The following is a 230,686-nucleotide window of genomic DNA, read 5'->3' on the forward strand; positions in this document are numbered from 1 at the left end:
TATTTGGCTAAATAATTTTGGGGAAATTCCAATATGGTCTTCAAATAGTTTTCTTAAATATCTAGTTGAATATCCTACTTCTTCTGCAAGTTGAGCTATGGTAATATTACCTCTTTTCTCGTATATATTATATAATGCTTGTTTTATTAGCTTTGATGATTTGTCAATTTCAAAAATTTGACTTCTCAATATTTCATTGAATATATTGACTCTCTCCGTAAAACTTTCGTCGGTTACTACCTTTTCTATGATATTCGTATTTACAGGAAACATTTCATTTAAGGAAACTTCTTTATCTGTAAGGTCTTTTATACCGAATTTCTTAATATCTAGGCATGGTAGAAAACGAATCCCAAAGTATGTACTGTTTGGGAGAAGGTTAATCACTCTACTTTTAGTAACGCTTCCACAAATATTACCGTAGTGCTGATCACAATTAATGAGAATATCGATACACCCATCTGGGATAACGGAAATTTGACTACTTTCCTCTCCCATTTTAAATTGGTAAAACAGAATAGATGGTTGTTTTGGTTTAATTCTTACTTTTTGTTCAGTATAGTAATCTGTCTGAAATTCAAAGTCAGGCTGAGACGGCAAGTAACTAATTATTTTGGAATTTAAAGAACTAATCACTTTATACCCCCTTCACCACAAATTAGTAAACGCTTACAAATTAATGCTTAATATTTGATTATTTCCTCGATTAATCAAATAACAGCTAAATCAACAGTTTACTACTTTTCTTACATTAAGGGTTGATCCTTATCTACTTCTACTCTCTGGCTCTCTGTTTACAGATTTTCCGAACGAGGAAGCCCATTCTAGATGAAACCAAGTTCGGAAAATCTGTAATTTAAATTTCGCTACAATCCTAAAACGGATAATCTAATTTACTCGTCTGTACAGATACCCATTTCACAACAGTAAACTCCTCTACAATCCACTCATATCCAAAACGCCCAATCCCACTTTGTTTCACTCCACCAAATGGAACATTTCCTTCTAGCACTGCAGGCATATCATTTATATGTGTTGTACCAGATTCAATCTCAAGGGCTAATCTTTCCCCTCTTTCTAAGTCACTAGTAATAATGGAAGAGGATAATCCATATTCCGTGTCATTAGCAAAACGAATGGCCTCTTCATCACTTTCAGCCGGAATAATTTGTGCCACAGGACCGAAGATTTCACAAGTAGCAAGACTTGAATCATTAGGTACATCAACAAATACAAACGGAGAAATAACATTCCCTGTACGGACACCTTCTACGGCAACTTTTAATCCACATTCCTTTGCTTTATTAACTAAGTCCATGATTTTATCAGCTTGTTTTTCACTTATAACAGGTCCAATAATTGTGTTAGGATCCTTAGGGTCTCCTACTGTTAACCCCTTTACTTTTTCTACGTATTTAGTAACAAATTCATCATAAATATCTCTATTAACAATAATTCGGTTTGTAATCGCACAGATTTGGCCACTATGCAAAAACTTCCCAAAGATAGCGGCTTTCACTGCTTGTTCAACGTCGGCATCTCTTAAAACTATTAAAGGATTATTGCCTCCAAGTTCCAATGCCATTTGTTTTAATGTTCCGCCTGTTACCTTATTAATATGTTTTCCTACAGCCGTTGATCCTGTAAAACTGATAAACGAAGAATTCGTATTTAACAGGAATTCATCTCCTGACTCTTGAAGGTCAGTTAAAATTGAATTAAACACTCCAGCAGGAAGTCCTGCTTCTTCGAAAGCCTTTGCAAAAACTTGTCCACCAACTATTCCAACTTGGAGATCTGGCTTATGAACAACACTGTTCCCGAGAGCAATGGCAGGGAAAATTGTTCTTGTTGCCATGTTAAATGGAAAGTTAAAAGGTGTGATGGACGTAATAACACCTAAAGGTAATCGATATACACGGCTAACCTTTCCTGGTGTTGTAGATGCATAATTTTTGGGTGTATATATTTCATCAACCATATTAATAGCATCTTTTATGTCACTAACCCCAAAGCCAAACTCAATATGAGCTTTAAGTAGTGTTCCACCTGTTTCACGTGTAATTAATTCCAAAATATGCTCTTTATTTTTCTCTAAGTAATCTAATGCTTTCGTTAAAACCTCTTTTCTTTGTTCTGGGGTAGATTTAGCCCATTCCTTTTGTGCTACTTTAGCTTTGTGATAAGCATCTTTTATTTGCTCTACATTCGCTAACTCTACAGTTGTAATTGTTGACTGATCATATGGATCTTTTATTGCATAAGTTCTTTTACTACTCCCCTCTACCCATTGACCTCCAATATAACTTTTATTTATTTTACTTGCCCATTCAATGCAGTTCACATCTAAAGCCAGATTCTTTGTCATTTAAAGTCCCCTTCCTGAAATGAACATCTATACTTAACGCGTTGTAAGCTAAATTGTAAGCGGTATGAATTATTTTTTATTGTAAAAAGCGGACCTACCCTTATAAAACAGATTCAATCATTGTTTCTTATTTATCCTATGCAAATGCAAAAGTTCTGATCAATAACATAGATGGCGCTTCTATAACTTCTGTTATTTTTTCACAATCAATCTATTACCTTAAACGCAGATTGACTTTCAGCCCTCTTACTTTTTAAAACGCTTATGAATATTGTTATACTTGTAAGTACCTTCCTCACTGAATTCAATCAATTCCATAGATAATGCCAAATATCGCCTAGTAAATAGATCAGTAAAATGATCCTTGATTACTTCGAATAGTTCGTCACAAGTTTCTTTCTTATTTTTAGGCGATCTTCCCGCCCCAATTTTTAATATAGCATGAACAAACGCATCATCTTCTGCTCCATCTGCTACTCGGTAATCTTGAAGTTCAATGGCTCTTGATCGAATTCCTCCAATCGGAAAAAGATGACTACGGCTAATCAAAACATCATTCACTTTTTTAAGTAAATTCGGAATGTCTGCTTCTTTCTTTATGTTATCGGTATACTCAACAATAAAATGCGGCATGTTTTCATCCCTTTCATTGACTAAAAATAGCGTTATCACTTTCAATTCTTAAGAAATGTTTTTCACTAATAACGGTATTTACTAGTCGTCCCACTCCTTCAATTTCAGTAATAACTTCATCTCCTTCCTTTGTATCAACTAGGCCCTCAGGCGTACCAGTAAGGATAATGTCGTTTTTATTTAATGTCATAAAACTACTTAAATATTCAATTAAATGTGGAATACTAAAAATCATATCTTTCGTTGTGCCTTCCTGAGTAACTTTTCCATTTACATAAGTACGCAATGTAAGATTCATAGGATCTTCAATATCTTTTGCATCGACCAGCCATGGACCGATTGGTGTACAAGTATCTCTATTCTTTACTTTTAAGTTCGGACGATAATAGTTTTCTAAATAATCACGGATGGCATAATCATTTGCAACGGTATATCCTGCTACATAATCATAAGCATCTTCACGTTTAATGTTAGTCCCGGAACGCCCAATGACAACTGCAAGTTCACATTCATAATGCATATTGGTAGCCTCAGCCGGTCGGTAAGTCAGACCTCGATGACCAATAAAAGTATTCGGACCTTTTAGAAAAACTAAAGGTTCTGTTGGTGCTTCAAAAGCAAGTTCCTTTGCATGATTTGCATAATTTAATCCTAAAGCAAAAACGGTTCTAGGTTGGACAGGTGGTAGCCAGACCACTTCCTCCTCAGAAACAATTTGTCCATTATCTAGTTTCAGGTGACCATCATTTGTTTCAATTGCATGATGAATGACGTCCTGAAATACTACACGTGCATGTTTCATAATAATTGCGCTCCTTTACAAAACAATAAGATTCTCATTTAACTGTATTTTCTAAATAACCGATTCCATCAATTTCAATTCGTACCCGATCTCCCTCTTTAACAAGCGGGGGATTTTCAGGTACTCCAACGAGTAAAACATCTCCCTCATACAGCGTCATAAATCCAGAAATTTCAGAAATCAATTTTGATACAGGACGAATTAAATTGGTCGTTGTATTCTTTTGTTTTAATTCGTCGTTAACGAATACAGTAATCGCCAACTTATTAGGGTCAGAGATTGCATCACGTTCAATAATCCATGGACCTACAGGGCAAAAGTTATCTCTCGCTTTTTGTTTAATAGCTGGACGATAAAAATTCTCATGTGGAATACTCACATCATTTACAATGGTGTATCCTAATACATGATCTAAAGCTTTTTCTTCTGTTATACGCGTAGCATTTTTCCCAATGACAATGCCTAATGAGGCACCTATTTGCAGATGAGATGTATCCTCGGGTAATGGAATTGAAGAGTTAAATCCAGTAATGGTGTTCACCGGTTTTATATATAAGACAGGCGCTTTGGGAGGCTGTTTATAAGGTTCTTTCGTTAAAGAGGAACCTAATGCCTTAAGCTCGCCACTATAATTTAATAAAGTTCCATATACTGTTCCCGAAATTGGCGCCTCCAAAGAGGACTGCTCTACTGTTAAATTTCTATCATCAAGAATGATTGTATTGCTTTGAGGATCTACCTCCACTTCTTCTGTGTGAAGGGTTTCACTATATTTAATGATTGCCTTACTCATAACTATTCACTCCTCTTATAAACTCGTAAATTCAACTGATGATTACTTAAACACTAATGATTAACTACACCTTTAACATCATTACCTATAGTCGACTTAACGATGATTTCTGGAAAATTATCCTCTACATTTTTTGTCTTACGGGCCCCTATAAATGTACCAATATAGCAGCCTAAGAAACCTAACGGTATAGAAACAATTCCTGGTGATGCAAGAGGGAAAATAGGATTACCAGTAAATAAGGCTACACCTGGTTCCAGATTCCAAACATTTGGACTTAACATAACCAGACCAATTGTGCTAATTAATCCTATAAGCATCCCAAAGATTGCTCCAGTTTTGTTGAATTTTCTCCAAAAAATAGTTAATAAAATAACCGGTAAATTCGAACTCGCTGCTAATGTTAGAGCGATGGATGATAGAAAGGCAACATTAAAATTTTGAAGAAATAGTGATAAGGCAATGGCGATAACAGTGATGAAAATCGATGCAAGACGTACCATAAACATTTGCTGTTTTTCGGTTGCTTTCCCGTCTTTTAAAATTTCGTTATAAATGTCATGGGAAAATGCTGTTGCTCCCGTAACCACAATTCCAGCAACTACTGCGAGAATAGTAGCAAAAGAAACCGCAGAAATGAAAGCAAACATAAAATCTCCGCCAATAAACTTTGCTAATAATGGCGCTGCCATATTGCCTGCTGGGTTAGCCTCTATAATATTCGAAGTTCCAACTAGTTTTGCTGCTCCAAACCCAAGGAAGATGACCATAATGTGGAAGAGTCCCATGATCCACATAAGCCAAACAACTGACTTTCTGGCAACCTGAGCATTAGGTACAGTTAAAAAGCGAACTAATACATGGGGTAGACCCGCTGTTCCAAGAATGAGCCCAAGTGTTACAGAAGCTGCATCCCAGCCGTTTTTATATTTTAAACCTGGGTTTAAGAAATCGATTCCAAAAGGAGTGGCTGTTTTCATATCAGTAAAAATGCCAATAAAATTAAAATTAAATTTCCACATAACCATTACAAACATAATAAAGGTTCCACCTACTAAAAGAATGGCTTTAATAATTTGAACCCAGCTTGTTGCGGTCATTCCTCCAAACAAAACAAAAGCTAACATAGCAATACCAACAATAAGGACTGAAGTATTATACGGAATACCTAATAATAATTTGAATAACGCTCCTGCAGCAACAAGCTGTCCAAGCATATAAAAAACGGAGATGATTATTGTATTGAAGGCAGTTACACCTCGTACTTGTTTAAACCTAAATCGAGCAGTAATCATATCACCTAACGTATATTTCCCAAGATTCCTTAATGGTTCTGCTACTAAAAATAAAATGACAAGAAAAGAAACAAGAGCACCGTACATGAGGAAAAATCCGTCATACCCCGTTAAAGAAAAGGCTCCAATTAATCCCAAAAAGGTAGATGCAGACATAAAGTCTCCAGCTAAAGCAAGACCATTTTGCCTAGCAGTCAGACCACCTCCAGCTGTGTAAAAAGAACCTGCCGTTTTTGTTTTTTTGGAGGCATAGTACGTAATGAAAAGTACCCCTATTGACATGAGTACAAAAAGAAGAATAATATCCCACCCCATATTTCTACAGCCCCTCTTTTACTAAGATTTGCTTTACCTTTTCGTCAAGTTCAGCAGACTTCTTTACATAAACACTACATACCGCAAATGACATAAAGATAATTGAAATACCGTAAACCCACGCCAACGTAATGTCTCCTATTACTTGGACATTTAGTATATTTGTAAACAAGGCTAGGAATGGTAAAGCTAGTGAATAAACCAAATAAAAAATTGTATATGGAATAATAAACTTTTTCTTATATAAAAGTAGTTGTTTAAAATCCTCCGAAGCGAAAATTTTGTCATAATCTATTTGTTTGTTGTCTTGTTGTTCGATGTCTTTTTTTACACTACTCTGTTCTTTTACTAGCTCCAAATTGATAGCACCTCTTTCCTAATAATTTAATAGGGTTCTTAAATGCTTCTAATTCTTCGATTTTTAATTTCTATTAAAAACCACTAGTTTTAGCTCTGTCATTTCCTCTACAGCATATTTTATTCCTTCTCTTCCAACTCCACTTTCCTTCACACCTCCATAAGGCATGTTGTCTACACGAAACGTTGGAATGTCATTAATCATTACGCCTCCAACCTGAAGGTTTTCAGCTGCAGTTAACGCTGTATGAACATTATCCGTGTAGATTCCCGCTTGGAGACCATATCGTGAATCATTTACTTGCTCAATTGCTTCCTCTACAGCTTGAACTTTATTGATGATAACAATTGGAGCAAACACTTCTTGACACGAAACTTTTAAAGAAGACTCTGCATTTAATAATACCGTTGGCAGTAGAATATTCCCTTTTGCGATCCCCCCAGTTGCTACTTCTGCTCCATGTTGTTTCGCCTCATGAATCCAATCTAAAGTACGTTCCACATCTTCTTTTGAAATAAGCGCTGAAACATCCGTACGTGGATCTAACGGGTCACCAATTTTGAGTTGTTCAGTTGCTTCAACGAATTTTTGCACAAATGTTTCGTACAAACTCTCATGAATATAAATTCGTTGTACTGATATACATACTTGACCTTGGAAAGAAAAGGCTCCCTTCACACAACGATTAATAATTGAATCAATATCGATTCCTTTATCAATAATAACGGCAGCATTTGAACCCAGTTCTAATGTCACACGCTTCAGCCCTGCTTTGTTTCGAATACCAATTCCAACAGCTGGGCTCCCCGTAAATGTAATAGCTGCAATTCTATCATCGGTCACGATTTTATCCCCTACGACTCTTCCGCTTCCAGTAATAACATTAAGTGCTCCATTAGGTATACCAGCCTCCTGTAACAACTCTGCTAAAAAGAAAGAAGATAGTGGAGTTTGACTTGCTGGTTTTAATACAATTGTATTTCCTGCGGCAATGGCAGGCCCTACTTTATGGGCTACTAAATTCATCGGGAAATTAAATGGAGTAATCGCTCCAATAACCCCAATAGGTTCACATACCGTATATGCTACTCGTTTTTCTCCACCTGGTGCAGCATCCAATGGAAGTGTTTCTCCGTGAATTCGCTTTGCTTCTTCAGCTGCAAACTTATACGTTTGTATTGTCCGTTTCACTTCATCGATTGCAGTGGCAATTGGTTTAGCTGCTTCTAAAGCGATAATTTCTGCAGCTTCATTTAAACGCTTCTCAAACAAAGCTACCAAACGTTCCAAAATCGCTGCACGTTCGTGAGCTGGCATTTTAGCCATTACAGTTTTTGCACGAAATGCAGCTTCAATTGCCTCATTCACTTCTTTTTCATTAGCCTTAGGAATATATGCAATAACATCTCCAGAGTATGGAGATGTTAGAGATGCATGTTCAGTGGCTTCTTTCCATTTACCATCAATGAATAAGTTTTTCTTTCTTGCTTGCACTTTTAAATTCATATTCTACTCCTTTCTGTTATAGCCCACTATTATTTAGATTACTAGCTCATCATTTTTCATGTATTCATTCATTCCGTATGACTCATTCTGCTTGCCATATTTATAATCTAGCCACTTTACCTTAATGCGCTTCTTGTATGGGTCTACAGAACAATCTTTTAGTTGTATTAATAATGAAGTGTGTTGCTCATTTATAGATATTTGGTGGCAGGTTCCATCATAATTATGACCGTCTATTTCAACTTGAATATGGTAAATACCAAGTTTAGGCATTCGGTAGCTGTTTTTTACTATTAATTTAAGAAATTGATGATTTTTATAAAAAAGGGAACTTTGATTCACTTCTCCACTAACTTCATAAAAATCACCAAGGTACATAGGAATCTTTTGCATATGACCTTCATCAAGCAATTTTCGGATTGCTGTTGAGCTAATTTTTTCATCATCATGTTGGATCTTTGGAACAGTCGTTACTTCCAAATTTCCGGGGATATACTCCGATAACGTTTTCATATTACCGAGTCCTTTATAGCCATATTGATAATCAAAGCCCGCTACAACATGTATACATCCAAGTCCTAAAATGTATTGTTCAACAAAATCATTAGGAGAAAGACGGGCAAACTCAGGGCTAAACTCAACAACAAATAACTTCTCAACACCCAACTTTTCAAATCGATCTTCTTTCAAAGGAAGCGGAGTTAAATAAGTCATTGGCTCCATATGAGGAAAGAGTATATCTTTTGGGTGCGGATAAAAGGTCATAACACCAAAGGCGCATTGTTTTTGCATAGCAATTCGTTTTGCTGTTTCAAGAATTCTTTGATGACCGATGTGAACGCCATCAAAAAAACCAAGAGCCAAAACACAAGCTTCCATTTCAGTGAACGTTGATTTATCAATTGAACTTTTGATAGTAATTGTCTCCATCGTTTGCCCTCTCCTTTTATGTTAAGTTAACTGCGGTGCAGCGATCTGGCCATATTTTCCTGCAAAGAATGTCAGAGGATTTCCTTCACGAAGGACAATATCTTCTACTTCTCCAAGGAACAGCGTATGGTCACCAGCTACTTGCTTTCCATATACATTACATACAATGTTAGCCAGTGCATCCTTTACTACAGAGATTTCGTTTAGCTGATCAAATTCTGTTTCACGCTTTTCTTTGATCTGGCCAGCGAATAACATCGAAACTTCTTGCTGATCTTCCGATAAAATATTCACCGCAAATTTACCGGAGCGGTTAATTTTATCCAACATCTTTGCATTTTCTTTAATCGATATTAGTACGAGTTTCGGGTTTAGCGACACTGACATGAAGGCATTTGCTGTCATGCCATGAGGCTCTCCATCAATGTCCGTTGTAATAACTGTTACGCCGGTTGCAAATTTACCCATCGCATCTCGAAATGTACGATCATCCATTGAAATTCCTCCATTCTCTTTATTTAAATAACAAGTTCTGGTTTGCGCTGTGCAAGGTTTGGTGCCTTTGATTGAATTTGTTCATTCGTTTCAATATCTAAAAACGGAGATGTTTCATTAAACCAACTGTCCGGTGCTTTTGCACCCCACAATGTTTGACGACGTGGGTCATTTAAATCCCATCGAATTGGTTCGAAGTCATTGTCACTTGTTAAGTAATCTCCGTTATACAGCTCAATGCGATATCCATCTGGATCTCTTAAATACAAGAAGAACGCGTTGGATAAGCCGTGGCGTGCTGGACCTCTTTCAATGTTCTCTGAATAGCCAAGAGAAGCTAAAACATCGCAGCAGTGGATTAGAGCAAGTGGATCCGGTAGCCAGTAAGCAAAGTGATGAAGACGCGGACCATCTCCGTTCATAAAGGCTTGATCATGCACGGTCTGTTTGCGGTGGAGCCACGCAGCCCAGATACTTCCATCTTCTATAGTTGTATATTCAGAACACGCAAAGCCTAATTCGTTGATAAAAAAGTTGTAAGCTTTTTCTACATCCGGTACAGCACAGTTTACGTGGTCAATCCTCTGAATTCGTGCCCCGCTGTATAGATCGTAGCGCTGAAGTAAGCGCTCTGCTTTTTCAATCTTGCAGAAAAATTCAAGAGGCATCCCTGAAATATCATGTACATGCAGTGCACGCCCAAGAGCATGCTGAGTTCCTTCCTTAAGCCACTTTGTTTTTAAGCCTTTTGCTTGAAACAATTCAGCCAGACGGTCAAGATCTTCTTCTTTTCCTACTTTATAACCGAGTGCGTGTACCCCTAACGTCTCGGACTTTTTGAGAACCAAGCTGTGGTGTGTATGCTCTTCAAGCCCTCTTAAATAAACACAGTTGTCCTTTGTTTCTGTTTCAATCATGCCGAGCGCTTTTACATAAAAATCTTTTGAACGGTCTAAATCCTTCACATTAATAACAGTTCTGGCAATACGAATGATATTGAAATCCATACTCGTCCTCTCCCTTAGTCAATTAATTAGTTATTTTTTAACTAACGCTTCTGATCGATTCAAAAATTCTTTTACACGATCAACATATTCCTGTTTGTCATACCCGTTATAAAGCGTACTTGCCATTCTAACTGGATCACCGAAGAAGAAGCGCTCATAAAGTGTTTGTCGAGTACCGAATGAACTTATACATACATCCCATGCCAAACGATAAAGTTTCACACGATCATAGGCATCCCCTGTGGCTGATTGTAAATACTTATCAAGATCCGGACGAATTTCAGAATTGAAGTCTGATTCTGATGGAATCGCCATTAAGCCACTTGCACCCATTAATTGCATAATTTCTGTAAAGCGAGGGTAAATTTTCGGGAAGTAATGACGTGCTGCATTTAACGGTGAAAATTCAGGTGTCATAGTTCCCCATCTATCCACTTTTGCATTTGCTTCGGAAGCAACGACATATGCTTTCATCGTTTCAAGTGCAAGAATTACCTCAGAGATTTTCTCCTGTATATGTTGGTATTGGCCAATATTAATTGTCTCTGCCATTAATTGAAGAATACCAAGTACAAACTCTGTTTTCGCGATATTTTTTGATACAACTTGATGTGTCATATGAACAACTGCATTACTTTCATTGTAAGCCTGGTTACACACACTAACATCACCAAGGGCAAAGACCCGATTCCACGGAACGACAACATCATCAAACACAACAATGGTATCCATTTCTTCAAAGCGAGATCCTAGCGGATGGTCGAAATGAGACTTCCCATAATCAAAAGATTCTCGACAAATAAATTTTAAGCCCGGTGTGTTATTAGGAATAGAAAATGCAAATGCATATGGATTTTCTTCAGCTGATTGTTTTAACAAAGTAGATGGGAATACCATGATTTCATCCGTAATACCACCTTGAGTAGCCAGTAATCTTGCCCCTTTAATAACGACCCCTTCAGATGTTTTCTCTTTAATCCGTGCTGCAATATATGGATCTGGAAGCTGTGCTGAATTTACTCCTCTATTGACTTGAGGCTGAATCAACGTATGTGTTAAAGATAAATCATTTTCACGGCAATACTCGTAGTAGTTGGCCATGTTTTCGGCATAGATGGAGTCTTGCTTTCCAAACATTTCTGCAGCTGAACCATACGCCATCATCCCGACATTAATGTAATCAGGGGAACGTCCCATCATGCCACCATTATATTTCGCCCATTCTTGCATCATTTTGCGACGTGTCACCAATTCTTCTTTTGTTTTTGGCTGAATAAAAGATGTACCTACCCGTTCTCCAGTTGTTGGAGATACATATGTCATGTAATCCTTTTTGTCTGGATCATGTTGCAAATCGTAAAGTTCTGCCTGAGTTTTCATAACTCCTTTAAAAGCTGGATGTTCAGAAATCTTTCCTTCTACTTGTTTGCCATCAATCCATATATTTGCCTGTGCATTATCAACTCTTTTAATATATTGCTCTCCTGTTTTTGCTGGCATTATTGTTTCCCCCTTAGAAAATAGTTTTTACTTCCCAAATTGCGGAATATGATGGTCACCTATAGCAACATGGACTACTTTTGGTTCTGTATAGAATTCAAAGATTGCGTAATGGCCACCCTCTCTTCCAATTCCACTATCTTTCATACCGCCAAATGGAATTCGAAGATCTCGTACGTTTTGAGCGTTTATCCAAAGCATACCTGCTTCAATAGCATCCGCCATACGATGTGCTCGTTTTAAATCTTTTGTCCATACAAAACCAGCTAGTCCGTAAGATACGTTATTTGCCATATGAAGTACTTCTTCATCTGTTTCAAATTCGATTACGGCCATAACGGGACCAAAGATTTCTTCCTGACATACTCTCATATCATTTTTTGCATTTAATAAAAGTGTCGGTGGGACAAAATTACCTGCCTTTACATTCTCCGGAACCACTCCCTGAACTACTTCACAACCTTCTTGTTTAGCGATTTCTATATATTTTTTTACTTTGTTGTAGTGACCTTTTTCAATGAGCGGACCAAGCTCAGTTGATGCATCCATTGGGTCACCGATTTTAATGTTTGCGACACGTGCTTTTAATTTTTCAACAAATTGATCTTTAATATTTTTATGCAAGAATACTCGAGAATTGGATGTGCAACGTTCCCCGTTAAAAGAGAAAATCCCCCATATTGCTGCATCTAGAGCACGTTCAAGATCTGCATCATCAAATACAATTAAAGGTGATTTCCCACCAAGCTCCATCGATGTTTTCTTTAAAGTATCCGCAGAGTTTTTAATAATAGTGGAACCTGTAGTCGTTTCACCTGTAAATGAAATCGCTTTCACATTTGGGTGAGCAACAAGAGTAGCACCTGCTGTTTCTCCAAAGCCATGAACGACATTAAAGACTCCATCCGGAACTTTAGCTTTATGAATAATTTCAGCTAATTTATTTGCAGTCAATGGTGAAAGTTCAGCTGGTTTTAGAACAACAGTATTTCCAGTTGCTAATGCAGGCGCTACTTTCCAAGTCTCTAACATGAATGGGGCATTCCATGGAGTAATTAACCCTATAACGCCTAATGGTTTATAAACTGTATAATTAATGAATTCATCATCCATTGGATAAGATTCGCCATGCAATTTTGTCTCAACCATTCGTGCGTAGAAACGGAAATTTTCTGCAGCACGTGCGGTTTGATTTCTTGTTTGGCTAATTGGCAGACCTGTATCTAGTGATTCTAAGAATGCAATTTCTTCAATCTCCTCATCGATGAGATCTGCAATTCTATTAATATATTTCATTCTTTCTTTCAATTTCATCTTGCCCCAAGGACCATTCTCAAAGGCTTCTTTTGCTGAAAGAACTGCTTGATTTATATCCGCTTCACGCCCCTCGGCGATATAGTTGTTTATTTCATTGGTAAATGGATTTTTATTTTCAAAAGAAGCACCTGATTTACTGTCGACAAACTGTCCATTAATATAGAGTTTTACATTTGCTACTTGCTTGTGTAAGTGATTTTTTTGAGTCTCAGTTACTTGAACCTGCATGTTATTACACTCCTCATCCTTCTCTTACTCCTGTAACAAGGAGTAAGAGAATTTTTTAGATTTTGAATGATTATTTAGTTACAATCTCATTTGATAAAATTCCATATTGATTTAAAACTTCACGAATCTCGTTTTGAAGTGCCTCAGATGGTAAATCCATTGGCTTGCGTAAAACTGGCGTAATTTTACCCATCATACCCAGCGCTGCTTTTACTGGTCCAGGGTTAGTTTCTTTGAATAACACATCATTTAATTTCATTAATTCATAATGAAGATTTAAAGCCTTTTCAGCGTCGCCTTCCTCCCAAGCATTGTGCATTTCCGCTACTTTCGCTGGTGCAACGTTTGCTGTGGCGCTAATAGAACCTTTTCCACCGATTGTTAACATTGGGTAGCAAAGAAGTTCAATTCCTGAGAATAGACTAAAATCTCTCCCACAATTTAATAGCACACGATTGACATGTTCAAAATCTTTATTTGACTCTTTGGCACCAATAATGTTCGGGCAATCTTCAACAAGTCGAGCCATTGTTGTTACTTCCATATTCACACCTGTTCTTCCAGGTATATTATATACAAGAATTGGAATATCCACGGCATCTGCAATAGCTTTATAGTGTTTATATAATGCTTGCTGGGAAGGCTTGTTATAGTATGGAACAATGACCATCGCGGCATCTGCTCCCATTTCTTGAGCAACCTTTGTTAACCGTAGCGCTTCATTATGATTAACTGATCCCGTTGCTGGTATAAATGGAACTCGTCCGTTAATCGTTTTACTTGCTGTTTCCATCACAAGCTCTCTCTCTTCGATCGTTAGAGAACTAGGTTCTCCAGAAGTCCCGGTTACCGAAATGCCATGGCTCCCACTCTCTATTTGCCAGTTAATTAAATTTTCAAATGTCTGTAAATCTAAACCTTCATCTTCCTTGAAGGGTGTAATAACTGGTGCAATCGAACCTTTTATACTTTCTTTAGCTTTTCGAATTCTAGACATTTTATCGTCTCCTTTTCTACCTTTTCATGGAATTATTTTCAAGATTAATGTATCATTAAGTTTGTAATATTTAAAATATTTAAAATGTTCGCAACGTATATAAAATAAATATGCTTTCTAAGGAGGATTTTCATGGATATAAGACAATTGCGATACTTTACCACTATTGTTGAAGAAGGCCAAATTACTAGAGCAGCAAAAAAGTTACATATGGCCCAACCCCCCCTTAGTCAACAGCTAAAAGCGCTGGAAGAAGAGCTTAGTACTCTTTTGATAGTACGAAATGGAAAAAATCTAGAACTTACAGCAGCAGGAAAAGTGTTATATAAGAGAGCTATCAATCTTTTAAGTCAGATTGATGAAACAATTATGGAAGTGAAAGAAGTAGGGGAAGGTCTTAAGGGTACATTATCAATTGGATCTGTAAAAACATGCTTTTCTTACTTACCTGAACGCATTCGTTTTTTCCGAGAAAAGTATTCAAACGTTACATTTCGTTTATACGAAGGGGATACCTATCGATTATTACAAGATTTAAGAAATAGGCATATTGAGGTTGCTATAGTCCGGTTACCTTTAGAGGCAGAATCAGATGACTTGTCCTCACTGCCATTGCCTCCGGACCATTTTGTAGCCGTTATCCCTGAGACGTGGAATTATGAAAATACATTAAGACTAGATGAACTTTCAAGTATGCCACTAATGTTGCTACAACGTTTTAAGGGTGTTGGTCAATACGAACTCGTTTTAGAAGCTTGTAGAAAATATCACTATGAACCAAAAATTGTCTGTCAATGTTCAGACGCTGCTATGATTATGTCCCTAGTTAGAGAAGGTGTCGGTGCTTCCTTACTCCCAAGGTCTGTCTTACGTTCATTTTCTATGAATGGCCTGAAAATATTGGAGCTTGAAGAACTTAGTATTCAATCAGATTCCGCCGTGATCTGGTTGAAGGACCGTTACCTTTCAAAAAGTGCTGTTAAATTTATTGAAACTTTTGAGAGGGAATACAGTTTAAGTATCTCACCAGTAGAATGACTCGAATAATTTTATGATTTTATAAATCATAAGTGTTGAATCAGTTTTTCGGACATTGACGGTGAGATATTGTGCTGCCATATAATTCTCAACAGCTGTGAAAAATATGAACAGAGTAAGCTATCCAATTGCTACAGATGTGATACCACGATACTAGGATCACCAAGATTCTGAGAGGTTTACTTTGAAGACATCCTGTAAGACTAGTAAGTAAAAAAGCTTTGAATGAGGCTACTGAGATAAACCTATAAAAATTAGATTTGAGTATAATGTTAACGATCCTTCAAGGTGCTTATGAATATAAAGGTTTTACTGAACAAGTTGGCGAGAATATGTATAAGGCTGATTTGAAAGCTTTTCAAAAAACAATAGAAAATGCAAAAGAACCAATTGACGCTAGTAAAGTTTCAGAGTTATCATCTAATCAAGTTAAAACATTACAAGGTGCTCCAAGTGGTAGTTGGTTAGTTCCTTTATTGCAAGAATAGGACAATTAGGGATGATGGATTTACAAGAGGGTCTAGTAAACCCTAAATTATTTCAATATACTTCAACAGTAAATGCTTATAAACGATCGATTTAAGACATTTTAACGGAAACACAAAAAGCTTAGGACTCAAAATTAATTGAGTACCTAGGCTTTGTTTTTTAAGCATTTGCTATGAATTTAGGTACATTAATGTCTAACTTCCCTACTACGAATTAAACGCCTAAAGATTCTCTTATTTTGATTACTGCATCTTCTATTTCATAAGATGTTTCAAGTACCTCAGAATTCTCACGGTGATTCGATTGAATGTACCGAATGATTGTATATAATTCATCAATCATTTCGTCATCATTTATATATATTTTCATTTTGTTCCCTCCTTGATGTTATTTAATCATAACAAAAAGGTGGATGAAGGTATAAAAATAACGCTAGCCTATGCTGTGTTACTCGTTTACTGTTACATGATAATGTCACTAACGTCGCATGAATTTTAATTGAATTTTCTGTTTTCTAATTCTTCCGTTTTTGAAGAAAATGAAAGACGCTTAAGTAGAGATAGTAAACATCCATTTTTTTACTATAACCTTTGACTAGGGCAACTGCAGTTCAAAATCCTTAGGGTACCGTATTTCCTTCGATTTTTCGAAGCTAAATACGTGCTGGTTTCCATAGTGTTGCTTTTAAGTACCTACTAATTTGTAAATATGTCCGTGAACTGTTTGTGTGAAGCTGTGCTAGCACGTTTAAGCAGTAAACGATCATTGCGATGTATACCTGATTATGCACAGCTTGCTCGCTTTGCCCGTAGAACTTTTTAATGTTCAGATGCTGTTTCATCCATTTGAAAAACAGTTCGATTGCCCAGCGTGACTTATACAGTTCAGCGATCTCATCTGCACTTAAATCAAAACGATTCGTCATCAGATGTAGTTCTTTACCGTTTGGATCCAGTACTTCGATACGGCGAAATACATTTTCAGCGCGATTTTGCGTGTTGCCAATCAGAATCATTTCATCCGATAACACCGATGACTGTTCAGGTACTTCAAATGATTCAACCACACGTGTTACAGCGTTTTTTCGTAAGCGTGAGACAAAGAAAAATCCGTCATCTGTCATGCGATCAAAGCGCTCATAATCTAAGTAACCTCGGTCAAACACGTACATGCACTCCGTGTCATCAATGAGAATTTCAAGCTGACCACGATCATGTTCTTTCGCATTCGTCAACACCGCTTTATCAGGGTAGGAACAACCTTTTTCTAGGTAAACAAGGCGCAAATGTAACTTCACACCTGATTTTGTTTTACGGAATTCAGCCCATCTATGGTTGTTTAAGTTTAATGGCAGTGTGCTGGAATCAATGATTTTCAGTGGTGTTGTGGTTTTTCGCCTATGCTCAAAATTCATTTTCTCATGAATTTGCTCGACTAAGTCTAGAAAAATTCGTTGGAAAAACTCAGTTGGCACTTGGTTTAATCGCCGACCTAACTGCGAAAAGCTGATGGACTCTAAATACGTTGCTTTTTGTAAGTCGTCTGATAATAGCGCGTCACTAATGGCACGTAGACTTTCGGTTTCATTCAGTTGCGCAAACAGTAATAATTTCAAGAATGAAGCGATGTGAAGCTTCTTTGTATAGTAATTTAATTGATGAATTTCAACTAATTTCTCCATTTGTGTAGAAGAAATAGGTGAAAACCATTGTTCAAATGATGTTTTTCGTGTAAACTTATCCATGCTTATGTCCTTTATTTTGGATTTGGATGGTTTACTATCACCCAACCATTATAAAGGCTTTTTTTATGTATGGATAATATTACAGAAAATTCGGTTTTTAAAAATGCGTTGAATTATATTAATGCGACGCTAGTGTGATAATGTATGTAAAAAAAGAAAATGGCGAACATTGTACGCCAAGTGTCTTCAAATATAATACTAGAGAAATTAATTATCAGTTTTAACTATCATTCCATGCGGGTTGAGCAACAAGCTAGATTCCGAGGGGCGGTACCACCGCATACAAATATTGAATACCTAAAACTTAATTCTTAATCCCCTTTTTCTTTTGAGATGAAAGCCCTACGAAGATATGTACCAATTTTAATTGAGATTATTGTCAACAAAAACAGATAACTAATATTGGCTGTCTGTTTTTTTATACTGTACAAATCTCATTAAATTTCCTATTATAGTTAAAAAAGGAGGAATTTAAATTTGAAAAAATCAACAGTTATATTTAGTGTATTTATTTTACTTTTAACTTTTAGTATGGGCGCTTACGCTGCAACTAAATACAATTTTACTTTTGACGGAAAAAAACAATCTATTGATGTACAGTTAATTAATAATACGGCATATGTACCGTTAAATGCTGTTACAGAGCTTTTTGGTGGGAAAGTAACTTATGATAGCAAATCAAAAACATATGCTGTTACATCAAATACTACTGAATCTACTACTCAATCTGAATTGTCAAAAACAATTGATAAAGTAACAGTTAAAATTGATAAAGTTGTGCAAGATTCTGATTCATTAAAAATTTATGTTACATATGTAAATAACTCTAATGATAAAATTAGCAATGGAAGCGATCTATCTAAGATTGTCGCAAATGGAAAACAGTACAGTTATGACTCTAAATTCAATTTTGAAAGATGGTATAAAAAAGAAAATGTTCCTCACGCTGATACCTATCTTGAGCCTGGTGTAACTGCTGAAGATGTTATTTTCTATGCTCCTATTGATGCTGATTCAATAAATATTTTAATTCGTGCTAACTGGACAGATTACAGATTCAATAATGTAAAGATTACAAAATAAACTTTCTTTTATAAAACACGTTTATAGTAATTTTAATTGTTTTAATTATAAAACAGATAACTAATCATGGTTGTCTGTTTTTTATATGTACAATTACCTACCATTTCCTTTATGGTAATATATGAAAGGATTTGATATATATGGGTTATATATTAGTGTTATTAGGTTTCTTAGGTGTTTTTGTAGGTCTTGCGTTATTAATAATCGGAGTAATAAAAAAGAAAAAGATGAAAGGCGGTCTTGTATTAGGTATCTCCGTTGCGGCGTTCATTGTCGGGTTTATTATGGTGCCTACAAACAGCACCGATTCAACTAATGACTCAAATGAAAAAGATAAAGTGGAAACAGTAGCAAAATCAAATGATGATAAACCTGCTACAGTTACACCAGACGAATTTAACAAATTAAAAAATGGAATGAGTTTGGAAGAAGTAGAAAAAATAGTGGGTGGCAAACCGAAAAATCCAGATGCAAAAGAAAATGATAATCTAATATTAATTTGGGAGTATGACGGGGAAAATGGAATAGAAAAAGATTCTCCTGTATCACTTATCTTTAAAGATGGGAAATTAAACACTATTCAGCAACTTGGTTTAATAATAGAAAAAGAAACAGAGGAAGAAAAAGCTGCACGTGAAGCTAAAGATGCTGAGGAAAATAAACTTGATTACACTATTCAAGAAGAAAAAATTAGCGGAAGTATTTGGTATGTAACTTTATTGACTTCTTTAACAGAAGAAAATGACCTACGCAAATTAGTCGAATTGACTAGTGATTTAGCTAAATCGAAAAAAGAAAAAATTGATTCAATTTTCGTAAAAGTGAACATAAAGAACAGTTTGGCAAAATCATATGCTGCGACAGGGAAAGTCGCCTTAAGTGATATGGGTTTAATACAAACAAAATTAAAAATAATTAATAATTATGAATTTAAATACTTAGTAACAGAAGAACACTTAACTTCTAAAGACGATTTAAAACAATCAAACGAATCTTATTCTGCAGAAGACATCCTAAAAGCATTTCAGGATGCAGGCCTTCCAACAACAGATTCACGAGACAATAGTCATAACTGCGTTGATTTAGAATGCACAACTCTAATTACAACCGAGGATGTTAGTATTTATGAATGGCCAAGTGTTGAAAAAGCTCAAGAGGTTAGAGCAAAAAATTTTGGAGATGCACAAGTTGGAACAATTATTATTAGAATGAATAACAAATCACTTGATATTCAAAAATATATTGATGTAATGAACAATGTTGTAAATAAATAACCTCAGTCAACTCAAATGAGTGGCTTTTATTTTTGCCATAAAAAAAGCCCAAGCTCAAAATTAATTGAGTACCTGGGCTTTACTGTAATTAAACTTTTTGATTTAGTATAAGACTCTAAAAGCAAAATCAAAGGATCCTGACCCACCATTTTTTGTAATTACGGAGAATGTACATTTCCCTTTTGGCATATAATGGCAACTTTTTTTCTATAGTAACAGTATCATTCTCTCCTGAAGCTAAAGTACCACTTGCAAATATCTTACCATCCGGTCTGAAAATTTTATAATCAAATGTATTAGATCCATTGTTTTTGAAATTATATCTTACACTATAATCATCTGCAGTATTACTAATAGAAAATGAGTTGTGATACTCTCCATTAGTGAAAGAAGTACCTCTGTAATCAGCTTCTCGAGCATACAGAATTATTTCATCTTCTGGTGCTTGTTCTGGTGCTTGATAAATTGTTTCATCTACACCAGTATTGACTGGTTCTGCTGCTTTAGCAGTCCCAAAACTAGTTCCAGCTAAAGCTAAAGTTAAAGCAGATGCAGCCATGTAAAGACACGGAATCGTGAATATCCAAGTACAAGTACACCTACGTTTACTTCTACTTTTTCACCATCACTTGTTTCAAACGGAATACTTTCTTTCCAGTCAAATTGAGCCTGTTGACCAGGTGGTGTTTCAAATCTTGTCGTTCCTTTTGGTGAAGGGATACGTACTTGATCTGTAAAATAAGCTGCGAACTCAGGCGTTTTTGCAATATAGCGACGGAATGTAGAACTACCACACTCTAAGCCATGATTATCCTTCAAATATTGCCAAAGTACACGACGATAATAAAAGACTTGCTTCGAATCTTCTGATAGTAAAGCTGCAATCACTTCATAATAATCATCTATAATAGATGTCTTTTCTTTTGTTCCTTTTGGTGTAAATCCATTTAAGTATTTATCAACAGTACGTCGATCTACACCCATTTCTCTTGCCAACTGACTCTTATTAATTTTCATCTTTAAATTCTCCATTAGCTGTTTGAATTTTGGTAAGTCTGAAAGACTGTTAATCTCAAAATTCGTTTGAACATCTAGCGTTATGTACACACTAATCACCTCATGATTAGTATGCGAGAAAGTGAATCAAAAGTGTACATCTTTAAGTGAGTGCGTTTGTACATGTAGATCTTAGCATTTGTAGACACATTAGAAGTTGAGCAACAACTAGTTGGTATCAAAGATGAAAACAAAAAATACAGTGGCAACCTAGACCACAAAAAACAAAAGCTGGTTATCGAACAATTCCATTTGGTAATGCGCTTGCCGAAATCCTAAGACGTGCTAAAAAAAGACAACTTGATAATCGTTTGAAGTTTGGTGAGTTTTATAAACAGGATTCAGAACATGATTATGTATGTAAAAAAGAAAATGGAGAACATTGTACACCGAGTGTCGTCAAATATAATACTAGAAAAACTAGCGAAAAATTAAATATTAAATTTAATTATCACTCATTACGCCACACACATGCAACAACATTAATAGAGAATGGCTCCCCCGTTAAAGCTGTACAAAAAAAGATTAGGACATAGCAGAGCTGCCGTAACAGAAGATCGCTATGTCCACCTCACTGAGAAAATGGCCAGAGATGCTGCGAACATCTTTGATTCATTCGCTCAAGATATATAAGAATTGCTAACGTATTTTTTTATGGTGGGGAATTGGTGGGGAGCCCCACCATTTAACCCTTTTATAAATTAACTAAATACATCGCAAACCCTTGATATTACTAAATTACTTCGAATCATCCATCTTCAGAACAGCCATGAACGCTTCTTGTGGTACTTCGACTGAACCTACTTGTTTCATACGTTTTTTACCTTCTTTTTGTTTATCAAGAAGTTTTCGTTTACGAGAAATATCTCCACCGTAACATTTCGCTAATACGTTTTTACGCATGGCTTTAATTGTTGAACGTGCCACAATTTTTTGACCAACTGCTGCTTGAATTGGCACTTCAAATTGTTGACGTGGGATTAATTCTTTCAACTTTTCAACGATGACTTTCCCACGTTCATACGCAAAGTCACGGTGTACGATAAAGCTTAGTGCATCGACTTGCTCGCCATTTAGTAAAATATCCATCTTCACTAATTTTGAAGCTTGATAGCCAATGAGTTCATAGTCAAATGAAGCGTAGCCCTTCGTATTAGATTTTAAATAGTCGAAGAAATCATATACGATCTCTGATAGTGGCATTTCATAAATAATGCTGACACGTGATGTATCAATATAATCCATCGTCATGAAATTACCACGCTTCAATTGACAAAGTTCCATAACTGCCCCTACATAATCGTTCGGCACCATAATTGTTGCTTTGACATATGGCTCTTCCACTCGATCAATTTTTTGTGGATCAGGCATAAATGAAGGGTTGTCAACCTTTATTGATGTACCATCCGTCATATGAACATTGTAAATAACGGAAGGCGCTGTTGTAATTAAATCAATGTTAAATTCTCGCTCAATACGCTCTTGAATAATTTCCATATGTAGAAGCCCTAAGAAGCCACAACGGAAACCGAAGCCAAGCGCTTGTGATGTCTCTGGTTCATATTGTAATGCAGAGTCATTCAGCTCTAGCTTTTCTAACGCTTCACGTAAGTCATTGTATTTTGCCGTATCGATTGGGTATAATCCGCAATAAACCATTGGATTTAATCGGCGGTAACCTGCTAATGCTTCAGCCGCAGGGCGATTCGCAAATGTAACTGTATCCCCGACACGAGTATCACCAACGTTTTTAATGGACGCTGTTAAATAGCCTACGTCACCAACTGTTAGTTCATCCTGTGGTACAACTTTTGGTGTATGTACCCCTACCTCAATAACTTCAAATTCTGCTCCAGTAGCCATCATACGAATTTTATCGCCTGGTTTTACTGTACCATTGATAATTCGAATGGAAATAATAACACCTTTGTAGGCATCATAGACAGAGTCAAAAATAAGGGCTTGTAGTGGTGCTTCTGGATCTCCGGTTGGTGCAGGTACCTTCTCTACAATTTGCTCTAAAATATCTTCAATACCGATACCGGCCTTAGCAGAAGCTAGTACCGCTTCAGAAGCATCTAACCCAATTACGTCTTCAACTTCTTGACGTACGCGTTCTGGATCTGCTGCTGGTAAATCGATTTTATTGATAACAGGTAAAATTTCTAGGTCGTTATCAAGCGCTAAATAAACGTTTGCTAGTGTTTGTGCTTCAATGCCTTGTGCTGCGTCGACAACTAAAATTGCGCCCTCACAAGCAGCTAAACTACGTGATACTTCATATGTGAAATCGACGTGTCCTGGTGTGTCGATTAAATGGAATGTATACACTTCGCCATCTCTAGCTTCATACTTCAATTGTACCGCATTTAATTTAATCGTTATGCCTCGCTCACGCTCTAAATCCATTGAGTCAAGGAGCTGTGCTTTCATTTCACGAGATGTTAATGACTTCGTTTGCTCTAAAATACGGTCAGCAAGCGTTGATTTCCCGTGGTCAATATGTGCAATAATAGAGAAATTTCGTATATTCTCTTGTCTTTTTAAACGTGCTTCTCGGTTCATCTTTTCCACTCCTAATTAAACTATAATGAATTATACTATGAACCTTATACAAACCACAACATTAGAACGGTATAAAGACAGTCAAATCAATGGTTATTCTGATTGATGTGCCATTTCCTCTGCAAAAACATGTTGAAAAGCGAAAAAGCGTTAGTAATGAGAACTGAGAAAAATGCAAGAGGTTTTCCTTTATTCTTAACATAAAAATAGCCAGCTACACCTATAGTAAGGTACATGCTGACTATTTTTTACTTAATTGATTATTTGTCTATCGATTGTTGAATAAGGTTCGTTAACGTATCAATACCTTCTTGTTCTAAATGTACTCCATCTGGAGCAAAATACTCTGGATGGTTAATAGCAGCCGAATGCCAATCAATCAATGTAATATTATCATGCTCTTGCGCTTTTTGTTGTAAAGAATAATTCACTTTACCTTCCCAAGAACGCGGTACCCGAGTATTTACTAAATAAATATCGGCATTGGAGAAAGCTGCAAGTAGTGCATCAATCTGATCACTCGAAAAGTAACCATTTGTGCCAAGTTGAATAATAACTGCTTTATCTGGCTGATTAAAGCTTGCATAATTTGGTGCCAGCTTGACCGCTTGTGAAACTTGACGACCAATTTTTCCATCAATTGTAATGTTAGGATAGACCTGATGTAAGCTTGTAGCAATATCTATCATGACAGAATCCCCAATGGCTAATATTCCAGTATAAGATTCATTCGTTTCGTCAGCAGTTGAATCATTTTCCTCCTGTTCAGACTCTTTTATGTCCGGTTGAGCACTAGTTTCACCTTTCTCATCCTCAACATTCGATGAATCACTTTCTGTTGTTCCTTTTTCCGATACGGTATCATCTCGCTTTGCAGCTTGTTCTGCACCATTAATTTTAACTTCTGTTATCTGGGACTCTTTTGGTTCCGTTTGTTCTTTTCCTACGACACCTGTCATTCCAGTCAAAAATACTAATAGGACTAGAGGAGTGAGCACCGTTGAAATTTTTCTAGTAACCGAAAAGCTTCCCCATTTATTTTTATTAAATTTAAGATACTGTCGGTAATAAGAACGGAATCCGTCCTTACGTATGGGCATTTCGATAAAACGATACGATAATTCAGCAATTATCAAAATAAGAACTAGTTGTAAAGCAACTCGCCAGAAAACAGGATTACCTATTTCGTGGACTGGCGTACCTAACACGATAATCGGATAATGCCATAAATAAATTCCATACGATCTTGAACCAATCCAACGCAGAGGCTTCATAGAAAGCACTTTCCCTAAAAAGCTAATAGGATGACAAACACATGCTATCAATACAGCTGCATTCAAACAAAATAGGAACATCCCACCTCTATATAAGAAAGTTTGATATTCATCTACAAAAATAATACTTAAAATGAATATAGTAAAAGCAACCAGGCTTATAATATCTAGTTTCTTGGCATGCTCCATAGATAGTTTTTGTGACGATAATCTTTTCATCGGCCAAACGAGAGCTAGCCAACAGCCAATTAATAATTCAAAGCAACGCGTATCTGTCCCATAATATACACGACTCGGGTCAGCTCCTGGCTCATATAGTATGCCCATTAACGTAGCTGAACATAATGCACCGATAAAAATGAAAATGGCTAATTTACTCTGTTTTTTAACAATATAAAGCCCAAGCATTAACAGAATCGGCCAAATAAGATAAAATTGTTCCTCAATAGCTAAAGACCATAGATTTTTTAAAGGTGAAGGGGATCCAAAACTATCAAAATAAGAAAGTTCATGAAAAATGAACCACCAATTACTTGAGTAAAAAATAGAGGATATTGCATCTCCGCGCAACGTATTGAGAAGTTCCTGATGAAACAGGGTCGCCCAAGCGAATGAAGTAATAATCATTACGTACGCAGCAGGTAGTAAACGTCGAAATCGTCCAATCCAAAATTTCCCTAATCCTACTGTTAACTGATTTCCTTTTAAAGGTAAAATGGTAGAGGTTATTAAGTAACCTGATAAAACAAAAAAGATATCAACTCCTAGGAACCCACCACTGGCCCAACTGAAGTTAAAATGATAAGCAATAACAGCTAGTACTGCTAAAGCCCGAATCCCATCAAGCCCCGGGATATAACGATGATTGAACGTCTTGCCTGACATAATATTCCTTCCTCTTCTTAAAATAATCTAGTTCATCACCATAACGTGTGGTTGATTTCCGTTCCGACTGGGCGCTTTGTCCCTGTCGCTTCGCTTTCGCACAGATAAAACATTTGGCGCTGTCGCTTCGCTTTCGCACAGAGCTTCCTGGGGCGTCCAGTCTTCACTCCAATCAACCCATATCAATTTCGCCTTGGCGTAATTGCGTCCGGATTTTGAATTGTGCCCAGGCCTGCATATGTTTTTTGTGCGAAAGCGTAGTGTTAACGTAGCGGCAGCAACAGATGTTTTTTGTGCGAAAGCGTAGTGTTAACGTAGCGGCAGCAACAGATGTTTTTTGCTCGAAAGCGTAGCGACAGCAGCACCGATGCAGGTCAGTTAGCCGTTTTCGCAGGATGCGAAGATTTTAGGCTAACATCCTAAATTCATTCCTTTGAAAATCCGTGACATCCGCCGGAGGCTTTATCTTCATTCAGTAGGGGGTATGGAACCTATTGACAGGGAACCACATCCGTATTTATCTCACTACCTTCAGAGGTGGGAGTCTTCTACTGAATGAAGATAAAAGGCATACGTTTTACAAATGTCACCCTCAATTTTTGGTGTGAGCCAATTATCTATAAATATTTTACATTTTTTAATAGCGCAAACTTTAGTATAAAGCCAAACATCGTCCCCTTTTAACTAAATTCAGTGCACTCACTTATGAATGACGGGTGAGTAACTATAAAAGTTTATATAAAATGATATCTTAGAAAATTTTTGTCCCTTTCAGACAGCTAATAGTTCTAGAAAAATAACTTGGTTCTTCACAACTAACACCCCAATATTTCCCCAATCAATTCGCATGAATATTTTAAATCTTCCTTCGATAACATAAACAACACAATTAAGCTCTTCATATGTATAGTTGTACTTTATTCCATTTAAAATAATCGCTTATCTTCCCACATTCTTTCCGTCAAAAAAGCATCTCCAAAAATGGTAGATGCTTTAAAAGCGTGTTTCGCCTATTGCATATGCCGTTGTTCAAATCAAATCTTTATAAACTGCCTTGAAAATTATAAGCCAAGAAATGAACAATTTAAAGGTCTAACAACTATTTTTTTAAAAAAATTTCATGGTAATTTTACTAACAATAGGCATCATAATTCCGCATGACATTTTGTAAAAAAAATGGGCAAAAAGATGGTCATCTTAAACAGTCCATCTTTTTGCCAATTCCAATATATAATTTATAGTAATCTTTTACTAGTTTTAAAATAAGAGATCTACGAGATCTACTATTCTTGTTTTTCTGTAATAAAGGATTTTGCAATGGCTTTTCCTATGACGGCAATTGAACGATTCAATTCTTCTTCTGTATTATCAATTCCACCTAATTCGATTAAAATCATTTCTTTTGTTAAATCCTGATTATAGCGTCCATCTACATTGTCTCCACTTTTAGAGATAACACCTCTAGAAATCTTTGGCACAATTTCATTCATAGAAGCAGATAAACTTTCTGCATAAGCCGTATTCCAACGATAATTCTTATGCTCTGCACCCACGACAATGGCAATCCGTGCATAGGATTCGTTGTTATGTGTGATCGTTGTTGCATTTCTCTTAGCAGAATCTCGATGCAAATCAATAACTAAGTCATAGGACTGCTCTTGTAAACGTTTTGATAAATAAGGACGTACAGTATTGTATGAATCCGGAAAACTTTTTCCCTTAAGTTTCAGTTCCTTCATAACATCAACCTCTAATACATCCGTCTGTATACCGTTCATGCTAAAATGCTTAGAAATTGCATCTTGTAAATTATAAATATTTGTTTTTTCATCATAATTGGCTGCTTTCCCGCTAACAGCTTTTACCATCGGTTGATATGATTCTTGTGAATGCGTAAATAATAATAATACTTTAAATGGATCTTTTGTCTCCTCTTTTGTTTCCTCTTTTGTCTCCTCGAGCACACTTTGTTCAGTTAAATTAGTAGCGGCATACACGACTGGTTGATCCTCTGGTTGTTTAATCGGAGTCGATGCTTGCTTGTTGAACGGAAGTTGCCCAGCAATGACAGGTAATACGAAGAAGAACAATAATAAACCAAATGACCACTGTAGTTTTTTTAGCAAAGTCACACCCTCCTCCCCTTATCGTATGGAGGGGATGTGCCTTTTAGAACGAAAAAAAATTACAGATTATTTGCCCATTTCATAAGCATAGATGATACGATTTTAGCATATTTATCTATCCAGTAATCGGCTTCCTTTGGCGTAACCATCAGCTGTGTATGCGAGCCCGAAAATGTTTCAGCAAACAATTGCTGACGTTCTTCTTTGGTCCAGGTAGCCCATTCACCGAATATTGGTTTTATTAAAGACATATCAAGCTCTTTATTTATATCTGGTTGCCAAGATGATAATGACAATTTTGATGAAGGCTTACTCCGTTCTGCAACTCGTGCCGCTAAAGAACGTAGCATGAACTCTACAGCATCTGCAATTAATACAGGGGCATCAACTACTGTTGGGATACCAATTGCGGTAACAGGAATGCCAAGCATCTCATATGAAATTTCCTTACGCTGATTTCCTACGCCTGAACCGGGATGTATCCCTGTATTCGTTAATTGAATTGTTTTACATAAACGATCACTAGCCCTTGTTGCAAGTGCGTCTACGACAATAATTAATTTTGGCTGCAGTCGTTCAGCCAATGCCGCAACAAAATCACCAGTTTCATATCCTGTTTGTCCTGTTACACCAGGCGCATACATGACAAATTTTTCATTAATTACATCTAAACTATGCAAATGATCAATAAGATACGGTCCTATAGCATCGGGTGTAATGGTACGATTACCTAGACCAATAATTAAAATTTTGTCATCCTCATTCCACGACATTGCTTCATGCATTTTATTAAAATTTGCAAGCAACTCTTTCTCAAGTTGTTCAAATCCATCCTGATCATCAAGCGTCAAAGTAGGTACGGAAAGTGTAATGTACTGTCCTTTCTTCTTACCAATCTGCTTCTCACCTTCTGCATTAACGAGCACATCAGTGATTTTTACCCGACCAGTATTCCGATCTTCAATTTGGATACCACTCTTTTCTTCAAGCGTTTCCTTTTGCTCTTTCGTTTGATGTAAAACAACTTCTTCCGACTCATCGATTAAATCCGTACGTTGCCAATTTAAATTTTGCATACAGTTCACCTCAAAAGTAGTTTGTTCAAACTGTCAAGTAAATATTCTTTGCATTTATCTATTGCAATTTAGCCTAGCGTTTGTTAAAATGATTTTTGTTGTATTGACACAAGAAATCAATGAGAAGATATCATCTCGTACCTATTTTAGGAGGTGAAACATATGCCAAACATTAAATCTGCGATTAAACGCGTAAAAGTTAACGAAAAAGCTAACGCTGCTAACACTCAAGCTAAATCTGCAATGCGTACTACAGTGAAAAAAGCTGAAAACGCTGTTGCTGCTAATGCTGAGAACGCACAAGAACTTTTACAAGCAGCTTTCAAATCTTTAGATAAAGCAGCTTCAAAAGGACTTATTCACAAAAACGCGGCGGCTCGTAAAAAGTCTCGCCTTGCTAAAAAAGCATAATTGTTATAAAGGATCAGTATACTCTATTCAGAGTAGCTGATCTTTTTATTTTTCAAAGATCATTAATTATGACCTTAATTGCTGTGCTATCGCACAACATGCGTCTTGTTTTTGATTGTGCTAACTGTATAAAGATAAAGAGCTGCCCATATTGCTTAGGACAGCTCACCAAAAGTTGATTTCTTATTAAAATTGACGCAGTAAAAAGAGTTCTAAATAACGCTCACGATTGCCACCCGCTGTTTTCAGCTGTAAATCGACCTTTGCTAGTTGATACAACGCCTTCAATAAACTTTCCTCTGATGGACGATTACGCTGCTCAACCATCAATTTGACACGATAAGGATGTACTTTTAAATTTTTGGCAATTTGCTGTGGATGGTAGCCTTTTTTTAATAAATAAAACACATTAGACATCGTACGAACATTGGATGCAAGCAATCCAACAAGCATGATGGGCTCTTGCTTTTGACGTAGTAAATCGTGATAAATAGACAATGCCCCTACTGAGTCATTCGCAAAATAAGCATTTAACATTTTAAAGGCATCCTGCTCTAATGTTTTTGCCACTAAATCCTCAACTAACGTAGCAGTAATCTCGCCTCCATCACCTAAATAGAGAGTTAGCTTCTCAATTTCCATTTGCAACTGTAACATATTCGGCCCAACCATTGCGACAAGCTGCTCAATCGCATTTTGCGTAATACTGTTACCCTCTGCTTTAACAACACTTTGAATCCAGACAGCTAAATCCTGCTCTTTGGGCGTTTCAGTTTGGACTAATAATGCATGCTCCTTCATTATCTTTGTCACTTTTTTACGCTCGTCTAATTTCTCATAAGGTGCGATAAAAACGGTTACTGAAAAATCGGAAGGGTTCGCAAGCCATGCCTCAAGGCGTTTTACATCATGGTCGATTTTCTCTTTACCCTTTTCAGTTGCCTTTAAAAAAGATGCGTTTTTTGCAATGATCAGCTTCCGCTCAGAGAAAAAAGGAATTGTATCCGCTTCATCCATAACAACATCTACTGGCAATTCTTCTAAATCAAATGTTGACATTTCTATCTCTTCTTCAGGTCCTATAGCCTCTTTTAAACGTTTAACTGTTTCATCTATAAAATAGCTTTCCTCACCAACAAGTAAATAAACTGGTGCAAGCTCTCCTCTTTTGATATTATTCCAAACCGTTGAAATCATAATTTCCCCTCCATCTAGCAATACTACTAGTATACATGATTTGAATTCCTTTGTGACTTTGACCGAATTGTGTCGATTCCTTGCCACAGGGCGAATTCTCCTTTTCGATATAGCTTTTATGAAAATGATGTCTTATAATAAATAACAGAATTGGAGGGATAACAATGAATCCATTTGAAGGAAAAAACATACAATGTCGCCGTAACGATGCAATCGATTCTGGAGTTGGTTTCGGTGTATCATTTGGAGCTTTCACAGTTATGTTTTTCATCGCAATTATAGTAGAATTCGTATCTAGATAATTATTAATGTACGATTGAAAAGGACCTTGCTCATTGGACAAGGTCTTTTTCGATTTGCACTGACCATGTTTCCCCCCGAATTCGCACCTCAATCGTGCCGTCTATTCCAGTTGTTACTGTCGGTAAATTGCGACTTGCGAAACGCTCCACTACCTCATCATGCGGATGACGATAGCGATTATTGAGCCCCGCGCTAAAAATGGTTAATTCAGGCCGTAACAGCTCTACAAAAGGCTCAATACTTGATGTTTTACTGCCATGGTGTCCAGCCTTCAACAATGTCATCTCCGCTAATTGTTTGTTGTAAAGACGAATAATCTCCTGTTCACCATGCTCCTCTAAGTCACCCGTTAACAATGCTCGAAATGCCCCCTGTTGTAAATACAAAACAATTGAATCATTATTCCCCTCATAAACGGTCTCAAGGGGCCATAAATATTGAAAGCTTGTCTCTCCTATACGCCACGTTGTACCATGCATCTTTTCTTTCACTTGAACCATTTGCTTCTTCGCTTCCATCAGTAAATCTTGCATAATAGGTTTATCCATTGAGCCCGGAGTGAGATGAATTTCATGCATATTAATCTCCTGCAAAATCTCCTCAGCTCCCTCAACATGATCAGCGTCTGCATGGGTGACGATAAAAATATCAATGTCTCGAATCCCTTTTCCTTTTAAAAACGGTACAACAACCTGTCTTCCAACCTCATAGGGGCTTTCTGAAGTCTTCCATAGTTCCTGCTCAAAGCGCAGTAAGCCTCCTGAATCAATAACGTATACGGCCCTTCTAAACGGCAGTTCAATAACTGTACAATCACCTTGACCAACGTTTAAAAACGTAAGCTTCGTTTCATTAAATAACATCGGCAATAAATGAATACAGATTGCAGGAATGAAAATCACAACTGCAAATTTACCATAATGTTTGATTTCTATAAAATAGAAGCCCGCTAACACACTTATCAACGCCACGCAAATAAGCCAAATAGCAGGTTTTCCCGGCGACCACAGCTGAAAAGGCAATTCCTGGACATATAAAATGAATGTCGTAAGCCAAATACGAAGCGGCTCGTATCCAGCAAATAAAACCTTTGCTACCGGCATCGATATAATCGTTATGACAAACATAGCAATATTTAAGGGCAAAATAACAAAGGAAAACAGTGGTACGAAAATAATATTTGCCAAAAATGATGAAATAGAAATTTCATAAAAATGATGGAGTAATAATGGATAAACAAGAAGCTGGCATACAAATGTAATGAGAAATGAACGGATTAACCAGTTCGTGGATAGTCTTAAAATGACGCCAGAATAGACAAGACTAACCGTTGCTAAATATGACAATTGAAAACCAATCTGATAAATGACACCTGGTTCTAGTAAGACAAAGCAAAGAAAGCTAATTGCTAGGGCATCATCAATCGATATTTGCCACCTAGCGTAACGCATCAGCATGATTAATTCTACGACAGATACCGCACGGAGCACCGCCAGCTAGCACTCCATAGATAGGTAAGATGATGAGTAAAACTATAGTCGCCATTTCCTTCCGTACGCCTATACGTAGAAGACCTTCAAAAAACAACCATGAGACAAGTGCCACATGCAGACCAGAGATAGCAAATAGATGTGTGATGCCAAGCTTTTGATAGGCTCTTTGAAGCTCATGATCGACTTGATCCTGTGATCCTATTAGAAGTGCTTGTGCTTCTGCAACTAGTGACTCCGGGAATGTTGTTTCAATATGTTTTTTCATAGAGTGTCTCTGTTTAGCAAGAAACGAACGAATAGATTTTTTCTCTTCTATAAAGGTCCAGTTTGTAACTTCAAATATTCCTCTTGCACCTTTACTGATCAAATATTTTTCCATAGAAAATGCATACGCATGTGCAGATGGAAGAGGTGCTATAAGTTCTCCATGCACTAGATAGGTCCTCCCAGTCAATGAAGTAGTTTCATAAAAGCTTTTCTCTTGTTCTGAGGAGAAAGTATATACGACATATAACTTCTCACCTGTTTCAGTTTTTACAAAGCCTCTGAGTTTTTGACCATTTATTTTATATTCACTCGACCAAGTTATTTGGAATGTTGACGGTAGAGGGGGAGATTCCGTCAATTGAAATGTAATGATGAAGAAATAGGAAAGAAATCCACTGACGATAACAAGCGCTGAAATTAAACGTGTTTCATCTTTCAATTTAAGCCATAATGCGACAAGCAGAAGAATAGCGAGTAGCCAAGCTGACTTGTGTGCCGCTATTGAAGCAACAAGTACAGCTAGTGCTACGTATATCCATTTATGCTTTAAAGCTTTTTGCCAAATAATGCACTCACCTTCTGTTCATATGGGAGCAATTTTTCTGCAGGCATACCACTCTCGCGAAGCTCATTTAGCATGTCTATGTACAAGGCTAATTTGTCGTCGCTTAAAAAGTCGATTTTACGTTCATCAAACGGAACGTGTACAACCTCCACACCTGCTTTTTCGAATAATTCTTGTGCATAAGGATTATTTTTATAATCAGTGGCGTAATAAACGCGTTCGATACCTGCTTGAATAATAGATTTCGTACATGGTAGACACGGGAAATGTGTAACATATAAGTCTGCACCTTTTGTAGGTGTACCATATTTAGCACATTGTAGAAGTGCATTCATCTCAGCATGCACTGTACGCACACAATGATTATCAACAACATAGCAGCCTTTTTCAATACAATGTTCATCACCTGTAATTGAACCATTATAGCCACCTGCAATAATTCGCTTATCCCTAACGACAGTTGCTCCTACTGCCAGTCTTGTACATGTACTACGTAATGCGAGTAAATGGCTTTGCGCCATGAAAAATTGATCCCAAGTAATTCGCTCCATATGACTACCTCCAAAAAAATTCGATGACAATTTTTTATAAACTGTGCCTACATTGCAACAGTCAATTTTCTACTATAGTGTAGCCCTTTTTGAAAAGGGTCGTCAATATCACAAAACTTGCCGCCTCACTTTACTGTAATAGAATCTTTCAGTTTTTCATACGTCTTTTCACCAATACCGGTCACTTTTTTTAAATCCTCAATTGTTTTAAAGCCTCCATTTTCCTCACGATAGGAGATAATACTTTGAGCCTTTGATGGACCAATACCTGACAATGTCGTTAGTGCAGCTTCATCCGCTTTATTTAAATTGACCTTTTGATCCTCCATGCCATTGTTGCCTTGTGAAGTACCACTAGTAGGCATCGTCAACATATTAGAGGTGATTTCGTCTAGCTTTTCATCCTTTCTAGGGATATAAATAACCATTTCATCCTGAACTTTTTGGGCATGATTAATAAGTTGCGTATTAGCATCTTGCGTATAGCCACCCGCAAGCTGTACGGCATCTATAATTCGTTGGTCTGGCTGTAACTCATAAACACCTGGATACAGTACAGCACCCTTTATATCAACAAACACCTGTTGTATGACCGCTTCATCCACAGGCTCTTTCATTTCTAGTTGTTCAATAGGTTGGATTGTTTCGATGAGCTCTTCTTGGGGAGGTGAAGAGTCAGAACTCGAAAAAAAGAAGTAACAAAGTCCACCGATTACAAGTATGCCGGGAAGCAACATACTTTTTTTTGTACTTTTGCCAAAAAGATTGGATCATTCATAACATCCTTTCTTTGCAAAAGGTAATCATATGGAGTCTCCTTCATCTTACAATATCATTCTTACATTGAAAAGATAATTTATCTATTAAAACAAAAAGACATCCCTGGCTTTGCTTTTATGACACTGACATAATGATGTAAAATTATGTTATGCTTTGAATAATAGCCCATCACCGTATCTTGTGGTTGATCCCCATGAGTCGCCCAGTCGGAACGAAGATCAACCTATATACATAGCATACGTTTTAACAATTGTCATCTACAACTACTCATTATGCCTTTGTGTACTGATTGGAGGAAGAATATGCAGCTAACAATACAGGCAAAGGGAGAAAATGTGAAAGCTATCTCCTACTTACTATCAAAAAATCCGAATAATTTATATGAACGGCGTGTAAAAGATCATTTAGTTCGACTTGTCTATCACGAGCTTTCTGAAACAAGTCTTGCTGTGACAATATTTGTTACACCAAATGCACTCGCACTTGTTCAAAATGACAACGCGCTTGATATTACACACTATATTAATGACCGTGAATTCGCCGCTAGTAGTATTTTTTTATCCCTAATCCGTTCTGCTTTAGGTACAGCGTTAAATGGCAAACCAAAAGAGCAGTATTTAGAATGGGTAGCTCAGACATTTTCATTCTCATTTGAAGTCGGTCCTGTTGCTTCAGCTATGACAAATGATGAGATAAATGGATTGTTTGAGCCACTCGGTTACGCTGTTACCATCGAAGCTATGAATAACCATAATCGTGCCCGTTTTCTAACATTATCAGCGGACATTACGCTCCAACGAGCACTACAGCATCTTTTTGTACTCATCCCTGTTTTAGATGATTATAAGCATTACTTTATCGATGAGTTGGAAGTTGATAAACTCAAACGATACGGTGGAGGCTGGTTAGATACACATCCTATGAAGGAGTATATTTATAAAAAGCCCTTCGCTTTTCCCATTTATATGATGGTACTACTACGATACAAAATACAACACGTTCACTCAATACATTACGCTACGAAAAAATTGTTGAAACGATTAAAGATCTACCTCGAAAATCAACTATTGTTGATCTTGGTTCTGGTGAAGGAAAGCTTTCAAGTTTACTTGCCTACGTTAAAGGAATTGACGAGCTGCTTGCGGTTGAACCTAGTGAAGCTGCCATGAAAAAGGCGATAAAACGTTTTGAAACATTAGAGAAAGCATATGTAATACCCAAACCTACATGGGGCTCCCTTTTCTATTATGATGCACGATTACAGCATAAGGATGTCATCGTTTTATGTGAAGTCATTGAACATATTAATGAGGAACGACTTCCTAAAATAATGTCATTACTATTATCTCAATATAGTCCTCAAACATTAATCGTGACAACACCTAATGCTGAATACAACGCCGTATACGAATTAGATGAAATGCGGCACGATGACCACCGCTTTGAATGGACACGGAGTCAATTTCAAAAATGGTGTCATGTAATGAATAGCCATGAACAATATGAGCTTTTATTTACAGGCATCGGTAATGAACATAATCTTTATGGACAACCTACCCAAATGTGCGTCTTTACAAAAAAGGAGGTAAGTGTATGAACATAACAGTTCCACACACAGGGATTGTTCTGCTAATTGGTCCATCCAATAGTGGGAAATCTACGCTTTTACAAAATTGGGTTAATGTAGGTATGCTTTCTCCTTCTGAAATCATTAGCTCTGATAGTTATCGCACACTTGTTGCTGATACGAATTATATTGATTTTCAAAACTATTCAAAGGAAGTAGCAGATTTATTGTATGATGAATATTTCGCTATCTCTGCACAAGCCTTCGCTGTTATGGAACGCGTCTTAGAGGCCAGATGTACATTAAATAAGTGTACATTTGTCGACGCTACTCATTTACAATCCGAAGAACGTCAAAAATACATCTTGCTTGGGAAGAAACTACATGTTCCTGTAAGTGCGATCGTATTGGACGTTCCTCTTGAAGAATTGTTACGACGAGATACTTTACGCCAAGATCCAAGAGGAAGTAAACGTATCAAACAACAGGCACGCCTATTGAAAACAGAAAAACGATTGATTAAAAAAGAGGCATTTACTAAAACCTATATGGTGAAAGAAACAGAGGAGCTAACATTATCAAGACAGAAATCATCATTACACTTAGATGTAGATGCTGGGCTTGATGTTATTGGAGATATCCACGCTTGCTTTGATGAATTTATCGAATTACTGGGTAAGCTAGGCTACGAAGAAAACAAGGAAGGTTACTATATTCATCCACAAGGTCGACGTTTTGTTTCAGTTGGTGATATTATGAGCCGAGGACCAAAATCTATTGAAACGATGGCCTTTTTTGAACGTCATATAGAGCGCGGACTTGCCTATATGACCGATAGTAATCATGGTTGGAAAATCGCTCGTTGGCTAGATGGACGTAAAGTAACGCTACATCATGGAGATGAGCTAGTTGAAGCTGAATTTATCGATTATGAAAATGTTTATGGGGTGGAGCAAACAAAAGAATTTAAAGCTCGTCTCGCCAAATGTTTACTGGCCGCTCCATCTCACTATATTTTAATGAACAACGGCATTTCTTCCGCTGTTGTTACACATGCTGGTATCCGTGACCGTTATATAGGCAAACAATCGGCAAGAATTTCTGATTTTTGTCGATATGGTGATGTACTGGGACAAGATCCATCCGGAAAACCTATTCGTAATGATTGGTTTACAGAGCATCAATCATCACAGCTTATTATTTGGGGACATGATCCTAAATTATATCCCTTAAAGCAAAATAATACGCTGAATATTGACCAAGGGGTTGTTTTTGGTGGTCAGCTAACTGCCTTTCGTTATCCTGAAAAGACCATTGAGTTTGTGAAAGCTTATAAAAACTATGCAGGTATTGAACGGAATCCTTTACTTGAAGCGAAAGCTCAACGTTTTGACCCGCCAAATATCGGTGCATTTTTAGAAGGTTTCACAGTGGAAACTGCTTACTTTGGCAATGTACAAATAGGTGGTGCTCATGCAAAGGCTGCCATAGACAGTGTTTCTCATTATGCATTGCCATTAGAGCAGCTCGTTTATATTCCACCAACGATGAGCCCAACTCCTAAAACATCTGCTTTAGAAAACACATTAGAGCACCCTACAGAGGCATTTGCCTATTATAAAAAGAATGGTGTCCAAACAATGATTGCCGAAAAGAAACATATGGGCAGTCGTGCTGTACTGCTGCTGTTTAAAGATTCACTCATTGCAAAAGAATATATCGATATAGAAACACTTGGCATTATGACATCTAGAACAGGAAGACGTTTTTTCGATCAAGAGACAGAGCAAAAAATTCTTCAACAACTTCATTGTGAATTAACGGAGAAAAACTATTTCGAACAGTTTAATACAAATTTCGTACTACTTGATGCCGAAATTTTACCTTGGAACTTAAAAGCGCAGCAGCTAATCGATCAGCAATATGCACATGTAGCTGAGCAAGCATTAATGGACCGTACAAAGCTTATGGAGAAACTATGTGACACAACACAAATCGACGTTTCAGAATGGCTTCAGGAGTATAAGGGGTTACTTGAAAATGCACAACGATTTTCAACTGTTTTTCAAAACTATTGTTGGGATGTCCAGGATACTTCAGCTATTCAAATTGCCCCCTTCCATGTATTAGCACATAGTTCAGAAACTTTTTTCCATAAACCACATACATGGCATATGGAAATGAATCGACTGTTTGCAAAAAATTCAGCGCTATTCATTGAAACAGAATTTAAGGTAATTACAGATGAAGCTTCTGAACAGGAAGCCATTACATGGTGGGAGGAAATGACTGCAGCTGGTCATGAAGGAATTGTTATTAAACCTGAAACCTTTGTAACCAACTATCAGGGGAAACTACTTCAGCCTGCTATCAAAGTACGCGGACGCGAATATTTACGGATCATCTATGGTATGGACTACTTACAGCCTTCAAATTTAACGAAGCTAAAAGAACGCAATCCAAATAAAAAAATGAAGCATGCATTGCGTGAATTCGCACTCGGACTGGAAGGGATAGAACGTTTTGTAAAAGGTGAATCGACTGCTCGTATTCATGAATGTGTACTCGGCACACTAGCACTCGAAAGTGACCCTGTCGATCCTAGACTTTAGTAACGCAGGACATATATCAAAAAGTAGAGGTGAGCAAAATGTGTTGCTTCCTCAAACGTTTTTGCGACCGACCTTCCTTTTTGACATTCTATCCCTCGCTTCAATGAATCTATCCGTTACTGTGGCTTTCTATCCGCCACTTCGGTGATTCTATCCATTGCTTCGGCTCTCAAAAAGCAAAAACAGCTTGTTAGTTTTATTCTACTAACAAGCTGTTTTACTATTTCACCGCACGGATAAAAATGCGTTCACTTTCGTATTCAGGGGCTTCATCTGTAAAATCTGCCGTTACTTCCACATGTGTAAAGCCAATTGCACGAAGCCATGCCATATATTGCTCAATTGAGAATGTGCGCTGGATATGCTCCTCATCAAAGCGTTCATACAGCTCACTCACAGCGTCGCGCACATAAAACGTCATTTGATGAACAACGGAATGGTCAAAATCGCCTGGTTCCGTATGCCATACATAGCTAATGTCGCCATCGTCATACGTAAATGGTCCATCTAAAAAAATATCATTCATTTTAAATAACGAATGCACGTCAAAAAACAATTGACCTCCATCACGTAATGCATCAAAAATACGTTGTAACGTTGAATAAACTGCCTTTTCCTCCACTACATAATTCAGTGAATCAATAGCAATCGTTACAACGTCAAGTGCCTCAAAGCCTTCTAATTCATCCATTGACATACAATAGAGTGGCACTTGTAAATCAGCCTCAGCAAAGCGCTCAGCGGCAATTGAGAGCATATCTTCAGATAAATCAATTCCACTCACCTTATAACCAGCCTGCGCAAACAACAGGCCAAGTACACCTGTACCACAGCCGATATCTAAAAGATTTGGGAATTGACTGCTTGGTGCATGCTGCAAAACCCATTCCACATAAAGACTGTAAGGGATATCTGTTTGGAGCTCATCATACACATGTGCAAATCGTTCGTAACTACTCACTTAAGCCTCAGGCATGTCTAGTTGCGGTGCGTCACCCCATAGACGTTCTAAGTTATAATAAGCACGTTCATCTTTATGGAATACATGCGCCACAACATCTCCAAGGTCTACAAGAACCCAGCGTGCGGCATCGAAGCCTTCTACACGACGAATTTCATACCCCTCTTTTACTGCTACCTCTTGTAATTCACGCGCAATTGCTTGCACTTGGCGATCTGAATTACCATGAGAAATAATAAAGTAATCCGCTAAAAGTGAAATGCCCTGCATATTTAATACGACAATATCCTCACCGTGTTTGTCGTCAATTGCTTTGTAAGCTGCTTGTAATAAAGTTGAAGTCATCCTTCACTTTCCTCTCTTTTCATCGTATCGTTATAACATTCTATGGATAATGGATAAATTGGCTGCTTTGTGTCAATTAAAAATGCCAATGTATGGCGCACACAAGCACTCATCGCTTTATCCAAATTGTTCTTTGCTTTTTTTCGCAGATGCTCCACCCCATCAAATTTACGATTTGGTTCAATCATATCTGCAACAAAAATTATTTTTTCTAAACGACTCATACCCACGCGTCCTGTTGTATGAAAACGAATAGCATTTAACATATCCTCATCTGTAATGTAAAATTCACTTGCTGCAATATATGCACCTACTGGACCATGCAGTAATTCACTGCCCCAGCCGATTAGTCGAGCATCTAATTTTTCATCACGGACGATTTGCTCCATCCACTCAATATCTGCATATTTCGCAATATCATGGAGTATGGCTGCTGTCTCAGCTTTTTTTTCGTCTTCACCATATAATTTTGCTAGCTCAATGGCGGTTTCCATTACGCCATTGGTATGGATATAGCGTTTCTCTGGCATGCGTGGCTTAATCGCCGCTAAGTACTGTTCGCGTTCCATAAAGACCTTCCTTTCGTATGAACGTCTCTACCGCTTTAGGTAGTAAAAAAGTAACCGTTCCTCCAGTGGCCAGGCGTTCACGAATCAGTGTGGACGATAGATCGATTTGGGGAGCTTCCACCATTAGTATAGGATACTTTGTGAAGGCTTCTGTTCCTGGACGCTTTACTCCTACAAATTGCACAAGCTTCACTAATTCATCAATACAGTACCATGTATGAAGCGAATCAATCATATCGCCTCCAATGATAAAGTAAAATTTCACATTAGGTTCTCTTATACACATCGAAGTAAGCGTCTTATAAGAATAGGATACGCCACCCTTCTCTACCTCATACGACTCCACAGAAAAATGCGGATATGGACTTATTGCATGCTTTACCATTTCAAGGCGCTCCACGTCGCTAGCATCATGGCGTGCAAACTTATGTGGTGGTAAGGCATTTGGCATAAAGCGAACTTCATCTAAATCCAAGGCATGAAGTACTTCATTAGCCATCATTAAATGTCCATTATGTGGTGGATTAAATGTGCCTCCCAATAAACCGACCTTTTTCATCGTCTCACCTTACTTCGCTGCTTTTGGTAATACAATCTTTTTATGATTACGTGATTCTTTATATAAAACAACTGTCAGACCAATTAATTGAACGAGCTCTGCATGAGCACCCTTTGCAAGTGCTTCTGCCACTTCATGCTTGTCCTCCTCACAGTTATCTAAAATACGTACCTTAATCAACTCTCTTACTTCTAATGCTTCACGAATTTGCTTTGTCATCTCGTCATTAACGCCGCCTTTTCCTACTTGGAAAATCGGTGTTAAATGATGTGCTTCCGCACGTAAAAAACGTTTTTGTTTACCTGTTAACATAAAAATTAATATCCTCCTAATTGCACCTTCAGATGCGCAATCATTGAATTTGTATTTGGGTATTCACTAAGCCAGTGCTCAAAAGCAATGGCTCCTTGGTGAACGAACATTCCAAGACCCGTAACGACGGTTGCTCCTTTTTCTTCAGCCGCTTGTAGAAAAGGCGTCATTAATGGATTATACACAATATCGGCCACAATTGCGCCTTTTGCAAGTCTTTCTAATGAAAATGGCATTGAAAAATTGCCCGTAGCAAGTCCAGCCGATGTCATTTGCACTAAAATGCCGAAATCAGCTAATGATTCCTCAGCCTCTGTTAAAGAAATAGCGTTGCCTATACCCATTTCATCAACAATTGCTTGAGCATTTGCCACTGTGCGGTTTGCAATGGTTAAATTCGTATAACCTTGCTGTTGCATAGCAAAAGCAATACCACGAGCAGCACCGCCCGCACCAATAAGAAGAACTGGCTTGTCTTTATGTGACTTACCAACCGCTTCTTCTAGCGAGCGGACAAAACCAACACCGTCCGTATTGTAGCCCTTTAATTTGCCTTCTTTTGTTCGGACAACCGTATTGACAGCTCCCATTTTTTCTGCCAACTCATCTAACTCATCTAAATAGGGAATGATTGCTGTTTTATGTGGAATTGTAATGTTCCAGCCACTTGCACCTAAAGTTTTCAAGCCCGCAACTGCCGACTCTAGATTTTCAGAAGATACATGTACAGGAATATAAGTAGCATCTATCGACATTTCCTCAAACCAAGCGTTATGCATCGCTGGGGATTTTGAATGCTCAATCGGATCGCCAATAACCGCAAACCATTTCTTCATTTCCTAGTCCCTCTTCTCTACTTGTACAACTTAAATTAGTGATGGGCGAATTGAAACTTGTACACCCTTTGGTGCATAAGCTGCTACAACTACATCAGCATGCTGCACTGTAATCCACCCAAGGCCTGAGAATACAACATCTGTTTTCGCTTCTTTGATGGAGAACTCATGACGCACTAATGGCGGTAGTTGTTCTATAAATTCAGCAGTTGGAGGTGCAAGCAACTCACCCTTATGTTCTGCATACAATGTATCTGCCTTCTCAAGCTTTGTACGGTGAATTGGTAAGTCATTTGCCACATGAACCGTAAATGCGGAACGATCTCCTTGAATAAAGTCAAAACGAGCAAGGGCACCAATAAATAATGTTTGTCCTGCATTTTGTTGATATACTTTTGGCTTTATTTCTTTTTTAGGCATAATATATTTTAATTCGCTAGCGTCAATATGGTGTGCCATCTGATGATGATTAATTATTCCTGGTGTGTCATATAATGCACTACCATCATCTAATGGAATTTCAATCATATCTAAAGTTGTACCTGGGAAATGAGAAGTTGTAATAACCTCACCTTCACCTGTAGCCTGCTTGATAATACGATTAATGAACGTGGATTTCCCAACATTTGTACAACCTACAACGTACACATTTTGTCCATTACGGTACTCATCAATAGCTTCCATCGCTTCAGCCATTCCTTTACCTTTATGGGCACTCACTAAAAGTACATCAACAGGTTGTAGACCAAGAGCCTTTGCTTCACGTTTTAGCCAATTAATTACTTTTTTCGGTTTCACAGATTTCGGTAATAAATCGGCTTTATTCGCAATTAATAACACTGGATTTTTACCAACGAAGCGGTGAAGCCCTGGTAACCAGCTCCCATTGAAGTCAAAAATATCAACAATTTTTACGATTAGGCCTTGCTGTGTTCCAAGACCGTTTAATATACGTAAAAAGTCATCATCTGTTAATGACACTGGTTGAATTTCATTATAATTTTTCAAACGGAAGCAACGTTGGCAAATGACCACGTCTTTTTCTAATGATGATGGGGGTGCATACCCAACTGCTGTTTTATCTTCTGTTTGAATTGTTGTACCACAGCCAATACAATTTGGCATTTCGTTCATTCTTTTTCCTCCCAAGTAATAATTCCTTTTCGTTCTAAATCACTGAACACACGACGTTCAATGAATCGATTAAATTTTGTTACGAATCCATCTGATTGCGCAACTGGTTTTACTAGTACCGTATGCAAGCCTAAGCGATTTGCCCCCATTACATCCGTTAGTAATTGGTCACCTACCATTACTACTTCGTGTGGTCGTAGCCCTAATTGAATAATTGCACTATAAAAGGCATTACGAAATGGCTTTCTAGCTTTATGAATATACGGAATACCTAGTGGATCGGCAAAATGCTTTACACGCGCTTCATTGTTATTCGACGCAATAATAACACGAATACCTGACTCTTTCATAATACGTAGCCAAATAATAAGCTCTTCTGTTGCATCTGCACGGTCCCATTCTACAAGCGTATTATCTAAATCCGTAATGATTCCTTTAATGCCTAAGTCTTGAAGCTTTTCCGGTGTAATTTCAAAAATACTCGTCACAAATTCATCTGGTAATAAAAAATTATACAAAATAGCGACCCCTAATCTAAATGTATTATTCGACCATTATAGCATATTTGCGAAGGCTTCACCCATTCGAATTGGGCTTCCTTGCACAACATTATCCGTAAATTTAATTGCATCCTTTTCAAATAGCATGACTACTGTTGAGCCGAATGAAAAATATCCGACTTCATCACCCTTACGCCACTGAGTTGTAGTATTAGTGAGTACGATCGAGTTAACAAATGTAGCCCCAACTTTAATAAACGCTACCTGCTGATTATTTGCCACTTTCAGCTCCGTTACTGAACGATAATTGTGTGAAATTGGTTTTTTACCATATGAAAGACCTAGCTGATTAACAGGGTATGATTTTTGACCAAGCGTATATTGTCTTAGTACTCTCCCATCAATCGGGCTATGAATTCGGTGATAATCTGCAGGACTCAAGTAAAACACGATAAAATGGCCATCTGCATATTGCGCAGCACGCTCTGAATTACCAAGTAAATCTTGTAATGCATAAGGCTTACCCTTTACAAGAAACGTCATATCCCATTCGATCCGTCCAAATGATTCCACTTTCGCATCCACTGGACTTACATAGGTAGTAGGATTTTGTTCAATTGGACGTGCGTTTTCTAAAAGCTCTCTTGTAAAAAAGTCATGTAAACTTGAAAATTGTTGTCGTTTTTTTGAAACCTCTTCAAGGTTAATATCGTATACCTTCATATAACTAGGAATCATACGTTTACTCCACTTTGCTTTTGCAATGGTTTGCAAAAGCTGGGAGGATTGCTTGCCATTTGTTAATTCAATCAAGCGTTGATATAGTTTTTCTTTCATAAAACAAAACCCCTATCGATTAATTTAGACTGTCAATTTTTTCGTATTCGAAGTATAATGGTACAATATCTTAAGTGCAAAGGAGTGATCCCCCTTGTTTCTATATCACAAGTTGGTGGATACCACGGTTAAGAAAATGAAATCGCAAGCAGCAAACTTCATTACAATCAGTAATATGTCCTTTGGTGGCGCGGCCATAATGGCTACACTACATGAATATTATAGCTACAGTGTCTTGTTTATCTTTATCGCAGCCCTTCTTGATCGCTATGACGGGAAGGTAGCTAGAGCCCTCGGACAAGTGTCTGATTTAGGTAAACAATTAGACTCTATGAGTGATATTATATCATTTGGTGTGGCACCTGCATTATTAATGTACAAAGTTGTTTTAGTCGACTTTGGTTTTGTCGGCATGACGATGACTGTACTGTATATCGTCTGTGGTGCAATGCGATTAGCTCGCTTCAATATTAGTGAAGCAAACGGCTACTTCACAGGGTTACCAATAACAGCGGCAGGTACGCTCTTAACTTTAACGTATTTCGCATCTAATACGTTCCACCCAGCGTTTTATCTTTTCCTATTCCCAATACTAGCATTACTAATGATTAGTACAATCACGTTAAAAAAAGTGTAACAGCACATTTGCTGTTGCACTTTTTTTCATTTAACGCAGCTTCTTAACATATACTGTCGAAAAATGGGGAAAGGATGAAATCATTCAATGAGCGGAATTTTCACATCCATGTTGCAGTTATGGCTTGAGATCCCTGCGTTACTTGGCTATTTAAAGGGGCAAACATTCCATAAACCCTTTTCAAAAGAAGAGGAAGCTGCTTGTATTGAACGATTTTTAGGCGGTGATGAGCAAGCGCGTCTTGATTTAATTGAGCGCAATATGCGACTCGTTGCACACGTTGTAAAAAAATTTCACCCGAAACACGAACAACTAGACGACTATATTTCCATTGGTACTATAGGGCTTATGAAAGCTGTAGAGAGTTACACTCCTGACAAAAAAACACGCCTTGCCACTTACGCTGCCCGCTGTATCGAAAATGAAATTTTAATGCATCTGCGTACTCAGAAAAAAGTGCAAAAAGATGTTTCCTTATTCGAGCCAATTGGTACAGATAAAGATGGTAACGCCTTACAGATCCGAGATCTCTTACAATGTGATGAAGAGAGCGCAACTGAAAAAATTGAACATAAAGAACATGTTGCACAACTATATCATTATTTGCATATGCTCGACGATCGTGAACTCGAAATAGTAACCCTTCGCTATGGTTTAAACCAACATGATGCCCTTACTCAAAAAGAAATCGCTGCTCGTTTAAATATTTCTCGTAGCTATGTTTCTCGCATTGAAAAGCGGGCACTTATTAAACTCTATCAATTATATAAACGAGACCAAAAGTCTACTGAGTAATATATTGTAAATTGATAATTGAAAAATTTCAATGGATCCTTAACATTAACATACCATGAATCACGCATTTTTTGTTACAAAAGGCTCTAAAGAAAGAATTCTCATCTACCGAAAGCTTTAGATAAATTATGTGTACAGCATAGTGAATACTATTCATTTTTCTTTTATTTGACGCACAAAATAGTAATTATCTTAATCCCACTAACTTTTAAAGAGATAAACGTAGTTGTTGATGAAGCAATGAAGCTATAAAAAAAGCTCCCTTGCGACCTGAATGTCGCAAAGGAGCGTTTCCCTCAATGAAATTCTACAGTTTCTGAAAGTTCTGCTGAAATGAGTGTACCGAGTAACGTCGTTATAATGACTACACCTGCTGTTAAAAATAGCATCATGAATGCCTCCCATCCAAATATGAAGAGATTTAATTAATAACAGTTTAGCATTAGCAAGACTTTTTAACTGTGATTTTTCTCACACTACAGATCACTCATTTTGACCATTCTGTGTACTTTATCCCTATTAACGGGCAGTAAAAGTACGATTGGTGAAAACTACTAATCAGCGAGGTGGTAAAAAAACTCCCCACCGATTATAGTTTTACTTTATAGCGTTTCAATAGCTTTTAATACTATTTGCGTCGAATGCTTTGCAGCTACTGGTAAAAACTCATCAAAACTAATATTCGATTCTTTCCCAGCAATATCTGATAAAGCACGAATAACAACAAACGGAGTACCAAATTGATAACATACTTGCGCAACTGCTGCCGCTTCCATCTCAACTGCCTTCATTTGTGGGAAATGTTGACGGACTGCTTCTACACGAACAGGATCATTCATAAAAGCATCTCCTGAGCAAATTAAACCAATACCAAATTGGTGCTCTCCAACAGCCTTCACTGCCTCTTCAGCCACTTTCATAAGTCTTTCATCTGATTTGTAAGCTGCTGGCATACCAGCCATCTGACCAATCTCATAACCGAAAATCGTAACATCTACATCATGATGACGGACTTCATCTGAAATAACAACTGCGCCTACTTCAAGTGTTTCGTCATAACCTCCGGCAGAGCCCGTATTAATAACTACATCAGGCTTAAATTCATGTAATAGAATGGTAGTTGACATTGCAGCATTTACTTTACCAATACCACTTTTTAATAAAACTACATCTTTCCCTTCATAAGTTCCAGTTGTATATTCACTGCCTGCGATTGTTGTGCTTTTTGCATTGTCTAATGCTGCTCGTAAAAGCTCTACTTCTTCTTCCATTGCGCCGATTACTGCAATTTTCATGTCTCTGTTACTTCCCTTCATTGTTTAACTCTATTAAAAATACTCAATCAAGTTATTTTCGTCAATAGGCGCCATTTAATGTATTTAGTTGCTCAAGTTTCACTGGTAACCAGCCCTCATTGTCAACCCACTCCATGTTGACGCGATACATTTTTGTCTTATCATTCGTTGAAACTGTCGCTACGGCCGTATTAGCACTGCCGTTATTTTGAATACGCCAAATAATCATATTGTCCTTTTCTATGCCTGTAACAGCTGTAACTGTTGCAACCTTTTCAGCCCAGTCAACTGATGTATCATCGTAAGAAGACACGTGCTGACCTGTTTGAGTTGTAGGCGTTGGCTTCCAATCTTTATTTGTTATAACCTTGTCAACAATTGGGTCATCGGATGTAGTTTCAATAGCAGCGTCCTTTTCAGATGATGGCTGTTCTTCTTTAGGCTCTTCTTTTGTAGATTCATTATCTTTTACTGAAACATCATTATTTTCCTCTTTAGAAGGCTTTTCTTTCCCATCTCCATCATCGTTCTTTTGCTCTTGTGCTGGTTCGTCTTTCACGGCATTTCCTACATCATCCTGCCATTTAAACACGTATGTTGCAGTTATAATAATCAATATCACGACAATACCAATTAAAACATTCAAAAGTTTATCTAGCTTTTTATTACGAGATGGCTGCAAATGACGACTGCTTCTAGTTTGTCGTTCACTCATGAATTCTCCCCCTCTCTAGCCAATATTCTATCAAGTTCAACGGGACTTGCAAAATAATTGTGCTCATGTATTTAATCAAAGATAAAATAAAAGCTCTCTTGACGTTCATTTCAATGGATGCTGTCCCTTGATGTAAAAACTTTCATAAAAGAGGAAATTAAGATAAAAGCAGCTAGCTCTCCTTAAAAAGATAAGCTAACTGCTTGTACAAAATTATTTGATTGAAATAATTTTAACTTTCATTTCGCCACCAGGTGTTTGTACGACAACCTCTTCGCCTTCAGCACGACCTAGCAAGCCTTTAGCAATTGGTGATTCATTAGAAATACGGAATTCCATTGGATCTGCCTCAGCAGAACCAACAATCGTATACGATTCCTCATCTGTTGATGGTTTACCATTAATAATTTCTACAAATGTAACCGTTTTCCCTAGTGAAACTACACTGTTGTCTGTTTCATCCTCAGAAATAATAACTGCGTTACGAATCATTGATTTTAATGTAGAAATACGACCTTCTAAAAAGGCTTGTTCTTCTTTAGCTGAATCATACTCAGCGTTTTCAGAAAGATCTCCGAAGTCGCGAGCGATTTTAATACGTTCAACAATTTCTTTACGTGTTTCTGTTTCTAATTTTACTAATTCTTCTTCTAATTTTCTTTTACCTTCAGCTGTCATTGGGTATTGTTTTTCGTTTGCCAAAGTCCTTCACTCCTTATTTCATCAATACAAAAACATAAAACTCGACCAAATGCCATGTGTGATGCATTTAATCGAATTTTATTGTTTTTAATCGGTTTCAAAATTCTCTTTGACCTAATAGTATGCATGCTTTTCAAAAATATGCAATGATTCGCATGTAAATATTGTCAATACCACTCTATCTTATTACAATACGTTGTCAGTTTCAAGAATAGTTTTAATTTTCGTGACCATCAAATCAATTGCAACTTCATTATCCCCACCCTCAGGGATAATAATATCAGCATATCGTTTCGTCGGCTCAATAAATAAGTTATGCATTGGACGCACTGCAGATAAATATTGTTCGATTACAGAATCTGTTGTACGTCCACGTTCTTTTATATCACGCATAATACGACGAATAATACGTAAATCTGAGTCCGTATCTACAAATAATTTAATGTCCATTAAATCACGTAAATCTGCATCCTCTAACACTAAAATACCTTCTAGTATAATAACATCTACAGGTTCTACATGAACAACTTCTTCTGCTCTTGTATGCTGTACATAATCATAGACAGGCTTGTCAATTGGTTGACGTACCAATAATTTTTTTATGTGCTTAATTAATAAATCATTATCAAACGCTAACGGATGGTCATAGTTTGTACCTAAACGCTCCTCAAACGTTAAATGACTTTGATCTTTATAGTAAAAATCTTGTTCAATTACAACTACTGAATGATCACGGAAAACATCATAAATAGCACGGGTCACACTCGTTTTTCCTGAGCATGAGCCACCAGCGATTCCGATGACAACTGGACGCTTCACTGCCATTAATTATTCTCCTTTCGCATCATGTTATGCGGTTTTAATAGTGTGTCGCATTTAAATTTAACAATTTGTAGTGGATGACGGGCAGCATCTAAGCTATTGCCATCCTCATCCCAAATTTCACCCATTGTAAAACGGAAATTTTCGATTTCTGGTCCAAAGAATTCTACCTCATCGCCAGGTTTAAAATAGTTACGTTGTTGCATTGTCACAATTTTCGTTTCTGGATCATGTTCTAAAATAAGTCCAGCAAACTCATACGTCGTTTTACGGCCATGTACACCAAACATTTGCTCCTCGTGGCCAGGTGCATCGTGGAAGAATGCTTCAGCCGTATCACGGTTAGCACATTTATCTAGTTCTTCAAGCCATTCACGTTTAATCTTGAAATTGTCAGGGTCAGCACAATAAGCATCAATCACTTTACGGTACACTGAAACAACTGTAGCAACATAGTGAATGGACTTCATACGCCCCTCTACTTTCAATGAATCAATACCAAGTTCAATCATATGTGGAATAGCTTCAATTAGCTTTAAGTCTTTTGGACTCATCGCAAAAGGTGCGTGATTATCATCGAAAAGTGCCTTTTCTTCATCATCTTCTAACTCATACAAATCATAGTCCCAGCGACAAGATTGACAGCAACCACCACGGTTAGAGTCACGAGCAGTCATGTGATTTGAAAGTACACAGCGACCAGAATAAGCGATACACATTGCTCCATGAACAAATGCTTCAATTTCAATATCGACTTTTTCCTTCATCAGCTTCATTTCTTCTCCGCCAACTTCGCGGGCCAACACTACACGATGTAACCCTTCTTCTTTCCAATACTGTACTGCCTTCCAGTTTGATAAAGATTGCTGTGTAGATAGGTGAATTTCAAGCTTCGGTGCAGCTGTACGGCATGTTTCGATGATCAGAGGGTCCGCTACAATAATGCCTGTAACACCTGCAGATTCAATATCTTTTAAGTATTGCTCTAAGCCGTCCATATTTTCATTGTGTGCGAAAATATTTGTCGTAACATAGATTTTTGCACCGTATTTATTGGCAAATTCAACACCTTCGCGCATTTCTTCAATTGAGAAGTTATCTGCGTTTGAACGTAGGCCGAACTCTTGTCCACCGATAAATACAGCATCTGCACCGTAATGAACGGCAACTTTTAATTTTTCTAAACTACCCGCAGGGGCAAGTAGCTCTGGTTTTTTTGTAATGACACGTTTACCGTCGACAATCTCACGGATTTTGTCATTTTGTTCTAATGCTAACGCCATGTTCTTGCCACCTCCTAGTAAACTGTTTCCTTGAAGATAAAGCCAGTATCAAGAGGTCTGATGGCAGGCTGAATGTCTTCAATTTTTGCTAATAAATCATCTTTAATATCTTCATACGCATCTTCTGATTCGTCAAAATATGTGTCAATTGCTTGACGATAAGCTTCTGTAACTGTGATTACATATTCTGGTGTTTGAAGGACACCCTCAATTTTCAATGCATCAATACCACCTTCGAATAATTCACCAAGCTCATCAATAATGCACATATCGTTTGGACTGAAAATATGCGTACCGTTAGCATCCTCATAAATTGGATATTTATTATTACGTTCATCATCATGAAGGAACATATTGCGATTTTCCTTACGATTCTCAATTTCCATTACTTTATCCTGATACAAGAAATAATGGCCAAGTAATGCACGCTTTGATTGGAACATACATGTCATCCCATGTACTTGAACTTCAATCTCTACTTCCGCATTTTCTTTAATTTCAAGCACTTCATCTAAAGAAAGTTCACGAGCAAGTACTGCGCGAGTTGCTCCACGTTTCCCCCAATAATTTACCGTAAACCAGTTTGTGGCAATCGTTTCTGGACTCCAATGTAACGGTATTGTTACACCTTGCTCACGACGGATGATTACTACTGCTGGATCACCGTAAATTAAACGGTCAACGCCAATACGTTGCATTTCTTTTAAATACTCGGCAAGTGCATCCAATTTTTCATTATGGAATAACGCATTTACCGCAACATAAACTTTTTTACCCGCTGCATGAATCAGCTTTGTAGCTTCTTCCACTTCATTAACAGAAAATTCTCCTGCTAGGCGAAGACCAAATTGTTGTTCACCAATGACAAAAGCATCTGCTCCAGCCTGTAAAAGTTCTTTTACATGGTCCACTGATTGCGGTGTAACAAGCAATTCAGGTTTTTTCATAATAGTCACCTCTTCAAACATAGTAATAAACCATCACCGACTGGTAAAAATGCACTTGTATAATCAGGGTGCTCCATAATCCATTCGGTAAAGTTTTTTAAATTGCGAATCATTGTACGCTTGCGACGTGGTACATCTTTTAAATCCAAATCTGATAAGCCATGCATATACATATTATCGATATACAGAACTCCACCAGATTTTACAAGAGGTGCATACTTTTCGAAAAAGCGTTGATATTGTCCTTTTGCAGCATCAATAAACACCGCATCGAATGTTGTATGAATGGCCTCATCGTTCACCTCTAAGGCATCTCCTTCAATGACCGTAATCCGATCTGATACTGTAGAACGTTCAATATAGGCCTTCGCTCTTGCAACACGCTCTGGATCTCGCTCGATTGTAACGATTTGCACATCCGGTAAAGCCTCCGCCATTCTTATTGCAGAATAACCAATTGCTGTACCAATCTCTAAAATTTTCGACGGATTTTGAATACGTAGCAGTTGGTTTAGTGCATCAATGCCTGCAAGTTGCATAATCGGCACATGATTCTCCTCCGCAAATGCTTCCATTTCTAAAAGCAAATCATTACGTGGTTGAATAAATGATTGTATATATGCATCTGATAATTCCATTTTTAAGTTCACCCTCATATCAATTATGCCTCGGCATAATTGCGTCCGGAACGGGCTTTGTGCTTGCACAAAGCCCACTCTGTGACATCCGCCAGAGGCTTCATCATTTAGCACCAAAAAGAAAAAGACCAAACGCGATGTCTTGGTACTTCGTCATATAAAAATGAGCAATTGTTTTTTATCAGCTCAAAACAATTGCCACCACGTATATTATCCCGCATTAACGGACTGCTTGAATTATTCCATGCGGATTGATTAAAAATCACATTTTATAATAGCACGAAAATAGAAGGAAAGCTATTTTTCTTTCCTTCTATCCACATTATTGCTATATATTTTTTAATAATTTCAATTATTCCTCGGCTAAATGCGTCTCGAAACGACTGAAAAATAACTTAAACTCGCATTCATGTCATCACCTATAAGATGGAGAACTTTTGTAACTGACGTTACAAAAAACATCTGTAGCTGTCGTTTCACTTTCGCTACAAAAAACATCTGTAATTGACGTTGCACTTTCGTACGTAAACATTTGTTGAAAGAAGTTAAAAGTAATTACTCTGCCTTACGCAAGTATTTTTCTACTTTCTGTAAATGTTCATCATATGTTTTCGAGAAGTGGTTGACACCTTGTTTATCCGCTAAGAAGTAGAGGTAATCTGTTTTACTTGGATTTAGCGTTGCTTCAATTGAAGATTTTCCAGCACCCGCAATCGGACCAGGTGGTAAGCCTTTATTTTTATAAGTATTATAGACGTTATCTACTTCTAAATCTTTGTACATCACACGATCTTTGTGAGAGCCAAGTGCATATAAAACGGTTGGGTCTGTTTGTAGTGGCATCCCTTGATCTATACGGTTATAGAATACGCTCGCAATCGTTTCTCGATCTGTTTGGGCAGTAGCTTCTTCTTCCAGTAATGAAGCAAATGTTAACAATTGATGGACGGATATTTTCTTTTCAGCTAAAACATCGCTGTAACTCTTCACAAGCTTGTCCATAGCCCCTACCATTTCGTCTACAATTGATTCTAATGAAGGTTTTTCTTCAAAGTAAGAATAAGTTGCAGGGAATAAATAGCCCTCTAAATCATAGCGAATATTATCAGCTAAAACTGCATCTGTCACAAGCTCAGGGTATTTAGCCTTCATTTTTTGCACAAATTCATCGCTTGTTACTAGGTCCATAAATTCTTTTTGAGTGTATGGCGTTTTCTTTTCCACAATATTACCAATTTGTTCAAGTGTTAAACCTTCAGGAATTGTCATTGTAAACACTGGCTTACGGTAGACTTTCCCAGTTTTCAAACTCTCTATGATCTCATCAAATGTCATCGCCTGTGTCAAATCATATTTCCCGGCTTGGAACTGGGATTCATTTTTAAACTTAGCGTAGTATTTAAAAACACGAGCATCTTTAATAATGCCCTCTTTTTCTAGTAAAGTCGAAATAGAGCTTAAGCCAGAGCCAATTGGTACTTCAACCGCTATTGTTTTAGTCGCATCCGGATCGACTGGTTTTAAAGCACTCTTTACATAATTATAGCCAAATAAACCGATGACCCCTAATAGTAGAACAATAGAAATTGCAACAATAGCCACTATTTTTCTCACAATTTTTACCTCTGATTTTCTTTCTTGCATTTTTGAAAACATTTCTTGTTTTTTTGAACCGTTATTCACGGGTTTCCCCCCTATCACTTCATTATCATACTAGAAATCAACTATAACGACAAACAGAAATAGATAATTCAGTAAAAATAGCACACATAAAAAACTCTGAGTAGCAATTTACTACTCAGAGTTTTAATTATAAATCATTTAAGATATCTTCAACAAATTCCCATTCTTCATCTGTTTCAATTGGTAATAATTCTTCAATCGTTCCGTCATTTCCAGCTACATATTGGGCAGCAAAAATATCTCGTTCCTCCATTGGCTCGTCCGTTGCCAAAACATATAGTACATAGGATTTACCAAATTGTTCTGATGAAAATGTATGAATAACCTCGCATACCTGATCTGTTCCATCCTCATCTGTTACTGTAATTAACTGTGGCCCCTCTTCAAATTCATCTAGAAGTGTTAGGACTACCTCGTTAATCATTTCCGATACGAAAAACATATACATTCTAAAAAAATGTAGACACTCTACTATGACACAACTTTTGACTTTCGTTTTGTGTCTTCCTTATTCTCCGAGTCTGGTTTCGCCGAAGCTACTGCCATTTTGTATGACTCTCCAAAGGCTTAAATTCCACAGTATCGTTGCGTACACATCTAAGGCTTAGTTTTTTGACATCCGCCGGAGGATTTAGGCCAGCACGATGCTGGTCACTCAGGCGTTTTCACAGGATGTGAAGTTCTTAGCCTGAGTTCCTCTATTTCAGCGGATGTTTAGACACCTGCTGAAAGAAGTTAAGCTCCTTAGATTGAATAATTTGCTAAGTTAATGCTTGTGTTCAAATCTCTATCCATCTTTAATCCGCAAGAGCAGATAAATAATCTGTCTTTCAGTCTCGAATCGGATTTGATTTGTCCACAACTAGAACAAGTTTAGCAAATTTCCCAATGGACATTAATTCCATGCGTACCATCTCTCTTTCACTAAGATAAAATACTTTACCCTATTTAGAGAGGTTGTTAACATTTTTATAGTTGTATCTATTTTTCTTGTTCACACGAGGGCGCAACCCTTCATGCAGTCTTTCTCTCACGAGTAGACCTCTTATGCTTTCACATAAGCGCAGACTATATCTTCATCTTATCTTTTAATAAGAGCCACATTTTTCTTCCGCCATTCGCTTGCGGTTTTACTCTCCCTCAAGGAGATAGTCGTTGAACGTCTTCCTTGTCTCATAAGAGATTTAGGAGTTCGCTGCTAAACATCCATTGCCAAAGCACTTAGCGCTACCGTTTTCCGTTGTCACGATGATCCTTTACGGACACTGAGTAATTTTTTTCAGCCTATGCCATCCTTGTTGTTTTTTCTGCTTTCGCACCGTTACGTCTGCCGTTTCCAGCTCCGCTTTGGTCACAAGGCTTTAGGAGTTAAAAGCAATTAACGTGGAGTTCGCACCAATCGCTTGATACGAAGGGTATTCTGTTATAAATCTATACTTCTATACAGGTTTGTATAGTTTTATCTAAAATTTCTGCAACAGTTTAGTTACCCATTCCGCCTCTGTTTCAACAGGCTGCAAATTTGTCATTTCCCCATTATTATCATCATAATCGAAAGTCATAGCAGAAATGTCTCCAGGAATTTCATTACCATCTTCGTCGATTAACGAAAACAATACATATGATTTTTCTTCTGCATCAAAGGTGAAGACAACACGGCATTTTTGCTCCTTGCCATTCTCTCCAATGATCAGAAATTCTTGCGTTTCTTCGTTCATATAATCTCCTCCTTAATTAAGCTTAACTTTAATATGAGTCTTTAAATATCCAGTATCTTCCATCGATACTGAAACTATCTCAACATAGACTCTTCTTACAACCTCTTAGCTTCATTCTTCCTAAAGTAAAAAAGGAACAAGGAGTGCTTGTTGCCATCCTTGTTCCACACTTTTAAAGATTACGAATTACGATGATTATTCTTCGTTTTCATCTTCTAAAGCGTTTAATACGTCTTCTACCATATCCCACTCTGCTTCAGTTTCGATTGGTGTTAATTCACCATCTTCACCATTTTCAGATGGTACAAATGAAGATACGAAGATTTCTACTGAGCCATCTTCATCTTCTTCTGCGCCTATCATAGAGTAAAATACGTATGATTTACCAAATTCAGCTGATTCATGTACGTGAATCACTTCACAAAGCTGTTCATTTCCGTTCTCGTCAATCACTGTAATGTGTTGTACGTGTAGTTCTTCTTCATGGTTATGTTCGTGCGCCATGTCTTGTCACCTCATCAATTAATTTTTGCTATCCAAGTAGCCTTGTAAAATCATCACAGCAGCCATTTTATCTATGACTTGCTTACGCTTTTTGCGACTTACGTCCGCTTCGATTAGCATACGCTCGGCAGCCATCGTTGTTAAACGTTCATCCCAAAGTTTGACCGGTAGTGAAAATGTTTCTTCTAAAAGCTTTTTATAGTTTTCAGAAGCCTCTCCACGTGGTCCCACCGTATTATTCATGTTTTTTGGGTATCCTACGACAAATTCTGTTATAGCATACTCCTTCACTAGCTCGGCTATACGCTTAATGCCGAACTCGCCAATAGCTTCATCAATTTTTACGGTTTCAATACCTTGGGCTGTCCACCCTAGAGCATCACTTACAGCAACGCCCACGGTTTTAGACCCAACGTCTAATCCCATAATTCTCATTTCTAGTCCTCGTTATTCTTTTTAATATAAAACTTAACAAGCTCTTCTAGAATTTCGTCACGCTCAAGCTTGCGGATTAAATTACGAGCATCCTGATGGCGAGGAATATACGCCGGATCACCAGAAAGTAAATAACCGACAATCTGATTGATAGGGTTATATCCCTTTTCCTCTAATGAAGAATGTACTTTCAACATTACCTGCTTGACTTCCTGTTCCATTGATTCTTCTGGAAAATTAAATTTCATCGTTTGATCAAATGAACTCATGACCAGCACCTCGCTTTCAGAAATAAGGAGATGTGCAAAAAGCTCATCTCCAATTTCTCTTTATTATAACATGTTTTGGCGTATTATCAATTATGCCTCGGCATAATTGCGCCCGAAATCGGCTTTGTGTTTAGGCCTGCACGAGGGCCGACACGATGTCGGTCATTTCGGTAATGCCACAGGACGTGGCGTTTTTACCGATGCAGGTCAGTTAGCCGTTATCGCATGGATGCGATGATCTTAGGCTAACATCCCCTAAGAACTCCTTTTTCCGATACCGTGACATCCGCCGGAGGATTTAGGCCAGCACGATGCTGGTCACTCAGGCGTTTTCACAGGATGTGAAGTTCTTAGCCTGAGTTCCTCTATTTCAGCGGGTGTTTGGACACCCGCTGAAAGAAGTTAAATGGATTTAACATAATCATACACAGAAAGTAGTGCTTCATCAAGTTTTGACGCTTCTTTTGCACCCGCCATCGCCATATCTGGACGACCGCCACCTTTACCACCACATGCCTCTGCTACCATTTTTACGATATTTCCTGCATGGTAATTGCCACCAACTAAATCTTTCGTTACCCCAGCGCAAAGCATAACTTTGTCGCCATCGACAGCACCTAAAACAAGAACAGCTTTAGGCATTTTAACCTTCAAGTCATCCATCATTTGACGCAGTTGATTATTGTCCTTCGCCTCAACTTTAGTAGAAAGAACTGTTACATCACCAAAAGTCTGAGCAGCGTCTATAATAGCACCAGCTTGAGCATTAGCGATTTTTTGTGATAACGCCTCATTTTCACGTTGTAATTCTTTGTAGTCAGCTTGTAACGCATGTACTTTTGTCACAATATCTTTTGAATTTGCTTTTAATAAAGCTGCTGCATCGTTTAATAAAGCTTCTTCTTCTTTTACTGCTTCATATGCAACTTTACCTGTAACAGCCTCGATACGACGAGTACCTGCACCGATACCACCTTCTGAAACAATTTTGAAGAAGCCAATTTCAGAAGAACGTTTTACGTGAAGACCACCACAAAGCTCAATAGAATAGTCACCAATTGAAACAACGCGAACAACATCGCCATATTTCTCACCGAATAATGCCATTGCCCCCATAGCTTTCGCTTCATCGATGCCTTTTTCTTCAATTACGACCTCTATATCATCCCACACTTTTTCATTTACGATACGTTCAATTTGTTGTAATTCCTCTTTTGTCACTTGGCCGAAATGAGAGAAGTCGAAACGTAAACGATCGGGTCCTACATATGAACCTGCTTGATTTACATGATCGCCCAGCACGTCTTTTAATGCACGTTGCATGATATGTGTAGCTGTATGGTTTTTAATAATCAAATTACGTTCATCACGGTTCACTACTGCCTTCACCGCATCTTCAACATGCATTTCGCCAGATTCTACAAGTACTGTATGAAGGGGTTGACCATTAGGTGCTTTTTGTACATCTTTTACAATAGCAGTAAAGCTATCATTTGAGATAACACCACTATCCGCAATTTGACCACCCATTTCAGCATAGAATGGTGTTTTAGCTAAAACAACTAGTGCTTCTTGACCTTCAGATGCTCCCTTTGATACTTGACCATTGACAATGATCGCCGCAATTTCTGTGTTTGTCGTCAATGTATCATAGCCTACAAATTCACTTGCAACAGTCAAGTTGGCTAGTACTTCATTTTGTACTTGCATAGAATCTACATCTTGACGAGCTGCACGTGCACGTTCACGTTGTTCTTCCATCGCTACTTCAAAACCTTTATGATCTACCTTCATGCCTACTTCTTCTGCATACTCTTCTGTTAATTCAATTGGGAAACCGTAAGTATCATATAAACGGAATGCATCTGCACCTGGAATATAGTCATGTCCAGCTGCTTTTTGGGCTTCTACTACTTCGTTAAAGATTGCAAGACCTCCGTCTAATGTTTCATGGAAGCGAAGTTCTTCATTTTTAATAACACGTTGGATAAATTCACATTTTTCCGTTACCTCTGGGTAGAAATCATTCATAATTTCACCAACAGTTGGTACTAATTCAAACATAAATGGCTTTTCAATGCCAATTTGTTTTGCATAACGCACAGCACGACGTAGTAAACGACGTAATACATAACCACGACCTTCATTTGAAGGAAGCGCGCCATCACCAATAGCAAACGCCACTGTACGGATATGGTCCGCGATAACTTTAAATGGTGTATTAACATCTTCTTCTGAACCAAAGATTTCGCTTAACGCTACTTCACCTGGACGTTTGTACTTACGATTTGCAAACTGTTCGATTTTTTCAATAATAGGCATGAACAAATCAGTATCAAAGTTAGTTGGCACATTTTGAATAACTGATACGATACGCTCTAGACCCATACCTGTATCAATGTTTTGCTTTGGAAGTGGCGTATATGTGCCATCAGGATTATGATTGAATTGAGAGAACACTAAGTTCCAAATTTCAAGATAGCGTTCATTTTCACCACCTGGATACATTTCCGGATCATTTTCATCTGAACCGTATTCTTCCCCACGGTCATAGAAAATTTCCGAGTTAGGACCAGATGGACCTTCACCAATATCCCAGAAGTTCCCCTCTAGTCGGATTAAACGTTCTTCAGGAATACCAATTTCGTTATGCCAAACATCATATGCTTCTTGATCTTCAGGATGGATAGTAATCGATAAAAGCTCTGGATCAAAGCCCATCCATTTTTTATCCGTTAAGAACTCCCAAGCGTAATGAATAGCTTCTTTTTTGAAGTAATCCCCAATTGAGAAGTTCCCTAACATTTCAAAGAACGTATGGTGACGAGCTGTTTTACCTACGTTTTCAATATCATTTGTACGAATTGATTTTTGAGCATTTGTAATGCGTGGATTTTCAGGAATAATACGACCATCAAAATATGGTTTAAGTGTCGCTACACCTGAGTTGATCCAAAGTAATGACGGGTCATTAATTGGCACAAGTGGTGCTGATGGTTCATGGTGATGACCTTTTTCTTTAAAGAATTCTAAATACATGCGGCGAATTTCTACTGCTTTCATATGAAAAGTTCCTCCCTATATGTTTTGTAAAATTACGATATGAATCCACAAGTCAATTTCGCCTTGGCGTAATTACGTCCGGATTTTGAATTGTGCACGCACAATTCATTCCTTCGAAAATCCGTGAGGTCCGCCGGAGGCATTATCTTTATTCAGTAGGTGTTTGGTACACCCATTGAAAAGGAACCTCAACCGCATTGAATCTCCTCTCCTTCAGGAGTGAGAGTCATTTGCTGAATGAAGATAAACAAAAAAAGCCCTCATCCCATAAAAGGGACGAGGACTTGTAATTGATCTCGCGGTACCACCCTAGTTGTAAGTAATAGTATACTTACCTCTTTAGCACTTGTAACGTCAGTGAACGGCAGTGATTAACTGCACTCTGGAGTAGCTTTCTGAATTTGCTATTGTGAGGATTTTTTCAGCCTAGAAATCCCTTTCTTTTACACGCACAAATACGTACTTGTTCCATCATCGTTTTTTACTATTTTCTAACGAGAATTATAAAAAAAATATTTTCTTCTGTCAATTACCACTATAATTGCTAATCGCAACTAAGCAACCATTTTTTTGAAATAAACCTATATACCACAAGAAATACGACTAAAAAATAAACTAATGGTCATTGTCGCAATTAGAGAATCATGGTATGGCAATGGTACATTCATTCCGAAAAAGCTTGTAATCACTGATAATGGCAACATAATTGTTGAAATTACTGTTAATAGATTACGAAAGGTGTGTTGATTAACCATTTTTATCCCTTCTAATTTAAGTGAGAAGGATTGAACAATACTGTAGTTATATGCATACAAATCAGCGCATGACAAATCCACCGCATATGCAAAATAAAGAAACCGTCAAAAAAAGAATACTAACATTTTTAAACGATTTCTTTTTCAAAGCTAATTATCATTTTTTAAAAAGGTTTCCACTCTATTAACTAGTGATTCCCTATCATAAGTTTTATAAAGTACAGTTGCTACACGAACTGGGTCACCAAAGAAAAAGCGCTCATACAGTGTTTGTCTTGTACCAAAGCTACTCATCGTTAAATCCCAAGCTAAGCGGAATTTTTTGACGCGCGCCTCTCCACCCTCCTGAGAAGACTGTAAATAATGTTCAAGATCACCATCATCCGCTGCAAATGCTTTTTCACTCGGAATAGACATTAACCCACTCGCACCAAGTAACTGAATTATTTCTGTGAAGGTCGGATATACTTTAGGGAAAATCTGAATAGCTACTAGTAATGTTGGATGATCAGGTCTGATAAAGCCAAAAACATCTTTTTTTGCCTCAATTTCAGACTTTAACAGTAAAGCCTTCATCGTTTCAAGTGACACAATAATATCAACAACTTTTTGCTGCACATGTTGGTAATCGCCGATACTGATTGTATCAACAATTGATTGTACAACACCTAAGACAAATTCTGTTTTGGCAATTTGACGTGAAAGAACTTGATGTAAACCATATGTTTGAAATCCACTTACGTTCATAAAGTTATTGGCAACTTCTACATTCCCATAATAAAAAACGCGTTCCCACGGGACAACAACATTATCAAATACTACAATTGCATCCATTTCCTCGAAACGACTACTTAATGGATGGTCAAAAACTGATTCGCCTCCAACAAATGACTGTCTACATAAAAACTTTAAACCTTTTGTATTACTTGGTATCGAGAAACCAAAGCCTTTTCCTTCATCATAGCCATTCGTTGATAAAACAAGGAGTTCATCTGTTATTCCTCCCTGCGTCGCAAGTAGTCTGGCCCCTTTAATTACTAATCCCTCATTTGTATTATCTACAATTTTAGCGGCAATTGTAACTTCGTCATCCTCAAAATAAAATCGGTTGCGATTTACTTGTGGCTCTATGAAAGTATGTGTCATTGTCAAATCATTCTCACGTGCATACTCATAAAAATTCAGTAAATGGTTAGGAAAACAGTTTGGCTTATCTTTTAAAAAATCTGCTGCTGATGCTAAAGCCATTAATGTTGTATTCATGTAATCAGGACATCTTCCCATAAAACCATGAGTAGATAATGCCCATTCCCGTGCTGCATTACGCCTTTTCACAAGATCTTCGACTGTTGCCACTTGAAGGAAAGACATACCTACACGCTTATTGCTTGTTGGCGACACATATGTCATTTTCTCAAGCAATTCCGTTTCATTTTGTAAATCAAAAAGCCTTGCTTGACTCTTCATAACTCCCTTAAATGCTGGATGCTCCGACACCTTCCCTGTGACAACTTTCCCATCAATATAAATATACGTTTGTAAAGCGTCAATACGATCAATATATTGCTGCCCTGTAATTACTGGCATGAAAGTCACCCCTAAACGTTACAAATGTTATACTCATTTAGTATATGAAATTGCCTAATATTAGGTTCCTCCGCAGACAACTGTACTATATTAAATCATCGATTTCACCAAACTGTACTACTTTGCAAATACAGATAGAAACCCTCCTTCATTGCACGATTTTTCAGTTATTTTAGATAAAAACGCTTTCAATTAGCACTTTTCTAACGAGTTCAATTTTATGTCACATTCATAAAAAAGCCTTCTTCGACTAGTACAGAATTGCTAGATTTTTCATATAAGTAGGTGTAAGATAGCTTCGTAACCAAAACAAGTACATCTTTTTATTAAAGGAGAACATATATATGAATCATCAAATCATCTCGTACGTAGCGAAAATGGAAGCTGCTTTAATGAGTAAAATGGAAGATCATACTGAAGAAAATCTTTTATTTTCTATTGCTTCAGAAATGATTGCCAAAGAAAAAGATCAATTTAAAAATGTTTGCCAAGCATATGAAGTCGTTAAACATCACCTAGTTGGCATCCACTAATCAAAATAGGTATAATCAAAACAAAACCCGATCAATTCAAATTGATCGGGTTTTGTCTTTTATTGCGCATATGGTAGAACCATCTTTTGGAATTGCTCAAATGTTGTTGTTTGATTACTGGACAAGCGTTTAATTTGATACACATCATCGTACGGATTGTTGTAGCCAAGCGCTGTTGAAAACGCCATTGTGAATCCCGCTTCCTTTACCGCATTTATGATGTTGGCATTATATTGCCCAAACGGATAAGCAAAAGCCTTTGCCTCAGGAATATATAATAAACTGCGCTGTAAATCCTGAGCAACCTCATGATATGGAATCAGGAGCATTTTGCCTTTATTCCCCACTAAATCGTGTAAATTGTAAGTGTGTGATCCATACGTATAGACATCTTGCATATTTGTCATATCCTGACGTGAAAGTGACTGTAAATCATTATAATTAAATATTTGGTCATCTTTAGAATTTTCATTGCGGTACGTAATTAAAAACTGTGTAGCTTTAAAGCCATTTTCTTTGAGCACCGGATATGCATATTCACGTGTCGATAATAAACCATCATCAAAAGTCAAAACAATTGAATACGCAGGCAATGTAATTTCATCGCGCATGAAACGTAATAATTCGTCCGCACTAACAGTTTCATAGTTCATACTTTTCAAAAACTGCATTTCTTTCGTAAATTGAACATCTGTCATTGTAGTACTTACATTTTTAAAACGTCCAAGCTCATCCTCTTTTAGAAAATGATGATACATCATTACTGGGACACCGCGATCTAGCGCTACTTTAGAGCTATGGATATATCCTTCACGGCCACCAAGCACCGTTACGTACCAACTACCTTCTTTGCGTAAAATCGGATAACGGCGATTTAAATCTAGCTTGGCAAATGGCTTTAACGGTTTTGCTGTGTAATCATAAATCTCACTGTTCGCAGAAATAGGGATAAGATACTCATTTTTCATGGCATTGTCCTTACCCATATTTTTATAAGCAGGAGTATTTATAAATTTCACTTTTGATTTTTCTGCATAAATATAGGATTTCCCCCAACGAACTTTTACATATGTTGGATCTTGTGCATCTACAACCTCTAGCTGTTGCCCTTTCAACAACGTAGCAATAGCCATTGGTTTTTCACGGCGGAAATCATAAAGAGTTACGTTTTCTAAAGCTTCGATGTAACCGTTTTGCTTACTAGGTGGCGGGGTTGGTTTTTCAGTAGGATTTGTAGGATTTGTAGGATTTGTAGGCTTTTCGGGCTTTGTATTTATTGGATCCTGGCCTTTTTCTTCTTTAACAAATTTACTATGTACAAATCCTAATCGTCCATTTACAGTAATACCGTACCAATTCCCCATTCTACTATAAATAGGAAAACGCACGCCTTCTGCCAATGTTGCAAATTGTACTAGCTCATCACCTGTATTATCATAAATTGGTGCATCACTTGTAGCGACAATATAATCCTTTATCTTTACAGTTGTTGGGACTGTATTTTTATAAGTTGTTACTGGTACAACCGTTGTGTAACGTTTATCAACATAACCGTAATAACCACCCCAACGAATTTGCCACCAATTTGCTCCGTAATCTTTTGTTACTTCAAAAGTTTGCTCTGCTGATAATGTTCCCACCGGTACTAGTGAGCCTGAACGATTATCAAAGACAGTTGCTTCCTCATTCACTTGGATGACGGTATTTTTTGCATATGCTTTTTCTGCAAAAGGTAATAGCATCATGAATAGAAGCAATAATAATATGCGTTTCAATATATTCACCTCATAAAAATTTTCATCACCATTTACTCATCTAAATAATCATACGGCGAGATACCATCCATTCCAATTAATGGATGGATATATGGTTCCGTTTCGACCGTTAGTTTACTGTCAATGGATGGTTTTTCTTTCTGTAAATCGTCTTTCAAAGGAATCGTTTCTTCTTCCGCAACTTCCTCTGCTATATTCATTGGATTGAGTCTTGCACGTAAGGACGTAAAGCGCTGTAAATCATCCGTACGTTGTAAGCCATCTGCTAGCACATCTGACTCACCACATAAAATCAAGAAATTTTTTGCACGCGTAATACCTGTATATAATAAATTACGACGCAACATTTTAGAATAGCCTCGTACAACTGGCATAATAACTGTTTGGAACTCAGAGCCTTGCGATTTATGAATAGAGCAACAATAAGCAAGTGTCAATTGATTGAGATCACTACGCTGATAAGTTACTTCTATACCATCGAATGACACAACAAGCAAATCTTGTTTCTCAATTGTTTCCTTCGCCTTGATAATACTGATGACTTCACCCATATCACCATTAAAAACATTGCTTTCAGGTTGATTGACAAGTTGTAAGACTTTATCCTTTATGCGATATGTGACATCACCAAAGACAAGCTCTTTTCTAGTACCAGTATCGTTTGGATTAATTAGCTCCTGAATCATTTTATTTAAATTGTCAATTCCTGCTGGACCTTTGTACATTGGTGCTAACACTTGGATATTACGAATTTCTTGACCTTTCGCAACCGCACTTTTCACAACCTGTGTAACAACGCTTGCTACTTGATCTGAGGAGGCTTTAATAAATGAACGGTCAGTGGTTTTTACAGTTAAATCATTAGTGATCTGACCACGTTTAATTTGATGAGCAAGTTCAATAATTGTTGAGCCCTCTGCTTGTCGATAAACCTCTGTTAATTCCACAGTAGGTATTTGCTTGGAAGCTAACAAATCCTTTAATACCTGCCCTGGACCTACTGGTGGGAGCTGATCCTGATCACCAACAAATACAACTTGCACATCCTCATGCAAGGATTTTAATAATTGATGCGCGAGCCAAGTATCGACCATCGACATTTCATCTACAATAATGAGTTTCCCTGTAACTTCACGTTCAGTTTCTTCCTCTTTCTCCTGACCAGTAAAGCCTAGCAGTCGATGAATTGTCATTGCTGGAAGTTCTGTTGATTCCGATAAACGCTTGGCAGCACGTCCTGTTGGAGCACATAAAATAATCGGAAATGGCTCTTCTTTTTGTGCGTATTCCTTCGGGTTTAATGATAGTCCGTGTAACTTTGCATACACTTCTACTACACCCCGAACAACAGTTGTTTTACCAGTACCAGGACCACCAGTTAAAATCATAACAGCTGAGTTTAAAGCTTGCTCAATAGCATTCGCTTGTGTTTCAGCATATGTGACATTGAGCATTTCTTCTGTTTCGCCAATCGCTTTACGTATTTCGTCTTTGCTAAAATGTTCAGCTTTATTGTTACGTTCGATTAAAGCTAATATTTTTGATGCAATTCCGACTTCTGAGAAATATAGAGATGGTAAATATAATCTCGTCTCTTCCCCACAAATTTTACTTTCCTCACGCAATTCGATGCAAGCTTTAGAAATGGTCTCAAAAGGAATTTCTTCTCGTTGGCTTTGCTCAAGAATATCTTTTACTAGCGGTAAAACATGTTCTGCATCTAAATACACATGCCCGTCCGATAAAGCTGCTGTATTTAGAGTATGTAAAATCGCCGCTTTAATACGGTCTGGATGATTGCCAGTAATCCCTAATTTTGCACCTAGCTCGTCGGCACGAAAGAAACCCACACCCTCTACATCTTCAATAAGGCGGTATGGATTTTCAGTTAATAATTCAACTGCCTCTGTTCGATATGTTTGGTAAATTTTCATGCCGAGCTGTGGTCCGAAACCCCATTCATTAAGTTGAATCATCACTCGTTCTAAGCCTAGATTTTGTTCAATTGTACGATGGATAACCTCTTTTTTTTCAGCAGATAGTCGAGGTACAGCATCAAGCGCATTTGGATCCTCTAAAATAAGACGTAACGCATTCGCCCCGAGTTTCTCTACGATTGTTTCAGCAGTTTTTTTTCCTATCCCAACAAACAAATCACTCGATAAGTAATGAATAATCCCTTGCTCTGTTGCCGGCACTTCTTTTGTAAACGTCTCAATTTGAAATTGCACACCATATTTTGGATGTTGTTTCATTATACCTGTAAAACGATATTGTTCATCCATTTGTAACGGCGGAAAATATCCAACAACAATTATTTCCTTATCCTCATACTGTAAGTTGGTCTCTTGAATTTTCACACGAACTATCGAATACATATTTTGTGCATTATGAAAGATAGAGACGATTGGACGTCCGAGTATAAAAAATTTATTTAGTTCAAATAAATCAAGATTCTCTGCCATTTGCGATTCGTCCTTTCGTGTTCATTTCAATCATTATATTTTACCACAGCATAATGAGAAAAATCGTGTAAAAAGACAATTCACTATATTTAAATCAATAATGCCTCGGCATAATTGCGTACCGGGAACTCCTTTCCGATTCCGTGACATCTGGCAAAGGCTTTAGACCAACAAATGCTTTTTGTGCGAAAGCGCAGTGCCACCGTAGCGGCAGCGGCAGATGTTTTTTGTACCGAAAGCGTAGCGACAGGTACAGATGTTTGGTTATTCGATGAAGAAGCGGCAGACTTCTATTAGCTGGCATTTTGCATTAGCTATCAGAATATTCGCTGAATGAATTCAACATTATTTTGACAAATGACATTTCGCCGCTATTATCAGCCTTTCCATGCTATGATATAGATAATTTGTTGCACGGAAGGATAGTGAAGCTATTGGAATTTAGACCTTGCATCGATTTACACGATGGCAAAGTAAAACAAATTGTTGGCAGCACTCTTGGTCATACGGATCAAGAAGTCATCGAAAACTTTATTTCAAACCATGACTCTAGTTATTATGCAAAAATGTTTGCCAAAGATCATTTAACAGGTGGTCACGTCATTATGCTAGGTGATGGAAACGAAGACGCCGCATTAGCAGCGCTTGCAGCATATCCTCAAGGTTTACAGGTTGGTGGCGGCATTACGACGGAAAATGCAAAAAAGTATATTGATGCGGGCGCTTCCCACGTTATTGTCACATCATTTATATTCTATGATGGTAAGCTCCATTTAGATCGACTAAAGCAATTAGTACAGACTATCGGTAAAGAGCATCTTGTCATCGACTTAAGCTGCCGTATGCGTGATGGAAAGTGGTTTGTTGTTACTGATAAATGGACAAAGTTTAGTGATTTTGAAGTAAATGCTGAGTCTGTTGCGTATATCGAAAATTTCTGTGACGAACTACTTATTCACGCTGTTGATGTAGAAGGAAAAAAAGGCGGTATGCAGGAAAGCTTAGTGCACGATTTAGCCGCTTGGACAACAATTCCAACAACATATGCTGGTGGCGTCCGATCTCTAGACGACTTAAAGAAATTTAAAAAAATCGCAAATGGTAAGCTTCATGTTACAATTGGTAGCGCTCTTTCAATTTTCGGTGGAGACTTGCCGTATTCAGAAGTGGTAAATCATTGTAAAAAAGGCGGGGTATTGTGAAATTAATATATAAAGATTTTGTATTTCCTTTTCGAGAAACAAATTTAGAGCGCATTGTAGATGGTAAATATTTCAAGGTAAATACAAAGGATGCTTCACTTTCGTTGCATATACAGCTAGATAATGAACAAATGCTGCTTGAGTTTTCAAAATCTTTAAAGGCAACATGCGGCTTCCTACGAGATCAAGAAACAGAAGCGTATATTGGTACTTATATCGATTTACAAATATTTGTGGATGAATTTAATAAACGATACAACTTAAATACTGAAATTATCGTTTAATAACTAAGGGGACTAAAAATCCCCTTTTTTAGTTGAAACAAGGCTCATCACCAAAAGTTGTGGATGACATTTGTTAAAACATATACTATGTAAATAAGTTGATTGGAGTGGAGGCTGGGTGACTCCTTGGGGATCAGCGGTAGAGGAACGAAAGCTAAGAGCATCACGTCCTGTGATAACGCCTTCGTAACCTACATCGGTGCTGTTGCTGTCGCTGCGCTTTCGCACAAACAAAACCCTCTGCTGCCGCTTCGTTACACTACGCTTTCGCGCAAAAAACATCTGTAGGCCCGAGACCCTGGAGCGAGCAAACAGAGGAACGAAGGCTAAAAGCATCACGTCCTGTGATAACGCCTTCGTGACCAACATCGTGTTGCCCCAAGCGGCTCATCGGACGCCCTCAGGGAAGCGCCCAGTCGGAACGGAAATCAACCACACGTTTTGGTGATGAACCTGAAACAAGAATACTACACATAGTTTAGAGCACAAATTTCTATTTAGTAGCTATTTTTGCTATTATTAATGACATCACAACAAGAGAATTTCATTCATGTTACTTGGTAAAAGAAAGGATTCAATGAAGTATGAAAAATGAACTCGAAGCAACCACTTTAAAAAATCTACAAGCAGAATTAAAACGTTTCTTTTTATCCTATAGATTTGCCTTACAAGAAATTGAAACGAAAATAAATATTTTACAAGAAGAGTTTAAGTTAATTCATGAATATAACCCAATAGAACATATATCAACTCGAGTAAAATCACCAAAAAGTATATTGTTGAAGATCAAGAAAAAGAACCTTGAGCCTTCTGTCGAAGCGATTCGTGAAAACATTCGTGATATTGCAGGTGTGCGAATCACATGCTCCTTTGTAGAGGATATTTATAAAGTGAGTGCGATGCTACAGGCACAAAATGATATTGAAGTTGTGGATGTAAAGGATTATATTAAATTCCCAAAGGAAAACGGCTATCAAAGCTTGCATCTTATAATAAAAATCCCAATTTTCATGTCCGACCGTGTAGAGAATGTGTACACCGAAATTCAAATCCGTACAATCGCAATGGACTTCTGGGCTAGTCTTGAACATAAAATCTATTACAAATACAACAAGGAAGTACCTGAACATATCCGTTTCGAATTGAAAGAAGCTGCTCTTCAAGCAGCAGAACTGGATCGAAAAATGGAACGACTTAATGAAGAAATAAATATTTTAAAAGCGAACGAAGCAGAGGCGTCATTAGATGCAATGCCTATTGTACAATTAGCACAATATTTATCTCAACTACCACTTGATTTTTCTTCCGAAGATGATCGAGATTAATCTCACGATAAAAAAGGATGCCGAATTACTTCGGCATCCTTTTTCAACTATTCGCTATTTTAGTTAAATCTCTGTGCAATCATATCATAAATATAACGCGCTTGGTCGTATTCTGGCTGTAATGTAAAGGCTTGTTTCAAGTGGTACATGGCATCTTCTGATTGTTCAGTGGACACCGCATAAAGTACACCTAAATTATAATGTGCATCTGCGTTATTCCAATCCTGCTCGATTAAATAGTCTAATTCTTTCTTACCCTCTTCAAACATTTCTAACGCACATAGCACAATTGCATATGCTAAACGAATTTGTGTGTCTTCTGGGGCAAGCTCTGAAGCTCGTTGTAAATATGGCAGTGCAAGCTTGGGATTTTCCATTCGCTCAAAGCATTTGCCCATCATATAATAGACATCTGCACCCTCAATGTTATGCTTTAACGCTTGCTCATAAAGCTTTACTGCTTCCGCATATCGTTCCGCATTATAATATAAATTTGCTAAGCCATAATAAGCAGTTGCTGCTGTTTCATCAACAGTGATTGCTTTTTGAAAGAAACGCTCTGCACGTTCAGTATCCTCCAACACCGCCAAGAGATTTCCAAAATTCACATAACCAATTGCGTTTTCAGGCTCTGCTTCAATTGCTTGTGTAAAAAGTTGTGCAGCATCCTCATAACGCTTTTCTTGAAATGCTTGTATGCCCTGCTCGTTAAAATTCATTGTTTTTGTTCACCTCTATGTAGCGAAAGACTGCCTAAATTCTATACGCCTTAGGAAAGGCAATATAAGCAGTCTTTTCGCGAATTATCCTACATATGTTAGTTTTTCATTGTTTTTAAAGACTTCGTCGATTGTACCGCCACCTAAACATTCTTCACCGTCATATAATACAACAGCTTGTCCAGGTGTGATTGCACGTACTGGTTCAGCAAACGTAATATGTGTACGTCCATCCTCTAGAATTTCTACTTCCACTGGTGTATCTGTTTGACGATAACGGAATTTTGCTGTGCATGAAAATTTCCCGGGCAATTTTTTTGTCGAAGTATAGTTCATTTTCACAGCAGTCAATGATGTAGAATATAATGACTCATGATGGAAACCTTGTCCAACAAGTAACACATTGCGTTCCAAATCTTTCCCTAGCACGAACCAAGGCTCACCATCTCCACCAATTCCAAGACCATGACGTTGACCAAGTGTATAGTACATTAATCCGTCATGCTGGCCCATTACTACGCCATCCATCGTCTCCATCTTACCAGGTTGAGCAGGTAAATATTGACTTAGGAATTCTTTGAAATTACGCTCTCCAATAAAGCAAATTCCTGTTGAATCCTTTTTCTTTGCTGTAGCTAATCCAGCTTCCTCCGCAATTTTACGGACTTCCTTTTTCTCAATATGTCCAATTGGGAACATTACATGAGCTAATTGCTCCTGTGATAATTGGTTTAAGAAATACGTTTGATCTTTATTTTCATCTATACCGCGTAGCATTTTCACTTCGCCTTCACTACTACGATCGATTCGAGCATAGTGACCTGTCGCTAAATAATCAGCGCCAAGATTCATCGCATGCTCTAAAAATGCTTTAAACTTAATTTCCTTATTACACATAACATCAGGATTTGGCGTACGCCCTGCTTTATATTCTTCTAAAAAGTATGTGAAAACCTTATCCCAATATTGCTTTTCAAAATTTACTGCATAGTACGGAATCCCTATTTGATTACATACTTTAATAACATCATCATAGTCTTCTGTAGCTGTACAAACGCCATTTTCGTCTGTGTCATCCCAGTTCTTCATAAATATCCCGATTACTTCATATCCTTGTTGTTTTAGCAAATATGCAGCAACCGAAGAATCTACCCCACCCGACATGCCGACAACAACACGAATTTGTGAGGGGTCACGTGTTTCTTTCATTATGGTCACCTTTTCTTTTATTCAAATATACAATTTTTAACAAATTATTTTTTCGCTAGTCTTTTCACAATCGCTGCTGTTTTTTCAGCCGCATGTTGTACATCAGTTTCCGTTAAACCTTGACCGAAGCTAAAGCGGATCGAGTTACGTAATTCCTCTGTCCCTTGTCCAAACATCGCAACTAAAACGTGTGATGGATCAATGGAGCCAGCAGTGCACGCCGAACCACTTGAAACGCAAATACCTGCCATATCAAGATTCACTAGAAATGACTCTACTTCCATACCAGAAAAACTTACATTTAAAACGTGTGGAAGTGTATTTTCTATATCTCCATTCACATGAAATGCTAGCTTTTCATGCATGAACACATCAAGCATTATTTTCTTAAAGCGATTGTATAGCGCACGCTTCTCTTCGCGCAACTCATTTGCAATTCGCACCGCAGTCGCAAAGCCAATCACTGCAGGTACATTTTCAGTACCAGCACGGCGCTTTTTCTCATGCGCTCCACCTAATGCATAACTAGTGAATGGTGTTCCTGCCTTTTGGTAAAGGAAGCCAATTCCCTTAGGACCATTAATTTTATGTGCGGAAACACTTAGTAAATCAACATGTAAATCAGTAACATTAATTGACTCTAAGCCATATGCCTGAACTGCATCCGTATGGAAAGTAGCCGTATGTTCACGTAATAAATCACCAATTTCAGCAATCGGTTGAATCGTACCAACTTCATTATTGCCGTACATAATCGTAACTAAAATCGTATCCTTACGTAATGCATTGCGCACATCTTCTACAGATACACGTCCATTTTCATCAACTGGCAAATATGTCACATCAAAGCCATCCCGTTCAAGCTTCTCACACGTATGTAACACTGCGTGATGTTCAATTTGTGTGGTAATTATGTGCTTTCCTTCAGCAGCACGTGCATATACAGTGCCAAAAATAGCCGTATTATCCGCCTCGGTTCCGCCACTTGTTATAATAATTTCCCCAGGTTGAGCACCAATTGATTTGGCTAATTCTTCACGAGCATCATCTAAATATTTGCGCGCCTCTCGACCTGCCCCATGAATACTTGAAGCATTTCCATAAACCTTTTGCATTGCGGTAGTCATAGCTTCTATTACTTGGTCATTCATTGGTGAAGACGCTGCATGATCGAGATAAATATATGAATTCATGTTGAAAACTCCTTTGTACGAAAAGCGCTAAAGATCCGTTTCCCTGCCATACGACATTGCGTTGACTTAGGTAGCGGTGCTTTAGCCTAAACATTTTAAATGTAGAACATATAGCCTTCTGCTACATTTTCCTCAGTATATTGTGCTAGATCCTCAATTGTCGTTGTATCCAATACATTTTTCACAGCATCACGAATGCGGAGCCACAACTCTCGCTGAGGTGCTTCTTCATTTTCAATTCCTTCTACTGGTTGAATTGGACCCTCTAACACACTAATAACATTAGCCGCTGAAATTTCACTTGGTGGATTCGCTAGCATATATCCACCATATGCACCGCGTACACTCTTCACTAAGCCTGAATTACGTAATGGTGATACTAATTGCTCTAAGTATGCTTCAGAAAGCTCCTTTTCAGCAGCAATTTTGCGTAATGGAATAGGTCCTTCTCCATAATGCTTTGCTAGTTCAATCATAATCGTTAGCCCATAGCGGCCCTTTGTAGAAATTTTCATTTTATCACCCTCAAATAGTCTAGTCAAAAATACTACAAACAGTATATCATAATCTCCTCTTGAAGAACTCGGAAATACTCTTAGGAGGTTATGATATACTATTAATTGCGCCTTGGTATAGTTAGGCAAAATACTATTATCGCTTCATTTTAGCGCAAAAAATCATTGAAAACTGTTGAAAGGGGGAATTATTCATGCAAAATGAACCACTCGCTTATCGCATGCGCCCTTTAACCCTTGATGAAGTTGTTGGACACCAAGATTTTATCGGTCCTACTACTGCTCTTTATAAAATGATTCAAAATGAACATATTCCATCTATGCTACTATACGGTGAGCCAGGTATTGGTAAAACGTCAATAGCGAATGCCATAGCAGGAAGCTCGAAGCACCCCTTTTTCGCACTTAATGCTACTCGTGCTGGTAAAAAGGACGTTGAGGATATTGTTCAGGAAGCACGAATCTCAGGGAAAGTCCTACTTTTTTTGGATGAAATTCATCGTTTTAATAAATTACAGCAGGATACTTTGTTGCCACATGTTGAAAATGGCTCAATCGTATTAATTGGGGCAACAACAGAAAATCCGTACCATGATGTAAATCCCGCTATCCGCTCGCGTTGCGGAGAAATATATCAACTAAAACGTTTAACGAAAGAGAATTTAATCGAGCTTATTAGAAAAGCACTTTCTGATGAAAAACGTGGGCTAGGTAAACATCATTTTGTATTAACAGATGATCAAATTGATCAAATTGCTGGAGCCGCTAATGGAGATGCACGGAAAGCATTGACTTTGCTTGAATCGATTTATTATGCAAGTGATGAAGTTGACGGTCAAACAATTGCAGCTGATCATATCATTAAGCATCTTATAGGTAGAATTGGTGTTTACGGTGATAAAAAAGGGTCTCATTTTTATAATTTACTGTCTGCATTGCAAAAATCTGTTCGTGGAAGTGATACGAATGCAGCATTGTATTACCTAGCACATTTATTGGAAACAGGTGATCTAGTAGCTGTCAGCAGACGCTTACTAGTTATGGCTTATGAGGATATAGGCCTTGCCAATCCTGATGTAGGTCCGCATATGCTTGCAGCCGTACAAGCGGCAGAGCGTTTAGGGTTACCCGAGGCGCGAATTCCGCTTGCAGGTGCTGTTATTGAAATGTGTCTTGCATCTAAATCCAATTCTGCAATAGCAGCTATTGATGCCGCAATTGTCAGCATTCATGATGGAAAAACAGGCGATATTCCACATCATTTACGCGATGCTCATTATGAAGGGGCAAAAGATTTAGGTCATACAGGCTATCAATATCCCCACAACAGCCCGATTGGAACATTTGGTGGCTGGGTTGATCAGCAATATTTACCCAATGAGCTTGTCGGTACAGAATTTTACAAGCCTGTCATTGCAGGTGAAGAAAAACGAATGGCCGGAATCTACGAAAAGCTAAAATCTTTTCATAAAGATAAAAAATAATATCCTACAAGATTATATTACTGGAAAATATCCGCTATTAATTTTCATAAAAATAAGGCACTTCAAATTTTAAACAAGAAGCGCCTTATTTTAAATTAAATACTATATCTCTTACTGTTTAACGCATATCTCATCGTTTAATTAATTCTCCTTAAAGTGATACTTTAACCAGTGGGGTTTCTCCATCTACCATTGATTATAATTTTCACCAATCGGGCTTTTATGGGCTGTTAATATGAGATAAAAAAACAGGATAGACTGCTAGGCAATCATCCTGTAAAGGTTGCTTTATTCGTTGTATACCGCTTACTGTAAAAGAGGTTCAATGTCTCTTCCTCATTTCTCATCGATGGTAACTTAGTCGTTTCTTTCTCATCTGTTTCATTTTCTTTGCCATATAAATAATTAACAAAATTGTAGGTTTGATTGAGTAAACTAGCAAACTCCTCGGAATTCTCCCGTACTTCAAAACGAATCGCTTTTACAGCTATTGCTTGGCCAATCGATCGCTCCCTTGATGGCGAGGTTTGATCATCATCTACATTATCATCTGTTGCTCTGTATAATACTTTTAATGCCTCATAAACTTCTTTGTTATCACTAAATCGTTCCTTTATCCACTGCAAGACAAATTGTAATAGGACAACGGCATAAATAAGTGACAACCATTCATCTTTAAAAGCTTTTTTCGACAAACGTTTAAAGTATTCCACTTGTGTCACGAGCTCGAATATGATTAAACGAATTGGATATAGGAGCGCATGTCCACTGTTGATATATAATTTTTCTTGATCTTTATACATTGCCAACCAAAAATCCCTTACGATCGAGATAGATTTTCTTGTCGAGAAAGCTAATGGACATTGGATAAGCCCCTGTTCAAGTGTTGGTTGTATAAGCCTAAGAAATAAAAGTTCTTCATCTTCACTTACTAATAAAAGTGGTTTTTCTAAGTTCGACAAATCAATATCGTTACCGTTTATTAACACTGCACAGCCTCCTTCCTACAAACCTTACTCATAGTTTTCAATTTTTTAACTATATTTCGACAAAAATCTATAAATACCTTTTAAGAAAAAAGTCCTTTTTTCATTTCCTTACAATAAAATTTTGACACTACCCTGACGATATTTCCATAATACCCCAATGATATTCAAAAAAAAAATCTGCAAAACTTTAAAAATGGAAACCCAACCATCCTCTCATCAAGCCCGAACGCTGTAAGGAATGGAGGTTAAACCACAAAAAGTAAGCAGATTCTAAATTGTTATTCTATTTTCTGAAAAGTGTTGAAAAATCAATTATACCGTAATTTCTTTATCAACAAATAGTTTAAATTGTTGCAAGCATTGTTTAACTGCACCTTTTTGTTCAAGTACTACATTTCGTAGTGATGTTGTTTTCTCTTCATCCTCTACTACTTCACTATAAAGTGTAAAAATAGCCAATAATAATTGTTCATTTTCTTCCTGTTCAATACTAGGTAAAGAAAAGGCAGCAATCGTTAATAATTGCTCAACTTTTTCAGGTGTTTTTTGTAGCGCGTTGGATGAATAATAAGTTGATGCCGCTAAAAAATAACATAGCTTTGCACAACAATCTATAAACAAATGCCAATATGTATTGGCACTTGGTATTTCACCCGCCCTTTCATCAACATAATTTTTATAAAATGTTGTAACTTGCGTATATAAAGGATTTAGTTCCCTCATTGCCTTCGGATAATTATTAGATGTATCCAAATAGTCAAATACAATATTATTCATTTTCTCTTGAAGCTTCACAATATCTAAATGATCACGAATTACTTGAATTTCCATTTTACCACTCTCCGATGTTCTCATTTGTTTTCTAAACGTCATTCCTACTCCCCTAAGCAGTCCTGTACATTCCAAACAAACTGATTTATTACCTATTGGAATTATTCAAATTATAGCAATAAACCAAATAAAGAAGTGGTGACATGAACAAAATAAGGCAATTTCGTGAATTAATAGCATTTTGAGCACGTAAGGCGAACAATTTTGATAAAATTATATCCTTTGTACATAATTATCAAATAATGATTGCTCTTTCGTTCGATCAACAATTTCTGCAATACTTCCTTGTGCATATTTTTTTATTCTTTTTTGTGGTATATAAAAATAAGCGTTGTTTGAAATTAACCAATCACTAAGCGTTAGTTCACTACCTGGCTGTTGATTTGTCAATATACGTTTATGACGAAGTATATCCGCCATTTTGTAAAAACCCTCTGATAGTTCATAAGCAGAAACATCAAAATTAAAAATAGGGCTCACAACCTGTCCAACATCAAAAATGTGTATTGTATGCCCTTCCTCATCAATAGCTAATTCCACTGTGCTAATTTCATCGAATAGGTTTAAACCCCTATATTCCATTTGATAGATTTGCTCCATTAATTAAATGTCTCCTTTTATAGGTTCTACATTAAATGTTAGAGGGGGCACAAAAGTTGTAGACCCCTTTTCACAACGCTCCTATTGTAACATAGAAAAAGTAGCTGTCTCCAAAGTCAATGGAGACAGCTACTTCTATAAACAGATATTTTTTGTGCGAAAGCAAAGCGACAGCAATCGAATTTTCTAGGATTTTTTCGCTTTTTAATTTTATCAAGAAATTATTTGAGTCTATCGATAAAAATATTGAATTTATCGCCTAACTTTTTATATTTATCGACATAACAGATTTTTTAAAGTTACTTTAACCTTGAACACGTGTAATTTTTACATCTTTTAAAATTGTATTCACTACCCAGCTTGCAGCAATTAAGCCTGCCACTGAAGGAACAAAAGCGTTAGAAGATGGAGGCATTTTCGCTTTGCGGATGGCTGCATCTGGTTTCCCAACATGCTCAACTACATCTGGACGAACGACAATGGGGCTCTCATCTGAGAATACAACCGTTACGCCTTTATGAATACCATCTTTACGTAGTTTCGTACGAATTACTTTTGCTAATGGATCTGTATGTGTTTTTGATATATCGGCAATTTTAAAACGAGTAGGATCCATTTTATTTGCTGCACCCATACTAGATATGATTGGAATATTACGCTTTAGACATTCCTTCATAAGATGAATTTTATACATCACTGTATCACTCGCATCAATGACATAATCTATGCCTTGCGAGAAAAATTCCTCATATGTCTCCTCCGTATAAAACATATGCATATCAATAACTTCACATTCTGGATTAATATCAGCAATACGCTCTTTCATGACACCTGACTTTGATTTACCGACCGTTGAAAGATAGGCAACTAATTGACGATTTACATTGGTAATATCTACATTATCCTTATCAACCAAAATAATGCGGCCAATACCACTTCGTGCACATGCCTCTGCAGCAAATGAACCTACACCGCCTACACCGAGAATGGCTACCGTTGTATTTTTTAATTTTTCGAGTCCCTCTGTTCCTATTGCGAGCTCGTTACGTGAAAATTGATGTAACATCCTTACACTCTCCGTCTATTGAATTTTTTATCCCGCTTTAACGGGCAGTAAAAGCCCGATTGGTGAAGACTAATAATCAGCGGTGGATGAAGACTCTCCTCTGATTAAAGTTTCACTTTATTAGTAAACCAAGTTATATACTAAGATAAAATCAAACCTATATTACATTTTATCATGATATTCATCAAGTAAAAATTATAACATGTAATCTTAATAAAATACTTTGGTCTCTAAAAGCCGATTTCTTACTAATAGGAGATCTGATTTTGTTTATTTTTGACTATATGGAATACTATCATTTTTTACTTTTAAAAATCCTCTTTGCAATAGTAATAAATTCTTTAACTGCTGGAGGTGCATCATCTACAGAGAGACAAGCTAATGATACATTACGCCAATTCGTTATACTCAAGCTTCTAATTTGTAAATGTTGCTGTGTTTTTAAAAACAATTCAGGACCAATAGTAACGCCGAGTCCTTCCTGCACCATGTTAGCTATTGTATTACAATCATGTACTTCAAAACGAATAGGAGGTTTTATATTTCCTAATTCAAATAACTCATTAATATGCCATTGATACATACCCGTTGGCATAATAAAAGGTTCATTTTTTAACTCCCGAATATTTACAATTTCATGTTGACTAAATCTATGACTAAAAGGAAATGCCACAACCATTTTATCCTTGATAAGAGGAATTATTTCAAATGTTGTAGTTGATTCTATTTCAACCACAAAGCCTATATCTACAATTCCGGTATGTAACCATTCGGTAATTTCTTCATAAGACCCTTCATAAAATTTGAATTCTATCTTTGAATATTTTTTCTGAAATTCAGCAAGTATTCTGGGTAATAGACATGAAGAAGCACTTGCAAAAGTACCTAAACGAATTGTACCTATTTCTAAATCTCTTGTTAAGGCAATTTCCTGATTGATATTTTCCAAACGTTTTAATATTTCTCTAGTATGAACCAGTGTTTTTTGACCTATTTCAGTAAGTGTAATCCCCTTTTTTCGATCACGATTAATTAAAATAACTCCCCATTCCGATTCTAGACTAGCCATGGCATGACTTACCGCAGATTGTGTCATATTTAATTGTTCAGAAGCTTTCGTAAAGCTTCCAAACTCAGCAATTTTACTAAATATTTCAAAACGAGTAATAGTCATGAGTGTTTACTCATCTCCTTAATTAAAAATATCAATTTTACTCATAATAGCATGTTAGATAAAATGATAACAACTTTTAAAAAGGAGTGAAAACATTGACACATTATGTCATATATTTATTAGCATTAGGTGCCTTTTTAACAGGTACAGCTGAATTTATCGTATCAGGAATATTAGAAATAATTTCCTCAGATTTAGATGTATCTATTTCAGTTGCTGGTCAACTAATAACCATTTATTCCTTATCCTATGCTATCGGAGCACTTATTCTAGTAATAATCACATCAAATTTTGCTAGAAAAAAAGTACTGATTTCTTCCTTGATAATTTTTTTAATTGGAAATATCATTGCTTATTTCAGCTTTAATTACGTTATATTGATGCTGTCTCGTGTGATGATGGCAATAAGTGGAGGTTTATTTATTGTTGTGGCTACAAACTACGCTTCCAACCTCGCTAAGCCTGGAAAGCGAGGGAGTGCTATGGCAATGGTAATTACAGGGTTCACAATTTCGTTAGCACTTGGAGTACCAATTGGAACATTTATTGCAGCACATATAGATTGGCATAACATTTTCCTTATTTTAGGGGTTATCACGTTATTTAATATCATTTTACTTACTAAATATCTACCTAAATTAGATGGGGAAACGCCAATGCCCATTAAGGAACAATTACTACTCTTAAAAGATAAAAGATTACTTAGTGGACTATTTATAACCGTATTTTGGATTCTCGGCTATACTTTTGTTTTTGCTTATATTTCTCCTATTTTGAGTTCGTATGCAGATTTTTCCATAGAAATGATAAGTATATCTCTTTTGATTCTAGGTGCTTCTGCGTTTATTGGCTCTCGTTTTGGTGGCTATGCTGTTGATAGGTGGGGATTTTCTCGTACGATATATTTAAGTCTTGTCATACATTCTACAGCTTTATTTGTTTTAACATTTACTATTTTCTCAACCATAGGAACGTTCATAACAATTATAATTTGGGCAACGGCAGCATGGACAACTACCCCAGCTAAACAATATTATCTGACTTCTTTAAAACCACAATCCTCAGAAATTATTATAAGTTTCGATACAACGATTATGAACATTGGTATGACTTTAGGAGCTGGATTAGGTGGATTAGTAATAGAATATTCAAGTGTTTTCAATTTAATATGGCTTGGGGGCTTAATGGTATTAGCAGCATTAATGATGTCAGTTTATTCATTTAAACTCAATAAAGACAAACAAAGTTCATATTAATTTTAAAATCACCAAGAATCCATTTTGTCATTTTTCAAAATGGATTCTTGGTCTAGGTTGCTATATTTCAAATAGCATTCGTTATTCCCACCGTTCATAATTTCTCTTAAAATCCTCTACAAACTCTGAAGCAAGTTGAACATCTACTTGCTTAAAAGCAGCAATTACTGCCCCGCCGATTGGTTGTAAAACCGGTGTCATAAATTGCATTGGCAGCTCATCAGCTTTTGCGAGTTGCTGTAATTTAGGTGTAATGAAAGCTTCATTATTAAAAATGCCACCCACCAATACGACAGGTACGTTCCCTTTCTCCCAAGTCATTTGAGAGTAACATGCTTTAATCGCCACATAATGTTTCTTGCATGCGTCTTCAATGATCTGGATAGCAATCTGATCTCCTTTTTCCGCCATGTCAAAAACATATTTACTTAACGGTGCAATCACTGTCCGAGGATGCTCTTCTCCATAAATACACTCTATTAATTGTGGTACATTTTTTACAGAAAAATAACGTAATACTACATCTGTCAATGCTGTTGGGGCACCTCGCCCATCATAGCTTTGAAAAATAGCCTTCAGCCCTTGAATACCTAAATCATAGCCACTGCCCTCATCATCAAAAAGATAACCCCAGCCACCTACTCTATGAAAATGTTGCTCACGATCGTAGCCCATTGTAATAGCGCCTGTCCCTGCAATTTGCACAATACCTGCCTGCCCAAGTGTGCCTGCATAAAGTGCAATTAGAGCATCATTATCAACAATCACATGTGCTGTATTAGGAACATATTGACGTACTATCGATTCTACAACTTCTTCTGCTTGTAGCTCTTTAACTCCAGCCATTCCAGCAAAACAACTATCTATGGTTGCAAATACTTGCGGATTTTGCTGTTGCAAATTTTGTAGTATATCATGAATCGTTAACTTAAAATATTGAATACCCATAGCTGTTGGGTTACTCCGGGTCGTTACTACTTTGGCATAAATATTGCCCTGTTCATCACAAATCACTGCTGACGTTTTCGTTCCACCGCCGTCAATCGCTAATACATACATATCTCTTTGCTCCTTTCTTTTCAATCCATTTCCCCCTGTCTTATTTGTAGTTGTTACTACAGAAAACATTGGTAAATCAAGATTAAAAAGGTTCATCATCAAAAGTTGTGGATGACTTTTGTTAAAACGTCTACTATGCAAATAAGTTGATTGGAGTGGAGGCTGGGCGACTCCTTAGGGATCAGCGATTACAAGGGATTAAGCACTTTCAACTAATGGCTTAATCCCTTCTTCTGTAATCATTTCGTAAAGCCAAATGATGCCCAAGGCTGAATATGTGCTAATAAAAATTGCTCTTCTTCTACAACTCTTGCCACAACATTTGTTGATCCGGCATTTGGCATTTCCTTTAAAACAATTTGGAGCTCACCCTTATAACGTACATCTAAATTATTATCGATTGTCACATCCCCAAATGTTAATGGATGATTATCATGTGCAGGGAAGTCACCATTTTTATATTTAACACGAGATTGAGTACTACGGATCACATACTCCGAAACATCTCCACGATTAAAATGTGGCTCTTTAAAAAGTATCGCTTCTTCTAAAATAGACATTTCAACAGACTGTTCAACCTTCAGCTCTAGCTTATGGCGATTTAATTGGCCTAATGCACGTATTTCTTCATCAGAAGCATACATATTGCCAATAATACAATCATCTATTAAACCAGTGTGCCATAAATCCTTTGCTTGCACAGTAATTGGCAAATGACGATGCTCTTCTAATGTTGGCAAGCCATGCTCAGTTTCCTCCCAAGGTCCAAACTGAGCATGCTGCGATGAAATCATAGCTGCTGTTCGAATATGATTCGCTTTAAATTGTTGAGATGATTGTAAAAAATGTTGACGTGAAAGACCTGTAAAACGTCTCGGATAAAAATTATGGCAGCCAATAATATTATCTTTATTCGGTTGATAGGATAATATAGTTTCTACATATTTCGTGCCGTTACTAATATTTAATTCTATTTTTAAATTACTTGCATCGAGAGACATAAACGCTTCTTCCTGGCCAGTGAAACCCATGTCTAAGCGCAATGCAGCTAAATGATAATGCTCCTTAAAGTAACCAATATCTTTATAGGTTAAGCCTAAATCTTCAAAGACGGCTGGTGCAATATCAGCAGAAATTTCAAAGCCAAGCTGCTGCGCAAATTTATTGATTTGCTGTAATTTTTGTCTTTCCTGATCGTTATTTAACGACATAAGACATGTAAATATTCGATCAAAACCATTGTCATGAGCGAGCTGAACGTACCGCTTCATATCTTCTAATGTACTGTGCTGAGGATATAGTGAAATCCCTAATCTTCTCAATTCAAAGACCTCCGTTTAGTTTACAATTACACCTCTACTTTTTGACCTTCTGATTGTACTACGTGCTGTTCGTTGTGAGTTTCTGAGTCAGCAACTTGCTGTTCATTCTGCTTTGCCATACGGTTTGCCATCGAAACGAACGGTAAATAAATACACACAGCAACTATTAGTAAGACAATACTAAGTACAGCGCCTTGCCAAGATTGCGTTGCTAAGAACCCATTAATAATCGGTGGCGTTGTCCATGGCGGTGAAACTGTAGCTGCTGGCACAAAGCCCCACTTCGTTGCAAAGAAAGCAATAGTTACGTTAACCATTGGTGTCAAAATAAACGGTACAAATAACACTGGATTTAACACGATTGGAAGACCGAAAAGTAATGGTTCATTAATATTGAAAAGCCCTGGTGCAGCCGACAATTTTCCGACGGTATTATATTGCTTATTCTTTCTAGCGAAAATGAAAATGGCAATAATAAGTGCTATTGTCGTACCGGAACCACCCATATTAATAAAAGCATCAAAGAATGGTTTATTTACGATGTATGGCGCTATTTCACCAGATGAAATCGCTTTTACATTCGCTTCTATAGCTGGTAAATTTATCGTTTGCATAAATGGTTCAATAATGTTGGCACCATGAACACCTAATGTCCATAAAAACGTAGGAATGAATGCTAAAAGTAAAGCCGCAATCCATGAATTTGTTAAGCCCATAAACGGCTCTTGGATGGCTGAGTAGAATGAACCGACAATGTCAGGAATATCAAAACCTGCCGAAATAATTGTACGAATTAGAGCAAATAAACCAATTGTAATAATAGCAGGTAATAATGCGGCGAAAGATTTTGAAACAGCCGGTGGTACTCCATTCGGCATTTTAATTAGCAGCTTAGGGTTGCCAGTCAATTTACAAAATAATTCAGTTGAGAGCAAAGCAATAATAATGGCTATAAATATACCACCTGTACCTGTTGTTAATCCTGTTAATCCACCTTCTCCAAAAGTACCAAACGTCAAATAACTCGAAAGGCTGATTACACCGGCTGAAAGTCCATCCTTGTCATAGCTTTTTGCAAGATTGTAAGCAATGGAAAAAGCTAATAACAGCGAGAGGATTCCGAATGTCGAGTTCCAAATATTCCCGCCCCACTGTGTCCAAGTTTCATGTTTCCAGATGGCATCGAGTGCATTTTGATAAAATTTGATAGGTAAATTATTTACAAGAACCGCAAGAGATCCAACAATTGTTAATGGCATGATCGTAATAAAACCATCTCGAATGGCAACTAAATGACGCTGATTCCCTACTCTAGCAGCAACCGGTACAAATTTTTCTTCTAAAAAACGGAACATTTCACACACTCCCTTTATTTTTTAATGTGACATCAAAGCTTGATGCTACTCCCCATTGATTCGCTCATACAATTCAATCATTTCCGTTGCCAAATCGCGAAAGGTAATGGCATTCATTAAATGATCCTGCGCGTGAATTAACAGCATCGACACTTCTACTTTTTCTCCCCTTGCCTCTTGTGACAGTAAAGCCGTCTGAGAATGATGTGCTTTAATCAATGCATCATTGGCTAATTGTATTTTTTCCTTTGCCTGCTGAATCTGCCCCTTTTTTGCTAGCTGGATAGCCTCCATACACTCACTTTTCGTATTACCACTATGCACAATCAATCCCATAATGGATTCCATTAAAACTGTTTCCTCCATTTCCTTCCCCCCTTAATCAATCAACTTTAGTGCCTGCTTTAAGACATTTTCGCCATTCATCATGCCGTAATCCGCCATATTAATAACATCAATTCGGAAATTCATTTCCTTGTATTTTGTTTCAAATGTCCCCTTTAAATAACGGACTTGAGGACCCAATAGCAGCACATCTGCCATTTTAGTAGTTAATACTTTGTCAACCTCACTTTCAGCAATCGCATAAATATCTGCCTCAATGTTTTGTTCCTGTGCCACTTTTTGCATTTTAGACACTAATAAACTAGTACTCATTCCAGCTACACACACAAGCATAATATTTTTCATCAAAACACTCCTCATGATTAATTTCGTCTTACAAGTAAACTTTAATTTTGTATTTCCCCTAACTTTGAAACCGCTTTCTTATTTTGAGAATAGCACCTATTGGTATATACCACAATACATATTTTACACCATTTCCCTCTTCAGAAAGGTTTTCAAAATTGGGCTATATCTTTACCACAGACTATTAAAAGGATTCACCCAACTGGTATAGTCCAGAAAAAAATTCAAAAAAATTTTAGTTGCTAAACCTACCTATCGACATACAATTGTTTACAAGCCTAAAAATATTCATAGAAGGTTGGCTTATTCGAAGGTAATGCCAATTGCCAACGATTAATAACCTCTTCAGCCAGTTCTATATTTGCATACAAGACTGCATCCTTCACAGAAAGGTAGCCAACCATCATCGCTGAAAAAAGATTAATCGGTAATACTAACAAATGCATCTCCGGGATAAAATTTGTCTCCATTATCGAGACATCTCCACTTTTATTTATTTGATATACGTGATCATTCCAACTACAAAGCGCATCTTCAATTCGAATATACAATGGCTCTTGAATATCTCCCCAAAGATAATGTTGCATAAACCGTAAAGCATCTACTACTCTTATCATCACATCCTGAACGACCTTCTTTGTAAACTGCGGTTCTTTAAAATAGAAGCCAAATTGATGGTCGTTCGAAGTAACTCCTTTAATGCTACTTACACTCGCCGCATGTGACGTTATAAAACGCCAAATCGCTTGTTCTGCTTGTAAATCCTGCGCTATAAAATCATGAATCTCAAACGTTCCATCCTGAATACTATAACGAATATAGCCTGCAATTTTATCAGACTTAAAATATGCTGCAAAATGACTTTCAGGCGCCCTTCTCTCGATTCTTTTCCACCAAGCATCATCTCGTAGCATACTACCATTATTAATGAGCGCTTGCGCATTATGAAAATCCTTAATCACCTGAAAAAGAATAGAATCTGGCCATTCAAAGCTCATTCGTTTTACTATATCCAATCGCTTTCCGAAAGAAGGAAACATCGTTTGCGGAATGGTGTAATGTAGCTTCTCAAAGAACAATTCCCAGCCAAAGTAACGATAAAAGGATACAGAAAATGGTGCTAACACAGAAACGCTTTGCCCATTTTCTCGCATTTTCTTAAGTGCCTCTATCATAAGCCTCTTGATAATCCCCTGCTGCCGATACTCAGGATAAGTTGCAACAAAGCCAATTCCACCCATATCATATTTTTCACCATGGACTGTCATATTAAGTGGCAATATTAATAGCTGACCGACTACTTTATGTTCATCGTAAGCACCTAATGTCGTACTATGCTCAACCCAATAATGAAAATCATCGCGCCGTGCACCCGTATACTTATTAGGAAAACAATAATCTCTTAATTGATGTACCTGTAGATAATCTTTCGGTGGAACTATCTTTATTTCCATTACAGATCACCCTCTTTGCACTGAATATTCTAAAATTTAAGATTAGCTTAATAGATTCTTTTTGACATACTCCTCAACCTCAGCAGATGTGGATAGCAATAAAATGCGTTCATTATGCGTCATTAACTGCTGTTTCGAAAGCTTAGCGATGTGTGCACGAGCTTTTAAAATCGAAGAAGCACTCATGGAAAATTCATTTAATCCAAATCCAAGTAAAATCGGTAATGCTATTTCATCTGCTGCCATTTCACCACACATACCTACCCATTTTCCTTGATGATGTGCCGCATCAATGACATTTTTTATAAGTCTTAAGACAGCAGGATGGTATGGTTGATATAAATAAGAAACATTTTCGTTCATGCGATCTGCCGCCAACGTGTATTGGATTAAATCATTTGTACCAATTGAAAAAAAATCTACTTCCTTTGCAAATAAATCTGCAATGATAGCGGCCGACGGAATTTCAATCATCATCCCTACTTCTATCGTTTCAGATACAGGACAACCACCGATTTCTAAATTTTGCTTTTCCTCCAATAAAATTGCCTTCGCCATTTTAAATTCATCCAATGTAGCAATCATCGGAAACATAATTTTTAAATTGCCGTAAGCGCTTGCTCTTAGCAATGCGCGAAGCTGTACACGAAACATTTCTTGTTGTGTTATACTGATTCGAATCGCTCGATAGCCAAGAAAAGGGTTCATTTCAGCAGCAAGCTTCATATACGGAAGATGCTTATCACCACCAATATCTAATGTTCGCACAATCGTTGGCTTGCCCTGCATTTTCTCAAGTACACTTTTATATGCTTGAAACTGCTCCTCCTCTGTAGGTAGCTCCTGACGTTCCATATATATAAATTCCGTACGAAAAAGGCCAATACCATCACCACCAGCATTTATAACATTTCCCACATCTTCAGGCTTTCCTATATTTCCAGCTATTTCTACAGAAAATCCATCCGCACTCAAACTTGGCAAAGTACGATATCGGAAAAGTTCTTCGTGCTCTTCAATGTGTAAACGTTGTTGTTGCAAATAAAATCTAGATACTTCAGATGTAGCGTTGACAATAATCTTGCCATTTGTTCCATCTATAATAATTGGTGCTCCGTGTTGGATATCTTGCGTGGCATTTTTCGTCCCTACTACTGCTGGAATCTCTAATGTTCGTGCGAGAATAGCAGAATGGGATGTTTTGCCACCAATATCCGTTATAAACCCCTTTACATATTTTGTATCTAGCATTGCAGTCATGGACGGCGATAAATCTTTAGCGACGATAATAACATCAGAGGCTACACGATTCATATCCACCATTTCAACCCCCAATAAATTGGCTAATACTCGTTTAGACACATCTCGAATATCGGCAACTCGCTCCTGCATATAGACATTGTCTAGCCCCTCAAACATAGCTATGAACATATTTGATACTTCATCTAATGCAAATTCTGCATTCACCCCAGTTCGAATTTTAGCTTCAATAGCTACTAGCATTTCAGGATCTTCTAGTACTAATAGGTGTGCCGCAAATATATCCGCCTTTTCTGCACCAAATTTCTCCTGAGCTATTTCATAGATTTCTTGAAGTTCTGCTTTCGTTTTCATAACTGCTACATTGAATCTTTCTAGCTCAGCATCTACATCAGCAACCTGTGTTTCTTCATAAGATAGATCAGTTTCCTTTAAACAATACGCATTTGCAAAGGCAATGCCCTGAGACACTGCAATTCCTTGTATTTCTAGCATTCTTCACCAATCCCTTTAGAAACAATTACTTCTGTTACTGTTTGGAAAAGCTTCTCAGCATCAGGTCCCTCTGCTGAAATTTCTACAATACTTCCTGGTGCAACTCCTTGTGCCATAACCCCCATTATTGATTTTAAATTGACCGATTTCTCTTTATAGGTTAACTGAACGGCACACTCAAATGGTGTTACAGCAGTTACAAGTAACGCTATTGGTCGAGCATGTAGTCCTTCTGGCGTTGTTATTTTAAACATTTTCTTCATCGCTATCCCTCCGCTTGTCATTTAAAGTTAATACGATGTTGATAATAGGCAATCATAGCCTCATTATGAGATAAATCTGAGTCAACGTTATTACTTTTAAAAACAGGTAATGCTTCAACAGATATTGCCATGATCTTAATGATTTCACTGAATAATGCATTTAAAATAATTGAACCTATAACTGTAGAGGCAGGTGCATACTGTATTTTATTGTGATATAGCAAACCATCCCCTACTGGTATATGGGTATTAATAACTAAATCCACTATATTCTCTAAGCGCTGTCCACTTCGATGGCGTGTCGGCTGTTCACAATAAGCAAGAGATTGTAAAGACATTACAAATACCCTTGATTCTTTCGCTAAAAATGCTACATCTATAGGGGCTTGATTCCTACCAGATGTTGAAATAACAATGCATACATCATTTTCACGAAAATCAAATTGATCTTTATACTGTTCAATTATCGTCGGGTCCTTCTCGTTTTTAGACGATGTCATTGCTCCTGCATGTAATGTCAAAGGTTCAATAATTATAGGACGTACAGGTACAAGCCCTCCAGCACGATAAAATGCATCCTGTGCTAAAAGTTGGGAATGACCACAACCAAATAATTGGACAATCCCTCCTCGTTGAAGCCGTTGTACAATTACTTGAGCAGCTCCTTTTATTTGAGCATATTCTTGCTCCTTCACGACCTGCATTAGCTTTTGAATTTCTATAAAATAAGCATCCATAAGATCACCTTTTAATTTCACTAATGAATTTGTATCGATCAGCTCGATAAGTACTTCGTACAAGCTCAAATGGGACTCCATCTGATAAGTAACTAGTACGTTTAATAATTAACACTGGTGCAGCATGATTAATTTGCAAAAATTTACTATCTTCTTTTGAAACAATTGCTGCCTCCATTTGCTGAATAGCATTTCCAATTTTTTGATGGGATTTTGCTTCGATTAAAGCATATAATGATCCGATTATCTTCTTTTCATCTAATTCAGGATATATTTTTACTGGAATATATGTTCTTTCAATTGCCATTGGTTTGGCATCTGCATTACGAATTCGTACAACAAAAAATACCTCTTCGCCCGGCTCTAACATTAAATCTCCTGCAACATCGACAGGTGGTACGATTTTCTCAAAGCGCAGAACTTTACTGCTCGGTTCCATCCCTCTAGCTCGCATATCCTCTGTGAAACTTGTTAATCCTTTTAGTGGTTGCTCTAATTTTGGATTAGCTACATATGTGCCTCGCCCTTTTTCACGATATAGTAATCCGCTATTGACTAAATTTGTGATCGATTGACGAACAGTCATTCTACTAACATCAAACTGTATAGAAAGCTCTCGCTCAGAAGGTATATTTTCACCAACTTTGTATTCTTCTAAAAAAATACGATGTTTAATGATCTCTTCTATTTGTATATAGATTGGTATATGAGAATTTTTATCTAACAAGTCTTGCACCATCCTTATCGCCTCTTTACTTTCATTTCTCATATACAACTTTACCCCGACAAATCGTTTTTTGTACATTCAAATTTTCATCAAGTATCACAAAATCTGCATCGTAGCCTTTTGCAATACGACCTTTAGTTGTAAGCTGTAATTGCTCAGCAGCATTCGTAGAGGACATTGCGACAATTTCCTGCAATGAGCAATTGGTGATTGCCTTTATATTTTTTACTGCCTGTTCCATCGTTAACACACTACCAGCTAAAGCTCCATTAGATAAATAAGCTCCATCCTTAGAAACATGAACGGTTTGACCACCTAAATCATAATCACCATATTGTAATCCTTTTGCCCGCATCGCATCGGTAATTAAAATAATGCCCTTTGCACCTTTAATTCGATACGCAAGATTGACGGCTTGAGGATGGTTATGCACGAAATCTGCGATAATTTCAACCTTCACCTTATCCTCTAAAAACACTGCACCGACGACACCCGGATTGCGATGATGGAAAGGGCTCATTTGGTTATATAAATGGGTAGCCTGCCTTACTCCCAATGCTACTGAGCTATCTACCTCCTCAATTGTTGCGTCAGAATGGCCAATAGAAGCAATAACATTTAAATCCTTTAATGCTTCAATAAACGTAAAGCCTCCCTCAACCTCTGGTGCAATTGTTACTTGTTTAATGCGATGCTTACTTATTTTCTGCCAGGATACAAATTGCTTAATAGACGGTAAAATAATGTATTCTATTGGCTGAGCACCTACCCGTTTTTTCGATATATATGGCCCCTCTACATGTATACCTAATAAGCTTGCCTCATCATCACTATTTTCAAATTGTGCAACATTAGTTAGAGCGCTTTCAATTGCTTCTATAGATTGCGTCATGGTAGTAGCGAGGAAGCCTGTAACGCCTTCTTGTACTAAAGAGCGTGCCATTTGATGTAAAGCTAATTGCGTAGCATCCATCGTATCATGACCAGCAGAGCCATGAATGTGCATATCAATATAACCAGGTAGCAGTAACCAATTTTTATCTTTGCCATCTATATAATGCTCAGCCATATCAGATAAATCATAACCTATTTTCATAATCCTACCATTTTCAATGAATAAGTCACCCTTAGACGGCGTTTTATCATGATTGACGATCATAACATTGGAAATTAAAAGCGTATTCTTCAAAATATCACCCCCTATTCATTTTTGAGGAGCTTTGCATAAGTTAACAAGTTACCAATCAATTAGGTATAGTTGTCTATACCAATTATATGATGCTTTTCGAAAAATAAAAAGCATTTTTTTATATTTTCAAAATTTTTCTTCAACACTATGACATTCTACCGTCACTTTGATTGTCCTAACCATCGTTTCAGCTCTTCTATCCATCGCTTTTCCCTAGCTAATGTCTTTAAAATCAAACGCGAAAAAGGAGCGGTTAAACGCTCCTTTTAATCTTTATGTATGGACGAATCCCGAATGTGCCGTAATGCCAAGAAACATTCGTTTTGAACCCGCAATTTGCAGGGGGGTGCCTGCTTTGCAGTTTTAAACGTCCCGCTCCGCATGGGGCTTGTTTGCGACTACAAAATGAAGGCTCCCGATTCTATAGTGTTCGGTCAAAACTGTTAAGTAGAGCTAGCAGTTAAACGAACACTTCAGGATTCGTATTAATGTTATAATAACACGACATTTCTGATAATTCAAACTATTTTCTTTTAAAATATCTATTTTTTTCAAATACGCAAAAAATACCTAGATTCCCAACAGTTTTTGCTAGAGAATCCAGGTATTTAGAAATACTAATTATTTTCTGAATGGTTTGATTGCTAGACTTAACTCGCTCAATTGATCAGGAGATACTCCACTCGGTGCCTCTGTCATTAAGCAGCTAGCACTAGCTGTTTTTGGAAAGGCAATTGTGTCACGTAAGTTAGTGCGACCAGCAAGTAGCATTACGAAGCGGTCAAGACCAAATGCAAGACCTCCATGTGGTGGCACACCATATTCAAATGCTTCTAATAAGAAACCAAATTGTTCCTTAGCTTCTTCTTCTGTGAAGCCAAGTAATTTAAACATTTTTTCTTGTAAATCGCGCTCATAAATACGTAATGAACCTCCACCAAGCTCATAGCCGTTTAATACGATATCGTAAGCTTGTGCACGGACTGCTGCAGGATCAGTATCCATTAACTGAATATCTTCATCAAAAGGACGTGTGAATGGGTGATGTGCTGCATAATAACGGCCATCTTCCTCAGAGTACTCAAACAATGGCCAATCCGTAATCCATAAGAATGCAAATTGTGATTCGTCGATTAAGCCTAATTCTTGTCCTAATTTCGTACGAAGTGCACCTAGAGATGCTGCTACCACTGGCGCTTTATCAGCTACGAATACTAAAATATCGCCCACTTCAGCTTTCATACGTTCGATTAATGCCGCAGCTAATGCGTCGTCAAAGAATTTTGCAATCGGACCGTTCAAGCCTTCTTCAGTTACTTTTAACCAAGCAAGACCTTTTGCTCCGTAAATACCAACGAATTTTGTTAGTTCGTCCATGTCTTTACGAGAGTATTTATCTGCGGCACCTTTAATGTTGATACTTTTCACTTGCTTACCTTGTGCAACTGTATCAGCAAATACTTTGAAATCGCAGCCATCAAAAATATCGTTTAATGCGATTAGCTCTAAACCGAAACGTACGTCAGGTTTATCTGAGCCGTAACGATCCATCGCTTCCTGATATTTCATTCGTTGGAATGGAGCAGGGATATCGATACCTTTTACTTCTTTCATAACAGCTTGAATTAAGCGTTCGTTCATTTCTAAAACTTCTTCTTGTGTGAAGAAGCTCGTTTCAATATCAACTTGTGTAAACTCTGGCTGACGGTCAGCTCGTAAGTCTTCATCTCGGAAGCAACGTGCGATTTGGAAGTATTTTTCAAAACCAGACACCATTAATAATTGCTTAAATAGCTGTGGCGATTGTGGTAGTGCGTAAAATTCACCTTCATGAACACGTGATGGTACTAAATAGTCACGAGCACCTTCTGGAGTTGATTTTGTTAAAATTGGCGTCTCAACTTCTAAGAAACCTTCGTTTTGTAAGAAGTTGCGAATTGTACGAGTAACGTCTGAACGCATTTTAAATGTATCAAACATAACAGGACGACGTAGGTCAAGATAACGATATTTTAAACGTAAATCTTCGGATACGTCCGTGCGATCTTCGATTTGGAACGGTGTTGTTTTTGCCGTATTAATAACGATTAATTTTGTTGCTTCTACCTCAATTTTACCGTTAGGTACTTTTGGGTTAATTTGATCTTCTGAGCGAAGGATAACTGTCCCTTCCACTTCAATTACGTATTCACTACGTACTTTATCAGCTAAAGCATGTGCTTCTGCTACGTCAGGACTAAAAACGACCTGTGTGATTCCAGTACGGTCACGTAAATCAATGAAAATTAACCCACCTAAGTCACGGCGACGTTGTACCCAACCTTTTAATACGACTTTTTCGCCTTGTAACGTTTCTGAAAGCTCGTTACTAGCATGTGTTCTTGTTGCCATTTATTGATTCCTCCAAAATTTATTTGGCTAATCACCATAACTTATCCACATGACATACGTTTTTACAAAATGTCATCCCTAACTTTTTGGTGTTAGACCATTTATTTTACTTATGTAGCATACAGTTCCTACTTAGCGTAGTAAATTGATGCCAAGGAAAATTAGCAGTTCATTGTTAGCTGAATTATCTGTCCAAAATGACGTAGATAATTGAATCATTTGGACAGATAATCCTGTATTGATATAAACGATTGATGCTTGTGTCCGTTTATTATTTTAACAGGTAGTTCACTAATTCTGAGAATGCGACTTTTTGTTGTTCGCCTGTTTCCATATGTTTAACAGTAGCCGCTTGCTCTTCAAGCTCTGTTTCACCTAAAACAATCGTATATTTTGCACCTAAACGGTCTGCAGATTTCATTTGAGCTTTCATTTTGCGATCTAAATAATCCATCTCTGCAGAAATGCCCTTTGCACGGAAGGTACTTGTTAATTCTACTGTCTTTAGCTTCGCTTCATCGCCCATAGCAATCATATAAACATCGAGTCCTGATGCAGTGTCTAATTCAACACCCTCAGCTTCAAGTGCAAGTAACAAACGCTCAATACTTAATGCAAAACCGATTCCTGGTACATCTGGACCGCCGATTTCTTGAACAAGACCATTATAACGACCACCACCACAAAGCGTTGTAATTGCTCCGAAGCCAGAAGCCGTTGACATAATTTCAAAAGTCGTATGATTGTAATAATCAAGACCTCTCACAAGATTTGGATCGACCTCATACGTAATTCCTAATGTATCTAAATACGTTTTAACTTGAGCAAAATATGCCGCTGACTCCTCTGTTAGGAAATCAGTTAACGCAGGTGCGGATTTCATTAATGGATGTTCGCGATCTACCTTACAGTCTAAAATGCGCAGTGGATTTTTTTGCAAACGATTTTGACAATCTGAACAAAACTCATGAATATGTGGTTCGAAATGTTTTAGTAGTGCTGTACGGTGTGTATCGCGTGTTTCTTTGTCACCTAGTGAATTAATGACTAATTTTAAATCCTTTAAACCAGCTGATTCATAGACATCCATTGCTAGTGCAATTACTTCAGCATCAATAGCTGGATCCGCTGAACCAATCGCTTCTACACCAAATTGAACAAATTGACGGTAGCGGCCAGCTTGTTGACGTTCATAACGGAACATTGGTCCTAAATACGATAGCTTTACAGGCTGATCAGGTGCACCGAACATTTTGTGCTCAACATAAGCACGAACTACACCAGCTGTATTCTCCGGACGTAATGTTAACGAACGGCCACCACGATCCTCAAATGTATACATTTCTTTTTGAACAACATCTGTTGTTTCACCAACACCACGCGCAAATAAATCTGTTTGCTCAAAAATCGGTGTACGAATTTCGTTGTAGCGATATACACGACAAATATCTCGGATGATTGCTTCTACCTTCTGCCATTTTTCTGATTGACCAGGCAAAATATCTTGTGTTCCTCGTGGCACTTTAAAACTCATCTAAATACCTCCTTTATAGATTGCTTATGAATGAGCTTTTGGATTTTCCTTTTCAGCTTAAACGGACACACCTCAATTTTGAACAAGAATCTGCTTAAATTTGTCCAATAAAAAAGCTCTCGCCACCTTGCATATTGCAAGGGACGAGAGCTGTATAAGCTTCCGCGGTTCCACCCTAGTTGACGCATCAAATACATGCGTCCTCCTCCTAATCGGATAACGGCCGATTCCGTTTTTTCCTACTAAGCTTACCTTTCAGAAAAAAGCCTCTCAAGTGTTATTCACGTTATACATTTTTGTAGGAAAGATTGCAGCCTAGGTCTTTCCCTCTCTTCTCCAATAGAGGTATACGCTACTTGCTTGGTCATAAGCGGTTAATCATTTTTTGATTACCCTTTATGTTAGTCACAACGAAAGGTAATGTCAACTGTTTTTGTGTTTTTTACAATACAGTCGATAAAATTACAATTTCCATTACCTTTTTCCCACGAATTCTATTACAAAAGCATGGTAAAATAGCACAAGGAATAGGAGGAATCTGATGAGGACAAAACTTTTACATATTATAATCATCTTTGTACTAGTGTTAACAATTGCGATTCCAAGTATGAACAATGTTCAAAGTGCACTAGCCGACACCAGTGATTTAAAAGTAACTGGAACGATTCTTCATTTACGTGAGGGACCTGGACTGTCTTATCCAATAATTACCACTTTAGAAGAGGGTGATCCGTTAACTTCTATTGGTCGTGAAGGCGATTGGATTCAAGTAAAAGCAGGTAATTACGAAGGTTGGGTAGCATCCTGGCTAACAGCTCCAACAAACGCTAAACAAACGATTGATCAAACCGTGATTTCACAGGTCGATCGTCTCAATATCCGTACTGAGCCTGATATTTCTGCAGCAGTTCTTGGACAATTATCAACAGGTGAACAAGCAAATCTTATTGAAAAAAATGGCGAATGGGCGAAAGTAGATTGGAATGGGCTAGTCGGTTGGGTATCTACCGACTATGTTACGATTAATGACCTACCTGAAAAACAAGCTGAAGAAGATGAACCTAAAGTTGAAGTATCTACACAAAAAGTCAACAAAGATACAACATTTACAGTTTTAGTGGATACACTGAATGTTCGTAAAAAACCAGATTTAAATGCAAAAAAAATAGGTACTGTTTCAAAAGGACAATCCTTTAAGGTCCTAGTTCAAGAACATAACTGGGTTCAAATTCAATATAGTGATAAAACAACAGGCTGGGTTTATAGCTTTTATGGTACTTTTTCTAATGTAGAAAAAAAGACATCACAAGCTGCTTCTTCCTCAGAGCTTGAGTCTGTCACAATCATTTATAATGGGACAAACCTTCGGACAGATGCTACAACAGCTGCTGATGTTGTTGAACGTGTAGATGCTGGTGAAACTTACCCTATTGTAGGCGCTAAAGATGACTTTTATGAAATACAAGTAGGTGACAAAACGGCATTTGTGGCGAACTGGGTCGTTACTACTTCTTCGTCGAACAAAGCTGCTACTGCTACAAAAAAGGAAAATTCTAAACCACGCAAGGAAGGCACTTTAAATGGACTAACTATTGTCGTAGATGCTGGACACGGTGGTAATGATCACGGCACAACCGGTCAACGAGGAACCGATGAGAAAGATATCACTCTGAAAACAGCCTCTCTCCTCGCTTCAAAGCTAAGTGCAGCTGGTGCAAATGTTGTTATGACAAGAGAATCCGATGAATATGTAGCACTCCGTAAACGCGTTTCAATTGCACATCAGTATGAGGCAGATGCTTTTATCAGTCTTCATTACGATGCAACGGAAGATAGCTCTATTAATGGCTTCACCACATATTATATGAACAGTAACCAAAAAGACCTTGCAGAGGCGATCCATGATGGACTTACAAGTAAAATTGATTTAAAAGATCGCGGTACTCAACAAGGGAATTATTTAGTTCTACGAGAAAATCGTCAAAAAGCTGTCCTCATTGAGCTAGGCTATTTAAGTAATGCCAGTGAGGAACGTAATGTAACAACAGCAAAATTCCGAGAACAAGCAACTCTTGGCATCTATCAAGGGATATTAAATTACTTTGATGAAAACCAATAAATTTTCACTAAAAAAGCTGCAAAGGAAAGTAGAATTGTACTTTCTTCGCAGCTTTTTTACTTAAAATCTATTAAGAAATTCCTATAGCCACTGCAACAATTAATGCAATACATGCGATGACTAACCAGCCAAGAATCATCTTCCAAATAAATTTAATCCATTTCTCATAAGGTATACCTGCTACTGCTAGATATGCCATCAGTGCAGACGAAGTAGGAATGATGGAGTTCGTTAACGAATCACCATATTGAAATGCTAGTACAGCAATTTGACGCTCTAATCCTAATAAATCTGTAATTGGAATCATAATTGGCATTGTTGCAGCTGCTTGACCACTACCAGATGAAATGAATAAATTTAAAATTGCTTGAATAAATAACATTCCGATAGCACTTATCGCATGTGGCAAGTGACCAATTGTCTCTGATGCAGCATAAACGATCGTATCAATAATTTTCCCTTGTTCAAGTACAACTGTAATAGCTCGTGCGAAACCTACAATTAATGCACCAAAAGTAACTGCTTTCGCCCCTTCGATAAATGAATCGAACATGTTGCCAGGTTTTAACCCGCCTATTAAACCAGCAATTAACCCCATAATTAAAAAGGATGCTGTTAGTTGTGTTAAAAACCAACCCCAGTTGAAAACACCATAAATATTAAATCCGATACCGCAGGCCATAACAAGAAAAACTAGTTTATGTTTACCTGTTAAAGTAGGTATATCCGCCATCAGCTGATTCGTTTTTGCCTTTTGTTCAATGTCATAAATGACGCTTGCTTTTGGGTCCTTTTTCACTTTAAAGGCATAGCGTGACACATAGAAAATTGCAAAACTTAGTACAAAAATATACACTACCGCACGGAAAGCAATACCAGAAAATAAAGGTACCTCAGCTAAAGATTGGGCAACCCCAACTGTAAACGGGTTTAACATACCTCCGAAAAATCCACTCGCAGCACCAAGCGTGATCATTGCTGTCCCCGTTACAGCATCAAATCCCATTGCACGTGCAATAGCTACACCAATCGGTACAAAAATGATTGTTTCCTCTGCCATCCCCATCGTAAATCCACCAATAGAGAATAGAATCATAGACAATGGTATTAATAATTTTTCTCGCCCCTCTAATGCTTTAACCCCTTTATAAACACCTGCTTCAATTGCACCAGTGGCACGAATAATACCAAACACTCCACTAACTAAAAAAATGTAGAAAATGATTTGAGCCCCTTTCTCAAGGCCCATAGGAATGGCTGTAAACATCTCAAAAAATGATACGGGATCACTTTCAATATGATGATAACTACCATCTACAACTAGCATTCGTCCTTCTTCATCCTCTACACGGTCAAACTCACCAGCAGGAATGATATAGCTTGCAATACCTGCGAGAAAAATAATAGCAAAAATTATTGTATATGTATGAGGTACTTTAAGCCAACTTTTCTTTGTTCCAACTTGTTCTTTTTCCATCTATACACCCACTTCATCTCAGAATTCAGACATTAGCTTTTTTTTAAAAACGTAATTTCTCCCATTACCTCCATACCTAATAAAATATAAGTTCATCTCCTCCCTCATTATTAATTTTCAAAATTGTCGCTATATGTCGCTAATTGAAATTAAATATACAACACTTCAAATTTATTGTAAAGTGTTAATTTTCTATTAATTTAGATATTAAATTGAGTTGTTGCCTTATATACCTTTCTAGGTCTCCCCTGATTGTAAGGTTGCTCCTCACCTGAAAGTATTAAAAAATGATGATCTATTAATCGATTAATGATTCGTTCTGCAGATCTACGAGAAAGGTCCATATAATCAGCTAATTCAGCTGCTGAAAAAGCTCGGTTATTGTGTATTACAATAAACTGCTTGATGAGTTTTAAATTTTTTGCACTCATTTTTATTTCTTCGGCAATCTCTAAAATCTGCTTATCATTATTAAATAGTGGTATATTTTTGTCGTTTTCAAATATTGGACCGTGTAAACGACTTTCTTCATCTATAAGGCATAAAGTTGATTTTTGAAAATTATATTTATCCGTGAAAAACAAAGCTTGTGAAGAATGCATCTCAGCCTCTTGTAACGAATAGCCAATTCCTATTCCAATATTAAAAAATGTTTCAAATCGCTTTTCTAATTGTTGTAATAAGGAGTTGAAATGGGCAATATTTGTTTTATTCATCACTCCACGTGTAGCATAAATTATATATGGCTCGCTTTGTGATTGTGAAACCCTTGCATTGAAAGTTTTACAAATCTCCTCTATATTTTCTAAAAATAAATGGTTGTTTACAATATTATTTTCTCTACTACGAATGGATACTACAGTTATTTGTGATGCGGACAATAATGAATATTTATAAGCATCAATTGCTTTCGATAACGTTGTAACAAATGTATGTTTACTTTCAACCATGTAGCTTGAAGGAATCCCCAATTGTTTTAAAGCAACAAAAACAGCATGTAAACTAGTAAGTGCTAGCCTTGTTTTTCCTGCCTCATATAAATCCTTGTGAAAGCTAATATACTCATCTATTTGGAAGTCATCTATTTTTCGCTGTTGTTCGTACACCCATGAATAATCTTTTAAATGAATGGAGGCACACTGAATTCCCGCTTCCTTCATAACTTGATAAAAGCTATCTTCTTTTGGTAAATCAATTGAAACTTTAGATAGTTCGATATTTTGATTGTGTGTAATAGACAGTAATGACAGCGACAACATTAATTCATCAAAAGGCAAATACGTTGCTTGAATTTGCCGTGCTTGTATTATTTCGAAACAATAATAATACGGAATCGACCCAGCAAATAAAAGAATGTCTGATTGCGATGCTGCCTCATCTATTAAATCCATACTTTGCTTAGGAGCAGTGTAAGGAAAATGGATAAATTGTACTTGTGGAAACTCTATAAAATTCACTTTAATATTATTCCAAAAAAACAAAGAACCGATAATAGCTACTGTTTGCATTTTTTCCCCTCGCTTATATTTTAACTACATAATAGGTCTTTCTATGTATGTTACATATGAATGGCCCAATGTTCAAATAATTTAGTTTATTATCAAGCGTGTTGATTAACCGTTTTTATCCATTTAATATATTGCTCTGCGATGAAAGCGAAGCGACAAGAGCACTCGAGTAGCCCTATGCTACTATCATTTAGAAATGAGAATATATTTGCAAAGTAGCAACCAAAAAATTCTTTTACCGCTCAATAATAAACCTATTTTCCCTAATCAACATACTTTTATTATTTACATTTTTGTATTAAACCCTTCGCAATTTCTTTATTTCCCCTAGTTATATATTCTCTAACAAAATTTCTTTTTTTACACGCTGAAACAAAAAAGCACCTCCTATTCACATGACATGAATAAGTAGGTGCAGATTCCGCTTATTTTTTACTTCTTGCCAATGTAACCCATTCAATTTCGTCCGTACGAATGAAGAAAGGTGCACGGCTAACCTCTACAACAATATGGTCAGGTAATACAGAGACTAATTTACCTTGCTGAATATTTTTCTCCGTTTGCACTACAATTGCCTGACCAATCATCATATTAAGAGTTTCGTATAAATATGGATTCGATATGCTTCCCACCTGCGTCATATATAAGACACTTCCTTCCTACAAAAACTAACCATACTTAATAGTGTATGCAGGAATGATAGGAAATGTACCACTATTTTGAATCAAGAAGTATTGTAATCGGACCATCATTTGTTAGTGCAACATCCATCATCGCACCAAATATACCAGTCTCCACTCGTAAACCAGCTTCACGTAAGGCATTATTAAAAGCCTCCCATAACGGTTCCGCAATTTCTGGTCTTGCTGCACTTGTAAAACTTGGACGATTCCCCTTTTTTGCATCTCCATACAATGTAAATTGTGAGACGGATAGAATAGCCCCTCCATGCTCTAAAATGGAATGATTCATTTTCTTGTCAGCATCTTCCCAAAGGCGGAGATTAGCTACTTTTTTTGCTAAATATTCAACATCCTTTTGCGTATCCTCATGTGTAATACCAACAAGAAGAACATAGCCACTATCAATAGCTCCTGTTACTTTCCCGTCAACAGTAACAGAGGCTGCTTTACTACGTTGTAAAACTACTTTCATTTTTTAAAACCTCAATTCTGTCATTGCATGCGCCAGAAGATTCATTTCCGGCACATTACAAAGTTACGACTACCTCACGATATATATATTCAGCAACGCAATTAATTAGTTAATCACACGTTGCACTGAATATATATCAGGTGTTTGTTTAATACGTTCCACTACTTTATGCAAATGCGAAATATTTGAAATCGAAATCGTTAAATGGATCGTTGCCATTTTATCTCGATCAACACGACCACTCACTGCTAAAATATTCGTTTTCGTTTCGCTTACAATTTGCATAATTTCATTTAAAATGCCTGGTCTATCGAAGGCTGAAACTTCAATATCAACAGGGTATTCTTTTTTCTCAGGCGTAAGTCCGCGTTCCCATTCAACTTCTATCAAGCGCTCCTGCTCATCATCAACTTGAATATTAGGGCAGTCTGCACGGTGCACTGAAACACCTCTACCTTTCGTAATGAAACCTACAATATCATCTCCTGGAACTGGCGTACAGCAACGCGAAAGTCGAATAAGCATATTGTCGATATCTTTTACGATAACACCCGATTCCGTACGTTTTTGTGGAATAGGGTTTTTCATTTTTTGCTCAATTTTCTCGAGCGCCTCTTCCTGTTCACGCTCTTTGCGTCGTTTTTCCGCTAAACGATTAACAACTTGCTGTGCTGTAATACCATTCACACCAACAGCGGCATATAAATCTTCTTCATTTGTATAGTTAAATTTTTCACAAACGCGCTTTAAATTTTCCGCTGACATTGTTTCTTTTATGTCAAAACCTTGTGCACGGATTTCCTTTTCTATCATCTCTTTTCCTTTGATGATATTTTCCTCTCGAAGATGACGTTTGAAAAACTGCTTTATTTTATTTTTCGCCTGTGAGGATTGGGCTATTTTTAGCCAATCTCGACTCGGACCAAATGATTGCTTAGAAGTTAAAATTTCAATAATATCTCCCGTTTTCAACGGTGTATCAAGTGGTACCATTTTACCATTGATTTTCGCGCCAATTGTACGATTCCCAACTTCTGAGTGCACACGGTATGCGAAGTCGATAGGTACAGAGCCTGCTGGTAATTCAATGACATCTCCTTCTGGAGTAAATACATAAACCATATCAGAAAACAAATCAAATTTTAACGATTCCATAAATTCTTCAGCATTAGAAGATTCGTTTTGGAATTCTAAAATTTCTCGGAACCACGTTAATTTTTGGTCGACATTTTGTTTTTCATTATCAACTTTTTTACCTTCCTTATACGCCCAATGCGCAGCAATCCCGTACTCGGCAATTTTATGCATTTCCTTCGTACGAATTTGAACTTCTAATGGGTCACCATAAGGACCAATGACTGTTGTATGCAGTGATTGATATAGGTTTTGTTTTGGCATTGCAATATAATCTTTAAAGCGTCCAGGCATTGGCTTCCATAATGTATGCACAATCCCAAGTACGGCATAGCAATCTTTAATACTATCGACAAGTACACGAATGGCTAATAAATCATAAATTTCGTTGAATTGTTTTTTTTGTAACACCATTTTACGATATATACTGTAAATATGTTTCGGACGACCATATATATCGGCTTCAATTTCAACATCTGTAAGCTGTGATTTCATCTCAGTCATAACATTGTCGAGATATGCTTCACGCTCATCACGTTTTTTCTTCATAAGACTGACAATGCGATAATATTGTTGTGGATTTAAATAACGAAGTGCTGTATCCTCAAGCTCCCATTTAACAGTCGAAATCCCTAAACGGTGCGCAAGTGGTGCAAAAATTTCAAGCGTCTCTTTAGAAATACGGCGTTGTTTTTCTGCTGGCAAATGTTTTAACGTGCGCATATTATGTAGACGGTCTGCCAGTTTAATCAAAATGACACGAATATCCTGCGCCATAGCTACAAACATTTTTCGATGATTTTCTGCTTGTTGCGCTTCTTTCGATAAATATTTAATTTTCCCAAGCTTTGTTACACCGTCTACAAGTATTGCTACCTCTTCGCCGAATTCACGAACTAAATCGTCGCGCGTAAAATCCGTATCCTCGACAACATCATGTAAAAAACCAGCCGCAACTGTTTCAGGATCCATTTGTAATTCAGCTAAAATACCAGCTACTTGCACCGGGTGAATAATATACGGTTCACCTGAGCTTCGGAATTGCTCTATATGGGCATCCCTTGCTAATTCATATGCTTTTTTCACGAATGCGACATTTTCATCATTCATGTAGGATTTGACTAACTCAAAAACGTCCTCAGGAGTCAAAATTTGCTCTTTCGCCATAACATGTCCACCTTGCTCGTCAAATTTTTCAGATTAGATATAAATTCAATTGTATAAAATATTATGGGCTATTGTAAAGTAACTGTGTCATTTTGTTTAGTTAATCTCGTGAACAATGAAAAAAATGGAAAAAACATTATCCAAAATGAATAAAAAGACCCTTTGCGAATTTATTATTTCGCAAAGAGTCTCTCTTCTTATATTAATTGATTAGCCTAATTTATTATACGCTACAGCAATTTTCGCACCAACTACTGCATTATTTTTCACTAATGCAATATTGGCATCAAGGCTTTTACCTTCTGTTAGTTCTTTCACTTTTCCAAGTAAGAATGGTGTCACGTTTTTACCTTGAATACCGTTTTCTTCCGCTTCAACTAGAGCTTTTTCAATGATTTCTGTAATGAATGAGTGCTCAAGTGCTTCAGCCTCAGGAATTGGATTAGCAATCACAGCTCCACCTTTTAAGCCTAATTGCCATTTTGCACGTAGCATTTCTGCCACTTCCTCTGGTGTATCAATCTTGAAGTTAACATCAAAACCGCTTTGACGTGTATAGAATGCTGGTAGCTCATCTGTACCATATCCAACGACTGGTACACCTTTTGTTTCAAGATATTCTAAAGTTAAACCAATATCTAAAATTGACTTAGCACCCGCACAAATTACAGCTACATTTGTTTGTGCTAATTCTTCTAAGTCTGCTGAAATATCCATTGTTGTTTCAGCACCACGGTGTACACCACCGATACCGCCTGTTACGAAAATTTCAATGCCAGCTAGCTCTGCACAAATCATTGTTGCCGCTACAGTTGTCGCACCTAATTTTTTTGTTGCTAATAAATACCCTAGGTCACGACGAGATGTTTTAGCTACACCTTGTGCATTACCGAACATTTCAAGCTCTTCATCTGATAAACCAATTTTAATTTTACCGTCGATTAATGCAATAGTTGCTGGTACAGCACCATTATCACGAATAATTTGTTCCACTTCACGTGCTGTTTGTACATTTTGTGGATATGGCATTCCGTGAGAAATAATTGTTGATTCTAATGCTACGATTGGTAAACCTTGTGCTTGTCCTGCTTTTACTTCTTCTGATAATACGATGAATTCTTTCATGTTGTTATTCCTCCATTTCACTTTTTAACAAATCAACTGATAGCTCAGGTCTTACTGTATATGGAGATGCAAGCGTATTTTTGGCATTCGTTAAGCCTGCATCAATACATGTTGCAAAGGTTTGCCCAGTAAGCCAGCTATGGATCACGGCACTGACAAAGGCATCCCCCGCACCTGTTACATCTTCGATTTTTTCTATAGCCTTAGCTGAGAAATGACTTGGCTTCGTTGTAGTAGAAGCTGCATACACCCCATTACTACCAGCTGTAATAATTACATGCTCAGCACCTAGTTTAAGAAGTTGCTGTAAAGCTTTTTCATAATGTGCAGCGCCTTCAATTGCATGACCGATAATTGTTTCTGCTTCATCTGTGTTACAAATAAACCATGTTACACCTTGCAACGTATCCGGCAGTCGATTCATTTTTGGCGAAGACACAGGTACGATGACAAACGGAATTTCGCGGGCAATCGACACCTGCTGAATGTAAGCTACTGTTTCCTTTGGACAGTTTAAATCCATAATAAAGCAGCCTGCATTCATCAACATGGCCTCATGTTTTTTTAGCAAACTTGGCAACAGTAGTTCATATACTTCCATGTTTGCCACCGCTAATGCTAGCTCGCCCTGCTCATCCATAATCGCAGTATAGGAACCAGTCGAAGCATCAGGGAGCTGCTCCACATAACGTAAATTCATAAATGGCTCCGAAGCTTCTTGGATCACTTGCCAATCCGCATCTTTGCCGGCAGTAGTCAGTAATGTAACCTGATGATTTAATCTGCCTAAGTTTTCAGCAATGTTTCGACCAACACCACCTACACTAAATGAAGAGCTAGCAGGATTGGATGTACCGAACTGTACGTTCCCCTTTACATGAAATTTTCGATCAAGATTGGCTCCACCGATACAAACAATTTCATTTTCTTCAGGTAAAATATACGCACGACCGACAATTTTCCCCTGCTTCGTTAAGCTCGACACTAAATTAGCAAGGACTGGACGAGATAGATTCATCTTATCTGCCATCTCTTGCTGAGACATAAACGGATTCTGGCGAATTAATGCAAGGACTGCCTGTTCTCTTTCATTCATAGCATCACCTTTTATTATATTTGTTTATATTATAAACTTTTGTTTGAGTGATGTCAAAAATTTTTTATACAAAAAAGTTGAAGCCGATATGTTAAGGGCTTCAACTCCAACTATTACTTCAATGAAATTTGATGTCTTATTAAAAAAATATGTCTTTTCGGCAAAAACGAGAGGTTGAAAATGTTTTTTGCGCAAAAGCAAAGCGGCGGAAATTCGGGTTTTCGTGGCGCTCCTTGATTGGTTAGCGACGCATTTTTATGTTTTGGCGGCGTTCCTTGCTTAGTTAGCGGCGCATTTTTATGTTTTGGCGGCGTTCCTTGCTTAGTTAGCGGCGCATTTTTATGTTTTAGCGGCGTTCCTTGCTTAGTTAGCGGCGAATTCCATCTGTGCGAAAGCGAAACGACAACGGAAACAAAATCGGTGGAACGGCTCGATGTTCCAAAATGCCGATCGCTGATAAAATGCCCGAAATCGCTGATAACAACATGAAAATCGCTGATAAAATGCCGAAATCGCTGATAACAACATGAAAACTCGATAATCAACTCCACGTTATGATGTTAGCATCTTCTTTATTTAATAACTTCAAAATCGACTTTATCGCTAAATGATAAGCATTCCATTTTCATTATATTTTCTCAATAGTTTTTATCAATTAACAAATTCACGCACAAAAAAAGCGCCACAAGGATGTGACGCTTTTTGCTTTCTTTACTAGAAACGTTATTAATATTCAATAAGTGTTTTTATGTTAATGTCGCCAATTTTTGCACGACCGTTTAGCTCTGTTAACTCGATAAGGAAGGCACAGCCAACAACCTGACCACCTAATTGTTCAACTAAACGCACTGTTGCTTCAATTGTACCACCAGTTGCAAGTAAGTCATCACAGATTAATACTTTTTGACCTGGTTTAATCGCATCTTTGTGCATTGTTAACGTATCTTTACCATACTCAAGACCGTAGTCAGCACTTATTACTTCACGTGGTAATTTTCCTGGTTTACGAACAGGTGCAAAACCAATTTCAAGCGCATAAGCAACCGGGCATCCGATAATGAAGCCGCGAGCCTCTGGACCTACTACAATTTCAGCACCTAGTTCTTTTGCGTAATCTACGATTTGATCAGTTGCATATTTGTATGCAGGACCGTTATCCATAATTGTTGTAATATCTTTAAAACTGATGCCCTCTTTTGGCCAGTTTTCAACCGTTGTTACGTATTGCTTTAAATCCATGTTATTGCTCCTCCTACGAAACCTATTTCGTATATTAATGTAATCGTTCATCAAACCATTGTTTTAATTCTATATAAGGGGCATATACTAGCTTTTGCTCCATTTCAATCTGTTCTGAACGCTGTTTGTAAGACGGTGCCTCTGTGAGTGCTTGTTTTGGGGCATTCACGTTGACAGTCGTCAGTCCACTCTCCATTCTAACAAAATCAAGCTCAAAAAACACCTGTGTCATAAATTTTAATGCATCTAATGGCCAACCTGTATGCTTCGCTAAATCATCCAAATGCATATTTAATGGAAAAGCAGGTCGATTTTTTAGAAACTTATAGTACCAAGAGAATTGCTCACGCGTTGGTAATCCATTGAAATACTGTGAATCCGGCATGTAAAAGTGTGCATAGATACGGGAAGGTGTTGTTTTCTGTAGTACATTTTCTAACATTCGAACATTTTGTGGCAAATCTAATAGTACGATATACTGGCTTTGATTTACATTTGAAAGCGTAGAATCAACTGCTAGAATCGGTACACCAATAAGTGACTGATAATAGGTAATCGTTTCTGGACGAAAGGCGATAAACGTTGCCTCTTCCTTTGGTACAGTATTTAACCAACGTGATGTTTGACGTATACCACGAATGTCAAATAATTGCCACTCTGTCGTTTGAACATCTTCTATCATAAATTGTGCCTTTTTACGTCCCTGCCATTCATTAATTTGTAAATCCCCTGTGAATGACACTTTTATTCCAAATGTTAGCTCGTCGTGTAGATGGCCCTTATTAAAACCGACACTATCTAATTTTTCATAGCCATCAGTTAGTTCCATTTTAATATGATTTTCAGCTGCTCCAATTTTACGCATGGAGGCGATTTCTACATCTTCAAGGACATAAACAGGCTTCGGAAAATCTGTACCAAATGGACCAAGTGTAGAAATCTCTTCAATCGCGTCTGCTGAGATTTCATCCATTTTTAGTGGTATATCAATATTAAGTACAGGTGTCAAATGCTCTTCTGATAAACAAGCCCTTGCTTGCGTATCTAAACGGGATCTCAATTCATCCACATGGTCAAGGGATAAGGTCATGCCGGCTGCCATAGGATGCCCACCAAAATGAGGTAATATATCGCGATTCTTCGCTAGTTCATTATACAAATGGAATCCTTCAATACTACGAGCAGAGCCTTTAGCTGTCCCTTTTTCATAATCTAGCGCTAATACAATTGTTGGTCGATAATATAACTCGACTAGACGAGATGCAACAATCCCAACTACTCCAGCATTCCAACCCTCTCCAGCAACAACTAAAACGAGTGATTCCCCAATTTTTTTGTCAGATTCAATGAGAGCAATCGCCTCATCTGTGATACTCTTTACAATATCTTTACGCTCGCTATTACATGCATTCAACTGTTTTGCTAATGCTATTGCCTTAGCATTATCCTCAGCCATTAATAGCTCTACACCCGGTGCTGCTTCTCCAAGTCGACCAACTGCATTTAAACGCGGTCCAAAATAAAAACCGATAGTTTCTTCGTTAATTTTAATTTGTTCTGCACTTGCCACTTCACACATTGCCTGTATCCAAGGGCTAAGTGATCGGCGCATTTCTTCTATTCCTCGTTTTACAAGGTAGCGGTTTTCATCAACTAATGGCACTAAATCCGCTACTGTTCCAACAGCAACAAATTCAATTAAGTGTGTTGGAAGTTCCCCGTATAGAGCGTGCGCTAACTTAAACGCTACACCCACACCTGCAAGCTCGCCAAATGGATAATGTCCTTCCGGTATACGCGGATGTAAAATTATATCTGCTGATGGTAGCTCATCACCCGGCTCATGATGATCTGTGACGATCACATCCATCCCTAGTTCCTTCGCTACACGAATCGGTTCAATACCTGAAATACCATTATCCACTGTAATAATTAGCTGAACACCTTCGTCATGTGCTTCGCGAAATAGCGCTTCATGTGGCCCATAGCCGTGAATAAATCGATTCGGTATTTTAAACGACACATCGGCACCTAGATCAAGCAGCACATTGAGCATTACTGTCGTGCTTGTGACACCATCCGCATCGTAATCTCCATAAATTAGGATTTTTTCTCCGTTTTCAAGTGCTTGCTCAATACGTGCCACAGCTTCTGTCATGCCATGCATTAAAAACGGATCATGAATACTTGCTTCTGTCATATTTAATAAGCTCTCTGCATGAGCAGTTGTTTCACAGCCTCGCGCTGCTAAAATTTTCGCTGCAATCGCAGAAAGTTGTAGGTCATTTTGTAATGTTTGTACAAGCATTGCGTCTGGACGCTCTACCTGCCATCTTTTTTTCGATAGAATCATCTTTTCACTTCCTTACGAAGGCTATTATACCGAAAATCTAGCTTGTCCGCACTATCCATCAGATTGATAGTTTTTCCCTTCCGATTCTAAATCCAATCCGTCATCAATACCTTTCTAACCGACTTACAAAAAAAGCCTACTCCATTAAAGAGTAGACTTCTCAAGGTCACCTTTTGAAGCGGACACTAATGCCTCCACCTTCGTTAAATTACCTTCATGTAAAGCTGTTACAATCGCGCTGCCAACGATGACACCATCACCAAGCGCCCCCATGCTTACCACCTGCTCAGGAGTCGATATTCCAAAGCCTGCAAGCACAGGTATATGACTAACTTCACGCAAGTGTGCAAAATGCCCCTTTAAATCATGAGCAAAGTTTGTGCGAGCCCCTGTAATTCCGTTTACTGTCACAGCATAGACAAAGCCTTGACTAGCAGCGGCAATACGTGCAATTCGTTCTGGAGGACTTGTTAACGATACAAGCTGGACAATATCGATACCATAAGGATTTAATGTTTCACGTAAAATGGTACTTTCCTCTAGTGGTACATCAGGGACGATTAACCCTTTGACGCCCCCCGCTACACAGGCTTCAGCAAATGCCTCTAACCCATACGCTAAAACAGGATTAAAATAAGTCATAACAACTAATGGAACATGAATTTCTTCTTTAAATGAAGCAAGTGTTTCGAAAACTTTACGTAAAGTTACGCCAGCCGCTAAAGCTCGTTCTCCTGCCTGCTCTATTGTCGGACCGTCCGCAACAGGATCAGTGAATGGAATACCCACTTCGATCGCCGTTACATCCATTTGCTGCAGCTGCAGGATCGTTGGCTTCAAAGTCTCCAGCCCCCCATCACCTGCCATAATGTATGGTATAAATGCTTTATTACCAGTGACTGTCGTTTGTTCGATTGCTTGCTGTAATGTTGCCATTATCTATCTCCTCCTAACGCTTTACGGACAGTATGAACATCCTTATCTCCTCGGCCTGATAAACATACAACAATGATGTCATCTGTAGACATTGTTTTTGCGAGTTTTGCTGTATAGGCAATAGCATGAGAACTTTCTAGCGCCGGTAGTATACCTTCTGTTCTACTTAGTAACTGCAAGCCCTCAAGCGCTTCACTATCTGTAATTGACTGAAATTTAGCACGCCCAATATCATGTAAATAACAATGCTCAGGACCCTTCCCCGGATAATCTAGTCCTGCTGAAATAGAATGTGCCTCCTGCACAAAGCCATTTTCATCTTGTAATAAATACATGTATGCACCGTGTAAAACTCCTAGCTGTCCACCAGCAATTGCCGCTGCATGCTTCCCTGTCTCAATGCCACTTCCCGCAGCCTCTACTCCATATAGCGCCACAGTCTCATCGTCGACAAAAGGATGAAACATACCGATTGCATTACTGCCACCACCTATACAGGCTACGACTGCATCTGGTAAACGTCCTTCCTTTTCTAAAATTTGCTTTCTAGTTTCTTCACCAATTACACGCTGGAAATCCCTTACGATTTTTGGGAACGGATGGGGACCTAACGCTGATCCCAAAATATAATGAGTGTCCTCAACATTTGTTACCCAGTAGCGAAGAGCTGCATTGACTGCATCCTTCAATGTTTTTGATCCTGTTTCTACAGACTCCACTTTTGTTCCAAGCAATTCCATGCGAAACACATTTAACTGCTGGCGCTCTATATCCTCGGCCCCCATAAAGACGACACATTCAAGATTTAGTAATGCACAAGCAGTAGCCGTTGCTACCCCGTGTTGCCCTGCACCTGTTTCAGCCACAATTTTCTTTTTACCCATTCGTTTTGCAAGAAGCGCTTGACCAATCGCATTATTTATCTTATGGGCTCCAGTGTGATTTAAATCTTCACGCTTTAAATAAATCTTTGCTCCGTCAAGCTCTTTTGTTAAATTTTCAGCGTAGTACAATGGTGTTTCACGACCAACGTATTGTTGTAAATAATAGGTAAGCTCATCTGTGAATAATGGATCTTTCATTGCCTCATCATAAGCTGTCTCTAGTCCTAACAAAGCTGTCATTAATGTTTCTGGAACATATTGTCCACCAAATTTTCCGTAACGACCTTCCTTCGAAGGAACACTATTTGCAATTGAATTCCCCATTATGCTCTTCCCTTCTTGACTGCGTGAATAAATGCATTAATTTTTGTTAAATCTTTTACACCGTCTGTCTCCACACCACTCGAAACATCTACCATATATGGCGACACAAGTGACACTGCCTCTTCAATATTCTCAACCTTTAAACCACCAGCTAACATTAACTTATCTTGCGGAATCCCTACCAATTCAAGAAGGTTCCAATCAAACGTATGACCACTACCTCCTTTAAAATCCGTCCCTGGAGCATCGAATAAGTAATAGTCCACATCATAATTAGCAGCTACCTGAACATCTTCAGCACAACGTACGGACAATGCTTTGATTGCTGGATAGCCTTGTTCATGAATAAAATCTGGTGTTTCCTCCCCGTGATATTGCACGTAATCTAAAGGGACGCTCTCCACTGCAGTTCTTAATTCTTGTGCGCTTGGATTGACAAAAACACCGATTTTTAAAATCCCTGCTGGCACATGTTTTGCTAATTGCTGAGCTTGTTCAATTGTCACTTGACGCTTACTAGGAGCAAAGACAAAACCAATTGCATCCGCTCCTGCCTTTATAGCTGCTTGCACATGGTGTTGTTCCTGCAGTCCACAAATCTTTACCTTTGTCATACAGTTGCTCCCACCTTATTTACCTGTAAACTTTGTAAAGCAGCTCCAACATCACCACTACGCATTAATGCTTCACCGACAAGTACACCACTAGCTCCCATAGATGCCACTGCTTTCGCATCTTCTTGTGTCCAAATACCGCTTTCACTGATTAATACCCGCTCCTCTTTGAACGGGAAAGCCTCAGCAATTTCACGAGTCCGTTCTAAGCTCACCTCAAAAGTGCGTAAATCTCGGTTATTGACGCCAATTAGCTTAGCTCCTACTGCAATAGCACGTTCAAGCTCCTCAAGGTCATGCACTTCAACTAACACCTCTAAATCCAAGCTTTTTGCATAGCTATACAAGTCACGTAATGCCTCATCTGTTAACGCAGCTACAATTAATAAAATAATAGATGCACCTGATGCCTTAGCAAATCGAATTTGCACACGATCAATTATAAAATCCTTACAAAGAAGTGGCGTTTGAACTGCATTCGCAACTGCTTCCAAATCATCAAAGGAGCCTTTAAAAAACTTTTTATCTGTTAAAATAGAAATTGCCGCTGCCCCTGCTTGTGCATAAATTTTTGCTTGTGCAACTGGATCTGCTCCTTCTGCAATTAGCCCCTTTGAAGGTGAAGCACGTTTCATTTCTGAAATAACCTGCAATGTTTCAGCTTTTCGCAATAGCTCAAATAGTAATGGACGCGGTTTTTCTATAAAATTTGCTAATGGATCGGGCTGTTCAAGTAAAGCACTAACTTCGATTTTTTTTTGTTTGAGAATTTTATTTAAAATATTCATTGTTGGACCTCCACTTCTTTAATGTTCTCACTATAAGCAACGACTGCCTCTAATTTTCGGCGTGCACGCCCGCTAAAAATACTATCCTTCGCCATTTCTACACCCTCTTTAACAGTTTCAGCAACACCATAGCTGAACAGCCCTATACCAACATTCAACAAAACTGTATCAAAGTAAGCACTTTGTTCTCCGGCTAATAATTTACGCATAATAGCAGCATTTTCATCTGCATTGCCTCCTCGAATAGCCTCTAACGGTGCATAACTAAGACCTGCATCCTCTGCGGTTAATGAAAATGGAATTAAGTCTCCCTTATCTACTAAGACAAACGTATTTTGACCTGCTAATGACGCCTCATCTAAACCTTGAGGCCCTGAAACGACCATTGCACGTTTCCGCCCAAGCATTTGTAAGACGGAGGCATATTCCATGACAAAATTAGGACGATTAATGCCCGTAAATTGTGTTGATAAAGGCACTGGATTTGTAAGTGGACCGACGAGATTAAAGATAGTTGGCTTGCCTAGTGCTCGACGAACCTCTCCAATTCTCTTTAATTTCGGATGCACATTTGGAGCATATAAAAAAGCAATCCCTTCTTTCTCTAACAGATCAACAGTTTGTTCAATGGCAATATTCGTATGAATCCCAAGTGCTTCTAAAACATCCGCGCTTCCCGATGCTGAAGAAATTTTACGATTTCCGTGCTTCGCCATTTTGACACCAGCCCCGGCTAGTACAAAGGCGGAAGCAGTGCTAATATTAAATGTATTGAGCCCATCGCCACCAGTACCGCAATTATCCATATATACGCCCGCTTTTGCTGGTACATCTAGTGCAAACGAACGCATAATAGTTGCTAATGCCGCTACTTCATGTGCAGTCTCACCTTTCACTGATATTGCCGTTAAAAAGCTTGCGATTTCTTCCTTTGGTGTATCATCATGGAAGATCCATTTTGCTGCCTGTAGCATTTCCTCATACATTAAATGCTCTCGCTGTTGTACTTTTTGACGAATATCTTCCATTACTAGTGACCTCCTGCTTTTTCAACTAATTGTAAAAACCCCTGTTCGTCCTCTTCTACTTGTTTTAAAACTTCCTTAACATTTGTGTATTTGGTTACCATTACAGCTGACTGCATATGCATCGTTTCATTTTCAAAGACAATGGATTTCCCTAGTAAAGCAAAATCAAGATGACCGTTAAAACCAATAAATCCGATAGCTCCTCTTAATATCTCAACGGTTTGACGATATTTCTTTGGAAGCCCTGTTGATGGTAAGGATGGTAACGTCGCAGCTAATACATCCAAAGCATGAAGCATCGGTAAAATTTGACCCTCGACTCTCGATGTCATGTGTAATGAATGCTTTGAACGCTCAATTCTCATCTCCTCAATGACTTGAATGGAATCTCGGAAGCACACGGACTGAAGCTCCTGTTGAACAGCAGATACAAGTACAGCATGTGACTTCCTAATATCTGTGTTGTTATATAGCTTTCGTTCATTTTCCAAATCTTCACTTTTTACGGAACCTCTAGGAAATGACCCCTCTGTTGGTGTTGCAATTACACGCTCATCTTGTACTCGAATTAGACTTTCGGGAGATGTTCCCAAAACAATATGATCCTCAAATTCTACATAATACATATAGGGAGCAGGATGTTTTTTACGCAATTGACGATATAAAGTGAAAGCATCCCCTTGTAAATTCGCTAACAAACGCTGTGACAGTACGACCCTTGTAATATCTTTATCCAAGGAAGCTTTGATAGATGTAAGGGTTGTCGCAAATTGTTCATTCGTTGTCGTTTCGAGCGGCTGATAACTACATGTTTTATCCTCATCCTCTCTGCCCTTTAACAGTTGCTCAGCCAGCTCCTCTAAATTTGGTTCTTTCTTTTCTGCATCAATATTCGTATGAATTAATGTAACTTCGTCTGTTATATGATCAAACACAATGACTGTCTCATACACATGGAAGTGCACTTCTGGTAACTGCACTTTATCCTGCGCAGTAGTTAATACCGACGTTGCCCTCTTACCAACAAAGCCTACAGCTCCACCGGAAAACGGGAATTGTGTCGTATTGGAGATACGTGGCATTAATCTCTTCAGTAAGACGAAAAGGTCGCCTTTATGCGTATACGTTTTTCCAGTCTTATATGAATATTCCTGAATCTCATCTCCAAAGCCTATATATGTTTTTCTTGGATTTGCACCGATAAAAGAAAAGCGTCCTGCTCCCTCATGCTGTGCCGAACTCTCTAGCAAAAATTTGTAATTGCCTTGTAAGCGTCTAAAAATTAAAATCGGCGTTAAAGAATCAGCATTAATGGTTTTCATTGTTGTTCTTGAACTCGTCGATAACATAATTATCAAGCTCCTTCTTTAATATTCCTAAATAGAATGTAAGACTTTTAAAGGTTTAGCCGCTGAATAGACGTTTGTTGAATAAAAGGCCCTACTTCAAATGTGGAGCGAGGCACAATGTAGCTTTCTCAATCTTTCATGCACCTGCCTTTCCGCCGACTGACTATCAAAGCTCCTCAGTTTGTTGCCACAAACACTATTAGGTCTTAACTTGCCGTTTTTCGACAGGAGACTCTGAGAAAAAATAAAAAAAGTCCTCTGCAAAAAGGATTTTTCCTAATTGCAGAGGACGATCATGACCGCGTTGCCACCTCATATTAGAGCATATTTGCTCTCCCTTATGTACTCAACCTTAGTTCGCCAGTTAAATTGACGTATCTTTTGGGTTAATGGCAAAAGATTTATCTAAGTGGAAGCACCTCCCTATAACGTGGGGAATCCGTTCGCTATCATCAATTTCGCCTTAGCGTAATTGCATCCTGATTAAGCGACTCTCATAAGTCCATTCACATAAGCTACAAATCAGTTTGCACCATCCACTGACTCTCTAAATTGCACACTTATGCTACTACTCTTATTCAACAATTTCTCAGCTATTCTCATCTAAACTCAGCTCATCTGTTCTAAGGCTGATCTCGCTCCCGAGACCTCCTAGCCTGTACCGAACAAAAAGTTAGCCTTATTTTATGCCATACTAGTAAAATTGTCAATTAATTCAGATAAAAATTGAGAATGTTAGAAAAATTCCATCGCTAACTACAGGAAAATTTAACCTTACTATTTTATGTAAAAGGGGATTAAAACTGCCTACTTTTGAGTATTTTTCAAGTATTGACCTAAAAAAAATATCAAGTTATATTAACTTTAGAACTTGGATTCTCTAATACAATTAAAGAAAGTAGGAACGAATATGTCCGTTCGTAAAAAACTAAATATTGGTTTTATTTCACTCACTTTTTTCCTTTTAGTGTCAAGTATTATTTCATTTATTCAATTTAAGTCGGTTGAAGGAGATATAGTAGAGGTACTTGATCACAGAATCGTGCAAATCCGATTAACAGAGAAAATACGACAGGAGCTTGCCTCACAAGGGCTATTTTTAAACGCTTATATTCTAAGTAATAAGGATGAAGAGACAAAAGAAACTTTAGATTATTATGAAAAAGTATTGCCCGAAACGATTAATGAACTTTCAGGCATTGTTCGTTCCGATTACACAAAAGATATTATGAAGCAAGTAACTGAATTACAGAAAGATTTACAAACAAGCTCTGATAAAGCTAGACAAGCATTCAATAATGGAAATACAGATTTAGCATTGTCATACATAAATAAAGAAGTTTCAAAAATCAGTGATGAAATTTACTTTCTAACTAGTGATTTATTAGATTATCATGATAAAAATCTTGAACAAGTCAAAACAAGTGTTGTTCAAACAGTTGCACGAGCTATTATTATTTCGATTGTCTTACTTTTTTTAAGTGCAATCGTTGGTTTTTATTTTATGCATTTTGTAAAAACTTCTATCACCACACCGCTTCTTAAAGTGATTGACGCAGCCGATACATTAGCAAAAGGCGATTTAACGATTGCTCAACTTGAACATAACGCTAAAGATGAAATTGGTACACTTGCAGTAGCAGTAAATAAATTAAAACAAAACTTATCTGTATTAATAAAAAATGTTCAGGACAACGCTATACATTTATCTGCTGCGTCTGAAGAGCTTTCCGCAAGCACAGAAGAAGTGACAGCAACTTCAAATGACATTACACATCGTGTACAAGATACGACAAATCATTTATCTTCAGCTGCTAGTGTCTCTCAGCAAAGTGCGATCGCTATGGATGAAACAGCTGCTGGTGTACAACGAATTGCTGAAGCTACACAAACTTTGCATCACAATGCCATGAATATGACACAACTTGCCCATACAGGAGGCAAAACGATTTCAACGGCTAAAGAACAGATGGATACAATTTCAGAGACTACTACTCAAATTGCCGATTTAACGCAGAAACTAAGTAAGCAATCTGAAGAAATTGGACAAATTACAAAAGTGATTACTACGATTACTGAACAAACAAATTTACTAGCACTGAATGCTGCCATCGAAGCAGCACGAGCTGGTGAGCATGGCAAAGGCTTCGCGGTTGTAGCAGATGAGGTACGAAAGCTTGCAGAGGAATCACATCAATCTGCTGGTCAAATTGTCGCTCTCACAAATGAAATTCAAACGGATACACGTAATGTGGCAGCTGCTGTTGATGCAGGATTAGCATCTGTCCAGGATGGCGTAGCGAAAATTCACGAAGCAGGAGATGCATTCTATTCCATTACAGAATCTGTTCAAACATTTACCGATCAAATCGAGGATATTTCAGCCACTTCAGAACAGATTTCAGCAAGTGCTGAAGAAGTAGCTGCCTCTGTAACAGAAATTGCAAATGGCTCGAGCGTTTCAGCGAGTAATGCACAAATCATCGCTGAAGCAGTAGATGAGCAGGCAGCAACCATGCAGCAAGTTAATGAGGTAGCGGAGGAGTTAAGCAGCAACGCTCAGCAGCTGCAGTCTTTACTACAACAATTTAAACTTTAATAGACCATTACAAAAGAAACTGTTGCTTTTCCGAAGAAAGCAAACAGTTTCTTTTTTTGTATTAAAAAGGTTCTGCATTAAATGTTGTGGATGAAGTAATCCGTCTGTTCAACTCTTCTATCCGTCGCTTTGCCTTTTCTATCCGTCACTTTGCCTTTTCTATCCGTCGCCTCGCCTTTTCTATCCGTCCATTTCAGCTCTTCATTCCCTCTCTATTATTTTCCATAAAAAAAACAGGGAAAGAAATATTTCCTTCCCTGTTTCGTATTATAAGCTGACGTTAAACAGTAGGTTCATCAGTTCCCCATTGTTTTTTCTCTTTTTTGTGGATTTGTCCATCTGATTTTTTCATTTCACGAACTTTTAATGAATACCAGATTTGTGCAGCGATACATATTGAAGAATACATACCTGTGATCAAACCAACTAATAACGCAATTGAGAAGTTTTGAATCGATGGTGCACCTAGAATAAGAAGTGCCACTGTAACGATAATAACCGTTAACACCGTGTTAACAGATCGACCCATCGTTTGACGAAGTGATTTGTTAACGATATCCGCTAATACTTCGCGGTCCTTAATTGTATCATATCGATTTAAGTTTTCACGCATTCGGTCAAATGTAACAATCGTATCATTAATAGAGTAACCGACAATCGTCAGTACAGCAGCAATGAACGTAATATCGACTTCTAAGCGCATAAAGCTAAATACAGCAACAATCAAGAATACGTCATGTATTAACGAGGCAATTGCCCCAACACCCATGCGCCACTCGAAACGAATTGCTACATAGATAATGATACCAATAGCCGCAATTGATAATGCTTTTATCGCATTTTTCGCAAGCTCTTTACCGACAGTAGGTGACACAGTACTTACCCCAGGTTCATGACCATATTTTTCGCCAGCTTCTTTTTTGATTTTTAAAATTTCTGCTTGTGAAAGATCATGTTTATAACGGATAACCGCTGAGTTACTCTTTTCACCTGTAAGAACGATATCTTCCGATGAGAAGCCAATGCTATCTAAATAATTTGATACTTCTTCCTTAGTTAAAGTTTGATCTGCTTCAATTTGAACACGTGTACCACTTGAGAAATCAATACCAAGGTTTAAGCGGAAAATACCTAGAACCACTAAACCAGACACTAAAATAGCTAATGAGAATGTATAGAATTTCTTACGGTTGTGCACAAAATCAAAACGATCAAATTTCGTTGATAAATCTAATGTACCGATATTTTCATCCAAGCTATGCTGTTTAGATTTTGCAATACCAAACCATGCTGAACTGTTGAAATATCCACTGTTGACAAGTAGTCCTAATAGTACTCGAGACCCCCAAACAGCTGTTAGGAAGCTGAGTAAAATACTGATAATTAAAGTTGTTGCAAACCCTTTAACTGAACTTGTCCCGAATTGGAATAGTACAGCTGCTGCTAATAATGTCGTTAGCTGTGCATCGATAATCGCTGATAGGGACTGCTTTGAACCAATCTGGAATGCTTGTTTCACCGAATAACCGACACGTAGTTCCTCACGAATACGTTCTGCCGCTAGAATATTCGCGTCTACCGCCATCCCTATACCAAGCACGATTGCTGCAATACCTGGAAGTGTTAACACTGCATTAATCCAGTCAAACACAACTAATACTAGGAAAGTGAAAATAGTAAGTGTAATGATGGAAATAAAGCCAGGTAAACGATAGTAGAATAGCATAAATAAGAAGATAATGACTACGCCGATAACACCTGCGAAGACTGTACTCTTCAATGCTTCATCACCGAATTGTGCACCAACTGAAGTAGAATACATTTCTGTAAGCTTAACAGGAAGTGCCCCAGCATTTAAAATACCTGATAAATTTTTTGTTTCGTCAACTGAGAAGTTACCGCTAATCATTACATCAGTTGTATTTAATGTTTGGGTAACTTGTGCAGCCGATGCATAACGAGGCTTCGCTTTTTGTGATTCAGCTTTATATGAATCAACACCCTCTTCAAAGTCTAACCAAATAACGAGTAAGTTTTCACCTGGTGGTTTCGCCGCAATCTTACTTGTAACATCGGCAAATTTTTTCGCATCCTTTAACGTTAGCGATACAATTGGACGATTTTGCTGATCAAATGAATCTTTAGCGCCACCTGGCTTTAAGTCATTACCATCTAGTAATACATTGTCATCGACATCACGAATTGTTAAATTCGCAGAAGTAGACAATAATTCACGTGCTGATTCTTGATCTTCGACACCAGCTAATTGCACACGAATACGATTGTTGTCTTCAACCTGAATGCTCGGTTCACTTACCCCGATCGCATTTACACGTTCACCAAGTGCTGTTGCAGTTGCTGTCATAACATCCTGTGTAATTTTTTGTCCTTCTTTTAATTCTGTTACCTCATAAAGAACCTCAAACCCGCCCTGTAAGTCAAGACCAAGCTTAATGTCCTTTAAGACGCCGCCTACAGTCGTACCAATGGTTGCTGTAAAGATCACCAAAAGCAGTACGAATGCAACTATACGACTTTTTAGTTTCATTTATAAATCCTCCTCGAATAGGTGTAAGAGCGTTCTTACACTACAAACAAGTATAATTGCAATTCCTTTTGAAACGTTTATTCCCCCTTTTCCTATAGAATAATGTAGCCTGTGCTTCAAAAGGATTACTCTACTTATTTCAATCGTTCATAACGCGCAAATTTATCCCTGTATGAATAGGTGTTAAGCCTCCAACTTCAGTTAAGAATCATAAGGAGGGTTTTCAGTAAAATTATTTTTACAAATAAAAAAAGCGCAACACACTCATTATGAAACACGTTGCGCTCGGTGTCAATTCAACACTTTTAGTATTCTATTATTATTTGACAAATTTCACATAGTCTTCTCAAATTTTAACCGGCCCAAGCAGCATTTTTAACTCTTCCGTATTCAATTCTGTAAACCAATCATTACTTTGTAAAAATTCTACTTGATTAAATGAGACAATATCAGACGGTGATATCGCAAAAATAGTGGCGATAATTTCATGTAAACGTAATTGCTCAATATTTTTTTTGCGCCATTTTTTCTCCACACAATAGCGCCATAGTTCTTCAGCGGTAATCGCATCGTATTGATAATATTTACACTCTTCTATCTTACTATCAATTGCAGGACGAATTTTTTCAAATAGTTGCTCATGTTGGATACTCATTTTGAATCATCTCCAATCAAAGTTGTATCGTAAGCCATGTTTGCATACAAATAGTGTAAATGAATTTTTGCGGCTTGAGAAGGGACGGATGGCATGAGTTCTTTTGTACGAGGTACACTATTTTTAATGTTTGTAATTTTTTTATCGAAACTCTTCGGCTTCTTTTATAGAATGCAATTTATGCGTATCGCTGGTGAAGAGGCAGTCGGCATTTATATGACCGTCTATCCAGCGTTCATTTTCTTCATCTCACTCATTCAACTTGGACTACCTATCGCTGTGGCAAAAATTGTAGCAGAATTACTAGCTAAAAACAAACGTGAAAGCATCTTTGGTGTTATGCGTACGGCTATTCTTTGGTCATTTATTGGAATGATCATCTTTATGCCGATTGTTGCACTTACAATACCATATATATCGACTACACTTTTACATAATGAACAAACAACATTCACGCTATGGATTGCACTTTTTGCCGTGCCAGTGTCAGTTGGCTCTGGGTTATTACGTGCTTATTTACAAGGCATCGCAAAAATTACACCTACAGCTTGGGCTCAAATGATTGAACAATTTATCCGCATTTGTTTTATCACATTTTCGCTTCCTTTAGTGGCTGCCTATAATAATGCTGCCGTTACAGCAGCTTCTGCCATGGGGATTACGCTTCTAGCTGAAGTCGTTGCTTTCTTGTATTTATGGTTGCATTATACTGTCTCAAAGAAAAAATTATTGACACGAAAAAGCAAAATCGAAGCTTATCCTGCCTCCCCGATGTTACGAATTGCCCTTCCTTCTGCAGGAAGCAAACTATTCGGATCTTTTACTTGGTTTTTAGAGCCCATAATTTTTTTAAAAGCTTTAACAATGGCTGGATTAACTGCTTCAGCAGCGACAATTTTATATGGGGTTATTTCAGGTGTATTAGTCCCTCTATTATTATTCCCAGCTTTTGTGTCTGTAGCACTTTCGATAGTCCTTATACCGGCTGTTAGTGACGCTGTTGCCCGTCAACATATACCGCTCCTACAGGAACGTATTTCTGTATCATTACGACTATCTTCCTTGGTAGGCTGTGTTGCCGCTACGTACTTTTTCGTTCATGGCGATGAATTAGCAGTGAAGCTCTTTCACCTAGAAGAAAATCGTGGTTATGTGAAAATATTAGCGCCTATTTTTTATTTTTATTATATTCAAAGTCCATTGCATTCGATCTTACAAGCAATTGGTGAAGCCCGTGCTGCCATGATGAACTCCATTTACGGTGGTCTTGGAAAGCTCTTTGTCATGTTCGTACTTGCTTCTCAGCCTGGTATACAGGAAAAAGGTGCCGTTGTAGCAATTGGCTTTGGTGTTTTACTAACTTCGTTTTTGCATATCGCAACAGTAAGACAGCGCAAAAATTTACGTGCCGGCTTTAGAATGTTTGTTGTTCCATATAGTTGCTTTATTGCTGTTTGTGTTACCCAGTATTTCCTGATGCAAATGTTGCCACTACCATTCATTTTAAGTAGCTGTGTGACCTTATTTTTACTATTTACATTTTTACTATTATCCAATCAGTTACGCATTACAGACTTGCGCTACCTTCGTAAGTTGGCCAAGAAAGTTTAATTTTCTTTCAACTGAATATGCAGCCGATTATCCTCCCAAACACAAAAAAATACAGTGCGACTATCTTGAATATTATTTTTAGCGAGTTCTGCCATTAACCAATCAATATCTTTATGCAATATTTTTAAATGTCTATCCTGAATATCACCATCAGTAATAAGTGGGTAAACAAATGCCTTTTCATCTTTTTTATAAACAGAAAGATTGCCTGAAGGCTCTAAATAGGCATAAGCAATATCTGTGACAGAAGCAGTACCATTTTCGCGTAGTTGTTGACATAAATCATCTAAATTATAGCGTTGCTTGCGCATTTCACTTTCTAAAAGGACACCATCTCTTATGAGTAATACTGGATCACCATCAACTAGGTCACGGAATTTTTTACTTTTTAGTGAAAAATACGCACTTGTTATTTGAATGAAAAATAATATGATGATTGGTAAAATTACATTAAATAAAGGACTTTCAAAGTCATCAAGCGCAAACGCTGCAACTTCAGCCATTAAAATGGATACGACTAAATCTATTACAGATAATTCGCCGACCTCACGTTTACCCATTAAACGAAAAATTATTAGGATAAACACATATAAAAAGCATGTTCTAAAAATAATCATTAAATAATCTTCCATGCAGTCACCCCCCATATTATCAAGGTGACCGTGTAAGTTACTTTTTATACAAAAAGCCTGATCAAAATGGTTATTTTGACAAATCTAAATAAAATAAGTAAGGCGTTGTCCACATAAATGATGGACAACGCCTTATAAATGTTAGTTATTTACAATACGTCCGATTGCTTGACGATCAAATTTCACGCGCACATTGTCTGCGATTTTTAATGTTACAGCAGTGTCCTCAATTGAGTCGATCTCTCCGTGTAAGCCACCGATTGTAATAACTTTATCTCCACGTTGCAAATTACTCTGCATATTTTGTGTTTCCTGCTGTCTCTTTTTAGCAGGGCGGATTAAAATAAACCACATTGCAACGAACATTAGTAATATTGGTGCTAATCCAATTAGTTGTTCCATGATTCTTGCCCCCTTTCCAATTCTCACTTTTTTAGTATAGACTATTTCACCTTAAAAAAGCGATGACCAAGCCCAAAATTTTTCTATATTACTAATATTTTTTCTATAATAGACAATTTTTTGCTAGTAATATTCACAATTCACATAAATTTACATGATTTTTTTACTAAAGATTAGAAGTTCTTTGCATTTGGTCCGTTAAAACCATATTTCTCGAAAAATTCTTCTCGGAAATCGCCAAGACGATCTTCACGAATTGCCTCACGTACTTGCTCCATTAGCTTCAATAGGAAGTGTAGGTTATGGTATGTCGTTAAGCGGATACCAAACGTTTCTTCAGTACGAATTAGGTGGCGAATATACGCGCGTGAATAGTTTTTACATGTATAGCAATCACAGTTCGGATCAATCGGCCCAAAATCACGTGCATATTTTGCATTTTTAACAACTAAACGACCTTCTGAAGTCATTAATGTACCATTACGGGCAATACGTGTTGGTAGTACACAGTCAAACATATCAATACCTCGAATAGCCCCATCAATTAATGAATCCGGCGATCCTACGCCCATTAAATAGCGCGGTTTGTTCGCTGGCATCATTGGCGTAGTAAACTCTAAAACTCGGTTCATGACGTCTTTAGGCTCCCCAACAGATAGCCCTCCAATTGCATAACCTGGGAAATCTAGCTCTACTAAGGCTTCTGCAGAACGACGGCGTAAGTCCTCGTATTCTCCCCCTTGAATGATACCAAATAGACCTTGTTCTTCTGGACGGTTATGAGCTTCTTTACAACGCTTAGCCCAACGCGTTGTGCGATCTACTGATTGTAGCATATAGTCATATGTCGCAGGATAAGGTGGACATTCATCAAATGCCATCATAATATCCGAACCTAAATCATTTTGAATTTCCATTGCCTTTTCTGGACTTAAAAACAGTTTATCCCCATTCAAATGATTACGGAAGTGAACCCCTTCTTCTTCAATTTTACGGAATTGACTAAGTGAGAACACTTGGAAACCACCTGAATCTGTTAGAATTGGGCGATCCCAGTTCATAAATTTATGCAAGCCCCCTGCTTCTTTCACAATATCATTACCTGGGCGAAGCCATAAATGATACGTATTTGACAGAATAATACCTGCATTCATTTCTTTTAAGTCCTCAGGTGACATTGTTTTTACAGTTGCTTGTGTACCAACAGGCATAAATGCTGGCGTTTCAAAAGAGCCATGTGGCGTATGCACGATGCCAAGGCGTGCTCCTGTTTGTTTACAAGTATGAAGTAGCTCATAACGAATTGCTGGTTGTGTCATAAAATAAATATTCCTCTCTTATCTAAAGTAAAAACAGTACTTCGATTTTTTCTTTAGTTTATCCTTTTGGACGGATAAACATAGCATCACCAAAGCTAAAGAAGCGATATTTTTCTTCTACAGCTTGTTTATATGCACTTAAAATGGTTTCTCTTGTCGCAAGTGTGCTAACAAGCATGACAAGGGTTGATTTTGGTAAATGGAAGTTTGTTATTAAACCATCTACAACCGAAAATTCGTATCCTGGATAAATGAAAATGGACGTCCAACCTTGCTCTGCACGAACCTCGCCTCCATATTTAGAGCCGATCGTTTCCAAAGTACGGTTAGAAGTTGTCCCAACTGCTATCACCTTTCCACCATTACTCTTTACACGGTTAATAATAGATGCCGCTTCTTCCGTTACACTATAAAATTCGGCATGCATTTCGTGATTTTCAATTGAATCTACACTTACAGGACGGAAAGTTCCTAGCCCTACATGTAAAGTGATAAATACAACTTCGACCCCTTTTGCTTTAACTTGCTCTAGTAATTCTTCTGTAAAATGAAGACCTGCAGTTGGTGCTGCTGCTGAGCCACGTTCTTTTGCATAAACGGTTTGGTAACGATCCTTGTCCTCTAATTTTTCACGAATATACGGAGGCAATGGCATCTCACCAAGTTGTTCTAAAATTTCATAAAAAATCCCATTATATTTAAACTCAAATGTACGCCCACCATGATCAAGCTCTCCTGTACAAGTAGCAGTCAATAAACCATCTCCGAATGTCACAACTGTACCGACCTTTACACGTTTAGCTGGCTTAACAAGTGTTTCCCATTCATCCGTACCAGCCATTTGCTTTAATAGCAGTACCTCTATATGAGCACCTGTTTCTTCTTTAACGCCCATTAATCGCGCTGGTAAGACCCTTGTATCATTTAATACAAGACAGTCGCCTGCTTGTAGCTCCTCTAAAATATGAGCGAAATGATGATGCTCAACATTTTGTGAGCCTGGTGTCACGACCATTAATCGACTAGCTGTACGATCAATAAGTGGTGTTTGTGCTATGAGTTCCTCTGGCAATTCAAAATCAAAATCTTCTACACGCATGAAAATACTTCCTTCTTCTAGGTTTGTTGGGGATATTCATATCCAAAATGTTCGTAGGCTAAATTTGATGCCACACGTCCACGTGGCGTCCGTTGAATAAAGCCTATTTGCATCAAATACGGCTCGTACACATCCTCTATTGTTACACGTTCCTCACCAATAGATGCTGCCAACGTATCTAAGCCTACAGGGCCACCACGGAAGCGCTCAATCATATTGGTCACAAGTTTATGATCAATATGGTCAAGTCCTCTAGGATCGACTTGCAATAGCTCAAGAGCTTGCTTAGCAAGTCCCTCAGTTATCATACCATCTCCAAGCACCTGTGCATAATCTCGCACTCGTTTAAGCAGGCGATTGGCAATACGTGGTGTCCCTCGCGAGCGTCTCGCCATTTCAAGTGCTGCTACTTGTTCAATATCAACATCAAATAAGTGTGCACTACGCTCTACAATTTCTGCAAGTGAAGTATTATCATAATACTCCAATCTTAATAATACGCCAAAGCGATCCCTTAAAGGTGCTGATAATGCGCCAGCTCTTGTTGTTGCACCAACTAGTGTAAATGGCGGTAAATCAAGCCGTACAGAACGCGCTTCTGGACCTTTACCAACAACTATATCTAAACAAAAATCCTCCATGGCTGGATAAAGCACCTCTTCTATTGCACGAGGCAGGCGATGTATTTCATCGATAAATAGCACATCTCCTGGCTCCAGTGAGCTTAAAATCGCCGCCAAATCCCCAGGACGTTCGATTGCAGGACCACTAGTCATGCGCACATTAACATTCATTTCATTAGCAATGACCGCAGCTAATGTCGTTTTACCAAGTCCAGGTGGTCCATATAACAGCACATGATCTAAACTTTCCTGACGAAGCTTTGCCGCTTCAATGAAAATTTGTAAATTCTCCTTTACCTTATGCTGTCCAATGTATTGTGCTAATCTTTGTGGACGTAAAGATAATTCAAACTGTTCATCATAGCTACCCGCCTCACTAGCAATCATACGTTCAGACATGTACTTCCCCCCCTTCCACTATTTTAACTTTAATAGCAATTGTAATGCTTGTTTCATAAATGCATCTGTTGTTTCAAGCTTGTCATTTTCCTCAAGCTGTGGACGTATTTTTTCAAGTTCTTTTTCAGAATAACCAAGTGCCATTAACGCAAGAATAGCTTCTTCAAGCTCATGTTTAAATGGATTCACACCAAATAACGGCAGCTCATCCTCTGAACTAGGTAGCTCGATAGTCTCCATTAATCCACCAAGTTTACCTTTTAAATCTAGAATCATTTGACGGGCCGTTTTCTTGCCAACACCCGGGAATTTTACTAAAAACGATTCATCCTCTCGTTCAATGGCACCTATCACCTGTTGCGGGTTCCCAGTAGCTAAAATAGCTAACGCACCCTTTGGTCCAATTCCTGATACTAATATAAGCTTTCGAAACAGCTCTCGTTGGTCTAAATTTGGAAAGCCATATAACACTTGAGCATCCTCACGCACATGCAAATGTACAAAAATTTGCTGCTCAAGTGCAGATGTCCTAAACGCAAATGGATTAGGTGTATTGAGCTGCCAACCAATTCCTTGTTGTTCAAGCACAATATACTCAGGAGTAATACGCTTTATTTGTCCTTTTAAATAATCATACATTTTCTATAATCCCTCACAATCATCGTCTTCGATTATAGCATATAGCGAACGAATGCTCGACTATAAGAAAAAGCACAAGTAATCGTTCACACACAAAAATGACCGCCTAAAGACGGTCATTTCTTCATCATTCTATCAATATCGTACCACAGTTTTGGCCAATATGTGAGGGCACGTTTTGTAAACGGCACTAAATAATCTAAAAACACTAGCTGTTGATCTAATGGTAAATCCACTGCGAAAAGCCATTCACGTAAAAGCTCATTTGGATATTTTAAACGATGTAGCTTTCTTTTATCTAAACGGTTCAGCTCCGGTAACTCTGCAAATATTTTACTAAGGTCATAATCTACAGCTGGCAATACACGATGTAACCATAAAATATATTCATCATCCGCTTCTCCAAGATGAGCTAAATCAAAATCAATTAAACGCAATTCCCCATCTGAGCACCATAAAAAATTATGATGTACGACATCTCCATGTAAAAGCGTTATTTCTTTTTCGGGTACATCCTCCCGTGCGATTAACTGTAACGACTTCTCACTATAGTGTAAAATTTGATCGATTTCTTCTTTCGTTAAAAAAGCACGAAATTCATTCCGCCTGCTCTTAAAACGCATATGACGCATTTGCCATTTTAAAAGCTGTGAATAGGTATGCAAGCCCGGCATCCGCTGCCAAGCAATTTTCTTATGTGTATCATGTAAGGTATTTAATAACTTAAGTGATTCCATCCGATCTTTTTTATGTGCAAAATTTGCACTATGACTTCCTTCTTGCCAAACTTGCACGATTAAGTACTCATCATCACTTTTCATTAAAGGTAAAATCAGTGAGGGTTCAAGTCGTCCAAGCTGTCGATGGATAACCCTCACCTTATCTGCTATTTCTAACTGCTTTGCACGTTTCACAAAATAATTATTAGATTGATATTTATACTTCCAAATATTAGACTTTACTTCTTCAATGATATACGCTTTTTCACCATCGATAAGGCGTCATCCCGCCTGGGTACATGTGCGGTGACATCCATGGCCCTGATGAAGAATACGGCGTTGGGCACTGGGATGGACATGGCATTGGACATGGTGGTGGGCACGGTGGTGGACATGGCGGTTGACATTGACATGAATCCATTTTCCAATTCGGCATCATGATTGGTTGTGCATTACAACCACAGGATTGCTTCATTTCCATCTCCTGCATAGGCTCATATCCAGGCTTCATAGGGAAGAATGGAGATGTACTAGATTCTAAGAAATCAGGCATTCCAGCAACTTTACTGCATGGCTCACATGATGGTTGCTCCGGCATCGTATATGCTTCTACTTGTTGTTCCATTGGCATCGGCATCGGCATATGCCACCACATATGATGATGCACCGGCTGATGACAGCTTACACAATGAGGTACTACTGGCATATGTGGCATTGGTTGTGGCATTTGTGGCATGATATAAATCGGTTGTGGCATTGGTTGTGGCATTGGTTGTGGCGGTAGTTCCGGTTGTGCTACAGGCGGTGGTGGTTGAATTTGAACTGATGGCGGTATAACCATTTGAGTTTGTTCTACTTGTGGCATGACTACTTGTTGATGCCAATTAAGCTCTACAGGCTGTGGTACAAACGTCGGTTGCTGAGGCATTGGCATTGGCATTGGATACGGAATTGGAATCATCTGTGGTTCTGGCATCGGTGGTGGTGGTGCAACAATAGGTGGTGGCATCGGTCTTTGCACCTCTTTTTTGATACTTTCTTTAACAGGCCTTGTAGGTGACTCCTTATGCATAGGTCTTTCCTTATGCCCTTCCCTATGCATATCCCAATTTGTATCTCTATTTCCTTCTCTATGCGGTTCTTTGTTTATTTTTTCAGGCAAAATAATTTCCATGCCCGGTACTATATAATCTGGGTTGGCAAGATGGGCATTGAGTCGTTTTAAATCTTCAAATGAAATACCATACTCTTTTGCAATCTTCCACAACGTATCTCCCTTTTGAACAATATGAATACGCAATTTTTTCCTCCCTTCCTCTCTACGTATCATATGTTCAATGTTTCATTTGGATACAAAAATTTCACGCATGTTGCAAAGGCTTCATGGTACACTAGTTTTAAGGAAAACGGCTTCCTTTATTACAGGCAGAGGTGATCTCTTATGAAAAAAATGTTAGGCGAAGAACGCCGACTGCAACTTCTCGCACAGCTAAAAAAAAGCAACACACCTATAACAGGGACGGACTTGGCGAAATTTGCTAACGTTTCTAGACAAGTCATTGTCAATGATATGACATTATTAAAGGCTAGAAATGAACCTATTATTGCAACTAGCCAAGGATATCTTTATATGCATCAGGAACAATTACATCAAACTGTTGAACGTACTATCCCTTGCTTCCATACCTCAGAGGATGCAGAAGATGAACTTATAACAATAGTTGATTGTGGCGGTACAGTAAAAAATGTTATTGTAGAACATCCTATTTACGGAGAAATTACTGCGTCTATTATGGTCTCTAACCGTCATGAAGTAAAAAAATTTATTCAACGTGTTACTGATACACAGGCAAGTTACTTATCCGAACTAACGGGTGGTACACATCTCCATGTTATTTCTGCGCCTTCTGTTGAAATTTTAGATTTAATTGAGCTTACCTTACACAAAAAAGGCTATTTAGTAGTTGATCAATAATCAATTTTTACTTAGCTGCTGGCTTTCACAAAGGCTAGCAGCTTTCTATTTTTATGAATTTAAATGATTTACTATCAGGTGTATTGATTAGCCATTTTTATACAGAATTAATTCAAAGAGGCTGATTTCCGCTACGAGCGACTCGCTTACCCGCGAGAAGCTTTGCCCTGCGATGATAGTGAAGCAACAGGAGCACTCGAGTATCCCTACGCTACAATCAGTTAAAATGGAAATATATTAGCAACATAGTAACAAAAAAAGAGGCTGAGACAGAACTCGATTATTTTGAAAAATAGCGAAAATAGGTAATAACTTTTTCGCTTTAATGAGTAGAGTGTTCCTTCCTAAATCAAAAAAATGTTAGACCAATGCAATCGGTCTAACATTTTTTCTTTTTGTCCCAGCCTCTTCAAAGTTAGAGAAACCTTTTACGCTGTGAAGGCGTTGGCAATAAGCACATTTCTTTTTGACCGAAAAGGCGATACCGATTTTTTGCAAATATTCGATACATCATATTCCGTATAAATGATGGGATCAGGATGAAAACATAGAAGACTGGCCAGAAACTATCTAATCTCCGACAGATTTTAAGTGCAGCTGTAGATTCAAAATATGCCTTTCCATGTTCAAATAATATGACACTATCTATATTTTCAGGTACTTCGTATTGTGCAAGTAATGCCTGCCCTACATCACTTTGGATTGAGGCAAATTGAAAATAGGCTCCCTGATCATGTTTGATAATAAATTGCACACTACTGTCACAAAAATTGCATACTCCGTCAAACAAAATAATGCCGCCCACAATGATTCCTCCTAGCCACTTTGGTTACTCTTCTGACGTTAGATAAGTAAAGTATGTACCAAGTGACTTCACCTTGCAACCAAGTGCAGCTAGTTCTTCCATGGCCCCACGCATCATAGGCTCCTTTTCATCTGCCAATACATCAATCATAAAGAAATAATCACCTAAGCCCGTTTTTAATGGTCGTGATTCGATTTTACTTAAATTTAGCTGTCGCCATGCAAATACTGATAGTACTTGATGTAATGCCCCCGAACGGTCCGTTGGCAATGTTATCATGAAAGTTGTTTTTGCCTGTCCATCCGATAATTCTTGCGGTAATCGTATGTTTTGCTTAGATAATACGAAAAAACGAGTATGGTTAAAATGGAAATCATGAATATTATCTTGAACAATTTCTAAGCCATATTTTTCTGCCGCAGCTGCATTACCAACTGCCGCAATACATTCGCTTGGATTTTCGGATACATATTTTGCCGCTGCCGCTGTTGATGTCGTTTGATGTAACGGAACATGGCTGAATCGATAAAATAAGTATTTATGACATTGTGCTAGCGCATGTGGATGTGAGTAAACTCCATTAATTGATTCCCAATTGTTCTTCTGCTCTTGATTGACCATTAAATGCTGCTGTATTTTCAACTGAAGCTCCCCTGTAACATATAGTGTTGCCTCATGAAATAAATAATCGAGCGTTAAAGGAACGGAGCCTTCTAAAGCATTTTCCAACGGTACAACTGCTAAATCTACCTTCCCCTTTGCTACTGCCTCTATACATTCTGGAATTGTAGCACAAGGGACAAGCCACTCAGTTGGAAAGGTGGCTTTAGTCGCTAAGTATGTAAATGATGCTTCCGGCCCTAAATAGCCAATTCGTTTTTCCCATTGTTCTTTTGTCATGATATTTACCTCCCTCACTACAATTGTAGTATAAAGTTTGAGTTTAATTTACTGTGTGTAATATTTGCAAATAAAAGATTTAACATTTCTATTTTTTCAGAAAATTAATTTTATGGTACTACATAGAATGTTAGGTACGTGCGAAGTTTCTCAACACATGTCGGTGACTGCCCGACCCTTTATGAATGTTCTATCCGTCTCTTTGCTTGTTCTATACAACGACTTTTTTTACTCTTTAGTTATAGAATAAGGAGCTGTCCCATCAGACAGTATTACATCATGTGGGACTGCTCCTTTTTGAGCTTTATAACATATTTGCTAGTGCTTTTATAGTTGAATTCAATCTGCAAATTAAACACTGCTGTTTACATTTGTCAATAATTCAAGCTTGCTTATAAATTATGGTTTTAATTATTTACTATCAACAGTTACTACAATGCACCAGAACTAATCACTTCCGCAGACTCTACAAAATCTAAACGTTTGAGTTGCTGTATTAAATCATCAAGTTCACATGTCATGCTAGTTACATCTAATGACAACGTAACATTGGCACGTCCTTGAATCGGTATAGTTTGATGGATAGTCAGTACATTGCAATGCGTAATTGTCACTGTTTCTAAAAGCTTTGCAAGTGTTCCTTTACGGTCCTGAAGCTGTAAAAAGACTGTTAAAATGCGTTCCTGCACAATTGAGTGAAAAGGAAATACAGCATCACGATATTTGTAAAACGCACTACGCGATAAATCCACCTGCTTTACCGCATCCCAAATGGAAGATACCGAACCACTTGACAGTAAGTGTTTCGCCTCCAAAGTTTTTTGCATAGCATCCGTTAAAACATCTTCACGAACTAAATAATATCGCTGATTCGCAACATTCTTCATACGCTTCCCCCTAAAACTCTTGTCTTAATCGACAAATTCAAATTCAAACTCTTGCAGACGAACTGTATCGCCATCTTGTGCTCCACGTTCGCGTAGTGCTTCATCCACGCCCATTGCACGCAATTGACGAGCAAAACGGCGAATACCATCTTCACGGCTGAAGTCAGTCATTTTAAATAGGCGTTCAATTGCGTAACCACTAATGATAAATGCACCATCATCATCACGAGTAATTTCGAAATCTTCACCTTTTCCTTCATGTTTATACATTACCGTTGCATCTGATTGCTCTTCTAAATCATCGTATAGAGGGAATTCAGGCGTTACTTCCAGTAAATCAGCAATGGCAAATAGTAACTCTTTTAAGCCTTGACGTGAAATTGCTGAAATCGGGAAAATTTGAATGTCTTCTCCCACTTTTTTGCGGAATTCCTCTAAGTTTTCTTCTGCTTCTGGCATATCCATTTTATTTGCCACAATAATTTGCGGACGCTCTGTTAAACGAAGATTATATTGTTTTAGCTCTTCATTAATCGTTAAATAATCCTCGTATGGATCTCGACCTTCCATCCCAGACATATCAATTACATGGACAATAACACGTGTACGCTCGATATGTCGTAAAAACTGATGGCCTAAGCCCACTCCTTCATGAGCTCCTTCAATAAGTCCAGGTAAATCTGCCATCGCAAAGCTACGATGATCATCCGTTTCAATCATCCCTAAATTTGGAACAATCGTTGTGAAATGATAAGCACCAATTTTTGGCTTAGCAGCAGAAACAACAGATAGAAGCGTTGATTTACCAACACTTGGGAAACCTACTAGTCCCACATCCGCTAAAACTTTTAACTCTAATATAACATTTAATTCTTGTCCTGGCTCACCTTTTTCAGAAAGTTCTGGAGCTGGATTTGCTGGTGTTGCAAAGCGGGAATTTCCTCGTCCACCTCGACCAGCTTTGGCAATTATAGCTGTTTGACCATGCTCGACTAAATCAGCAATTACGGCATTTGTTTCTTCATTGATAACAACTGTGCCTGGTGGTACTTTAACGATTAAATCCTCTGCACGTTTACCATGCATTCCTTTACTCATACCATGCTCACCACGGTCAGCCTTGAAGTGGCGTTTATAGCGAAAATCCATTAATGTTCGCAAACCCTCTTCAACTTGAAATACTACGTTACCACCGTGTCCACCGTCACCACCGGCTGGACCACCATTCGGTACATATTTTTCTCGGCGGAAGGCAACCATTCCGTCACCACCGTCGCCACCTTTTACATAAATCTTAACGTGATCGACAAACATTTAGTTCACTCCCTATTTGCATTCAATACATATTGCCAGCACGTATTCGTCTGTTCAATTGTTTGAATGTCTAATTGTTTCAAACCTTTTTCGGTGAATGCATCAGCACTCCATAGCCCATTTAGCGTGAATGTCACGGCAAATGTATGATCGTCAACACGTACATCGAGCGCTAAGCTCTGCTCTGTAAATGGATCTAATGTATCATAAACATGCATAACTGTTTTGTTTAAGTAATCTACAATTTCCGTATCAATATTATTTGTGACGGGCTTTTTTATCTCACCGCTAAGTTTCATTGGTAATGATTGATAGCGCCAGCCTGCTGTTTGCAGCCACTCGATTGTTTGCGGTAATTGTAGACGATTAAGGATAGAAAGTGCTTGTAATTGTTCCGAATAATTTTGAATAAGTTTTTTTGATTCATCAATTCTACCTAAATCTAAATTCATGCGAATAAGCTGGAGCTGATTCACATAATCATGATTTGCAAAACGTAATACTTCACTAATGGTTAGTGATTGATTGTTCATCCCATTCACTCCAATAAAGTTATCCTTACTAGTATAACAAGTTTTGCTGTATTTTTCCCTTAAATCTTTATCAATTATTCCTCGGTATAATTGTGTCCGAAATCGGCTTTGTGCTTAGGCCTGCAAATGTTTTATGTGCGAAAGCGTAGTGTTAACGTAGCGACAGCAACAAATGTTTTTTGTGCGAAAGCGTAGTGCTAACGTAGCGGCAGCAACAAATGTTTTTTGTGCGAAAGCGTAGTGCTAACGTAGCGGCAGCAACAAATGTTTTTTGTGCGAAAGCGTAGTGCTAACGCAGCGACAGCAACAAATGTTTTTTGTGCGAAAGCGTAGTGCTTAACGCAGCGGCAGCAACAAATGTTTTTTGTGCGAAAGCGTAGTGCTAACGCAGCGACAGCAACAAATGTTTTTTGTGCGAAAGCGTAGTGTTAACGCAGCGACAGCAACAAATGTTTTTTGTGCGAAAGCGTAGTGTTAACGTAGCGACAGCAACAAATGTTTTATGTGCGAAAGCGTAGTGTTAACGCAGCGACAGCAACAAATGTTTTTTGTGCGAAAGCGTAGTGCTAACGCAGCGACAGCAACAAATGTTTTTTGTGCGAAAGCGTAGTGTTAACGCAGCGACAGCAACAAATGTTTTTTGTGCGAAAGCGTAGTGTTAACGTAGCGACAGCAACAAATGTTTTTTGTGCGAAAGCGTAGTGCTAACGCAGCGGCAGCAACAAATGTTTTTTGTGCGAAAGCGTAGTGCTAACGCAGCGGCAGCAACAAATGTTTTTTGTGCGAAAGCGTAGTGCTAACTTTTTTGTCTGTTCGATAGCGAAGCGACAGCAAAAGGGTTTTAACTGCGCGAAAGCATTGCGGCAACACAGCATGATGTTGGTCACTCAGTCGTTGCCACAGGACGTGGCGTTCTTAGACTGAGTTCCATATTTCAGCGGATGTTTGGACGCCCACTGAACTAAGTTGAAATTTAGCCAAAAAAAGGACTGCAATAAATGCAGTCCTACGCTTTATGTTTATCTTTTTTTAAGATTAAGCTTCTTGTGATGCTGGGTAAACAGATACTTGTTTGCGATCGCGACCTAAGCGTTCGAATTTAACAACGCCGTCAACTTTAGCAAATAGTGTATCGTCACCACCACGACCTACGTTTGTACCTGGGTAAATTTTTGTACCGCGTTGACGGTAAAGAATTGAACCACCAGTTACGAATTGGCCATCAGCACGTTTAGCACCAAGTCGTTTTGACTCAGAGTCACGTCCGTTTTTAGTAGAACCTACCCCTTTTTTAGATGCGAAAAGTTGAAGGTCTAATGCTAATAATAATTTCATCGTGTTCCACCTCCTACTTGGTTGTAGTTGATTTGGATGTATTGTCCGTAATTTTGCACCATAGAATACACTTGGGCAGTCATTACTTGGACAATTAACTGTAGTTTTGCATCAATCTCAGGCTCTAAATCTGATGGTAAATCTACCTTAAGATAGCCTCCACCTTCAGCAGCTTGTTCGACTTCTGGCTGTAATTGTAATAGTGCATAAATAGCATTCACCGTACCTATGGCAATGGTAGATGCTCCTGCACATACTAAATCCTTACCAGATTCATCGTATTCAGCATGTCCTGAAAATTCGAATGCTGACACATGTCTATTTTCATCGTGATGAATCGTAACTTGTATCATTCGTTACACCTCACAATTAAGCGTTGATAGCTTCAACAACTAATTTTGTGTAAGGTTGACGGTGACCTTGTTTACGACGGTAGTTCTTTTTAGCTTTCAATTTGAAAACAACGATTTTTTTCGCACGGCCTTCTTTAACAACTTTAGCTGTTACAGTAGCGCCTTCTACGAATGGAGCTCCAACTTTAACGTTTTCGCCACCAACGAATAAAACTTTATCGAAAGTTACAACCTCGTCAGCTTCTACACCTAATTTTTCAACATAGATTTCTTGACCAGCTTCTACTTTGATTTGTTTACCACCAGTTTCAATAATTGCGTACATTTTACTGCACCTCCTCATAGACTCAGACTCGCCTGTTTATAAAGGTGATCATACGATACTTAAACCTTTCCAGTGCGGTTGTAGTAGCACAGGTGCTACAAACAATAACATTAAGATATTACCACACGATTTATTTTAAGTCAATCTATTCATTACATATTTCTCAAATGCTAAACGATATTTTCGATAATTCCATTCTTTTAACGCTTGAAGCCATATAAATAAACATAGAATTGCTAAAAAAATAGATTGAGGGAGGTAATATAAAGTTATCATGAGTAGTATAGTCGCAATTGCAAGAGAAAGCCAGTAGTAATATTCAAATACCCGAACACTTGGAAAGACTAAAAATAAAGACGCTAAAAGTATTCTGCCACCGTCCAATGGAATAATCGGTAATACATTGATTGCTAATAGCACAAGTTGTGCATTGATGAGCTTTGCAGCAAGTAGTTCAGGCATAAAAAAAGCAAGGCCAATCCCTAATATTGTAGCGATTGGTCCCCCTAAGGCAATCCAAAGGAGTGACGTAGCTGGCACAACCGCTGGATTTTCAAATTCTATTTCCCCTCCATAAGGTGTTATAACGCATGATTTTACCTTAACACCACAAATCATTGCAGCTAACACATGACCTGCTTCATGCCATAGTAACGAAGATAAAATAATAGCATAATAAGCAATTTGACCACTAAAAATCATTATAAATACGAAAGGGATACATAGAAGATGCAGTTTAATTTTCATTGGACGCCGCTGTTTCAAGCCACTGTACAACCTGCTCTAAACTATAAGATGTCTTATCTTTTTCAATCGAGATATAGAGTTGTCCGGCCTCTTTCATGCCGATTAAATCATTTGCCTGTACTGTTGTATACGGCAGTTGCGCTAAACTATCAAGCATCCCATAGGAAACTGTGGTGCCATCATCATAGCTAATCGTCATTGTTTTACCAGTATATTTTGTATGACCAGTGAAAACAACAAGACCATTCTGCCCAGCATACACTGGAAGACCAGCATCATACTGCAATAAAAAGCCTTCCTTAAAAACTTGCGCATCGGCAAATGTTAATAGTTCAGTTTGCCCAACATCACTTGATACTAAAATGGTTTCCTCCTCTTTATTTAGCCAGCTTTGTCCGAGCTCGCTTAAATAAGTTAAATCTGCTGATGTTGTAACAAGTTTTCGCACAGGTGTTTCCAATATACCTTGATCCTCTAAACGAATTACAAGCATAATTGCAGCCACAAGTAATATTGTGACTAACCATCTCCATTTCTTAAACAAGCCCTCACCCTTTTTTCACACTATATGAGGCCGCATGTCCATTCATGCACAAGAAAAAAACCTTCTCGTACTAATGCACGAAAAGGTTTAAGATTATCTTGAAAATAACGCTTTAAGTTTTGAGAATACACCTCTATGTTCATCTTCAATTGACATAAGTGGCACAGATTCCCCAAGTATTCGACGGGCAATATTACGATAGCCTAGAGAGGCTTTGTTAGTTGGATCCATCACTACAGGTTCACCTTTATTGGAAGACGAAATAACCCCTTCACTATCTACAATTATCCCTAATAAATCGATAGACAAATGTGTTGTAATTTCATTCACATCCAAAGTATCGCCGCTTCTCATCATATGTTGGCGAATGCGGTTAATAATTAGTTTAGGAGCCGTGATTTCTTCCTGTTCAAGCAAGCCAATAATTCGATCTGCATCACGTACAGCAGAGATTTCTGGTGTTGTTACGACAATTGCATGATCTGCACCAGCAACAGCATTACGATAGCCTTGTTCAATGCCTGCTGGACAGTCTATTAAGACATAATCATAGTCTCGTTTTAATTCCTCTACTAAGCTCTTCATTTGCTCAGGATTAACAGCATTTTTATCTGTCGTTTGAGCAGCAGGTAATAAAAATAGTTTCTCATCTACACGTTTATCTTTTATTAACGCTTGATGAATCTTACAGCGCCCTTCAATAACATCTACTAAATCATAAATAATACGATTTTCAAGGCCTAAAATTACGTCTAAATTACGTAGACCAATATCCGTATCTACTAGACATATTTTTTTACCCTGTAGAGCCAATGCAGTCCCAAGGTTAGCCGCGGTCGTTGTTTTTCCGACACCGCCTTTACCTGAAGTTATGACGATTGCTTCTCCCACACTAGCTTCCTCCCTTAGACACATTTAACAATGGTCGAATATTTTTTAACGCGTGAATTTGATCATACGTAATGCGCCCATCATAGCCGATAAATGCACAAGTCATCTCTTCCTGATTTTTTGCTTTTACATGTTCGTCTGACATTACCTGAACCTGATCAGCAATCATGATATGTGTAGCTTCAAGGCGAGATGCTGCAATAATCGCTTCTTTATTACCATGAACCCCAGCATGTGCAATCCCTTTGAGTTTACCTAGGACATACACATTGCCACCAGCTTCTACACGTCCATTCGGATTGACATTCCCGACGATAATAATATCGCCTGGCGAACGCAGAATTTGACCAGATCTGACCACACCTAAATATGTATCTTGTTGACTTTCAATCCTTTTCTGGTCGCTCTCATGGACAGTCAGTACTTCACTTTGCACCTTTGAGACGATTAATTGCTCTGTTTCTTGAACAATTTTAATAAGCTCTTTGATTTGTTCATCAGAACAGTATCGATAACCTAAATATAATTGTACATCTACTTTGCTATCGATACCGCTTTCTGAAACTTTCTTTTTAAGCTCTTCTACTAAATCGACATACGCGCATTGATCGTCTAAATGAAGAACAAATCCACCCTTTGTTCCCTTCATATTAACCAACTGTTTTTTCATGAATGCCTCACCCCACGTTGCTCTTTGTTAAGAAACTTCACGTGCTCTCTGTAAGACACGCGCATTAATTAGATATTTGAAGGCCCAACCAAGAATCATTAAAAATAGTGCATTAGCAATGATCGTTGGTAATAGTCGTGAACGTAAGAAATCCGATAATGGGATCGATGTAAAGTCGATAAGATAGAAGAATTGATAGAGTATAAATTCTAAAATCGCTACTAAAACAACTGAAATCGTCGTTGTCACAACTAAGTGCTGATGAATAATTTTCACAATAGACCCTGCTAAAAAACAAATAAGCGGAAACAGTACTGAATATAATCCAATAATATCAATGTAAAAGACATCATACAAGACACCAAAAAAAAGTCCATACATTACCGCTCTCTGACGGCTGTAATAGATGGAAATAAATATTAAATATAAGATTAAAAATCTCGGCACTAAATAATAGATTTGTCCTTTGATTTCAATGGGTGAAAGCATAGCAAACTCTGGTTCTAGTAAAAATAGTAAAACCGCCACAGAGGGGATGAGAAATCGAACCATTATTTTTCCTCCTCTTTACTCGCCTCTGGTGGATGTGTTAAATCCTCGTTCGTTGCACTACCATCAGATCCATCTACCACAGTAGTGGAGCGTTTAGCAATAACAACATAGTCTAAAATTGAAAAATCTGCAGATGGTTTTACATAGGCCATTTTTGTTAAGCCAAAATCATCTGTACTTACTTCAGTAATTTCTCCGATTGGCACATTCTTTGGGAAAATACCCCCAAGTCCTGATGAAACTACTTGCTGACCTTTTTTAACTGGTAAACTTGAATCGATTCGCTTCATAATGAGTTCATTACGTTCTTTATCAAAGCCCTCAATTAAACCGTATGCTTCAGTCTCTCCTAAAACCATCGCAGAAACACGATAGTTTGGATTACTTGTATATAAAAGCTCTACCTCAGAAGTGAAAGGTGTCACTACTGTAACTTTACCGACTAACCCTTTCGCTGTCATAACTGCCATATTTTTTTCTACACCGTGTGAAGAACCTTTATCTAAAATAATTTTTTCTTCCCACTGGTCAGGATTTCTAGCAATAACTGTGGCATGAATCGGATTAAATTCTTTTAAGCTCTCTGATTTGTCGAGAAGCTCACGAAGCTTTTTATTATCTGATTTTAATTCCGTAGCCTCAGCTTGTACAGCTGCAAATTCTTCTAAGCGTGCTTTTAAACGTTTATTTTCTTCGTACGTGTTTAAGAGGGAATCAATATTATTAAAAACACCTGCAATATAATTCGCCGGCTTCGCAACAATAGATTGTGCGACGCCGACAGTATCTTTAATAATTTGCTCTGGTAAAGTTGCATTCGTCCGATCACGTAATGAGAAGCTAATCAATGCCACAAGAAAAACCATGCCTACAAGCAGCAAAATTAATTTCTTATTGAAAAAAAAATGTGGCATTGCCTAAACCTCCTTACCCTTTAACTTGTTGTGAACGGATTAAATCAATATGTTCTAGAGCCTTACCTGTACCAATAGCAACACAGTCCAGTGGATCTTCTGCGATAAATACTGGCATATTCGTTTCTTGGCTAATAACTTTGTCTAAATTTGTTAATAGCGCACCACCACCTGTTAAAACAATTCCGCGTTCCATTACGTCTGCAGATAATTCAGGAGGTGTTTGTTCAAGTGTTTTGCGAACGCCATCAATAATTGATGATACCGCTTCACGTAAAGATTCAGAGATTTCTTGTGAAGAAATTTCGATTGTTTTAGGTAAACCTGTTAAAAGATCGCGTCCTCTAATGTCCATTCTACTTTCTGGACCCTCAGCCAACGCTGTACCAATTTCCATTTTCACTGCTTCTGCAGTACGTTCACCAATTGTTAAATTATATGTTTTACGAATATACGAAATGATGGATTGGTCCATTGCATCCCCGCCAACACGCACGGATTCACTTGTTACAATACCACCTAATGATATAACAGCTACCTCTGTTGTACCACCACCGATATCAACGACCATTGACCCTGTTGGATCCCAAACTGGTAAGTTAGAACCGATTGCTGCTGCAAATGGCTCTTCAATTGTAAATGCTTCTTTAGCTCCTGCTTGGCGAGCAGCATCAATAACCGCACGTTGTTCAACCGATGTAATACCATAAGGCACACAAATCATAACATTCGGCTTTTTCCAATTTCCACCAGAATTTTTACAAGCTTCTTTTAAATAGTATCCTATCATTGCTGTAGTAATATCAAAGTCAGCAATAACGCCATCTTTCATAGGACGGATTGCTACGATTGAACCAGGTGTACGACCAATCATATTTTTGGCATCATTACCAACTGCAACGATATCTCCAGTTTTTGTATTTTTCGCTACGACTGAAGGTTCGCGTAAAACGATTCCCTTCCCTTTAATAAACACTAATGTATTCGCTGTGCCGAGGTCAATCCCGACATCTTTACTTCCTAATCCAAACAATTTGTGTACTCCCTTTCTATTTAAGCCATACTTTCGTTGACATCATCTACACCCCTGCGCGTAATTACACACAGAGCGCTTTATCTTCATTCAATCGATGTTCAACACCTACTGAAAAAACTACACACTCAATCATCTCACACCTGTTGAAGTGAGAGGCTTCTTCTGAATAAAGATAAAATCATACCGTTCATTATAACGGATAAACGCAAGAATTTATAGTGCTACATGCTCTTCTCGCGGAAAAGATACTATTTTAATTCCCTCCTAAACTAAAAATAGTACGTATAGATTAGCATATAATTTTTATTCTTGTAAGACAACGTGTAATAGGCTACCAATTTTTGTGAATATTATAGACATTTCTACGAGTACAATAACGTTTTATTTAAAAAAAGGTTCGCTTTCATTTTAGTTTTTCGCAAAAAAATACAAAAATATTTATTTTTAAAGTAACGAAGAGATTTGAAGCAACATCAAATGTTAAGATGCGAACAACGCGAGGGATTTCTAAAGCATTCCATATTCTCTCTTTTTGATGTTCTACCCGTTTCTTTTGAATGTTCCTGCGAATCCCCCTACATAGAACCAGCTATTTTTATTTTATATAGACTAAGTCATAAAAAAGAGGGACAAAAAGAAAAATGTTAGACCGATTGCATTGGTCTAACATTTTTTTGATTTAGGAAGGAACACTCTACTCATTAAAGCAAAAAAGTTATTACCTATTTTCGCTATTTTTCAAAATAATCGAGTTCTGTCCCAGCCTCTAAAAATATCCTTTTTCTTTCAAACTAATAAATTGATGATCGCCGATGATAAGGTGATCAATCAAATCAATGCCCATAATATATCCAGCCTCTAAGATTCGTTTCGTCACTTCAATATCCTCTTCACTGGGGGTCGGCACGCCGCTGGGGTGATTATGCGCACAAATTATCGAAGCCGCAGATCTCTTTACAGCCTCGCGAAATATCTCTCTAGGATGAACGATTGAAGCATTTAGACTGCCTATAAAAATCGTCTGCCTATGAATAATTTGATTTTTTATATTTAAAAAAAGAACTACAAAATGTTCTTGATTCAGTGAGGTCATATCAGGCATTAAATAGGCGGCGGCATCTTGCGGTGAACGTATCGTATATTTTTCATCGCTTTGTTTCTGAGCAAGACGTCTACCAAGTTCAATGGCTGCTAATATTTGAATGGCTTTAACCTCACCAATCCCTTTAATCGCAACCATTTCTTCTATAGTTGCATGTTTTAAATAATGTAAACGCTCAAAAACACTTAGTATGCGATTTGCAAGTACAAGTACAGACTCTTCTTTAGTGCCTGTCCTTAGTAAAATGGCCAGTAGCTCCTGATTCGATAAACTCATTGCCCCTTGTCGCAGTAGTCTTTCACGAGGTCGATCCTGTATATTAACGTCTCGTATCATCATTCTTGGTAAAACATCATTTGGCAAAAAAGACTCACTCCTTCGCAAATTGGATAATATCGAGACCTACCAAATGCGTAAACAACGCTGCAAGTGGTAAGCCGACAACATTGTTATAATCTCCTTCAATTCGCTTAACTAAAAGTGTACCAGCAGTTTGAATGCCATAACCACCTGCTTTATCAAATGGGTCTCCCGAATCTACATATGCTTCGATCAGCTCCTGCGATAAATGATGAAAGACAACATTTGTCTCCTCGATAAATGTTGTTTCATTACCGTTAGGCTCAATAATGGCAACAGCTGTCATGACCGCATGATGCTTGCCTGATAAACGTAATAAGTGAGAAATTGCCTCCTCACGATCTGTTGGTTTATGAAGTAGGTTATTATCATAAACAACAATAGTGTCTGCTCCAATAATCGTTGCATTTGGCGCTTTTTTTGCCACATCCCTTGTTTTTAATAGAGCTACACCTTTTACATAATCTTGCATTGTAGTTGCCTGGACACTTGTCTCTTCTACTTCACTGGTGATTATGTCAAATGGAAGTGATAGCATTGCAAGCAATTCCTTTCGTCTAGGTGAAGCAGAAGCGAGCACTAGCTTGTGATTTGTATTAAACATTATCTGACCATTCCTCCTTATTAGTTATCATAACGGAGAATTTAGGTTTTGAAAATTTTCAAAAAATCAAGATAATGCTTATTTTGCCATCTTTCATGCTTAAAACTTCACTTGAAGACAAGTATTTTTCGATTTGTAATGGGCAAAAACATGTAAACGAATGATGCTAATATCGTTTGAAATTGAAGAGGCTGCCGCACCAATAGATTGCCAATCAGCAGGGAGTGTAGAATCCTTCGAATTATCCTTAAAATTTAATTTTGTTGCCTTTTTGTCAGCTAGCACAGATGGTAGCTCTGCAATCGTAGCCTCCTTACAGCTGTCACTACTTACACTAAATGCTTTTTTAAATGTGGGAGGATCTTTTAAAAAGACAAGCTGACTTTCATCGGTTACCATACTTGTCCAAACGTAAAATTTCCCATCAACCTCGACAATGGCACTCTCTTTTAATGAAGGATGTTCAGCTACAAACGAGCTTGCACTTTCATAATTTGAATAAACCCCTGCTTGACTTGCAAAAAACATAGTTCCATCCATCGCTTCACCTGCTGTCGGAATTGTTTCTGCGTCTGTATTTTTATTATTACTATTACTGGCTATATCACCGCCATTATTTTCCAAAGAAAATTGAGTGCTCGCTTGAAGAACACCTAAAAAAATAGCTACACCAAAAAGTCCCACTACTCCTCCAATAAACATCGCACGAAATATTTGTTTTTTCATGACCTGACTGACAATTTTCATTCGTCCATCACCTCTTCCTTCACGTATCAAAGCCTATCTATAAAAAGACAAGACTGTTTATGACTACAATTTGATATAAGTATATGTATAAAAGTATGTGTAAATGCTAATTTACTTCATTTTGATTTAGTAGTGGTTTTTGAGGTTTATCATAAAAATTAAATATTTTGTATCCAAATTTTTTACCATTGAATTCCCTTTTTGCGAAACATAAACTAGATAAAACCGTTTATAGCCTCTCTAATCTAATGAAAAACGGGCAAGTCACAAAACAACCATTAGCTTTCACCAAGAAAAACTCTCCAATCAAAATGTAATAGAGGAAATAGAAACATATTAGGGAAAAGTGCTTGAAGAAATCCGAGAGAGGATATCAGAATTTTAATAGTAATAGGAGAATTATAATGAACCCTATTTGTCCCAATGACCTTGGAATAACTAATCTGCAAAAAAGCCCTACCGTTCACACAATAAAAAAGAAAATCAGGGCCTCTCTTTATAATGAGAACCTGATTTTCACTAGAAATTACATATTATACATTTTTTAATCTACTACGTACTTCAGTTAATAAATACAACGAACCCGTTACAATAGTTCTCGACTTACTTTCTGACTGTCGTTGTAAAAATTGAACATAATCTTCTAACACTGCTTTATGAGAAGCATTGGACAGCTCAAGCATTTTTTGAGCAGCCATCGCACGAGAATTACTGAAATCAACAAAGTAAAAATAATCACTTACCTGCTCAAACTGAAGCAATATCTCTTTTACAGCTTTATCAGCAAGAATGCCAATGACAAAAGAAATCTGCTCTTCTGGGAACTCATGTTTTATCGTTTCTATTAATTTCTCAGCACTCGCCGGATTATGAGCACCGTCTAAAAAAATATAAGGCAAAATTTCTTCAAAGCGTCCTAAAATGGTTGCGTTTTCCACAGCTTTTTGAATAGCCTCTTTACTAACTTGTATCCTACATGTGGTCGCCACTTCAAAAAAGGCTGTAATAGCAAGTGCCATATTATTCGCCTGATGTGCTCCCTTCATTGTGCGTATGAGCTCTGTAATACGGAAGCCATTATCATTATGCACATAACTCTCTCCATCATTTCTCTGCTCCACATAAAACTGATGATTTAACTCAAAAACGGATGAATGTATTTTTTTAGCTTCCTGATAAACTATATTCTTTGCCTCTAACGGCAACTCACCGATAATAACTGGACGATCCGGCTTAATAATTCCGGCTTTATGGCGGGCAATACTTTCAATCGTATCTCCTAAAAAATTCGTATGCTCTAATGCGATACTCGGGATGATTGACACAATTGGTGTAACCACATTTGTACTATCAAGTAAGCCCCCCATCCCTGCTTCAATAAGGGCAATATCTACATTACTCGCAACAAAATGTAAAAATGTTACAACAGTTAAAAGTTCAAAATCTGTTAATTTCCCACTAAGTCCAGCTGCCTGCATTTGTTGGAATACCCGATTCATTTCCGCTTCCGTAATTGCTCGGCCCTCTACTTGAATTTGGTCATGTACGTCCAAAATACAAGGAGACATAAATTTACCAACACGTAAGCCATGTTCTTTGGCGATTGATTCTAGAAATGTAAGAGTCGAGCCTTTACCATTAGTCCCTGCAAAATGCACGACTCGCAATTTTTTCTCTGGATTACCTACTCGTGCCAATGCCTCTTCAATTGCAGTTAGACCAGGCTTAATAACATCATCGCTTAAAACATTCCATTTTTCTTTATAACTATTAAATTTGGGGATCATCGTTGTTCCCCCTGTAGCCATTGTCGTATTTCAGCTATGAAATACAATGAACCTGTAATGACTATAATATCCTCATCATTTCTTTGATGTAGCACTGTTTGAACCATTTCACGCCAATCCACACTATACGTTTTGTTCGTATTTGTCGATAATGAAGCTAATTTTTCAGCAGGCATAGCATTCGGCAGTTCAATTTGTGTAAATGCTATTGATGTAGCAATACTATCCATTAAAGCAATACTATTCGCATGATCTTTATCTGACAATGCTGCATATATAAATCGATAGTTTTGATGTGGATATACCGTTTTAAGTGTTTGAATTAGTGCAGCTGTTCCTTCTGAATTATGCGCTCCATCTAGTACTATATTGCCAGATAATTGCTCAAAACGTCCTGCCCACTGAGCGATCGCCAATGCTTGACGAATTGACTCATCTGAAATGTCAATTGCTCCATTCTCTCTTAACAAGAGGATAGCTGTAATCGCTAGACTTGCATTATCTATCTGATGTGGCCCGGCCATTTTTACTGGGACATCTACCATCTCTACATTTGCTTTTTGGTAATTAAAGAGCTGTATATTAGCACTTTGCACAATGTTTTCAACCGTAAAATCTTTTCCTAAAACAAAGCATGGCGCATGACGCTCATTTGCTATCTCCTGGATAACAGTAAGTGCCTCTTCACTTTTAACCCCGACAACAACTGGTACACTTTCTTTAATAATTCCCGCCTTTTCAAATGCTACCTTTGCTAATGTATCTCCTAAAAACGCAGTATGTTCTAGTGAAATCGTTGTAATAATTGAAATAAGTGGCGTAACGACATTCGTTGCATCTAAACGTCCACCAAGTCCTGTTTCAATCAGTACAATATCCACTTCTTCATCCGCCAAGTATTGGAACATAATAAGTGTCACGACTTCAAAAAAGCTTGGATATTCACCTTTATAATGTGTCTCAATAATAGTAGAAACTTTGTTCATATAATGTAAAAATTGCGCATCAGAAATTTGATTTCCATTAATAGTTATTCGTTCATTGACACACTCTAAATGAGGTGAAGTAAAGGCACCAACTTTGTAGCCAGCATGTTGTAGCATTTCTCTTAGTGCATTCACTGTTGAACCCTTACCATTTGAACCCGCTAAATGAATAGCGTGTAGCTTGTCCTGCGGGTTACCTAGAATCTCCAGTACCTCTCGCATCAATACAAGTGGTGCCCGTTTATGATCAACTGCTTTTAACATAAAAATAAAATCTGTACATTCTTTCATCGATTTAAACAAAAGAAACACTCCCTCTTACTACAATATCTCTATTTTAGTACAAGTGATGCCCAATACACATATATTTCGAAAAAAACTCTTGTTTACTTACACCATTTCACTGAATTTTGAGGTGGGCGTCTTGTACCTGCCTCTTTGCTTTCGATACGATAAATTACTGCCCGTTCATCCGAGATAAAAATACCTTTCGCTATAATAATTACGAAATTCCGACAATTTACCATCGACTGGTAATTAATTAGCGAACCATACTATTCAACAACGGGTATAATGAATTGTTTTAAAAATACATTCCCTATAATGTATATCTTTTGGCGCATATAAAAACAGCGGATGACTTTTCATCATCCGCTGTTTCCTATTTACATATTTTTTAGTTCTTCTAAACGTTTTAATACAATCGCATGTTTACTTTCGTAATCGGCTAATTTTTCACGCTCCGCATTAACTAATGCTTCCGGCGCTTTAGACACGAATTTCTCATTCGATAATTTACCAGTTACAAGCTTCACTTCTTTTGCCCATTTTTCTAATTCTTTTTCAAGACGAGCAATTTCTTCTTCTAGATTAATAAGTCCAACAAGCGGTAAGAATAGCTCAGCTCCAGTTACTACTGCTGTCATTGACTGACCAGGAGCCTCTAAACCTTCTCCAATTGTTAGTGATTCTGGATTACAGAATTTTTCTAAGTACGCTTTATTGGCTTCAAGTACTGTAACCGTTGTAGCATCCTTCGCTGAAATATATAACGGCACTTTTTTGCTCATTGGTGTATTAACTTCCGCACGAATATTACGTACTGAACGTATAATATCCATTAGGAGCTTCATATTGTCTGCTTCCTCTGCAAAATGAAGATCCTCACGTACAGTTGGCCATGCTGCCACTGTGATTGATTCACCTTCATGAGGTAAGTGCTGCCAGATTTCTTCCGTAATGAATGGCATGAATGGGTGTAATAGACGCATCGTTTGATCTAAAACATAAGCTAAAATAGAACGAGTTGTTTTCTTAGCTGCTTCATCATCACCGTATAACGGTAATTTCGCCATTTCAATATACCAAGAACAGAAATCATCCCAAATGAAGTTATACAGCTCGCGGCCAACTTCACCAAATTCGTAGCGCTCTGCAAGAGATGTTACACGTTCAATTGTTTCATTCAAGCGAGTAAGAATCCATTTATCGGCAACTGATTTTTCACCAGTTAAGTCGATTTCATCATATGTCATACCTTCCATGTTCATTAAAGCGAAACGAGAGGCATTCCAAATCTTATTAGAGAAGTTCCATACAGCTTCTACTTTTTCAGTTGTATAGCGTAAATCTTGACCAGGTGATGATCCAGTAGCTAAGAAGTAACGTAATGAATCGGCACCGTATTGATCAATAACGTCCATAGGGTCTACACCATTGCCAAGTGATTTACTCATCTTGCGTCCTTCACCATCACGTACTAAACCGTGAATTAATACATCTTTGAATGGGCGCTGACCTGTAAATTCAAGACCTTGGAAAATCATTCGAGATACCCAGAAGAAAATAATATCATAACCAGTTACAAGTGTGCTTGTTGGATAGTAACGTTTATATTCTTCATTTGTCTCATCTGGCCAACCCATTGTTGAAAATGGCCATAGCGCTGAAGAGAACCATGTATCTAATACGTCTTCATCTTGTGTCCAATTCTCTGCATCTGCTGGCGCTTCTTTTCCTACGTAAATCTCACCTGTTTCATTGTGATACCATGCTGGGATTTGATGACCCCACCATAATTGGCGAGAGATACACCAGTCACGGATATTTTCCATCCAGCGAGAATATGTGTTTTCAAAACGAGATGGTACGAAGTTTACTTTTCCTTCTTCATCTTGTTGAAGCGCAAGTGAAGCATCAGCAAGTGGTTGCATTTTTACGAACCATTGTGCTGAAAGATATGGCTCTACAACAGCACCAGAACGTTCAGAGTGACCTACTGAATGGGTATGCTCTTCAATGCGAATAAGCACGCCTGCCTCTTGTAGATCAGCTACAATTTGCTTACGGCATTCAAAACGGTCCATACCATTATACTTGCCAGCAAGCTCGTTCATTGTACCATCTTCATGCATTACAAGAATACGTTCTAAGTTGTGGCGGTTCCCAACCTCAAAGTCGTTTGGATCATGTGCCGGTGTCATTTTTACAACTCCAGTACCAAATTCCATATCTACGTAGTCATCTGCTACGATAGGGATTTCACGACCAACAATTGGTAAAATAACTGTTTTACCAATTAAGTGTTGATAACGCTCATCATTCGGGTGAACTGCTACTCCCGAGTCACCTAGCATTGTTTCAGGGCGTGTTGTCGCTACTTCCACAAATCCTGAGCCATCAGCTAATGGGTATTTCATGTGATAGAAAGCACCTTGAACATCGTGATAGATAACTTCAATATCTGATAACGCTGTTTTCGCAGCAGGGTCCCAGTTAATAATACGTTCACCACGATAGATTAAACCTTTTTCATATAATTGAATGAACACGGTTTTAACTGCATCGGAAAGACCTTTATCAAGTGTGAAACGCTCACGAGAATAATCTAATGCAAGGCCAAGCTTCGCCCATTGGTCGCGAATATGACTAGCGTACTCCTCTTTCCATTCCCATGTTTTTTCGAGGAATTTTTCACGACCTAAATCATAACGTGTAATATTATCTTCACGCAGTTTAGCCTCTACTTTTGCTTGTGTCGCTATACCTGCATGGTCCATTCCAGGTAACCAAAGTGCATCATACCCTTGCATGCGCTTCATACGAATTAAAATATCTTGTAACGTTGTATCCCAAGCATGACCAAGATGTAGTTTACCTGTTACATTCGGTGGTGGAATAACGATTGAATAAGGTTCCTTTTCACTCGTAGGCTGTGCCTCGAAAAATTTCCCTTGTAACCACCATTCATAACGACCCGCTTCAATGGACAGCGGATCATATTTTGTTGGCATTGAGATGTTTTCTGTCATTTTGACTCCTCCAGTTGATTCATTAGTTTCACCAATGTGAGATCGTACCAATCATTCTGTTTTATGTCTCATACCGAGGCACATTGACCAGAAGATTTAATGAAAATAAAAAAAACTCCTAACGTCTAAAAGGACGAAGGAGTTTAAATTCGCGGTACCACCTTTAATTCCAGCAGAGGCGAGTTAAGCAGTCACTTTACACACATTCCATCAGGAAATAGCATGCACTACTTTGCTTAAGCCTTTTACTACTGGCTCTCAATTCGGTAACGGTGTTTAACCGGCTTTAACTACTGTTAGTTCACTAAAGCTGCTCGAGGGCTACATTCAATTAGGTACATATAGAAACTTTTCAGCTACCGTTTCCTCTCTTAAAATGTACTATTAATTTACTCTTCCCTGTCATAGCATCTATATTCGACTTTTTCACATTGTACCGCAGAATCGTACAATTTTTCAAGTGATTTAGTCATTTTTTAGGAAGCACTACAAAGTAAGTAGAAAAGGAAGTGAAAATTCAAATGCGACGACGTAAGTATAATCCCTGGCTTTTACCACCATGGATACGACAAGTTCGTTTTTATTGTAGAACGATCATCGTGCCAATTTGTGCTTTTCAATTTATACGTGTCATCATTATTCCAACATCCGGTGATTTCATCATCCTATTGCTCTTGCTACTTCTATGCTATTTACTTTTGAATGATATTATTTAAAACACGAACCTTTAGCGGTGTATAGTCTTCCGTTAAATCCCAAATCATTGATGGAACTTCATGCCAAGAGCTAGACTCACGAACTACAATATGACTTGAGGATTCTCTCAACACTGTTTTTTGCTCAATCGATGTAGTTTTTTCTTTTTTGGCTGAAGCTACTGTAGCTTCAGACTTTTCCTTTTGTGCTGAAAATGTTACAGCTTTTGATTTTTCTTCTTGTATCGAAGCAACTACAGCTGCAGGTTGTTTTACTTGCGCTGTTTCTTCTACAAGCGTAACCTTCTCTATTTGGGCTGAAGCATTTACAGCGATAGACTGTTCTTCTAAAACATGAGCTTTTTCAAATGTTTGCTCATGCTCATTAAAAATACTTGTAACCGTCCATTCGAGCTGACACATTTGATTTGTCAGTGTAGGTCGAATATCCTTGACCATTAAATCTTCAATAGCAGAATCCCTAGGTAAATCCACATTTAAAGGAACTGCATACTCAAAATACCCAGTATCTCCTTGAATATCAAGTGTATCAATTTGTACTAATTCTTCATCATCCATGAAAGCTTGCATGTCTCGAAAATCAAAGCGAACATGTGCGGTGATGTGATAAATACCCATTAATCTTAGTGAATCTTCTAGCTGCATTGTCTGCCACCTCGGTTTAATTTGCACAGCTGCTATTTCTGTTGGGCAGCCATAACCAGGAAAACAGAAAGTTTCACTCATATTCCAAGTTTTGTGTTCGATAATAATCCCTCCCCTTGCATCATATGAAGCTTCGGAGATTAATATGCTATAAGAATAGTAAATAAGGGTACTGATGATCAAGAAGGTTTTTCGACGCGCATCCCTTCTTGATAACTAATATAATTGCTTACAAAAGTTCACGTAGAAATTTTTATTTTTTCATTAAAAATGGCATACTAGAAAATACTTCTAGCATGCCATTTTACTGTTGGTTTAACAGCTTTATTATACATTCACCAATTTAATTTTATTTGCTACACGATCTGTTAACATTTGTGTTGCTTTTGGTACGATTGGCTTAAAGATTGGATTTAAAACAGGACCAGCTAATCCTCCTGCCTTTACTTCTAAATAGCCTGTCATTTTTGTATGATCTGCATCAATACTTTCTGCAAGGAAATAACCGTTCCCTGAAAAGTTATCAGAAAGTCCTTTTAATTCGAAAGTTACTTTAGTAGGTGCTAACCACTCTAAAATAGTAATTTCTACTTCAACTGTTTTTTTCAGAACACCGACGTTACCTTTAAACGTCCATGTTGAATGTTTTTCATCAATCATTTCATGTGCATTATAACCTGGGACAAGCTTTGCCCATTTTTCCATATCACTGACGAAATCCCATACATTTTCAATTCCTACGGGTACTTCGACTATGTGTGTGCCTGTTGCCATATCAATTCACTACTTTCTTTTATGAATAGATATATTATAAACGATTTCGCCCACAATTTGGCTATGCTGAAAGTTTTAATTTTGACAAAAAAAAATCTTCCAGTAAAAACGCTCGTCTTCCGATTTACAAAATTCAGAAAATCCATTCAAGATAAATCCATATCTGTATTAAAGTGAGACTTTGAGTTGTTGCTCTCTATTTACATGCTACTTTCACGTAGAGTATGTTGATCGCTGTTTCACTTTTGCAGACACCTACTTTCCACTATGTAATTATCTGTATAAAATTATTACCTTTAAGGAATTTCATATTTTTACCTATGTACTGCTGCTTTTTCAGCTATCTAACTAATAGAGCAATTAAACAGGTTTACGAAGTGTTTTATCATGGATAAGCCAATGATTAGATTAGTGGAGGTTTAGACTTCATCGTCTCACCCTGCTGTAACAGTAAATCTTTCTTGCTAGTCATACCTGTTCATATTACCTAATATGTATAAATGTAGTATACTAGAACGAAATGTCCGATTATTCAGTCATTAAAACAACATAGCAATTAAGTTTAAGAACAATATTTTAGCTTGTTCAACTATTGGGCAAAATTATGTAGTTTAATCTTCTATAAGTATTAAAAGGCGCAAGCTGAATAGGGATAAATGGAGGGAAATATGGTGAAAAAACAACGTTCAAACAAAATATTAATTTTATTCGAGTTGATTTTTTATGCAGTATTACCTTATTTTATATGGAATTTTGGTAGAGAGCCTTTAGGTGATTATACAGCAATGCTAATTTCAACCATTCCCGGGATTGTTTATACCATTTACCGCTTTATTTTAGATAAGCAATTTAACATTACAGGCTTATTAATTTTATGCTCTCTAACACTAGGTACGACGGTTAATTTGCTATCAGGTTCAGCAGAGCAAATGATTTGGAATGGTGTATATCTAAGTCTCTTCTATACATTTCTTTATATTGTTACGCTAATGATTAAGCGTCCTCTTTCTTTATATTTTGCTGTTGATTTTGTATATTTGCAAGGTTATGCACGAATGGAGAGCCGAGCATTATTTTTTCAAAAAGGCATCTTTAAATGGTTTCAATTTATTCAGGTTATTTTCATCATAAGAGGACTTTTTATGGCAGGATTAACAGTATACCTACTCCAAAAATACGGAATTGATGGTTATGGTGGCATGTTGATATATAAGCAAATCGCAGGTTGGGCTTTCTCGATTTTACTTATAGGTATGTTCTTTTATATAAATGTCCCAGTACGAAACTTTTTTGCTCAGCAACAAAATAAATTACAAGACAACAATAATCTAGCTCTCCAACAATCAAACGCAACTGTTGAATAGGCTTTATTTTCTTCTTCTCCTAACAGGGGCTTTCGTTTAATAAAAATAGGGCATCAACGAAGTAGTTATAGAAGGCCCTAACAAGAAAAATGATTGAGCTGATTGAGTTTATTCCTTTTCTCTTGGCATTGCCTTAGATATTCCCGCAAATGTAAATGAGTTACGTCCTCAACATTGATTGTAGCTTTGTAAAAAAGATTGATTGTTTATAATAAAGATTGATAAAAATCATCTCTTTAGTTATCCTTTGAGATGATTTTTTTATTGGACATTTATGTTAAAACTGATCCTTATCTTGTAAAGAATTTCTTCCAATCCTTCCACCGTATGGTCCACTTTATCAAACGAACTTAACAATTGACCAAATGGTTGCTATTCAACGCTCTCATAAAATTGGCGTCAAGAATATAAATAAATGGAATTTACCGGTGAAGGGAGAATAATTGGGGGTTTGTGGTATTATATAGTTAGCGAAGAAATAGAATAAAATTTTCCAACGAGCTTCGCAAACAATTGAAATTACCAATAGAGGGTCCTACCGACAAAATGCTACAGACCAAATTACTGTAAGACACTTTTTGGAAGGATAAATCAGTTCCTACTTTTATAGAATAGGCTCTAAATGGTATTTACTTAGGTTATAGTAACAGCTAGGTTTTTAATAGCTGAGAATTAAAAGGAGAGATTTCATTATTTATGTTTAAAAATTTTTTTGGAAAGTGCTTAGTAACTTTTTTTGTTTTACTTTTACTTATCCCTGTATTTACAAATCAAAAGGCTTCAGCTAATTCACTACCTCAAAATGAAATGCGTGCAGCCTGGATTGCAACAGTATCTAATATTGATATGAAGGCAGGTATGAGTAAAACCCAATATACTCAATGGGTTCAAAGTACCTTAGACAAATTAAAAGCTGATAACTTTAATGCAGTTATTTTTCAAGTTAAGCCATTAAATGATGCACTGTACCCGTCTAAGCTTGCTCCATGGTCATCGTATATAACAGGCAATACACAAGGGACTAATCCGGGTTTTGATCCATTGCAAATAATGCTAGACGAAGCACATAAGCGAGGATTAGAACTTCATGCTTGGGTAAACCCATATAGGGTCACTATGCCTTCGCAATCTTTGACTAATCTTGCTGCCGATAATGTAGCCCGTAAAAATCCTAATTGGGTAGTGAAATACGGTAAACAATACTATTTAGATCCTGGTTTGCCGGAAGTTCAAAATTACTTATTATCAACCATAGAAGAATTAGTAAGCAACTATGATATCGACGCTGTACATATGGATGATTACTTCTATCCTTATAAAATAAAAGGAGAGACTTTTCAAGATCAACAAACTTTTAAAAAGTATGGTGGCTCATTCAAGAATATTGAAGACTGGCGCAGAAATAATGTTAATCAATTAGTAAAAAAGGTTTATGCAAGCATTAAGGCAATTAAACCTCATGTTCAATATGGAATATCTCCGTTTGGAATTTGGCGAAACAAAGGGCAAGATTCTACTGGTAGTAATACGAATGGAATGAGTAACTACGATGATCTTTATGCTGATACAAGACAGTGGATTAAAGATGGAAGTATCGATTATATTGCTCCTCAAATCTATTGGTCCAGAAATCATAAAGCAGCAAATTACTCTGTTTTATTAGATTGGTGGGGAAGAGAAGTTCAAACGTACGCAAAAGTCCATCCAGTTAATTTATATATTGGCATGGCCAATCATAAAGTTGGAAATGATTCTGATACTGCATGGAATAATAAGACGGAACTTGTCAACCAAGTAATCGCCAACAGAGCAAATAAAAATGCTCAAGGACAAATGCATTTTTCTCTAAGAAGTATTAACAATAACGCTCTTGGATATGCTTCTTATCTAAATCAGCAACTATACAATTATAAAGCTTTAACACCTACAATTTATTGGAAAGGCTCTGCAATACCTTTATGTCCAACTGATGTTAAATTGAGTAAAGAGTCTTTCGGCATGAAGCTTACTATTACAGATGAAAATAGTACTCAACCAAGGAAATATGTAATATACCGATTTGATGGAACAAAAGAAGGATCATATGAAGACGTTAAAAATATAGTAGACGTGGTTTATAACACACAAGGTAATACTATTTATGTAGATACTATTGCAAATAATAGTAAAGTATACACATATGGTATAAAGTCTATATCTGCTACAGGTGTGGAAAGTAAAACTGCTTTTGTTCTAAAATACGGAGATCCTTACCAGTAGCAATAAAGCCAACACCTGAAGGGCCAGAGAAACCAGAATAACCTGTAGATTCAAAGTCTATTAGTAGAAAATAATCGATCTTTTTTATTAAAACCAATCTTATATTTGAGGGATAAGAATCCATTTTGATCAATCTTTTTTCAAAATGGATTCTTTTTATTTATCGAAAAATGCTGGCTTGTGAAGAATTTTTGATCAAACTTTATTTTAAAGCAACATTGATTAGCCCCTTATCAAGGCAATGTTCAATAAATAGATAGAGTTTAATTTTGCACGTTTACTTAAGTATGTTGTTGAATCGTCTATCTGCAATAAATCCTCATGTGCAAATTTTATAAGCATACAAAAAACCACCTCCTATCAAATGTTAGAATTGATAAGAAGTGGTTACTAATTTGTTAATGGATTGAGAATTACACTACTTCATAAAAGGAACGTATTTTCGCTCTCTTTTTATCTTGCTAATTGTGCAAATACTTTATGGAAGGCTTCAACCGTTTTTGCGATATGCTCCTCCGTATGTGCAGTAGAAATGAATAATCCTTCAAATTGAGATGGCGGTAAGAAAATACCTTCCTCTGCCATTAGACGGAAATATTCAGCGAATAATTGTAAATCAGACGTTTTTGCTGAAGCAAAATCAATAACATCTTCATTCGTAAAGAAGAAACCTATCATGGAACCGGCACGATTAACAGTGTGTGGAATATTGTATTTCGTTGCTGCCTCTCGGAAACCAGCTTCTAATTGATCACCTAATTTTTTGAAGTATTCATACGTACTTTTATCTAGGCGAGATAATGTTTCATAACCAGCAGTCATTGCTAATGGATTACCTGATAATGTTCCAGCTTGATAAATTGGACCTGCTGGTGCTACTTGCTCCATAATCTCTTTTTTCCCTGCAAATGCACCGACAGGAAGTCCACCGCCAATTACTTTTCCTAATGTTGTCATATCTGGTGTTACATCAAAATAACCTTGTGCACAGCCATAGTCAACACGGAAGCCTGTCATCACTTCATCAAAAATCAACAATGTTCCATGTTCCTTTGTTAATTCACGTAAGCCTTGTAGGAAGCCTGGTAGTGGAGGCACTACGCCCATATTACCTGCGACTGGCTCAACAATTACTGCTGCAAGCTCTGAACCAAATTTTTCGAAAACTAGTTTTGCCCCTTCCAAATCATTGTACGCTACAGTTAATGTGTTACGTGCAATATCTGCTGGGACACCAGGGCTGTCTGGTAAACCTAATGTAGCTACACCAGAGCCAGCCTTAATAAGCAAGGAATCTCCGTGACCATGATAAGAGCCCTCAAATTTTAATATTTTATCGCGCCCTGTAACACCGCGAGCTACGCGTAAAGCAGACATCGTAGCCTCTGTCCCTGAAGACACGAAGCGAATCATTTCCATACCAGGAAGTCGATCTAATACTAATTTAGCTAATCGATTTTCTGTATAGCTTGGTGCTCCAAACGAAGAGCCTTTCGCCGCCGTTTCTGCAATTGCTTTGACAACTTCTGGATGCGTATGACCTAAAATAAGAGGTCCCCATGATAATACATAATCAATATACTCATTGCCATCAATGTCTTTAATGATAGCGCCATGACCAGACTCCATGAAAATCGGATCCATATTTACGGATTTGAATGCACGTACTGGACTACTAACACCACCTGGCATTAAGTTAATGGCTTCAGCATAAGCTTGTTTTGATTTTTCGTAAGAACGCGTCATTTATTTCTCCTCCAACCAACGTACAACATCTTTAGCATGATACGTAATGATTAAATCTGAGCCTGCACGTTTCATGCTAAGTAACGTTTCAAGCACTACTTTTTTCTCTTCAATCCAACCATTAATTGCAGCTGCTTTAATCATTGCATATTCACCAGAAACGTTGTATGCAACAATCGGTAATGTATAGTTATTTTTCACATCACGAATAATATCTAAATAACTTAGAGCTGGTTTAACAATTAAGAAATCTGCACCTTCTGCAATATCCGACTCTGCTTCACGGAATGCCTCCATACGATTCGATGGATCCATTTGGTATGATTTACGATCGCCAAATTGAGGCGCACCATCAGCTGCTTCTCGGAATGGGCCATAGTAGCTAGATGCATATTTTACGGCATATGACATAATCGGAACATTTTCAAAGCCAGCTTCATCTAGACCTGCACGAATCGCTGCCACAAAACCATCCATCATATTGGAAGGAGCGATGATATCCGCACCAGCTTTTGCTTGTGATACTGCTGTACGTGCTAAAACATCTAATGAAGAATCATTTAGAATTTGATCGCCTTCAATTAAGCCACAATGACCATGGTCTGTAAATTCACATAAACATGTATCTGCAATAACTAAAAGCTCTGGGTAACGAGCTTTAATAAGTCGTGTTGCTTCTTGAACAATACCATGATCATGGAATGCACCAGTTCCGACTGCATCTTTTTCTGCAGGTAAGCCAAATAAAATAACCGCAGGAATACCCAAAGCAACAACTTCATCAATCTCAGCTTCAAGTTTATCTAATGAAAATTGAAAAACTCCCGGCATAGAAGATACTTCGTTTTTAATATTTTCGCCTTCAATAACGAAAATTGGATAAATTAAGTCTTCTTTGTGTAAGTATGTTTCTTTTACCATAGATCGTATTGCAGCATTTGCACGCAAACGACGATGTCTTTGAAATTGTAATTTTGTCATTTTCTTTCTCCTACTTTCATTATTTCCTCGATGACTGCTTGCATTGTATATACGTTCGGCATAACATCCACAGTAGCACCGTAATGTAAAATAGCTGCTTCTGTAATATGACCGATTGCTGCTAGGCGTGCTGTCTCCCAACCAATTACCGAAGCTACATCCTTTGCGTAGACATCAACAGCGGAAGGGCTAGCAAAAATCACGGTGACGTCACTATTCTTATGGATACAATCCATAATTACTAGTTTTTGATCGTGTCGCTCAATCGTTTCATAAACTGTCCATTCCTCCAATTTAAAGGGCAGCCCTTCCTTCAATGTCTGTTTCGCTTTTTCTCCACGAATAAATAGACAAGTAGAATTGCTACCTACTACGCTAGGAAATTCTTGGACAAATACATCTGCACTAAATATAGAAGGCATAAAACTCACATGGAAGCCTAGGTTTTCTAATGCTGAAGTAGTTTTAGAACCAATAGAAGCAATCTTCACTTGAAAATTCTCAGTACTCAAATTAAAGCGTTGCATTTTACTAGCAAATGCATCTACAGCGTTTTGACTCGTAAAAATGAGCCAATCAAATTGACGCGCAACCTCTAAACGCTCATCATCATTTCTATCGATCAGCTCGCAAGTTTCAATCAACGGGGCAATTACTGCTTGTCCACCTAAAGCTGTAATGTCATCTATAATGGTTGTCGTCTTAGATGTACCTGTCAAAATAATTGTTTTACCTTCTAAAGGCAAATTACTTTGCATCTTGCTCTGCCTTTACTCGTTGAATTAATTCAAAAGCACCTTGCTTCGTTAAAATCTCAGCAAGCTCTTTCCCAACTGTTGCCGCATCAGTGCCAACTACTGTTTCCTTGTAAACAACTGAGGCATCTGGTGCAGCAACAAGACCAGTTAATGTAATTTCTTCCCCATTAGACTTCGCATATCCTGCAATAGGTACTTGACAGCCACCATCCATAGCCGCTAGGAAAGCACGTTCTGCATGTGCTTCTTGCCATGTAATACTATCTGTTAACTTGCCTAATTCCACTAATAGCTCCGTATCGTCTCCACGGCATTCAATACCTAGAGAGCCCTGTGCTACTGCTGGTAGACAATCCTCTACAGGTAAAAACTCAGTAACTACTTCATCGCTCCAACCAAGGCGTTTTAGTCCAGCCGCCGCTAAAATAATGGCATCGTATTCATCAGTTTCAAGTTTAGCTAAGCGTGTATCTACATTTCCACGAATCCATTTAATTTCTATATCTGGGCGGACTGTTAAAAGTTGAGCACTGCGACGAAGAGAACTTGTCCCAACTACAGCTCCTGCTGGAAGATCAGCAAATTTCACATGCCCTTTTGAAATAAATGCATCACGCGCATCTTCACGGGGTGGAATACAGCCAATTACTAATCCTTCTGGCAGTATAGCAGGCATGTCTTTCATAGAATGAACAGCAAAGTCAATTTCTTTGTCATAAAGTGCTTGTTCAATTTCTTTTACGAAAAGTCCTTTACCTCCTACCTTAGATAGCTGCACGTCTAAAATTTGGTCGCCTTTCGTGACAATTTCTTTCACTTCAAACTCAAATGGTGCACCAGCTGCTTTTAACTCATTAATAAACCAATTTGTTTGCGTTAAAGCTAGCTTACTTCTTCTAGAACCTACAATAATTTTTCTCAACAGTCTCCAACCTCTCTTCTAATACCATAAATGGAATCGCGATAAACTACTTCCTAAAAAGAAGTTAACAACAACTAAAAGATAAGCGTATATATGTACCCACGCATAAGTTGTCCCTGTCAGCTTACTTTTACGATTCACATACAATATAAAGCAATACAAAATTAAAATAATAAAGGACCCAATAATCTTCGCATCAAAAACCGAAAGAGTATCTAGCGTTAGTAGTGCCCATTCAAACCCTAAAACTAAACTTATAAACAGCACTGGGATCCCAATGAAAAATGACACATTCATCCAGCTGCTTGTCTGTTGTAGTGATGGTAGCCTTGTCCATAAATGTGACCACTTTTTCTTTTTAAGCAAACGATATACGACTAAATACAATATCGCAAAAACAAAAGTTAATGTAAATGCTGCATACGATAACATCGCAAACGATATATGAATAAAAAGCATTTCCGAAATTAAAGTATCGCTAACTGCTCCCGTTGGTCGTTTCGGCATAAAAGTAAAAATACTAGCGAACAAAAACCCTAGTATATTAATAATGAACACCGGAAGATCAACTCGTGCAATACAGTGCAGAATAATAGATAGTGTTACGAGCAGCCAGGAATAAAAGAGAATCCCTTCAGACAAGGATAAAATCGGAAAACGCTTCGTTTCCACAAAAGTTAATATAATAACGGCACCTTGAATTACCCATACGAATGAAACAAGCCAAAAAGCAATTCGCCTTGCACGTACTTGCTTATAAAAGTAATCAGTAAAGTAAAATACTAGACTGATCGCGTACAAGACGATTATCACTTCGTAGAGCCTTGTCATTGTCAAATCAGCCAATAGACATCCCTTCTTTATATTGAAAGTGCTAAAGTGGTGTACTTTAGCCTAAAAAAAAAACGTTTTCGTATCCTTAGTTTACCATACAGATACGAAAACGCCTCATTTAATATCAGTAGAAAATCTCGTTCGCGGGAAAAGCTCAAAGGATCAACTTTTACTTCTAAAGTTGCACCGCGAACATTTAGACATCTTTAGAAAGAGTACTTTGGTTCAGTGGAAGATTGTGATGACTGTAAGCGTTCTTTGCGTTCAAGCTCTTGCTTTGTCATTGTAGCAATTTCAGCTTCCACAGCGTCCTCAATACCGAAAATTTGTTGGAATAAACGTAACTGTTCATTTGCTTTTGATGAATTTGCCATTTCCTTAGCTTGTAGAATCGGTTCTTTTAACAATTGATTAATAATGGACTTTGTATGCTTACTCAAAATTTTACGTTCTCGATCCGTTAAATCTGGCATTTTATTTTCAATACTAATCATTGTCTCTTCTTGAATATGACTCGCTTTTTTACGTAATGCTGAGATGACTGGGACAACGCCAAGAGTGGCAACCCAATCTTTAAACTCTATAACCTCTTTACTAATCATTGAAGTAATATCAGCCGCAGCGTGTTCACGCTCAGCTAAGTTTGCTTCAACGATGCCTTGTAAATCATCTATATCATATAAGAAAACATTTGGTAAATCCCCAACATGTGGATCAATATCACGTGGAACTGCAATATCTACCATAAATAATGGTTTACCTTTACGCAAACGTTCAACAAATTGCATCAATTCATAATCAATAACATAATCTGTTGCACCTGTAGACGTAATTAAAATATCTGCTTCCAGTAACGAACATTGTAGTTCCTTCATGGATTTTGCTTCGCCGTGGAATTTAGCTGCTAAACTTTCTGCTTTTTCGAACGTACGGTTAATAACGGTTACTTTCCCTACACCGCTACCGTAAAGGTTCTCAATTGCAAGTTCCCCCATTTTTCCTGCACCTAAAATTGCCACATGTTTACGTTTTAAAGATCCGAATATTTTCTTTGCTAATTCAACTGCTGCATAAGAGACTGATACCGCGTTCTCACCGATAGCCGTTTCATTATGTGCACGCTTCGCAAATGTCACCGCTTGTTTAAATAGCTGATTGTATATCGTTCCCGTTGTTCCAATCTCTTGTCCACTTAAGAAGCTTTTCTTTACTTGTCCTAAAATTTGAGTTTCGCCAAGTACCATCGAATCAATTCCAGCTGTCACTTTAAATAGATGCTCGATTGCCTCATCTTCTTCACGAATTGTTAAATACGAAGAAAATGACTCCACCGGCAAGTCGAACCAACCTGCTAAAAATTGTTTAACAAAATGACGTCCAGTATGCAATTGATCAACTACTGCATAAATTTCTGTACGGTTACATGTCGAAACAATCACATTTTCTAATATACTTTTCTGTTTTTGTAGCGCTTCCATTGCCTGTGGTAGTTCACTCTCAATGAATGATAACTTTTCACGAATTTCAACTGGCGCTGTTTTATAATTCAAGCCTACTACGATGGCATGCATGAATAACACCTCTCACGTTCTAATTCATAAATCTCATTATAGCACAGTTCGACAAGAGTTCATCTATTATTTGTGAACATGTCATGAAGAACTGTAATTCGTCATCTACATTAGAATTATTATAAATTAAGTGTACCAAATTATACGTCCTGTTTCAAATTTAATGTTTGATCCTAAATCTTTATAAAGAATCCAGGTGTATTAATTAACCATTTTTATATTTCCTTATTAATCGGAAGGTAATGATTTGCTCTGTGCGAAAGCGGAGCGGCAGCAACAAATGTTTTATCTGTGCGAAAGCGGAGCGGCAGCAACAAATGTTTTATCTGTGCGAAAGCGGAGCGGCAGCAACAAATGTTTTATCTGTGCGAAAGCGGAGCGTCAGCCACAAAGCGCCTATCACAACCCCACGTTATGGTGATGAGCAAAAAAAGCTGAACTAATTGTTAGAATTAGTTCAGCTTAAAAATAACTTTTATCTATTAATTTGTGATTGTCGCAGTTTTTAAAGCAATAATTTTACCATCTTTATCATATGCTATAAACTCTATTTCATCATTCACTTTGAAGTCCTGCATCGTTTGAACTGGTTTTGTTAGCATGTAGACATTATCACTACGCTTCGTCAATTCAAATTGTACATCACCACTTAGAGAAGAGAAACGTACATTTACCTTTTCAACATTTGCACAATTACCATTAATTCTAGCATTCATTGTAATATTGCCTTTGCGTAATGTGACAGTCGTTTCTTCAAATAAATCTTCAGGATTTACGCAACTTGAAGACGATGTTTTATATAAAATTGAATCAATAATTTTTTGGAATACTTGATGTAATTGTAAATTATCAATCGCGTGATAATAAGCGCCACCAGTTTCAGCAGCCAACTGCGTTAAAATCACATCATTCACTTGTGATTTTTTGCCCATACTCACTGTATAAACTTTAACGCCTTGCTTCTTGGCATCGTTCAGCACTTTTGTCATCTTCGATTTACTTGTCTTACCATCTGATACGACAATGATCGCTTTCGAAGTTTTCGTATCATTTGAGAATTTAGACAGTGCTAGTTCTACACCTGCAAAAATATCTGTAGCACCCTTCTCTTTTGATGCTTTATACAGATCTTTTTTCAACACATTTTCTGTACTACCTTCTCCAAGTACAGTAGCTTTTGTATTTGTTTCAATAACAATATTGTTTTTAGCTTTGAGTTGATCGATGACGTCAATCATTTTCTTACCACGATAATTTGACTGATCCATAGCTTTCATAGACGCAGAGTAATCAACTACGTATGCGACCTCCGTTGCTAAAGAAGAAGAATTTTTACTGAAGTAAGGATTAGTGAAGATTTCCTTAGTAAATGTTTTATCTTTTAAATCTTTCAATATTGTTGCATAACGAGGATCAATTTTATTTACTAATGTTGCTTCAACTTTAGATTTCCCATAAATAACTGAATCGAAGTAAGCTACAGCTGTTCCTGGTCCCCCTGTTTTATCTAGATAATCCGAAGTATTTGTAACAAATGAAGCTGTTTTCTCAACACCGTTAAATTTAATTTTTACTGTTCCTTGATAGTCAGTAATAGGTTCTCCACCTGGTCTCACTAATGTAACCATTACTTTTGTATAACGATCTTTACCAGATGGTCTTGATGCCGCGTCCGCACTTTCCTTTAATGCTTCCACTCGTTTTTTATAGGCTTCTACTTGACCGAGCAATTTCCCACCTTGGTATTTTAATAATACTGTTCGATCATAATTACTCAAACCTGTTAAAATAGCATAGATTTTCATCACACTATCATAATGCTCTAGCGTCAGTTGTTTTTCCTCTGGCATATAGCTCATAAGTTGAATAATAGAACCAACTGGGTTAATGTTCTCAACCTGCGAGGCAATCGCATCATCAATTCCTTGAATACGATAAATTGGACGCCCATCCTCTGAAATCATATACATAATTTCTATCGTCTTTTTATCATTAACAGAATCTTTTAAGCGTTTTTGAATAATCGTTTCAAATAGCCAGACTGAAATATTGTAGTTTTCAAATTGTAAAATGGCATTTTTATAACCTAATGCAGGATATTTTTTATCACTACCACCATATTGTAAATAAACATTTTCAACTTTTCCTAAAGCATTCGTTACATTTGTTTGTTGTCCAATACTAAATAGCTTTTCTTCTGGATTAATCCAATGGACATTAATTATATTTTCTGTAAAGAACTCTGGTAATTTTTCAAACGGTACATATGGAGGCGTTACACTTCCATTATCATCAGTATTTGCCGGATCATACACTTGATAATCAATGCGCATTTCTGGCTGAGGCGAATAATGTACTTGTGCATTTAGTTTTTCACCCTCAAGACATTTCATAGCAGGGTCTGTGTTGTTAATAAGCTCAAACGAAATTGTATCACGTACAGATTTTGTTAGTTTTGGCGCAATAACAATTGCAGATACAGTTGAGCCGTCTGATTGTACATTACGAACAGCTTCACCTGATGTGTCAACGATTTTTGCACCATATGATGAAGTTACACGGAATGTGTAAGACTTATCGTCAGGAATTGGATCTCCTTTACAAGTCTTTAAAGATACAGTAATTAGCGTTGAATCTTGGTCATTTGCGATTAAATTTGGTTTTTCAATATCGATACTTTGTAGTGCATTATTGACATACTTTGGTCCAGTAAAATCATTAGAATTGTCCTTCGGCTCTTCAAAGTCTGCGTTGTTTGAGCCCATGAAGCCTGGTGGTAAAGTGATTTTATCGTTATCACGGCCCGCTGCAGTACGTTTTAATCCTTGTACAGCAAAGTTGCCGCTTTGCACAGCACGATATAAAAACTCAGCAATATCTCCACGAGTTAGCTTTGTAGAAGGATTAAAATCGGCAAATGTCTTTTTACCAGTGCTTCCTATTGAAATATCGTTTGTGTATAAATATTGAACTGCCTGAGGCTCATCTAAATCTAAGCCTTTAAAGGCAGCATATATACGTGCAAACTGTCCGCGTGTAACAGCTTTTGAACGATTGGCTGTAGTATAGGTACCATTAAAAGGTAAATAAAAATCACTATAAAAATTATAAGCTACACTGTCGTTATATGTTAATGCATAGTTTCGATCAAGCTTTGCAAACATTACGACAAGCTCTCGCTCAGTAATCTGTTCATTAGGTAAAAAGTTATTAGCGCTATTCAATGAAAGTAAATCATTATCGACTGCCCATGAAATAGCTTTGTAATTGCTATTATTTGTTGGTACATCATTTATTGTCGTAGCTGCCTGAGTAACCGCTGGAGTTGCTGTCACAAAAACTAGTACGAAACAAAGCAATGATAGAAATGCTTTTTTAGCATATGTCATTTGTTTCAGTCCTTTCTTTAATTAAAGAACAAGATGTCGTCGCGATAGTTTTGTTTTAAGTCGTTTTCTAAATATTTTAAGAAACGTTCTAATGCTACAGATGCTTGCGCTCGCGTTAACTCTTGGTTTGGATTAAAACGACCTGTTACAGAGTCACCAGTCATTAACCCTAATTCATTTGCAATGTAAATACCGTCTTTAGCGTACGGTGGAATTTGTGCATCATCCTTAAATTTTGTTACATAACCTGGGTCTGGCGCTTTGTTTTCAAGTCCTAATGCACGCACAAAAATCGTAGCGGCTTGGGCACGTGTAATTGGATTATCTGGTTTAAAATACTCTGGCGTCACACCTTTAATAATTCCCTTTTTAACCGCAGATTCAATATAGGCATAATCTTTTAAAGAAGGTTTCACATCTTTAAAGATACTTGTAGCCGTTGTTTTTTTCGATTTTTTTTCTTCCATAACACGCAAGTCAACTGCCTTACCAATGGCTGTTGTAAAATCAATTCGCTTCATTGGTGTATTTGGCGAGAAGAAGTTACTTGCATCAGAATAAATACCTAATGAGTATAATTTTTCAATAGCTCCCTTAGCGTAATGATTTGTTAAATCACGGAACTTAGGAATAATTAAACGTTCAATTGTTGGCATATATTCTTTGTCTAAGTTAACTGTACCTTTTTGTCCAGAGGCTAAATCATACGTATATTCAGAAATTATATCCTTGTTACTAACAACTGCATAGCCTCCATCAAAGCTACCTAAACTCCCTAGATTTTCCTCGTAGTTTAGTACACGTGATTTACTTGTAGATAATCGATTTTTAACATGACTTGTCTTACCATCACTATAATTATATACAGATTCTGTAATTTGCGTTTCTGTTGCTCCCCAGAAGTTTTCATAGCCCGCATGTCGACTATCCGTATCAATCGTTACAGTATTTTTGACTGCATTTTTCCCAGTCCCAGTTTGATAAGCATATGTTTTTCTCGAAATCACATTCCCTGAGTAATAATCAGAGGCTGCACGATTGTCCGTTACTGTACCTTGAGAAAATTGGTAATCTACCAATGTGTATGTTATTTTCCCAACAACAATTTTCTCTGTATACTTTTTCACTACACCATTCGATGTTTTTTGACCAATCGAAGCATGATCTACAACATCAGATTCATATGCAATATTTCGTGTCAGTGTAGCACCATTACTCGCTGTAAGCTTTAAACTATGTGTTTCAGTTACCTTACCTTTAGATTCTTTTTGTGAAATTTTAATGTCTTTACTAGTGCCTTTAAATATAATAGGTGTTCCTGTAATAAAAACAGCTTCCTCATATGTATACTCATTTTTTACTGCACCTGTTGTTTCTAATGTAGCAGCTGATGCATTTACTGGGATCGTCATTCCAATAACTACAAAAGCAAGAACAACTAACATGAATTTAGATAAATGTTTTCGCATTCGTTTTTGTGTCCCTCTCTTTCATTCAAATGCATACTTCATATACGAAGTTGTCAAATATGTTATTCAACTCAAACTTAAAATCTGCTCGTCTTCTGCAAGTATGCTTTTACGTTTCACATAACTAAAATAAAGAATACTATTTGCAGAAGATTTGCAGATTCTATTTATTAATCAACTAATACAAAATGAGCTTTGCCAAAACGATCTGATAATACTACTAAACGATCAGCTGGTTTTAAATCCGATGGTTGAATAACTTTACCAGCTTTAATAAGCGTAGCTTGGTTAATATTCATATCTACCATTTCCCCTGCTTCATACCATCGACCATTTTGCCATTGACTAACGCTCTTCACATTAATCGTAGCTGGATATGTCGATTTTACTGACTGTAGTTTACCAGTTAACATCAATGGTGCAACAGGCTTAGCTTTATTAAGAATATGAAGGGCCTGTACATGTCCATCTTTCACATAGAAGTAACCATATTCACCTTCAGATAAATGAAGCTCAATATCAGGGACTACACTATATGTTTTGTTTCCATCATCGACCATTGCCTTCGTTGAATTACTAACTGACAGTACAGTACGATCTGTTTTCTTGAAAACATTTGACTCGATCTTCATTGCGTCATCGATTTCAATTAAATAGCCGTCCGCTTGTGATAAACGTCCATAATATAATTCATGACCTGATAAGTTTGGTGACATAAAGCTGTCACTTGTTACTTGAACAACTTGTGCATAATGATCGCGCGCAGCGCCGTCTGAAATAACAAAAGCCGTACCATAAGCCATCAATCCAGTAGGTTCGATTAAACGACCATTTCGAATTAATATCGTTCCATCGTGGAAGTACAATGTACCTGCCGATTTAAGTTTTAATAATTTATATTCTGTATCTACAGAAAGCATAGGCTCATAATAAGTACGCTCGTTATTTTTCAAAACAACAATCTTCTCAATGACTTCTTTGCCGAATTGTTTAACGGTCGCATAGTATGCTTCACTGCCAATATAATTTTTTAGTTGGCCTTTTTCAATCTTTGTATTTCCAACATAAATCGGTACCTTTGATGAAAAATCCATCGTTGATAAAGCTGTTGTTGTGCTTGAGCCAAATTGCCAATTTACAAATGCATGTTGATTTTTTACAGTTAACTTATTTGTATTGGCATTAACTGCTTGTATTTCACCTTTATATAGGTTTTCAACTAATGTACCTGTCTCACTAATTTCTATTTTTGTGACAATGGATGTATTTGGGTTTTTAAGATTAAGTTTTACTCGATCCCCTACGTACAGTGCACTAATATCGACAGCTGAAGAGTTCTTTTGATAAGTTGTATCTTTATTGATATAGTAGGTTGTTTCCTCCCCAATATCTGGCTTCAGCGTAATGAATAACCCATTTGGATCGATACTTGTCACTACTCCAGCAAGTTTTTTAGTATTTTGTCCAACTGGTGTAGATTCTGTTTCTTTTTCTTTTTCTGCTGTGGTATTGGAAGTACCTCGTAGCTCAACAACACTTCGAAGGGAAATATCCGCTTCTACTTTCATACCCATCTTAAATCCTTCAATTGTTGTTACTGTATTATTAATATACAGACGGGCATTATCATTTATATTGTATGTAACTGTACGACCGCTATCATTTTGCAAAGTAATTTTACTAAGCTTTTTTTCTATTACTCCATTAGAATTTGCATATTCCGAAAATGTTACATCAACAAAAGTCCCAGTTACCATTTGCTCAGCATGCGCTGTTTGATTTGATGAAAATCCGAGAACCGTTAGAAATAAAATCAGTAATATGTATGGAATTTTCTTCAACAAATCCCGCCTCCTTTAAAAGTTGCTATTTATACAGTATATCGTATTATTGGTAGTTTTTCCTATTAAAAAAGTTACAAATTAGCATATTGTCCTTTCTTTATAACAGCTACCATTAGATATAAAGATAGAGGTAGCTTCTAACTTCAAGCTACCTTTTCCTTCATCACACTTGAATGTCAATTGTATGTCCAGATGTCGGATGTGGAGCATCTAACATTTCAACTAACTGTTCAGAATTTTGTTGCTGCATGTCCATAGCTTGCTTTGTTACAGCTAGCGATACGTTTTGCATTAAAGTCGCTTGATTCATTGCAATTGATAAAGCCGCGATATCCATATAGTCCACCTCCTATCTGATTTATCGGCCAAATGTTTCAATCATCAAGCGATTTCCCCTTTTTTCTACATAATTTTCTGTTGCTCTCGCTACTGGGAACCTCCACAACTTTCGTAACAAAAAAAAAAACATCTACTGTCCTAAATATTAGACGCAATAGATGTTTTTTTATCTTCATTTAGCAGATCTTTTCTGTGCGAAAGCGAAGCGACAGCAACAAAATGTTTTAGTAGCAAAAGGAAAGCCTCAGTTACAGAGGACTCCTACCTCTAAAGGTGGTAAGTTGAAATGTGGAATAGTTCCTTTTTCAATGGATGTCCAAACACCTACTGCATGAAGATAAATATCCTCCGAAGGATAGCATTACATTTTATTTTCGATAGTACGCCAAGCTTCTTCAAAGCCAATTCCTTTTTCTGAAGAAAAGACAATAATTGGATCATTTTTCTCCATATCTAGCGTTTCTTTCACGATTTTTTTATGCTTATCCCATTTACCTTTTGGAATTTTATCTGCCTTTGTTGCAATGATAATACAAGGAATATTGTAATGCTTTAAAAAATCATACATCAAACGATCATCAGCTGTAGGGGGATGACGTAAATCAACAATTTGTACGACTGCCTTTAATTCATTGCGCCCTGTAAAATAGCGCTCGATCATTTTTCCCCATGCTTCACGCTCAGTCTTTGAAACCTTTGCATAACCATAGCCCGGAACATCTACGAAAAACAACTGTTCTTCGATTTTGTAAAAATTAAGCGTTTGTGTTTTTCCGGGTTTAGAAGAAATACGTGCTAAAGCTTTACGACCGATCATTCGGTTAATGAAGGAAGATTTCCCTACATTTGAACGACCGGCTAGTGCAAATTCTGGCAGTCCATCTTCTGGATATTGGTCTGGTCTTACAGCACTTATGACCATTTCGACATTATGGACTTTCATGTTCTTAAAAACCTCCGTCCAGTGCATAGGCCAATACTTCATCAGCCGATGACACTAGTTTAAATGTTAGTTGTTCGCGTACACTCTCAGGAATATCTTCAATATCTCGCTCATTATCTTTTGGACAAATAATTGTTGTTAAGCCCGCTCGATGTGCACTGAGTGTTTTTTCCTTTAAGCCACCAATTGGCAACACACGTCCGCGTAATGTAATTTCACCCGTCATGCCAACCTCACGGCGTATTGGTCGATGTAACATTGCGGAAACAATTGCGGTTGCCATTGTAATACCTGCTGAAGGTCCATCTTTTGGCACAGCTCCTTCAGGAACGTGAATATGAATATCATGTGTTTCAAAATATTCTGCATCCACTTTTAGCTCTTCCATCTTTGTACGGACATACGATAAAGCCGTTTGAGCAGATTCCTTCATGACATCGCCTAGCTTCCCAGTCAGCTGCAATTTCCCTTTACCAGGTGTTAATGATACCTCAATTTGCAATGTATCACCACCCACAGTTGTATAAGCAAGCCCCGTAGCTACACCGACTTGATTTTCCTTCTCTGCTTGTCCATAACGGAAGCGATGTTTGCCTAGTAATTCTTCTAGTGACTTTGAGCTAACTGTTACTCGTTTCTTCTCACCTGAAACGATAATCTTAGCAATTTTACGACATAGTGTTGCGATTTGACGCTCTAGTCCTCGGACTCCTGCTTCACGTGAATAATAACGAATAATATCTATTACCGCTTCATCTTTAATAATAACTTGTGTTTTTTTCAAGCCATGCTCTTTTAATTGTTTTGGTATTAAATGGTTTATTGTTATTTGCACCTTTTCAATTTCTGTATAACCAGCAATTGAAATTACTTCCATACGATCTAGTAACGGTCCAGGAATTGTACTTAAATCATTGGCAGTTGCAATAAATAATACATTTGATAAATCGTAAGGTTCTTCGATGTAATGATCGCTAAATGTATTATTTTGGGCTGGATCTAAAACTTCAAGCATTGCTGCTGCAGGATCTCCCCTGAAATCATTAGACATTTTATCAATTTCGTCTAGTAAGAACACGGGATTAATCGTCCCTGCCTTTTTCATACCTTGGATAATACGACCTGGCATTGCCCCAACATACGTACGACGATGACCACGAATTTCTGATTCATCACGTACCCCACCTAATGAAATACGGATAAATTTACGATCCAAGCTTTCCGCAATAGATCGAGCTAACGACGTTTTACCGACACCTGGAGGGCCAGCTAAACATAATATTGGTCCACGTAACGAGTTTTTCAACTGTCGTACAGCCAAATATTCCAATACACGTTCTTTTACTTTTTCTAAACCATCATGATCACGATTTAAAATGTTTTCTGCATGTTCGATATTCATACGGTCTTCAGTCGCATTTGTCCATGGTAGCGCTACAATCCAATCAATGTAGTTTCGGATTACGCCACTTTCCGCACTAGCTCCTGGTAACTTTTCATAGCGATCTAACTCTTTAAGCACTGCTTCTTTCGTTGATTCAGGCATTCCTGTTTCGTCAATACGCTTACGTAATTCAGCTACTTCGCCAGTTTTTCCTTCACGATCCCCTAGCTCTGTTTGAATAGCTTTCATTTGTTCACGTAAATAATATTCTTTTTGCGTACGTTCCATAGATTGCTTAACTTTTGTACTAATTTTCTTCTCAAGATCAAGCACTTCTTGCTCGTCGTGCAAACGAATAATTAAATGATCTAGACGTTTTTTGACACTGAGCATCTCCAATACTTCTTGTTTATCAGCAATCTTAATTGGCAAATGTGATGCAATGATGTCTGCTAAACGACCTGGCTCTTCAATGTCTACCACAGTATTAATGGTTTCAGATGTAATCTTATTAGAGGCTTTCGCGTATTTTTCGAAATACGTTAACAACGTGCGCATTAAAGCCTGTGTTTCAACATCCTTATCGATTGGTTCTTCCTTAACATCGATGTCTACAACCGTATATTTTTCCAACGCTTGATAGTTACTCCACGAAGCACGGGCTACACCTTCCACTAAAATACGCAGTGTTCCATTTGGTAATTTTAGCATCTGCTTAACATATGCAATCGTGCCAATTGTATATAAATCTTGTTCATCAGGCTGTTCATCATGCATTTCTTTTTGTGTTACCAATAATATCAATTGGTCCTCTAACATTGCCTGTTCTAGCGCTGCTACAGAACGATTTCTACCCACATCAATATGTAACACCATCGACGGGTATACTAAAAGTCCACGTAAAGGCAATAATGGTACATTTGTTGTTTTTTGTATTGTCACCATGCGGGTATTCACCTCCGTCAAAATTTTCTTGTTCACATCCCGCGCTACTAGTATGTGTCTAAAAAGTCGATTCACACTAGTTTATCAAGCGAGCCAAAAATTTCATTTTTTATAGCCGGCTTTATGTATGAATGAATAAAAAGCTGACTATCGATATGTGCGAATATTGCACAATCGAAGTCAGCTAAATTACTCTTTATCTCATAACAATAGACAGCCACGCTGTTCGTTATGCTGAAGTTTTTGTGTCGCTACCTTCATCGAGTTCCGTGCCATCTTCAAGAAGCAATTTCGGTTTTTCTTTATCCGTAATTGTTTTTGCAGTAATGATACATTTTTTCACGTCTTCACGTGAAGGTAATTCGTACATTACATCAAGCATTGTTGACTCAATAATTGAACGAAGACCACGTGCACCCGTTTTACGTTCAATTGCTTCTTTTGCAATTTCCGCAAGGGCACCTTCATCAAACTCAAGCTCAACACCATCGAGTTCAAGCATTTTTTGATATTGCTTAGCTAGTGCATTTTTAGGCTCCGTTAAAATTTGAACAAGCGCAGCCTCGTTTAATTGCTCTAGACTTGCAAGTACTGGTAATCGACCGATGAATTCTGGTATAAGACCAAATTTCAACAAATCCTCTGGAATTAGCTTTGCCATTATTGAGCCTTCATCCACATCGATTTTGTTTGGATCTGAACCAAAGCCAATTACTTTTTCACCCTGACGACGTTTAATAATGGATTCTATTCCATCAAACGCTCCACCCACAATGAATAAGATGTTTGTAGTATCGATTTGTAAAAACTCTTGATGAGGGTGCTTACGTCCGCCTTGTGGTGGGACACTCGCAACTGTTCCTTCTAAAATTTTAAGAAGGGCTTGTTGTACACCTTCACCTGATACATCACGTGTAATAGATGGATTTTCAGATTTACGCGCAACTTTATCGATTTCATCAATATAGATGATTCCTTTTTCAGCACGCTCAATATCGTAATCTGCCGATTGAATTAATTTTAATAAGATATTTTCAACGTCCTCACCTACATAGCCAGCCTCTGTTAGAGAAGTAGCATCCGCAATAGCAAAAGGAACATTTAATATACGCGCCAATGTTTGAGCTAATAAAGTTTTACCGCTACCAGTTGGGCCGATTAACACAATGTTCGATTTTGCTAATTCTACATCATCAATTTTACTATTCGTATTAATGCGTTTGTAGTGATTGTAAACCGCAACTGCTAAAGCTTTTTTAGCACGTTCTTGTCCAATTACATACTCATCTAAAATCGCTAAGATTTCTTTTGGTTTTGGAATATCTTGGAATTCAATTTCCTCTTCAACGCCCAGTTCCTCTACAACGATTTCTGAACAAAGCTCGATACATTCATCACAAATATAAACACCAGGACCTGCAACTAATTTACGCACCTGTTCTTGTGGCTTTCCACAGAATGAGCATTTTAAATTGCCTTTTTCATCATTAAATTTGAACAATATGTTTCACCCCTATTCAAGCAACAATCTTACAAGATTATTGAATCTTTATCAAATAAATTGTCTGCACCCATTTACACCACGGCGTTTATGGTTCGAGATTTTAAAATATGTTTACGACATGCATAGTGCGGAAACACTGATATTTACCGTAAAGCTAATCATTATTATAATTGATGAATTTACAATTATACCTTTCATTTCCACACATGTGTAACTTACTCGTTCTTCAGAAACTCATAGCAACCAGAGAACTTACGCTTTTCTTAAAATCTTTTACATTTGCCAGAGGCTTAACTTCATTCAGAAGAGGATGTATTTGCTGTATAGTTTAAACCTTCAGAGCATTGTATCTCATTTGGAAGAGTGAGACATTTTTTATCTTCATTCAGTAGATGTTTGGACACCCACTGAATGAAGATAAAAAACTAAGCTCTGCTCTGCTGTAATGAAGTTAAAATTTAGCATCGTGTGAAAAGTCAAACAATACTATGTATAAGAGAAGTGTAAAGGCTCTGCTTATCCCCTCTTCAAAAAAGTACTTCCTTTGGGAGAATGCTTTTTGCGGTGAAAGTAGTCGTAACATCTAGTAACTATGTCCAACCAAACCTAAAGGGGAATCTGGCTCAACCTAAACAAAATATATGTGATAAAACAAGGCACGGTTTAATGCCGTACCTTGTTTTCATTTATCTATCCAGTTACAAAAAAATCCTATTCAGTAATTTTAGCGTTTTCTACTAAAAATTCAACTGTTTTTTGAATTTTAATGTCGTTTTCAAGAACTGTAGTACCACCTAAAGCTCCTGTAATTTGCTCTTTTGTCATGTTGAATTGAGCAGCCATTTTTTCTAATTCAGCTTCGATATCAGCTTCAGTTGCTTCAATTTTTTCTGCTTCAGCAATTGCTTCAAGTGTTAAAGATACACGTACACGGCTTACTGCTTCTTCTTTCATTTGTCCACGTAAATCTTCTTCTGATTGACCTGAGAATTGATAGTAAAGGTCTAAGTTCATACCTTGCATTTGTAAACGTTGACCAAATTCTTGTAACATACGATCAGTTTCAGAGTTAATCATACCAGCTGGCACTTCGAATTCTGCATTTTCAGCAGCTTTTTCTACTAATTCATCACGAAGAGCTGCATCTGATTCTGCTTGTTTTTGGTTAGCAGTTTGCTCTTTGATTTTAGCACGTAAAGCTTCAACGCCTTCAACTTCTGGGTCTACTTCTTTAGCGAACTCGTCGTTTAATTCTGGAAGAACTTTTGTTTTAACTTCTTTTACAGTTACTTTGAAAGTAGCTTCTTTACCAGCTAATTCAGCTGCATGGTATTCTTCTGGGAAAGTAACAACTACGTCTTTTGATTCGCCAGTTTTCACACCTACAAGTTGCTCTTCAAATCCTGGGATGAATGAACCAGAACCGATTTCTAGTGGGTAGTCTTCACCTTTACCACCTTCAAACGCTTCTTCACCTACGAAACCTTCAAAGTCGATAACAGCTGTATCGCCTTCTACGATTGCTTCGTCTTCTTTAATTTCAAGCTCTGCTTTACGAGCTAATTGATCTTGAATTTGTGCTTCTACTTCTTCATCAGTAACTTCTACTGGTAGTTTCGCAACTTCTAAACCTTTGTACTCACCAAGTTTTGGCTCTGGTTTAACAGTTACTTGAGCAGTGAATGCGAAATCTTTACCATGTACAAAGTTTTCTGTACCAGAAATCTCTGGGTAATCAACTGGCATAATACCAGCTTCATCGATCGCTTTTGAATAAGCCTCAGGAACGATGATTTCTAATGCATCTTGGTATAAAGATTCGATACCAAAGCGTTGTTCAAACATTTTACGAGGCATTTTACCTTTACGGAAACCTGGTACGTTAATTTGTTTTACAACTTTTTTGAATGCTTGATCCATTGCTGCGTCTACTTCTGCAGCTGGTACTTCGATTGTAAGAGTACCGATATTACCTTCTTGTTTTTCCCATTTTGCTGACATGTATAAATACCTCCAAATAAATAATCAAGTTTAAAATGTTAGACAATTCATTCGTAACTACGATTTTGACAACCATTTTAGTATAACATAGATGCGTATAGTTTCAACTTATTTCATACTTCATGTAGTTCTGTGAGTTTTTCTAACATTTGTAAAAAGTCGATGATTTCATAGTCCATTTCCTGCACTTTTCCAAGCATGGATTGTACAAAGTCAATATAACCATAGGCAATATCATCAGCTTCGAATGAGTGCCATTCAAACGGAAACGTCACAATGGCATGCTTTGCCATTAAATATTGTACCATTTCCTGCGTCGATGGGTCTTGCTCTAATTTACTTTCAATTATTTTTTTCACTTCCCCATACTGCGGCAACTGATTTGGTAGTACTAAATTAATAGGATTAATAGTCATTTTTTTATTAAACTTTGAAACAGTAATCTCAATTGAGACTTCTTGTTCCACTAATAATATTAGTGCTAAGCTCTGGACAAATGGATGGATCGTTGGACATTCAATAATAGCTTTCAATGCTGTTTTTAATTGTCGTACATTCGTATCCATTAAGCGATGTAATCGAATAGATTGTTCGTCTGGTGTTAATGCACTAAATTTCGACAGTTCGAATTCTTGCTCTTCTAATAATCGTTGTGCATCTTCTTTTTTTTGGAGATTCTTAGCTACTTCTTGATTCAAGCTTCTCAAACGTTCAAATTTCTCTAGCTGATCTATCGGAAATGCATTTTCTTCAATTAATGTCGTAATTAACGACTCGACTTGATGGAATTCCTTTAGCTGCATACATACAGTAACATACAGTTCCATTACTTCCACATATAATGTCGTTCCCATAGCAAGCAATTGCTCACAAACATTTTTAACTTTATCGTATGCCTTTAATTCGTATAAAGCATATGCATAGGCACTTAATGCTAATTCATCTCCATCTTCATATAAAAATGCTTTTTCAAAGCTTGCCACTGCCTCTTCATATTGATAATTTTCCGCATACATATGTGCTTCACGTATTAATGTTTGAATAGCACCAGGAAATACAACAATATTGTCATGTTTTATAACATGTCGTTTTCGTTTTGTCATTCCCCTCACCTCTTTACTACTATTTTCTTATTAGGTCATATACTAGCTCATCACCCTAACGTGGGGGTGATTGACCCTAAGAGTCACAAACTCTTCACGCCAATCCACTTACACGGCATTCATTTTAACAAATGTCAGCTTCAACTTTCCGTGATCAATTTCTAACCCTTGTTTATTTTAACGAAAAGTCATTGCTCTAAGTATCGACAAAAAAATATGTAACGAATCTTACAGCACTATTAACCGAATTTTCATTATAGTGAATGGCTGTTCGGTATAAAGTCAGCCGTTATATCGGAATCAGGAAGAGACACATTTAAAATAGGTGGTATGTCTTGCTATTGTGCAACCCTTCATAAGTCTATCCCTTTTTGTTGCTTTTCTATCATATCAACTTTATATAGATTCTGGAATTCCCATTGTAAATATACTCCTATATCACTAGAAAACTTCACAATTCAGCAAACTTGTCTTTGAAAGGCTATAATGAAAAGACTTAGCTCCATAGTAAGCAATTTAATAAAAGTAGTGGCAATGACAAGTGATCTTTAAGAAACACTTAATAAAAATTGCTTTTATAGAGAACCTAACTTAACTTTCGGGGGAATTATATATGAATATCAAAAATGCATTACAATCATTTTCAACTATGACACATTCAGCACGCCAACAATTTATGTTACAAGAAGGCGATTGGTTGTTACAAGAAATGTTAACACACATCGGTTCACCAGATGCAGAACTACGAGACCAATTAATTTATCGTACTTTTATCGATTTACTCAGCGACAATTTACTGAGCACTCAACAGCTACAAAATTTATTTGATACAACGACAAGCGACGATTTTTTATATAGAAACATAGGCGAAGAAATGACAGATAGTGTCTTTACACGTTCGTTTTCTGCTTTACTTGTAGCAAATCTTCTTGCAAAGGATGCCGAACTACTGATTTTAAATGATGATCGTCTACAAATTTTCTTTCAAAAGATTGGTCGTTATTTATTATTGGAAAAAGATACGAGAGGTCATGTTCAAGACAAGGGGTGGGCGCATAGTATTGCACATGGTGCCGATTTAGCAGCAATGACGATTAAACATCCTAAGTTTGATTTACAACATGCACCTTCAATCTTACATGCATTGAAACTTGTTTCATGGAAAGGTACTGTCTTTGTCAACGATGAAGAGGAACGCTTAGTTAATATAGTTGAAGCGTTATTGACTTGTGACTACTCCGAGGAAGCATTAATAGAATTTATCGAGCAAGTATTCGATAAATTTGAAATTCATTTAATGACACAAGGCTATAACGAATCCTTTTTTAGTGGACGTACATGCACATTAAATTTAATGAAAACATTGTATTTTGCCTTAAAAATGAATAACCTAGCCCCAAAACTTCAAAATACTATCTATGGACAAGTAGCAAAATGGCTAAAGCTAGGGGCATAAAAATTCACGTTCTTTCTGCTTAGAACATCTATTTTCGTCCTCATAACCTAAATTTAGCAAACTAGGAATATTCTTAGTTTGCTTTTCACCCTAATACAATTTTTTACTTTTCAGACAAAACATATCACCTCCAATATATGGTATTAAGTAGTTATATTAACATAATTAATATCAGTTCCCAATAAATCCCTTAGCATTCATTCCTTACATTGAGAATATATCCTGATATATCCTTTTCACCGCTTTTCATCTACTCCTTTTTTAAAAAAAACGCAACAAAAAAGCATTCAATCCCTTAAACTAGCGCTGATTTTATTACAAATTGACGTCTAAAATGTGAAATGATATTTTCACAAAAAAAACTATTTACTTAGTTAAAGATGATAAACTCAGTATTTTCAACGTTTTAACAGTGTTTATTTTATAAAACACAATAATACCAATATTGAAATAACATTTTTTGTTCAAAAAATGTTCATATTCACCCCTTCTTTGCTATTAATTCAATAACAAAATAATTTTTTTTCTTCGAAACGAGGCGTATAATCACTGTTGCAAACATCAACATTTGTGTCTCTCGATTTTGACAACATAGTCTAAAAATCGGTTGCACAGATTCATAACTTTGCGAACGCTTGCACAAGACCAATCAAATACTAGATTCAATGTTTCATATTGAACCATATCATTGTAAGTATTTCTGATTATTTGATTGGTACGACAATTAAAAGAGGTGACCTTATTTACCCACTATTTATAAATTCGAATCAATACTCAAACACATGAAATTTATGAATAGCCGTTTTATAGAAAGGAGACAAACATGAAGAAAAAGTTAAGCTTAATGTTTATAGCATTTGGTGCATTAGCAATTCTTACTGGCTGTGAACCGCTAACAGTCTTTGATACAAAAGGTCCAAACGCTAAAACATTATCAGACACAATTATTTTATCCATTATTACAATGGCCTTTATATTACTAGTCGTGTACGTGCTTTTAGTAGTTATGCTAACTAAATACCGTGCTTCAAAAACACCTGCCGATTATGAGCCACCTCACGAAGAGGGAAGTCACGTGCTTGAAATAATATGGACAGTTATTCCAATTATCATCGTAGCATTCCTAGCAGTTGTTACAGTAAAAACAACAAGTACAGTAGAGTCTCAACCTGAAGGTTATGACAATAAAGAGCCACTTGTTATTTATGCATCGTCTTCTAACTGGAAATGGCACTTTAGCTATCCAGAGCAAGGGATCGAAACTGTTAACTATGTTAATATGCCTATCGACCGTCCAATTGAGTTCAAACTTTACTCATTCGGACCAATCACAAGTTTCTGGATTCCTCAGTTAGCTGGTCAAAAATATGCGATGAGTGACATGTTAACAACTATTCACCTTGCAGCAGATGACATTGGCTCATTCATGGGTCGTAACTCTAACTTCAGTGGTCGTGGTTTTGCTGAAATGGAATTTGAAGCACAAACGATGACACAAGAAGACTTCGATAAATGGGCTGCCGATGTAAAGGCAAACGAAAAACCATTAACAGAAGAAAAATTTGATGAACTATTAAAAGCAGAACATGTTGGTCGTTCAAGCTATTCATCTACACACTTAGAATTTAGACCTGCTCCTATGGAACATAGTGAACACATGAAAATGGGTGACATGGATCATAGTGATATGGATATGTCTGAAGATGAAATGGATCATTCTAAAATGAACCATGAGGATCACTCACAAGAAAAGTCTGAAGAAACACATTCACATTAATTTTTAAACATGAAAGGAGCGCATCCAATGAGCATGGAAGAAATTTTCCATCCACTGAAAGAACCGATGATTATGGGGGCAGCTATTAGTATCATAGTTGGAGCAGTGGTTATCGCAGTTGGCCTTACTTATTTCAAAAAATGGGGCTATTTCTACAAAAACTGGCTATCAACTGTTGACCATAAAAAAATCGGTATTATGTATATCGCCACAGCACTTTTGATGCTATTCCGCGGTGGTATCGATGCATTGTTAATGCGTGCACAAACTGCAGTTCCTGATAATGGACTTCTTGATGCACAACACTATAATGAGATTTTTACAACACACGGTATAATCATGATTTTATTCATGGCAATGCCATTCGTAATTGGTTTAATGAACATTGTTATCCCACTGCAAATTGGTGCACGTGACGTTGCCTTCCCACGTCTGAATGCAGTCAGCTTCTGGTTATTTGCAGCTGGTTGCGGTTTACTAAACCTATCATTTATCATTGGTGGTTCACCAGATACTGGTTGGACAGCCTACTTCCCACTAGCAGGGACAGAATTTAGTCCAACTGTCGGGAACAACTACTATTCTTTAGCTTTACAATTATCAGGGATTGGTACGTTACTGACTGGTGTTAACTTCATCACGACAATCATTAAAATGCGTGCACCTGGTATGACATTAATGAAAATGCCAATGTTTAGTTGGTCAATTTTAATTACAAACGTTATTATCGTATTCGCTTTCCCAGTGTTAACTGTAGCGCTTGCATTAATGATGTTAGACCGTCAATTCGGTACACAATTCTTTGCAATGCAAAATGGTGGTATGGACATGCTTTGGGCCAACCTATTCTGGGTTTGGGGACATCCTGAAGTTTATATCGTTATCCTACCTGCATTCGGTATTTTCTCAGAAATCATTGCGACATTTGCACGTAAAAACTTATACGGCTATAAATCAATGGTTATGAGTATGGTTGTTATTTCGTTACTATCATTCTTAGTATGGGCCCACCATTTCTATACAATGGGTCACGGCGTTATGGTAAACAGCTTCTTCTCTATTACAACAATGGCGATCGCTGTTCCGACAGGGGTTAAAATATTTAACTGGTTGCTCACAATGAGGCACGGTAAAATTCAATTTACAACCCCTATGCTTTATGCACTTGGTTTTATTCCAATCTTCACAATTGGTGGGGTTACAGGGGTAATGCTAGCAATGTCTAGTGCGGACTATCAATATCATAATACGATGTTCTTAGTTGCCCACTTCCACTATGTATTAATTCCAGGTACAGTATTCGGTGTACTTGCAGGTTACCACTACTGGTGGCCAAAAATGTTCGGTTTCCGATTAAATGAAAAACTAGGGAAAGCTGGTTTCTGGTTTATCGCAATTAGCTTCAACGTTGCTTTCTTCCCTCTATTTATTTTAGGTTTAGATGGTTACGCTCGTCGTATGTACACTTACTCTGAGTCAACTGGATATGGTCCATTAAGCATGGTATCGTTCATCGGTGCAATTGGTCTTGCTGTTGGCTTTGCGTTAATCGTATACAATATTTACTACAGCTGGAAACATATGCCTCGCAACGAAAAAGCAGATGTTTGGGATGGTCGTACGTTAGAATGGGCTACTCATTCTCCAGTTCCTGAATACAACTTTGCAGTAGTTCCGACTATTTCACGTTTAGACGAATTCTGGTTCGCTAAAAAAGAAGGTCGCGATATTACAGCAGGTAAGATCGAAAAAATTCATATGCCTAACAACACTGGCGCACCTTTCTGGATGAGTGGATTCTTCTTCCTTGCAGCATTCTTCGCTGTATTTAGTCTATGGACTCCAGCCATCATTAGTATGCTATTTGTATTTGGCTTTATGATACATCGTTCATTTGAAGACGATCATGGTCGTTACATTTCAGTTGAAGAAGTTATGGCAACTGAAAAAAGCTTGAGAGGTGATAAATAAAATGAAAATCGATTCTTCACTTCCATTAGAATATAGTACAGAGGAAAATCGCCTGAAAATCTTTGGTTTCTGGATTTTCCTTGGTGCCGAAATCATGTTATTCGCTACACTATTTACAGTGTATTTCACACTTCATACACGTACAGGTAGTGGCCCGAATGGCGCTGAAATTTTTGAATTAACACCAGTATTATGGGAAACATTCTTATTATTAGCAAGTAGTTTCACAATTGGCCTAGGTGTTCATGCAATGCGCCTTGGTAATAAAAAAGCTATGATGACGTTTTTCATCATCACGCTTCTATTAGGTCTTGGCTTCTTAGGTATTGAGATTGATGAGTTTGTCACTTATGTTCATGAAGGTGCTACAATTCAAACTAGCGCATTCTTATCAGCATTAATGACTTTACTTGGTACGCACGGTGCCCACGTAACATTCGGTTTCTTCTGGGGCGTTGCAATTTTAATCCAAGTAGCAAAACGTGGTTTAAACCCACAAACGGCTAACAAAGCGTTTATCTTCTCACTGTACTGGCACTTCCTAGACGTTGTTTGGATTTTCATCTTCAGCTTCGTCTACTTGAAAGGACTGATTAGCTGATGAAGGAATTATTCCCAAAACAACATGTGATGGGCTTCGCCTTCTCACTATTACTAACAGTTGTAGCTTTAGCTGTTGTTAAGTTTGATATGTCTGCTAACATGGCATTTGGTATTTTACTAGTAACTGCTATTGCACAAGCAACTGTACAATTAGTATTATTCATGCACATCGGTGAATCTGAAGATAAGAAAACGTTATATATAACGATTTTATATGCAGTATTCGTAGGTGTTGTTACAATCCTAGGTACATTATTCGCAATGATCTGGGGCTATAACTGATAAAAAAAGCCGAGAAAATGATTTCATTTTCTCGGCTTTTTCTTTTCTGACAAATAGTATTTTCATTAAATGAACAATATCTCCTACTCTACAAGCAATTAAGCCTCGAACACTGGATCAACACTACATACTGAGCTCACCTATTTCAAATCATTTGGAGCCTATCGCAAGAAACTGATCTACTAGCCATTTGTATCAGCACTATTGCAATACAAAGCTATATGAATTTTTGAAACAACACTATTATTCATGTACTATTTTTTCTTGTACTTAGTGTGCAAGAAGGCCATATTAATAAAGGTATACATTAGGTATTTACTATTATTTTAATATTATAATAGTATTTTTTTCAAAATAACGAAACTTTTCCTTTTATAGTAATGTATACTAATAGATATTGTTTTTTATTATGAATAGGAGATGAAATTAATGAAGAAAGTTTTTAAAGTTTTAAGTGTTGGAGCACTAGCACTAACACTAGCAGCTTGTAACAGTAGCGCTACCCCAACGAAAGACACATCTAAAAAAAGTGATCTCACTTTAGAGCAAGTATATGACAAAGCAGTAGAACGCCAAGCTGACATTAAAAGCGTAAGTGCAACAATGGAGATGTCACAAAAAACAAAAGCTGGATCAGGTGATCAAGCTATGGAGATTGCCATGGATTCAAAAATGGAGATGGATGTAATTTCTGATCCACTTGCTGCGCACATTACAGGATCAATGACAGTGCCTGATATGGCTAGTGAAGATAAAAAAACTATGGATATGCCGATCGATATGTACATGAAGAAGGAACAAGGCTTTTTCATGAAAGATCCAACAACTGAAAGCTGGTTTAAATTACCAAGCGAACAGTTTGATGCAATTTTAGAGCAAACTGCATCATCTGCAAACGCTAAAGAACAATTAGAACAGCTTAAAGAGTTTATTGGTGATTTCAAATTCGAGCAAAATGATGATGCATATATTTTAACTTTAGACGCAAAAGGTGATAAATTTAAAGAACTTATCGATTCTGAAATGCAAAAGTCAATGAAAGACCTTGGTCTTGAAGAAAATCCACTTGATAACATAACAATCGATAAAATAAACTACGTTCTACAAATCGATAAAGAAACTTTCGATACTGAAAAAATGGATATGAATTTTGATTTGAAAATGAAAGTTGAAGACCAAGAAATTTCAACTTCAACAAAATCAGTTGTAACTTATACTGAATTCAATCATCTAAAAACAATCGACATTCCACAAGACATTATCGATAAAGCAGCAACACCTGGACAATAATTAAACATAGCTATCTTCAAAGCTATAAAAAAGAAATCTGCTTGCTTCTATAGGAATGCATGCAGATTTCTTTTTATTTGATTATAAGAATTCTTAAAGTGTAAAATTTAAACACCCTTTTTATAACCTTATTAACGAACAATTAGAACATCGCATTTGGCGTGTCGGACGATTCTCTCTGCAACTGAACCTAGTACCATTTTCTCCATTCGATTCAACCCTGTTGCGCCACATACGATTAGGCTCACATCAGGTAGTTCAGTTAAAATCCCTTTCGGAGAACCAGTTACTACAACTGCTCCTACCTCTTTTACTCCTGCTGCTAAAACTTTCTTTTTTAGCTCTTCCATTTTATTTGAGTTGTCGTTTTTTAATTCCTCAGCGTATTTTAAATCATAGGCTGAAATTGCCCCAAAGGACTTTGTATCAATAACGTTAACTAATTCTAAAGCGGCATCATACTGTAAAGTTAATTCAATAGCTTGTTCCAATGCTTTTAATGATTGTTCTGAAAAGTCAATTGCCACTGCAATTTTTTTATAATTTGTAGTCATAGTAGATCTCCTTGTCCATCAACATCATTGAATGTTTTTTATTTCATTATATCACAAATGGAATACAATACAGTTATTGTCATAATCTACCCCTAACGTAGCCTTAGTTTTATTATTGGCCGTTGTAAAGCGCTGAGCAACCATCTCTTGCCGTTTTTCGCTACCATCAATAATCGGCCTTTTACTTTGATACAGAGCATCCTACGAACAGCAGCATTGTTAGCCATTTCGAGTTAACGGCTTTCTTCCCCCTTTTCATTTAACTCCAAAAGAAAAAGACGTCACTTAGACGCCTCTCCCATTATGCTTTCAAACTCTAATATTTCACCTTTAGCCTTTGTTTTTTCCAGCACCTCTAAATACTCTTCTTTTCGATTGATGAGTCGTTCCTGCTGCAATTTTTGGTATGAATTAAGAAAATCATAACTAGCTGCTTTTTCCATTAACTCACCTCATAAAGTATGTTTTATTGTCACTATTATAATGTTGGTATTTTTTCCTGACAATTATATTTATTGTTTTTGATTATAACGTACCAATTGCATGAAGGCTAAAAGATATAACCTATTAGCTTAACATTCATATTTTGGTTCATCACCAAAACGTGTGGTTGATTTCCGTTCCGACTGGGCGCTTTCCTGGGGGCGTCCGATGAGCCGCTTCACTCGCGTTGCTCGCTCCAGGGTCTCATCTGTGACGCTGATCCCCAAGGAGTCACCCAGCCTCCACTCCAATCAACTTATTTACATAGTATATGTTTTAACAAATGTCATCCACAACTTTTGGTGATAATCCTATATTTTTCTAAACTTCTTAGACATATTCCCTATATAGAAGAATTTTACTTTTGTTTCAAGCCACTCTCCCTGTCTAACTTAGTGTAGCCTATCCACCCTAGGTATCTAAACTCAACGGGTAAGATGGACTATCAATTTTGCCTCGGCATAATTGATTAACGTAAGCGAAGGGGATTCTCCAATCCCCTTCGTTGAAAAGTTATTAACTTAAAATCTATTATAGAAAATTTCTTTAAAATCACTCTATTATATTATTTATATTCTGTACTTTTTGCTTTAATCGACCATCAAGGGACCAATTCGTCCACATCCTTAGAGCCTGCTCAAATGGACCACGTTTAAATCTTTTAAAATACAATACACTGCCAATGCATTGTGCACTATAAACTACTAACCCAAACAGCATTCCATTCAAGATTCCTAATTTTCCGTACAGCCCAAAACCGTAGCCGAAAAAAACAGTTGTACAAATAATGGATTGCATTAAATAATTAGTTAAAGACAGCTTGCCAACACATTCAAAAGCATAAATAAAAGACGACGTACACCATTTCTTATAAAGCAAGGCAGCTACACATACATAACCTAACGCTAAAACTTGTGCCCCACTCATCTGAAGCATAGTAGATAAATCTCCTTCTTTTAAGCTCGAATATTTACATAATACTCCAATCGGTACAAGTATCAGACCTAACCTATACCACTTTTGCTCCCGCTCCATATTTTCAAATGCTCGCATTTTCGCAAGAGCCATGCCAAGTAAAAATAACGGTACATAGAATAAAGGGGCTACAAGTAATAGAATGGATCCTTCCTGTTCAGGCATCAACCTATTTAAACGATGATTCACGACATCTAAATAACTACCATTTGCATAAACGTTATTTGCTTTTTCAATATACACATCTATCTCCTGCTGATTTGCCGTAAAATTCAAGTTAATATTCATCATAAATGCAACGGAGAATACAAAGAAGATACTAGCCCATATGATGATTGTTTTTACTTTTCGATTAATGAATGGTAACAAAAACAAAATCATAATACCGTAGAATAAAAGTATGTCACCTTCCCATATAAAAGTAGTGTGCAGCCAGCCTAATAAAATCAGGCCCAAGCTTCGTCTAAGTATAATCCATCGACTTTTTAGTCCTTTTTCACGAACAGATTCTATTAACTTTATAAACGAAAATCCAAACAACAGCGTAAAAATAGGCATAAAAGATCCGCCGATAAACACTTTTACAAAATCCCCTGCACTTTGCGACGATAAATTTTTTAAGGCTCCATGCATACCATATTGAAAAACTACTAAATTAGCGAGTAAAATCCCTAGCAAACTAAATCCACGTAGACTATCAATAAATGAAACCCGTTTCACTCCCATCATGTTTCCCCTCTCCATTCATTTAATCAAAGGATAAAGAAATAACCTTATGGCCATTTAATGGTTATCTTAATATGGTCTTAAAATTTGGAAAATAAGTGTTATTTAGGATCATTACCATAACGTGTAGATGATTTACGTTTCGACTTGGCGCTTTCCTCGGGGCCGACACGATAGTGTTCACGAAGGCGTTATCATAGGACGTGTGCCCTTAGCCTTCGATTCTCTACGTGCTCGCTCCTGGTCTCATCTGTAACTAATCCCCAAAGAGTCACCTAATCTCTAACCAATAAAAAAACTTCTACATAATAATAAGTAGAAGCTTGTTCGCTTAACACATCTATTTACTTTTTTGAAATGTAGCAGTTTCAATAGAATATTGCATGAACCCTTCAAAATCTTTTAATTCTGGATTTAGATTGTTATACGGATATTCATAGTTCATTCCCAGCTTATCTAAAATTCGGATAGATGCAACGTTTTCAGGATGACGACAGCGATAATTTTAAGTAAACCAATTTTATAAAATACATAATTCATTAAAGCATTTGCAGCTTCATACGCAATCCCTTGTCCTCTTGAAGTTTGTGAAATACCGTAATAAATTTCGATTTCTGATCCCTTTACATCATCTGGGCCTAGCCCGCATAGCCAATTAATTTTTGACTTTGCTTATTTACAATGGCTAGATTAAGCTTATGAATTTGGGTAGGCGTGTTTTTTTCGTTACAACGAATAAACCACTATTATTCGCTGAACATCGCCTCGACTAGGCACATCCTCTGGGATAAATTGATAAAAATTAGGCTCAGAAACGAAAAAATTCAAGATTACCCTTTAACTTTAAAAGGTGCAGTAATTGTTGTGTAAATATACTAATCCCAATAATTCTTCATTAACTCTGTTGCCCAATATGGTTGTTTTATTTCACCTTTTGGTAGAAACTCTTTCATTACTGGTTTTATATCTATAATAGGTGTTCCATCAATAGCGTCTAAGCCTTTAACGATTAATGTTCTATCCTTCAATTCTAGTAATTCCACAACCGTTACACCTATTTTATTTGGCCTATTTTTACCTCTCTGTGCAAAAATACCGACTTCTGGATAGTCCTTATTTTTTCTTGGATGTCTCGCTTCATATTGGATTTTCTCATCTGAAACTTTGTCAAAATAAAATATAATTTCTAAATGAGAAAAATCATCAATTCCTTTTAAAGAAGATTCATGCATATCCTTTGTCAATTCAATAGTAGAAATAACGCCACCCCAATTGTCATCTTCAATCATCTTTCGACTATTGCTTACTGCAGCTATTGGTTTAATGTTATATTGCATATAATGACCCTCTTCTATTGTGGATTTCCTTTCGATACACCTTCCGTTTAATTCCAGTATACTCCAGCTACTAGCAATGTCAATTTACGACAATTAGCCTACAATCATTGGCTTCATAACATTTAAACAAAAAACCGTACGCTATAATTCTTCTAACAGGCGTGTAGAAGGAAAATAATCAACACCTATTGAGACACTACAAACTAAACAAAGTATCATATAACAATCGTACGCTAATTATTCACTTTCAAGTATGTTATTTATTGTCTTGAAGAAAAACAGATAAAATAATCCTGGGAGAACAATTGCTAAACCAACAATTCCATACGCTTGTCTTGTACTTAAATCAAAAAAAGAAGTCGAAGCAAATACTATTCCTATTGGCATTGTCACTCGAAGAAAAAGTAATCGAACAGCACTTAGTTGAGCTAATCGTTCTTTAGGAGCCTGCGATTGAAAAATTGCTGCACTCTGAGAGTTGAATAAAGGAAATAAAACCCCTCCTATTAACTCACACATCCACGCAGCTGGAATTGATTTAACAAAAAAGAGTAAAACAAATGAAAGACCTCCACCAATTAAACCTACATGCATGGTGATATATGTCTTCGGAATCTTTTTAAGTAATAACATCCCAATTACATATCCAATTGGAAAAGCCCCAGCAAATATTCCATACTCCCATGACTCTCCATTAAGGTCGCTTCGAATAAATGGAATACTTAACACGGTTGTTGCTCCTACAGCAAACTGAACTGTTGAGGAGAGAAATGTAAGTCGTAAAAGATACTTATATTTAAAAAACGTACGATATCCCTCTTTCATTTCCCCCCACCATAGCTTCTTGGTCCAAACTGGTACTGTTTGTTTGCTTGATGAAGACATTTGACAGAGTGATATATAACTAATACCAAACATAATGCAGGAAAACATATAAATAAATTGCATATGGACAGCTAATAACAGTAAAGAAGTTATTCCAGGAGCAAGAAAACTCATAAGTCGAATAGTTCCATCTAATAGCCCATTAGCTTCAGTTAAATCTTTTCTCTCACATACCTCAGGTAAAAGCGAAAACGAGAGGCTAGCGTAAATTGGTTGCATTAATCCTAAAATTAATTGTAAAGCAATTAACCCTATAATTGTCCCAATGTTTTTATCAATTACAAAGCCTATTAAAGGAAGAAGATAGGCACTTGAACGAATCAACTGTATATTTCGAATCATTTTCCCCTTCTCAACATGATTCAAAAACGGTGCCGTGACACTTTGTAGAATCAATGAAGGGATAAAATAAACTAGCCAAAGGATCCCCATCCATTCTTTCGATCCCGTTATTTCATAAAGTAACAATCCATTAGTAATCCCACCAGCTGCACTACCCAGTTCTGATACTATTTCACCTATCCAAAGTGCTTTAAATGACTTAGAATACTTCTTCATCTTTAATCCTTAGATATTGCGTGAGACGTGAAAATATTTTTTCTATTTCCATTGGGTTTGCAGAATAAATCCCTTTATCAACTTTAATTAATCTCGCAGCCTTTAACAGAGATAGTTGATGATGGAGTGTCGTTTTATTCATAGTGAACTGTGCACTCAACTCTTGCAATGAGGAAGGCCCTCTTAATAACTGATATAGTAATTTCAAGCGCAATTCGTCTCCCAGCGCTTTATAGCTACGAACTAAATCCTTTGGAGGGACCCCAAGCTCTTGTAGTAGTTCCTCTTTTAAAGGATAAAAGAAAAGTTTTGTATCACTTGTTCTTTTTTCTAAAATCCAAGGTCGATATGATACATGTGGTATAAGTTTGACAGTCCAAATTGAAGGCTCAAGTTGATATTTTACGCCACCTGTAATATGTTCAATCTTTTCCATTGGGTTTGTAACATTTAATGACTGATATTGTTTCTCTTCAAAATCAAGTGCTTGCAACCACTTGTCCCATTTTTCGTGTTTACTTATCCAGCTATGCCATTCATTTAATACACTAGAAAATAGTTCACATAACTCTTGATACGAGTAGTGGCAGAGATATCGTATGTATTCTCCTAAATAGTCATGATCGTCGAAATGAACTGCATACTCTTCAAATAGATTAGGATTATTGTAACTAGCAGCAGTTTCCCTTCTCCTAAGTTCTGTTTCACGATTTTTATAAGGTAAAAGTATTTCATAGAAGCTTTCAATTGCTATATCGTAAAGTTGGTTTGAAAAATCTTGAATGGTTAAAGATGAAATCTCATTCTGTAGCATAATCAAGCCATACCAAAAATTAGTTTTCTCAATTAATTTTAACGATTCTACCAATGATTTTGGCATCGATTCTCGAGCATTTGTCCATTCTTCATCAAATTCAAACGTATGTCGAAGCTGGATATGTGTGTATCCAGCTATTCCAAGAATGACTTCCCATACAGGTGATGATTCAACTTGTAAAGAAATTTTTTCAGTAGGCTGTGGCGAATAAAGGTAATTCATGAAAATCCCCCTTTGATTTACGTTAGTATAATTCTAAAATATTTAAATTTAAAATTCAATATTTTTCGAACAATTAACAAACTCAGAAGTATTAAAAACGTTAGATCACTAATCTTTTGAACTAAAAAATATTATGAAATGTTGTGAGGGATGTGATATGGTATAGTATCTACAATGAATTTTTAGAAGGTGAAAAACATGCTAGAAGTAAGTGATAGTAAGTTAGCACAATATATTATACATTTTATTGGGGATACACTCGTGTTAGGCGAGGAGCCCTTTTCGCAACCAGAGGTTATGCTAGAGGCAGCTTTTACACAGCTAGCATTTAGTAAAATCGATTTAGAGCAGCAATACGAATTTTTTCATGAAACAGATATTGGATTAAATGAGGTATACACATATGTGAGGGCTATTTTTGATGAAGAGAATAATCTCCTTGAGCAATCAAAAAACATTGCTACACACTTACATAGTGTATCTCAACATCCTAACATTAAAAGTGGCGAATTGTTTATTGGGTTATTTGACAATTGTTTTCTGTCTACAGAAGTTAAAAAAATAATCGCCATTGTTAAAATTGATGAAAAAGAAATGTTTTTAGATGTAAAAAGCGACCAAAACAAAATGGTGGTCAATGGCATTGACGGAATTAATGTCAAGAAGATCAATAATATGGCCATCATCGTAGATATGGGGACGGATGAGGCACCTGCTGTCTTTATGAAAACAAAAAGAAAAGAAGATATTGTTTATTGGCAAGAACGATTTTTAAAGATTAAAGCAGCGGATGAACATTATTATAAAACGAATTTAGCGCTAACAGAATGTAAAAAATATATTTTAAAAGAAGAGAGCTTTACGAATACTGAAAAATTGGGGCTTTTGAACAAAACGCTTGATTATTTTAGAAATGAAGATGAATTCCAAGTAAACGATTATATTGAAACGGTATTTGAAAATGCAGAGCCAACACAAAAAGATATCATCATAAATTCGGTAAAACCTTATGAAACCGTTATTTCTGAGAGTGCACTTGAAAAGGCTGAAAAGAAATATAAACGTAAAATTAAACTCGATTCCAATATTGAAATTCAGGTGAACGTACAGGACATTGAGCAAGTGGATGAACTCATTGAAGTAGGCTACGATGAAGCGACAAATCGAAAGTTTTATAAAATTTATTTCCAGGAAGAACTATAATATACTCAGAGGCTTTCCTAAGATTTATCGGAAAGCCTCTGATATTTTATTTATCCAAAAGAAGAACCTACTAAAGGTGATTGCAATAAAAGACAAAGCCCACGATAATATTTAAGTTCATAGAATAAAGGACTTGTTTTAATGTTTTATCAAAAAATCCTTTTACTCTTCTATTATACTCTTCCACATTTTAATGCTCTTGCCCAATCAGGTCTATTTTGGTCTTCACTTTGTTTAATAACTTCCGTAGTATCATAAGGAACGCTTAACTGCTCTATAATCCATTTATCATTCCTTTTTTCTACAACTGTATAATTCGCAAATGGTGTGCCTGATTCAATCTTATAATAGAACGGTTCTTCTTCTTCATAAGCAGGCAAACCGACACTCCCCGGATTAATAATGATTTTGTTATTAGGTAAATAAACAATCGTCGGTAAATGGGAATGACCACAAAAAATAATATTTTGAGGAATATCTTTTACAAAATTCATTATTTCTTCTGTCTGTTTTATAGTAACACCATTTGGAGTAATTTCATTCAACATATACAGCTCATCATTTTCAGGTGAAGCATGACAAAAGTAAAAATCATCTGTCTGAATTGAAAATGGCAGGTTTAATAACCAGCTTTTATGTTCTTCCGTGAGCATATCTAAGACATATTGAATAGTTGGATTTTCCGATGAAGACTGTAATAGTATCCGATCACAATTTCCACTTACACCTTTAATATCTGTACTCTTTATCATTTCATATGTTTCTAACGGAAATAATGGTCCATAAAGAGTATCACCTAAATTATAAACCCTATCGATATTTCTATATTTTATATTCTCTAACACTGCTTTTAACGCATCTTTATTTCCATGAATATCTGATAGTACAGCTATTTTCACAATATCCTCACCTTAATTATTTTTACATTTCCGGAGCTTCCATCCCAAAATTTCCCCATTCCTCTTTAGCTGGACCATAAATGCCTGGGACAGTTAATCCCGCCTGTCGCATAAGAACCGTCATTTGTCCTCGATGATGATTCTGATGTTGAATTAAAAACATTAAAAGTGTACCAATTTCCATTTCTTGACCGAAAAATTCAATGTGCTCTTGAAGAGTTTGATCAGTCCAATTGGTTTTTACTGCTTGCACAAACGCATTATTGACTTGAGAATAGCTATCTGCAATAAATTGTGCTGAAGTAGGAACAGGATAATCTTTAGTTGGAGCATCAAATGTTACACTTGTATTTGAAGTAATGATGCGAATTGCAGTAACAGTATGCCAAGCAATACGTCCTAAAGTCCAATTTTCAGACGTTATTTCCTGTCTTAGTGATTCATCAGTTAGATTATTCAATAATTTCTGTGTACAATTGGCTTCAAACTCCCAAGACTTAAAAAAATCATTTAAAGTCTGATACATAATAATCCCCCTTTTTCCTTGCGTATTCATTCATAATGTCATCTTTAAAACAGAAAAGTGCTCTCATCTAAAGGAACTGCGTTTCCAGATTAGTAGAGTTGATCAATATACTTATTTAATTCTTGTTGATTAATTTTTCCTTTTATTGTGTGCTTTAATATACCTTTAGAATCAAATATAAAAGTTGTTGGGTAAGCCAATACTTCAAATGATTTTTGAAGTGTATTATCTAAATCAAGAAATATAGGGAAACTCAAACTGTATGATTCTTGGAACTTTATTGCATTTTCATGACTATCATGTGAAGTAGCATTGATTGCTAACAACTCAACATTTTCAGGTTTATTGTTATAAAAATCCCTTAAATCAGGAGCTTCTTCTTGACATGGCTCACACCAAGATGCCCAAAAGTTAACGATTAGGACCTTTCCATTGTATTCTTTAAGTGTTGTTGTTGATTCGTCTAATTTTGTTAACTTTGTATCGAAAACAAGCTGTTTTGTTCCATCCTCTTTTTCTACTATCGGATCAACCGTTGCTTCTTTTATGAATACATTTTTCAAAACAATTCCTACAAGTAATACGACTAACAAAGCTGAAAAATACAAACCTAAACGTTTTTTAAATTTCATAAACGATCACCTAAGATTCCCTTGTGTATTTGTACCTTATAAGTATATCTATTATATCACGTGTTAAATTTTTACATTATATTCAAGGAAATAATAGCAGTAACAGATTAAAATTCACGCTTGCTAATAATAGAATCTAAAAAAATATTTAAATAAAGACACTCCTAAAATAAGAGTGCCCAAATTCGTCTATTAACATTTTAGTGGCAAGTGTTGTTTTAAATATCACATTCCTACCACCATTAGTTTTTGGCTGGTTTGGTCTGCCTGAGTTTGGATTAAACGACGAAGCCCCCTATTACCTTCTGTGTGCATTTTGTATTACAATATGCATGCTTCAAGCTCGGCTGACAAAAACGAACTTTAATAGCAATGCTAAGCGATTAATTATCATTATAAATCCTGTAGATAAAGTCGAATGCAACTTTGCCTACAGGAATTTTTTATTATCGATTTTAATCGCTTTTAATTTACAATATCGAAATACACGCTATCCTTCAAATTTAAGATCATCATGGAGTTGTCTTTTTAAAAACAGATTACTTTAAAATATTCAAGAGTTGGTACTATGTAATTAGAGTTATACATATTTTCAAGCTCGGACTTTGTTACCCATTTAATATCGCTCACTTCATCTTCTTGGAGTACTGTTTCTGGAATTTCAAAACTTTGATCAAAAAGCCATACATCGTAAAAATCATTGTACGCATCCCTACGTTCACTCTTTATCATTTTACATTTCGACCTAGATAAATTTATCCCGATTTCTTCTTTTACTTCTCTTATAGCACCATCGAGACTACTTTCACCTGCTAAAATAGAGCCGCCTGGACATTCCCATAAGTTAGGGAAAGATTGATCCTTATGCCTTTTCGTTAAAAGAATTTCACCCTTATTATTCCTTATCCATACATGTACAACTATATGATAATCACCATCTGCTAACTTAGCTCCACGTACATGACTTTTATTTGTTTTACTTCTATTTTTATCGTAAACATCCCAAACCTCCATGAACGACCTCCTACACTGCATAATCATGAAAATATACTACCTTACACAAAGGGGATTGGCGTCATACTTTATTAAAGCGTTTCATAAATAATTTGTCCCATTTGAGTGACGTCATAATCACCTAGTGCGGCTACTTCTGATTGGAAATCTGGTGACGTTAAAATCTCTTTCACTGATTCAATCAGTTGTTGGTTTTCAGGCATTTTTAATAGCACAATATCATAACGTTCTCTAATAAGTGGTATAAAATCAACCTCTATGAGTTTAGATATTTTTTCAATGCCTATGCCAATATCTGCATTCCCATTTGCCACAGCAGAAGCCACATCGATATGGCTCATTTCCTCTTCGTTATATCCTTCAATTGAGGATGGAGCTATGTGGTGAACTCGTAATTGTTCATCTAATAAAGTTCGAGCACCTGAGCCTTTTTCACGGTTAATCAGTTTTAGTGATTTGGTCTTAAAATCATCGAATGATTGAATTTGCAATGGATTTCCTTTTGGAACATAAAAGCCTGCTCGGCGTGAAATTAGATTGATGAGAACATATGCGTGACTCACAAAAATCTTTTTCAAATAAGTCGTATTATAATCCCCTGTATCACCGTCGTACAAATGTAAACTCGCAATATCACATTCTCCATTATACATCGCCATGACACCATTAAAGCTACCTTCATGGGAGCGTAATATTTTATTGGATTGTTTTTTCTCAATATATTTTCCTAATAAGTCTAATACTAAATCTTGTCCACTAATAATAATTTTTTTATTCTTTATCGTAAGGGTAGTCGGTGCAGTAGACGAAGTAGGAGTGGCTCCCGTTTTGCTCTTTTGTATATATATTTGTAAATCTGTTCGGTCCACACGCATTTGTCGACCTACACGAAAAACAGGTAAATCTCCCTTTTTCACCAAATCATAGATCGTTAATTTGGAAACCTTTAATAATTGCGCAACCTCTTCAATCGTATAGGAATGTTCATGTGACATGTAAAAATCTCCTTCAATGCTTCTATTGATACCATAGTAACGTATTTATGCTTTTTTAACATCTTAAAGGTTTCTAGCAATTAGGTATTTCTTTTTTAGACATAACTAATTATAATTAGTTATGTCTTGTTATAACGAGTTATATAAGGAGTATATTCAAAGTGAAAAAGTTTTATAGTTTATTCGCTTCATCGTTACTACTTGTTGGTATTTTAACAGGTTGTGGTAGTCAAGGTAGTAACAACAAAACAACAAACGAACCTGTTGAAATAACAATTTCCGCAGCGGCTAGTTTACAAGAGTCATTAGAAGAACTTCAAAAAACCTATGAAAAAGAACATGATAATATTAAAATCATCTATAACTTTGGTGGCTCTGGAGCATTACAGCAACAAATTGTAAAAGGTGCTCCTGTAGATCTTTTCTTTTCAGCAGCAGAAGATAAATTTGATGAACTAGTAAAAAACGGTTTAATCGACCAACAACAAGGAACGGACCTTTTAGCTAACGAATTAGTTTTAATCGTTCCTAAGAAAAATGAAAAACACATTCAATCTTTTGAAGACTTAACGAAGGCTGATAAGATTGCCGTTGGTACACCAGAATCGGTTCCTGCTGGCAAGTACGGTGTAGAAACATTGACAAATATGAAACTTTGGGAAGATGTAGCATCAAAAGTTGTGTATACAAAAGACGTACGACAAGTACTTACTTATACAGAAACTGAAAATGTTGATGCAGGTATGGTATATAAAACAGATGCCCTTGTTTCAGATAAAGTAGATGTTGTTACTACAGCACAAGGTGATACACATACACCTATTATTTATCCTGTAGGTGTTATCAAAGATAGTAAGCATGCTAAAGAAGCGGAAGATTTTTATAACTATTTACAAAGCGATACGGCGATGAAAGTATTTAAAAAATACGGCTTTCAAGGAGCTCATTAATTGATGAGTACCGGTTTCTGGTCACCTCTTAAACTTTCTGTTGAAATTGCATTTGTGTCAGGAATCATTGTTATAGTAGCAGGTATTCTATTTGGTAAATGGATGGCAAAACGCAAATTTAAAGGGAAATTATTTCTTGAAACGGTACTGCTTTTACCATTGGTATTACCTCCTACGGTAGTAGGCTTCCTTCTGATTATTATTTTCGGCAAAAACAGCATGTTAGGTAGCTTGATTACATGGCTTTTCAATCAACCCGTTATGTTCACATGGTGGGCGGCAGTTATCGCCTCTACTGTTGTTGCATTTCCTTTAATGTATCAATCGGCAAAAACTGGATTCGAAGCTGTTGATGAGGATATCGAGAACGCCGCACGTGTTGATGGTGCTAACGAATGGCAAGTCTTTTTCTTCATTTCTATTCCTCTTGCATTAAAAGCGATTGTGGCAGGTGGAATTTTAAGTTTTACACGAGCTTTAGGTGAATTTGGGGCAACTTTAATGTTTGCGGGAAACCTTCCAGGCAAAACGCAAACAACGCCACTTGCTATTTATATGGCGATTGAATCGGGTAACATGTCACTCGCTTGGTCATGGGTGATTTGTATGATAGGTATTTCCTTCCTTATGCTTCTGAGCGTCCATCTATTGAAAGCATAACAATACAACTGTATCTTTGTGCAAAAGAGCATGTTTTGAAAAGGATTGATCAAAACATGCTCTTATTTAATGTGTCAGACCTAGTTGTACTATTTTAGGAATCTTTTTCATCTGTGAATATTTTAAGTGCACCAAATGCGACTACTAAAGGAATTACCACTAACGTAAATCTAAGAAAATAAATATCAAAGATGAAACTAATGACAACGATGGGTAATCCAATCATAACGACCATTGAGGCGAATTTAGTATAACGGATTATTTCATTCGATAACTGTGGTTCTTCTTTGTACATCCATCTTTTCCCGAACAACAGACTTTCTTCAGGATAAAAATAAGACCAAATTACTAAACCATAAATGGGCATCATTAAAATAAAAAATAAAATCTTTTCAGCCATACTATCCCACCTTGATCTTTTACCACTATTTTACTAACATCTCATCCTATTTTCTTGTTTTAATAACCTGCTTCGTACAAAAATTTACAATCCACACAGTCAAATTCACATGAATATCCAACAAAAAAATTATCTTACCTCTAAGAAATAGAGGCCAGATAATTTTAAACAGACTATATTATCAAGCTACATCTTTACTCTTTACCCACCACTAATTGGTGGAATAAAGGCGATTGTGTCCCCTGTTTTTATAACCGTTGAATCGGTTGCAAATTCCTCATTGACCGCTGTCATAACATGTTGCAAAGAAATTTGTGGATATTGGCTTTCCATCCATGCTTTAATTTGTCCAACTGTACGGTCTGACAGCTCTACAGTTAATTTTGGCTCACCGATGATTTCTTGTAAGTGTGCAAACAATAATATGTTAATCACCAAAATCCTCCTCACTGATTGTTGGGTTTCCTTTTGGATAAGGTACATTTTCTAATTGATCGCCAATCCACTCGGTTCCATCTTCCCAATACTCTTTTTTCCAAATAGGCACAATTTGTTTAATACGATCAATAGCAAATTCATTTGCTGCATAGGCCATTTTACGATGGGGTGATGAAACCGCAATTACTACAGCAATATCCGAGATTTCTAAATGACCAACACGATGCGTAATGGCCACTTTCGCCTCTGGCCATCGCTCTTGTATTTCTTTAGAAATTTGTTCAAACATTTTAATGGCCATAGGTGGATAGGCTTGATATTCCAAATGTAATGTTTTCTTTTCTTTCGTCATTTCACGTACTGTTCCGATGAAAACAGTGATTGCACCAGCGTTTCGACTTGTTACTTTTTGTCTAACTTCCTCAACATCAATTGGTTTATCGATGATTTCAAACAACGATGTAGTCATGATTATTTCCTCATTTCCTTCATAAGAACTTCCATATATTGTGCTTTTTCATGAATTAAAAAAGTTGGATAATCTAGTGGTTTATCCAGTGGATAGGTCGGCCAGTAAAGAACACAGACGATATTACTTACTTTTTGCAGCAAAGATTGATCTTCCGCTTGTCGCAAAAGAACAACCTTCGGAAAGTGTTCATTTTTATAGCCTTCAATTAAAATGATATCCATTTCAATTGACTCATAAATAGCTAGTATATCAGCAAGTTGCCAGTTACTTTGGTGAATGCTCATGCGCAAAGTACCTTCTCCTTCAACTGCTGTTACACTTGCGCCGGCCTTTTCATGCCGAGCACTGTCTTTCGAACTTTCAATCGCAGGGATACCACCATGTCCATGATGCTTAATTGTTCCTACACGCAAGCCTTCAGTCTTAGCTTGTGTAATGAGTTGTTCCATTACCGTTGTCTTCCCACTATTTTGATAGCCTACGATTTGTAGGATTTTTCGATGATGTCCCAAGGCCACTCACTTCCTTGCAAATCTTCTAACAATAAGACAGCTACTTGCATGCCTTTTTCGTATCCACGTGATCCACCTGGTAATACAATAAAGGCATTGGCTTCCGCTAAAGACGAAACAGCACTAGATTTATCAAAACCAGAAGGAGCTGCAACTAATTGACCTTTTTCATAAGAAATACTAGCACGCACAAAACGGGTAAACGGATTCGGTTTTTTAAAGTCCGCACCTAAAATAGCCTGCTCTCTACGTAGATGTGGCTGCTTATGGCCAAATGCCTTTCGAATAATAGGTCGTGTAAATAGTTCAAAGCCTACATAGCAAGCTGATGGATTACCTGAAAGTCCAAATAATAATTGACCATTTCGAGCAGCAACAGTTGTTACACTACCTGGTCGCATCGCTACTTTATTAAAAAGCACTTTTGCGTCAATGGCTTCATAAATGGCTGGTAAGTAATCATAATCACCTACTGATACTCCTCCTGTTGTAATCAATATGTCTACTTCTTGTAGCGCTTTCTCTACAACATCAATACATAAATTTATGTCATCACTAAATTTACCAAAATATTTAACTGTTGCCCCAGCACGTTCAATTTGGGCCATTATCATGTATGCATTACTATTACGAATTTTCCCTGGCTGTAAAGATTCACTCGGTTCTAGTAACTCACTTCCTGTTGCAATGACACCTACGATCGGCTTCCGAAATACAGGTACTTGATCATAACCAAAAGTAGCAAGTAATGCGACAACACCTGGATTGATAGATTGTCCTTTTTCAATAAGGATTGCGCCTTTTTGAACGTCCTCTCCCTGATATGAAATATTTGTTCCTGTTGCATAAGAGCGTTTAATCGACATATACATTTGATTGTCATCTTCAAATGTATGCGCTAATTCTAACATAACGACTGCATCGCATCCTTTTGGGATAGGTGCTCCTGTCATAATGCGGACCGCTTCTTTAGCACCTACTACTTCCTCAAATACATAGCCCGCGCCAATTTCTCCGACTACTTTAAAGGTTACTGGATTTTCTGAACTTGCCTCTTGACTATCGACCGAACGAATAGCATAACCATCATAAGGTGAACGGTCAAAAGCAGGTACATCTTGGTCTGCCGCAACGTCTTCTGCTAAAAAACGCCCATATGCTTGCTGTAGTGAAACAATCTCTATTTTTTCTTGGAATGCAAACTCCATAACACGTTGAACAGCTTCACCTACAGCAATTGGTTTTCTTTTCTCTAACATTTGGAACACTCCTTTATCCGAGTAAACGATAATAAATGGTTTTAGCTTTCTGTACATCTTGTATCCCATGAATAACTACACGTCCATCCTGGAAAATCACCAGTCGATAATCCTCCGCTTGGCAAGAAAGTAAATAGGGGTTTTTTTGAATATCGCCATAGGGACGAATTTGGACAGCAAGCTGCTCAAGATTATAGTGAATCGGTTTAGGTGGACGAATTTGAATGGCATCGCGACCACATAAAATATCTAACTTTGTTTGATTTTCATAGGACAAATACGGATATGTGGGTTTGTTTCCACAAGATGGACAATCACTTTTACGTATTTTTTCCACATTTATTTCATAGTGTTGATTTTGCCAAACATCAAAGGTTAAAAAACTTTTTCGTACCGCTTCTTCATCTCCTACTAAAAGTTTGAAAACCTCAGCTACTTGATAAGCTGCTACTATTTGAACAGTCGGACTAATAATTCCCACTGTATCGCATGTCATCCCTGTATTAGGCATCGCCTCTAGCAAACAATGTAAACAAGGTGTTTTGCCTGGTACAATCGTATAAGTAGCGCCATAACTACCAATACAGGATCCATAAACCCAAGGAATTTGAAATTTTTGTGCAAGGTCGTTCATCATAAAACGAATATCAAAGTTATCTGTTGCATCTACCATGACATCTACATTTGCAAGTAGTGCTACTAATTGCTCTGAACTTGCATCCAGAATATATTCGTTGATTTCCACCTCTGAGTTTATACTTTGTAGTCGTTTTTTGGCAGCGATTACTTTAGGAACTTTTTCTTGTGCATCTTGTTCGGTATATAGTTGCTGTCTTTGTAAATTGCTCCACTCCACATAATCACGATCAATAATCGTCAACTTTCCGACGCCTGCCCTCACTAGAGCCTCTGCGCTAGCACTGCCTAATGCACCAACACCTATGATTAGAACATGTTTTTGTTTTAGTAATTGCTGCCCTTTTTCTCCGATTGGGCTGAATAATTGTTGTCTAGAATATCTATTATGCATAAATGTTTTTGCCTTTCTATCTATGAATTTTAGTTTGACCTTTTAATTTATAGCTTTATAATAAGAAAAGCGCATTCGAGCCAGTTTAACCGCGACAAGCTTTGGCGAGCCCGAAGCGACCTCGAACGGCTGGCACGAATGCCTAGACATTATTTTAAATAGAAAAAATTTTATACTTTCTTACTCTATAAAAGGAGGTCTTTACCCTTGCATCCTACACATCATCAACTTCCTATACGAGCTGCCATTTTAACTGTGAGTGACACACGCACAAAGGCAGATGATCGCGGTGGCCAGTGTATTCAATCGTTACTTCAAGAAGCTTCATTTGAATTAGTGGACTACCAAATATCAAAAGATGAACCACTTGACATCGCAAATCATGTAAAAAAATGGTGCGTTGATCACACCATCAATACAATTATCGTAACAGGTGGAACAGGATTTACTCCAAGAGACCAAACATACGACGCCCTTCTCCCTCTTTTCGAAAAAGAGATGATGGGATTTGGTGAATTATTTCGAACATTAAGCTATGAGGAAATCGGTCCAAAAGCCATGTTTAGTCGTGCCACAGCAGGGAGTCGCGATAAAACGGCTATCTATTTGTTACCAGGTTCCACCAATGCCGTGACACTTGCCATGACAAAACTAATTCTTCCGACTGTGCAACACTTTGTCGGTGAGCTGAATCGTGTATGAAAATAGCTGGTGTTGTCTTAGCTGGTGGTCAATCTTCTCGATATGGTCAACCGAAAATGTTTGAGTTGTTTGCTGGCCAGCCACTATATAAGCACAGTCTCATAGCCTTACAAAAAAATCAACTACAGCCTTTAATTATTGCTACTAATGCTAGCTTGCAATCGAAGTTTGTAGAAGAAAAGGTCCAATGGATCATTGAAAAACAGCCTCATCAAGGACCTCTGTTTGCCCTGCAAAATATCATGACTAATTTTCCCGATGTCGAATGGTTTTTTGTTGTAGCTAGTGATATGCCATTTATCCATGCAGATTTTATCCAAACTATGCTCACATTTATCGATGATCGTTATGATGCTATTGTCCCGAAACAAGATTCAAGATTACAACCTCTCGCTGCTTTATATCGACGCAGTGCTTTACCGATAGCAAATCAATTAGTGCAACAAAACAAGCGAAGTATGAAAGTCTTGTTAGAGCAACTTCAAGTATGTTATGTTCCTTTTGAAGAAGAAAGCTCAACATTTATCAATATCAACTCTCAACAAGATTGGCATCAAACATTTGAAAGGAAGTCTAATAATGAGTAATTTTACACACTGGAACGAAGAAGGTCGTCCTAAAATGGTCGACATCTCTGAAAAAACAAGCACCAATCGCACAGCCATTGCTCGTAGTACGATCACTTTATCCGATGAAGTCTATCAAGCCATCCAACAAGGAGGCATTAAAAAAGGTGACCCTACGCAAGTAGCGCAAATTGCCGGGATTATGGGTGCTAAAAAAACAGCTGATATTATCCCTATGTGTCATCCGATCATGTTACAAGGTACCGATCTCCAATTTGAATATACAAAGGCACAGGTTGGTTACGAACTTCATATTCAAGCAACAGTAAAATGTAGTGGTAAAACAGGCGTCGAAATGGAAGCTCTAACTGCTGTATCTATTGCCGCACTGACTTTTTATGATATGTGTAAAGCCGTTGACAAATCTATGGTCATTAAAGACACATACCTTGTTGAAAAAACAGGCGGAAAAAGTGGCACATTTGTGCATAAATAAACATCAAATCAATTTCGCCTCGGCGTAATTGCCGCTGCCGCTTCACTTTCGCGCAGATAAACAATGCGTCCGGATTTTTGAATTGTGCTAGCACAATTCATTCCTTTGAAAATCCGTGACATCCGCCGGAGGCTTTATCTTCATTCAGCAGGTGCCTTTTGTACCAAAAGTGTAGCGACAGGTACTTGGACACCCACTGAAAAGAAACCTCATACGCATCCATCCTTCTAGGGCAGTAGCTTTCTGCTGAATGAAGATAAAAATCCGGCATTATTGTGCCGACTTTTTTCTATTTTTTTACGTAGCCAATCCTAACTAATACCTCTCTATTGCGTCTAACCACCGATGTGTGACATTTCGATTTTTGAGTTTTTCCGTTTTTTCATTGTCTGTTCATTTCGTTCATCGGAATAGCGATCTTTTCTATCTTCCCAAACAGTTGAAATGCATTGGGTGATCGCTTCATCGTCTGCGCCAGACCTTAACAACTCTTGTAGATTCGTACCCTCTGTTGCAAATAAACACGTATAAAGTTTTCCTTCTGCAGAAATACGAGCACGCGAACAATTTGAGCAGAAAGAATCTGTTACAGATGATATTACGCCGATTTCGCCCTTAGCATCTTGATATTGATAACGCGTCGCCACTTCCCCTTTATAATTAGGGTCAACCGGATGCAGAGGAGAAAACTGATGAACTTGGTCAATAATTTCTTTCTTCGATACAACCTCATCTAGTCGCCAACCATTCGAATTACCGACATCCATATATTCAATAAAACGAAGAATGTGCTGTTTCTCTTTAAAAAATTGTGCCATCGAAACAATATCCTGTTCATTTTTTCCTTTTTGAACAACCATATTGATCTTTACTTGCAAGCCTGCTTCGGCCGCTTTTTCTATACCTTCTAACACCGTTGTCACTTTTCCACGATGACCATTCATCTCGAAAAAACGTTCCTCATTTAGAGAATCTAGGCTAATGGCTACTCGTGATAAACCTGCTCTCGCCAATTCATTGGCATACTTTTTCAACAATGTACCATTAGTCGTTAAAGCAATATCTTCTACTCCATCTATGCGATGAATACGTTCAATTAATGTCGGCAAATCACGACGTAGTAAAGGCTCACCGCCAGTAATGCGTACTTTTTTCACACCTAATGAAACGAAAATCTTTACTAATCGTTCGATTTCTTCAAAACTCAATACTTTATCGGACGGTAAAAAAGCATAATCTGGACCAAACACTTCTGCAGGCATGCAATATTGACAACGAAAATTACAACGGTCTGTCACGGATATCCTTAAATCTCTTAATGGTCTGTGTAGTTGATCTTGTAGACTAGTAATTGTAATCTCCTTCTTTCATTTTGATCAATTATGCCTCGGCATAATTGTGTCCGGAATCGACTTTGTGCTTAGGCCTGCATGATGTTTTTGGCGCGTAATAGTAGTTGCAGTAGCACCGATGCAGGTCAGTTAGCCGTTATCGCATGGAAGCGATGATTTTAGGCTAACATCCTTTGTGAACTCCTTTTCGATTCTGTGACATCCGCCGGAGGCATTAACTTCTTTTAGCGGATATTTGGACCTCCTGCTGAAAGAAGTTAGAGCGATTGTGTAGGCAAGTGAATACGCTCTTTGTGTGTATAAATGTTAAGTGTATTTTGACGAATAAAACCTACCGTTGTAATACCGAGTTGCTCTGCTAATTGCAATGCTAATTCTGTTGGCGCTGATTTAGATAATACTATTTCACAGCCAATCTTTGAGACTTTCAGTAAAATTTCAGATGAAATCCGTCCGCTAAATACGATAATTTTATCTTGCATGCTAATGTTGTTTCGTAGACAATGTCCATAAATTTTATCTAATGCATTATGGCGTCCAATATCCATTCGACTTAATACAATACCATCCACATCACAAAGCGCTGCATTATGAACACCACCCGTTTGTTTGAAAATCTCAGCCGAATCTTGCATATCACGCATTAAACGAAAACAATCATCTGTTGTAATACGCACATGAATACCTTCCATTTTTTTAGAAACTAATGCATCATTAGCAAAAACAAAACCTTGACGACTCATGCCACAACAAGATGTAATGTATCGTTTATTTTGAATTTGTTGAAAGTAAGGATTCACACGCTTTGTTTTAACATGCACAAAACCTTCTTTTTCTTGGTGCCAAATGGCTTCAATATCTTCGTAATCGCGAATAATTCGTTCAGAAGCCAAATAGCCAATCACCATATCTTCTACATACTCGGGTGTGCAAACCATCGTCACAAATTCTTGCTCATTAATCTTCACTGTGACAGCGTATTCAGTGACAACGGTATCTTCTATTTCTTTGATTTGATTACCTTCAACACGTATAATTTCTCTTGCTACTGCTCTATCCATAAGGCATCCCCTTTATTCACTAATATTTTCTTCAAAAACAAAGACAGAAATAGCAAAATCCTCTTCAATTTTGATATCCGAAAATAAATGGAGTAACTTAGAGCCCATCAATTCTTCCATGCCATCTGGAGGACTTTTAGTATACAAATCTTGAATCATCCTTGTGCGTGCAGCATGTACCATTTTTAACCCTTCAGGTGTACTTGCAATAAATTTTTCAGTTGGTGTGATATTACCATATAAAGTTGAAACAGCCATGTTCTCGACGAAAACAGTATGAATACGCTCTGGTCCCTTCCCAAATATATCTTTGCGTAGTTTTCGAATAATATCGTTGAATTCATGCACCTTTTTTGACATTTTAACGATTCTCCCAACGTAATTAATCTTTTTATCCTATGTTCATGGGGGTCACCCTTACAGTTTGTTAATAATATAGCAACTTAAATAAAAATTAAAGAGAAAATATCCAATGATAATTATTATCAATTATCGATCAATTTCGCCTTGGCGTAATTGCGTCCGGATTTTGAATTGTGCCTGCACAATTCATTCCTTTTAAAATCCGTGACATCCGCCGGAGGCTTTATCTTCATTCAGTAGATGGTGAACACCTATTGAAAAAGAGCTATATCTGAATTCATCTAATCACCTTCTGAGATAGGATTTTCTACTGAATGAAGATAAATTTTTATTATAATTATTGTCCATTTTGGCTTAAAAGGCTATAATAATTGGTATTACACATGGAATGAAAGTATTTTGATTCCTATGTCATGGTTTCATACAAATAAGTTTGAACTATAGGCATGGTGGTTTTAATATTTAAATTCTATAGTTATATTGAATAAAAAATAAAAGTTGATTGAATTTTTAGCAAGGCCTGTTAAGAATTTTATCCACCATGAATAAATAGCATGATAATACATGCCTTTTCATGGTGGATTTTTTTATTTTTGAGCAATATCAACATCGACAACAAATAATAAATGTTTCTTCATCTATGTTGGAGTAGAAATTGGACAAATTGGGAAATGACATTATAACAAGACAATCAAAATAAAAAAACTCGAAACTCTATTCCCGATTTATCCTAAGTATTAACCTGTTGTCAAATAAGTCTCAAAGAGCAAAAGGAGGAAAATATCTTGACTAAAATTAACATTAATGGCGTATCGTACGATGTAGCAGATGGAGCTACAATACTGGATACCATTAATCAACACGGAATCGCCCATCCACAAATTTGTCATGTACCATCAGTTGATCCTATCGAAACTTGTGATACATGTATCGTTGAAGTGAACGGCCAATTAGTTCGTTCTTGTTCAACAAAAGCAGTAGCTGGCATGGATATCCAACTTACTTCTGAGAAAGCGAAAGCAGCACAAACAGAAGCCATGGACCGTCTACTAGAAAACCATTTGCTGTATTGTACCGTTTGTGACAATAACAACGGGAATTGTACATTACACAACACTGCAGAATTAATGGAAATTGAACACCAAAAATATCCTTATCAACCAAAAGTGGAACCACATGAAGTGGATATGTCTCATCCATTCTATCGATATGATGCAAACCAATGTATCGCATGTGGACAATGTGTAGAAGTGTGTCAAAACCTACAAGTTAACGAAACGTTATCGCTAGATTGGGAAGCTGATAGACCAAAAGTAATTTGGGATGAAGGCGTAGCTATTAACGATTCTTCCTGTGTAGGTTGTGGTCAATGCGTTACCGTTTGTCCATGTAACGCCTTAATGGAAAAATCAATGCTTGGCGAAGCTGGTTTTATGACTGGGCTGAAACAAGATACGTTAGATCCGATGATTAATTTAATTAAGGAAGTTGAACCTGGCTATAGCGGTATCTTTGCGGTTTCTGAAGTCGAAGCTGCTATGCGCAGTAAACGTACGAAGAAAACAAAAACAGTTTGTACTTTCTGTGGAGTAGGTTGTTCGTTTGAAGTTTGGACAAAAGACCGCAAAATTTTAAAAGTGCAACCTTCTGACGGTCCTGTCAATGCTATTTCTACTTGTGTAAAAGGGAAATTCGGTTGGGACTTCATCAACTCTGAAGAACGAATTACAAAACCATTAATTCGTAAAAATGATGCATTTGTTGAATCCTCATGGGATGAAGCGCTTGACTTGATTGCTTCTAAACTAGGTGGCATCCAAAAAGAATATGGTTCTGGATCTGTCGGCTTTATTTCTTCTTCAAAAATTACAAACGAAGAAAACTACTTAATTCAAAAAATGGCGCGTCAATTATTCGAAACAAACGACGTTGATAACTGCTCACGCTATTGTCAATCTCCAGCTACTGATGGCCTACTACGCACAGTTGGTATAGGTGGCGACGCTGGAACGATCAAAGATATCGCTAAAGCTGGCCTTGTTATTATTGTTGGGGCAAACCCTGCAGAAGGTCACCCTGTTTTAGCTACTCGTGTAAAACGTGCCCATAAGTTACACGGTCAAAAATTAATTGTTGCCGACGTTCGTAAACATGAAATGGCTGAGCGCTCTGATATTTTCATGCGCCCAAAACAAGGAACAGACCAAGTATGGTTAATGGCCGTTACAAAATATATGATCGATCAAGGCTGGCATGATGAAGCCTTCATTAAAGAGAACGTGCACTTCTTTGATGATTTTAAAGATGTACTTGAAACATACACACTAGAATATGCAGAAAAAGAAACGGGCATTTCAAAAGAAACGTTGATAAATGTTGCTGAAATGATTCGTGATGCTGACGGTACATGTGTACTTTGGGGTATGGGTGTTACACAAAATACAGGTGGCTCCTATACATCAGCTGCAATTTCTAACCTACTTCTAGCTACTGGTAACTATCGTCGTCCAGGTGCAGGTGCCTACCCTCTTCGTGGTCACAACAATGTTCAAGGTGCTTGTGATATGGGTACACTACCAAATCTATTACCAGGTAATCAAAAAGTCATAGACGACGAAGCACGTAAGAAATTTGAAGAAGCTTATGGTGTAAAAATCAAACCTGAACCAGGTCGTACAAATATGGCCATGTTAGATGCGATCATGGAAGGTAAAATGAAAGCAATGTATTTAGTTGGGGAAGATATGGCACTTGTAGATTGCGATGCTAACCATGTAGATAAAGTACTTTCACAACTAGACTTCTTTGTTGTACAAGATTGCTTCCTTTCACGTACTGCACAATATGCGGATGTTATTTTACCAGCAGCACCTTCTCTTGAAAAAGAAGGTACGTTCACGAATACAGAGCGTCGTGTGCAACGACTATATCAAGTATTACCAACACTTGGTGAATCAAAAGCCGATTGGGAAATCCTTCAATTAGTAGCACGTCGCCTAGGTGCTGACTGGAATTACAGTCACCCAAGTGAAATCTTTGCTGAAATGGCTAGTCTTGCTCCATTCTTCTCGCAAGCGAACTATGATGTATTAGAAAATTGGGGTAGCTTCTGTTGGGGTAGCCATGATGGTAAAGACACACCTTTACTATATGAAGATGGCTTTAACTTCCCTGACAAAAAAGCTCGCTTTGCTTTAAACGATTGGATTAGACCGGTTGAATATGAAGCGCAATATGATTGCCATATTAACAATGGCCGTATGCTTGAACACTTCCATGAAGGTAATATGACAAACAAATCAAAAGGTATTCAATCGAAAGTACCTGAAATTTTTGTTGAAGTATCACCAGAGCTAGCAAAAGAACGTGGCATTGAAGATGGAGCTCTTCTTCGTTTAGTGTCTCCTCAAGGCGCATTAAAATTAAATGCCCTAGTGACAGATCGCGTACAAGGAAATGAACTATTCTTACCAATGAACTCTGTTAGCAAAGACTCAGCGATTAATTTCTTAACGGGTCCGGCTGGAGACATCAATACATCGACACCTGCTTATAAACAAACAAAAGTACGAGTAGAAGTATTGAAACAAAAAGGAAAAACGCCACTTCCTAGAACAAACCCTCGTTATAAAAAACGTCATCCGCAAAATGGTGTTGAGGTACAACGTAAATGGAACCGTCCTGGTTACGTTCACTTAACAACTAACGAAAGGGAGTGATTTTATGGCTGCACCAATTACGACAATTAAAAAAGCTCAAGTAACAGAAGAGCAACTAAAGGAAGAAAAGTTAGACAATTTAAAGCAACTTCTTTCTGAGAATGAAGAAATGGTGAACCAGGTCTTTACGATCATGGCAGAATTAAATGATATTGGAGCGCTAGAAGCCGCTACGAAACTACTTGAAGCAAAAGAGGATGTTGCACATATCGCTCTTGGTCAATTAACGCGTAAGCCTGTTACGAATATCATCAACAACTTAATGGGTGTTGCAGGAGCATTAACCGAACTGAACCCAGAAACAACAACAAAGCTTATTGAAGGCTTAAATACTGGCTTAGATGAAGCGAACAAAGCAATTGAATCGGACGAAAAAGTTAGTGCCTTTAAGTTGTTCAAAATGTTAAATGACCCTGATGTTAATCGTGCTGTAAACTTTGGCGCTCACTTCTTAAAAGGGCTTGGCAAAGGCCTAAAATAGGAAGGTGGTTTCTAATATGCTAACGAACGAACACATTTTAAAAACTTTGCAGAAAATCGATGATCCAGAGCTTCATAAAAGCATCGTTGACTTGAATATGGTAAGAAATATTCAAGTTAACGGTACACATATCTCACTGGATCTTGTCTTGACTATTCAAGGTTGTCCATTAAAAGCCAAAATTCAAGCAGATGTTGAAGAAGCGTTAAAAGCGATCGGTGCATCAAAAATATCCATCCAATTTGGTTCTATGACAGATGACGAACGCCGTAGTTTAACAGCTTCTTTAAAATCAGAAAAAGTTACGGATAAAGGAATGCCTAAAATGCTTCTACCCGACTCTGGTGTCAAATTTATTGCCATTACTAGTGGTAAAGGTGGCGTCGGTAAATCTACTGTGACGATTAATTTAGCAGTAGCCCTTGCCCGTCTTGGTAAACGAGTAGGGATTTTAGATGCTGACATTTATGGCTTTAGTATTCCTGCCATGATGAAAATTCATCAAAAACCAACAATGCTTGACCAAACAGCTATTCCAGTGATGAGTGATGGTGTAAAGATCATGTCGATGGGCTTCTATACTAACGACAACCAACCTGTCATGTGGCGTGGGCCAATGCTCAACAAATGGATTCGTAATTTCCTTGTCAATACACATTGGGGCGAATTAGATTATCTCCTCATCGATTTACCACCTGGTACAGGAGATGTAGCCATTGATATGGCAGCAATGATTCCACAAGCGCAGGAAATTATTGTAACAACACCTCACCTTGCAGCTTCTCATGTTGCTTCTCGTGCAGGTCTGATGGCTCAACATACGAAACACACGATTCTTGGTGTTGTCGAAAACATGGCTTACTTCGAAAACTCAAATGGTGAAAAGAACTATTTATTCGGTCAAGGTGGCGCAGAAAAATTAGCAGATGAGCTCCAATCAAGTATCATCGCTCAAATACCATTTGCCCAACCTGAGGAGAATACAGGTTCTTCCGTTTATGACGAAGACTCTATCATCGGTGAGGTATTTACCCACCTTGCAGAAGATATAACGTATCAATAAAAAATAATAACCCTTGACTCGTTCTTACACGAGACAAGGGTTTTTTTATATAGCAGTGTTCTAATGAAACACTCCCCTACTATTTAGTTCAATAACCAGCCTTTTTTAAAACCTGCATAAAATAAAAACGATACGTATTTTTCACGAAAGTATCTAAAGGAAGCCCAACATTTAATTGATACTTTGTAAAAATAAAATAAAAACGCTTATCCCATTTTAAACGTAATAATTCCCCAGCATCTTCCCCGTATTTCTCTGTAAATTCCTCAATTAAAGGTTCGACCATATAGTAACAATAGTCTTTTAAGTTTGCGAGGGCCTCTATATCTTTCTCCTTCTGAAAACGCGTAATCCAATCAGCTAATTGTTCATTCATTTAAAAATTCATCTCTCTTTATATTGAGTTTCTTCCTATTATATTATACCTCTTTTTCTATAAATTCTCGCTTCTCACGTTTCTTCGATATTTTGTTTTGGGTTGATAAAATAATGAGCTTTATACCTATTCAACATGTAAGATGCTCACCTAATGAATAATAGATTGTATCCCCTTTATAATCGATCAAATACGTTCTTATAATATGACTACGATGAACACTTATAATCATTTATTGGAAGAAACTATTTAAGAGCGAGTACTAGGACGTGATGATTTTAGCCTTCGTTCTTCTATTGCTAATCCCCAAGGAGTAGCCAGCCGGAACGAAGATCAACTAAAATACAGCGCATATATTTTAAAAATTTCATCCTCAACTTTTGGTAATGAACCTAAATATTATAATGTTTACCTTATTTTATAGACCCCCTGTCACGGAGTGGTCTTTTTATTGTTTATTCAGCTAAGCACAAGACAGAAACCCTTTCACTTTCAAGTAACGATGGGAAGAATGGTCAAAAAAGTTCGCCATCAGTTATACAGACTTACAGCGATTGCGGGAATAGACAGAATCATCAATGACAAAAGCTGGAACACGCTATTTTTTTCTGTAAAGAACTTTTCATCATTAGGTTGGGAGTCCCAAAACTCATAAATGTTATTTGTTATGTCAAAAAGTCAAATAGATTTTTGAATATCGAAATAGCTAATAATATGAAGTGTTAATAAGGATTTTTTTACTACGATAGTTGAGTTATAATGAAAAGGCTATAGGCATTTTCATAGAAGGAGTAATTACATGACTGGAAAACAAATTAACCCAATATTAATTCAAGCATTAACAAATCAAGAAATCACTGAAATCCCATCATCCCCTACGTTCAAGTATTTAGGCGGGACATATGTAAAGTCTATCGTCGATAATTTAAAAAAAGTAATGACTCGGCATGAAAAAAATGAAATCATGATGACTTGTAAAAGCTGTAACAAATCAGGCAAATATAATATTGGAACTATGTTCATTAATGTTCCTACAAATAACCAAAATATACAGAATCCAGAACAACAGTACACTGGGTATTTCCGTTGTAAGTATTGCAATACTGCTGGACAGTGGGAAGAGTCGTCAGAACTATATATGTTTAGCATTGCAGCTTTATTGGCACCCGATAACGAAAATACTCTTGTTCAATTTGGTGAAATACAACTTTTTGATGGAACTTCACCAAAATATGCTACAGATGGGGAAGAACACCTCTTACATTTAATTTCCTCTTCACCAAGCAACGCTTTATTATGGAATAAACTAGGTAATTTATACATTGCTGGTGCGAGACCTGAACTTGCAATGGCAGCTTTCGAAAAATCTATTGCTATCGATCCAAATCAAATAGAGTCACACCTGTCTATTGCCAATATTCTTATAGACATTAAGGATTATCAACATACTATTCATCATTTGCATCAGGTGATGTTATCCGCGGAGCATTATGAGCATCTTAATGCAAATCGTTTAAGAGAATTATTAGCGCACGGAATTTGCACAAGTTTCATCACTTCGGTTGAATCAAAGCAGAAATATTCACCGCTTCCTATAAAAGAGCAAGTAATGTCAGCTGATAGAGAAATTAATCTAGCTACTCAAGAACTCCTCCAAGGTATTGAACTATATTCGGATGACGTAACTTCATTTTATCCGCTCGCCGAAGCATTTATGGGAAAACAAGCTCAGGAGTTAATTTAGAAGGTACTATTAATTATACTAAAAGCTTCACGAGTGAAGTCTTTTAAAATTTTTGGTTATACTCTTTAAGCCTGGAATAGAAATCAAAATGTTGATTTAAATTTTCGTCGTTTTGCAAAGTAATGATAAATTTCACCATATCTGATCGTTCAAAAATAGAAGCTTATCTCGCATTAGTTTACTCTATTCATGAAGTTGCCGAACGTATTAAACGCAGCCCTTCAACGACTTCAAGCTGCAGTTGCGTCTCCTCTTTAGCAGAAGCTGTTAACTCTCTAGTTGTGCATACATAATCGTTTTCTAAACATTGGTAAAAAAAACGCTTGAAACCCTACTAAAGGATTTAAAGCGTTTTTTCTCGCGTTTCACAATATTATTATGAAAGGTTTGCAGCAATGCTTCCCGAATTCAATATAAAGATACTATGTTGAATAGACGACTCATCACTATAGCATTTATTCTTCGTTAAACCACAGTTCATCTTTGTTATCAACGTCGCCATTATAATTGATCAGAATTTCTTCTCCAGCTTTTATATCTTTATAAGCAAAAAAATCAAATGTTTGATTTTTAAAATTAATCTCATATGTTGCATTTGGTTCATAAGAATGATTAAACAACATTCCATAACCAAGAAGGATCGCAGAACGACCAATTCCATACTCAAAAGCGTAATCAGCGAGCAAGGTTTGCTCAATGTATTGATGCTCTTCATTTGGATAAGCAATTACAGGTGCCTCATGTAAAAGCTCTCCTTTCTGGATATCGCATGTAGCAAATACCCCTCTATTGAATTCTCCATCACTTAATGGAGATGTTTTTATTTCAATCATGTTTGTTCTCCTACTCATTAATAAAATTTTCTTTTTAACTGTAACATTAATTTGAACATTGAGGTCTAAAAAAATGAAATTATTTTAAATAAAACACCTTTAGTGTCACCGAATAATGGCTCATCACCATAACATGTGGTTGATTTAACAAATGTCTTCCACAACTTTTGGTGATGAGCACGAAAAATTGAAGATCAATAAGGAGTATCAAAAAAATCTTTTTGTTTGTTCAGAAAATGTGTAAAGTCTTTTCATTTTCTAGCCTTGTCAAACGTATTTTCATAAAAGGAAAAGCGCCTCGAACCCTTTATACTAAAGGATCCAAAGCACTTTTCAATTGGTTTGGACTAGCGTTCCCAACTAAAATTAAGCAGTTACTTTTTGCGTATTTTTTTTACTCATTTTACTTAACCAAATAAATATAAACACAATAATTAATATAACTGGGGCTAACTCTTTTGGGAAAAATAGCATTAGTGAAATTCCTACTAGTAAAGGTGTCTTTAAAATAGCAATCGAAGCACTACCACCTATAACAGCTACGATAAAAAGCATATCTAGTTGCGGGAAAAAAGTCGCGATCGCGTAGCCCTGTAAAATGGAAGCGAAGATAACTGGTAAAACATTTCCACCAACCCAACCTGACTTAAAACAAAACTCCATAAAAATCAGTTTTAAAACAGAAGCTAAAATTAAAGTAGCCATCGAAAGTGTCGGTACTAAACTAGGTAAAGCTTGCATAGACAGTTGACCGGAAAAAAGTAATTTAGGAGCGATTAAAGACATCAAACCAATCCCGATACCACCGATAACAGCACTTAAAATAATTTTATTGTTGATTTTAGAAAAGATTTTATTCATTGCTCTTTCCATTAGTTCATAAAGTTTACTAAACAAAATACCAAACAACACAAAAGGAATAAAAAGAAACAATTCATCCAACCCCCAGTTCGTTTCACCTAACTTGGTCACAAAGGGAGGTTGATCTGATATTTTAATAAAAATCATAAAAGTCACTATTCCATTAATGATAAATAATAAATACAAGAATTTCTTCAATAAAAGCAGTTTTTTCTCTTTAGGTGCCTGATCAGGATTATAGGGAATAAGGTAATGATGAGGTAAAGCAAATTGTTTTAGCCTAATTAACCAAGATTCCTTTTTCCATTCATTGTAGGAAAAATAAAAGTAACGCATTTTATCTGCCTGCCATACTGATAACGCAATAACAGAACTTAATATGGCTGCTGCAGGACCAACACTTGCACCAAAAATTAAAATTAAAAAAGCAATTAAAAAATTGAGACCTACATTTGAATAGTTCATTCTTTGAGTTGTTTTTAATTCAACAATAGCTTCATTAGCCGTTTGAGGCAGTCCCCCCCACTTATACTTGCTAACACCGACTAAAACACCACCCAAAATACATAAAAGTAATGTATAAATAGCAGGTACTTTTAAAGTATTGGATACGTCAGTCCATAAAAAATCTGCCAAGCCATTAACTACTATTAAAAAAACAGAAGAAATAAAACCGATCATCCCACTTAAAATTAAGCCATAAACTAGTAATCCGATTATTTTAAAATACTTCTCATTCAATACAAAATTCACCACTTTTATACATATATTAAGACACTCTCTTGTTAGTAACTATATTTATTTGAAATACAGCAGCCATTTTTATAATGCCAATATAACTATACTAGACTTTGTGCTGAAAGAGCTAGTATTTTCCTCTCTAGTATCTAAACAAACTAAGAGATAGATTGCCTAGTTTATGATTGTCACCATTCCCGTTTCTTTGCTTCTCATATTCCATAACTGTAAATAAATCTTCGATGCACTATTACCATTTGTCTATCAAATTACAATTTACTATGTTATGATTTCCTTATAAAAGGAATTTTTAGTTAATTAAGATTCGTGTAAGTTTATTGAATAAGGGGAAGAGGAACCGAATAATAGATACCATCATCTATATGATAAGACACGCAGAATCACCATTTGTTTTCGGTCAAGAACGAACGAGAAAACTATCCAACCAAGGTGCAATAGACGCAAAAAAAGTAACGGCAATAATGAATGAGCAGAAGATTGATCTAGTAATCTCAAGTCCTTATACAAGATCAGTTTAAACAATCGAGGGAATTGTTGATTCCTAAAATATAGAAGTAAAGGTAGTTGAGGAATTAAGGGAAAGGCAATTAAAGGGGCTTATAAATTACCTGAAGAAGAAATACAACAGGCAATAAAAAAATCCTATGAAGATATTGATTTTAATTTATCGGGCGGAGAATCAGTAAGAGACGTCCAAAATCGGGCTATTCCTATAATAAAAGAACTTCTAAATAATTATGAGACACAGACTATTATTATAGGAACTCATGGAAATGTTATGACTATTATTATGAATTATTTTAAGAAAGAATACGGATATCATTTTTGGAAAAACACTTCAAAACCTGACATATACAAGTTGGTATTTTCAAGAGAAACACTAAAATTAGTACAACGGAAATGGGAATGACTTAAGCAGAGGCTATTATCCCCTTTTCAAAATCAAAAACAATAGCCATCAGAATCAAACTAGCGGGCATTTGGATATAAAACATACACAAAAATACTTTTGTTATGCTTCCCCAATCACTTCTGTAGCTCCACTCTCTAGTTTTGTTCCAGATACTTTTTCAATAATGCTTAACTCAGCCAATTTTGACACTAAAGTGATTAAATTTATGAAATTAGCTCAATCATCAATGTAAAAAATTCTTTTAATTAATGGATATATGGACATTCAGTTAATTTATGAGCCTTTGGTTATATTCAATCCACTTTTCCATTTCTTTCTCAACTGCTCGATTTTGCCATTCAAACCATATGCCCGAACACTCACTACAATGACTATCTACTCCACTTTTTTTATGTGCATCTTTACATGTAAATACAGTCTTTTTACGACAACTATAGCAGTAAACTTCTTTATCTTTATAAAATTCCATAACCATCAACTCCCACATTTTACACATATTCATTTCCGTTTTGTACACAAATTATTCTTATTTACAAAGTAAATCATTACGGACAATGAATAGCCTTTAAAAGCAGTGGTTTTGTAGTTTCCTCCTGCCTCCATTAGTCGAATAACAGGTACTCACCCCTTCTCGAATCAACGTACCGATGCAAAGCTAATTTTAACATCTAACATACTTGCGTTTGAATCCGATTCTCCCTTTATCCATTTCTTTTTGAATACTTTCGTAAGCATTTAGGAAACTTGTTTTTTTCTTGTCCCGTTTGACTTCTACTATACCTACTTCCTTTGCGGTCTCGACAGCTTTTTCATGTAGTGGCAAATATGAAAGTCCTACTGTGTATAGAAAATTATTCATAGCAGATTTCGTTCTTTCTGGCGAATTATGAAGAGAATTTTTCACAATATCAAGCATATTAGAAATCTTGCTTTCGGAAAATTCATTGTCTTTGCGATTCCCTAAAAGCCAACAGTAGCAACTCCAACCCGCTGACATTCTTAGCTCGTCACCGCTTGCAATCCATTTATCTGCAACGTCTTGTGCAATAGCTGACTCTGATAAAGTTACTGCCACTACATAATCAGACAGCATATAAAAATACGCTTCATCTATCCAACGATCAAAATCCGACTCAGTCATAGCTTTTGGGTCTGCTATGATGCCTGCAAAATACATTGCATCATAGTTACCTGTAGCATAAAGCTCTTCAGCTAAAGATTGATTTATTTTTATTTTCTTCGCGATTGGTTTCATAGCACCTGTAGCCACACCAAAAACAGGCTCGTGTGCACCATTAGATATGTACATTTTTTTAGTTCGTTCCTTACCGAGGGATTCAAGCTCCTGCATAACTGTTTTGAAATCCATAGTTTTATACTTCCTTCCTTAATATTAATACCTTTTTAATGATAACCAACTAGTTTCTATTCCTTATCAAGTCTTCCATACTTCCTGATATTTTAACCCTAATCGTTATTCAAGTATTCCGCTTCGTTTGTTTTAGTACATTCCTACACAATTTTTAAATCGAATTTAACATAAATATCCAATAAAAAAAATCACCTCTAAGACTAGAGGTGATTTTATCAAACTTTATTACAATTTATCAATCTTTATAGTGAAGTTAATCTAGCACATTAAGTATGAACATGTTTTGATCAACCTTTTTCAAAAGATACATTTATTATTGATTTCCATTTCAATGTCAAACCTTAAAACGAAGCTACATCATATTTGAGAAAGTACCTCTCATGACTAATACCTAATTAATAATACCTGTTGGGTATAATGTAGTTCCTCCAATTGAAACATTTATTTCATTCGATAATGGAACATTGTATTCATCAATAATTGTTCTCCACCACTCCCATGCAAGACCTGTACATTCTCTTGCATAAATTCTTATATTTTTTGAATTAGGCGGAAGTGGTATTACTGTAGAGAAATGAGCTGTTTTATCTTTCCAGTTTCCATCCCAAGTTTTATGGGATAGTACTTCATTTCCATTTTCATCATATGAAAATTCATCCCAGGCTACTTCAAATTGAGCAACATATGCACCAGAATGATCAAGATTGATGCTTCCTTTAGAATATTCGGTAGTTGTCGTCTCGATATAATCTGTATTGTTATGAACAGCAGCAATTGAATTGTCCTTTAAGAAAACACTTGTATATGATATTGGGTATGCTGGATTTTTAAGACTAAATTCTGCATTATCTTTAATTATTTTTCTAATTTCATTAAAGTCTTTTGACACAACCTGGTTATGCGTTTGTGAATCTCCGCCTAATACTACAGCAGTAAAGGAACTTTCTTCAAAAATATCTTTGTATTGTCCACTAGTTTCTACATTGGTATTGACATCATTCAGTAAGGCTTTAAAAGCAGCTTGTACATCCTTGCTCTTAGAGCTTGTTTCTAATTTCACATAAATTGTTCTGCCATAAGCTACATTTGACACCATAACGGGAGGAGCATCATTACTTACTCCTTTACGAGTTAACTCTTCAAAAAGAACACTTTCATCAAAAAGGTCTGATGGATTGTTAGGTAGTTCTGCACTTACGGTATAAAATATTTGTTTATATGCCGCAACCATCACCTTTTTCTCTCCACTTTCAATCGCATTAAAGTCAATTCCCAGTGAATTTTCAAGAACTTTGGCGTTAACATTCAGCGTGCTTGCTATTTGAGATTTGCTATAAACCATAGATTCTGAATATTGTAGTCTTGCAGGTAAAGTATGGGTTGTTGAATATTTTTCATTCCAAGTAGATACTAATTCATCTACTGCCCCAGATACATTACCATATGTTGGATTATCCACAGTTATAGTATTTTCTCTTTTCATACCAGGTAAGTCTATGCTAATATTTAGCGGTTTTCTTTTGGCAACCAATAAACTAGGTTGATTGTCTACAAAAGCTTTGTTTGCAAGTTGTAATGCTCCTGGATAGGTACGATTCGCCATAGAATCGATAATTGAAATATCCACCGGTGAAGTTGTAAGTGATTTTTTATTACGTTCAACTACTATAAATTTATCTTTTGAGTTTTTACCTTCTTTTGGAACAAAACTATTAATCTTATCACCATTCACTGCCAAAACTTCGCTGTTATTGTAGTTCAAGTTTGCTATACCAGTATCAATGTCATTAGGTATGCTTGTTTCACTAGCTAAATTAGTATCAAGTGTTTCAGCAAAGGAAATAATCGGATAATTAATAATGCATAAACAAACAGATAAACTTACTAAAAATTTTATGACTTTAAAATAATTTCGCTTTCCCAAAAAAATCCTCCTCCTTTTTTAGGAAATTATACCACAGGAATATTTTAAATAAATATAGTAGTTTAGTTTCATATTTTAACCACTAAGTAGTACATTTGAAGGAATTCTCTGTTAGTTAAGCAAAGTATTTTTGATTATGCAAAAAAAAAAAAAGACACCTACTTGTGACGATGCCTTTTTGGAATGAAACTAGTATTTGATTTTGAGAGTATCCCCCTCGACATAAACTCCCTCGGAACGGGAAATCGGCAGCTTTTGCTCCGCTGAGAAGCCGATCGTTTCTCCATCCCTTAAAGTGACGTTTTCATCTACAATATATCCTGAAATAGTAATCAAAAAGTCACGCATCTCTTCAGGGGATGCTTGGCTGTCCAGGATTTCAATTTCATCCTTGCCAAAGGCTTTTAGCCCATAGGTATATCCATCGACCCCGGCTTCTGTTCCGACTAGGCCGAAATAAACCAGATTCAGTAAAGGGAACATGTCGTCATCCTTCATCATTTCAGCCATATCTAGATAAAGTTCAGGCTGAAATACAGTGCCGCATGTATAGATCCCTATTGCGTTAGGAAGCTTTAGGCAACTGGCCGCCAGCTTGGTATATAGCCTGCCGCTGTCTAGCGGGGAGCCCGAGCGTGTAAATACAGCCAGAATGATTTGAGCTACATGTGTTTGGGTAACCTCCACGGCTTCTTTCCACAGATAGTTTCCCTGTGCATAAAACTCAGCCTCACCATCCGGTACGGGAGCATCGACAAAACTTACCGCTAACATGGAGTCGTCCACTTCAAAGACCAAAGTTCCTTCATTTGTTTCTTCGGCGTTTTCCTCATCCTCTCCTGACGAGCAGGAGATGTTCCAATCATTGAAAAGGTTGGCTTTGATCTGATCAATATCACATTCTGCGGAGTTAAGCAAAACGAACCCGTTAAAAATATCAGAACCATTGTCTTGCGTTTCTGCCTCATCCTCCATGGATTGGGCAGCTTCATATGCTGCAGCCTGCTGCATCCAATATTCTCGGATTAATTCTACCATCTTTACAGCTTCTTGCTCTGCAGTCGCAGGGGCATAAGGTTGCATCTCGCTGAATATATGGCCGCAATGCTCGATGTCAGACGGATCCTCATAGCCTCCACATACGCCAAGGAGCCATTTTCCAAGCATTGCTTTTTTATACCTGAATATATAGTAGTGCATATCATGTAAATCAAACTCTCCAGCAATTTCTATTTTGCTAGGTTCTCTCCCGAGTTCGCGTTCATCCGCAAGCCAGTCAATCATGGATTGCATCGCTGCTTGTTGTTGAGCTGTCATTAATTTCTCCCCTTTATGAATGTATTATTCTACCATTATTATACCAGCTTTTATGGCAAGAAATAGTGAAGCAAGGATTATTCCTCCTATGGTAGATTACTCCTATTTCTATTATAGGAAGTCGTTCATCAATTATTGAGTGCTGGGATAAGTAGCAATATAATCCCGACTTTTTGGTCATAAAAAAATCCTCCATTCAATTGAATTGGAAGATAATTTCGGTACTATATTCACGTAATTTTAGGAGTAATAATAAAGGGATTCTACGTCAGTGACCGAATCCCCATTCTTTTCAATGGTTTGCATTTGTAGTTCTAACGGTGAAATTTTGTAGATGTTCAGAGCTAATACTATATGAAACAACCTTCTTCTTGTACTTCTTGACTACATCAACGCGATTGTCGTAACTAAAAACAAAGAAATTAACATCTTTTTTGCCTCTTTTTACATTCATGATAAATGGAGTAACATTAGTCTCTGGCTGTAAAAATAATTTTTCATTACCTGGAAATATATAGTGTTTTTTCAAGAATGAAGCTTTATTAAAATAGTTTGTAAATCTATTTTTTTCTTCCTCTTCTAAATTCTTTCCATTAAATGTTACCGTAACATCTTTTGAATCAAGTTTTTTATGAAGTTCAAATTTACTTACACCCCATCCCACAACTATACTGGGAGGGCTCGTTAACAATTTAATAATAGATCCAATCACTATCGTAATAATCAAACCTGTTGTCATACCATACCAACTCTTTCAAAAATTTTATCATTTTAGTAGCAATTACTATATTACTATATTTTTACCTATATTGCACATTATTTTGTAAAAATCAGGTGTGTTGAGTAACCATTTTTATACATCCAATTAATTCGAAGAGGCTGATTTCCGCTACGGGCTACTCGCTTTCCTGCGGGAGTCGGGTAGCCCTACGCTACAATCAGTTAAAATGGGCATATATTTGCAAAATAGCAACAAAAAAATCCTTTTTTTCGCGCAATAATAAACCTATTTTTTCCCAATCAACACGCCTGATAAAAAATAATTAGAAATTAGGCTATATCGATGTTTTATCATCCACCTCTCAATGATAAGGGATTTATATTTTTTATAACCATCCAATTCGATGCTTTTTTGACCATCCATTTATCTTAGGGATAAGACCCAATCTAACACATTTTTAGTCATCCAACTGTCTATAAACTATTAAGCGCTTCTGCAAACCTTTTGATTCCTTCATCTATTGAATCTTCATCTTCCTTTGCGAAAGTAAAACGAACAAATCCATCTTTGGATCCCAGTGTAGAACCAGGAACATAAATGACGCCTCTTTTAATGGATTCTTCAAGCAATTGGATTTCATTATAATTTTTAAGTATTTGACACCATATATGAATACCACCTTGAGGGATAGAATATTCCACCAGATCTTTTAAATAAGTATCAAGGCTTCTTATAATTTTATCTCTCCTTTTTTCTAATTCCTTAACCAAACTTTTTATATGAATATGAAAATTTTCTGATTCTAAAAAATCATTCGCTATCCATTGTGTATAGCTAGAATGACCGAAGTCAACTTGTTGTTTTGCATCCGATAATCTTTCAATGACCGATGTTGGGCCAATAATCCACCCTATTCTTAATCCTGAGGCAACAATTTTGGACAAAGAACTTATGTATAATACGTTTCCATTCCTATCCATTGATTTAAGGGTAGAGATTTTCTCTCCCGAAAAAGCTGTTAAACTATACGGATCATCTTCTACTACTGGAATTCCAAACTTTGAGGATATGTCTAAAATCTCTTCTTTTTTCTTTTTATTCAATAAAGAGCCCGTTGGATTTTGAAAATATGGATTTAAAAAAATCATTTTAATTCGGTGTTTTTTATATAATGACAGCAAATCTTCCGGGTTCATTCCATCCTTATCGACAGGTAGATAATGTACTTTTATACCTGCCGATTTGAAAATTGGAAGATTATAATTGTAGGAAGGATCTTCTATTGCTATTGCATCTCCAGGCTTTAACAAACATTGTACAATTAAATGTAATGCTTGTTGCGCTCCTGATGTTATCAGTATTGAAGAAGGTTTAGTTTCGATTCCCCGACTTTTTTTTACGTGTTTTGTAAGGGTATTTCTAAGGATTTCATTCCCCAGTGGATGATCGTATCCTAAGCTTCCAATAAAAGAACGTGTTGAAGTTATCTCGCTTAAAAAGCTTTTTGGGAAAAGTTCTTCTGACAATTCACCGGAAGCTAAATTTATTAATTTATGTTCAACAGCTTCTTTTCTTATTTTTTGCGTTACAGGTTGACTAGGTAAAAAAGAACCCGCCTCAATATACCTATTCCAACTAGGTATCCGTTTTTTTGTTATACCCCATATATCTTTACTAATGGTAGTACCGCGTCCTCTATTTCTTTCAATTAGCCCCATCGATTCTAATTCGTCATATGCATTAACGACAGTACTTCTATTTACACTTAGAGCACTTGCTAAATATCTCTCTGATGGTAATGGTTTATCAGGTGGAAATGTACCATCTGCAATTCCCTTTTCAATATATTCTGCGAGTTGTTTATAAATAGCTTTTTTCGCTTGTCTATCAGGTTTCCAATCCAACTATACTCACCTCATTAGTTCCTTCAAACTTGCTCTTTCTTCTTTAGCAGTGTTATTTCAGGTAAAAGATTATATATTAATATTATTTCAATTGTATTTAACCATCCACTTCATTGTTATTCTAGCCATCCACTAAAATAATCAATCCTCATTTTCCATTTTATATCCAATGTTACAATAAGCGTGAAATAAACTCCTATTTCATAGAAAAAAAGCAGAATTTAACTCTGCTTTTCTACTGGAATACCAAAGACTTGGAATATATAATCTTTCTCTTGTTCTTTTGTAGTAATACCAGTGGCTATACCACCTTCTTTTGTTCCTTGAATAAACCACATATCATTATGGTCTTTGTCAACCGACTTAAAATCACCTTGTTTCCAACGATTTAAAATTTCTAAATATTTTTCACTATGTTCGTATCCATCTTTATTTTCCTCTACAATTTGCAGTAAAGTCTCAATTCTTTTTCGTAGTAATCATAATTGATGATTCTTTCTCATCAGCAATGATCTTCTGATGTGACATTTCTTGAATAACTTCTTGCATTAGATTATCAATAAAGGGTTCATCTCCACTCTTCCATTCATCAAACCTTTTGGAATACGTAGTGTTTTCCCAACCAAAATTCGTATCCACTGTCGATACAAACTCTTTCTTATCATCTTCTTTTGAAATTGATTGACCGCTATCTAATTCACTCTCGACGCTATTAGAAGTTTCGTTTTCATAGTTCTTTTTCATAATCAAAAACGTACCACTTATACTCAATAATGCTGTTAAAACAACTATACCTAAAATATGAATCCGCTTCATTTTTTTAACACATTCATTAATTTTACCATTAAATTTCCATATATACTTTTCTCTGTAAACATCAGCACAAAAAACAGAAGTCTCCAGCTATACAAGATACCTTTTTTCATAAAAAGTTTTATTCAAGTTCATATTTGTGGTGACAAAACTCTCTAGCTTGATTTTAAGATTATCGTTCAAGTTATACCAAAAAGCCTTAACCCCGTTTTTAGACGTCTGGATTTCCTTGACCTTGATTCGCCATTCCAGTAGCAGGGCAGCACAAAAAAAAGGCGTTTGAAACCTGCGAATAATAGGGGTTTTGTGTATTTTTCTTAATTCCTATGTATGAAGAAATTTCAAACAAACATAGGCAATAATCGCTGCGAACAGTTTAGATTGAATACGGCATTTTTGGTTACCTCGAATAGTACAAGCACGTTCGAGTTTTGTTTATTCCAATGAAAAAAATCCTAATCGCCCAACGAGACTTATACATGTTGGTATTTTCTTCAGCAGTGATATCGATTAAACTTGTCACGACAAGTATTTCTTTACCCTCAAGTTCCATGAATTGAACGACACCTTGCGCTTTTTCGTTTATTTTTTCGGTGTCCAAAGAAATTCTTTTTTATAAAAAATCAAAGCTGGTGAAATTTTACTCGTCGTAAAATTTCACCAGCTTATTAGATTTCAGAAATTGGTTTTGTCCCAACTTCTTGACACTTACTGATGAAGAAAATAAATAGATGGCTTCGAACATACCTTAAAGTATGCTCAAGCTTGTTTCCTTTATATCAGTAATTAGCATATGACCCGGTGCATGGGTAATTATAATAGAAGGTTTACTTTCCATTGCTACTGCCTGAGGGGTTACGCCACAAGCCCAAAATACTGGTATTTCCCCTGGCTTAATGGACACGGAATCACCGAAATCTGGTTTTGAAATATCCGTAATCCCTATTTGTTCTGGACTACCAATATGAATTGGTGCACCGTGTACATTTGGAAAACGCGAAGTAATTTGAATTGCACGAATCGCATCCTCTGGTGTCATAGGGCGCATACTGACAACAGTTGGTCCTTCAAACACACCTGCTTTTTCACACGCGATATTTGTTTTATACATTGGCACATTACAGTTTTCTTGAATATGTCTTATTGGAATACCCGCTTCCAGAAGAGGTGTTTCAAATGTAAAGCTACACCCTATTAAAAAAACTACCATATCCTCTTCCCAATAATCTGTAATATCTAATACTTCTTCAGTTAAAATACCATCCCGATAAATACGATATTTCGGAATGTCCTTGCGAATATCTGCATTTTTAGCAATTTTTGAAGGTATAAATGATCCAGGTTCTGTCACATCTAATAATGGGCATGGCTTTGGATTGCGATGACAAAATAGTAGAAAGTCAAAGGCATGCTCCTTCTTCAAAATCACTAAATTTGCTTGTGTAAACCCAATAGACATGCCAGAAGTTGGTCCAGAAATTTCTTGATTACGAATAAGTTTACGGATTTCATTCGGCTCTAAAGCACTATATGTTGTCATCATCAATTCACTCCTTATAAATGAACCATCCATGAAAAGATGCTCATGGATGGATGGTTGGTTGGTTGTTAGATTAACTAAAAATTTTCGGAATTTCTTCAATAAATGTAATAATGCTGAGACATCCCATAATAAGTACCACAATTGCTCCAGTTACAGTTAACCAACGTGGATGCTTATATGTGCCAACAATATCTTTTTTGTGTGCAGCAACTAATATAATGCCAAGTGATAATGGTAAAATCAGTGCATTTAATGCACCTACCAAAATTAACACATTAACAGGCTTACCAACCAAGGCAAAAGTTGCTGTTGAAATGACGATAAATGCTATAATCACCCAATTATGATATTTATCAATGTTAGGGTGGAATGAACGAATAAATGAAACGGATGTATAAGCTGCACCTACAACAGAAGTAATCGCTGCAGCCCACATAATCATACCAAACATACGATAACCAATATTACCCGCAGCTAGTTGGAAAACAGATGCAGGTGGATTGGCAGGATCAATGACTAAACCTTTCGAAACAACACCAAGGACCGCTAAAAATAAAGCAATACGCATTACGCCAGTAATCAAAATCCCTGTCACAGAGCTTTTTGTTACTTCTGACAAGGATTCTTGTCCTTTGATGCCAGCGTCCAAAAGGCGGTGACCACCAGCAAAAGTAATGTAACCTCCAACTGATCCACCCACCAAAGTTACAATCGCAAACCAGCTAATTTCTTTAGGCCAAACAGTGTTCACAATCGCTTCTCCCACAGGTGGTGACGTTTTAAAAGCAACGAATAGCATGAGTAGAATCATGACACCGCCAGCAATTTGCGCAACCTTGTCCATTGCCTTCCCTGCTTCTTTATAGATAAATATAAAAATAGCAAAAAGTGCACTTACAATGGCACCTATAATTGGGTCTACGCCAAGCATTGCATTTAACCCTAATCCAGCTCCAGCAACGTTACCAATATTGAATGCTAAACCACCTATAACAATCATAATTGCAAGGAGAACACCTAATCCAGGTAACACCTTGTTGGCAATTTCTTGCCCTCGCAAGCCAGAAACAGCAATGATTCGCCAAACGTTTACCTGTGCGACAATATCTAGAATTAATGAAATTAAAATGACAAATCCAAAGCTAGCCGCTAATTGCTGTGTAAATACTGTCGTTTGTGTTAAAAATCCTGGTCCGATAGATGAAGTTGCCATTAAAAAGGCTGCTCCTATTAACACACTTTTACTTGCTGTTTTCTTAACAAATTTCCC

Annotated in this window: 215 protein-coding genes, 1 other RNA gene, 3 pseudogenes and 5 other annotated features (2 of these 224 running past the window's edge); of the genes and pseudogenes, 43 read left to right on the top strand and 176 right to left on the bottom strand. The window is 37.1% G+C overall.

Going from position 1 to position 230,686, the window contains the following annotated elements; translation table 11 throughout:
• The 14 genes from BFJ97_RS05530 to hpaI form a co-directional block, all read right to left on the bottom strand.
• Window positions 1–636, bottom strand: partial view of a helix-turn-helix transcriptional regulator gene (locus tag BFJ97_RS05530; protein ID WP_068983656.1) — the 5' portion only. It extends 177 nt beyond the left edge of the window; only the first 636 of its 813 coding nucleotides appear in the window; its start codon is at window positions 634–636; the stop codon falls past the left edge of the window.
• A gap of 238 nt (window positions 637–874) precedes the next feature.
• Entirely contained in the window at window positions 875–2,368 is a 1,494-nt protein-coding gene (locus BFJ97_RS05535; RefSeq protein ID WP_139114382.1) for an aldehyde dehydrogenase family protein, read from the bottom strand.
• A 246-nt stretch (window positions 2,369–2,614) separates the two neighbouring features.
• On the bottom strand, window positions 2,615–3,001 hold the full coding sequence (locus BFJ97_RS05540; protein ID WP_068983657.1) for a 5-carboxymethyl-2-hydroxymuconate Delta-isomerase: 387 nt from the start codon (window positions 2,999–3,001) through the stop codon (window positions 2,615–2,617).
• 13 nt (window positions 3,002–3,014) lie between these two features.
• Entirely contained in the window at window positions 3,015–3,803 is a 789-nt protein-coding gene (locus tag BFJ97_RS05545; protein ID WP_068983658.1) for a fumarylacetoacetate hydrolase family protein, read from the bottom strand.
• 34 nt (window positions 3,804–3,837) lie between these two features.
• Window positions 3,838–4,596 carry a fumarylacetoacetate hydrolase family protein gene (locus tag BFJ97_RS05550; RefSeq protein ID WP_068983659.1) on the bottom strand — a complete coding sequence of 253 codons (759 nt, stop codon included), beginning with the start codon at window positions 4,594–4,596 and terminating at the stop codon, window positions 3,838–3,840.
• Window positions 4,597–4,649: 53 nt separating this feature from the next.
• Window positions 4,650–6,206 carry a solute symporter family protein gene (locus BFJ97_RS05555; protein ID WP_068983660.1) on the bottom strand — a complete coding sequence of 519 codons (1,557 nt, stop codon included), beginning with the start codon at window positions 6,204–6,206 and terminating at the stop codon, window positions 4,650–4,652.
• Between the two features lie 4 nt (window positions 6,207–6,210).
• The gene (locus BFJ97_RS05560; RefSeq protein WP_175401687.1) at window positions 6,211–6,564 is read right to left on the bottom strand and encodes a DUF485 domain-containing protein; all 354 of its coding nucleotides are present in this window, start codon (window positions 6,562–6,564) and stop codon (window positions 6,211–6,213) included.
• 63 nt (window positions 6,565–6,627) lie between these two features.
• On the bottom strand, window positions 6,628–8,070 hold the full coding sequence (locus BFJ97_RS05565) for an aldehyde dehydrogenase family protein (protein WP_068983661.1): 1,443 nt from the start codon (window positions 8,068–8,070) through the stop codon (window positions 6,628–6,630).
• A 33-nt stretch (window positions 8,071–8,103) separates the two neighbouring features.
• Window positions 8,104–9,000 (bottom strand): cytidyltransferase, encoded by an 897-nt coding sequence (locus BFJ97_RS05570; RefSeq protein WP_068983662.1) that lies wholly within the window; start codon window positions 8,998–9,000, stop codon window positions 8,104–8,106.
• A gap of 21 nt (window positions 9,001–9,021) precedes the next feature.
• Window positions 9,022–9,495 (bottom strand): flavin reductase family protein, encoded by a 474-nt coding sequence (locus tag BFJ97_RS05575; protein ID WP_068983663.1) that lies wholly within the window; start codon window positions 9,493–9,495, stop codon window positions 9,022–9,024.
• 23 nt (window positions 9,496–9,518) lie between these two features.
• The gene (gene hpaD, locus BFJ97_RS05580; RefSeq protein ID WP_068983664.1) at window positions 9,519–10,502 is read right to left on the bottom strand and encodes a 3,4-dihydroxyphenylacetate 2,3-dioxygenase; all 984 of its coding nucleotides are present in this window, start codon (window positions 10,500–10,502) and stop codon (window positions 9,519–9,521) included.
• Between the two features lie 30 nt (window positions 10,503–10,532).
• Complete coding sequence (gene hpaB, locus BFJ97_RS05585; protein WP_068983665.1) at window positions 10,533–12,002, bottom strand: 4-hydroxyphenylacetate 3-monooxygenase, oxygenase component; 1,470 nt, start codon at window positions 12,000–12,002, stop codon at window positions 10,533–10,535.
• Window positions 12,003–12,029: 27 nt separating this feature from the next.
• Window positions 12,030–13,547 (bottom strand): 5-carboxymethyl-2-hydroxymuconate semialdehyde dehydrogenase, encoded by a 1,518-nt coding sequence (gene hpaE / locus BFJ97_RS05590; protein WP_068983666.1) that lies wholly within the window; start codon window positions 13,545–13,547, stop codon window positions 12,030–12,032.
• Window positions 13,548–13,617: 70 nt separating this feature from the next.
• Window positions 13,618–14,544: a 2,4-dihydroxyhept-2-ene-1,7-dioic acid aldolase gene (gene hpaI, locus BFJ97_RS05595; protein ID WP_068983667.1), complete on the bottom strand. Its 927-nt coding sequence runs from the start codon at window positions 14,542–14,544 to the stop codon at window positions 13,618–13,620.
• Window positions 14,545–14,676: 132 nt separating this feature from the next.
• On the opposite strand from hpaI, the gene BFJ97_RS05600 reads away from it, so the two are divergent.
• Window positions 14,677–15,582, top strand: coding sequence for a LysR family transcriptional regulator (locus tag BFJ97_RS05600; protein ID WP_068983668.1), 906 nt, complete (start codon window positions 14,677–14,679; stop codon window positions 15,580–15,582).
• Window positions 15,583–15,851: 269 nt separating this feature from the next.
• Window positions 15,852–16,070, top strand: a complete 219-nt coding sequence (locus BFJ97_RS05605; protein ID WP_254660121.1) for a hypothetical protein — start codon at window positions 15,852–15,854, stop codon at window positions 16,068–16,070.
• A 214-nt stretch (window positions 16,071–16,284) separates the two neighbouring features.
• Here the strand turns inward: BFJ97_RS05605 and BFJ97_RS24535 are convergent, their stop codons facing one another.
• Window positions 16,285–16,440: a hypothetical protein gene (locus BFJ97_RS24535; RefSeq protein WP_175401688.1), complete on the bottom strand. Its 156-nt coding sequence runs from the start codon at window positions 16,438–16,440 to the stop codon at window positions 16,285–16,287.
• 283 nt (window positions 16,441–16,723) lie between these two features.
• Window positions 16,724–17,815: an IS4 family transposase gene (locus BFJ97_RS05610; RefSeq protein WP_068983669.1), complete on the bottom strand. Its 1,092-nt coding sequence runs from the start codon at window positions 17,813–17,815 to the stop codon at window positions 16,724–16,726.
• A gap of 477 nt (window positions 17,816–18,292) precedes the next feature.
• Between BFJ97_RS05610 and BFJ97_RS05615 the strand changes: the two genes are divergently transcribed.
• Entirely contained in the window at window positions 18,293–18,898 is a 606-nt protein-coding gene (locus tag BFJ97_RS05615; protein ID WP_068983670.1) for a stalk domain-containing protein, read from the top strand.
• A gap of 140 nt (window positions 18,899–19,038) precedes the next feature.
• Complete coding sequence (locus tag BFJ97_RS05620; RefSeq protein ID WP_068983671.1) at window positions 19,039–20,172, top strand: hypothetical protein; 1,134 nt, start codon at window positions 19,039–19,041, stop codon at window positions 20,170–20,172.
• Window positions 20,173–20,299: 127 nt separating this feature from the next.
• Here BFJ97_RS05620 and BFJ97_RS05625 read toward each other — a convergent pair whose 3' ends face one another.
• Entirely contained in the window at window positions 20,300–20,731 is a 432-nt protein-coding gene (locus BFJ97_RS05625) for a hypothetical protein (protein ID WP_068983672.1), read from the bottom strand.
• 2 nt (window positions 20,732–20,733) lie between these two features.
• Window positions 20,734–21,279, bottom strand: a pseudogene (locus BFJ97_RS05630) (IS21 family transposase); the annotation flags it as partial.
• 146 nt (window positions 21,280–21,425) lie between these two features.
• Between BFJ97_RS05630 and BFJ97_RS25620 the strand changes: the two are divergent.
• Window positions 21,426–21,764: a tyrosine-type recombinase/integrase gene (locus BFJ97_RS25620; RefSeq protein ID WP_139114394.1), complete on the top strand. Its 339-nt coding sequence runs from the start codon at window positions 21,426–21,428 to the stop codon at window positions 21,762–21,764.
• Window positions 21,765–21,966: 202 nt separating this feature from the next.
• Here the strand turns inward: BFJ97_RS25620 and lepA are convergent, their stop codons facing one another.
• The 5 genes from lepA to gpr form a co-directional block, all read right to left on the bottom strand.
• Window positions 21,967–23,793, bottom strand: a complete 1,827-nt coding sequence (gene lepA, locus BFJ97_RS05635) for a translation elongation factor 4 (protein ID WP_068983673.1) — start codon at window positions 23,791–23,793, stop codon at window positions 21,967–21,969.
• A gap of 260 nt (window positions 23,794–24,053) precedes the next feature.
• Entirely contained in the window at window positions 24,054–25,952 is a 1,899-nt protein-coding gene (locus BFJ97_RS05640) for an acyltransferase family protein (RefSeq protein ID WP_068983674.1), read from the bottom strand.
• A 35-nt stretch (window positions 25,953–25,987) separates the two neighbouring features.
• The gene (locus BFJ97_RS25405; RefSeq protein WP_263297420.1) at window positions 25,988–26,119 is read right to left on the bottom strand and encodes a hypothetical protein; all 132 of its coding nucleotides are present in this window, start codon (window positions 26,117–26,119) and stop codon (window positions 25,988–25,990) included.
• Between the two features lie 1,116 nt (window positions 26,120–27,235).
• On the bottom strand, window positions 27,236–28,084 hold the full coding sequence (gene spoIIP / locus BFJ97_RS05645; RefSeq protein ID WP_223553625.1) for a stage II sporulation protein P: 849 nt from the start codon (window positions 28,082–28,084) through the stop codon (window positions 27,236–27,238).
• Between the two features lie 53 nt (window positions 28,085–28,137).
• Complete coding sequence (gpr, locus tag BFJ97_RS05650) at window positions 28,138–29,154, bottom strand: GPR endopeptidase (RefSeq protein ID WP_068983676.1); 1,017 nt, start codon at window positions 29,152–29,154, stop codon at window positions 28,138–28,140.
• Between the two features lie 162 nt (window positions 29,155–29,316).
• Between gpr and rpsT the strand changes: the two genes are divergently transcribed.
• Window positions 29,317–29,565 carry a 30S ribosomal protein S20 gene (gene rpsT, locus BFJ97_RS05655; protein ID WP_068983677.1) on the top strand — a complete coding sequence of 83 codons (249 nt, stop codon included), beginning with the start codon at window positions 29,317–29,319 and terminating at the stop codon, window positions 29,563–29,565.
• A 186-nt stretch (window positions 29,566–29,751) separates the two neighbouring features.
• Here rpsT and holA read toward each other — a convergent pair whose 3' ends face one another.
• Complete coding sequence (holA, locus tag BFJ97_RS05660; protein WP_068983678.1) at window positions 29,752–30,762, bottom strand: DNA polymerase III subunit delta; 1,011 nt, start codon at window positions 30,760–30,762, stop codon at window positions 29,752–29,754.
• Between the two features lie 164 nt (window positions 30,763–30,926).
• On the opposite strand from holA, the gene BFJ97_RS23455 reads away from it, so the two are divergent.
• A complete protein-coding gene (locus BFJ97_RS23455; RefSeq protein WP_083226922.1) occupies window positions 30,927–31,064 on the top strand; it encodes a YqzM family protein in 138 nt (45 codons plus the stop codon).
• Window positions 31,065–31,094: 30 nt separating this feature from the next.
• Here BFJ97_RS23455 and BFJ97_RS05665 read toward each other — a convergent pair.
• The 3 genes and pseudogenes from BFJ97_RS05665 to BFJ97_RS05675 form a co-directional block, all read right to left on the bottom strand.
• Window positions 31,095–32,937, bottom strand: a pseudogene (locus BFJ97_RS05665) (DNA internalization-related competence protein ComEC/Rec2).
• Between the two features lie 434 nt (window positions 32,938–33,371).
• A complete protein-coding gene (locus tag BFJ97_RS05670; protein WP_068983679.1) occupies window positions 33,372–33,941 on the bottom strand; it encodes a ComE operon protein 2 in 570 nt (189 codons plus the stop codon).
• Between the two features lie 125 nt (window positions 33,942–34,066).
• On the bottom strand, window positions 34,067–34,678 hold the full coding sequence (locus BFJ97_RS05675) for a helix-hairpin-helix domain-containing protein (RefSeq protein WP_068983680.1): 612 nt from the start codon (window positions 34,676–34,678) through the stop codon (window positions 34,067–34,069).
• A gap of 345 nt (window positions 34,679–35,023) precedes the next feature.
• Here BFJ97_RS05675 and BFJ97_RS05680 point away from each other — a divergent pair, with 345 nt between their 5' ends.
• From BFJ97_RS05680 to BFJ97_RS05685, 3 genes are read left to right on the top strand one after another with little or no spacing between them, the layout of a single operon-like run.
• On the top strand, window positions 35,024–35,890 hold the full coding sequence (locus tag BFJ97_RS05680) for a hypothetical protein (protein ID WP_254660122.1): 867 nt from the start codon (window positions 35,024–35,026) through the stop codon (window positions 35,888–35,890).
• Entirely contained in the window at window positions 35,788–36,318 is a 531-nt protein-coding gene (locus BFJ97_RS25060; protein WP_254660132.1) for a methyltransferase domain-containing protein, read from the top strand. The genes BFJ97_RS05680 and BFJ97_RS25060 overlap by 103 nt, the downstream gene beginning before the upstream one ends.
• Window positions 36,315–38,900 (top strand): polynucleotide kinase-phosphatase, encoded by a 2,586-nt coding sequence (locus tag BFJ97_RS05685; RefSeq protein ID WP_068983681.1) that lies wholly within the window; start codon window positions 36,315–36,317, stop codon window positions 38,898–38,900. Before BFJ97_RS25060 ends, BFJ97_RS05685 begins: the two co-directional genes overlap by 4 nt.
• Window positions 38,901–39,120: 220 nt before the next feature.
• On the opposite strand, the gene BFJ97_RS05690 is transcribed toward BFJ97_RS05685, so the two are convergent.
• Genes BFJ97_RS05690 through BFJ97_RS05730 form a run of 9 tightly spaced genes read right to left on the bottom strand, consistent with a single transcriptional unit; the run spans window position 39,121 to window position 44,953 of the window.
• Window positions 39,121–39,861 (bottom strand): class I SAM-dependent DNA methyltransferase, encoded by a 741-nt coding sequence (locus BFJ97_RS05690; RefSeq protein ID WP_068983682.1) that lies wholly within the window; start codon window positions 39,859–39,861, stop codon window positions 39,121–39,123.
• Window positions 39,862–40,206 (bottom strand): ribosome silencing factor, encoded by a 345-nt coding sequence (rsfS, locus tag BFJ97_RS05695; RefSeq protein WP_068983683.1) that lies wholly within the window; start codon window positions 40,204–40,206, stop codon window positions 39,862–39,864.
• Window positions 40,203–40,775, bottom strand: coding sequence for a bis(5'-nucleosyl)-tetraphosphatase (symmetrical) YqeK (yqeK, locus tag BFJ97_RS05700; protein ID WP_068983684.1), 573 nt, complete (start codon window positions 40,773–40,775; stop codon window positions 40,203–40,205). Before yqeK ends, rsfS begins: the two co-directional genes overlap by 4 nt.
• A complete protein-coding gene (locus BFJ97_RS05705) occupies window positions 40,744–41,334 on the bottom strand; it encodes a nicotinate-nucleotide adenylyltransferase (protein ID WP_068983685.1) in 591 nt (196 codons plus the stop codon). The genes yqeK and BFJ97_RS05705 overlap by 32 nt, the downstream gene beginning before the upstream one ends.
• Before the next feature lie 9 nt (window positions 41,335–41,343).
• A complete protein-coding gene (gene yhbY / locus BFJ97_RS05710) occupies window positions 41,344–41,646 on the bottom strand; it encodes a ribosome assembly RNA-binding protein YhbY (RefSeq protein ID WP_068983686.1) in 303 nt (100 codons plus the stop codon).
• Between the two features lie 5 nt (window positions 41,647–41,651).
• A complete protein-coding gene (gene aroE / locus BFJ97_RS05715) occupies window positions 41,652–42,482 on the bottom strand; it encodes a shikimate dehydrogenase (RefSeq protein WP_068983687.1) in 831 nt (276 codons plus the stop codon).
• Between the two features lie 30 nt (window positions 42,483–42,512).
• Window positions 42,513–43,616 (bottom strand): ribosome biogenesis GTPase YqeH, encoded by a 1,104-nt coding sequence (gene yqeH, locus BFJ97_RS05720; RefSeq protein ID WP_068983688.1) that lies wholly within the window; start codon window positions 43,614–43,616, stop codon window positions 42,513–42,515.
• Entirely contained in the window at window positions 43,613–44,137 is a 525-nt protein-coding gene (locus BFJ97_RS05725) for a YqeG family HAD IIIA-type phosphatase (RefSeq protein ID WP_223553664.1), read from the bottom strand. The genes yqeH and BFJ97_RS05725 overlap by 4 nt, the downstream gene beginning before the upstream one ends.
• A 33-nt stretch (window positions 44,138–44,170) precedes the next feature.
• Complete coding sequence (locus tag BFJ97_RS05730; RefSeq protein ID WP_068983690.1) at window positions 44,171–44,953, bottom strand: phosphatidylserine decarboxylase; 783 nt, start codon at window positions 44,951–44,953, stop codon at window positions 44,171–44,173.
• A gap of 94 nt (window positions 44,954–45,047) precedes the next feature.
• On the opposite strand from BFJ97_RS05730, the gene pssA reads away from it, so the two are divergent.
• A complete protein-coding gene (gene pssA, locus BFJ97_RS05735) occupies window positions 45,048–45,590 on the top strand; it encodes a CDP-diacylglycerol--serine O-phosphatidyltransferase (RefSeq protein ID WP_083226923.1) in 543 nt (180 codons plus the stop codon).
• Between the two features lie 87 nt (window positions 45,591–45,677).
• The gene (gene sigK, locus BFJ97_RS05740; protein WP_068983691.1) at window positions 45,678–46,385 is read left to right on the top strand and encodes an RNA polymerase sporulation sigma factor SigK; all 708 of its coding nucleotides are present in this window, start codon (window positions 45,678–45,680) and stop codon (window positions 46,383–46,385) included.
• 602 nt (window positions 46,386–46,987) lie between these two features.
• Here sigK and mtnN read toward each other — a convergent pair.
• From mtnN to hpaB (BFJ97_RS05815), 17 genes and pseudogenes are all read right to left on the bottom strand, one after another.
• Window positions 46,988–47,680: a 5'-methylthioadenosine/S-adenosylhomocysteine nucleosidase gene (gene mtnN, locus BFJ97_RS05745; protein ID WP_068983692.1), complete on the bottom strand. Its 693-nt coding sequence runs from the start codon at window positions 47,678–47,680 to the stop codon at window positions 46,988–46,990.
• 61 nt (window positions 47,681–47,741) lie between these two features.
• A complete protein-coding gene (locus BFJ97_RS05750; protein ID WP_068983693.1) occupies window positions 47,742–48,395 on the bottom strand; it encodes a YrrS family protein in 654 nt (217 codons plus the stop codon).
• Between the two features lie 213 nt (window positions 48,396–48,608).
• Complete coding sequence (gene greA / locus BFJ97_RS05755) at window positions 48,609–49,097, bottom strand: transcription elongation factor GreA (protein WP_068983694.1); 489 nt, start codon at window positions 49,095–49,097, stop codon at window positions 48,609–48,611.
• Between the two features lie 186 nt (window positions 49,098–49,283).
• Window positions 49,284–49,922 carry a uridine kinase gene (udk, locus tag BFJ97_RS05760; RefSeq protein WP_068983695.1) on the bottom strand — a complete coding sequence of 213 codons (639 nt, stop codon included), beginning with the start codon at window positions 49,920–49,922 and terminating at the stop codon, window positions 49,284–49,286.
• Complete coding sequence (locus tag BFJ97_RS05765) at window positions 49,922–51,202, bottom strand: peptidase U32 family protein (RefSeq protein WP_068983696.1); 1,281 nt, start codon at window positions 51,200–51,202, stop codon at window positions 49,922–49,924. Before BFJ97_RS05765 ends, udk begins: the two co-directional genes overlap by 1 nt.
• Before the next feature lie 14 nt (window positions 51,203–51,216).
• Entirely contained in the window at window positions 51,217–52,149 is a 933-nt protein-coding gene (locus tag BFJ97_RS05770) for a peptidase U32 family protein (protein WP_068983697.1), read from the bottom strand.
• A gap of 5 nt (window positions 52,150–52,154) precedes the next feature.
• Window positions 52,155–52,787, bottom strand: a complete 633-nt coding sequence (locus tag BFJ97_RS05775; protein WP_068983698.1) for an O-methyltransferase — start codon at window positions 52,785–52,787, stop codon at window positions 52,155–52,157.
• 555 nt (window positions 52,788–53,342) lie between these two features.
• Complete coding sequence (mltG, locus tag BFJ97_RS05780) at window positions 53,343–54,470, bottom strand: endolytic transglycosylase MltG (protein ID WP_068983699.1); 1,128 nt, start codon at window positions 54,468–54,470, stop codon at window positions 53,343–53,345.
• A 127-nt stretch (window positions 54,471–54,597) separates the two neighbouring features.
• Entirely contained in the window at window positions 54,598–54,912 is a 315-nt protein-coding gene (locus BFJ97_RS05785) for a DUF1292 domain-containing protein (RefSeq protein ID WP_223553607.1), read from the bottom strand.
• 302 nt (window positions 54,913–55,214) lie between these two features.
• A pseudogene (locus BFJ97_RS25410) lies at window positions 55,215–55,331 on the bottom strand (zinc ribbon domain-containing protein); the annotation flags it as partial.
• A gap of 602 nt (window positions 55,332–55,933) precedes the next feature.
• Entirely contained in the window at window positions 55,934–56,188 is a 255-nt protein-coding gene (locus tag BFJ97_RS05790; RefSeq protein WP_068983700.1) for a DUF1292 domain-containing protein, read from the bottom strand.
• Window positions 56,189–56,383: 195 nt separating this feature from the next.
• Window positions 56,384–56,692 (bottom strand): DUF1292 domain-containing protein, encoded by a 309-nt coding sequence (locus BFJ97_RS05795; protein ID WP_068983701.1) that lies wholly within the window; start codon window positions 56,690–56,692, stop codon window positions 56,384–56,386.
• 18 nt (window positions 56,693–56,710) lie between these two features.
• Window positions 56,711–57,127 carry a Holliday junction resolvase RuvX gene (gene ruvX, locus BFJ97_RS05800; RefSeq protein ID WP_068983702.1) on the bottom strand — a complete coding sequence of 139 codons (417 nt, stop codon included), beginning with the start codon at window positions 57,125–57,127 and terminating at the stop codon, window positions 56,711–56,713.
• Window positions 57,128–57,129: 2 nt separating this feature from the next.
• A complete protein-coding gene (locus BFJ97_RS05805; RefSeq protein WP_004226839.1) occupies window positions 57,130–57,396 on the bottom strand; it encodes an IreB family regulatory phosphoprotein in 267 nt (88 codons plus the stop codon).
• A 402-nt stretch (window positions 57,397–57,798) separates the two neighbouring features.
• Window positions 57,799–60,459: an alanine--tRNA ligase gene (gene alaS / locus BFJ97_RS05810; protein ID WP_068983703.1), complete on the bottom strand. Its 2,661-nt coding sequence runs from the start codon at window positions 60,457–60,459 to the stop codon at window positions 57,799–57,801.
• A gap of 269 nt (window positions 60,460–60,728) precedes the next feature.
• Window positions 60,729–60,943: a binding site (T-box leader), on the bottom strand.
• Window positions 60,944–61,040: 97 nt separating this feature from the next.
• Window positions 61,041–61,214, bottom strand: a complete 174-nt coding sequence (locus BFJ97_RS23465) for a CorA family divalent cation transporter (RefSeq protein ID WP_083226925.1) — start codon at window positions 61,212–61,214, stop codon at window positions 61,041–61,043.
• A 150-nt stretch (window positions 61,215–61,364) separates the two neighbouring features.
• A complete protein-coding gene (gene hpaB / locus BFJ97_RS05815; RefSeq protein ID WP_068983704.1) occupies window positions 61,365–62,801 on the bottom strand; it encodes a 4-hydroxyphenylacetate 3-monooxygenase, oxygenase component in 1,437 nt (478 codons plus the stop codon).
• A 344-nt stretch (window positions 62,802–63,145) separates the two neighbouring features.
• Here hpaB (BFJ97_RS05815) and BFJ97_RS05820 point away from each other — a divergent pair, with 344 nt between their 5' ends.
• On the top strand, window positions 63,146–63,334 hold the full coding sequence (locus BFJ97_RS05820) for a hypothetical protein (RefSeq protein WP_068983705.1): 189 nt from the start codon (window positions 63,146–63,148) through the stop codon (window positions 63,332–63,334).
• A 59-nt stretch (window positions 63,335–63,393) separates the two neighbouring features.
• Here BFJ97_RS05820 and BFJ97_RS05825 read toward each other — a convergent pair whose 3' ends face one another.
• Together BFJ97_RS05825 and recD2 are read right to left on the bottom strand one after the other, a co-directional pair.
• The gene (locus tag BFJ97_RS05825; RefSeq protein ID WP_068983706.1) at window positions 63,394–65,109 is read right to left on the bottom strand and encodes a polysaccharide deacetylase family protein; all 1,716 of its coding nucleotides are present in this window, start codon (window positions 65,107–65,109) and stop codon (window positions 63,394–63,396) included.
• Window positions 65,110–65,141: 32 nt separating this feature from the next.
• Entirely contained in the window at window positions 65,142–67,574 is a 2,433-nt protein-coding gene (gene recD2 / locus BFJ97_RS05830; RefSeq protein ID WP_068983707.1) for an SF1B family DNA helicase RecD2, read from the bottom strand.
• Window positions 67,575–68,008: 434 nt separating this feature from the next.
• Here recD2 and hisA point away from each other — a divergent pair, with 434 nt between their 5' ends.
• From hisA to BFJ97_RS05850, 3 genes are all read left to right on the top strand, one after another.
• Window positions 68,009–68,776, top strand: a complete 768-nt coding sequence (gene hisA, locus BFJ97_RS05835; protein WP_068983708.1) for a phosphoribosylformimino-5-aminoimidazole carboxamide ribotide isomerase — start codon at window positions 68,009–68,011, stop codon at window positions 68,774–68,776.
• Complete coding sequence (locus BFJ97_RS05840; RefSeq protein WP_068983709.1) at window positions 68,773–69,060, top strand: hypothetical protein; 288 nt, start codon at window positions 68,773–68,775, stop codon at window positions 69,058–69,060. The genes hisA and BFJ97_RS05840 overlap by 4 nt, the downstream gene beginning before the upstream one ends.
• A 584-nt stretch (window positions 69,061–69,644) precedes the next feature.
• Window positions 69,645–70,385 (top strand): GTP pyrophosphokinase, encoded by a 741-nt coding sequence (locus BFJ97_RS05850; RefSeq protein WP_068983711.1) that lies wholly within the window; start codon window positions 69,645–69,647, stop codon window positions 70,383–70,385.
• A 59-nt stretch (window positions 70,386–70,444) separates the two neighbouring features.
• Here BFJ97_RS05850 and BFJ97_RS05855 read toward each other — a convergent pair whose 3' ends face one another.
• From BFJ97_RS05855 to cymR, 4 genes are all read right to left on the bottom strand, one after another.
• The gene (locus BFJ97_RS05855) at window positions 70,445–71,104 is read right to left on the bottom strand and encodes a tetratricopeptide repeat protein (protein WP_068983712.1); all 660 of its coding nucleotides are present in this window, start codon (window positions 71,102–71,104) and stop codon (window positions 70,445–70,447) included.
• 84 nt (window positions 71,105–71,188) lie between these two features.
• A complete protein-coding gene (gene mnmA / locus BFJ97_RS05860) occupies window positions 71,189–72,313 on the bottom strand; it encodes a tRNA 2-thiouridine(34) synthase MnmA (protein WP_068983713.1) in 1,125 nt (374 codons plus the stop codon).
• Window positions 72,314–72,357: 44 nt separating this feature from the next.
• Window positions 72,358–73,506 carry a cysteine desulfurase family protein gene (locus BFJ97_RS05865; RefSeq protein WP_068983714.1) on the bottom strand — a complete coding sequence of 383 codons (1,149 nt, stop codon included), beginning with the start codon at window positions 73,504–73,506 and terminating at the stop codon, window positions 72,358–72,360.
• A gap of 95 nt (window positions 73,507–73,601) precedes the next feature.
• Window positions 73,602–74,021 (bottom strand): cysteine metabolism transcriptional regulator CymR, encoded by a 420-nt coding sequence (gene cymR, locus BFJ97_RS05870; RefSeq protein WP_053484768.1) that lies wholly within the window; start codon window positions 74,019–74,021, stop codon window positions 73,602–73,604.
• 194 nt (window positions 74,022–74,215) lie between these two features.
• On the opposite strand from cymR, the gene BFJ97_RS05875 reads away from it, so the two are divergent.
• Window positions 74,216–75,505, top strand: a complete 1,290-nt coding sequence (locus BFJ97_RS05875; protein WP_068983715.1) for a replication-associated recombination protein A — start codon at window positions 74,216–74,218, stop codon at window positions 75,503–75,505.
• A 269-nt stretch (window positions 75,506–75,774) separates the two neighbouring features.
• Here BFJ97_RS05875 and BFJ97_RS05880 read toward each other — a convergent pair whose 3' ends face one another.
• The 5 genes from BFJ97_RS05880 to BFJ97_RS05900 all read right to left on the bottom strand — a co-directional run bounded on the left by BFJ97_RS05880 (window position 75,775) and on the right by BFJ97_RS05900 (window position 80,165).
• On the bottom strand, window positions 75,775–76,494 hold the full coding sequence (locus tag BFJ97_RS05880) for a hypothetical protein (RefSeq protein WP_068983716.1): 720 nt from the start codon (window positions 76,492–76,494) through the stop codon (window positions 75,775–75,777).
• 312 nt (window positions 76,495–76,806) lie between these two features.
• Window positions 76,807–77,367, bottom strand: coding sequence for a hypothetical protein (locus BFJ97_RS05885; RefSeq protein ID WP_223553580.1), 561 nt, complete (start codon window positions 77,365–77,367; stop codon window positions 76,807–76,809).
• A 171-nt stretch (window positions 77,368–77,538) separates the two neighbouring features.
• On the bottom strand, window positions 77,539–77,925 hold the full coding sequence (locus tag BFJ97_RS05890; RefSeq protein ID WP_068983717.1) for a hypothetical protein: 387 nt from the start codon (window positions 77,923–77,925) through the stop codon (window positions 77,539–77,541).
• 304 nt (window positions 77,926–78,229) lie between these two features.
• Complete coding sequence (locus BFJ97_RS05895; RefSeq protein ID WP_068983718.1) at window positions 78,230–78,991, bottom strand: tRNA threonylcarbamoyladenosine dehydratase; 762 nt, start codon at window positions 78,989–78,991, stop codon at window positions 78,230–78,232.
• Between the two features lie 295 nt (window positions 78,992–79,286).
• A complete protein-coding gene (locus tag BFJ97_RS05900; RefSeq protein WP_068983719.1) occupies window positions 79,287–80,165 on the bottom strand; it encodes a LysR family transcriptional regulator in 879 nt (292 codons plus the stop codon).
• 95 nt (window positions 80,166–80,260) lie between these two features.
• Here BFJ97_RS05900 and BFJ97_RS05905 point away from each other — a divergent pair, with 95 nt between their 5' ends.
• Window positions 80,261–81,421 (top strand): MFS transporter, encoded by a 1,161-nt coding sequence (locus tag BFJ97_RS05905; RefSeq protein ID WP_439097995.1) that lies wholly within the window; start codon window positions 80,261–80,263, stop codon window positions 81,419–81,421.
• A gap of 81 nt (window positions 81,422–81,502) precedes the next feature.
• Here the strand turns inward: BFJ97_RS05905 and BFJ97_RS05910 are convergent, their stop codons facing one another.
• The 14 genes from BFJ97_RS05910 to hisS all read right to left on the bottom strand — a co-directional run bounded on the left by BFJ97_RS05910 (window position 81,503) and on the right by hisS (window position 95,897).
• The gene (locus BFJ97_RS05910; RefSeq protein ID WP_254660123.1) at window positions 81,503–82,504 is read right to left on the bottom strand and encodes an N-acetylglucosamine kinase; all 1,002 of its coding nucleotides are present in this window, start codon (window positions 82,502–82,504) and stop codon (window positions 81,503–81,505) included.
• A gap of 215 nt (window positions 82,505–82,719) precedes the next feature.
• Window positions 82,720–83,802, bottom strand: coding sequence for a DUF871 domain-containing protein (locus BFJ97_RS05915; protein ID WP_068983721.1), 1,083 nt, complete (start codon window positions 83,800–83,802; stop codon window positions 82,720–82,722).
• A gap of 26 nt (window positions 83,803–83,828) precedes the next feature.
• Entirely contained in the window at window positions 83,829–85,157 is a 1,329-nt protein-coding gene (locus BFJ97_RS05920; protein WP_068983722.1) for a PTS sugar transporter subunit IIC, read from the bottom strand.
• Between the two features lie 45 nt (window positions 85,158–85,202).
• The gene (locus BFJ97_RS05925; RefSeq protein ID WP_068983723.1) at window positions 85,203–85,523 is read right to left on the bottom strand and encodes a PTS lactose/cellobiose transporter subunit IIA; all 321 of its coding nucleotides are present in this window, start codon (window positions 85,521–85,523) and stop codon (window positions 85,203–85,205) included.
• Between the two features lie 12 nt (window positions 85,524–85,535).
• Window positions 85,536–85,847, bottom strand: coding sequence for a PTS sugar transporter subunit IIB (locus BFJ97_RS05930; protein WP_068983724.1), 312 nt, complete (start codon window positions 85,845–85,847; stop codon window positions 85,536–85,538).
• Window positions 85,848–86,125: 278 nt separating this feature from the next.
• Window positions 86,126–87,301: a GNAT family N-acetyltransferase gene (locus BFJ97_RS05935; protein ID WP_068983725.1), complete on the bottom strand. Its 1,176-nt coding sequence runs from the start codon at window positions 87,299–87,301 to the stop codon at window positions 86,126–86,128.
• 42 nt (window positions 87,302–87,343) lie between these two features.
• Window positions 87,344–89,056, bottom strand: a complete 1,713-nt coding sequence (gene ptsP / locus BFJ97_RS05940; RefSeq protein WP_068983726.1) for a phosphoenolpyruvate--protein phosphotransferase — start codon at window positions 89,054–89,056, stop codon at window positions 87,344–87,346.
• Entirely contained in the window at window positions 89,050–89,319 is a 270-nt protein-coding gene (locus BFJ97_RS05945; RefSeq protein ID WP_068983727.1) for an HPr family phosphocarrier protein, read from the bottom strand. Before BFJ97_RS05945 ends, ptsP begins: the two co-directional genes overlap by 7 nt.
• A gap of 17 nt (window positions 89,320–89,336) precedes the next feature.
• Window positions 89,337–90,056: a sugar isomerase domain-containing protein gene (locus BFJ97_RS05950; RefSeq protein ID WP_068984070.1), complete on the bottom strand. Its 720-nt coding sequence runs from the start codon at window positions 90,054–90,056 to the stop codon at window positions 89,337–89,339.
• Between the two features lie 4 nt (window positions 90,057–90,060).
• Complete coding sequence (locus tag BFJ97_RS05955; RefSeq protein ID WP_068984069.1) at window positions 90,061–90,783, bottom strand: GntR family transcriptional regulator; 723 nt, start codon at window positions 90,781–90,783, stop codon at window positions 90,061–90,063.
• Window positions 90,784–90,814: 31 nt separating this feature from the next.
• On the bottom strand, window positions 90,815–91,972 hold the full coding sequence (gene nagA / locus BFJ97_RS05960) for an N-acetylglucosamine-6-phosphate deacetylase (RefSeq protein WP_083226926.1): 1,158 nt from the start codon (window positions 91,970–91,972) through the stop codon (window positions 90,815–90,817).
• Window positions 91,973–92,255: 283 nt separating this feature from the next.
• Window positions 92,256–92,455: non-coding RNA, 6S RNA (ssrS, locus tag BFJ97_RS05965), on the bottom strand.
• A 138-nt stretch (window positions 92,456–92,593) separates the two neighbouring features.
• Window positions 92,594–94,363, bottom strand: coding sequence for an aspartate--tRNA ligase (aspS, locus tag BFJ97_RS05970; protein ID WP_068983728.1), 1,770 nt, complete (start codon window positions 94,361–94,363; stop codon window positions 92,594–92,596).
• 271 nt (window positions 94,364–94,634) lie between these two features.
• Window positions 94,635–95,897, bottom strand: a complete 1,263-nt coding sequence (gene hisS / locus BFJ97_RS05975) for a histidine--tRNA ligase (RefSeq protein ID WP_068983729.1) — start codon at window positions 95,895–95,897, stop codon at window positions 94,635–94,637.
• A gap of 136 nt (window positions 95,898–96,033) precedes the next feature.
• Window positions 96,034–96,274 (bottom strand) — a binding site (T-box leader).
• Between the two features lie 164 nt (window positions 96,275–96,438).
• Between hisS and BFJ97_RS05985 the strand changes: the two genes are divergently transcribed.
• Window positions 96,439–98,016, top strand: coding sequence for an N-acetylmuramoyl-L-alanine amidase (locus BFJ97_RS05985; RefSeq protein ID WP_068983731.1), 1,578 nt, complete (start codon window positions 96,439–96,441; stop codon window positions 98,014–98,016).
• A gap of 70 nt (window positions 98,017–98,086) precedes the next feature.
• Here the strand turns inward: BFJ97_RS05985 and BFJ97_RS05990 are convergent, their stop codons facing one another.
• The 16 genes from BFJ97_RS05990 to BFJ97_RS06060 form a co-directional block, all read right to left on the bottom strand.
• Window positions 98,087–99,493 (bottom strand): YfcC family protein, encoded by a 1,407-nt coding sequence (locus tag BFJ97_RS05990; protein WP_068983732.1) that lies wholly within the window; start codon window positions 99,491–99,493, stop codon window positions 98,087–98,089.
• 200 nt (window positions 99,494–99,693) lie between these two features.
• A complete protein-coding gene (locus tag BFJ97_RS05995) occupies window positions 99,694–101,001 on the bottom strand; it encodes a transcriptional regulator (protein WP_068983733.1) in 1,308 nt (435 codons plus the stop codon).
• A 425-nt stretch (window positions 101,002–101,426) separates the two neighbouring features.
• Complete coding sequence (locus BFJ97_RS06000) at window positions 101,427–101,642, bottom strand: DUF2642 domain-containing protein (RefSeq protein ID WP_068983734.1); 216 nt, start codon at window positions 101,640–101,642, stop codon at window positions 101,427–101,429.
• 73 nt (window positions 101,643–101,715) lie between these two features.
• Entirely contained in the window at window positions 101,716–102,156 is a 441-nt protein-coding gene (dtd, locus tag BFJ97_RS06005) for a D-aminoacyl-tRNA deacylase (protein WP_068983735.1), read from the bottom strand.
• Window positions 102,157–102,261: 105 nt separating this feature from the next.
• Complete coding sequence (locus tag BFJ97_RS06010) at window positions 102,262–104,457, bottom strand: RelA/SpoT family protein (protein WP_068983736.1); 2,196 nt, start codon at window positions 104,455–104,457, stop codon at window positions 102,262–102,264.
• 210 nt (window positions 104,458–104,667) lie between these two features.
• A complete protein-coding gene (locus tag BFJ97_RS06015; protein ID WP_068983737.1) occupies window positions 104,668–105,582 on the bottom strand; it encodes a pseudouridine-5'-phosphate glycosidase in 915 nt (304 codons plus the stop codon).
• Window positions 105,583–105,586: 4 nt separating this feature from the next.
• A complete protein-coding gene (locus BFJ97_RS06020; protein ID WP_068983738.1) occupies window positions 105,587–106,678 on the bottom strand; it encodes a carbohydrate kinase in 1,092 nt (363 codons plus the stop codon).
• Window positions 106,679–106,791: 113 nt separating this feature from the next.
• Entirely contained in the window at window positions 106,792–107,229 is a 438-nt protein-coding gene (locus tag BFJ97_RS24000) for a hypothetical protein (RefSeq protein WP_139114383.1), read from the bottom strand.
• A gap of 175 nt (window positions 107,230–107,404) precedes the next feature.
• Complete coding sequence (locus tag BFJ97_RS06025) at window positions 107,405–107,917, bottom strand: adenine phosphoribosyltransferase (protein WP_068983739.1); 513 nt, start codon at window positions 107,915–107,917, stop codon at window positions 107,405–107,407.
• A 34-nt stretch (window positions 107,918–107,951) separates the two neighbouring features.
• Window positions 107,952–110,270 (bottom strand): single-stranded-DNA-specific exonuclease RecJ, encoded by a 2,319-nt coding sequence (gene recJ, locus BFJ97_RS06030; RefSeq protein WP_068983740.1) that lies wholly within the window; start codon window positions 110,268–110,270, stop codon window positions 107,952–107,954.
• A gap of 144 nt (window positions 110,271–110,414) precedes the next feature.
• Window positions 110,415–111,206 carry a tryptophan synthase subunit alpha gene (trpA, locus tag BFJ97_RS06035; RefSeq protein WP_068983741.1) on the bottom strand — a complete coding sequence of 264 codons (792 nt, stop codon included), beginning with the start codon at window positions 111,204–111,206 and terminating at the stop codon, window positions 110,415–110,417.
• Complete coding sequence (trpB, locus tag BFJ97_RS06040) at window positions 111,206–112,414, bottom strand: tryptophan synthase subunit beta (RefSeq protein WP_068983742.1); 1,209 nt, start codon at window positions 112,412–112,414, stop codon at window positions 111,206–111,208. Before trpB ends, trpA begins: the two co-directional genes overlap by 1 nt.
• Complete coding sequence (locus BFJ97_RS06045) at window positions 112,414–113,028, bottom strand: phosphoribosylanthranilate isomerase (RefSeq protein WP_068983743.1); 615 nt, start codon at window positions 113,026–113,028, stop codon at window positions 112,414–112,416. Before BFJ97_RS06045 ends, trpB begins: the two co-directional genes overlap by 1 nt.
• On the bottom strand, window positions 113,025–113,816 hold the full coding sequence (gene trpC / locus BFJ97_RS06050; protein ID WP_068983744.1) for an indole-3-glycerol phosphate synthase TrpC: 792 nt from the start codon (window positions 113,814–113,816) through the stop codon (window positions 113,025–113,027). The genes BFJ97_RS06045 and trpC overlap by 4 nt, the downstream gene beginning before the upstream one ends.
• On the bottom strand, window positions 113,813–114,844 hold the full coding sequence (trpD, locus tag BFJ97_RS06055) for an anthranilate phosphoribosyltransferase (protein WP_068983745.1): 1,032 nt from the start codon (window positions 114,842–114,844) through the stop codon (window positions 113,813–113,815). The genes trpC and trpD overlap by 4 nt, the downstream gene beginning before the upstream one ends.
• Before the next feature lie 2 nt (window positions 114,845–114,846).
• The gene (locus BFJ97_RS06060) at window positions 114,847–116,193 is read right to left on the bottom strand and encodes a chorismate-binding protein (RefSeq protein ID WP_068983746.1); all 1,347 of its coding nucleotides are present in this window, start codon (window positions 116,191–116,193) and stop codon (window positions 114,847–114,849) included.
• Window positions 116,194–116,475: 282 nt separating this feature from the next.
• Window positions 116,476–116,784: a binding site (T-box leader), on the bottom strand.
• A gap of 319 nt (window positions 116,785–117,103) precedes the next feature.
• Here BFJ97_RS06060 and BFJ97_RS06065 point away from each other — a divergent pair.
• Window positions 117,104–118,792: a methyl-accepting chemotaxis protein gene (locus tag BFJ97_RS06065; RefSeq protein WP_068983747.1), complete on the top strand. Its 1,689-nt coding sequence runs from the start codon at window positions 117,104–117,106 to the stop codon at window positions 118,790–118,792.
• A gap of 280 nt (window positions 118,793–119,072) precedes the next feature.
• Here BFJ97_RS06065 and secDF read toward each other — a convergent pair whose 3' ends face one another.
• Both secDF and BFJ97_RS06075 read right to left on the bottom strand, forming a co-directional pair.
• Complete coding sequence (gene secDF / locus BFJ97_RS06070; RefSeq protein ID WP_068983748.1) at window positions 119,073–121,340, bottom strand: protein translocase subunit SecDF; 2,268 nt, start codon at window positions 121,338–121,340, stop codon at window positions 119,073–119,075.
• Window positions 121,341–121,686: 346 nt separating this feature from the next.
• Window positions 121,687–121,995 (bottom strand): post-transcriptional regulator, encoded by a 309-nt coding sequence (locus BFJ97_RS06075; protein ID WP_068983749.1) that lies wholly within the window; start codon window positions 121,993–121,995, stop codon window positions 121,687–121,689.
• Between the two features lie 93 nt (window positions 121,996–122,088).
• Here BFJ97_RS06075 and BFJ97_RS06080 point away from each other — a divergent pair, with 93 nt between their 5' ends.
• On the top strand, window positions 122,089–123,606 hold the full coding sequence (locus BFJ97_RS06080; RefSeq protein WP_068983750.1) for a putative polysaccharide biosynthesis protein: 1,518 nt from the start codon (window positions 122,089–122,091) through the stop codon (window positions 123,604–123,606).
• On the opposite strand, the gene BFJ97_RS06085 is transcribed toward BFJ97_RS06080, so the two are convergent.
• The 8 genes from BFJ97_RS06085 to BFJ97_RS06120 all read right to left on the bottom strand — a co-directional run bounded on the left by BFJ97_RS06085 (window position 123,603) and on the right by BFJ97_RS06120 (window position 130,738).
• Window positions 123,603–124,238: a DUF421 domain-containing protein gene (locus tag BFJ97_RS06085; RefSeq protein WP_068983751.1), complete on the bottom strand. Its 636-nt coding sequence runs from the start codon at window positions 124,236–124,238 to the stop codon at window positions 123,603–123,605. The two genes, BFJ97_RS06080 and BFJ97_RS06085, sit on opposite strands and share 4 nt — an antisense overlap.
• Before the next feature lie 141 nt (window positions 124,239–124,379).
• Window positions 124,380–124,640, bottom strand: a complete 261-nt coding sequence (yajC, locus tag BFJ97_RS06090; RefSeq protein ID WP_068983752.1) for a preprotein translocase subunit YajC — start codon at window positions 124,638–124,640, stop codon at window positions 124,380–124,382.
• Between the two features lie 173 nt (window positions 124,641–124,813).
• Entirely contained in the window at window positions 124,814–125,959 is a 1,146-nt protein-coding gene (gene tgt, locus BFJ97_RS06095; protein ID WP_068983753.1) for a tRNA guanosine(34) transglycosylase Tgt, read from the bottom strand.
• 58 nt (window positions 125,960–126,017) lie between these two features.
• Window positions 126,018–127,058, bottom strand: a complete 1,041-nt coding sequence (gene queA, locus BFJ97_RS06100; RefSeq protein WP_068983754.1) for a tRNA preQ1(34) S-adenosylmethionine ribosyltransferase-isomerase QueA — start codon at window positions 127,056–127,058, stop codon at window positions 126,018–126,020.
• Window positions 127,059–127,075: 17 nt separating this feature from the next.
• Entirely contained in the window at window positions 127,076–128,080 is a 1,005-nt protein-coding gene (gene ruvB / locus BFJ97_RS06105; RefSeq protein WP_068983755.1) for a Holliday junction branch migration DNA helicase RuvB, read from the bottom strand.
• A gap of 18 nt (window positions 128,081–128,098) precedes the next feature.
• Window positions 128,099–128,719, bottom strand: a complete 621-nt coding sequence (gene ruvA / locus BFJ97_RS06110; protein ID WP_068983756.1) for a Holliday junction branch migration protein RuvA — start codon at window positions 128,717–128,719, stop codon at window positions 128,099–128,101.
• A gap of 116 nt (window positions 128,720–128,835) precedes the next feature.
• Window positions 128,836–129,633 carry a phosphotransferase gene (locus tag BFJ97_RS06115; RefSeq protein ID WP_068983757.1) on the bottom strand — a complete coding sequence of 266 codons (798 nt, stop codon included), beginning with the start codon at window positions 129,631–129,633 and terminating at the stop codon, window positions 128,836–128,838.
• Between the two features lie 70 nt (window positions 129,634–129,703).
• Window positions 129,704–130,738, bottom strand: coding sequence for a LysM peptidoglycan-binding domain-containing protein (locus tag BFJ97_RS06120; RefSeq protein WP_068983758.1), 1,035 nt, complete (start codon window positions 130,736–130,738; stop codon window positions 129,704–129,706).
• A 141-nt stretch (window positions 130,739–130,879) separates the two neighbouring features.
• On the opposite strand from BFJ97_RS06120, the gene BFJ97_RS06125 reads away from it, so the two are divergent.
• Window positions 130,880–131,413, top strand: a complete 534-nt coding sequence (locus BFJ97_RS06125) for a transcription repressor NadR (RefSeq protein WP_068983759.1) — start codon at window positions 130,880–130,882, stop codon at window positions 131,411–131,413.
• Window positions 131,414–131,828: 415 nt separating this feature from the next.
• Here the strand turns inward: BFJ97_RS06125 and BFJ97_RS06130 are convergent, their stop codons facing one another.
• From BFJ97_RS06130 to BFJ97_RS06240, 23 genes are all read right to left on the bottom strand, one after another.
• Complete coding sequence (locus BFJ97_RS06130) at window positions 131,829–132,218, bottom strand: thiol-disulfide oxidoreductase DCC family protein (protein WP_068983760.1); 390 nt, start codon at window positions 132,216–132,218, stop codon at window positions 131,829–131,831.
• Window positions 132,219–132,242: 24 nt separating this feature from the next.
• The gene (gene pheA / locus BFJ97_RS06135) at window positions 132,243–133,118 is read right to left on the bottom strand and encodes a prephenate dehydratase (RefSeq protein ID WP_068983761.1); all 876 of its coding nucleotides are present in this window, start codon (window positions 133,116–133,118) and stop codon (window positions 132,243–132,245) included.
• 431 nt (window positions 133,119–133,549) lie between these two features.
• The gene (locus tag BFJ97_RS06140; RefSeq protein WP_053484814.1) at window positions 133,550–134,005 is read right to left on the bottom strand and encodes an ACT domain-containing protein; all 456 of its coding nucleotides are present in this window, start codon (window positions 134,003–134,005) and stop codon (window positions 133,550–133,552) included.
• 24 nt (window positions 134,006–134,029) lie between these two features.
• Window positions 134,030–135,319 carry a GTPase ObgE gene (gene obgE, locus BFJ97_RS06145; RefSeq protein WP_068983762.1) on the bottom strand — a complete coding sequence of 430 codons (1,290 nt, stop codon included), beginning with the start codon at window positions 135,317–135,319 and terminating at the stop codon, window positions 134,030–134,032.
• A 5-nt stretch (window positions 135,320–135,324) separates the two neighbouring features.
• The gene (locus tag BFJ97_RS06150) at window positions 135,325–135,852 is read right to left on the bottom strand and encodes a Spo0B domain-containing protein (RefSeq protein ID WP_068983763.1); all 528 of its coding nucleotides are present in this window, start codon (window positions 135,850–135,852) and stop codon (window positions 135,325–135,327) included.
• Between the two features lie 1,035 nt (window positions 135,853–136,887).
• Complete coding sequence (gene rpmA, locus BFJ97_RS06155) at window positions 136,888–137,187, bottom strand: 50S ribosomal protein L27 (RefSeq protein WP_053484817.1); 300 nt, start codon at window positions 137,185–137,187, stop codon at window positions 136,888–136,890.
• Window positions 137,184–137,540: a ribosomal-processing cysteine protease Prp gene (locus BFJ97_RS06160; protein ID WP_068983764.1), complete on the bottom strand. Its 357-nt coding sequence runs from the start codon at window positions 137,538–137,540 to the stop codon at window positions 137,184–137,186. Before BFJ97_RS06160 ends, rpmA begins: the two co-directional genes overlap by 4 nt.
• Before the next feature lie 16 nt (window positions 137,541–137,556).
• On the bottom strand, window positions 137,557–137,865 hold the full coding sequence (gene rplU, locus BFJ97_RS06165; protein WP_036124117.1) for a 50S ribosomal protein L21: 309 nt from the start codon (window positions 137,863–137,865) through the stop codon (window positions 137,557–137,559).
• Window positions 137,866–137,879: 14 nt separating this feature from the next.
• Window positions 137,880–137,955 (bottom strand) — a sequence feature (ribosomal protein L21 leader region).
• Window positions 137,956–138,000: 45 nt separating this feature from the next.
• Complete coding sequence (locus BFJ97_RS06170; protein ID WP_254660125.1) at window positions 138,001–138,630, bottom strand: stage IV sporulation protein FB; 630 nt, start codon at window positions 138,628–138,630, stop codon at window positions 138,001–138,003.
• The gene (locus tag BFJ97_RS06175) at window positions 138,602–139,156 is read right to left on the bottom strand and encodes a M23 family metallopeptidase (protein ID WP_068983766.1); all 555 of its coding nucleotides are present in this window, start codon (window positions 139,154–139,156) and stop codon (window positions 138,602–138,604) included. Before BFJ97_RS06175 ends, BFJ97_RS06170 begins: the two co-directional genes overlap by 29 nt.
• A gap of 93 nt (window positions 139,157–139,249) precedes the next feature.
• A complete protein-coding gene (minD, locus tag BFJ97_RS06180) occupies window positions 139,250–140,047 on the bottom strand; it encodes a septum site-determining protein MinD (RefSeq protein WP_068983767.1) in 798 nt (265 codons plus the stop codon).
• A gap of 1 nt (window position 140,048) precedes the next feature.
• Window positions 140,049–140,717 (bottom strand): septum site-determining protein MinC, encoded by a 669-nt coding sequence (gene minC / locus BFJ97_RS06185; protein ID WP_068983768.1) that lies wholly within the window; start codon window positions 140,715–140,717, stop codon window positions 140,049–140,051.
• Between the two features lie 27 nt (window positions 140,718–140,744).
• The gene (gene mreD / locus BFJ97_RS06190) at window positions 140,745–141,269 is read right to left on the bottom strand and encodes a rod shape-determining protein MreD (RefSeq protein ID WP_068983769.1); all 525 of its coding nucleotides are present in this window, start codon (window positions 141,267–141,269) and stop codon (window positions 140,745–140,747) included.
• On the bottom strand, window positions 141,269–142,183 hold the full coding sequence (mreC, locus tag BFJ97_RS06195) for a rod shape-determining protein MreC (protein ID WP_068983770.1): 915 nt from the start codon (window positions 142,181–142,183) through the stop codon (window positions 141,269–141,271). The genes mreD and mreC overlap by 1 nt, the downstream gene beginning before the upstream one ends.
• Window positions 142,184–142,196: 13 nt before the next feature.
• The gene (locus tag BFJ97_RS06200; RefSeq protein ID WP_068983771.1) at window positions 142,197–143,216 is read right to left on the bottom strand and encodes a rod shape-determining protein; all 1,020 of its coding nucleotides are present in this window, start codon (window positions 143,214–143,216) and stop codon (window positions 142,197–142,199) included.
• Window positions 143,217–143,985: 769 nt separating this feature from the next.
• Window positions 143,986–144,657 carry a RadC family protein gene (gene radC, locus BFJ97_RS06205; RefSeq protein WP_083226948.1) on the bottom strand — a complete coding sequence of 224 codons (672 nt, stop codon included), beginning with the start codon at window positions 144,655–144,657 and terminating at the stop codon, window positions 143,986–143,988.
• Between the two features lie 34 nt (window positions 144,658–144,691).
• On the bottom strand, window positions 144,692–145,285 hold the full coding sequence (locus tag BFJ97_RS06210) for a Maf family protein (protein WP_068983772.1): 594 nt from the start codon (window positions 145,283–145,285) through the stop codon (window positions 144,692–144,694).
• A 99-nt stretch (window positions 145,286–145,384) separates the two neighbouring features.
• On the bottom strand, window positions 145,385–146,032 hold the full coding sequence (locus BFJ97_RS06215; RefSeq protein WP_068983773.1) for a hypothetical protein: 648 nt from the start codon (window positions 146,030–146,032) through the stop codon (window positions 145,385–145,387).
• 533 nt (window positions 146,033–146,565) lie between these two features.
• Complete coding sequence (locus BFJ97_RS06220) at window positions 146,566–147,819, bottom strand: bifunctional folylpolyglutamate synthase/dihydrofolate synthase (RefSeq protein WP_068983774.1); 1,254 nt, start codon at window positions 147,817–147,819, stop codon at window positions 146,566–146,568.
• Window positions 147,816–149,108, bottom strand: a complete 1,293-nt coding sequence (locus BFJ97_RS06225) for a bifunctional folylpolyglutamate synthase/dihydrofolate synthase (protein WP_068983775.1) — start codon at window positions 149,106–149,108, stop codon at window positions 147,816–147,818. The genes BFJ97_RS06220 and BFJ97_RS06225 overlap by 4 nt, the downstream gene beginning before the upstream one ends.
• A gap of 362 nt (window positions 149,109–149,470) precedes the next feature.
• Window positions 149,471–152,116 carry a valine--tRNA ligase gene (locus BFJ97_RS06230; protein ID WP_068983776.1) on the bottom strand — a complete coding sequence of 882 codons (2,646 nt, stop codon included), beginning with the start codon at window positions 152,114–152,116 and terminating at the stop codon, window positions 149,471–149,473.
• Between the two features lie 126 nt (window positions 152,117–152,242).
• Window positions 152,243–152,531 (bottom strand) — a binding site (T-box leader).
• Between the two features lie 277 nt (window positions 152,532–152,808).
• Window positions 152,809–153,477, bottom strand: coding sequence for a valyl-tRNA synthetase (locus tag BFJ97_RS06235; RefSeq protein WP_223553547.1), 669 nt, complete (start codon window positions 153,475–153,477; stop codon window positions 152,809–152,811).
• A 327-nt stretch (window positions 153,478–153,804) separates the two neighbouring features.
• Window positions 153,805–154,251: a CoxG family protein gene (locus BFJ97_RS06240; RefSeq protein ID WP_068983778.1), complete on the bottom strand. Its 447-nt coding sequence runs from the start codon at window positions 154,249–154,251 to the stop codon at window positions 153,805–153,807.
• Between the two features lie 668 nt (window positions 154,252–154,919).
• On the opposite strand from BFJ97_RS06240, the gene BFJ97_RS06245 reads away from it, so the two are divergent.
• Together BFJ97_RS06245 and BFJ97_RS06250 are read left to right on the top strand one after the other, a co-directional pair.
• A complete protein-coding gene (locus tag BFJ97_RS06245) occupies window positions 154,920–155,615 on the top strand; it encodes a VC0807 family protein (RefSeq protein WP_068983779.1) in 696 nt (231 codons plus the stop codon).
• Window positions 155,616–156,311: 696 nt separating this feature from the next.
• Window positions 156,312–157,874, top strand: a complete 1,563-nt coding sequence (locus BFJ97_RS06250) for a glycoside hydrolase family 10 protein (RefSeq protein WP_068983780.1) — start codon at window positions 156,312–156,314, stop codon at window positions 157,872–157,874.
• Window positions 157,875–158,327: 453 nt separating this feature from the next.
• Here the strand turns inward: BFJ97_RS06250 and hemL are convergent, their stop codons facing one another.
• From hemL to hemA, 6 genes are all read right to left on the bottom strand, one after another.
• A complete protein-coding gene (gene hemL, locus BFJ97_RS06255; RefSeq protein ID WP_068983781.1) occupies window positions 158,328–159,620 on the bottom strand; it encodes a glutamate-1-semialdehyde 2,1-aminomutase in 1,293 nt (430 codons plus the stop codon).
• The gene (gene hemB, locus BFJ97_RS06260) at window positions 159,621–160,601 is read right to left on the bottom strand and encodes a porphobilinogen synthase (RefSeq protein ID WP_068983782.1); all 981 of its coding nucleotides are present in this window, start codon (window positions 160,599–160,601) and stop codon (window positions 159,621–159,623) included.
• A complete protein-coding gene (locus tag BFJ97_RS06265; RefSeq protein ID WP_068983783.1) occupies window positions 160,598–161,359 on the bottom strand; it encodes a uroporphyrinogen-III synthase in 762 nt (253 codons plus the stop codon). The genes hemB and BFJ97_RS06265 overlap by 4 nt, the downstream gene beginning before the upstream one ends.
• Window positions 161,349–162,281, bottom strand: coding sequence for a hydroxymethylbilane synthase (hemC, locus tag BFJ97_RS06270; protein WP_068983784.1), 933 nt, complete (start codon window positions 162,279–162,281; stop codon window positions 161,349–161,351). The genes BFJ97_RS06265 and hemC overlap by 11 nt, the downstream gene beginning before the upstream one ends.
• Before the next feature lie 18 nt (window positions 162,282–162,299).
• A complete protein-coding gene (locus BFJ97_RS06275) occupies window positions 162,300–163,127 on the bottom strand; it encodes a cytochrome C assembly family protein (protein WP_068983785.1) in 828 nt (275 codons plus the stop codon).
• Window positions 163,128–163,321: 194 nt separating this feature from the next.
• Window positions 163,322–164,686 carry a glutamyl-tRNA reductase gene (gene hemA / locus BFJ97_RS06280; protein WP_068983786.1) on the bottom strand — a complete coding sequence of 455 codons (1,365 nt, stop codon included), beginning with the start codon at window positions 164,684–164,686 and terminating at the stop codon, window positions 163,322–163,324.
• 247 nt (window positions 164,687–164,933) lie between these two features.
• Between hemA and BFJ97_RS24005 the strand changes: the two genes are divergently transcribed.
• Window positions 164,934–165,107: a hypothetical protein gene (locus tag BFJ97_RS24005; protein ID WP_175401689.1), complete on the top strand. Its 174-nt coding sequence runs from the start codon at window positions 164,934–164,936 to the stop codon at window positions 165,105–165,107.
• A 61-nt stretch (window positions 165,108–165,168) separates the two neighbouring features.
• Here the strand turns inward: BFJ97_RS24005 and BFJ97_RS06285 are convergent, their stop codons facing one another.
• The 4 genes from BFJ97_RS06285 to BFJ97_RS23475 all read right to left on the bottom strand — a co-directional run bounded on the left by BFJ97_RS06285 (window position 165,169) and on the right by BFJ97_RS23475 (window position 171,725).
• Window positions 165,169–168,075, bottom strand: a complete 2,907-nt coding sequence (locus tag BFJ97_RS06285; RefSeq protein ID WP_068983787.1) for a vWA domain-containing protein — start codon at window positions 168,073–168,075, stop codon at window positions 165,169–165,171.
• Window positions 168,076–168,092: 17 nt separating this feature from the next.
• Entirely contained in the window at window positions 168,093–169,544 is a 1,452-nt protein-coding gene (locus tag BFJ97_RS06290; protein WP_068983788.1) for an S-layer homology domain-containing protein, read from the bottom strand.
• A gap of 170 nt (window positions 169,545–169,714) precedes the next feature.
• Window positions 169,715–171,388, bottom strand: coding sequence for a hypothetical protein (locus BFJ97_RS06295; RefSeq protein ID WP_223553538.1), 1,674 nt, complete (start codon window positions 171,386–171,388; stop codon window positions 169,715–169,717).
• A gap of 163 nt (window positions 171,389–171,551) precedes the next feature.
• Complete coding sequence (locus BFJ97_RS23475) at window positions 171,552–171,725, bottom strand: YjfB family protein (protein ID WP_083226928.1); 174 nt, start codon at window positions 171,723–171,725, stop codon at window positions 171,552–171,554.
• A gap of 160 nt (window positions 171,726–171,885) precedes the next feature.
• Here BFJ97_RS23475 and BFJ97_RS24540 point away from each other — a divergent pair, with 160 nt between their 5' ends.
• Complete coding sequence (locus BFJ97_RS24540) at window positions 171,886–172,062, top strand: hypothetical protein (RefSeq protein WP_175401690.1); 177 nt, start codon at window positions 171,886–171,888, stop codon at window positions 172,060–172,062.
• 26 nt (window positions 172,063–172,088) lie between these two features.
• Here BFJ97_RS24540 and yihA read toward each other — a convergent pair whose 3' ends face one another.
• From yihA to BFJ97_RS06320, 5 genes are all read right to left on the bottom strand, one after another.
• Window positions 172,089–172,670, bottom strand: coding sequence for a ribosome biogenesis GTP-binding protein YihA/YsxC (gene yihA, locus BFJ97_RS06300; protein ID WP_068983790.1), 582 nt, complete (start codon window positions 172,668–172,670; stop codon window positions 172,089–172,091).
• A gap of 4 nt (window positions 172,671–172,674) precedes the next feature.
• On the bottom strand, window positions 172,675–174,999 hold the full coding sequence (gene lon / locus BFJ97_RS06305; protein WP_068983791.1) for an endopeptidase La: 2,325 nt from the start codon (window positions 174,997–174,999) through the stop codon (window positions 172,675–172,677).
• Window positions 175,000–175,228: 229 nt separating this feature from the next.
• The gene (gene clpX, locus BFJ97_RS06310) at window positions 175,229–176,500 is read right to left on the bottom strand and encodes an ATP-dependent protease ATP-binding subunit ClpX (RefSeq protein WP_068983792.1); all 1,272 of its coding nucleotides are present in this window, start codon (window positions 176,498–176,500) and stop codon (window positions 175,229–175,231) included.
• A 714-nt stretch (window positions 176,501–177,214) separates the two neighbouring features.
• Complete coding sequence (gene tig, locus BFJ97_RS06315) at window positions 177,215–178,504, bottom strand: trigger factor (protein ID WP_068983793.1); 1,290 nt, start codon at window positions 178,502–178,504, stop codon at window positions 177,215–177,217.
• 113 nt (window positions 178,505–178,617) lie between these two features.
• A complete protein-coding gene (locus BFJ97_RS06320; RefSeq protein ID WP_068983794.1) occupies window positions 178,618–179,607 on the bottom strand; it encodes a hypothetical protein in 990 nt (329 codons plus the stop codon).
• 613 nt (window positions 179,608–180,220) lie between these two features.
• On the opposite strand from BFJ97_RS06320, the gene BFJ97_RS06325 reads away from it, so the two are divergent.
• The 6 genes from BFJ97_RS06325 to BFJ97_RS06350 all read left to right on the top strand — a co-directional run bounded on the left by BFJ97_RS06325 (window position 180,221) and on the right by BFJ97_RS06350 (window position 186,986).
• Complete coding sequence (locus BFJ97_RS06325) at window positions 180,221–181,063, top strand: DUF2785 domain-containing protein (protein ID WP_068983795.1); 843 nt, start codon at window positions 180,221–180,223, stop codon at window positions 181,061–181,063.
• A gap of 823 nt (window positions 181,064–181,886) precedes the next feature.
• On the top strand, window positions 181,887–182,840 hold the full coding sequence (gene qoxA / locus BFJ97_RS06330; RefSeq protein WP_068983796.1) for a cytochrome aa3 quinol oxidase subunit II: 954 nt from the start codon (window positions 181,887–181,889) through the stop codon (window positions 182,838–182,840).
• A gap of 27 nt (window positions 182,841–182,867) precedes the next feature.
• Window positions 182,868–184,811, top strand: a complete 1,944-nt coding sequence (qoxB, locus tag BFJ97_RS06335; RefSeq protein WP_068983797.1) for a cytochrome aa3 quinol oxidase subunit I — start codon at window positions 182,868–182,870, stop codon at window positions 184,809–184,811.
• 1 nt (window position 184,812) lies between these two features.
• Window positions 184,813–185,412: a cytochrome aa3 quinol oxidase subunit III gene (gene qoxC / locus BFJ97_RS06340; protein WP_068983798.1), complete on the top strand. Its 600-nt coding sequence runs from the start codon at window positions 184,813–184,815 to the stop codon at window positions 185,410–185,412.
• The gene (qoxD, locus tag BFJ97_RS06345; RefSeq protein WP_068983799.1) at window positions 185,412–185,696 is read left to right on the top strand and encodes a cytochrome aa3 quinol oxidase subunit IV; all 285 of its coding nucleotides are present in this window, start codon (window positions 185,412–185,414) and stop codon (window positions 185,694–185,696) included. Before qoxC ends, qoxD begins: the two co-directional genes overlap by 1 nt.
• 429 nt (window positions 185,697–186,125) lie before the next feature.
• Window positions 186,126–186,986, top strand: coding sequence for a DUF6612 family protein (locus BFJ97_RS06350; protein WP_068983800.1), 861 nt, complete (start codon window positions 186,126–186,128; stop codon window positions 186,984–186,986).
• Window positions 186,987–187,117: 131 nt separating this feature from the next.
• Here the strand turns inward: BFJ97_RS06350 and BFJ97_RS06355 are convergent, their stop codons facing one another.
• From BFJ97_RS06355 to BFJ97_RS06375, 7 genes are all read right to left on the bottom strand, one after another.
• Entirely contained in the window at window positions 187,118–187,540 is a 423-nt protein-coding gene (locus BFJ97_RS06355) for a universal stress protein (RefSeq protein ID WP_068983801.1), read from the bottom strand.
• 281 nt (window positions 187,541–187,821) lie between these two features.
• Window positions 187,822–187,983 carry a hypothetical protein gene (locus BFJ97_RS24545; protein ID WP_175401692.1) on the bottom strand — a complete coding sequence of 54 codons (162 nt, stop codon included), beginning with the start codon at window positions 187,981–187,983 and terminating at the stop codon, window positions 187,822–187,824.
• Window positions 187,984–188,575: 592 nt separating this feature from the next.
• On the bottom strand, window positions 188,576–189,727 hold the full coding sequence (locus BFJ97_RS06360; protein WP_254660126.1) for a DUF418 domain-containing protein: 1,152 nt from the start codon (window positions 189,725–189,727) through the stop codon (window positions 188,576–188,578).
• 453 nt (window positions 189,728–190,180) lie between these two features.
• Window positions 190,181–190,384 (bottom strand): GNAT family N-acetyltransferase, encoded by a 204-nt coding sequence (locus BFJ97_RS25625; RefSeq protein ID WP_083226929.1) that lies wholly within the window; start codon window positions 190,382–190,384, stop codon window positions 190,181–190,183.
• A 215-nt stretch (window positions 190,385–190,599) separates the two neighbouring features.
• Complete coding sequence (gene tsaA, locus BFJ97_RS06365) at window positions 190,600–191,061, bottom strand: tRNA (N6-threonylcarbamoyladenosine(37)-N6)-methyltransferase TrmO (RefSeq protein ID WP_068983803.1); 462 nt, start codon at window positions 191,059–191,061, stop codon at window positions 190,600–190,602.
• Between the two features lie 237 nt (window positions 191,062–191,298).
• Entirely contained in the window at window positions 191,299–192,504 is a 1,206-nt protein-coding gene (locus BFJ97_RS06370) for an MFS transporter (RefSeq protein WP_068983804.1), read from the bottom strand.
• On the bottom strand, window positions 192,488–193,543 hold the full coding sequence (locus tag BFJ97_RS06375) for an ArsR/SmtB family transcription factor (protein ID WP_068983805.1): 1,056 nt from the start codon (window positions 193,541–193,543) through the stop codon (window positions 192,488–192,490). The genes BFJ97_RS06370 and BFJ97_RS06375 overlap by 17 nt, the downstream gene beginning before the upstream one ends.
• Before the next feature lie 198 nt (window positions 193,544–193,741).
• Here BFJ97_RS06375 and BFJ97_RS06380 point away from each other — a divergent pair, with 198 nt between their 5' ends.
• Complete coding sequence (locus tag BFJ97_RS06380) at window positions 193,742–194,746, top strand: hypothetical protein (protein WP_068983806.1); 1,005 nt, start codon at window positions 193,742–193,744, stop codon at window positions 194,744–194,746.
• Window positions 194,747–194,919: 173 nt separating this feature from the next.
• Here BFJ97_RS06380 and BFJ97_RS06385 read toward each other — a convergent pair whose 3' ends face one another.
• From BFJ97_RS06385 to BFJ97_RS06405, 5 genes are all read right to left on the bottom strand, one after another.
• Window positions 194,920–195,645 (bottom strand): metallophosphoesterase family protein, encoded by a 726-nt coding sequence (locus tag BFJ97_RS06385; protein WP_068983807.1) that lies wholly within the window; start codon window positions 195,643–195,645, stop codon window positions 194,920–194,922.
• Between the two features lie 22 nt (window positions 195,646–195,667).
• Complete coding sequence (locus BFJ97_RS06390; RefSeq protein WP_068983808.1) at window positions 195,668–196,171, bottom strand: DinB family protein; 504 nt, start codon at window positions 196,169–196,171, stop codon at window positions 195,668–195,670.
• Window positions 196,172–196,260: 89 nt separating this feature from the next.
• Window positions 196,261–196,803 carry a TlpA family protein disulfide reductase gene (locus tag BFJ97_RS06395; protein ID WP_068983809.1) on the bottom strand — a complete coding sequence of 181 codons (543 nt, stop codon included), beginning with the start codon at window positions 196,801–196,803 and terminating at the stop codon, window positions 196,261–196,263.
• Between the two features lie 528 nt (window positions 196,804–197,331).
• Complete coding sequence (locus tag BFJ97_RS06400) at window positions 197,332–197,817, bottom strand: NUDIX hydrolase (protein ID WP_068983810.1); 486 nt, start codon at window positions 197,815–197,817, stop codon at window positions 197,332–197,334.
• 71 nt (window positions 197,818–197,888) lie between these two features.
• A complete protein-coding gene (locus tag BFJ97_RS06405) occupies window positions 197,889–198,812 on the bottom strand; it encodes a substrate-binding domain-containing protein (protein ID WP_068983811.1) in 924 nt (307 codons plus the stop codon).
• Between the two features lie 161 nt (window positions 198,813–198,973).
• Between BFJ97_RS06405 and modA the strand changes: the two genes are divergently transcribed.
• Both modA and modB read left to right on the top strand, forming a co-directional pair.
• On the top strand, window positions 198,974–199,762 hold the full coding sequence (gene modA, locus BFJ97_RS06410) for a molybdate ABC transporter substrate-binding protein (protein WP_068983812.1): 789 nt from the start codon (window positions 198,974–198,976) through the stop codon (window positions 199,760–199,762).
• A 3-nt stretch (window positions 199,763–199,765) separates the two neighbouring features.
• On the top strand, window positions 199,766–200,422 hold the full coding sequence (gene modB / locus BFJ97_RS06415; RefSeq protein ID WP_068984073.1) for a molybdate ABC transporter permease subunit: 657 nt from the start codon (window positions 199,766–199,768) through the stop codon (window positions 200,420–200,422).
• Window positions 200,423–200,516: 94 nt separating this feature from the next.
• On the opposite strand, the gene BFJ97_RS06420 is transcribed toward modB, so the two are convergent.
• The 6 genes from BFJ97_RS06420 to BFJ97_RS06445 all read right to left on the bottom strand — a co-directional run bounded on the left by BFJ97_RS06420 (window position 200,517) and on the right by BFJ97_RS06445 (window position 204,533).
• Window positions 200,517–200,822 carry a hypothetical protein gene (locus BFJ97_RS06420; protein ID WP_068983813.1) on the bottom strand — a complete coding sequence of 102 codons (306 nt, stop codon included), beginning with the start codon at window positions 200,820–200,822 and terminating at the stop codon, window positions 200,517–200,519.
• 201 nt (window positions 200,823–201,023) lie between these two features.
• Window positions 201,024–201,257: a molybdopterin converting factor subunit 1 gene (gene moaD, locus BFJ97_RS06425; protein ID WP_068983814.1), complete on the bottom strand. Its 234-nt coding sequence runs from the start codon at window positions 201,255–201,257 to the stop codon at window positions 201,024–201,026.
• The gene (locus tag BFJ97_RS06430) at window positions 201,250–201,729 is read right to left on the bottom strand and encodes a molybdenum cofactor biosynthesis protein MoaE (RefSeq protein WP_068983815.1); all 480 of its coding nucleotides are present in this window, start codon (window positions 201,727–201,729) and stop codon (window positions 201,250–201,252) included. The genes moaD and BFJ97_RS06430 overlap by 8 nt, the downstream gene beginning before the upstream one ends.
• 2 nt (window positions 201,730–201,731) lie before the next feature.
• The gene (gene mobB, locus BFJ97_RS06435; protein WP_175401693.1) at window positions 201,732–202,250 is read right to left on the bottom strand and encodes a molybdopterin-guanine dinucleotide biosynthesis protein B; all 519 of its coding nucleotides are present in this window, start codon (window positions 202,248–202,250) and stop codon (window positions 201,732–201,734) included.
• Window positions 202,211–203,503: a molybdopterin molybdotransferase MoeA gene (locus BFJ97_RS06440; protein ID WP_068983816.1), complete on the bottom strand. Its 1,293-nt coding sequence runs from the start codon at window positions 203,501–203,503 to the stop codon at window positions 202,211–202,213. Before BFJ97_RS06440 ends, mobB begins: the two co-directional genes overlap by 40 nt.
• Before the next feature lie 13 nt (window positions 203,504–203,516).
• Window positions 203,517–204,533, bottom strand: coding sequence for a thiazole biosynthesis adenylyltransferase ThiF (locus tag BFJ97_RS06445; RefSeq protein ID WP_068983817.1), 1,017 nt, complete (start codon window positions 204,531–204,533; stop codon window positions 203,517–203,519).
• 207 nt (window positions 204,534–204,740) lie between these two features.
• On the opposite strand from BFJ97_RS06445, the gene BFJ97_RS06450 reads away from it, so the two are divergent.
• From BFJ97_RS06450 to moaC, 3 genes are read left to right on the top strand one after another with little or no spacing between them, the layout of a single operon-like run.
• Complete coding sequence (locus BFJ97_RS06450; protein WP_068983818.1) at window positions 204,741–205,235, top strand: MogA/MoaB family molybdenum cofactor biosynthesis protein; 495 nt, start codon at window positions 204,741–204,743, stop codon at window positions 205,233–205,235.
• A complete protein-coding gene (gene mobA, locus BFJ97_RS06455) occupies window positions 205,232–205,822 on the top strand; it encodes a molybdenum cofactor guanylyltransferase (RefSeq protein WP_068983819.1) in 591 nt (196 codons plus the stop codon). The genes BFJ97_RS06450 and mobA overlap by 4 nt, the downstream gene beginning before the upstream one ends.
• Window positions 205,815–206,297 (top strand): cyclic pyranopterin monophosphate synthase MoaC, encoded by a 483-nt coding sequence (gene moaC / locus BFJ97_RS06460; protein WP_068983820.1) that lies wholly within the window; start codon window positions 205,815–205,817, stop codon window positions 206,295–206,297. Before mobA ends, moaC begins: the two co-directional genes overlap by 8 nt.
• Before the next feature lie 335 nt (window positions 206,298–206,632).
• Here the strand turns inward: moaC and moaA are convergent, their stop codons facing one another.
• The 3 genes from moaA to BFJ97_RS06475 form a co-directional block, all read right to left on the bottom strand.
• Window positions 206,633–207,649, bottom strand: a complete 1,017-nt coding sequence (moaA, locus tag BFJ97_RS06465; RefSeq protein WP_068983821.1) for a GTP 3',8-cyclase MoaA — start codon at window positions 207,647–207,649, stop codon at window positions 206,633–206,635.
• A 257-nt stretch (window positions 207,650–207,906) separates the two neighbouring features.
• Window positions 207,907–208,710 carry a formate dehydrogenase accessory sulfurtransferase FdhD gene (fdhD, locus tag BFJ97_RS06470; protein WP_068983822.1) on the bottom strand — a complete coding sequence of 268 codons (804 nt, stop codon included), beginning with the start codon at window positions 208,708–208,710 and terminating at the stop codon, window positions 207,907–207,909.
• A gap of 12 nt (window positions 208,711–208,722) precedes the next feature.
• The gene (locus BFJ97_RS06475; protein WP_068983823.1) at window positions 208,723–209,070 is read right to left on the bottom strand and encodes a DUF2294 domain-containing protein; all 348 of its coding nucleotides are present in this window, start codon (window positions 209,068–209,070) and stop codon (window positions 208,723–208,725) included.
• 788 nt (window positions 209,071–209,858) lie between these two features.
• On the opposite strand from BFJ97_RS06475, the gene fdhF reads away from it, so the two are divergent.
• From fdhF to BFJ97_RS06490, 3 genes are read left to right on the top strand one after another with little or no spacing between them, the layout of a single operon-like run.
• Window positions 209,859–212,792, top strand: a complete 2,934-nt coding sequence (gene fdhF, locus BFJ97_RS06480) for a formate dehydrogenase subunit alpha (protein ID WP_068983824.1) — start codon at window positions 209,859–209,861, stop codon at window positions 212,790–212,792.
• Between the two features lie 4 nt (window positions 212,793–212,796).
• Window positions 212,797–213,273, top strand: coding sequence for a DUF1641 domain-containing protein (locus BFJ97_RS06485; RefSeq protein ID WP_068983825.1), 477 nt, complete (start codon window positions 212,797–212,799; stop codon window positions 213,271–213,273).
• A gap of 16 nt (window positions 213,274–213,289) precedes the next feature.
• On the top strand, window positions 213,290–214,336 hold the full coding sequence (locus BFJ97_RS06490) for an Mrp/NBP35 family ATP-binding protein (protein WP_068983826.1): 1,047 nt from the start codon (window positions 213,290–213,292) through the stop codon (window positions 214,334–214,336).
• Window positions 214,337–214,424: 88 nt separating this feature from the next.
• On the opposite strand, the gene BFJ97_RS06495 is transcribed toward BFJ97_RS06490, so the two are convergent.
• Window positions 214,425–214,712: a hypothetical protein gene (locus BFJ97_RS06495; RefSeq protein ID WP_068983827.1), complete on the bottom strand. Its 288-nt coding sequence runs from the start codon at window positions 214,710–214,712 to the stop codon at window positions 214,425–214,427.
• A gap of 799 nt (window positions 214,713–215,511) precedes the next feature.
• On the opposite strand from BFJ97_RS06495, the gene BFJ97_RS06500 reads away from it, so the two are divergent.
• Window positions 215,512–216,456 carry a hypothetical protein gene (locus BFJ97_RS06500; protein ID WP_068983828.1) on the top strand — a complete coding sequence of 315 codons (945 nt, stop codon included), beginning with the start codon at window positions 215,512–215,514 and terminating at the stop codon, window positions 216,454–216,456.
• 455 nt (window positions 216,457–216,911) lie between these two features.
• Here BFJ97_RS06500 and BFJ97_RS06505 read toward each other — a convergent pair whose 3' ends face one another.
• A complete protein-coding gene (locus BFJ97_RS06505; RefSeq protein WP_068983829.1) occupies window positions 216,912–217,289 on the bottom strand; it encodes an SET domain-containing protein in 378 nt (125 codons plus the stop codon).
• 366 nt (window positions 217,290–217,655) lie between these two features.
• Complete coding sequence (locus BFJ97_RS06510; RefSeq protein WP_068983830.1) at window positions 217,656–218,891, bottom strand: chloride channel protein; 1,236 nt, start codon at window positions 218,889–218,891, stop codon at window positions 217,656–217,658.
• 670 nt (window positions 218,892–219,561) lie between these two features.
• On the opposite strand from BFJ97_RS06510, the gene BFJ97_RS25075 reads away from it, so the two are divergent.
• Window positions 219,562–219,819 carry a histidine phosphatase family protein gene (locus BFJ97_RS25075; protein WP_254660134.1) on the top strand — a complete coding sequence of 86 codons (258 nt, stop codon included), beginning with the start codon at window positions 219,562–219,564 and terminating at the stop codon, window positions 219,817–219,819.
• A 271-nt stretch (window positions 219,820–220,090) separates the two neighbouring features.
• Here BFJ97_RS25075 and BFJ97_RS06520 read toward each other — a convergent pair whose 3' ends face one another.
• The 10 genes from BFJ97_RS06520 to BFJ97_RS06560 all read right to left on the bottom strand — a co-directional run.
• Window positions 220,091–220,291, bottom strand: coding sequence for a hypothetical protein (locus BFJ97_RS06520; RefSeq protein WP_068983831.1), 201 nt, complete (start codon window positions 220,289–220,291; stop codon window positions 220,091–220,093).
• A gap of 192 nt (window positions 220,292–220,483) precedes the next feature.
• Entirely contained in the window at window positions 220,484–221,191 is a 708-nt protein-coding gene (locus BFJ97_RS06525; protein WP_068983832.1) for a DNA alkylation repair protein, read from the bottom strand.
• A gap of 394 nt (window positions 221,192–221,585) precedes the next feature.
• Window positions 221,586–223,118, bottom strand: coding sequence for a thiol-activated cytolysin family protein (locus tag BFJ97_RS06530; RefSeq protein ID WP_139114386.1), 1,533 nt, complete (start codon window positions 223,116–223,118; stop codon window positions 221,586–221,588).
• Window positions 223,119–223,307: 189 nt separating this feature from the next.
• Complete coding sequence (locus BFJ97_RS06535) at window positions 223,308–224,435, bottom strand: DUF4261 domain-containing protein (protein WP_068983834.1); 1,128 nt, start codon at window positions 224,433–224,435, stop codon at window positions 223,308–223,310.
• A gap of 292 nt (window positions 224,436–224,727) precedes the next feature.
• Window positions 224,728–225,174 (bottom strand): YfmQ family protein, encoded by a 447-nt coding sequence (locus BFJ97_RS06540; RefSeq protein WP_068983835.1) that lies wholly within the window; start codon window positions 225,172–225,174, stop codon window positions 224,728–224,730.
• Between the two features lie 455 nt (window positions 225,175–225,629).
• A complete protein-coding gene (locus BFJ97_RS06545) occupies window positions 225,630–227,060 on the bottom strand; it encodes a PLP-dependent aminotransferase family protein (protein WP_068983836.1) in 1,431 nt (476 codons plus the stop codon).
• A gap of 221 nt (window positions 227,061–227,281) precedes the next feature.
• Complete coding sequence (locus BFJ97_RS25080; protein ID WP_223556119.1) at window positions 227,282–227,524, bottom strand: DUF6241 domain-containing protein; 243 nt, start codon at window positions 227,522–227,524, stop codon at window positions 227,282–227,284.
• Window positions 227,520–227,876: a hypothetical protein gene (locus tag BFJ97_RS06550; protein ID WP_068983837.1), complete on the bottom strand. Its 357-nt coding sequence runs from the start codon at window positions 227,874–227,876 to the stop codon at window positions 227,520–227,522. The genes BFJ97_RS25080 and BFJ97_RS06550 overlap by 5 nt, the downstream gene beginning before the upstream one ends.
• A 745-nt stretch (window positions 227,877–228,621) precedes the next feature.
• Window positions 228,622–229,413 (bottom strand): putative hydro-lyase, encoded by a 792-nt coding sequence (locus BFJ97_RS06555; protein WP_068984075.1) that lies wholly within the window; start codon window positions 229,411–229,413, stop codon window positions 228,622–228,624.
• 73 nt (window positions 229,414–229,486) lie between these two features.
• A protein-coding gene (locus BFJ97_RS06560; RefSeq protein ID WP_068984076.1) for an NRAMP family divalent metal transporter crosses the window boundary here: on the bottom strand, window positions 229,487–230,686 show its 3' portion. The gene runs 18 nt beyond the window's last position; the window shows 1,200 of its 1,218 coding nt (coding positions 19–1,218); the start codon falls outside the window, past its right edge — the gene reads right to left on this strand; its stop codon occupies window positions 229,487–229,489.

The organism is Lysinibacillus xylanilyticus, assembly GCF_001708185.1.
Lineage (GTDB): Bacteria > Bacillota > Bacilli > Bacillales_A > Planococcaceae > Lysinibacillus > Lysinibacillus xylanilyticus_A.

What these genes read in the sequence shown, in the direction of transcription:
- BFJ97_RS05535 (WP_139114382.1), bottom strand. Translation starts at nt 2,368, where the DNA reads ATGACAAAGAATCTGGCTTTAGATGTGAACTGCATTGAATGGGCAAGT.
- BFJ97_RS05540 (WP_068983657.1), bottom strand. Translation starts at nt 3,001, where the DNA reads ATGCCGCATTTTATTGTTGAGTATACCGATAACATAAAGAAAGAAGCA.
- BFJ97_RS05545 (WP_068983658.1), bottom strand. Translation starts at nt 3,803, where the DNA reads ATGAAACATGCACGTGTAGTATTTCAGGACGTCATTCATCATGCAATT.
- BFJ97_RS05550 (WP_068983659.1), bottom strand. Translation starts at nt 4,596, where the DNA reads ATGAGTAAGGCAATCATTAAATATAGTGAAACCCTTCACACAGAAGAA.
- BFJ97_RS05555 (WP_068983660.1), bottom strand. Translation starts at nt 6,206, where the DNA reads ATGGGGTGGGATATTATTCTTCTTTTTGTACTCATGTCAATAGGGGTA.
- BFJ97_RS05565 (WP_068983661.1), bottom strand. Translation starts at nt 8,070, where the DNA reads ATGAATTTAAAAGTGCAAGCAAGAAAGAAAAACTTATTCATTGATGGT.
- BFJ97_RS05570 (WP_068983662.1), bottom strand. Translation starts at nt 9,000, where the DNA reads ATGGAGACAATTACTATCAAAAGTTCAATTGATAAATCAACGTTCACT.
- BFJ97_RS05575 (WP_068983663.1), bottom strand. Translation starts at nt 9,495, where the DNA reads ATGGATGATCGTACATTTCGAGATGCGATGGGTAAATTTGCAACCGGC.
- hpaD (WP_068983664.1), bottom strand. Translation starts at nt 10,502, where the DNA reads ATGGATTTCAATATCATTCGTATTGCCAGAACTGTTATTAATGTGAAG.
- hpaB (WP_068983665.1), bottom strand. Translation starts at nt 12,002, where the DNA reads ATGCCAGCAAAAACAGGAGAGCAATATATTAAAAGAGTTGATAATGCA.
- hpaE (WP_068983666.1), bottom strand. Translation starts at nt 13,547, where the DNA reads ATGCAGGTTCAAGTAACTGAGACTCAAAAAAATCACTTACACAAGCAA.
- hpaI (WP_068983667.1), bottom strand. Translation starts at nt 14,544, where the DNA reads ATGTCTAGAATTCGAAAAGCTAAAGAAAGTATAAAAGGTTCGATTGCA.
- BFJ97_RS05600 (WP_068983668.1), top strand. Translation starts at nt 14,677, where the DNA reads ATGGATATAAGACAATTGCGATACTTTACCACTATTGTTGAAGAAGGC.
- BFJ97_RS05605 (WP_254660121.1), top strand. Translation starts at nt 15,852, where the DNA reads ATGTTAACGATCCTTCAAGGTGCTTATGAATATAAAGGTTTTACTGAA.
- BFJ97_RS24535 (WP_175401688.1), bottom strand. Translation starts at nt 16,440, where the DNA reads ATGAAAATATATATAAATGATGACGAAATGATTGATGAATTATATACA.
- BFJ97_RS05610 (WP_068983669.1), bottom strand. Translation starts at nt 17,815, where the DNA reads ATGGATAAGTTTACACGAAAAACATCATTTGAACAATGGTTTTCACCT.
- BFJ97_RS05620 (WP_068983671.1), top strand. Translation starts at nt 19,039, where the DNA reads ATGGGTTATATATTAGTGTTATTAGGTTTCTTAGGTGTTTTTGTAGGT.
- BFJ97_RS05625 (WP_068983672.1), bottom strand. Translation starts at nt 20,731, where the DNA reads ATGGCTGCATCTGCTTTAACTTTAGCTTTAGCTGGAACTAGTTTTGGG.
- lepA (WP_068983673.1), bottom strand. Translation starts at nt 23,793, where the DNA reads ATGAACCGAGAAGCACGTTTAAAAAGACAAGAGAATATACGAAATTTC.
- BFJ97_RS05640 (WP_068983674.1), bottom strand. Translation starts at nt 25,952, where the DNA reads ATGTCAGGCAAGACGTTCAATCATCGTTATATCCCGGGGCTTGATGGG.
- gpr (WP_068983676.1), bottom strand. Translation starts at nt 29,154, where the DNA reads ATGCAAAATTTAAATTGGCAACGTACGGATTTAATCGATGAGTCGGAA.
- rpsT (WP_068983677.1), top strand. Translation starts at nt 29,317, where the DNA reads ATGCCAAACATTAAATCTGCGATTAAACGCGTAAAAGTTAACGAAAAA.
- holA (WP_068983678.1), bottom strand. Translation starts at nt 30,762, where the DNA reads ATGATTTCAACGGTTTGGAATAATATCAAAAGAGGAGAGCTTGCACCA.
- BFJ97_RS23455 (WP_083226922.1), top strand. Translation starts at nt 30,927, where the DNA reads ATGAATCCATTTGAAGGAAAAAACATACAATGTCGCCGTAACGATGCA.
- BFJ97_RS05670 (WP_068983679.1), bottom strand. Translation starts at nt 33,941, where the DNA reads ATGGAGCGAATTACTTGGGATCAATTTTTCATGGCGCAAAGCCATTTA.
- BFJ97_RS05675 (WP_068983680.1), bottom strand. Translation starts at nt 34,678, where the DNA reads ATGTTGCTTCCCGGCATACTTGTAATCGGTGGACTTTGTTACTTCTTT.
- BFJ97_RS05680 (WP_254660122.1), top strand. Translation starts at nt 35,024, where the DNA reads ATGCAGCTAACAATACAGGCAAAGGGAGAAAATGTGAAAGCTATCTCC.
- BFJ97_RS05685 (WP_068983681.1), top strand. Translation starts at nt 36,315, where the DNA reads ATGAACATAACAGTTCCACACACAGGGATTGTTCTGCTAATTGGTCCA.
- rsfS (WP_068983683.1), bottom strand. Translation starts at nt 40,206, where the DNA reads ATGACTTCAACTTTATTACAAGCAGCTTACAAAGCAATTGACGACAAA.
- yqeK (WP_068983684.1), bottom strand. Translation starts at nt 40,775, where the DNA reads ATGGAACGCGAACAGTACTTAGCGGCGATTAAGCCACGCATGCCAGAG.
- BFJ97_RS05705 (WP_068983685.1), bottom strand. Translation starts at nt 41,334, where the DNA reads ATGAAAAAGGTCGGTTTATTGGGAGGCACATTTAATCCACCACATAAT.
- yhbY (WP_068983686.1), bottom strand. Translation starts at nt 41,646, where the DNA reads ATGTTAACAGGTAAACAAAAACGTTTTTTACGTGCGGAAGCACATCAT.
- aroE (WP_068983687.1), bottom strand. Translation starts at nt 42,482, where the DNA reads ATGAAGAAATGGTTTGCGGTTATTGGCGATCCGATTGAGCATTCAAAA.
- yqeH (WP_068983688.1), bottom strand. Translation starts at nt 43,616, where the DNA reads ATGAACGAAATGCCAAATTGTATTGGCTGTGGTACAACAATTCAAACA.
- BFJ97_RS05730 (WP_068983690.1), bottom strand. Translation starts at nt 44,953, where the DNA reads ATGAAAGAAAAACTATATCAACGCTTGATTGAATTAACAAATGGCAAG.
- sigK (WP_068983691.1), top strand. Translation starts at nt 45,678, where the DNA reads ATGAGCGGAATTTTCACATCCATGTTGCAGTTATGGCTTGAGATCCCT.
- mtnN (WP_068983692.1), bottom strand. Translation starts at nt 47,680, where the DNA reads ATGAAAATTGCAGTAATCGGCGCAATGGAAGAAGAAGTAGAGCTTTTA.
- BFJ97_RS05750 (WP_068983693.1), bottom strand. Translation starts at nt 48,395, where the DNA reads ATGAGTGAACGACAAACTAGAAGCAGTCGTCATTTGCAGCCATCTCGT.
- udk (WP_068983695.1), bottom strand. Translation starts at nt 49,922, where the DNA reads ATGGCAGTGAAGCGTCCAGTTGTCATCGGAATCGCTGGTGGCTCATGC.
- BFJ97_RS05765 (WP_068983696.1), bottom strand. Translation starts at nt 51,202, where the DNA reads ATGGCGTTAGCATTAGAACAAAATGACAAAATCCGTGAGATTGTCGAC.
- BFJ97_RS05770 (WP_068983697.1), bottom strand. Translation starts at nt 52,149, where the DNA reads ATGAAAAAACCTGAATTGCTTGTTACACCGCAATCAGTGGACCATGTA.
- BFJ97_RS05775 (WP_068983698.1), bottom strand. Translation starts at nt 52,787, where the DNA reads ATGGAATTATCAGATGCATATATACAATCATTTATTCAACCACGTAAT.
- BFJ97_RS05785 (WP_223553607.1), bottom strand. Translation starts at nt 54,912, where the DNA reads ATGTTTTTCGTATCGGAAATGATTAACGAGGTAGTCCTAACACTTCTA.
- BFJ97_RS05790 (WP_068983700.1), bottom strand. Translation starts at nt 56,188, where the DNA reads ATGAACGAAGAAACGCAAGAATTTCTGATCATTGGAGAGAATGGCAAG.
- BFJ97_RS05795 (WP_068983701.1), bottom strand. Translation starts at nt 56,692, where the DNA reads ATGGCGCACGAACATAACCATGAAGAAGAACTACACGTACAACACATT.
- ruvX (WP_068983702.1), bottom strand. Translation starts at nt 57,127, where the DNA reads ATGAGAATTATGGGATTAGACGTTGGGTCTAAAACCGTGGGCGTTGCT.
- BFJ97_RS05805 (WP_004226839.1), bottom strand. Translation starts at nt 57,396, where the DNA reads ATGAGTTCATTTGATCAAACGATGAAATTTAATTTTCCAGAAGAATCA.
- alaS (WP_068983703.1), bottom strand. Translation starts at nt 60,459, where the DNA reads ATGAAAGCAGTAGAAATTCGCCGCATGTATTTAGAATTCTTTAAAGAA.
- BFJ97_RS23465 (WP_083226925.1), bottom strand. Translation starts at nt 61,214, where the DNA reads ATGGTTAATCAACACACCTTTCGTAATCTATTAACAGTAATTTCAACA.
- hpaB (WP_068983704.1), bottom strand. Translation starts at nt 62,801, where the DNA reads ATGCCAGTAATTACAGGGCAGCAATATATTGATCGTATTGACGCTTTA.
- BFJ97_RS05820 (WP_068983705.1), top strand. Translation starts at nt 63,146, where the DNA reads ATGAATCATCAAATCATCTCGTACGTAGCGAAAATGGAAGCTGCTTTA.
- recD2 (WP_068983707.1), bottom strand. Translation starts at nt 67,574, where the DNA reads ATGGCAGAGAATCTTGATTTATTTGAACTAAATAAATTTTTTATACTC.
- BFJ97_RS05850 (WP_068983711.1), top strand. Translation starts at nt 69,645, where the DNA reads ATGAAAAATGAACTCGAAGCAACCACTTTAAAAAATCTACAAGCAGAA.
- BFJ97_RS05855 (WP_068983712.1), bottom strand. Translation starts at nt 71,104, where the DNA reads ATGAATTTTAACGAGCAGGGCATACAAGCATTTCAAGAAAAGCGTTAT.
- mnmA (WP_068983713.1), bottom strand. Translation starts at nt 72,313, where the DNA reads ATGAAAGAAACACGTGACCCCTCACAAATTCGTGTTGTTGTCGGCATG.
- BFJ97_RS05865 (WP_068983714.1), bottom strand. Translation starts at nt 73,506, where the DNA reads ATGAATTCATATATTTATCTCGATCATGCAGCGTCTTCACCAATGAAT.
- cymR (WP_053484768.1), bottom strand. Translation starts at nt 74,021, where the DNA reads ATGAAAATTTCTACAAAGGGCCGCTATGGGCTAACGATTATGATTGAA.
- BFJ97_RS05875 (WP_068983715.1), top strand. Translation starts at nt 74,216, where the DNA reads ATGCAAAATGAACCACTCGCTTATCGCATGCGCCCTTTAACCCTTGAT.
- BFJ97_RS05885 (WP_223553580.1), bottom strand. Translation starts at nt 77,367, where the DNA reads ATGACGTTTAGAAAACAAATGAGAACATCGGAGAGTGGTAAAATGGAA.
- BFJ97_RS05890 (WP_068983717.1), bottom strand. Translation starts at nt 77,925, where the DNA reads ATGGAGCAAATCTATCAAATGGAATATAGGGGTTTAAACCTATTCGAT.
- BFJ97_RS05895 (WP_068983718.1), bottom strand. Translation starts at nt 78,991, where the DNA reads ATGTTACATCAATTTTCACGTAACGAGCTCGCAATAGGAACAGAGGGA.
- BFJ97_RS05900 (WP_068983719.1), bottom strand. Translation starts at nt 80,165, where the DNA reads ATGACTATTACTCGTTTTGAAATATTTAGTAAAATTGCTGAGTTTGGA.
- BFJ97_RS05920 (WP_068983722.1), bottom strand. Translation starts at nt 85,157, where the DNA reads ATGTTCCGTTTTTTAGAAGAAAAATTTGTACCGGTTGCTGCTAGAGTA.
- BFJ97_RS05925 (WP_068983723.1), bottom strand. Translation starts at nt 85,523, where the DNA reads ATGGAGGAAACAGTTTTAATGGAATCCATTATGGGATTGATTGTGCAT.
- BFJ97_RS05930 (WP_068983724.1), bottom strand. Translation starts at nt 85,847, where the DNA reads ATGAAAAATATTATGCTTGTGTGTGTAGCTGGAATGAGTACTAGTTTA.
- BFJ97_RS05935 (WP_068983725.1), bottom strand. Translation starts at nt 87,301, where the DNA reads ATGGAAATAAAGATAGTTCCACCGAAAGATTATCTACAGGTACATCAA.
- ptsP (WP_068983726.1), bottom strand. Translation starts at nt 89,056, where the DNA reads ATGCTAGAAATACAAGGAATTGCAGTGTCTCAGGGCATTGCCTTTGCA.
- BFJ97_RS05945 (WP_068983727.1), bottom strand. Translation starts at nt 89,319, where the DNA reads ATGAAGAAAATGTTTAAAATAACAACGCCAGAAGGACTACATGCTCGA.
- BFJ97_RS05950 (WP_068984070.1), bottom strand. Translation starts at nt 90,056, where the DNA reads ATGGATGCTTATTTTATAGAAATTCAAAAGCTAATGCAGGTCGTGAAG.
- aspS (WP_068983728.1), bottom strand. Translation starts at nt 94,363, where the DNA reads ATGGCAACAAGAACACATGCTAGTAACGAGCTTTCAGAAACGTTACAA.
- hisS (WP_068983729.1), bottom strand. Translation starts at nt 95,897, where the DNA reads ATGAGTTTTAAAGTGCCACGAGGAACACAAGATATTTTGCCTGGTCAA.
- BFJ97_RS05985 (WP_068983731.1), top strand. Translation starts at nt 96,439, where the DNA reads ATGAGGACAAAACTTTTACATATTATAATCATCTTTGTACTAGTGTTA.
- BFJ97_RS05990 (WP_068983732.1), bottom strand. Translation starts at nt 99,493, where the DNA reads ATGGAAAAAGAACAAGTTGGAACAAAGAAAAGTTGGCTTAAAGTACCT.
- BFJ97_RS05995 (WP_068983733.1), bottom strand. Translation starts at nt 101,001, where the DNA reads ATGCAAACAGTAGCTATTATCGGTTCTTTGTTTTTTTGGAATAATATT.
- BFJ97_RS06000 (WP_068983734.1), bottom strand. Translation starts at nt 101,642, where the DNA reads ATGACGCAGGTGGGAAGCATATCGAATCCATATTTATACGAAACTCTT.
- dtd (WP_068983735.1), bottom strand. Translation starts at nt 102,156, where the DNA reads ATGAAAGTAGTTTTACAACGTAGTAAAGCAGCCTCTGTTACTGTTGAC.
- BFJ97_RS06010 (WP_068983736.1), bottom strand. Translation starts at nt 104,457, where the DNA reads ATGGCGAAAGAGCAAATTTTGACTCCTGAGGACGTTTTTGAGTTAGTC.
- BFJ97_RS06015 (WP_068983737.1), bottom strand. Translation starts at nt 105,582, where the DNA reads ATGAAAGAATTCATCGTATTATCAGAAGAAGTAAAAGCAGGACAAGCA.
- BFJ97_RS06020 (WP_068983738.1), bottom strand. Translation starts at nt 106,678, where the DNA reads ATGAATGAAAGAGAACAGGCAGTCCTTGCATTAATTCGCCAGAATCCG.
- BFJ97_RS06025 (WP_068983739.1), bottom strand. Translation starts at nt 107,917, where the DNA reads ATGGATTTAAAGCAATACGTAACAACGGTTGAAAACTGGCCAAAAGAG.
- recJ (WP_068983740.1), bottom strand. Translation starts at nt 110,270, where the DNA reads ATGATTCTATCGAAAAAAAGATGGCAGGTAGAGCGTCCAGACGCAATG.
- trpA (WP_068983741.1), bottom strand. Translation starts at nt 111,206, where the DNA reads ATGGCAACATTACAGCAAGCAATCGAACAAACGACAGTCACTGGTAAT.
- trpB (WP_068983742.1), bottom strand. Translation starts at nt 112,414, where the DNA reads ATGGGGAATTCAATTGCAAATAGTGTTCCTTCGAAGGAAGGTCGTTAC.
- BFJ97_RS06045 (WP_068983743.1), bottom strand. Translation starts at nt 113,028, where the DNA reads ATGACAAAGGTAAAGATTTGTGGACTGCAGGAACAACACCATGTGCAA.
- trpC (WP_068983744.1), bottom strand. Translation starts at nt 113,816, where the DNA reads ATGAATATTTTAAATAAAATTCTCAAACAAAAAAAAATCGAAGTTAGT.
- trpD (WP_068983745.1), bottom strand. Translation starts at nt 114,844, where the DNA reads ATGGAAGATATTCGTCAAAAAGTACAACAGCGAGAGCATTTAATGTAT.
- BFJ97_RS06060 (WP_068983746.1), bottom strand. Translation starts at nt 116,193, where the DNA reads ATGTTATCGACGAGTTCAAGAACAACAATGAAAACCATTAATGCTGAT.
- BFJ97_RS06065 (WP_068983747.1), top strand. Translation starts at nt 117,104, where the DNA reads ATGTCCGTTCGTAAAAAACTAAATATTGGTTTTATTTCACTCACTTTT.
- secDF (WP_068983748.1), bottom strand. Translation starts at nt 121,340, where the DNA reads ATGAAACTAAAAAGTCGTATAGTTGCATTCGTACTGCTTTTGGTGATC.
- BFJ97_RS06075 (WP_068983749.1), bottom strand. Translation starts at nt 121,995, where the DNA reads ATGAGTATCCAACATGAGCAACTATTTGAAAAAATTCGTCCTGCAATT.
- BFJ97_RS06080 (WP_068983750.1), top strand. Translation starts at nt 122,089, where the DNA reads ATGAGTTCTTTTGTACGAGGTACACTATTTTTAATGTTTGTAATTTTT.
- BFJ97_RS06085 (WP_068983751.1), bottom strand. Translation starts at nt 124,238, where the DNA reads ATGGAAGATTATTTAATGATTATTTTTAGAACATGCTTTTTATATGTG.
- yajC (WP_068983752.1), bottom strand. Translation starts at nt 124,640, where the DNA reads ATGGAACAACTAATTGGATTAGCACCAATATTACTAATGTTCGTTGCA.
- tgt (WP_068983753.1), bottom strand. Translation starts at nt 125,959, where the DNA reads ATGACACAACCAGCAATTCGTTATGAGCTACTTCATACTTGTAAACAA.
- queA (WP_068983754.1), bottom strand. Translation starts at nt 127,058, where the DNA reads ATGCGTGTAGAAGATTTTGATTTTGAATTGCCAGAGGAACTCATAGCA.
- ruvB (WP_068983755.1), bottom strand. Translation starts at nt 128,080, where the DNA reads ATGTCTGAACGTATGATTGCTAGTGAGGCGGGTAGCTATGATGAACAG.
- ruvA (WP_068983756.1), bottom strand. Translation starts at nt 128,719, where the DNA reads ATGTATGATTATTTAAAAGGACAAATAAAGCGTATTACTCCTGAGTAT.
- BFJ97_RS06125 (WP_068983759.1), top strand. Translation starts at nt 130,880, where the DNA reads ATGAAAAAAATGTTAGGCGAAGAACGCCGACTGCAACTTCTCGCACAG.
- pheA (WP_068983761.1), bottom strand. Translation starts at nt 133,118, where the DNA reads ATGACAAAAGAACAATGGGAAAAACGAATTGGCTATTTAGGGCCGGAA.
- BFJ97_RS06140 (WP_053484814.1), bottom strand. Translation starts at nt 134,005, where the DNA reads ATGAAGAATGTTGCGAATCAGCGATATTATTTAGTTCGTGAAGATGTT.
- obgE (WP_068983762.1), bottom strand. Translation starts at nt 135,319, where the DNA reads ATGTTTGTCGATCACGTTAAGATTTATGTAAAAGGTGGCGACGGTGGT.
- BFJ97_RS06150 (WP_068983763.1), bottom strand. Translation starts at nt 135,852, where the DNA reads ATGAACAATCAATCACTAACCATTAGTGAAGTATTACGTTTTGCAAAT.
- rpmA (WP_053484817.1), bottom strand. Translation starts at nt 137,187, where the DNA reads ATGAAATTATTATTAGCATTAGACCTTCAACTTTTCGCATCTAAAAAA.
- BFJ97_RS06160 (WP_068983764.1), bottom strand. Translation starts at nt 137,540, where the DNA reads ATGATACAAGTTACGATTCATCACGATGAAAATAGACATGTGTCAGCA.
- rplU (WP_036124117.1), bottom strand. Translation starts at nt 137,865, where the DNA reads ATGTACGCAATTATTGAAACTGGTGGTAAACAAATCAAAGTAGAAGCT.
- minC (WP_068983768.1), bottom strand. Translation starts at nt 140,717, where the DNA reads ATGAAAAAACAGTTGGTTAATATGAAGGGAACAAAGGGTGGATTTGTT.
- mreD (WP_068983769.1), bottom strand. Translation starts at nt 141,269, where the DNA reads ATGGTTCGATTTCTCATCCCCTCTGTGGCGGTTTTACTATTTTTACTA.
- mreC (WP_068983770.1), bottom strand. Translation starts at nt 142,183, where the DNA reads ATGCCACATTTTTTTTTCAATAAGAAATTAATTTTGCTGCTTGTAGGC.
- radC (WP_083226948.1), bottom strand. Translation starts at nt 144,657, where the DNA reads ATGATACGAGACGTTAATATACAGGATCGACCTCGTGAAAGACTACTG.
- BFJ97_RS06210 (WP_068983772.1), bottom strand. Translation starts at nt 145,285, where the DNA reads ATGTTTAATACAAATCACAAGCTAGTGCTCGCTTCTGCTTCACCTAGA.
- BFJ97_RS06215 (WP_068983773.1), bottom strand. Translation starts at nt 146,032, where the DNA reads ATGAAAATTGTCAGTCAGGTCATGAAAAAACAAATATTTCGTGCGATG.
- BFJ97_RS06220 (WP_068983774.1), bottom strand. Translation starts at nt 147,819, where the DNA reads ATGATCCCCAAATTTAATAGTTATAAAGAAAAATGGAATGTTTTAAGC.
- BFJ97_RS06230 (WP_068983776.1), bottom strand. Translation starts at nt 152,116, where the DNA reads ATGACAGAAAACATCTCAATGCCAACAAAATATGATCCGCTGTCCATT.
- BFJ97_RS06235 (WP_223553547.1), bottom strand. Translation starts at nt 153,477, where the DNA reads ATGCAGCTAGAAGATTCACTAAGATTAATGGGTATTTATCACATCACC.
- BFJ97_RS06240 (WP_068983778.1), bottom strand. Translation starts at nt 154,251, where the DNA reads ATGGCAACAGGCACACACATAGTCGAAGTACCCGTAGGAATTGAAAAT.
- BFJ97_RS06245 (WP_068983779.1), top strand. Translation starts at nt 154,920, where the DNA reads ATGGTGAAAAAACAACGTTCAAACAAAATATTAATTTTATTCGAGTTG.
- BFJ97_RS06250 (WP_068983780.1), top strand. Translation starts at nt 156,312, where the DNA reads ATGTTTAAAAATTTTTTTGGAAAGTGCTTAGTAACTTTTTTTGTTTTA.
- hemL (WP_068983781.1), bottom strand. Translation starts at nt 159,620, where the DNA reads ATGACGCGTTCTTACGAAAAATCAAAACAAGCTTATGCTGAAGCCATT.
- hemB (WP_068983782.1), bottom strand. Translation starts at nt 160,601, where the DNA reads ATGACAAAATTACAATTTCAAAGACATCGTCGTTTGCGTGCAAATGCT.
- BFJ97_RS06265 (WP_068983783.1), bottom strand. Translation starts at nt 161,359, where the DNA reads ATGCAAAGTAATTTGCCTTTAGAAGGTAAAACAATTATTTTGACAGGT.
- hemA (WP_068983786.1), bottom strand. Translation starts at nt 164,686, where the DNA reads ATGCATGCCATCGTAGTAGGCTTGAATTATAAAACAGCGCCAGTTGAA.
- BFJ97_RS06285 (WP_068983787.1), bottom strand. Translation starts at nt 168,075, where the DNA reads ATGACATATGCTAAAAAAGCATTTCTATCATTGCTTTGTTTCGTACTA.
- BFJ97_RS06290 (WP_068983788.1), bottom strand. Translation starts at nt 169,544, where the DNA reads ATGCGAAAACATTTATCTAAATTCATGTTAGTTGTTCTTGCTTTTGTA.
- BFJ97_RS23475 (WP_083226928.1), bottom strand. Translation starts at nt 171,725, where the DNA reads ATGGATATCGCGGCTTTATCAATTGCAATGAATCAAGCGACTTTAATG.
- BFJ97_RS24540 (WP_175401690.1), top strand. Translation starts at nt 171,886, where the DNA reads ATGTTTTTTTATCTTCATTTAGCAGATCTTTTCTGTGCGAAAGCGAAG.
- yihA (WP_068983790.1), bottom strand. Translation starts at nt 172,670, where the DNA reads ATGAAAGTCCATAATGTCGAAATGGTCATAAGTGCTGTAAGACCAGAC.
- lon (WP_068983791.1), bottom strand. Translation starts at nt 174,999, where the DNA reads ATGGTGACAATACAAAAAACAACAAATGTACCATTATTGCCTTTACGT.
- tig (WP_068983793.1), bottom strand. Translation starts at nt 178,504, where the DNA reads ATGTCAGCAAAATGGGAAAAACAAGAAGGTAATATCGGTACTCTTACA.
- BFJ97_RS06320 (WP_068983794.1), bottom strand. Translation starts at nt 179,607, where the DNA reads ATGACAAAACGAAAACGACATGTTATAAAACATGACAATATTGTTGTA.
- BFJ97_RS06325 (WP_068983795.1), top strand. Translation starts at nt 180,221, where the DNA reads ATGAATATCAAAAATGCATTACAATCATTTTCAACTATGACACATTCA.
- qoxA (WP_068983796.1), top strand. Translation starts at nt 181,887, where the DNA reads ATGAAGAAAAAGTTAAGCTTAATGTTTATAGCATTTGGTGCATTAGCA.
- qoxB (WP_068983797.1), top strand. Translation starts at nt 182,868, where the DNA reads ATGAGCATGGAAGAAATTTTCCATCCACTGAAAGAACCGATGATTATG.
- qoxC (WP_068983798.1), top strand. Translation starts at nt 184,813, where the DNA reads ATGAAAATCGATTCTTCACTTCCATTAGAATATAGTACAGAGGAAAAT.
- qoxD (WP_068983799.1), top strand. Translation starts at nt 185,412, where the DNA reads ATGAAGGAATTATTCCCAAAACAACATGTGATGGGCTTCGCCTTCTCA.
- BFJ97_RS06350 (WP_068983800.1), top strand. Translation starts at nt 186,126, where the DNA reads ATGAAGAAAGTTTTTAAAGTTTTAAGTGTTGGAGCACTAGCACTAACA.
- BFJ97_RS06355 (WP_068983801.1), bottom strand. Translation starts at nt 187,540, where the DNA reads ATGACTACAAATTATAAAAAAATTGCAGTGGCAATTGACTTTTCAGAA.
- BFJ97_RS24545 (WP_175401692.1), bottom strand. Translation starts at nt 187,983, where the DNA reads ATGGAAAAAGCAGCTAGTTATGATTTTCTTAATTCATACCAAAAATTG.
- BFJ97_RS06360 (WP_254660126.1), bottom strand. Translation starts at nt 189,727, where the DNA reads ATGATGGGAGTGAAACGGGTTTCATTTATTGATAGTCTACGTGGATTT.
- tsaA (WP_068983803.1), bottom strand. Translation starts at nt 191,061, where the DNA reads ATGCAATATAACATTAAACCAATAGCTGCAGTAAGCAATAGTCGAAAG.
- BFJ97_RS06370 (WP_068983804.1), bottom strand. Translation starts at nt 192,504, where the DNA reads ATGAAGAAGTATTCTAAGTCATTTAAAGCACTTTGGATAGGTGAAATA.
- BFJ97_RS06375 (WP_068983805.1), bottom strand. Translation starts at nt 193,543, where the DNA reads ATGAATTACCTTTATTCGCCACAGCCTACTGAAAAAATTTCTTTACAA.
- BFJ97_RS06380 (WP_068983806.1), top strand. Translation starts at nt 193,742, where the DNA reads ATGCTAGAAGTAAGTGATAGTAAGTTAGCACAATATATTATACATTTT.
- BFJ97_RS06390 (WP_068983808.1), bottom strand. Translation starts at nt 196,171, where the DNA reads ATGTATCAGACTTTAAATGATTTTTTTAAGTCTTGGGAGTTTGAAGCC.
- BFJ97_RS06395 (WP_068983809.1), bottom strand. Translation starts at nt 196,803, where the DNA reads ATGAAATTTAAAAAACGTTTAGGTTTGTATTTTTCAGCTTTGTTAGTC.
- BFJ97_RS06400 (WP_068983810.1), bottom strand. Translation starts at nt 197,817, where the DNA reads ATGGAGGTTTGGGATGTTTACGATAAAAATAGAAGTAAAACAAATAAA.
- BFJ97_RS06405 (WP_068983811.1), bottom strand. Translation starts at nt 198,812, where the DNA reads ATGTCACATGAACATTCCTATACGATTGAAGAGGTTGCGCAATTATTA.
- modB (WP_068984073.1), top strand. Translation starts at nt 199,766, where the DNA reads ATGAGTACCGGTTTCTGGTCACCTCTTAAACTTTCTGTTGAAATTGCA.
- BFJ97_RS06420 (WP_068983813.1), bottom strand. Translation starts at nt 200,822, where the DNA reads ATGGCTGAAAAGATTTTATTTTTTATTTTAATGATGCCCATTTATGGT.
- BFJ97_RS06430 (WP_068983815.1), bottom strand. Translation starts at nt 201,729, where the DNA reads ATGACTACATCGTTGTTTGAAATCATCGATAAACCAATTGATGTTGAG.
- BFJ97_RS06440 (WP_068983816.1), bottom strand. Translation starts at nt 203,503, where the DNA reads ATGTTAGAGAAAAGAAAACCAATTGCTGTAGGTGAAGCTGTTCAACGT.
- BFJ97_RS06445 (WP_068983817.1), bottom strand. Translation starts at nt 204,533, where the DNA reads ATGCATAATAGATATTCTAGACAACAATTATTCAGCCCAATCGGAGAA.
- mobA (WP_068983819.1), top strand. Translation starts at nt 205,232, where the DNA reads ATGAAAATAGCTGGTGTTGTCTTAGCTGGTGGTCAATCTTCTCGATAT.
- moaC (WP_068983820.1), top strand. Translation starts at nt 205,815, where the DNA reads ATGAGTAATTTTACACACTGGAACGAAGAAGGTCGTCCTAAAATGGTC.
- fdhD (WP_068983822.1), bottom strand. Translation starts at nt 208,710, where the DNA reads ATGGATAGAGCAGTAGCAAGAGAAATTATACGTGTTGAAGGTAATCAA.
- BFJ97_RS06475 (WP_068983823.1), bottom strand. Translation starts at nt 209,070, where the DNA reads ATGTCAAAAAAGGTGCATGAATTCAACGATATTATTCGAAAACTACGC.
- BFJ97_RS06485 (WP_068983825.1), top strand. Translation starts at nt 212,797, where the DNA reads ATGGCTGCACCAATTACGACAATTAAAAAAGCTCAAGTAACAGAAGAG.
- BFJ97_RS06490 (WP_068983826.1), top strand. Translation starts at nt 213,290, where the DNA reads ATGCTAACGAACGAACACATTTTAAAAACTTTGCAGAAAATCGATGAT.
- BFJ97_RS06495 (WP_068983827.1), bottom strand. Translation starts at nt 214,712, where the DNA reads ATGAATGAACAATTAGCTGATTGGATTACGCGTTTTCAGAAGGAGAAA.
- BFJ97_RS06500 (WP_068983828.1), top strand. Translation starts at nt 215,512, where the DNA reads ATGACTGGAAAACAAATTAACCCAATATTAATTCAAGCATTAACAAAT.
- BFJ97_RS06505 (WP_068983829.1), bottom strand. Translation starts at nt 217,289, where the DNA reads ATGATTGAAATAAAAACATCTCCATTAAGTGATGGAGAATTCAATAGA.
- BFJ97_RS06520 (WP_068983831.1), bottom strand. Translation starts at nt 220,291, where the DNA reads ATGGAATTTTATAAAGATAAAGAAGTTTACTGCTATAGTTGTCGTAAA.
- BFJ97_RS06525 (WP_068983832.1), bottom strand. Translation starts at nt 221,191, where the DNA reads ATGGATTTCAAAACAGTTATGCAGGAGCTTGAATCCCTCGGTAAGGAA.
- BFJ97_RS06535 (WP_068983834.1), bottom strand. Translation starts at nt 224,435, where the DNA reads ATGACAGCTCAACAACAAGCAGCGATGCAATCCATGATTGACTGGCTT.
- BFJ97_RS06540 (WP_068983835.1), bottom strand. Translation starts at nt 225,174, where the DNA reads ATGACAACAGGTTTGATTATTACGATAGTGATTGGATCTATTATTAAA.
- BFJ97_RS06550 (WP_068983837.1), bottom strand. Translation starts at nt 227,876, where the DNA reads ATGAAGCGGATTCATATTTTAGGTATAGTTGTTTTAACAGCATTATTG.
- BFJ97_RS06555 (WP_068984075.1), bottom strand. Translation starts at nt 229,413, where the DNA reads ATGACAACATATAGTGCTTTAGAGCCGAATGAAATCCGTAAACTTATT.